The 230,686-nt window shown below is 40.3% G+C and carries 230 protein-coding genes, 9 tRNA genes, 4 pseudogenes and 2 riboswitches (2 of these 245 only partly in view); of the genes and pseudogenes, 204 read left to right on the top strand and 39 right to left on the bottom strand.

Annotated elements, in window-relative coordinates:
- From AC0VYO_RS09930 to hfq, 35 genes are all read left to right on the top strand, one after another.
- Positions 1 to 281, top strand: the 3' end of a protein-coding gene (locus tag AC0VYO_RS09930) for an ISL3 family transposase (protein ID WP_475367286.1). Its footprint begins 943 nt before the window's first position; 281 of the gene's 1,224 nt are visible here — the last part of the coding sequence; the start codon falls outside the window, past its left edge; it ends in the stop codon at positions 279 to 281.
- A 154-nt stretch (positions 282 to 435) separates the two neighbouring features.
- Complete coding sequence (locus AC0VYO_RS09935) at positions 436 to 1,185, top strand: ClpP family protease (RefSeq protein WP_194221443.1); 750 nt, start codon at positions 436 to 438, stop codon at positions 1,183 to 1,185.
- Positions 1,182 to 1,409, top strand: coding sequence for a YlzJ-like family protein (locus AC0VYO_RS09940; RefSeq protein ID WP_194221444.1), 228 nt, complete (start codon positions 1,182 to 1,184; stop codon positions 1,407 to 1,409). The genes AC0VYO_RS09935 and AC0VYO_RS09940 overlap by 4 nt, the downstream gene beginning before the upstream one ends.
- 111 nt (positions 1,410 to 1,520) lie before the next feature.
- The gene (locus AC0VYO_RS09945; RefSeq protein ID WP_475367285.1) at positions 1,521 to 3,872 is read left to right on the top strand and encodes an FtsK/SpoIIIE family DNA translocase; all 2,352 of its coding nucleotides are present in this window, start codon (positions 1,521 to 1,523) and stop codon (positions 3,870 to 3,872) included.
- A 332-nt stretch (positions 3,873 to 4,204) separates the two neighbouring features.
- The gene (locus tag AC0VYO_RS09950; protein ID WP_430242620.1) at positions 4,205 to 5,302 is read left to right on the top strand and encodes a BMP family lipoprotein; all 1,098 of its coding nucleotides are present in this window, start codon (positions 4,205 to 4,207) and stop codon (positions 5,300 to 5,302) included.
- A gap of 137 nt (positions 5,303 to 5,439) precedes the next feature.
- On the top strand, positions 5,440 to 6,969 hold the full coding sequence (locus tag AC0VYO_RS09955; RefSeq protein WP_475367287.1) for an ABC transporter ATP-binding protein: 1,530 nt from the start codon (positions 5,440 to 5,442) through the stop codon (positions 6,967 to 6,969).
- Positions 6,966 to 8,024 (top strand): ABC transporter permease, encoded by a 1,059-nt coding sequence (locus AC0VYO_RS09960; RefSeq protein ID WP_475367288.1) that lies wholly within the window; start codon positions 6,966 to 6,968, stop codon positions 8,022 to 8,024. The genes AC0VYO_RS09955 and AC0VYO_RS09960 overlap by 4 nt, the downstream gene beginning before the upstream one ends.
- On the top strand, positions 8,024 to 8,986 hold the full coding sequence (locus AC0VYO_RS09965; RefSeq protein ID WP_194221448.1) for an ABC transporter permease: 963 nt from the start codon (positions 8,024 to 8,026) through the stop codon (positions 8,984 to 8,986). The genes AC0VYO_RS09960 and AC0VYO_RS09965 overlap by 1 nt, the downstream gene beginning before the upstream one ends.
- Positions 8,987 to 9,553: 567 nt before the next feature.
- A complete protein-coding gene (gene yfmF, locus AC0VYO_RS09970; RefSeq protein WP_475367289.1) occupies positions 9,554 to 10,831 on the top strand; it encodes an EF-P 5-aminopentanol modification-associated protein YfmF in 1,278 nt (425 codons plus the stop codon).
- 2 nt (positions 10,832 to 10,833) lie between these two features.
- Entirely contained in the window at positions 10,834 to 12,120 is a 1,287-nt protein-coding gene (gene yfmH / locus AC0VYO_RS09975) for an EF-P 5-aminopentanol modification-associated protein YfmH (RefSeq protein WP_194221450.1), read from the top strand.
- Positions 12,121 to 12,203: 83 nt separating this feature from the next.
- Positions 12,204 to 12,914 (top strand): elongation factor P 5-aminopentanone reductase, encoded by a 711-nt coding sequence (gene ymfI, locus AC0VYO_RS09980; RefSeq protein ID WP_475367290.1) that lies wholly within the window; start codon positions 12,204 to 12,206, stop codon positions 12,912 to 12,914.
- Positions 12,915 to 12,983: 69 nt separating this feature from the next.
- Positions 12,984 to 13,235, top strand: coding sequence for a DUF3243 domain-containing protein (locus tag AC0VYO_RS09985; RefSeq protein ID WP_194221452.1), 252 nt, complete (start codon positions 12,984 to 12,986; stop codon positions 13,233 to 13,235).
- Between the two features lie 166 nt (positions 13,236 to 13,401).
- Positions 13,402 to 14,184, top strand: a complete 783-nt coding sequence (locus AC0VYO_RS09990; protein WP_194221453.1) for a YmfK family protein — start codon at positions 13,402 to 13,404, stop codon at positions 14,182 to 14,184.
- 17 nt (positions 14,185 to 14,201) lie between these two features.
- Positions 14,202 to 15,131 (top strand): helix-turn-helix domain-containing protein, encoded by a 930-nt coding sequence (locus AC0VYO_RS09995; protein WP_430242600.1) that lies wholly within the window; start codon positions 14,202 to 14,204, stop codon positions 15,129 to 15,131.
- Positions 15,132 to 15,343: 212 nt separating this feature from the next.
- A complete protein-coding gene (gene pgsA / locus AC0VYO_RS10000) occupies positions 15,344 to 15,922 on the top strand; it encodes a CDP-diacylglycerol--glycerol-3-phosphate 3-phosphatidyltransferase (RefSeq protein ID WP_194221455.1) in 579 nt (192 codons plus the stop codon).
- A gap of 201 nt (positions 15,923 to 16,123) precedes the next feature.
- Positions 16,124 to 17,353 carry a competence/damage-inducible protein A gene (locus AC0VYO_RS10005; RefSeq protein ID WP_430242597.1) on the top strand — a complete coding sequence of 410 codons (1,230 nt, stop codon included), beginning with the start codon at positions 16,124 to 16,126 and terminating at the stop codon, positions 17,351 to 17,353.
- Positions 17,354 to 17,364: 11 nt separating this feature from the next.
- Positions 17,365 to 18,933, top strand: a complete 1,569-nt coding sequence (locus AC0VYO_RS10010) for a DEAD/DEAH box helicase (RefSeq protein ID WP_194221456.1) — start codon at positions 17,365 to 17,367, stop codon at positions 18,931 to 18,933.
- A 192-nt stretch (positions 18,934 to 19,125) separates the two neighbouring features.
- On the top strand, positions 19,126 to 20,172 hold the full coding sequence (recA, locus tag AC0VYO_RS10015) for a recombinase RecA (protein ID WP_404682215.1): 1,047 nt from the start codon (positions 19,126 to 19,128) through the stop codon (positions 20,170 to 20,172).
- A 380-nt stretch (positions 20,173 to 20,552) separates the two neighbouring features.
- Positions 20,553 to 22,115 carry a ribonuclease Y gene (rny, locus tag AC0VYO_RS10020; protein WP_194221458.1) on the top strand — a complete coding sequence of 521 codons (1,563 nt, stop codon included), beginning with the start codon at positions 20,553 to 20,555 and terminating at the stop codon, positions 22,113 to 22,115.
- Positions 22,116 to 22,220: 105 nt separating this feature from the next.
- Complete coding sequence (locus tag AC0VYO_RS10025) at positions 22,221 to 23,015, top strand: TIGR00282 family metallophosphoesterase (RefSeq protein WP_226612874.1); 795 nt, start codon at positions 22,221 to 22,223, stop codon at positions 23,013 to 23,015.
- Between the two features lie 99 nt (positions 23,016 to 23,114).
- Entirely contained in the window at positions 23,115 to 23,375 is a 261-nt protein-coding gene (gene spoVS / locus AC0VYO_RS10030; protein ID WP_044391806.1) for a stage V sporulation protein SpoVS, read from the top strand.
- A gap of 87 nt (positions 23,376 to 23,462) precedes the next feature.
- The gene (locus AC0VYO_RS10035; RefSeq protein ID WP_194221460.1) at positions 23,463 to 24,386 is read left to right on the top strand and encodes a dipeptidase; all 924 of its coding nucleotides are present in this window, start codon (positions 23,463 to 23,465) and stop codon (positions 24,384 to 24,386) included.
- Between the two features lie 109 nt (positions 24,387 to 24,495).
- Entirely contained in the window at positions 24,496 to 26,247 is a 1,752-nt protein-coding gene (locus AC0VYO_RS10040) for a 2-oxoacid:acceptor oxidoreductase subunit alpha (protein WP_475368924.1), read from the top strand.
- Positions 26,234 to 27,100, top strand: a complete 867-nt coding sequence (locus tag AC0VYO_RS10045; protein WP_194221462.1) for a 2-oxoacid:ferredoxin oxidoreductase subunit beta — start codon at positions 26,234 to 26,236, stop codon at positions 27,098 to 27,100. Before AC0VYO_RS10040 ends, AC0VYO_RS10045 begins: the two co-directional genes overlap by 14 nt.
- A 187-nt stretch (positions 27,101 to 27,287) precedes the next feature.
- Positions 27,288 to 28,328 (top strand): L-threonine 3-dehydrogenase, encoded by a 1,041-nt coding sequence (tdh, locus tag AC0VYO_RS10050; protein ID WP_475368925.1) that lies wholly within the window; start codon positions 27,288 to 27,290, stop codon positions 28,326 to 28,328.
- A 42-nt stretch (positions 28,329 to 28,370) separates the two neighbouring features.
- Positions 28,371 to 29,546 carry a glycine C-acetyltransferase gene (locus AC0VYO_RS10055; protein WP_475368926.1) on the top strand — a complete coding sequence of 392 codons (1,176 nt, stop codon included), beginning with the start codon at positions 28,371 to 28,373 and terminating at the stop codon, positions 29,544 to 29,546.
- A 302-nt stretch (positions 29,547 to 29,848) separates the two neighbouring features.
- Entirely contained in the window at positions 29,849 to 31,381 is a 1,533-nt protein-coding gene (gene miaB, locus AC0VYO_RS10060) for a tRNA (N6-isopentenyl adenosine(37)-C2)-methylthiotransferase MiaB (RefSeq protein ID WP_430242587.1), read from the top strand.
- The gene (locus AC0VYO_RS10065; protein ID WP_404682209.1) at positions 31,381 to 31,797 is read left to right on the top strand and encodes a YlbF/YmcA family competence regulator; all 417 of its coding nucleotides are present in this window, start codon (positions 31,381 to 31,383) and stop codon (positions 31,795 to 31,797) included. The genes miaB and AC0VYO_RS10065 overlap by 1 nt, the downstream gene beginning before the upstream one ends.
- A gap of 246 nt (positions 31,798 to 32,043) precedes the next feature.
- Positions 32,044 to 32,562 (top strand): DUF6886 family protein, encoded by a 519-nt coding sequence (locus AC0VYO_RS10070; protein ID WP_475368927.1) that lies wholly within the window; start codon positions 32,044 to 32,046, stop codon positions 32,560 to 32,562.
- 18 nt (positions 32,563 to 32,580) lie between these two features.
- Positions 32,581 to 33,330, top strand: a complete 750-nt coding sequence (locus AC0VYO_RS10075; RefSeq protein ID WP_283152216.1) for a phosphotransferase family protein — start codon at positions 32,581 to 32,583, stop codon at positions 33,328 to 33,330.
- A 251-nt stretch (positions 33,331 to 33,581) separates the two neighbouring features.
- Positions 33,582 to 34,133 carry an outer spore coat protein CotE gene (cotE, locus tag AC0VYO_RS10080; protein WP_430242577.1) on the top strand — a complete coding sequence of 184 codons (552 nt, stop codon included), beginning with the start codon at positions 33,582 to 33,584 and terminating at the stop codon, positions 34,131 to 34,133.
- Positions 34,134 to 34,351: 218 nt separating this feature from the next.
- Complete coding sequence (gene mutS, locus AC0VYO_RS10085) at positions 34,352 to 36,949, top strand: DNA mismatch repair protein MutS (protein ID WP_475368928.1); 2,598 nt, start codon at positions 34,352 to 34,354, stop codon at positions 36,947 to 36,949.
- A 16-nt stretch (positions 36,950 to 36,965) separates the two neighbouring features.
- Positions 36,966 to 38,849: a DNA mismatch repair endonuclease MutL gene (gene mutL / locus AC0VYO_RS10090; RefSeq protein ID WP_475368929.1), complete on the top strand. Its 1,884-nt coding sequence runs from the start codon at positions 36,966 to 36,968 to the stop codon at positions 38,847 to 38,849.
- A gap of 42 nt (positions 38,850 to 38,891) precedes the next feature.
- Positions 38,892 to 39,827: a tRNA (adenosine(37)-N6)-dimethylallyltransferase MiaA gene (gene miaA, locus AC0VYO_RS10095; RefSeq protein WP_475368930.1), complete on the top strand. Its 936-nt coding sequence runs from the start codon at positions 38,892 to 38,894 to the stop codon at positions 39,825 to 39,827.
- Between the two features lie 46 nt (positions 39,828 to 39,873).
- Positions 39,874 to 40,107, top strand: a complete 234-nt coding sequence (gene hfq / locus AC0VYO_RS10100) for an RNA chaperone Hfq (RefSeq protein WP_048309744.1) — start codon at positions 39,874 to 39,876, stop codon at positions 40,105 to 40,107.
- A gap of 87 nt (positions 40,108 to 40,194) precedes the next feature.
- Here hfq and AC0VYO_RS10105 read toward each other — a convergent pair whose 3' ends face one another.
- Positions 40,195 to 41,175, bottom strand: coding sequence for a tyrosine-type recombinase/integrase (locus AC0VYO_RS10105; protein ID WP_226612891.1), 981 nt, complete (start codon positions 41,173 to 41,175; stop codon positions 40,195 to 40,197).
- Between the two features lie 128 nt (positions 41,176 to 41,303).
- Here AC0VYO_RS10105 and AC0VYO_RS10110 point away from each other — a divergent pair, with 128 nt between their 5' ends.
- From AC0VYO_RS10110 to glnA, 6 genes are all read left to right on the top strand, one after another.
- Positions 41,304 to 41,489 carry a cold-shock protein gene (locus AC0VYO_RS10110; protein WP_048309742.1) on the top strand — a complete coding sequence of 62 codons (186 nt, stop codon included), beginning with the start codon at positions 41,304 to 41,306 and terminating at the stop codon, positions 41,487 to 41,489.
- Positions 41,490 to 41,504: 15 nt separating this feature from the next.
- The gene (locus AC0VYO_RS10115; protein ID WP_475368931.1) at positions 41,505 to 41,861 is read left to right on the top strand and encodes a hypothetical protein; all 357 of its coding nucleotides are present in this window, start codon (positions 41,505 to 41,507) and stop codon (positions 41,859 to 41,861) included.
- A 90-nt stretch (positions 41,862 to 41,951) separates the two neighbouring features.
- The gene (gene spoVK / locus AC0VYO_RS10120) at positions 41,952 to 42,878 is read left to right on the top strand and encodes a stage V sporulation protein K (RefSeq protein WP_226613144.1); all 927 of its coding nucleotides are present in this window, start codon (positions 41,952 to 41,954) and stop codon (positions 42,876 to 42,878) included.
- Positions 42,879 to 42,933: 55 nt separating this feature from the next.
- Positions 42,934 to 44,196 (top strand): GTPase HflX, encoded by a 1,263-nt coding sequence (gene hflX, locus AC0VYO_RS10125; protein WP_475368932.1) that lies wholly within the window; start codon positions 42,934 to 42,936, stop codon positions 44,194 to 44,196.
- A 12-nt stretch (positions 44,197 to 44,208) separates the two neighbouring features.
- Positions 44,209 to 45,477: a methionine gamma-lyase family protein gene (locus AC0VYO_RS10130; protein ID WP_475368933.1), complete on the top strand. Its 1,269-nt coding sequence runs from the start codon at positions 44,209 to 44,211 to the stop codon at positions 45,475 to 45,477.
- A gap of 280 nt (positions 45,478 to 45,757) precedes the next feature.
- Positions 45,758 to 47,095 (top strand): type I glutamate--ammonia ligase, encoded by a 1,338-nt coding sequence (gene glnA / locus AC0VYO_RS10135; RefSeq protein WP_194221477.1) that lies wholly within the window; start codon positions 45,758 to 45,760, stop codon positions 47,093 to 47,095.
- A gap of 236 nt (positions 47,096 to 47,331) precedes the next feature.
- On the opposite strand, the gene AC0VYO_RS10140 is transcribed toward glnA, so the two are convergent.
- Together AC0VYO_RS10140 and AC0VYO_RS10145 are read right to left on the bottom strand one after the other, a co-directional pair.
- Positions 47,332 to 48,108: a PAS domain S-box protein gene (locus AC0VYO_RS10140; protein WP_475368934.1), complete on the bottom strand. Its 777-nt coding sequence runs from the start codon at positions 48,106 to 48,108 to the stop codon at positions 47,332 to 47,334.
- 327 nt (positions 48,109 to 48,435) lie between these two features.
- Positions 48,436 to 48,690: pseudogene (locus AC0VYO_RS10145) on the bottom strand (tyrosine-type recombinase/integrase); the annotation flags it as partial.
- A 362-nt stretch (positions 48,691 to 49,052) separates the two neighbouring features.
- Between AC0VYO_RS10145 and AC0VYO_RS10150 the strand changes: the two are divergent.
- The 11 genes from AC0VYO_RS10150 (at position 49,053) to AC0VYO_RS10200 (ending at position 56,523) form a co-directional block, all read left to right on the top strand.
- On the top strand, positions 49,053 to 49,814 hold the full coding sequence (locus tag AC0VYO_RS10150; RefSeq protein WP_475368935.1) for a C40 family peptidase: 762 nt from the start codon (positions 49,053 to 49,055) through the stop codon (positions 49,812 to 49,814).
- Positions 49,815 to 50,020: 206 nt separating this feature from the next.
- Positions 50,021 to 50,458, top strand: coding sequence for a hypothetical protein (locus AC0VYO_RS10155; protein WP_475368936.1), 438 nt, complete (start codon positions 50,021 to 50,023; stop codon positions 50,456 to 50,458).
- Positions 50,459 to 50,503: 45 nt separating this feature from the next.
- Positions 50,504 to 50,968, top strand: a complete 465-nt coding sequence (locus tag AC0VYO_RS10160; protein WP_475368937.1) for an NUDIX hydrolase — start codon at positions 50,504 to 50,506, stop codon at positions 50,966 to 50,968.
- Positions 50,969 to 51,100: 132 nt separating this feature from the next.
- Positions 51,101 to 51,634 (top strand): dihydrofolate reductase family protein, encoded by a 534-nt coding sequence (locus tag AC0VYO_RS10165; RefSeq protein ID WP_475368938.1) that lies wholly within the window; start codon positions 51,101 to 51,103, stop codon positions 51,632 to 51,634.
- Positions 51,635 to 51,829: 195 nt separating this feature from the next.
- Positions 51,830 to 52,063, top strand: coding sequence for a hypothetical protein (locus AC0VYO_RS10170; protein ID WP_303531359.1), 234 nt, complete (start codon positions 51,830 to 51,832; stop codon positions 52,061 to 52,063).
- Between the two features lie 59 nt (positions 52,064 to 52,122).
- Complete coding sequence (locus AC0VYO_RS10175; protein WP_475368939.1) at positions 52,123 to 52,374, top strand: DUF4083 domain-containing protein; 252 nt, start codon at positions 52,123 to 52,125, stop codon at positions 52,372 to 52,374.
- A gap of 215 nt (positions 52,375 to 52,589) precedes the next feature.
- Positions 52,590 to 52,814, top strand: a complete 225-nt coding sequence (locus AC0VYO_RS10180) for a hypothetical protein (protein ID WP_475368940.1) — start codon at positions 52,590 to 52,592, stop codon at positions 52,812 to 52,814.
- Between the two features lie 99 nt (positions 52,815 to 52,913).
- Positions 52,914 to 54,725 (top strand): beta/alpha barrel domain-containing protein, encoded by a 1,812-nt coding sequence (locus AC0VYO_RS10185; protein WP_475368941.1) that lies wholly within the window; start codon positions 52,914 to 52,916, stop codon positions 54,723 to 54,725.
- Between the two features lie 232 nt (positions 54,726 to 54,957).
- Positions 54,958 to 55,362 (top strand): VOC family protein, encoded by a 405-nt coding sequence (locus AC0VYO_RS10190; RefSeq protein ID WP_475368942.1) that lies wholly within the window; start codon positions 54,958 to 54,960, stop codon positions 55,360 to 55,362.
- A gap of 156 nt (positions 55,363 to 55,518) precedes the next feature.
- Positions 55,519 to 55,782, top strand: a complete 264-nt coding sequence (locus AC0VYO_RS10195; RefSeq protein WP_475368943.1) for a hypothetical protein — start codon at positions 55,519 to 55,521, stop codon at positions 55,780 to 55,782.
- Between the two features lie 216 nt (positions 55,783 to 55,998).
- Positions 55,999 to 56,523: a GNAT family N-acetyltransferase gene (locus AC0VYO_RS10200; RefSeq protein WP_475368944.1), complete on the top strand. Its 525-nt coding sequence runs from the start codon at positions 55,999 to 56,001 to the stop codon at positions 56,521 to 56,523.
- Positions 56,524 to 56,549: 26 nt separating this feature from the next.
- Here AC0VYO_RS10200 and AC0VYO_RS10205 read toward each other — a convergent pair.
- Positions 56,550 to 57,006 (bottom strand): annotated as a pseudogene (locus tag AC0VYO_RS10205) (ferritin).
- Positions 57,007 to 57,531: 525 nt separating this feature from the next.
- Here AC0VYO_RS10205 and AC0VYO_RS10210 point away from each other — a divergent pair.
- The 5 genes from AC0VYO_RS10210 to AC0VYO_RS10230 all read left to right on the top strand — a co-directional run bounded on the left by AC0VYO_RS10210 (position 57,532) and on the right by AC0VYO_RS10230 (position 62,678).
- Positions 57,532 to 58,968, top strand: a complete 1,437-nt coding sequence (locus tag AC0VYO_RS10210; protein WP_475368945.1) for a DUF11 domain-containing protein — start codon at positions 57,532 to 57,534, stop codon at positions 58,966 to 58,968.
- A 219-nt stretch (positions 58,969 to 59,187) separates the two neighbouring features.
- Positions 59,188 to 59,742, top strand: a complete 555-nt coding sequence (locus tag AC0VYO_RS10215; protein ID WP_430242527.1) for a GNAT family N-acetyltransferase — start codon at positions 59,188 to 59,190, stop codon at positions 59,740 to 59,742.
- A 57-nt stretch (positions 59,743 to 59,799) separates the two neighbouring features.
- Positions 59,800 to 60,435, top strand: coding sequence for a Type 1 glutamine amidotransferase-like domain-containing protein (locus AC0VYO_RS10220; protein WP_475368946.1), 636 nt, complete (start codon positions 59,800 to 59,802; stop codon positions 60,433 to 60,435).
- A gap of 63 nt (positions 60,436 to 60,498) precedes the next feature.
- On the top strand, positions 60,499 to 60,870 hold the full coding sequence (locus AC0VYO_RS10225; protein ID WP_475368947.1) for an iron chaperone: 372 nt from the start codon (positions 60,499 to 60,501) through the stop codon (positions 60,868 to 60,870).
- A 518-nt stretch (positions 60,871 to 61,388) separates the two neighbouring features.
- Positions 61,389 to 62,678, top strand: a complete 1,290-nt coding sequence (locus tag AC0VYO_RS10230; RefSeq protein ID WP_475368948.1) for a hypothetical protein — start codon at positions 61,389 to 61,391, stop codon at positions 62,676 to 62,678.
- A gap of 250 nt (positions 62,679 to 62,928) precedes the next feature.
- Here the strand turns inward: AC0VYO_RS10230 and lexA are convergent, their stop codons facing one another.
- A complete protein-coding gene (gene lexA / locus AC0VYO_RS10235) occupies positions 62,929 to 63,552 on the bottom strand; it encodes a transcriptional repressor LexA (protein ID WP_194222291.1) in 624 nt (207 codons plus the stop codon).
- Positions 63,553 to 63,703: 151 nt separating this feature from the next.
- Between lexA and yneA the strand changes: the two genes are divergently transcribed.
- From yneA to AC0VYO_RS10285, 10 genes are all read left to right on the top strand, one after another.
- A complete protein-coding gene (yneA, locus tag AC0VYO_RS10240; protein WP_194221497.1) occupies positions 63,704 to 64,024 on the top strand; it encodes a cell division suppressor protein YneA in 321 nt (106 codons plus the stop codon).
- A 3-nt stretch (positions 64,025 to 64,027) separates the two neighbouring features.
- On the top strand, positions 64,028 to 64,678 hold the full coding sequence (locus AC0VYO_RS10245; protein ID WP_475368949.1) for a YneB family resolvase-like protein: 651 nt from the start codon (positions 64,028 to 64,030) through the stop codon (positions 64,676 to 64,678).
- A 66-nt stretch (positions 64,679 to 64,744) separates the two neighbouring features.
- Positions 64,745 to 64,981, top strand: a complete 237-nt coding sequence (locus AC0VYO_RS10250; protein WP_194221499.1) for a DUF896 domain-containing protein — start codon at positions 64,745 to 64,747, stop codon at positions 64,979 to 64,981.
- A 117-nt stretch (positions 64,982 to 65,098) separates the two neighbouring features.
- Positions 65,099 to 65,386: a HesB/YadR/YfhF family protein gene (locus AC0VYO_RS10255; protein ID WP_194221500.1), complete on the top strand. Its 288-nt coding sequence runs from the start codon at positions 65,099 to 65,101 to the stop codon at positions 65,384 to 65,386.
- 159 nt (positions 65,387 to 65,545) lie between these two features.
- Positions 65,546 to 65,989 carry a sporulation inhibitor of replication protein SirA gene (gene sirA / locus AC0VYO_RS10260; RefSeq protein ID WP_475368950.1) on the top strand — a complete coding sequence of 148 codons (444 nt, stop codon included), beginning with the start codon at positions 65,546 to 65,548 and terminating at the stop codon, positions 65,987 to 65,989.
- Between the two features lie 92 nt (positions 65,990 to 66,081).
- The gene (locus AC0VYO_RS10265; RefSeq protein ID WP_098443499.1) at positions 66,082 to 66,309 is read left to right on the top strand and encodes a YneF family protein; all 228 of its coding nucleotides are present in this window, start codon (positions 66,082 to 66,084) and stop codon (positions 66,307 to 66,309) included.
- A 114-nt stretch (positions 66,310 to 66,423) separates the two neighbouring features.
- Positions 66,424 to 67,308 carry a M15 family metallopeptidase gene (locus tag AC0VYO_RS10270; protein WP_430242514.1) on the top strand — a complete coding sequence of 295 codons (885 nt, stop codon included), beginning with the start codon at positions 66,424 to 66,426 and terminating at the stop codon, positions 67,306 to 67,308.
- Between the two features lie 105 nt (positions 67,309 to 67,413).
- Entirely contained in the window at positions 67,414 to 68,124 is a 711-nt protein-coding gene (locus AC0VYO_RS10275) for a cytochrome c biogenesis protein CcdA (protein WP_226612931.1), read from the top strand.
- 20 nt (positions 68,125 to 68,144) lie between these two features.
- A complete protein-coding gene (locus AC0VYO_RS10280; RefSeq protein ID WP_430242511.1) occupies positions 68,145 to 68,600 on the top strand; it encodes a Na(+)/H(+) antiporter subunit B in 456 nt (151 codons plus the stop codon).
- A gap of 110 nt (positions 68,601 to 68,710) precedes the next feature.
- Positions 68,711 to 69,199 (top strand): CcdC family protein, encoded by a 489-nt coding sequence (locus tag AC0VYO_RS10285; RefSeq protein WP_194221505.1) that lies wholly within the window; start codon positions 68,711 to 68,713, stop codon positions 69,197 to 69,199.
- Positions 69,200 to 69,233: 34 nt separating this feature from the next.
- Here the strand turns inward: AC0VYO_RS10285 and AC0VYO_RS10290 are convergent, their stop codons facing one another.
- The gene (locus AC0VYO_RS10290; RefSeq protein WP_404682171.1) at positions 69,234 to 69,659 is read right to left on the bottom strand and encodes a DUF2621 domain-containing protein; all 426 of its coding nucleotides are present in this window, start codon (positions 69,657 to 69,659) and stop codon (positions 69,234 to 69,236) included.
- A 90-nt stretch (positions 69,660 to 69,749) separates the two neighbouring features.
- On the bottom strand, positions 69,750 to 70,130 hold the full coding sequence (locus AC0VYO_RS10295) for a DUF4183 domain-containing protein (protein ID WP_475367317.1): 381 nt from the start codon (positions 70,128 to 70,130) through the stop codon (positions 69,750 to 69,752).
- 120 nt (positions 70,131 to 70,250) lie between these two features.
- On the opposite strand from AC0VYO_RS10295, the gene AC0VYO_RS10300 reads away from it, so the two are divergent.
- Positions 70,251 to 70,592 carry a DUF4183 domain-containing protein gene (locus tag AC0VYO_RS10300; protein ID WP_475368951.1) on the top strand — a complete coding sequence of 114 codons (342 nt, stop codon included), beginning with the start codon at positions 70,251 to 70,253 and terminating at the stop codon, positions 70,590 to 70,592.
- A gap of 4 nt (positions 70,593 to 70,596) precedes the next feature.
- Here the strand turns inward: AC0VYO_RS10300 and AC0VYO_RS10305 are convergent.
- A tRNA-Sec gene (locus AC0VYO_RS10305) sits at positions 70,597 to 70,693 on the bottom strand.
- 505 nt (positions 70,694 to 71,198) lie between these two features.
- Here AC0VYO_RS10305 and selB point away from each other — a divergent pair.
- From selB to phnC, 4 genes are read left to right on the top strand one after another with little or no spacing between them, the layout of a single operon-like run.
- Complete coding sequence (gene selB / locus AC0VYO_RS10310; protein WP_475368952.1) at positions 71,199 to 73,079, top strand: selenocysteine-specific translation elongation factor; 1,881 nt, start codon at positions 71,199 to 71,201, stop codon at positions 73,077 to 73,079.
- Positions 73,080 to 73,102: 23 nt separating this feature from the next.
- Positions 73,103 to 74,008, top strand: a complete 906-nt coding sequence (gene phnD / locus AC0VYO_RS10315; protein WP_430242502.1) for a phosphate/phosphite/phosphonate ABC transporter substrate-binding protein — start codon at positions 73,103 to 73,105, stop codon at positions 74,006 to 74,008.
- Between the two features lies 1 nt (position 74,009).
- Positions 74,010 to 74,762 carry a phosphonate ABC transporter, permease protein PhnE gene (gene phnE / locus AC0VYO_RS10320; protein WP_430242500.1) on the top strand — a complete coding sequence of 251 codons (753 nt, stop codon included), beginning with the start codon at positions 74,010 to 74,012 and terminating at the stop codon, positions 74,760 to 74,762.
- A complete protein-coding gene (phnC, locus tag AC0VYO_RS10325; protein WP_475368953.1) occupies positions 74,752 to 75,507 on the top strand; it encodes a phosphonate ABC transporter ATP-binding protein in 756 nt (251 codons plus the stop codon). The genes phnE and phnC overlap by 11 nt, the downstream gene beginning before the upstream one ends.
- A gap of 35 nt (positions 75,508 to 75,542) precedes the next feature.
- On the opposite strand, the gene selD is transcribed toward phnC, so the two are convergent.
- Positions 75,543 to 76,592: a selenide, water dikinase SelD gene (selD, locus tag AC0VYO_RS10330; RefSeq protein WP_475368954.1), complete on the bottom strand. Its 1,050-nt coding sequence runs from the start codon at positions 76,590 to 76,592 to the stop codon at positions 75,543 to 75,545.
- 147 nt (positions 76,593 to 76,739) lie between these two features.
- Between selD and AC0VYO_RS10335 the strand changes: the two are divergent.
- Together AC0VYO_RS10335 and selA are read left to right on the top strand one after the other, a co-directional pair.
- A pseudogene (locus AC0VYO_RS10335) lies at positions 76,740 to 76,931 on the top strand (Rdx family protein); the annotation flags it as partial.
- 39 nt (positions 76,932 to 76,970) lie between these two features.
- The gene (gene selA / locus AC0VYO_RS10340; protein ID WP_475368955.1) at positions 76,971 to 78,371 is read left to right on the top strand and encodes an L-seryl-tRNA(Sec) selenium transferase; all 1,401 of its coding nucleotides are present in this window, start codon (positions 76,971 to 76,973) and stop codon (positions 78,369 to 78,371) included.
- Between the two features lie 36 nt (positions 78,372 to 78,407).
- Here the strand turns inward: selA and AC0VYO_RS10345 are convergent, their stop codons facing one another.
- Positions 78,408 to 78,545: a small acid-soluble spore protein P gene (locus tag AC0VYO_RS10345; RefSeq protein ID WP_098443510.1), complete on the bottom strand. Its 138-nt coding sequence runs from the start codon at positions 78,543 to 78,545 to the stop codon at positions 78,408 to 78,410.
- Between the two features lie 115 nt (positions 78,546 to 78,660).
- Between AC0VYO_RS10345 and AC0VYO_RS10350 the strand changes: the two genes are divergently transcribed.
- On the top strand, positions 78,661 to 78,918 hold the full coding sequence (locus AC0VYO_RS10350; RefSeq protein WP_194221513.1) for a hypothetical protein: 258 nt from the start codon (positions 78,661 to 78,663) through the stop codon (positions 78,916 to 78,918).
- Positions 78,919 to 78,957: 39 nt separating this feature from the next.
- Here AC0VYO_RS10350 and sspO read toward each other — a convergent pair whose 3' ends face one another.
- Positions 78,958 to 79,107, bottom strand: a complete 150-nt coding sequence (sspO, locus tag AC0VYO_RS10355) for a small acid-soluble spore protein O (protein ID WP_194221514.1) — start codon at positions 79,105 to 79,107, stop codon at positions 78,958 to 78,960.
- 190 nt (positions 79,108 to 79,297) lie between these two features.
- Here sspO and acnA point away from each other — a divergent pair, with 190 nt between their 5' ends.
- The 8 genes from acnA (at position 79,298) to AC0VYO_RS10395 (ending at position 84,902) form a co-directional block, all read left to right on the top strand.
- Complete coding sequence (acnA, locus tag AC0VYO_RS10360; RefSeq protein ID WP_194221515.1) at positions 79,298 to 82,009, top strand: aconitate hydratase AcnA; 2,712 nt, start codon at positions 79,298 to 79,300, stop codon at positions 82,007 to 82,009.
- Positions 82,010 to 82,225: 216 nt separating this feature from the next.
- Positions 82,226 to 82,354 carry an FbpB family small basic protein gene (locus AC0VYO_RS10365; protein ID WP_194221516.1) on the top strand — a complete coding sequence of 43 codons (129 nt, stop codon included), beginning with the start codon at positions 82,226 to 82,228 and terminating at the stop codon, positions 82,352 to 82,354.
- A 57-nt stretch (positions 82,355 to 82,411) separates the two neighbouring features.
- The gene (gene sspN / locus AC0VYO_RS10370) at positions 82,412 to 82,555 is read left to right on the top strand and encodes a small acid-soluble spore protein N (RefSeq protein ID WP_098443515.1); all 144 of its coding nucleotides are present in this window, start codon (positions 82,412 to 82,414) and stop codon (positions 82,553 to 82,555) included.
- 137 nt (positions 82,556 to 82,692) lie between these two features.
- The gene (locus AC0VYO_RS10375; RefSeq protein WP_475368956.1) at positions 82,693 to 83,217 is read left to right on the top strand and encodes a hypothetical protein; all 525 of its coding nucleotides are present in this window, start codon (positions 82,693 to 82,695) and stop codon (positions 83,215 to 83,217) included.
- A 52-nt stretch (positions 83,218 to 83,269) separates the two neighbouring features.
- Positions 83,270 to 83,758 (top strand): polysaccharide deacetylase family protein, encoded by a 489-nt coding sequence (locus AC0VYO_RS10380; protein WP_430242487.1) that lies wholly within the window; start codon positions 83,270 to 83,272, stop codon positions 83,756 to 83,758.
- Positions 83,759 to 83,830: 72 nt separating this feature from the next.
- The gene (locus AC0VYO_RS10385; RefSeq protein ID WP_283152182.1) at positions 83,831 to 84,040 is read left to right on the top strand and encodes a small acid-soluble spore protein Tlp; all 210 of its coding nucleotides are present in this window, start codon (positions 83,831 to 83,833) and stop codon (positions 84,038 to 84,040) included.
- A gap of 113 nt (positions 84,041 to 84,153) precedes the next feature.
- Positions 84,154 to 84,594, top strand: coding sequence for an acyl-CoA thioesterase (locus tag AC0VYO_RS10390; RefSeq protein WP_283152181.1), 441 nt, complete (start codon positions 84,154 to 84,156; stop codon positions 84,592 to 84,594).
- Positions 84,594 to 84,902, top strand: a complete 309-nt coding sequence (locus AC0VYO_RS10395) for a hypothetical protein (protein WP_194221521.1) — start codon at positions 84,594 to 84,596, stop codon at positions 84,900 to 84,902. The genes AC0VYO_RS10390 and AC0VYO_RS10395 overlap by 1 nt, the downstream gene beginning before the upstream one ends.
- Positions 84,903 to 84,944: 42 nt before the next feature.
- Here AC0VYO_RS10395 and AC0VYO_RS10400 read toward each other — a convergent pair whose 3' ends face one another.
- Positions 84,945 to 85,235, bottom strand: coding sequence for a HesB/YadR/YfhF family protein (locus AC0VYO_RS10400; protein ID WP_475368957.1), 291 nt, complete (start codon positions 85,233 to 85,235; stop codon positions 84,945 to 84,947).
- A gap of 193 nt (positions 85,236 to 85,428) precedes the next feature.
- Between AC0VYO_RS10400 and AC0VYO_RS10405 the strand changes: the two genes are divergently transcribed.
- The 5 genes from AC0VYO_RS10405 (at position 85,429) to AC0VYO_RS10425 (ending at position 88,386) form a co-directional block, all read left to right on the top strand.
- The gene (locus AC0VYO_RS10405; protein ID WP_475367322.1) at positions 85,429 to 86,355 is read left to right on the top strand and encodes an SGNH/GDSL hydrolase family protein; all 927 of its coding nucleotides are present in this window, start codon (positions 85,429 to 85,431) and stop codon (positions 86,353 to 86,355) included.
- Between the two features lie 62 nt (positions 86,356 to 86,417).
- Complete coding sequence (locus AC0VYO_RS10410; protein WP_475368958.1) at positions 86,418 to 87,251, top strand: SGNH/GDSL hydrolase family protein; 834 nt, start codon at positions 86,418 to 86,420, stop codon at positions 87,249 to 87,251.
- Positions 87,252 to 87,267: 16 nt separating this feature from the next.
- On the top strand, positions 87,268 to 87,921 hold the full coding sequence (locus AC0VYO_RS10415) for a uracil-DNA glycosylase family protein (RefSeq protein ID WP_404682155.1): 654 nt from the start codon (positions 87,268 to 87,270) through the stop codon (positions 87,919 to 87,921).
- Between the two features lie 138 nt (positions 87,922 to 88,059).
- Entirely contained in the window at positions 88,060 to 88,197 is a 138-nt protein-coding gene (locus AC0VYO_RS10420) for a hypothetical protein (RefSeq protein WP_475367324.1), read from the top strand.
- A gap of 93 nt (positions 88,198 to 88,290) precedes the next feature.
- Entirely contained in the window at positions 88,291 to 88,386 is a 96-nt protein-coding gene (locus AC0VYO_RS10425; protein WP_425589651.1) for a putative holin-like toxin, read from the top strand.
- On the opposite strand, the gene AC0VYO_RS10430 is transcribed toward AC0VYO_RS10425, so the two are convergent.
- Positions 88,387 to 89,274, bottom strand: a complete 888-nt coding sequence (locus AC0VYO_RS10430) for a helix-turn-helix domain-containing protein (RefSeq protein WP_430242476.1) — start codon at positions 89,272 to 89,274, stop codon at positions 88,387 to 88,389.
- A gap of 132 nt (positions 89,275 to 89,406) precedes the next feature.
- Between AC0VYO_RS10430 and AC0VYO_RS10435 the strand changes: the two are divergent.
- A pseudogene (locus tag AC0VYO_RS10435) lies at positions 89,407 to 89,601 on the top strand (SDR family oxidoreductase); the annotation flags it as partial.
- A gap of 229 nt (positions 89,602 to 89,830) precedes the next feature.
- Positions 89,831 to 91,405 carry an IS1182 family transposase gene (locus AC0VYO_RS10440; protein WP_475368959.1) on the top strand — a complete coding sequence of 525 codons (1,575 nt, stop codon included), beginning with the start codon at positions 89,831 to 89,833 and terminating at the stop codon, positions 91,403 to 91,405.
- 109 nt (positions 91,406 to 91,514) lie between these two features.
- Here the strand turns inward: AC0VYO_RS10440 and AC0VYO_RS10445 are convergent, their stop codons facing one another.
- Positions 91,515 to 92,066 carry a hypothetical protein gene (locus AC0VYO_RS10445; protein WP_475368960.1) on the bottom strand — a complete coding sequence of 184 codons (552 nt, stop codon included), beginning with the start codon at positions 92,064 to 92,066 and terminating at the stop codon, positions 91,515 to 91,517.
- Between the two features lie 196 nt (positions 92,067 to 92,262).
- On the opposite strand from AC0VYO_RS10445, the gene dat reads away from it, so the two are divergent.
- The 4 genes from dat (at position 92,263) to AC0VYO_RS10465 (ending at position 99,440) form a co-directional block, all read left to right on the top strand.
- Positions 92,263 to 93,084, top strand: coding sequence for a D-amino-acid transaminase (gene dat, locus AC0VYO_RS10450; RefSeq protein ID WP_430246224.1), 822 nt, complete (start codon positions 92,263 to 92,265; stop codon positions 93,082 to 93,084).
- A gap of 212 nt (positions 93,085 to 93,296) precedes the next feature.
- A complete protein-coding gene (gene cshA / locus AC0VYO_RS10455; RefSeq protein WP_242057383.1) occupies positions 93,297 to 94,784 on the top strand; it encodes a degradosome RNA helicase CshA in 1,488 nt (495 codons plus the stop codon).
- 192 nt (positions 94,785 to 94,976) lie between these two features.
- A complete protein-coding gene (locus AC0VYO_RS10460) occupies positions 94,977 to 98,621 on the top strand; it encodes a dynamin family protein (RefSeq protein ID WP_475368961.1) in 3,645 nt (1,214 codons plus the stop codon).
- Between the two features lie 3 nt (positions 98,622 to 98,624).
- Complete coding sequence (locus AC0VYO_RS10465) at positions 98,625 to 99,440, top strand: sulfurtransferase (protein WP_475368962.1); 816 nt, start codon at positions 98,625 to 98,627, stop codon at positions 99,438 to 99,440.
- Positions 99,441 to 99,479: 39 nt separating this feature from the next.
- Here the strand turns inward: AC0VYO_RS10465 and AC0VYO_RS10470 are convergent, their stop codons facing one another.
- Complete coding sequence (locus AC0VYO_RS10470; protein ID WP_430246231.1) at positions 99,480 to 100,637, bottom strand: aminotransferase A; 1,158 nt, start codon at positions 100,635 to 100,637, stop codon at positions 99,480 to 99,482.
- 353 nt (positions 100,638 to 100,990) lie between these two features.
- A complete protein-coding gene (locus AC0VYO_RS10475; protein ID WP_475368963.1) occupies positions 100,991 to 102,442 on the bottom strand; it encodes a PucR family transcriptional regulator in 1,452 nt (483 codons plus the stop codon).
- 135 nt (positions 102,443 to 102,577) lie between these two features.
- Here AC0VYO_RS10475 and AC0VYO_RS10480 point away from each other — a divergent pair, with 135 nt between their 5' ends.
- The 11 genes from AC0VYO_RS10480 to AC0VYO_RS10530 all read left to right on the top strand — a co-directional run bounded on the left by AC0VYO_RS10480 (position 102,578) and on the right by AC0VYO_RS10530 (position 112,410).
- On the top strand, positions 102,578 to 103,948 hold the full coding sequence (locus tag AC0VYO_RS10480) for an aspartate aminotransferase family protein (RefSeq protein ID WP_475368964.1): 1,371 nt from the start codon (positions 102,578 to 102,580) through the stop codon (positions 103,946 to 103,948).
- Between the two features lie 18 nt (positions 103,949 to 103,966).
- Positions 103,967 to 104,659 (top strand): CoA transferase subunit A, encoded by a 693-nt coding sequence (locus AC0VYO_RS10485; RefSeq protein WP_475368965.1) that lies wholly within the window; start codon positions 103,967 to 103,969, stop codon positions 104,657 to 104,659.
- Positions 104,629 to 105,291 (top strand): 3-oxoacid CoA-transferase subunit B, encoded by a 663-nt coding sequence (locus AC0VYO_RS10490; RefSeq protein ID WP_475368966.1) that lies wholly within the window; start codon positions 104,629 to 104,631, stop codon positions 105,289 to 105,291. Before AC0VYO_RS10485 ends, AC0VYO_RS10490 begins: the two co-directional genes overlap by 31 nt.
- Positions 105,288 to 106,538, top strand: coding sequence for a peptidase (locus tag AC0VYO_RS10495; protein WP_430246239.1), 1,251 nt, complete (start codon positions 105,288 to 105,290; stop codon positions 106,536 to 106,538). The genes AC0VYO_RS10490 and AC0VYO_RS10495 overlap by 4 nt, the downstream gene beginning before the upstream one ends.
- A 127-nt stretch (positions 106,539 to 106,665) precedes the next feature.
- Positions 106,666 to 107,550, top strand: coding sequence for a putative beta-lysine N-acetyltransferase (ablB, locus tag AC0VYO_RS10500; RefSeq protein WP_430246242.1), 885 nt, complete (start codon positions 106,666 to 106,668; stop codon positions 107,548 to 107,550).
- A 12-nt stretch (positions 107,551 to 107,562) separates the two neighbouring features.
- A complete protein-coding gene (locus tag AC0VYO_RS10505) occupies positions 107,563 to 108,948 on the top strand; it encodes a sigma-54 interaction domain-containing protein (RefSeq protein ID WP_475367331.1) in 1,386 nt (461 codons plus the stop codon).
- A 196-nt stretch (positions 108,949 to 109,144) separates the two neighbouring features.
- Positions 109,145 to 110,554 (top strand): lysine 2,3-aminomutase, encoded by a 1,410-nt coding sequence (gene kamA / locus AC0VYO_RS10510; RefSeq protein ID WP_475367332.1) that lies wholly within the window; start codon positions 109,145 to 109,147, stop codon positions 110,552 to 110,554.
- Complete coding sequence (locus AC0VYO_RS10515) at positions 110,551 to 110,838, top strand: YokU family protein (RefSeq protein ID WP_404682137.1); 288 nt, start codon at positions 110,551 to 110,553, stop codon at positions 110,836 to 110,838. Before kamA ends, AC0VYO_RS10515 begins: the two co-directional genes overlap by 4 nt.
- A 136-nt stretch (positions 110,839 to 110,974) precedes the next feature.
- Complete coding sequence (locus tag AC0VYO_RS10520; RefSeq protein ID WP_194221541.1) at positions 110,975 to 111,232, top strand: IDEAL domain-containing protein; 258 nt, start codon at positions 110,975 to 110,977, stop codon at positions 111,230 to 111,232.
- A 59-nt stretch (positions 111,233 to 111,291) separates the two neighbouring features.
- On the top strand, positions 111,292 to 111,417 hold the full coding sequence (locus AC0VYO_RS10525; RefSeq protein ID WP_255622402.1) for a hypothetical protein: 126 nt from the start codon (positions 111,292 to 111,294) through the stop codon (positions 111,415 to 111,417).
- Between the two features lie 114 nt (positions 111,418 to 111,531).
- The gene (locus tag AC0VYO_RS10530) at positions 111,532 to 112,410 is read left to right on the top strand and encodes a 5'-3' exonuclease (protein WP_475367333.1); all 879 of its coding nucleotides are present in this window, start codon (positions 111,532 to 111,534) and stop codon (positions 112,408 to 112,410) included.
- Positions 112,411 to 112,509: 99 nt separating this feature from the next.
- On the opposite strand, the gene AC0VYO_RS10535 is transcribed toward AC0VYO_RS10530, so the two are convergent.
- Positions 112,510 to 112,899 (bottom strand): reverse transcriptase-like protein, encoded by a 390-nt coding sequence (locus AC0VYO_RS10535; protein ID WP_194221543.1) that lies wholly within the window; start codon positions 112,897 to 112,899, stop codon positions 112,510 to 112,512.
- A 127-nt stretch (positions 112,900 to 113,026) separates the two neighbouring features.
- Here AC0VYO_RS10535 and AC0VYO_RS10540 point away from each other — a divergent pair, with 127 nt between their 5' ends.
- A complete protein-coding gene (locus AC0VYO_RS10540) occupies positions 113,027 to 113,203 on the top strand; it encodes a zinc-finger domain-containing protein (RefSeq protein WP_430246252.1) in 177 nt (58 codons plus the stop codon).
- Positions 113,204 to 113,216: 13 nt separating this feature from the next.
- On the top strand, positions 113,217 to 113,879 hold the full coding sequence (locus tag AC0VYO_RS10545; RefSeq protein ID WP_194221545.1) for a DUF771 domain-containing protein: 663 nt from the start codon (positions 113,217 to 113,219) through the stop codon (positions 113,877 to 113,879).
- 25 nt (positions 113,880 to 113,904) lie between these two features.
- On the opposite strand, the gene AC0VYO_RS10550 is transcribed toward AC0VYO_RS10545, so the two are convergent.
- The gene (locus tag AC0VYO_RS10550) at positions 113,905 to 114,153 is read right to left on the bottom strand and encodes a DUF2564 family protein (protein WP_194221546.1); all 249 of its coding nucleotides are present in this window, start codon (positions 114,151 to 114,153) and stop codon (positions 113,905 to 113,907) included.
- Positions 114,154 to 114,306: 153 nt separating this feature from the next.
- The gene (gene cspD / locus AC0VYO_RS10555; protein WP_194221547.1) at positions 114,307 to 114,507 is read right to left on the bottom strand and encodes a cold-shock protein CspD; all 201 of its coding nucleotides are present in this window, start codon (positions 114,505 to 114,507) and stop codon (positions 114,307 to 114,309) included.
- Positions 114,508 to 114,793: 286 nt separating this feature from the next.
- Here cspD and AC0VYO_RS10560 point away from each other — a divergent pair, with 286 nt between their 5' ends.
- Both AC0VYO_RS10560 and AC0VYO_RS10565 read left to right on the top strand, forming a co-directional pair.
- Positions 114,794 to 116,482, top strand: a complete 1,689-nt coding sequence (locus tag AC0VYO_RS10560) for a formate--tetrahydrofolate ligase (RefSeq protein ID WP_475367334.1) — start codon at positions 114,794 to 114,796, stop codon at positions 116,480 to 116,482.
- A 16-nt stretch (positions 116,483 to 116,498) separates the two neighbouring features.
- Positions 116,499 to 117,017: an acyl-CoA thioesterase gene (locus AC0VYO_RS10565; RefSeq protein WP_194221549.1), complete on the top strand. Its 519-nt coding sequence runs from the start codon at positions 116,499 to 116,501 to the stop codon at positions 117,015 to 117,017.
- Positions 117,018 to 117,141: 124 nt separating this feature from the next.
- On the opposite strand, the gene AC0VYO_RS10570 is transcribed toward AC0VYO_RS10565, so the two are convergent.
- Positions 117,142 to 117,411, bottom strand: a complete 270-nt coding sequence (locus tag AC0VYO_RS10570) for a DUF2524 family protein (protein ID WP_404682131.1) — start codon at positions 117,409 to 117,411, stop codon at positions 117,142 to 117,144.
- A gap of 131 nt (positions 117,412 to 117,542) precedes the next feature.
- Here AC0VYO_RS10570 and AC0VYO_RS10575 point away from each other — a divergent pair, with 131 nt between their 5' ends.
- From AC0VYO_RS10575 to trhO (AC0VYO_RS10640), 14 genes are all read left to right on the top strand, one after another.
- Positions 117,543 to 118,403, top strand: coding sequence for a CvfB family protein (locus AC0VYO_RS10575; protein ID WP_475367335.1), 861 nt, complete (start codon positions 117,543 to 117,545; stop codon positions 118,401 to 118,403).
- Between the two features lie 77 nt (positions 118,404 to 118,480).
- The gene (locus AC0VYO_RS10580) at positions 118,481 to 118,738 is read left to right on the top strand and encodes a YhdB family protein (RefSeq protein ID WP_194221551.1); all 258 of its coding nucleotides are present in this window, start codon (positions 118,481 to 118,483) and stop codon (positions 118,736 to 118,738) included.
- 100 nt (positions 118,739 to 118,838) lie between these two features.
- On the top strand, positions 118,839 to 119,849 hold the full coding sequence (locus AC0VYO_RS10585) for a glycoside hydrolase family 15 protein (RefSeq protein ID WP_430246260.1): 1,011 nt from the start codon (positions 118,839 to 118,841) through the stop codon (positions 119,847 to 119,849).
- A gap of 297 nt (positions 119,850 to 120,146) precedes the next feature.
- A complete protein-coding gene (gene glgB, locus AC0VYO_RS10590) occupies positions 120,147 to 122,054 on the top strand; it encodes a 1,4-alpha-glucan branching protein GlgB (RefSeq protein WP_430246262.1) in 1,908 nt (635 codons plus the stop codon).
- Positions 122,047 to 123,186 (top strand): glucose-1-phosphate adenylyltransferase, encoded by a 1,140-nt coding sequence (locus AC0VYO_RS10595; RefSeq protein ID WP_194221554.1) that lies wholly within the window; start codon positions 122,047 to 122,049, stop codon positions 123,184 to 123,186. The genes glgB and AC0VYO_RS10595 overlap by 8 nt, the downstream gene beginning before the upstream one ends.
- A 17-nt stretch (positions 123,187 to 123,203) precedes the next feature.
- Entirely contained in the window at positions 123,204 to 124,310 is a 1,107-nt protein-coding gene (gene glgD, locus AC0VYO_RS10600) for a glucose-1-phosphate adenylyltransferase subunit GlgD (RefSeq protein ID WP_475367336.1), read from the top strand.
- A 15-nt stretch (positions 124,311 to 124,325) separates the two neighbouring features.
- On the top strand, positions 124,326 to 125,756 hold the full coding sequence (gene glgA, locus AC0VYO_RS10605) for a glycogen synthase GlgA (protein ID WP_475367337.1): 1,431 nt from the start codon (positions 124,326 to 124,328) through the stop codon (positions 125,754 to 125,756).
- 177 nt (positions 125,757 to 125,933) lie between these two features.
- Positions 125,934 to 126,968 carry an EAL domain-containing protein gene (locus AC0VYO_RS10610; protein ID WP_475367338.1) on the top strand — a complete coding sequence of 345 codons (1,035 nt, stop codon included), beginning with the start codon at positions 125,934 to 125,936 and terminating at the stop codon, positions 126,966 to 126,968.
- A gap of 92 nt (positions 126,969 to 127,060) precedes the next feature.
- On the top strand, positions 127,061 to 128,164 hold the full coding sequence (gene ytvI / locus AC0VYO_RS10615; protein WP_475368967.1) for a sporulation integral membrane protein YtvI: 1,104 nt from the start codon (positions 127,061 to 127,063) through the stop codon (positions 128,162 to 128,164).
- Positions 128,165 to 128,179: 15 nt separating this feature from the next.
- Positions 128,180 to 128,773 carry a lytic transglycosylase domain-containing protein gene (locus AC0VYO_RS10620; protein WP_194221559.1) on the top strand — a complete coding sequence of 198 codons (594 nt, stop codon included), beginning with the start codon at positions 128,180 to 128,182 and terminating at the stop codon, positions 128,771 to 128,773.
- Positions 128,774 to 128,835: 62 nt separating this feature from the next.
- Positions 128,836 to 129,960, top strand: coding sequence for a conserved virulence factor C family protein (locus AC0VYO_RS10625; protein WP_475367339.1), 1,125 nt, complete (start codon positions 128,836 to 128,838; stop codon positions 129,958 to 129,960).
- Between the two features lie 14 nt (positions 129,961 to 129,974).
- On the top strand, positions 129,975 to 130,403 hold the full coding sequence (locus tag AC0VYO_RS10630) for a BrxA/BrxB family bacilliredoxin (RefSeq protein ID WP_475368968.1): 429 nt from the start codon (positions 129,975 to 129,977) through the stop codon (positions 130,401 to 130,403).
- 59 nt (positions 130,404 to 130,462) lie between these two features.
- Positions 130,463 to 130,903 (top strand): OsmC family protein, encoded by a 441-nt coding sequence (locus AC0VYO_RS10635; protein ID WP_194221562.1) that lies wholly within the window; start codon positions 130,463 to 130,465, stop codon positions 130,901 to 130,903.
- Positions 130,904 to 131,129: 226 nt separating this feature from the next.
- Positions 131,130 to 132,098 (top strand): oxygen-dependent tRNA uridine(34) hydroxylase TrhO, encoded by a 969-nt coding sequence (gene trhO / locus AC0VYO_RS10640; protein WP_194221563.1) that lies wholly within the window; start codon positions 131,130 to 131,132, stop codon positions 132,096 to 132,098.
- Between the two features lie 35 nt (positions 132,099 to 132,133).
- Here the strand turns inward: trhO (AC0VYO_RS10640) and AC0VYO_RS10645 are convergent, their stop codons facing one another.
- Both AC0VYO_RS10645 and AC0VYO_RS10650 read right to left on the bottom strand, forming a co-directional pair.
- Positions 132,134 to 132,997: a hypothetical protein gene (locus AC0VYO_RS10645; protein ID WP_475367342.1), complete on the bottom strand. Its 864-nt coding sequence runs from the start codon at positions 132,995 to 132,997 to the stop codon at positions 132,134 to 132,136.
- 17 nt (positions 132,998 to 133,014) lie between these two features.
- Complete coding sequence (locus AC0VYO_RS10650) at positions 133,015 to 134,085, bottom strand: toxic anion resistance protein (protein ID WP_430246280.1); 1,071 nt, start codon at positions 134,083 to 134,085, stop codon at positions 133,015 to 133,017.
- A gap of 215 nt (positions 134,086 to 134,300) precedes the next feature.
- Between AC0VYO_RS10650 and AC0VYO_RS10655 the strand changes: the two genes are divergently transcribed.
- The 18 genes from AC0VYO_RS10655 (at position 134,301) to AC0VYO_RS10740 (ending at position 141,667) form a co-directional block, all read left to right on the top strand.
- On the top strand, positions 134,301 to 134,543 hold the full coding sequence (locus AC0VYO_RS10655) for a glutaredoxin domain-containing protein (RefSeq protein WP_430246283.1): 243 nt from the start codon (positions 134,301 to 134,303) through the stop codon (positions 134,541 to 134,543).
- Positions 134,544 to 134,582: 39 nt separating this feature from the next.
- On the top strand, positions 134,583 to 135,734 hold the full coding sequence (locus AC0VYO_RS10660) for an acyl-CoA dehydrogenase family protein (protein WP_430246285.1): 1,152 nt from the start codon (positions 134,583 to 134,585) through the stop codon (positions 135,732 to 135,734).
- Positions 135,735 to 135,875: 141 nt separating this feature from the next.
- Positions 135,876 to 136,490: a cell wall hydrolase gene (locus tag AC0VYO_RS10665; protein ID WP_430246288.1), complete on the top strand. Its 615-nt coding sequence runs from the start codon at positions 135,876 to 135,878 to the stop codon at positions 136,488 to 136,490.
- 74 nt (positions 136,491 to 136,564) lie between these two features.
- Complete coding sequence (gene kapB, locus AC0VYO_RS10670; RefSeq protein ID WP_430246290.1) at positions 136,565 to 136,960, top strand: kinase-associated lipoprotein KapB; 396 nt, start codon at positions 136,565 to 136,567, stop codon at positions 136,958 to 136,960.
- A 99-nt stretch (positions 136,961 to 137,059) separates the two neighbouring features.
- Positions 137,060 to 137,962: an oxygen-dependent tRNA uridine(34) hydroxylase TrhO gene (trhO, locus tag AC0VYO_RS10675; RefSeq protein ID WP_475367344.1), complete on the top strand. Its 903-nt coding sequence runs from the start codon at positions 137,060 to 137,062 to the stop codon at positions 137,960 to 137,962.
- 58 nt (positions 137,963 to 138,020) lie between these two features.
- The gene (locus tag AC0VYO_RS10680; protein ID WP_475368969.1) at positions 138,021 to 138,776 is read left to right on the top strand and encodes an NRDE family protein; all 756 of its coding nucleotides are present in this window, start codon (positions 138,021 to 138,023) and stop codon (positions 138,774 to 138,776) included.
- A gap of 128 nt (positions 138,777 to 138,904) precedes the next feature.
- Positions 138,905 to 139,060 carry a hypothetical protein gene (locus AC0VYO_RS10685; RefSeq protein ID WP_194221572.1) on the top strand — a complete coding sequence of 52 codons (156 nt, stop codon included), beginning with the start codon at positions 138,905 to 138,907 and terminating at the stop codon, positions 139,058 to 139,060.
- 197 nt (positions 139,061 to 139,257) lie between these two features.
- Positions 139,258 to 139,333, top strand: a tRNA-Val gene (locus tag AC0VYO_RS10690).
- A 29-nt stretch (positions 139,334 to 139,362) separates the two neighbouring features.
- Positions 139,363 to 139,438: transfer RNA gene (locus AC0VYO_RS10695), tRNA-Thr, on the top strand.
- Positions 139,439 to 139,443: 5 nt separating this feature from the next.
- A tRNA-Leu gene (locus tag AC0VYO_RS10700) sits at positions 139,444 to 139,528 on the top strand.
- 8 nt (positions 139,529 to 139,536) lie between these two features.
- Positions 139,537 to 139,613: transfer RNA gene (locus tag AC0VYO_RS10705), tRNA-Arg, on the top strand.
- 4 nt (positions 139,614 to 139,617) lie between these two features.
- Positions 139,618 to 139,693, top strand: a tRNA-Ala gene (locus tag AC0VYO_RS10710).
- Positions 139,694 to 139,712: 19 nt separating this feature from the next.
- A tRNA-Ser gene (locus AC0VYO_RS10715) sits at positions 139,713 to 139,805 on the top strand.
- 5 nt (positions 139,806 to 139,810) lie between these two features.
- A tRNA-Gly gene (locus AC0VYO_RS10720) sits at positions 139,811 to 139,884 on the top strand.
- A gap of 7 nt (positions 139,885 to 139,891) precedes the next feature.
- Positions 139,892 to 139,966, top strand: a tRNA-Glu gene (locus AC0VYO_RS10725).
- Positions 139,967 to 140,091: 125 nt separating this feature from the next.
- Complete coding sequence (locus AC0VYO_RS10730) at positions 140,092 to 140,418, top strand: transporter (RefSeq protein WP_194221573.1); 327 nt, start codon at positions 140,092 to 140,094, stop codon at positions 140,416 to 140,418.
- Between the two features lie 344 nt (positions 140,419 to 140,762).
- A complete protein-coding gene (locus tag AC0VYO_RS10735; RefSeq protein WP_475368970.1) occupies positions 140,763 to 141,386 on the top strand; it encodes a YpjP family protein in 624 nt (207 codons plus the stop codon).
- Between the two features lie 53 nt (positions 141,387 to 141,439).
- Positions 141,440 to 141,667 (top strand): hypothetical protein, encoded by a 228-nt coding sequence (locus AC0VYO_RS10740; RefSeq protein WP_430246299.1) that lies wholly within the window; start codon positions 141,440 to 141,442, stop codon positions 141,665 to 141,667.
- Between the two features lie 192 nt (positions 141,668 to 141,859).
- Here the strand turns inward: AC0VYO_RS10740 and AC0VYO_RS10745 are convergent, their stop codons facing one another.
- Entirely contained in the window at positions 141,860 to 142,096 is a 237-nt protein-coding gene (locus AC0VYO_RS10745; RefSeq protein WP_226613011.1) for a YuzB family protein, read from the bottom strand.
- 192 nt (positions 142,097 to 142,288) lie between these two features.
- On the opposite strand from AC0VYO_RS10745, the gene trxB reads away from it, so the two are divergent.
- Entirely contained in the window at positions 142,289 to 143,230 is a 942-nt protein-coding gene (gene trxB / locus AC0VYO_RS10750; protein ID WP_430246303.1) for a thioredoxin-disulfide reductase, read from the top strand.
- Between the two features lie 34 nt (positions 143,231 to 143,264).
- Here trxB and AC0VYO_RS10755 read toward each other — a convergent pair whose 3' ends face one another.
- A complete protein-coding gene (locus tag AC0VYO_RS10755) occupies positions 143,265 to 143,708 on the bottom strand; it encodes an Hsp20/alpha crystallin family protein (protein WP_194221578.1) in 444 nt (147 codons plus the stop codon).
- A 150-nt stretch (positions 143,709 to 143,858) separates the two neighbouring features.
- On the opposite strand from AC0VYO_RS10755, the gene AC0VYO_RS10760 reads away from it, so the two are divergent.
- Both AC0VYO_RS10760 and AC0VYO_RS10765 read left to right on the top strand, forming a co-directional pair.
- Positions 143,859 to 144,653, top strand: coding sequence for a thymidylate synthase (locus tag AC0VYO_RS10760; RefSeq protein ID WP_475368971.1), 795 nt, complete (start codon positions 143,859 to 143,861; stop codon positions 144,651 to 144,653).
- Positions 144,650 to 145,132 (top strand): dihydrofolate reductase, encoded by a 483-nt coding sequence (locus AC0VYO_RS10765; RefSeq protein WP_475368972.1) that lies wholly within the window; start codon positions 144,650 to 144,652, stop codon positions 145,130 to 145,132. The genes AC0VYO_RS10760 and AC0VYO_RS10765 overlap by 4 nt, the downstream gene beginning before the upstream one ends.
- Positions 145,133 to 145,177: 45 nt before the next feature.
- Here the strand turns inward: AC0VYO_RS10765 and AC0VYO_RS10770 are convergent, their stop codons facing one another.
- A complete protein-coding gene (locus AC0VYO_RS10770) occupies positions 145,178 to 146,011 on the bottom strand; it encodes a YitT family protein (RefSeq protein WP_194221581.1) in 834 nt (277 codons plus the stop codon).
- A gap of 154 nt (positions 146,012 to 146,165) precedes the next feature.
- On the opposite strand from AC0VYO_RS10770, the gene AC0VYO_RS10775 reads away from it, so the two are divergent.
- On the top strand, positions 146,166 to 146,831 hold the full coding sequence (locus AC0VYO_RS10775; RefSeq protein WP_475368973.1) for a GntR family transcriptional regulator: 666 nt from the start codon (positions 146,166 to 146,168) through the stop codon (positions 146,829 to 146,831).
- A 36-nt stretch (positions 146,832 to 146,867) separates the two neighbouring features.
- Here the strand turns inward: AC0VYO_RS10775 and AC0VYO_RS10780 are convergent, their stop codons facing one another.
- Positions 146,868 to 147,188 carry a 2Fe-2S iron-sulfur cluster-binding protein gene (locus AC0VYO_RS10780; protein ID WP_475367349.1) on the bottom strand — a complete coding sequence of 107 codons (321 nt, stop codon included), beginning with the start codon at positions 147,186 to 147,188 and terminating at the stop codon, positions 146,868 to 146,870.
- A 166-nt stretch (positions 147,189 to 147,354) separates the two neighbouring features.
- On the opposite strand from AC0VYO_RS10780, the gene AC0VYO_RS10785 reads away from it, so the two are divergent.
- The 7 genes from AC0VYO_RS10785 (at position 147,355) to AC0VYO_RS10815 (ending at position 154,926) form a co-directional block, all read left to right on the top strand.
- Entirely contained in the window at positions 147,355 to 147,786 is a 432-nt protein-coding gene (locus AC0VYO_RS10785) for a DUF2203 family protein (protein ID WP_475367350.1), read from the top strand.
- Between the two features lie 334 nt (positions 147,787 to 148,120).
- On the top strand, positions 148,121 to 150,007 hold the full coding sequence (locus tag AC0VYO_RS10790) for an ABC-F family ATP-binding cassette domain-containing protein (protein WP_475367351.1): 1,887 nt from the start codon (positions 148,121 to 148,123) through the stop codon (positions 150,005 to 150,007).
- Positions 150,008 to 150,443: 436 nt separating this feature from the next.
- Complete coding sequence (locus tag AC0VYO_RS10795; protein ID WP_475368974.1) at positions 150,444 to 150,653, top strand: hypothetical protein; 210 nt, start codon at positions 150,444 to 150,446, stop codon at positions 150,651 to 150,653.
- 1,831 nt (positions 150,654 to 152,484) lie between these two features.
- On the top strand, positions 152,485 to 152,919 hold the full coding sequence (locus tag AC0VYO_RS10800; RefSeq protein WP_475367352.1) for a YhfM domain-containing protein: 435 nt from the start codon (positions 152,485 to 152,487) through the stop codon (positions 152,917 to 152,919).
- A 136-nt stretch (positions 152,920 to 153,055) separates the two neighbouring features.
- Positions 153,056 to 153,508: a VOC family protein gene (locus tag AC0VYO_RS10805; RefSeq protein WP_475367353.1), complete on the top strand. Its 453-nt coding sequence runs from the start codon at positions 153,056 to 153,058 to the stop codon at positions 153,506 to 153,508.
- A 708-nt stretch (positions 153,509 to 154,216) separates the two neighbouring features.
- On the top strand, positions 154,217 to 154,405 hold the full coding sequence (locus AC0VYO_RS10810) for a hypothetical protein (RefSeq protein ID WP_475367354.1): 189 nt from the start codon (positions 154,217 to 154,219) through the stop codon (positions 154,403 to 154,405).
- Between the two features lie 203 nt (positions 154,406 to 154,608).
- Complete coding sequence (locus tag AC0VYO_RS10815; RefSeq protein ID WP_475368975.1) at positions 154,609 to 154,926, top strand: hypothetical protein; 318 nt, start codon at positions 154,609 to 154,611, stop codon at positions 154,924 to 154,926.
- A gap of 153 nt (positions 154,927 to 155,079) precedes the next feature.
- Here AC0VYO_RS10815 and arr read toward each other — a convergent pair whose 3' ends face one another.
- On the bottom strand, positions 155,080 to 155,496 hold the full coding sequence (gene arr / locus AC0VYO_RS10820; RefSeq protein ID WP_475367356.1) for an NAD(+)--rifampin ADP-ribosyltransferase: 417 nt from the start codon (positions 155,494 to 155,496) through the stop codon (positions 155,080 to 155,082).
- 512 nt (positions 155,497 to 156,008) lie between these two features.
- Here arr and AC0VYO_RS10825 point away from each other — a divergent pair.
- The 7 genes from AC0VYO_RS10825 (at position 156,009) to AC0VYO_RS10855 (ending at position 163,383) form a co-directional block, all read left to right on the top strand.
- The gene (locus AC0VYO_RS10825) at positions 156,009 to 156,830 is read left to right on the top strand and encodes a M55 family metallopeptidase (RefSeq protein ID WP_430246335.1); all 822 of its coding nucleotides are present in this window, start codon (positions 156,009 to 156,011) and stop codon (positions 156,828 to 156,830) included.
- Positions 156,831 to 156,845: 15 nt separating this feature from the next.
- Positions 156,846 to 157,775, top strand: a complete 930-nt coding sequence (locus AC0VYO_RS10830) for an ABC transporter permease (protein WP_430246338.1) — start codon at positions 156,846 to 156,848, stop codon at positions 157,773 to 157,775.
- A 1-nt stretch (position 157,776) separates the two neighbouring features.
- The gene (locus tag AC0VYO_RS10835) at positions 157,777 to 158,721 is read left to right on the top strand and encodes an ABC transporter permease (RefSeq protein ID WP_430246340.1); all 945 of its coding nucleotides are present in this window, start codon (positions 157,777 to 157,779) and stop codon (positions 158,719 to 158,721) included.
- A gap of 51 nt (positions 158,722 to 158,772) precedes the next feature.
- The gene (locus tag AC0VYO_RS10840) at positions 158,773 to 160,404 is read left to right on the top strand and encodes a peptide ABC transporter substrate-binding protein (protein ID WP_475367357.1); all 1,632 of its coding nucleotides are present in this window, start codon (positions 158,773 to 158,775) and stop codon (positions 160,402 to 160,404) included.
- A 195-nt stretch (positions 160,405 to 160,599) separates the two neighbouring features.
- Positions 160,600 to 161,700, top strand: coding sequence for a dipeptide epimerase (locus tag AC0VYO_RS10845; RefSeq protein ID WP_404682100.1), 1,101 nt, complete (start codon positions 160,600 to 160,602; stop codon positions 161,698 to 161,700).
- Entirely contained in the window at positions 161,687 to 162,595 is a 909-nt protein-coding gene (locus AC0VYO_RS10850) for a C40 family peptidase (protein WP_475368976.1), read from the top strand. Before AC0VYO_RS10845 ends, AC0VYO_RS10850 begins: the two co-directional genes overlap by 14 nt.
- On the top strand, positions 162,595 to 163,383 hold the full coding sequence (locus tag AC0VYO_RS10855) for a serine hydrolase (protein ID WP_475368977.1): 789 nt from the start codon (positions 162,595 to 162,597) through the stop codon (positions 163,381 to 163,383). Before AC0VYO_RS10850 ends, AC0VYO_RS10855 begins: the two co-directional genes overlap by 1 nt.
- 65 nt (positions 163,384 to 163,448) lie before the next feature.
- Here the strand turns inward: AC0VYO_RS10855 and AC0VYO_RS10860 are convergent, their stop codons facing one another.
- The gene (locus AC0VYO_RS10860) at positions 163,449 to 163,943 is read right to left on the bottom strand and encodes a L,D-transpeptidase family protein (RefSeq protein WP_475368978.1); all 495 of its coding nucleotides are present in this window, start codon (positions 163,941 to 163,943) and stop codon (positions 163,449 to 163,451) included.
- 43 nt (positions 163,944 to 163,986) lie between these two features.
- On the opposite strand from AC0VYO_RS10860, the gene AC0VYO_RS10865 reads away from it, so the two are divergent.
- The 7 genes from AC0VYO_RS10865 (at position 163,987) to AC0VYO_RS10895 (ending at position 171,286) form a co-directional block, all read left to right on the top strand.
- Entirely contained in the window at positions 163,987 to 164,487 is a 501-nt protein-coding gene (locus AC0VYO_RS10865; RefSeq protein ID WP_430246350.1) for a metallophosphoesterase family protein, read from the top strand.
- Positions 164,488 to 164,605: 118 nt separating this feature from the next.
- Positions 164,606 to 166,108 (top strand): phytoene desaturase family protein, encoded by a 1,503-nt coding sequence (locus AC0VYO_RS10870; RefSeq protein WP_475367361.1) that lies wholly within the window; start codon positions 164,606 to 164,608, stop codon positions 166,106 to 166,108.
- Entirely contained in the window at positions 166,105 to 167,541 is a 1,437-nt protein-coding gene (locus AC0VYO_RS10875; protein WP_430246354.1) for a phytoene desaturase family protein, read from the top strand. The genes AC0VYO_RS10870 and AC0VYO_RS10875 overlap by 4 nt, the downstream gene beginning before the upstream one ends.
- Positions 167,542 to 167,548: 7 nt before the next feature.
- Positions 167,549 to 168,385: a phytoene/squalene synthase family protein gene (locus AC0VYO_RS10880; protein WP_430246356.1), complete on the top strand. Its 837-nt coding sequence runs from the start codon at positions 167,549 to 167,551 to the stop codon at positions 168,383 to 168,385.
- A gap of 247 nt (positions 168,386 to 168,632) precedes the next feature.
- Positions 168,633 to 169,211 carry a GNAT family N-acetyltransferase gene (locus tag AC0VYO_RS10885; RefSeq protein ID WP_475368979.1) on the top strand — a complete coding sequence of 193 codons (579 nt, stop codon included), beginning with the start codon at positions 168,633 to 168,635 and terminating at the stop codon, positions 169,209 to 169,211.
- Between the two features lie 52 nt (positions 169,212 to 169,263).
- Positions 169,264 to 170,196, top strand: a complete 933-nt coding sequence (locus AC0VYO_RS10890; protein WP_430246360.1) for an alpha/beta hydrolase — start codon at positions 169,264 to 169,266, stop codon at positions 170,194 to 170,196.
- 340 nt (positions 170,197 to 170,536) lie between these two features.
- On the top strand, positions 170,537 to 171,286 hold the full coding sequence (locus AC0VYO_RS10895; protein WP_475367364.1) for an AAA family ATPase: 750 nt from the start codon (positions 170,537 to 170,539) through the stop codon (positions 171,284 to 171,286).
- A gap of 145 nt (positions 171,287 to 171,431) precedes the next feature.
- On the opposite strand, the gene AC0VYO_RS10900 is transcribed toward AC0VYO_RS10895, so the two are convergent.
- The 4 genes from AC0VYO_RS10900 to AC0VYO_RS10915 are packed head-to-tail and all read right to left on the bottom strand — an operon-like array spanning position 171,432 to position 176,348.
- A complete protein-coding gene (locus AC0VYO_RS10900) occupies positions 171,432 to 172,895 on the bottom strand; it encodes a phytoene desaturase family protein (RefSeq protein WP_475367365.1) in 1,464 nt (487 codons plus the stop codon).
- Positions 172,892 to 174,013, bottom strand: a complete 1,122-nt coding sequence (locus tag AC0VYO_RS10905) for a glycosyltransferase family 2 protein (RefSeq protein WP_475367366.1) — start codon at positions 174,011 to 174,013, stop codon at positions 172,892 to 172,894. Before AC0VYO_RS10905 ends, AC0VYO_RS10900 begins: the two co-directional genes overlap by 4 nt.
- On the bottom strand, positions 174,013 to 174,825 hold the full coding sequence (locus AC0VYO_RS10910; protein WP_475368980.1) for a carotenoid biosynthesis protein: 813 nt from the start codon (positions 174,823 to 174,825) through the stop codon (positions 174,013 to 174,015). The genes AC0VYO_RS10905 and AC0VYO_RS10910 overlap by 1 nt, the downstream gene beginning before the upstream one ends.
- Positions 174,826 to 174,842: 17 nt before the next feature.
- Positions 174,843 to 176,348: a phytoene desaturase family protein gene (locus AC0VYO_RS10915; RefSeq protein WP_475367368.1), complete on the bottom strand. Its 1,506-nt coding sequence runs from the start codon at positions 176,346 to 176,348 to the stop codon at positions 174,843 to 174,845.
- A gap of 179 nt (positions 176,349 to 176,527) precedes the next feature.
- Between AC0VYO_RS10915 and AC0VYO_RS10920 the strand changes: the two genes are divergently transcribed.
- The 4 genes from AC0VYO_RS10920 (at position 176,528) to msrA (ending at position 180,620) form a co-directional block, all read left to right on the top strand.
- The gene (locus tag AC0VYO_RS10920) at positions 176,528 to 177,046 is read left to right on the top strand and encodes a glycosyl-4,4'-diaponeurosporenoate acyltransferase CrtO family protein (RefSeq protein ID WP_475367369.1); all 519 of its coding nucleotides are present in this window, start codon (positions 176,528 to 176,530) and stop codon (positions 177,044 to 177,046) included.
- Positions 177,027 to 178,070: a type 2 isopentenyl-diphosphate Delta-isomerase gene (fni, locus tag AC0VYO_RS10925; protein ID WP_226613046.1), complete on the top strand. Its 1,044-nt coding sequence runs from the start codon at positions 177,027 to 177,029 to the stop codon at positions 178,068 to 178,070. The genes AC0VYO_RS10920 and fni overlap by 20 nt, the downstream gene beginning before the upstream one ends.
- 195 nt (positions 178,071 to 178,265) lie before the next feature.
- Positions 178,266 to 179,669: a Na+/H+ antiporter NhaC family protein gene (locus tag AC0VYO_RS10930; protein ID WP_194221612.1), complete on the top strand. Its 1,404-nt coding sequence runs from the start codon at positions 178,266 to 178,268 to the stop codon at positions 179,667 to 179,669.
- A gap of 87 nt (positions 179,670 to 179,756) precedes the next feature.
- Positions 179,757 to 179,870: riboswitch (SAM riboswitch) on the top strand.
- Positions 179,871 to 179,981: 111 nt separating this feature from the next.
- On the top strand, positions 179,982 to 180,620 hold the full coding sequence (gene msrA, locus AC0VYO_RS10935; RefSeq protein ID WP_475368981.1) for a peptide-methionine (S)-S-oxide reductase MsrA: 639 nt from the start codon (positions 179,982 to 179,984) through the stop codon (positions 180,618 to 180,620).
- A 47-nt stretch (positions 180,621 to 180,667) separates the two neighbouring features.
- Here the strand turns inward: msrA and AC0VYO_RS10940 are convergent, their stop codons facing one another.
- Positions 180,668 to 182,911 (bottom strand): hypothetical protein, encoded by a 2,244-nt coding sequence (locus tag AC0VYO_RS10940; protein ID WP_475368982.1) that lies wholly within the window; start codon positions 182,909 to 182,911, stop codon positions 180,668 to 180,670.
- 257 nt (positions 182,912 to 183,168) lie between these two features.
- Here AC0VYO_RS10940 and cydD point away from each other — a divergent pair, with 257 nt between their 5' ends.
- From cydD to AC0VYO_RS11030, 18 genes are all read left to right on the top strand, one after another.
- Positions 183,169 to 184,902 (top strand): thiol reductant ABC exporter subunit CydD, encoded by a 1,734-nt coding sequence (gene cydD, locus AC0VYO_RS10945; RefSeq protein ID WP_475367372.1) that lies wholly within the window; start codon positions 183,169 to 183,171, stop codon positions 184,900 to 184,902.
- On the top strand, positions 184,899 to 186,608 hold the full coding sequence (gene cydC, locus AC0VYO_RS10950; RefSeq protein ID WP_475367373.1) for a thiol reductant ABC exporter subunit CydC: 1,710 nt from the start codon (positions 184,899 to 184,901) through the stop codon (positions 186,606 to 186,608). Before cydD ends, cydC begins: the two co-directional genes overlap by 4 nt.
- Positions 186,609 to 186,832: 224 nt before the next feature.
- Entirely contained in the window at positions 186,833 to 187,069 is a 237-nt protein-coding gene (locus tag AC0VYO_RS10955) for a hypothetical protein (RefSeq protein ID WP_475368983.1), read from the top strand.
- Positions 187,070 to 187,155: 86 nt separating this feature from the next.
- Complete coding sequence (locus AC0VYO_RS10960) at positions 187,156 to 189,300, top strand: DNA topoisomerase III (RefSeq protein ID WP_475368984.1); 2,145 nt, start codon at positions 187,156 to 187,158, stop codon at positions 189,298 to 189,300.
- 185 nt (positions 189,301 to 189,485) lie between these two features.
- Positions 189,486 to 190,544 (top strand): N-acetyl-gamma-glutamyl-phosphate reductase, encoded by a 1,059-nt coding sequence (gene argC, locus AC0VYO_RS10965; protein ID WP_475367376.1) that lies wholly within the window; start codon positions 189,486 to 189,488, stop codon positions 190,542 to 190,544.
- Between the two features lie 27 nt (positions 190,545 to 190,571).
- Positions 190,572 to 191,804: a bifunctional glutamate N-acetyltransferase/amino-acid acetyltransferase ArgJ gene (argJ, locus tag AC0VYO_RS10970; RefSeq protein WP_475367377.1), complete on the top strand. Its 1,233-nt coding sequence runs from the start codon at positions 190,572 to 190,574 to the stop codon at positions 191,802 to 191,804.
- Complete coding sequence (gene argB, locus AC0VYO_RS10975) at positions 191,773 to 192,600, top strand: acetylglutamate kinase (RefSeq protein WP_475368985.1); 828 nt, start codon at positions 191,773 to 191,775, stop codon at positions 192,598 to 192,600. Before argJ ends, argB begins: the two co-directional genes overlap by 32 nt.
- Positions 192,591 to 193,763 carry an acetylornithine transaminase gene (locus AC0VYO_RS10980; protein WP_475368986.1) on the top strand — a complete coding sequence of 391 codons (1,173 nt, stop codon included), beginning with the start codon at positions 192,591 to 192,593 and terminating at the stop codon, positions 193,761 to 193,763. The genes argB and AC0VYO_RS10980 overlap by 10 nt, the downstream gene beginning before the upstream one ends.
- On the top strand, positions 193,760 to 194,833 hold the full coding sequence (locus AC0VYO_RS10985; RefSeq protein ID WP_475368987.1) for a carbamoyl phosphate synthase small subunit: 1,074 nt from the start codon (positions 193,760 to 193,762) through the stop codon (positions 194,831 to 194,833). Before AC0VYO_RS10980 ends, AC0VYO_RS10985 begins: the two co-directional genes overlap by 4 nt.
- Positions 194,820 to 198,020 (top strand): carbamoyl-phosphate synthase (glutamine-hydrolyzing) large subunit, encoded by a 3,201-nt coding sequence (gene carB / locus AC0VYO_RS10990; protein ID WP_475368988.1) that lies wholly within the window; start codon positions 194,820 to 194,822, stop codon positions 198,018 to 198,020. Before AC0VYO_RS10985 ends, carB begins: the two co-directional genes overlap by 14 nt.
- 4 nt (positions 198,021 to 198,024) lie before the next feature.
- Positions 198,025 to 198,993, top strand: a complete 969-nt coding sequence (gene argF / locus AC0VYO_RS10995) for an ornithine carbamoyltransferase (protein WP_475367382.1) — start codon at positions 198,025 to 198,027, stop codon at positions 198,991 to 198,993.
- Positions 198,994 to 199,063: 70 nt separating this feature from the next.
- Entirely contained in the window at positions 199,064 to 200,275 is a 1,212-nt protein-coding gene (locus AC0VYO_RS11000) for an argininosuccinate synthase (RefSeq protein ID WP_475367383.1), read from the top strand.
- Positions 200,276 to 200,287: 12 nt separating this feature from the next.
- On the top strand, positions 200,288 to 201,670 hold the full coding sequence (gene argH / locus AC0VYO_RS11005) for an argininosuccinate lyase (protein WP_475367384.1): 1,383 nt from the start codon (positions 200,288 to 200,290) through the stop codon (positions 201,668 to 201,670).
- A gap of 321 nt (positions 201,671 to 201,991) precedes the next feature.
- Positions 201,992 to 202,129 carry a hypothetical protein gene (locus AC0VYO_RS11010; RefSeq protein WP_475368989.1) on the top strand — a complete coding sequence of 46 codons (138 nt, stop codon included), beginning with the start codon at positions 201,992 to 201,994 and terminating at the stop codon, positions 202,127 to 202,129.
- Between the two features lie 122 nt (positions 202,130 to 202,251).
- Positions 202,252 to 203,121: a patatin-like phospholipase family protein gene (locus AC0VYO_RS11015; protein WP_475368990.1), complete on the top strand. Its 870-nt coding sequence runs from the start codon at positions 202,252 to 202,254 to the stop codon at positions 203,119 to 203,121.
- 73 nt (positions 203,122 to 203,194) lie between these two features.
- Positions 203,195 to 204,643 (top strand): aldehyde dehydrogenase, encoded by a 1,449-nt coding sequence (gene aldA / locus AC0VYO_RS11020; RefSeq protein ID WP_475367387.1) that lies wholly within the window; start codon positions 203,195 to 203,197, stop codon positions 204,641 to 204,643.
- Between the two features lie 104 nt (positions 204,644 to 204,747).
- Positions 204,748 to 205,863, top strand: a complete 1,116-nt coding sequence (locus tag AC0VYO_RS11025; protein WP_475368991.1) for an aminopeptidase — start codon at positions 204,748 to 204,750, stop codon at positions 205,861 to 205,863.
- Between the two features lie 110 nt (positions 205,864 to 205,973).
- Complete coding sequence (locus AC0VYO_RS11030; RefSeq protein WP_098443633.1) at positions 205,974 to 206,180, top strand: hypothetical protein; 207 nt, start codon at positions 205,974 to 205,976, stop codon at positions 206,178 to 206,180.
- A 75-nt stretch (positions 206,181 to 206,255) separates the two neighbouring features.
- Here AC0VYO_RS11030 and AC0VYO_RS11035 read toward each other — a convergent pair whose 3' ends face one another.
- On the bottom strand, positions 206,256 to 206,930 hold the full coding sequence (locus tag AC0VYO_RS11035; protein ID WP_475368992.1) for a Crp/Fnr family transcriptional regulator: 675 nt from the start codon (positions 206,928 to 206,930) through the stop codon (positions 206,256 to 206,258).
- A gap of 116 nt (positions 206,931 to 207,046) precedes the next feature.
- On the opposite strand from AC0VYO_RS11035, the gene AC0VYO_RS11040 reads away from it, so the two are divergent.
- The 4 genes from AC0VYO_RS11040 (at position 207,047) to AC0VYO_RS11055 (ending at position 210,177) form a co-directional block, all read left to right on the top strand.
- Positions 207,047 to 207,262 carry a glutaredoxin family protein gene (locus tag AC0VYO_RS11040; RefSeq protein ID WP_475367390.1) on the top strand — a complete coding sequence of 72 codons (216 nt, stop codon included), beginning with the start codon at positions 207,047 to 207,049 and terminating at the stop codon, positions 207,260 to 207,262.
- 268 nt (positions 207,263 to 207,530) lie between these two features.
- Positions 207,531 to 208,817 (top strand): ergothioneine biosynthesis protein EgtB, encoded by a 1,287-nt coding sequence (gene egtB / locus AC0VYO_RS11045; protein ID WP_475368993.1) that lies wholly within the window; start codon positions 207,531 to 207,533, stop codon positions 208,815 to 208,817.
- Positions 208,814 to 209,785 (top strand): L-histidine N(alpha)-methyltransferase, encoded by a 972-nt coding sequence (egtD, locus tag AC0VYO_RS11050; RefSeq protein ID WP_475368994.1) that lies wholly within the window; start codon positions 208,814 to 208,816, stop codon positions 209,783 to 209,785. The genes egtB and egtD overlap by 4 nt, the downstream gene beginning before the upstream one ends.
- 77 nt (positions 209,786 to 209,862) lie before the next feature.
- Entirely contained in the window at positions 209,863 to 210,177 is a 315-nt protein-coding gene (locus AC0VYO_RS11055; RefSeq protein WP_194221634.1) for a thioredoxin family protein, read from the top strand.
- A 32-nt stretch (positions 210,178 to 210,209) separates the two neighbouring features.
- On the opposite strand, the gene AC0VYO_RS11060 is transcribed toward AC0VYO_RS11055, so the two are convergent.
- A complete protein-coding gene (locus AC0VYO_RS11060) occupies positions 210,210 to 210,440 on the bottom strand; it encodes a hypothetical protein (RefSeq protein WP_475367393.1) in 231 nt (76 codons plus the stop codon).
- Between the two features lie 225 nt (positions 210,441 to 210,665).
- Positions 210,666 to 210,754, top strand: a riboswitch (cyclic di-GMP riboswitch).
- 25 nt (positions 210,755 to 210,779) lie between these two features.
- Between AC0VYO_RS11060 and AC0VYO_RS11065 the strand changes: the two genes are divergently transcribed.
- The 4 genes from AC0VYO_RS11065 (at position 210,780) to AC0VYO_RS11080 (ending at position 214,870) form a co-directional block, all read left to right on the top strand.
- Positions 210,780 to 210,917: an anti-repressor SinI family protein gene (locus AC0VYO_RS11065; protein ID WP_475367394.1), complete on the top strand. Its 138-nt coding sequence runs from the start codon at positions 210,780 to 210,782 to the stop codon at positions 210,915 to 210,917.
- Between the two features lie 381 nt (positions 210,918 to 211,298).
- Positions 211,299 to 212,681 (top strand): glycine--tRNA ligase, encoded by a 1,383-nt coding sequence (locus AC0VYO_RS11070; RefSeq protein ID WP_194221635.1) that lies wholly within the window; start codon positions 211,299 to 211,301, stop codon positions 212,679 to 212,681.
- A gap of 125 nt (positions 212,682 to 212,806) precedes the next feature.
- Positions 212,807 to 213,376 (top strand): HAD-IA family hydrolase, encoded by a 570-nt coding sequence (locus tag AC0VYO_RS11075; protein ID WP_226613073.1) that lies wholly within the window; start codon positions 212,807 to 212,809, stop codon positions 213,374 to 213,376.
- Positions 213,377 to 213,463: 87 nt separating this feature from the next.
- Positions 213,464 to 214,870 (top strand): MFS transporter, encoded by a 1,407-nt coding sequence (locus AC0VYO_RS11080; RefSeq protein ID WP_475367396.1) that lies wholly within the window; start codon positions 213,464 to 213,466, stop codon positions 214,868 to 214,870.
- 46 nt (positions 214,871 to 214,916) lie between these two features.
- Here the strand turns inward: AC0VYO_RS11080 and gltC are convergent, their stop codons facing one another.
- Positions 214,917 to 215,822, bottom strand: a complete 906-nt coding sequence (gene gltC / locus AC0VYO_RS11085; RefSeq protein WP_194221638.1) for a glutamate biosynthesis transcriptional regulator GltC — start codon at positions 215,820 to 215,822, stop codon at positions 214,917 to 214,919.
- 176 nt (positions 215,823 to 215,998) lie between these two features.
- Here gltC and gltB point away from each other — a divergent pair, with 176 nt between their 5' ends.
- Both gltB and AC0VYO_RS11095 read left to right on the top strand, forming a co-directional pair.
- A complete protein-coding gene (gene gltB / locus AC0VYO_RS11090) occupies positions 215,999 to 220,588 on the top strand; it encodes a glutamate synthase large subunit (RefSeq protein WP_475368995.1) in 4,590 nt (1,529 codons plus the stop codon).
- A 14-nt stretch (positions 220,589 to 220,602) separates the two neighbouring features.
- Complete coding sequence (locus tag AC0VYO_RS11095) at positions 220,603 to 222,087, top strand: glutamate synthase subunit beta (protein WP_475367398.1); 1,485 nt, start codon at positions 220,603 to 220,605, stop codon at positions 222,085 to 222,087.
- 99 nt (positions 222,088 to 222,186) lie between these two features.
- On the opposite strand, the gene AC0VYO_RS11100 is transcribed toward AC0VYO_RS11095, so the two are convergent.
- Positions 222,187 to 222,276, bottom strand: coding sequence for a putative holin-like toxin (locus AC0VYO_RS11100; RefSeq protein WP_224880206.1), 90 nt, complete (start codon positions 222,274 to 222,276; stop codon positions 222,187 to 222,189).
- 218 nt (positions 222,277 to 222,494) lie between these two features.
- Here AC0VYO_RS11100 and AC0VYO_RS11105 point away from each other — a divergent pair, with 218 nt between their 5' ends.
- From AC0VYO_RS11105 to AC0VYO_RS11115, 3 genes are all read left to right on the top strand, one after another.
- A complete protein-coding gene (locus AC0VYO_RS11105; RefSeq protein ID WP_475368996.1) occupies positions 222,495 to 223,439 on the top strand; it encodes a ring-cleaving dioxygenase in 945 nt (314 codons plus the stop codon).
- Positions 223,436 to 224,041 carry an alpha/beta hydrolase gene (locus tag AC0VYO_RS11110; protein WP_475367400.1) on the top strand — a complete coding sequence of 202 codons (606 nt, stop codon included), beginning with the start codon at positions 223,436 to 223,438 and terminating at the stop codon, positions 224,039 to 224,041. Before AC0VYO_RS11105 ends, AC0VYO_RS11110 begins: the two co-directional genes overlap by 4 nt.
- Before the next feature lie 262 nt (positions 224,042 to 224,303).
- Complete coding sequence (locus tag AC0VYO_RS11115) at positions 224,304 to 224,762, top strand: DUF4306 domain-containing protein (RefSeq protein ID WP_475367401.1); 459 nt, start codon at positions 224,304 to 224,306, stop codon at positions 224,760 to 224,762.
- A gap of 72 nt (positions 224,763 to 224,834) precedes the next feature.
- Here the strand turns inward: AC0VYO_RS11115 and AC0VYO_RS11120 are convergent, their stop codons facing one another.
- A complete protein-coding gene (locus tag AC0VYO_RS11120; RefSeq protein WP_475368997.1) occupies positions 224,835 to 226,070 on the bottom strand; it encodes a dicarboxylate/amino acid:cation symporter in 1,236 nt (411 codons plus the stop codon).
- Positions 226,071 to 226,345: 275 nt separating this feature from the next.
- On the opposite strand from AC0VYO_RS11120, the gene AC0VYO_RS11125 reads away from it, so the two are divergent.
- The 3 genes from AC0VYO_RS11125 (at position 226,346) to AC0VYO_RS11135 (ending at position 228,772) form a co-directional block, all read left to right on the top strand.
- Positions 226,346 to 227,122, top strand: a complete 777-nt coding sequence (locus AC0VYO_RS11125) for a class I SAM-dependent methyltransferase (protein ID WP_475368998.1) — start codon at positions 226,346 to 226,348, stop codon at positions 227,120 to 227,122.
- 6 nt (positions 227,123 to 227,128) lie between these two features.
- A complete protein-coding gene (gene mug, locus AC0VYO_RS11130) occupies positions 227,129 to 227,629 on the top strand; it encodes a G/U mismatch-specific DNA glycosylase (RefSeq protein ID WP_475368999.1) in 501 nt (166 codons plus the stop codon).
- A gap of 246 nt (positions 227,630 to 227,875) precedes the next feature.
- Positions 227,876 to 228,772 (top strand): branched-chain amino acid transaminase, encoded by an 897-nt coding sequence (locus AC0VYO_RS11135; protein ID WP_475367482.1) that lies wholly within the window; start codon positions 227,876 to 227,878, stop codon positions 228,770 to 228,772.
- Between the two features lie 343 nt (positions 228,773 to 229,115).
- Here AC0VYO_RS11135 and AC0VYO_RS11140 read toward each other — a convergent pair whose 3' ends face one another.
- A protein-coding gene (locus AC0VYO_RS11140; protein WP_475369000.1) for a vWA domain-containing protein crosses the window boundary here: on the bottom strand, positions 229,116 to 230,686 show its 3' portion. Its footprint extends 313 nt past the window's final position; only the last 1,571 of its 1,884 coding nucleotides appear in the window; its start codon lies off the right edge, out of view; the stop codon is at positions 229,116 to 229,118.

Consider the following 230,686-nt stretch of genomic DNA (forward strand, 5'->3'; position numbering starts at 1 on the left):
ATCCTAACCAAGTTAAACAGTCTCTGTATAATTACTACAAAACGGTTGAAGCAGCGAATATGAAGGAGTTCAGACAAGCCGTTCAAACACTTAAGAACTGGCAACCAGAAGTCCTGAATAGTTTTGCCTTGAACTATAATAATGGTTTTATCGAGGGTTTAAACAATCAAACGAAGGTCATTAAGCGAAATGCCTTTGGTTTTAAGCGATATGACCGCTTACGAAGAAAGATCCTTTTACATCATCAGTACAAAAAAATTCGTCATTTTCAACTAGGATAAGGAGTAGGAGATGAATCTCCTACCCCAACATTTGATTTAGAACCTTTTTTTAAGAGTAAGCACTTTTAAGTTCGTTTTTTTCAGACTATCTCATGAATGGTAAAATCGCCTCTCGTTCATACTACTAGTACCAGAGTAAGGAAGGGGTACCAGTATGAACAGTGAATATCGCAATGAAAACCCAGGTCAGGATCCTGAACCAAAAAAAGACGACCAATCAAAATCTTCGCTAGTTGATAAAATTCAGCAGCTTGGCCAAACAAACGTGCCAACGATGGATCAATCTAATATTCATTGTTTAACTATCATCGGACAAATTGAAGGACATGTGCAGCTGCCACCACAAAATAAAACAACAAAATATGAGCATCTTATTCCACAAATTGTGGCAATCGAACAAAACCCTAAGATTGAAGGTGTGCTGATCCTTCTTAATACAGTAGGGGGAGACGTAGAAGCAGGACTTGCTATATCTGAAATGATTGCTTCCCTTTCGAAACCTTCTGTTTCGATTGTCCTTGGTGGTGGACATTCAATTGGAGTGCCAATAGCGGTTGCTGCAAATTATTCGTTTGTCGCAGAAACGGCAACAATGACGATTCATCCTGTTCGACTAACAGGTCTTGTTATCGGCGTGCCGCAAACGTTTGAATATCTCGATAAAATGCAGGAGCGAGTTGTTAGTTTTGTGACAAGGCACTCAAATATTACAGAAGATAAGTTTAAAGAGCTTATGTTTTCAAGAGGAAATTTAACGAGAGATATCGGAACAAACGTAGTGGGTGAAGATGCTGTGAGCTATGGTTTGATCGATGAAGTTGGGGCTGTTGGTCCAGCAATGAAGAAGCTAAATGAATTAATGGAGGAATATAAGGGAGAGCAGGAAGGAGATCTTGTCCAATGATTCTTTATACCATCCTACCAAATGAAGCAGTATTCCCTCCTGATCAGAGTGTTTATGAGCAGCAGAAGATCATCGAATGGAACGGAGTCCAACTTCTTGTCGAGCGAACGTCTCTGACAGAGTGTAGGGTAGTGCAGGTACTTAGCACAGATCCCATGGACTATCTCAATGATGCAACACAGCCTGGTCAAATGTTAACGCTATCCACTTCTCCACTGAAATAGAGCCTATAGGACCACGGGAAGATGTGGTATACTAGGAATAGATTGGTGAACAAAAAGCAGCCTGAAATGGCTGCTTTTTTCACCAGCTATGGCTTGTATAGAGGTGAGATAATGGCAAAACGAAAAAGAAAAAAGACAACAAAGAAACAGGCCGCCTGGCAATCCCAAGTCAAAGTTGAATTTATCGGTTTAACGGTTCTGGCTTTTACCGTTTTAGGTGTTTTGAAAATGGGAGTAGTTGGACGAGCGATTTACCATATGTTTCGCTTTTTTGCAGGCGAATGGTATGGACTAATTATCGCAGGCCTTGTGATATTCGCAGGTTATTTAATTGTGAAGAGGAAGCTCCCAGCCTTTTGGACAAGAAGATTAGCAGGATTTTATTTACTAGGCATTTCATTTCTGTTATTAAGTCACGTCGGCTTATTTGAAACACTTTCTCGTCAGGGCCAATGGGATAGTCCATCGGTTATTGCTAATACATATGAACTCTTCCGAATGGACGTTAGCGATCCATCAGAAACTAGCCCGCTTGGCGGGGGCATGATCGGTGCGCTTCTCTTCGCCTTTTGCTACAGACTTTTTGATGCAACAGGAACGCAGCTAATGGCCTTTCTATTGATTTTACTATCTTTTGTCTTGATTACGGGTAAATCGTTTAGTGATGTACTAGGTAAAGCCCTTGCTTGGATTAAAGGTTTTGTATTAAACACATATGATGAAGCGAAATCACTTCTATCAGAAAGTAAAAATTCAAGAAGAGAAAAGAGAGAACAGCGGGCTGCATTAAGAGAACAAGAAGCATCCATGGAGCCTGAGGAAACGTATGACGTCTCTCAAACAAGTAAGGATGAATCAGAAGAAGAGGCGCCATTTGAGCCTGAGATTCGAACCTTTACTGAAAGTGCATATCCAACACAGTCAGAAACGCCTGTGGAGAAAGAGACAGAAGAAAGTAAAGATGGTGAACCTGTTAAGGAAGCAGCAGATGGAACCCCAATTCAGTCGCTAACAGTTGGCGAGCTAGAAAACAAAGATTATCGTCTTCCATCTTTATCTTTACTGCAGCCTCCAAAGAAGGTGTCGCAGGATAATGAACGTCAGCAAATTTCCGCAAACGCTCGTAAATTAGAAAAGACGTTTGAGAGCTTTGGTGTAAAAGCCAAAGTAATGAAGGTTCATCTTGGTCCAGCGGTAACGAAATATGAGGTATATCCTGATACAGGTGTGAAAGTAAGTAAAATTGTAAACTTAACAGATGACCTGGCACTAGCTCTTGCTGCACGGGACCTACGTATTGAAGCACCGATCCCAGGTAAATCTGCGATAGGGATCGAAGTACCGAATTCTGAAGTCGCGATGGTTACATTGAGGGAAGTATTGGAATCAAAAGAATACCAATCGCACGAATCGAAAGTATCTATTGGTTTCGGAAGAGATATTTCAGGTGAAGCAGTTGTTTCCGATTTATCTAAGATGCCCCATCTACTAGTTGCAGGAGCAACAGGAAGCGGTAAAAGTGTGTGTATCAACGGTATTATTGCAAGCATTATGATGAAGGCCAAGCCTCATGAAGTTAAAATGATGATGATTGATCCTAAGATGGTTGAACTTAACGTATACAATGGTATACCTCATCTTCTAGCACCAGTCGTAACGGATCCGAAGAAAGCTTCACAGGCTTTGAAAAAGGTTGTGAGTGAAATGGAGCGTCGTTATGAGCTATTCTCACATACTGGTACGCGGAATATCGAAGGGTATAACAATCATATTAAGCGTCATAATGAAACGTCAGAGGCGAAGCAGCCTTCACTACCGTATATTGTTGTTATTGTGGATGAGCTAGCTGATTTAATGATGGTAGCGTCAAGCGATGTAGAGGATGCGATTACAAGACTCGCACAGATGGCACGAGCAGCGGGAATACATTTAATCATTGCGACACAGCGTCCGTCAGTTGACGTTATCACAGGGGTGATTAAAGCTAATATTCCATCCCGTATTGCCTTTAGCGTTTCGTCCATGACAGACTCAAGAACAATTCTTGATATGGGTGGAGCAGAGAAATTGCTAGGTAAAGGGGATATGCTATTCCTTCCTGTAGGGGCGAATAAACCCAAACGAGTTCAGGGTGCCTTCTTATCTGATGAGGAAGTAGAAGAACTCGTTGACTTTGTCATTGCCCAGCAAAAAGCTCAGTATCAGGAAGAAATGATACCAACAGATAAGCCTGAGGAAGCTCAGCCGGAAGTAGATGATGATTTATATGATGACGCTGTTCAATTGATAACCGAGATGCAAACAGCTTCGGTATCAATGCTACAACGACGATTTCGAATAGGTTACACCCGAGCAGCAAGATTAATCGATGCTATGGAAGCTCGAGGTATCGTAGGACCTTATGAGGGCAGTAAACCTCGTGAAGTTCTCGTTAGTAAAGGGGAAGAAGCACAATCCAGTTAAGGGTTGTGCTTCTTTTTTATGTGTTTTTATCCTAGTGACGACAAATCGGAATGAGAAAAACGAAAAGAATTGGCCATTTGTGTTAGAAATTCTATCATTTTAAATATTGGTAATCGGGCTTTTTTTCAAAAAACTATTCCTTTATCTCCTTGAAAATGGTATAGTTATTGTCGAAATATGACTATTTTTTCAAAAATATTTCATGCGTGTTTCAGAGCCGTTTCTCATGCATATTATTTTTTATTGGGCAATGAAAACGCGACCAAACAAAGCATAGCTCGATAGAGAGAAGAGAGAGCGGGCGGCGTTTAAAAAACATTAGGGGGATTAAGATGAAGAAGAAGTACGGATTTATGTTGTCAGCTGTATTAGCTGCAGGTACGCTTTTGTCAGCTTGTGGAACGGGAGATACGAATAATGAAAGTTCTGGCGGCGGAGGCAGTGAAGGCGAAAGCAGCGACTTTAAAGTTGCGATGGTAACTGATACAGGCGGTGTGGATGATAAATCATTTAACCAATCTGCTTGGGAAGGTCTTCAGCAGTTTGGAAAAGATAATGGACTTGAGAAAGACAAAGGTTTTAAATATGTTCAGTCAACTGCAGCAAGTGACTACCAACCAAACCTTTCAGGCTTAATTCGTGAAGATTATAATTTGATCTTCGGAATCGGATTCCTTATGCAACAAGATATTCAAACAATTGCAACACAAAAGCCAGATTCTCAGCTTGCTCTTGTTGATAGTGTAGCTGTAACGGAAGATGGCGAGCCAATGGAGAACGTAGCAAGTATTACTTTCAAAGAGCACCAGGGTTCATTCTTAGTAGGAGTTATCGCTGGAATGCAATCTGAAACTGACAAAGTTGGTTTTATCGGTGGAGTTGATTCTGAATTAATCAAGAAGTTTGAGAGTGGATTTAAAGCCGGAGTGAAATCCGTTAATCCTGATGCTGAGATCTTCACACAATATGCGGATGATTTCAACGCAGCAGAAGTAGGACAGGCTATTGCAGGTACTCTTTATGATAAAGGCGCGGATATCATTTATCATGCTGCTGGCGGAACAGGAAATGGCGTATTCACTGAAGCGAAGAACCGTGCGAAAAACGGTGAAAAAGTTTGGGTTATCGGTGTTGACCGTGATCAGCATGAAGAAGGAATGCCTGAGAACGTAACGCTAACTTCTATGGTGAAGCGTGTGGATACAGCTGTTATTGAAGTTTCCAAGCAAACAATGGACGGCGACTTCCCAGGAGGAAAAGTTACAGAGTTTGGTCTTGAAGAAGATGGCGTAGGTATTGCTGAATCACAAGAAAATGTATCTGAAGAAGCACTACAAAAAGTAGAAGAGTATAAAGAGAAAATTCAGAGCGGCGAATTGGAAGTTCCAAGTACTGACGATGAGTACAAAGAATTCGAAAGCTCTCTATAAGAGATCGTCCATTACGTTTTCTGAGCGTGATGGATTTCTAGAAATCTCACCTACATTATAGCCAAATATGGGACGAAGGCTAGTATTTTCATAGACTAGCCTTTGTTTCATGCTTTGGATAAGGGAGTGGCATCTACATGGAATACGTCATTGAAATGAGAAATATCCGTAAAGAATTTCCTGGGATTGTGGCAAATGACAATATTACGTTACAGCTAAGAAAAGGGGAAATCCATGCCCTTCTTGGTGAAAATGGCGCAGGGAAATCAACCTTGATGAATGTTTTGTTTGGTCTTTATCAGCCTGAAAAAGGCGAAATACACGTTCGCGGTAAGAAGGTTAATATTACAGATCCAAATGTAGCGAATGAACTCGGAATTGGAATGGTTCACCAGCACTTTATGCTTGTTGAAAAATTTACCGTAACGGAGAATATTATTCTTGGGAATGAGCCAACTGCTAAAGGTCAGGTTAATCTAAAGCAGGCTGCTAAAGATGTAGAAGCTATTTCAAAGCAATATGGTCTTGCAGTCGATCCAAATGCGAAGATTGAAGAAATATCCGTAGGTATGCAGCAGCGTGTGGAAATTCTAAAAACGCTATACCGTGGAGCAGACATCTTAATTTTTGACGAGCCTACTGCAGTGTTAACTCCTCAGGAGATTAAAGAACTTATCACAATTATGAAAAAGCTGATTTCTGAAGGGAAATCAATCATTCTGATTACACACAAACTGAAAGAAATTATGGAAGTAAGTGATCGTTGTACTGTTATTCGTCGAGGTGTCGGGATCGGTACTGTTGATGTTGCGAATACGAATCAGGATGAATTAGCTTCTATGATGGTCGGACGTGAAGTAAATTTTTCAATTCAGAAAAAGCCTTCAGAGCCTTCTAATGCAACGCTTGAGATCAGTAACCTTGTAGTAGAAGATGCACGTAAAGTACCAGTTGTAAACGGTATGAACTTAACTGTCCGTGCAGGAGAAATTGTCGGGATTGCAGGAGTAGATGGTAATGGACAATCAGAATTAATTGAGTCGATTACAGGATTACGTAGATCAAAATCTGGAAGTATCAATCTTAGCGGAAAAAACATAACAAATTGGAAACCGCGTCGTGTAACGGAAAGCGGTATTGCTCATATTCCACAGGATAGGCATAAGCATGGGCTTGTGTTAGATTTTTCGATTGGCGAAAATATGGTTCTTCAGACCTATTATAAAAGACCCTTCTCTAGAAATGGCATTTTAAATCTTTCAACCATTATGGATAAGGCGAAATCATTAATTAAAGAGTATGATGTGCGGACCCCAAGTGAGATGACGCCTGCTCGTGCGCTTTCTGGTGGGAACCAGCAGAAGGCCATTATCGCACGTGAAATCGATCGAAGTCCTAATCTATTGATTGCGGCACAGCCTACACGTGGACTTGATGTAGGTGCGATTGAATTTATTCACTCTAAATTAGTAGAAGAACGTGACAATGGAAAAGCAGTTCTTCTTATTTCCTTCGAACTTGAAGAAATTATGAATGTGAGTGACCGTATTGCGGTTATTTATGAAGGGAAAATAGTGGCGATCGTCAAGCCAGAAGAAACAACTGAGCAAGAGCTTGGACTTTTGATGGCTGGTGCAAAGAGCAAAAAGGCTGGTGAGACTTCATGAAGTTATTAAAAGGGAAATGGTCTGGCATTACAGTGCCGTTGCTTTCAGTAGCTCTAGGATTACTCGTTGGCGGTATTATTATGCTTGTTAGTGGATACAACCCGATTGTTGCTTACGCAGCATTGTTTAACGGGATATTCTCCAATACGTATGTAATGGGTGAAACCGTTCGGCAAATGACGCCGCTTATTTTGTCTGGTCTAGCGGTTGCGTTTGCTTTCCGTACAGGGCTGTTTAATATCGGAGTAGAAGGCCAACTATTAGTTGGGTGGCTTGCATCGGTTTATATTGGTTTACAATTTGAAGGACTAAGTCCTATTGTTCACATTCCACTCGCTATTTTAGCGGCAGGTCTTGCCGGAGCTCTCTGGGCATTTGTACCTGGTTTCTTGAAAGCAAAATATCACGTACATGAAGTTATTACGACGATCATGATGAACTATGTAGCCCTTCATGTTGTGAACGCGATTATTCGTACGTATTTACTTGCTCCTGGCGAGCGAACGGATCAAATAAATGCATCGGCTTCGTTGCAATCTCCGTTACTAGAATCGATTACGGATTTTTCACGTCTTCATTATGGTTTTGTAGTGGCGATTATCGGAGCAATTATTATGTGGTTCCTTCTTTGGAAAACGACGACAGGGTACGAACTTCGCTCGGTTGGTTTTAATAAATATGCTTCAGAATATGCAGGAATTAATGTTCAACGCAACATTGTCCTTTCTATGGTTATCTCCGGAGCTTTTGCAGGAGCAGCTGGGGCAATGGAAGGGCTTGGCACATACGGCTATATGACCGTTATGGCTGACTTTACAGGAGTTGGATTTGACGGAATCGCAGTTGCGCTTCTTGGTGCAAATGGTGCACTAGGTGTTGTTCTTGCTTCAGCGTTATTTGGCGGACTGAAAATTGGAGCTCTCAACATGCAGTCTGTGGCACAGGTACCAACACAGTTAGTTGAAATCGTGATTGCGATGATTATTTTCTTTGTCGCATCCAGTTACTTGATTCACTGGATCAGCAACAGGGTGAGCAAAAGGGGGAAAATTTAATGGATTTTATGCAGATTCTTCAGCTCATTATTCCTGCCGCTATTTTTTCAGCAGCTCCCCTGATTTTCACTGCTCTTGGTGGAGTATTCAGTGAACGGTCAGGTGTTGTTAACATTGGACTAGAAGGCTTAATGTTAATGGGGGCTTTCACGGGTGCGTTATTTACAATTCTAGGCGAACAGTGGGGAATGGGGGCAGCTTCACCTTGGTTTTCACTTGTTGTAGCGATTATCGTTGGAATGCTGTTCTCCTTGCTTCATGCTGTTGCAAGTATTTCGCTTAAAGCTGATCAGGTTGTAAGTGGCGTAGCCCTTAACTTCCTAGCTGCTGGTCTTGCAATCTTCCTTGTGAAGAAAATCTTTGACGCTGGTCAAACGCCAATTATTCAGGAACGTATTTATAAAACGGATGTGCCTTTCTTAAGTGACATTCCGTTTATTGGACCATTGTTTTTCTCAAGTGCGTATTATACGTCATACATTGCGATCGTGCTAGCATTCGTCGTATGGTGGGTTCTCTATAAAACGCCGTTTGGTCTTCGTCTTCGCTCTGTTGGGGAGCACCCGATGGCTGCTGATACGATGGGAATCAACGTGACAAAAATGCGCTATGTAGCGGTTATGCTAAGTGGTGGGTTTGCTGGTCTTGGTGGTGCAGTTTATGCGACATCGATTGCCGGTAACTTTAGCCACGCAACGATTTCTGGACAAGGTTTTATGGCACTTGCTGCTATGATCTTTGGGAAGTGGCATCCGCTTGGCGCAATGGGAGCAGCCCTTTTCTTCGGTCTTGCTCAGTCGCTCAGTATTACTGGACAGCAGATTCCTGGTTTAAAAGAAATTCCAGAAGTTTATCTTCTAATCTCTCCTTATGTTTTAACTATTCTTGCCCTTGCAGGTCTAGTTGGACGAGCGGATGCGCCAAAAGCGATTGGCGAGCCGTATGAGAAAGGAAAGCGATAACGTCGGGGCGAAGCTCTTCGTGAAAACGAAGAGCTTTTTCGTATGAGTAGTTTTTTGGGGGGGGGGGAGATGGTTCTAGGATTTTAATCTTTGTTTTTAAACGTTCCTAGCTGCATCGCCCAGCCTCTCGATCGCTTCAGCCATAAAAATGAACACAAAAAGCGTGTTCTAGTTCAAGAGCTCCAATATCTTCGTTTCTAAACGCTCGTCTTCGCTTTTCGTGTCTAGCTGCAGTGAGCAGACACTTGGTCACTTCGCCCTATAACTCGAACACAAAGACCGTGTTCAATTTATAGAGCTCCAGTGCCTGTCGTGTCTAACCGCTCACTTCCGCTTTTCTTGATCCAGCTACGACTCGCAGAAACTGCGATATTTCACTCTTTCACCAGAACACAAAAAGCGTGTTCTAGTTCAAGAGCTCCAATATCTCCGTTTCTAAACGCTCGTCTTCGCTTTTCTTTTAAAAAGTACTAATTGCTTACACTATTACACATACTATGGTATAAAGGGGGTAAGTTTCAGTTTCCTCTGATGGTAGTTAATGGATTTTAAAAAGGAGTGAGGTCAATGGCTATTATCCCTCATGAGAAAACCTCGTGCGGCGGTTTGACGCTACATAGGATACAAACGGATAAATATAAAACAACAACGGTAGTGGTTCAATTTAAGGCGCGTTTGACTGAAGAGACGGTAACGGAGAGGGCTCTTTTGCCTCATGTGTTGCAAAGCGGGACGGAGAATTATCCTTCGTCTAAAGCGGTGAGGACTGAGCTTGAGAAGCTTTATGGTGCAACGCTTGGTGTGGATCTTGCTAAGAAGGGCGATTTTCATATTATGACGTTCCGGATGGATTTTGCGAATGAGAAGTTCCTTTCGGAAGATGAACCTTTGTTCAAAAAAGCTCTTTCTCTCCTTTCAGAAGTAATCATGAATCCAAAAACGGATGGAACTAGTTTTGATTCTTCTATTGTGGATAAAGAAAAGCGTACGATGAAACAGCGCATTCAGTCTATTTATGATGATAAGATGCGTTTTGCTAATATGAGACTTACGCAAGAAATGTTTCCAAACGAAGCGTTTGGACTTCATGTATATGGGGAGAAAGAAGAAGTCGATCGCGTAACGGCTAAATCTCTTTATGATTTCTACAAAAAAGTGTGTGCTGAAGATGAGATTGATCTTTATTTAGTTGGCAATTTAGAGGGAGTTCATGCTGAAGAGGTCGTTAAGGAACTATTTCCTTTTAAAGAACGGACAGATCGTGGCTCTGAGGCGACACAAAAAGCGTCACTTGATGTAGAAGAGAAAGAAATTTTAGAAACACAGGAAATTAAGCAAGGAAAGCTTCACATGGGCTTTCGTTCAGGCGTTGGGTATGCTGACGATGAATATTTTGCTCTTCAAGTGTTTAACGGTATGTTTGGCGGTTTCTCGCATTCTAAGCTGTTCCGAAACGTGCGTGAGAAAGAAAGTCTCGCTTATTATGCAGCTTCACGTTATGAAAGCCACAAAGGTTTAATTATCGTGATGTCAGGAATTGAATTTAAAAACTATAAGAAAACGGTTGATATCATTAAAGAACAGCTTACAGCGATGAGAAATGGCGAATTTAATGAAGAAGAAATGAAGCAAACGAAAACAATGATTCGTAATCAGCTTCTTGAAACCGTCGATGATGCGAAGGGCATGGTGGAACTTCTTTACCATGGTGTCGTTTCTCAAAAGCTACGCACCATTGAGGAGTGGCTCGACGGAGTCGAAGCTGTAACCAAAGAGGACATTTTAGCAGTTGCGGATAAGGTTAAGCTTGATACCGTTTATTTCTTAAAAGGCGAGGAGGCTTAATCATGAAAACTATTCCATTTAACCAACTACAAGAGACTCTTTACCACCAAACGATGGACAACGGACTTGATGTGTATGTCCTTCCGAAAAAAGGTTTTAACAAAACTTATGCAACGTTTACGACAAAATATGGTTCGGTTGATAATCATTTCGTACCATTAAACGGTTCGGAGAATGTTCAAGTTCCCGATGGCATTGCTCATTTCCTTGAGCACAAAATGTTTGAGAAGGAAGATCGGGATGTGTTTCAAGATTTTAGTAAACAAGGTGCTTCATCAAATGCCTTTACGTCGTTTACACGCACGGCCTACTTGTTTTCAACAACACAGAACGTGATGCAAAACCTTGAAACACTTGTTAATTTTGTTCAAGATCCGTACTTTAGTGACCAAAGTGTTGAAAAGGAAAAGGGGATTATCGGTCAGGAAATTGAAATGTATAATGACAATTCCGACTGGCGCGCGTATTTTGGTGTGATTGAAAATATGTTCCATCATCATCCTGTTAAAATTGATATTGCTGGGACGATCGAATCCATCGCCAAAATCACGAAAGAATCTTTATATACGTGCTATGAAACGTTCTATCATCCATCAAATATGGTGCTATTCGTTGTTGGTGCCGTGGAACCGAATGAAATCATGTCCTTTGTAGAGAAAAATCAGGCGGCGAAATCTTACAAAGATCAGCCACCGATTGAACGATTTTTTGATGAGGAACCTCAAAAGGTGGCAGAGAAGAAGAAAGTTCTTCCGATGTCTGTACAAGTGGCGAAGTGCCTCGTTGGATTTAAAGAACCAAATCCAGGGCGTCAGGGAGAGGATCTTCTGAAGCACGAGCTTTCCATTAATCTTGCGCTTGATTTGATGTTCGGACAGAGCTCGGAGAATTACGAGAAGCTTTATAATGAAGGACTTATTGATCAGAGCTTTTCGTATGATTTTACAGAAGAAGAGAAATTCGGTTTCTCCATCTTAGGAAGCAATACAAGCTCACCAGATGAGCTAGCAGATCGTTTGTTTTCAATGATTCAATCGTTTAAGAATGAGTCAGTTGATACGGATCAGCTCGAGCGAATCCGTAAGAAAAAGATCGGTAGTTTCTTACGAGCATTAAATTCTCCAGAATTTATTGCGAATCAATTCACGCGCTATCGCTTTAATGACATGGATTTATTTGAAGTTGTTCCAATGCTTGAGTCAATTACAGCGAAAGACATTGAAGAGGCGGTTAAGGGACACTTTGCTGAAGAATCATTTACAGTATGTCAGGTCGTTCCAAAATCCTAGAAAGCACCCAACTGGGTGCTTTTTCACTGATCTTTAAATTGAAAATTAGTGATGAGATGAGTTTAAAGAAAGGGAGATACTTAGTGAAAGATGTTTTAATAACCGGGGCGAGCGGCGGGATTGGTAAGGCCATTGCTGCTGCATATATTCATAAAGGGGAGCGGGTATACGCTCATTATCACAAAAATGAACGTTCTCTTTTTGAATTAAAGGCAGCTTATCCCGAGGCGAATTTATTTCCAGTACAGGCGGATTTAGCTAGTAAGGATGGAGCGCGTCACTTAACAGAGCAAGTACAGGGCATCGACACCCTTATTCTAAACGCTGGCAACAGTTTTTTTGGTTTATTAACTGATATGTCCGATACAGAAATTGAAGCGATGATTCAGCTGCAATTAACCTCGTCCATTAAGCTTACAAAGCACTATATCAATGAAATGGTACGAAAGAAAAGCGGTTCAATTATTGTTGTTTCTTCTGTATTTGGATTAACAGGCGCATCATGTGAAGTTGTTTACTCCTCTGTTAAAGGCGGACTAAATGCGTTTGTAAAGGGTCTTGCGAAAGAGTTAGGGCCAAGCGGAATTCGAGTGAACGCTGTGGCACCTGGCTATATTACAACTGAAATGAATGCGCGTTTGACAGGAGAGGACGAACAATTGTTAGTCGATGACATTCCAATGGGACGACCTGGACAACCTGAGGAAGTGGCATCGCTTATTTCTTTTCTAGATTCCGATCAAGCTTCTTACATAAGCGGACAAATTATTTCAGTTGATGGTGCCTGGCTGTAAAAAACGATGCATAATGTCCTTTCCTTCGAGACAACATATAGGTGATGACTTGATAAAGGAGGGATATAGATGTCTGTACTAGATAATTTTGAATCGTGGAAAGGGTTCTTGCACGATCGCTTAAATCAAGGCGAACAGCAAGGACTTTCTCATGAAGTTGTCTCAGATGTTGCTTACCAGATCGGCGGATACCTTGCTGATGGAGTAAAAGCGAAAAATGATCAAGAACAGCTTCTTGCTGACTTATGGCATGTAGCTAGCGAAGAAGAACAGCATGCGATCGCAAATATGATGGTTAAGCTCGTTCAAAACGAAAGATAAATGACTTTTTACAGAAGGAGGGTGTCTATACACCCTTCTTTTTCTATGAAATGGAACAAATGATGTAAGAAAAGTAAATAAAATCCCGATTCATCTCTTTTAACCTTTATGAAAATCATTTATGATTAAAGGAACATAGGAAATTTGTGGCTAAAGGAGTTGGCATATGGAGAAGAAGGAATGGTATCTTGAATATGAAATTCATAAAAACAGACCGGGTCTTCTTGGAGACGTGGCGTCCTTATTAGGAATGCTAGGCATTAACATTATTACGATTAATGGTGTCGATGATATGCGAAGAGGCTTGCTTCTTCTGGTTGATGAAATTCAGCAAATTGAGCGTTTGGAATCTATTTTAAATACAATGGACAATATTACTGTAACAAAGATGCGAGAACCGAAATTGCGAGATCGTCTTGCTGTTCGGCATGGTAGGTACATACAGCGTGATGCGGATGACAAGAAAACGTTTCGTTTTATTCGAGACGAGCTTGGACTACTTGTTGATTTTCTAGCAGAAATTTTTAAACAAGATGGTCATAAGCTTGTTGGAATAAGAGGGATGCCGCGTGTTGGCAAAACTGAGTCGATCGTTGCTTCAAGTGTTTGTGCGAACAAGCGTTGGGTGTTTTTATCTTCAACGATGTTGAAACAAACGGTTCGAACGCAAGTCGCTGACGATGAACTTAACAGTGATCATATCTTTTTAATTGATGGGATTGTATCTGCGAGACGAGCATCTGAACGGCATTGGCAGGTGCTTCGTGATATTATGAGGCTCCCAGCAACAAAGGTTGTCGAGCATCCTGATATATTTGTTCAAGAAACAGAGTATACGATGAACGATTTTGATTATATAATTGAATTGCGAGACGATCCGGAACAAGAAATTACATATCAGGTAATTGAAAATCAATCTTCTGGATTTTCAAGCTTAGACTTTAACTAATTGGTAGGTGTTTTTCATTGACAGAGCTAGGTCAACGTCTGAAAGAGGCTCGAAGCGATAAGGGATTATCAATCGAGGAAATTCAGTCCATTACAAAGATTCAGAAACGCTATCTTCATGCGATTGAAGAAGGAAATTACGAACTGCTTCCAGGTAATTTTTATACGCGTGCATTTATTAAAAACTATGCGGAAGCAGTTGGCTTTAACGGAGAGGAATTTCTTGAGGAATATGCTTCAGAGATCCCTAAAGCAAGTGCAGATGTGCCGGAGAGTTTACCACCAAGGAAAATGAGAAGGCCATCTCAGCCAAGCAAATCTTCATCAGCTTCTTCCAAATGGTCTTCCGTATTTCCGTCTATACTTGTCATTTTGTTGATAGTAGGCGTGGCAGCATTGATCTGGTATGTCGTCCAAAGCGGTGATCAAACGACAAACCAGAATGCTACAACAAACCAGGCGGAGGAACAAATTTCTAGCGATGAGAACAGCGGCAGTGCACCTGATTCAGATGAAGTGAGCGACTCTGAAAACGATGCATCTTCTGAGAAACCTGAAGAGGAACCGAAAGAAGATGAAGAAAAGGAAAAAGAAGAGCCTGCTGAAGAACCTGAAGAAGAGCCTGCCCCTGAAATGGAAATTAAGAAGGTAGACAGCAGCGCTGATCGTTCTACGTATGAGATTACGAATGCAGAGAAGTTTGAAGTGAAGTTAGAAGCATCAGGCAGTAGTTGGGTCGCTCTAACTGGCGCTAGTGATAAGAAGTACGTATATGAAAGTCTTGCCAAAGGGAAAGACGTGACGGAAGACTTATCAAGTGAAGCTTCAGCAACACTTCGTTTAGGGAGTTCGCCAAATGTCGCTGTGTTTGTAAACGGGGAAAAGATTAAGATTCCAAAAGAACCTGTTGTTCAAAATGTGACGTTCAATTTCAAAAAAGCCGAGTAAGTTAAAGGAGTCATCTTGATTAGATGACTCCTTTTCTTACGATTGGTAATGGTGAAGTTTTCCTTTCTGCATGAAAGAAACAGTGTTAGAATAGAATACGATTTAGTGAGGGGAATTGGTACGCATCTTACAGCTAATGAAAACTGATGAAGCCAATGGCTACAACTTATCACATGATCTGATAGGTTAAATGACATTTAGGAGGAACACACTTGAATTTGCCTAATAAAATTACAGTATCACGCATTTTTTTAATTCCTGTATTTCTAATTTTTCTTCTAGCGCCCTTACCGCTTGGTGAAACAGAAATAGCGGGAGCTGTCTTGCTAAATTCCCATTTAGTTGCTACAGCGATCTTTATTTTCGCCTCAGTAACCGATTGGATTGACGGCTACATAGCTAGAAAGCATAACCTTGTCACGAATCTTGGGAAATTCCTGGATCCTCTGGCTGATAAACTGCTCGTTACGTCAGCCTTTGTCTCGCTTGTTGAGCTCGGTGCTGCGCCAGCATGGATTGTTGTCGTTATTCTTAGTCGTGAATTTGCCGTCACAGGGCTTAGGCTAGTTGCTTCTTCAGAAGGAGAAGTACTAGCGGCAAGCAACCTTGGTAAGTTAAAAACATGGATCCAAATTATCGCGATCATTGCTTTGTTAATTGAAAATGTGCCATTCGAAGCGATTGGTTTTCCTTTTGCAACGATTTCGCTATGGGCAGCACTTATTATTACAGTTTATTCTGGGTGGGATTACTTTTCTAAAAATCGTCAGGTACTACTTAAATCACGTTAACACCCTAGGGGAACAGATTAATCTGTTCCCTTTTGAAACCTCTTTAATAAGCGAATAAGCGATCGAATAGGTAAATTTCCCATTGTTTTCAAGGCGCTTCCTTATACGTTAAAGGTAAACCAATGTATAATAGGTGTAGAGAAATTATGAGCTATGGAAACAAGGAAACACCTTGCTTCGGATAGAAGGGATGGTTACAAAATGAATGCAGAAATTATTGGAATCGGTTCAGAGTTACTACTTGGACAAATCGCCAACACAAATGCAAAATTCATCTCAACTCGTTTGGCTGATCTTGGTATCAATGTTTTTTACCATACAGCCGTCGGTGATAACAGTGAACGATTAAAACAAGTTATTGAAGTTGCAGAGTCTCGCTCTGATTTGTTGATTTTCACAGGTGGCCTTGGACCTACTAAAGATGATCTAACGAAAGAGACGATTGCTAGTACTTTAAATAAAAAATTAGTCTATAACGAAGAAGCAATGGAAAACATCCAGGATTACTATAAAAAAACGGGAGCTCCCATGTCAGAGAATAATCGCAAGCAAGCGCTCGTGTTAGACGGAGCTACAGTACTTCGTAACGACAATGGTATGGCCCCGGGTATGGCTGTTACGGCTAACAACCACACATATATGCTTTTTCCAGGACCACCTAAAGAGCTCTATCCAATGTTCACGAACTATGCTGAACCCTATTTACTTGGTCAGTTGAAGCAAGGTGATACGATTGTATCCCGCGTGCTTCGATTCTTTGGCATTGGAGAGTCAAGGCTTGAAGCAGAGCTAGAAGATCTGATTGATCAGCAAACGAACCCGACGATTGCCCCGCTAGCTGGGGAATGGGAAGTTACGCTTCGATTGACAGCTAAAGCCGACACTAAACAAGAAGCGGATAAGTTAATTGATGAAACAGAAAAATTAATTGATGCACGTGTAGGCTCCTATTTATATGGCTATGGAGAGACAACACTCGCAAAAGAAGTCTTCTCACTTCTTAGCGACCGTGATTGGTCTATATCAACAGCAGAAAGCCTTACAGGCGGTATGTTTAGTCAGGAAATAACGGATCTCCCTGGAGCGTCATCACTTTTCTATGGTGGGGTTGTGTGTTACTCTAACGAAGTAAAGCGCGAGATCGGCGTATCAAATGAGACACTAGAAGCATACGGTGCCGTAAGCGAACAATGTGCAATTGAACTCGCTAGAAGCGTAAAAGAGAGATATAAAACCGATGTCGGCATCAGTTTCACAGGTGTTGCAGGTCCAGATCCTAGTGAAGGGAAAGAACCTGGAACAGTGTTTATTGGTGTTGCAGCACCATCTGGTGAGAAAGTGGTCGCCCTCAATCTTGCAGGGAACCGTCATGCCATCCGTAAACGCACTGTGAATCATGGATTGAATACATTATTGAAGTTAGAAAGGTGAATAACGTACGTATGAAGAATTTTGAAGACTTTGCATTGTCAAATGAAGTTAGAAAAGCTGTGCTCGAACTTGGTTTCAAAGAAGCGACCCCGATTCAGGAGAAAGCACTTGAACCAATTTTAGAAGGTAGAGATATGATCGGTCAGGCACAGACCGGTACAGGAAAAACAGCTGCTTTTGGTATTCCTGTTATTGAAAAAGTGAAAAAAATCGGAGGACCTGAAGCCATCATTCTCACACCAACACGTGAGCTTGCTATGCAGGTTGCGACTGAGCTTCAGAAGCTTTCTAAATACAAAGGGTTAAATGTTCTTGCCGTTTACGGTGGGGAGCCAATCTATCATCAAATCCGTGCATTAAAGAGAGGCGTTAACATAGTTGTAGGAACACCAGGACGCATGCTCGATCACTTGAAACGTAAAACACTTCGCACAGATAACGTTCATACAGCTATTTTAGATGAAGCAGATGAAATGCTTGATATGGGCTTTATTGATGATATTGAACTTATTTTCAAGCAGCTGCCGGCTAATCGCCAGTCGCTCTTATTCTCAGCTACAATTCCTGCACCAATCCGTAAGCTCTCCAGCAAATATTTGAAGAATCCACTTACGATTTCCGTTTCTAAAGGAGATATAACAGCGGATACGGTAGAGCAGGTTTATTACAGAACATTTGAAAGTGATAAATTCGATACGCTTTGTCGCGTCATCGAAAGTGAAGACATTCGCCTCGGCATTATTTTTACCAAAACAAAAAAAGGGGCAGCTCAAGTAACAGAGTCATTGAAAAAGCGTGGCTATCGAGCAGAAGAACTTCACGGAGATTTAACGCAACAGCAGCGTTCGAAGGTAATGAATCTCTTTAGAAAATCTCAAGTGAATTTCCTTGTTGCAACAGATATCGCAGCTCGTGGAATTGACGTTGCTCACGTTAGTCACGTGATCAACTATGATATACCTGAGGACCCAGAACGCTATGTTCACCGTATTGGACGTACAGGTCGCGCTGGGAACAAAGGAATTGCGTTAACGCTCGTAACGCCTAAAGACATGCGTTTCCTTCAATCCATTGAATCAAAAATCAAATTGAACCTATCTGCTGAGCCGCTTCAGGATGAAACGGTTGATCTTGATAACATTGTAAAATCTGTTGAAAAGCAGTTGAAAAAGCAAAAGTCTGATTCGACTGCTCGTGAAACAACCGAGCTTCTTTTAGCTAAATATAACGCAGAAGATCTTGTTCAAGCTTTCCTTGAAAACGCCATTCAGCAGAAGCAGAACACGACTCCTTCCGAATATAACTTTGGTGAAACAGGCGGTCAGAATGGAATGGTTCGTTTCTTCTTAAATGTAGGACGTAATATTGATCTTCATCCAAAGAAACTTTTAAGTGAGCTTTCTGTGATGGCTGGCGTTGATACAGAGTCTGTTGGCCGCATTGATATTTTTGAGAAATTCTCATTCTTTGAAGTGCACGAAGACGTTGCACCATTCGTCTATGAAGCGCTTCGAGCTGGCGGTATTGATGGTAAATCAATCCACCTTGAACCAGCTAAACCACAAAAAAGCAGAGTATAAAATAGAACGATCAGCTTCACTACCGGGGCTGATCGTTCTTCTTTCTTTTTTTATCAAGTTATAATAATCGGGACGTGAAAAGTCAATAGGGTAGAAAATAAAAAAAGACGAATAAATGTTCGGTTTTCTATTGGCAAATCACCTAAAAAGAGATATGATAGTGATAGTTTAATAACGAGGAGGAATTCATTCGTGAGTGATCGTAAAGCTGCCTTAGATATGGCACTTAGACAAATAGAAAAACAATTCGGTAAAGGTTCAATCATGAAACTCGGCGAACAAGCTGAGCAAAGAGTCTCTACAGTATCAACTGGTTCACTGGCTCTTGATATTGCTCTTGGTGTGGGCGGTTATCCAAGAGGTCGTGTTATCGAAGTATACGGCCCGGAATCTTCTGGTAAAACAACAGTTGCCCTTCACGCTATCGCAGAAGTACAGCGTAACGGTGGCCAGGCTGCTTTTATTGATGCTGAGCACGCTCTGGATCCGGTTTATGCAGAAAAGCTTGGTGTTAACATCGATGAGCTGCTACTTTCTCAACCTGATACAGGAGAACAAGCCCTAGAAATTGCTGAAGCTCTCGTACGAAGCGGTGCAGTTGATATGGTTGTAGTTGACTCCGTAGCTGCTCTTGTACCAAAGGCAGAAATCGAAGGTGAAATGGGAGATGCACACGTTGGTTTGCAGGCGCGTCTAATGTCTCAAGCGCTTCGTAAGCTTTCAGGTGCGATTAATAAATCCAAAACTACCGCGGTCTTTATTAACCAGATTCGCGAAAAAGTTGGGGTTATGTTCGGGAACCCAGAAACAACTCCAGGCGGACGTGCGCTGAAGTTCTATTCATCTGTTCGATTAGAAGTTCGTCGTGCTGAAACGCTGAAGCAGGGTAACGACATGGTCGGTAACAAAACGCGTATTAAAGTTGTCAAGAACAAGGTCGCTCCGCCGTTTAAACAAGCAGAAGTTGACATTATGTACGGAGAAGGGATTTCTAAGCAAGGTGAGATCCTTGACATTGGTTCAAACCTTGAAATTGTTCAGAAGAGCGGCGCATGGTTCTCTTTCGAAGGCGAACGTCTTGGACAGGGCCGTGAAAATGCAAAGCAATTCTTGAAAGAAAACCCAGCAATGGAAGCTGAAATTGAAGGGCGTATTCGCGCTCATCACAATCTTGATGCAGATAAGCAGCTAGATGAATCAGCTGCAGGTAAAGATACGCTTCTACCTGAAGAAGAATAAGACGCTTGATAGAAAGTCGGTCATAATGGCCGGCTTTTTATCTACTTACATAGTCTGTCGATACGAAACGTTGTACTGACATAGAGAGCTGAATTTCCATGATCAGGCAGTGAATGACCGCTCAATCAAGGCAATTTCACTAAGAGTTCAAGGCGAAAAAAAGAGCAATAATGAGTAATTTGAAGGGATTTTGCCCTGATGTACTCTCTTGACAACCTTTACTCTGAAAGATACAATATTAATTGTATAATTATAATTTTCTAGTAGAATTATACTTTATTCTTAACAGATGAAATGTGCTGGATTGAAATTTTGCAAGTGGTACTAAGAATTAACATGACAGCAAACCAACAAGTTGATAGCAGGAGGAGGTGAGTTCGATGGATATAGTGATCATCATCTCCACTATGCTGGTCTCTGCAGTCGTCGGAGCAGTTGTTGGATTTCTTGTTCGCAAAACGATTGCTGAAGCGAAAATCTCCAGTGCAGAAATGGAAGCGCAACGGATTATCAAAGAAGGTAAAAACGACGCTGAAGCTTTGAAGAAGGAAGCTATGCTTGAAGCGAAGGACGAGAATCATAATCTTCGTGTTGAAGCTGAGCGTGAAATTCGTGAACGCAGAAATGAGTTACAAAAACAAGAGAATCGTTTGGTACAAAAAGAAGAGGTCCTTGATCGCAAAAGTGAGACTCTTGACAAAAAAGAGGATTCCCTCGAAAGAAGAGAGGACTCTCTCACCAAAAAACAACGGCAAATTGAAGAGATGGAAGGCAAAGTGGAGGAGTTGCTTCAAGAGCAACAACACGAGCTTCAGCGAATTTCCGGTTTAACAAGGGAAGAAGCGAAGCAAATCATCTTCCGTGAAAGTGAGCAGGAGCTTGAGCATGAGCTGGCGCAGATGGTGAAAGAGCGCGAGAACTATGCGAAAGAAGAAGCTGATAAGAAAGCGAGAGAAGTACTTTCGCTTGCGATTCAGCGCTGTGCAGCGGATCATGTTGCAGAAACAACGGTTTCCGTTGTAAACCTGCCTAATGATGAGATGAAAGGTCGAATCATCGGTCGTGAAGGCCGAAACATTCGAACTCTTGAAACGTTAACGGGAATTGACTTGATTATCGATGATACACCTGAGGCAGTTATTCTGTCCGGTTTTGATCCGATACGAAGAGAAATTGCTCGTAATGCCCTGGATAAGCTCGTACAGGATGGAAGAATTCACCCTGCACGAATTGAAGAAATGGTTGAGAAATCACGCAGGGAAGTGGATGAATACATTCGCGAAGTTGGAGAACAATCCACATTTGAAATTGGAGTTCACGGACTCCACCCGGATCTCATTAAGATCCTGGGCCGTTTGAAATTCCGTACAAGTTATGGACAGAATGTCTTGAAGCATTCCATGGAAGTTGCTTATCTAACGGGTCTTATGGCCGCAGAGCTTGGAGAAGACGTACAGTTAGCACGTCGCGCTGGTCTCCTTCATGATCTTGGTAAAGCGATTGACCACGAAGTCGAAGGTAGCCACGTTGAAATTGGCGTTGAGCTTGCGACGAAGTATAAAGAGCATCCGGTTGTTATTAATGCAATCGCATCTCACCATGGTGATACGGAAGCAACATCAGTAATTTCAACGCTTGTGGCAGCAGCCGATGCATTGTCAGCTGCACGTCCGGGAGCGCGTCGTGAAACACTTGAGACGTATATTCGTCGTCTTGAGAAACTTGAGGAAATTTCAGAGTCGTTTGAAGGCGTTGAGAAATCATTCGCGATTCAAGCTGGCCGAGAAATCAGGATCATGGTTAAGCCTGATCTTGTTGATGACGTTTCATCATATCGTCTCGCACGAGAAATTACGAAGAAAATTGAAAATGAACTGGACTACCCTGGGCACATTAAGGTCACGGTCATCCGTGAAACAAGGGCAGTTGAGTATGCAAAATAAAGCGATGCCGCGTGCATCGCTTTATTTAATTTCACCTAAAACTTACGAATCATACTTTCTTTTGATAAACTGATAAAGAATGAACTAAGAGATTGGAGCATTATAATGAATATACTTTTTATTGGAGACGTTGTTGGCTCTCCCGGACGCAATATGATTTCTACTTATTTACCTCGCTTAAAGAAAAAATACAAACCTACTTTTACGATTGTGAATGGCGAGAATGCGGCAAGTGGTCGCGGCATTACAGAGAAGATCTACCGTGGCTTTCTTGAGTCAGGCGCTCAAGTCATTACGATGGGTAATCATACATGGGACAACCGTGAAATTTTTGAATTTATCGATCGTGCTCCTAAACTCGTCAGACCTGCTAACTTCCCAGAAGGAACGCCAGGAAACGGTTCAACGATTGTGAACATTAATGGTGTTGAAGTAGGTGTCATTAACTTGCAGGGAAGAACGTTTCTTCCTGCGATGGATGATCCGTTCCGTAAAGCGGATGAACTGATTGAAGAGATGAGAGAGAGAACACCGGTCATTTTTGTTGATTTTCATGCAGAAACAACGAGTGAAAAACAGGCGATGGGCTGGTATCTTGATGGCAGAGTGACGGCAGTCGTGGGAACACATACTCACGTTCAAACAGCTGATGAGCGCATCTTGCCAGGTGGAACGGCTTATATGACAGATGCAGGAATGACAGGTCCTTACGATGGTATTCTTGGTATGGAGCGTGAAGCGGTAATTAAGAAGTTCCTTACGACAATGCCTGTAAGGTTTGAAGTAACAAAAGGTCGGGAACAACTTAGTGGGGTCTTTTTAACACTAGATCCAAAAACTGGTAAGGCAACAAAGATTCAACGGATTGCGATCAATGACGACCATCCATTCTATGATTAAAACGTTTTGAAAAGATGACGGAAACAGCAGGAATACAAGCTTCTTACAAGGAATATAGTCTAGAGTGGTAATGGATGATCAAATTAAGGAGGGGCTATAATGGATATATTAAAAGTTTCAGCAAAATCCAATCCTAATTCTGTAGCTGGTGCACTTGCGGGCGTCCTTCGGGAACGCGGTAATGCCGAGATTCAAGCGATTGGAGCAGGTGCATTAAATCAAGCTGTTAAAGCAGTAGCCATCGCAAGAGGGTTTGTAGCACCTAGTGGCGTTGACCTCATTTGTATCCCTGCTTTCACCGATATTTTAATTGATGGTGAAGAGCGTACCGCAATTAAGCTCATTGTAGAGCCTCGCTAAATCATTCCGTCAGAAAAACCTGTTTGTTATTACAAACAGGTTTTTTATACTTTAATTTGAAACGCAGAAGAATGAAGGGGGATCTTAATGAATATAGTAGATGCACACTGTGACGTATTATGTAAAATGTGGTTGAATCCATCGCTTTCCTTTGAAAATGGGGAAGGACTCCATACAAACCTTGAGCAAATGAGAAGGGCAGGAGCAAAGCTACAGCTTTTTGCGATCTATGTTCCAGAAAGCGTGCCGGCTTCCGCTAAATTTGATTGTGCCCTTGAAATGGTTGAGATTTTCCATGAGAAGGTTATCAAGCCATATGAGGATGTTGTTGCGGTTTATTCCAAAAAAGAGGCAGAGCAGCTTCCTGATGGGAAAATAGGAGCGATGCTCACGTTAGAAGGCGTAGATGCAATAGGGAGTGAAGCAACAAGGCTTAAAACGCTCATTCGACTTGGTGTGCGATCGGTTGGATTAACGTGGAATTATGGGAATGCAACGGCAGACGGTATTCTTGAATCAAGGGGCGCAGGGTTAACTGATTTTGGAAGAAGCGTTGTCGATTTACATAACCAGCATCGAGTGTGGACGGATGTTTCGCATCTTTCAGTACGAGCATTTTGGGATGTGTTAGAGCAAGGGCGCTACGTCATCGCTTCTCACTCGAATGCCAAAGCCATTTGCACCCATCCAAGAAACTTGGATAATCAACAGTTATCGGCGCTAATTGAAAAGAATTCCTTGATCGGCGTGACGTTTGTGCCTAAGTTTCTACGAAATGACCGGAATGCAAGTGTTTCGGATATTATCCATCATATTGAACACATCTGTAGCCTCGGTGGCGCGGAGAATATTGGACTTGGCTCTGATTTTGATGGAATTGATCAAGTTCCGAAAGATTTAACATGCTACAGCGACTATCCTCGACTTATTGAGGAGCTACATCGCTATTACAATGATGACCAAGTAAATGGGTTTTTAGGTGAAAACTTTATGGCTAGAATGCCTGAGTAAGTAAGAATTTAGTAATTGTGAGCTTCGTGAGCAGGGAATTATCATCCTATTTCGAACTAGTAATATAAGCAAGCGGTTTCAGGTACTAGATTAGAAAGGGTGGGACGTTATGATCGAACAACTTTCGTGGAAAGTTGGAGGACAGCAGGGTGAAGGAATAGATAGTACAGGAGAAATATTTGCGATCGCATTAAATCGACTTGGCTACTACTTGTATGGTTACCGGCATTTCTCGTCCCGTATTAAAGGCGGGCATACGAATAATAAGATCCGTGTTAGTACGAAAGAAGTTCGAGCGGTCTCAGATGACCTTGACATGCTTATTGCGTTTGATCAGGAAACAATTGATGTGAATGCTCATGAGCTTCATAGTAAAGGAATTATTATCGGTGATGCCAAATTCAAGCCAGTGAAGCCTGAGAAATGTCAGGCGACGCTCGTGATCATTCCCTTTACTGAAATCGCAACTGAACTAGGGACATCACTGATGAAGAATATGGTGGCAATTGGCGCAACAAGCGCGGCGTTAGGAATTGATACTGCGACGTATCAAGCTGTCGTGGAAGAGATATTTGGCCGTAAAGGCGAAAAAGTTGTGAACAATAACATGGAGGCGATTCAGCGTGGCGCTGATGCTTACAATGAATCCGCGGGTAATCGTGTTCAAACGCTTTCGTTAAAGAAAGCGGATGGAAAGCACCGTATGTTCATGATTGGAAATGATGCGATCGCGCTTGGTGCCCTGGCGGGAGGGGCAAGGTTAATGGCTGCATACCCAATTACGCCAGCATCAGAAATCATGGAATACTTAATTAAGAAGCTGCCAGAGTTTGGTGGGACGGTCGTGCAGACGGAAGATGAAATTGCGGCTGCAACGATGGCCATTGGCTCAAATTACGCAGGCGTTCGAACGTTAACCGCATCCGCAGGGCCAGGTTTATCCCTTATGATGGAGGCTATAGGCTTATCTGGTATTACTGAAACGCCTCTTGTGATCGTTGATACGCAGCGTGGGGGACCGAGTACGGGACTTCCTACTAAACAAGAACAGTCTGATTTACTGGCGATGATTTACGGCACACATGGAGAGATTCCTAAGATAGTGATTGCACCAAGTACCGTTGAAGAAGCATTTTATGATGCGATTGAAGCATTCAATCTTGCTGAGGAATATCAGTGTCCGGTCATTCTACTATCTGATCTTCAATTATCATTAGGAAAACAAAGTGTTGAACCGCTCGATTACAATAAAATCAAGATTCGTCGAGGGAAGTTAAATGATGACGCAATCGCTGAGCGAGAAGATAAATCATATTTTAAACGCTTTGAAGTTACTGATGATGGGATATCGAATCGCGTGATTCCTGGAACGAAAAATGGTATTTTTCATGTCACAGGAGTAGAACATGATGAGACAGGAAAGCCATCTGAGGTTCCGCAGAATCGAAAAGATCAAATGGAGAAGAGGCTTCGTAAAATCAGCAATTTATCATTTCCACAGCCTATTTTTAAAGTGGAGCAGCATGAAGAGCCAGATGTGCTTCTGATTGGTTTTAATTCGACGAGAGGAAGTATTGAAGAAGTAATGCCAAGACTTGAAGCAGATGGATTAAAAGTAAACCACGCGCAAATCCGACTTGTCCATCCTTTCCCTGCAGATGAGCTTAGGCCAATGTTACAGGCTGCGAAGAAAGTGATTGTCATTGAACACAATGCGACTGGTCAGCTTGCAAGTCTCGTAAAAATGAATGTAGGTTATGGGGAGAAAATTGAAAGTCTATTGAAATACGATGGAAATCCATTTCTACCTGGAGACATCCACCAACAATGCAAGGAGATGTTAGCGAATGGCCACATTTAAAGATTTTCGGAATCAGGTAAAACCTAACTGGTGTCCTGGCTGTGGAGATTTCTCGGTTCAAGCGGCCATTCAGCGCGCGGCAGCAAATGTAGGTCTTGAACCAGATGATCTTGCTGTAATTTCCGGCATTGGTTGCTCTGGTCGTATAAGTGGGTATATTAACGCGTATGGCTTTCATGGGATACATGGCAGGTCCCTTCCTATTGCACAGGGCGTGAAGATGGCAAACCGAGAATTAACGGTTATTGCATCAGGCGGAGATGGGGACGGCTTCGCAATCGGTATGGGGCATACGATTCATGCGATGCGACGAAATATTGATATTACCTATATCGTGATGGACAATCAAATTTATGGTCTAACGAAAGGACAGACCTCTCCAACGAGTGCAGAAGGCTTTAAAACAAAAAGTACGCCAACAGGTTCCATTGAGTCGTCTTTATCGATTATGGAACTTGCGCTCTCAAGCGGCTGTGGCTTTGTGGCCCAAAGCTTTTCAACAGATTTAAAGGACCTTGTAGCGATCATAGAGCAAGGAATTCAACATAAAGGCTTCTCTTTAATTAATGTGTTTAGCCCGTGCGTTACGTTTAACAAAGTAAATACGTATGACTGGTTTAAACAGAACCTAATTAGCTTGAATGATATCGAAGGATATGATCCGAAAAATCGAATGATGGCGATGCAAACATTAATGGAACACGACGGATTGGTAAAAGGTCTTATATATCACAACCCTAATCGTCCTTCTTATCAAGAGTCCGTAAGAGGATATAGTGCAGATGCCTTATCCAAGCAGGAGCTATCGCTTCCAGAGGAGAAGTTCTCGGAATTAATGGCTGAATTTATGTAATACTAACATGAACCCTTCTGTGTAGAAGGGTTTTTTTATGGGGATTTTGTCGTTATCCCATTCCATAAATAAAACTATAACTGTCCGCGTGTGGAGGACAGTTCACCTTTACGTGATAAATAATAAATGATAGTATAGTTGTGATAACAGTGATTAGAGGAAGTTTTGAAAAAGTGAGGTGTACGCTGTGGAAGGAAAAATGAAGGCGATTGTAAAGCATGAACGTGCAAAGGGTGCTCAGCTACAAACCGTTGATATTCCACAAATTAATGATAATGAAGTATTAATTCAAGTAAAAGCAACATCGATTTGCGGAACAGATGTACATATTTATACGTGGGATGAATGGTCTCAGAGCCGCGTAAACCCTCCATATGTTTTCGGTCATGAATTTGCTGGAGTGGTTGTAGAAAAAGGTAAGAACGTAACTAACCTTGAGGTTGGAGATCATGTTTCAGCTGAAACTCATATTGTCTGCAATCAATGTCCACAATGTTTAACAGGGAAGTTTCATATTTGCGAAAATACGAAAATCATCGGTGTTGATACGGACGGCTGTTTTGCGGAATATGTGGCTCTTCCATCACAAAACATATGGAAAAATCCTGAGTCTCTTTCATTCGATGTCGCTTCTGTTCAAGAGCCGATGGGGAACGCGGTACATACTGTACTCGCTGGAGATGTAGCAGGAAAGACCGTAGCGATCATTGGCTGTGGGCCAATCGGTATTATGGCTGTAGGTGTAGCGAAAGCAGCTGGCACATCACAGGTCATTGCACTTGATCTAAATGACTATCGTCTTGATCTTGCGAAAGAGATGGGTGCAACAACCGTCATTAATTCACGGAATGAAGATCCTCTTCAAGTTGTGAAGGAGCTAACACATGGGCATGGCGTTGACGTTGTATGCGAGATGTCAGGACATCCGATTGCAATGAACCAGGGCTTCAAAATGGTGACAAACGGTGGCCGCGTTTCTATTCTAAGTTTACCGGTGCGACCAGTTGAAATTGATGTGACAAATGACATTGTTTTCAAAGGGATTACCGTTCAAGGAATTACTGGAAGAAAAATGTTTGAAACATGGCGCCAGGTTTCTGGATTATTGCAGTCAGGTCAGGTAGATGTGGAACCAATGATTACGCATCACTTCCCGCTCGAAGACTTTGAAAAAGGCTTCGAATTAATGATTGAGGGTAAATGTGGTAAGGTAGTATTACATCCATAAGGCTCAAATTGAGCCATTACATAATAATGAGGAGGCCGATCAATGAAAGGTTTTGAATATCTCCAAGAAGAGCTTGATCAAATGCAAGAGGAAGGCGTGTTTCGTAATTTAATTCCGCTTGAATCCGCTCAAGGGTCACGCGTTACGATTAAAGGGAAAAACGTCATTCAGCTATCATCAAACAACTATCTCGGACTGACGGAACATCCGAAAATGAAACAAGCAGCGATTGAAGCAGTTGAAAAATACGGTGCAGGAACAGGTTCTGTTCGAACGATTGCAGGAACGCTTTCAATGCACGAACAGTTTGAAGAAAAGCTTGCTGAGTTCAAACACACTGAAGCGGCGCTCGTTCTTCAATCAGGATTTGCAACGAATCAAGCAGTCCTTTCAGCGATCCTATCGAAAGAAGACGTCGTGATTTCTGATGAACTAAACCACGCTTCGATCATTGACGGCATTCGCTTAACAAAAGCGGGGCGTCGTATTTACAAGCATACGGACATGCAAGATCTTGAGAACGCACTGAAAGAAACACAAGATTATCGTACACGTCTTGTTGTAACGGATGGTGTTTTCTCAATGGACGGAAACATTGCACCGCTAACTGAAATTGTAGAGCTTTGTGAAAAGTATGATGCGCTTGTGATGGTTGATGACGCGCACGCGAGTGGTGTACTTGGGGAGAACGGTCGCGGTACGGTGGACCACTTCGGCTTAAACGGACGCGTTCACATCCAAGTTGGTACGCTTAGTAAAGCAATTGGCGTTCTAGGTGGTTACATTGCAAGTACAAAAACACTTCGCGATTACCTGATCCATAAAGGTCGTCCATTCTTGTTTAGTACTTCTCATCCTCCAGCTGTAACAGCGGCTTGCTCAGCGGCAATCGACGTTCTTGTGGAAGAGCCAGAGTTAATCGAGAAGCTTTGGGATAACACGAAGTTCTTTAAAGCCGGCTTGAAAGATCTTGGTTTTGACACAGGCATTAGTGAGACACCAGTAACACCTGTCATCATTGGTGACGAAGCGCTCACACATAAATTCTCTGATAAACTATTTGAGAACGGCGTCTTTGCGCAGGGCATCGCGTTCCCTACCGTTGCTAAAGGAAAAGGCCGCGTTCGTACGATTGTAACGGCTCAACATTCAAAAGAAGATCTCCAAGAAGCACTAGATGCATTTGAAAAGTCTGGAAAAGAACTTGGAATTTTATAAATGAAAGATGGAGGGGGAGCGATCCCTCTCTTTTTTTAGGATAATTTTGTACCCACATCTGCTTTAATTCATCTATCCTGGGCTTTCTCATTTCCAGGTTTTATTGATTAAATACTCTGAACCCCTTATAATAAAGGAATGTCCATTAGTTACACATTTCTTAATTGACAATAAAGGATAACGTATAAAACGAAGCTTTTATAGAAGTGATTTCTATTAGCGAGGTTTTTTCTAAGTTTAGGAGCATTATGCTCTTTTTCATAGCAGGGTCATCCTTTTTAATTAGAAAGGAGTCGAACGACATGAACGAACAACAGCGTCTGGATTCGCAAATCAATGTAAAGAAAACAGAGAAAACAACGGAAGATTTCGCGAAATATTTCCAGACAACGTACCAGGCACCTAACTTAAAAGATGCCAAGCGCAGAGGGAAAGAAAATGTAAACGTTCATTACGATTTTGAAATTCCAGAGAATATTAAAAACCTTGGGAAAGATAAAAAGTTTTTGATTCGTACGTACGGATGTCAAATGAATGAACACGATACAGAAGTAATGGCAGGAATTTTTGAAGAAATGGGTTTTGAAGCTACAACGGAAGTCAAAGAGGCGGATGTTGTTCTCCTAAATACGTGTGCGATTCGTGAAAACGCTGAGAACAAAGTATTTGGTGAGCTCGGTCATCTAAAACCGTTGAAAATGGAAAATCCCGATTTAATCATTGGCGTATGCGGGTGTATGTCACAGGAAGAATCTGTCGTAAACCGTATTATGCAAAAGCATCAATTTGTTGATTTAATCTTTGGGACACATAACATTCACCGTCTTCCAGAACTGATGGAGCAAGCTGTCTTTGGTAAAGAAATGGTCATGGAAGTATGGTCTAAAGAAGGCGACATTATTGAGAACCTTCCTAGAACGAGAAAAGGTGAAATCAAAGCATGGGTTAATATCATGTACGGCTGTGATAAATTCTGTACATATTGTATTGTTCCTTATACACGAGGGAAAGAAAGAAGCCGACGCCCTGAAGATATTATTCAAGAAGTACGCCATTTAGCTGCTAAAGGCTATAAAGAAGTGACGCTTCTCGGACAGAATGTAAACGCCTACGGGAAAGATTTAGAAGACATCGAGTATGGACTTGGTGATCTTATGAACGAGATTCATAAGATTGATATTCCTAGAGTTCGCTTCACGACGAGCCATCCTCGTGACTTTGATGATCGTCTTGTGGAAGTGCTCGGTCAGGGCGGTAACTTAGTTGATCATATTCACCTTCCTGTGCAAAGTGGAAGCAATGAAGTTCTGAAATTAATGAACCGTCGCTACACACGTGAAACGTATTTAGAACTAGTTAGTAAAATTAAAAAGGTTATGCCTAACGCAACCTTTACAACAGATATCATCGTAGGGTTCCCTAATGAAACGGATGAGCAATTCGAAGAAACGATGGAGCTTGTGAAGGAAGTAGAGTATGACAGTGCGTATACGTTCATTTACTCCCAGCGTGATGGTACACCAGCTGCTAAAATGAAAGATAACGTCCCAATGGAAGTGAAGAAAGAACGCCTTCAGCGCTTGAATGCCCTTGTGAATGAAATGGCTGCCAAAAACAACGCTGTTTTTGAAGGACAGATCGTAGAAGTGCTTGTTGAAGGGGAAAGTAAGAAAAATGCAGACGTTCTTTCTGGTTATACAAGCAAGAACAAAGTTGTGAACTTTAGAGGTCCTAAATCGTTAGTTGGTCAAATTGTTCAGGTGAAAATCACAAAAGCAAAAACGTGGTCACTTGATGGGGAATACATCGAAAAAACGGCTGAGGTGAATGCATAATGATATCAAGAATGGAAGTAATTTCAAAAGCGAAAGATCTTGCGAAGCTCGTATCTGAAACAGAAGAAGTTGATTTCTTCAAACGTGCAGAAGAAAAGATTAACGAAAACAAAAAGGTTCAAAGTCTGATTGCTCGTATTAAACTAGAGCAAAAAGAAGCGGTTAATCTTCAGCACTACAGCAAGCATGAAGCATTGAAGGAGAAGGATGAGCGTATTGACAAACTCATGCAGCAGCTTGATGAAATTCCTGTCGTACAGGAATTCAAGCGCTCGCAATCGGATGTGAATGATCTTCTTCAACTTGTAGCAAACACGATTTCTAACACGGTAACAGATGAAATTATCGAATCAACTGGTGGAAACGTACTTGAAGGAACTACTGGCTCAAGTCAGCAGGGACCTGGTTGTAAGTAATAACTTCCATATCTTCATCATTTAACTTGAATACGAAAGCCTTCCAATGGTTTATTGGAAGGCTTTTTTTGATTGGATGCAAACTGTTTTTTGAAATAGTCACTTATTATATTGGATAATTATGTTAAAGTGAACAAAGAGACTACATAAGCTATTTCTTCAAACGGAAGAGTTTCTATGTATTTTAATAGCGAAAGGTTAATGGCGTTATAGCCTGAATAGCGGAATCCTGGAGGAGGCAATGGTGTGCGTATTTTTCATGTAAGTGAAGAAGACGATATTCAAAAATTTTACCCAAGGATTCCTACGCGTAAAGATCTTGACCAATCAATAGGACTTGTTTGGGCCGTTAACGAAATTTGTTCACCTAACTTTTTAACACCTCGAAATTGTCCGCGCGTTTGCTTTCACGTCGGGCCAAATACTTCAGATGCAGATAAGCAAACATATCTATCTTCGAGTTGTCAGCATGTGATCGTCCTTGAAAATAGCTGGTTTGAAACGATGACTCGAACTAAACTCTATTTGTATGAGTTCGATGCGATGCATTTTAAGCTCCAAGACGAGAATGCTGGCTATTATGTAAGCGAAACCACCCAAGTTCCAATGGATAAGATTGAAATAGATCACCCCATTCAGGAGCTATTCCGTCGTCAGGTAGAAGTAAGGTTTGTTGATCAGCTGTGGGATATCTATGATGAGATCCAACAAACAACGCTTCAGTGGTCCATGTGCCGAATGAGGTTTGCTCGTTCAAGAAATTAAAAAGAGAGGAGTAGTCAGGTGGAGCTTGGTCATCCAATCGCTGCTGGAAATACAGCGAAAGTTTACATCGTTCAAGATAAAATTGTGAAAGTGTTTCGTGAAGACCTTCCAGAAGGAACCTCTTTCTATGAAGCTGAGAAGCAACGTTACGCTTTATCAAAAGGACTTCCGGTACCGAAAGTCATTGAGGTAACGAAAATAGATGGTAGACAGGCGATCATGATGGAAAAAATCAGCGGTCGCACGTTAGGTGAGCTACTTTTAGAAAATAGGAATCTAGCACAGCACTATATGGAGATGTCCATTGACATTCAACAAAGGATTCATCAAATTAGCGCCGACTCGTTTGAACCGATGACCGAAAAGCTAACACGCCAAATAGGTGCAGCGGAGCGATTAAGTCAATCTCAAAAAACAGCGTTACTCCTCAAATTGAGTGAAATGCCAGTTAAGAAGCAGCTTTGTCACGGTGATTTTCATCTATTTAATCTGATTATGGACGATCAAGTAACGATTATTGATTGGGTCGATGCTAGCGCTGGGGATAGTCGAGCAGATGTTTACAGAACGTATCTATTGTATACGCAATTTTCAAGCGAATTAGCGGAACTGTATTTACAGCTCTATTGCATAAAAAGTGGCTTATCAAAAGATGAAATCATGGAGTGGGCTCCGATTATTGCGGGGGCACGGTTATCAGAAGGAGTATTATCAGAAGACAGCGATCGTCTATTAGAGATTGTAGATAAGTTAAGCCTGAGAGGATAAAACGCCTCTTAGGCTTAACTTATTTCTATATATAATTTTCACATACCATACTTTTTTAAGAAAAATACGAAAAGGTTGTAAAGCATTGGACATTCGAGACATAGACTGATAGTGGAACAGCCTTTATATATAAGAAAACATTTATTTTATGGTGTTGGTCATGTTATTTCGTGTTGAGGTAAAAAAAGAGGAACACTGGTCGTTTGTCTTGCATAGGATGAGAATGAAGATTGGAAGAGGAGGTATGATCGATGTCAGAGGAATATAATTACAGAGAGATATTCGCCAAAGCTGTTTGCGGAAAAGGGCGTAAGTTTACACAGGATACACATACGGTAACACCGTCGCATAAACCTTCAAGTATTCTTGGTTGTTGGATTATTAATAATGAATTCACTGCAAAGAAGCATGGGGACTGTGTAAATGTTGAAGGCTCTTATGACATTAATATCTGGTACTCATACAGCCATAATACGAAAACAGAAGTCGTAACAGAAAATGTGAAATACCGTGAAGAAATTCCTCTTCGCTATAAAGACAAAGATTGCGTGGCTGAAGAAGTTGTAGCAAAAGCTATTCAAGAGCCAAATGCACTTGAAGCTACTATAGCTCCAAGTGGTCACAAAATTATTGTTCAAGTGGAAAGAGAGTTTCTTGTAGAAGTGATTGGCGAAACGAAAATTTGCGTATACGTTAATCCGGATGGCTGCGGAGACGATGATGACGATTGGGATTATGATGTAGACGATGAAGAGTTTGAAGATTTGGATCCGAACTTTTTAATTGGTGATCTAGAGGAATAGTGCGTCCAGGGAGAAGCAATCCTTCTTCCTGGTTTTTATTTTGTCATTAAGAGCTTGTAGAGTCTAACCGCCAATTTGTCGTTTCACCCCTTCGATTGAGACATAAAACGTCTCATTCTCAGGGATTCCAACGTCCTACGGATTTAAACAGGCACACTCCGCTTTTCTGATATGCTATACTGTTATTTGAATAGATTTAAGATTGGTGGAGAAGAAACATGGCTCGATATACCCCGATGATGGAACAATATTTACGGATTAAGGCAGAGTACCAGGATGCCTTTTTATTTTTTCGTTTAGGCGACTTTTATGAGATGTTTTTCGAGGATGCGATGCGCGCTTCGAAGGAATTGGAGATTACATTAACGAGCAGAGATGGTGGGGGAGAAGACCGCATTCCGATGTGTGGTGTGCCTTATCATGCTGCTGAAAACTATATATCACAGCTGGTGACAAAAGGTTATAAGATTGCGATTTGTGAACAAACAGAAGATCCGAAACAGGCGAAAGGCGTCGTTCGAAGAGAAGTCGTTCAGCTTATTACGCCAGGTACGGTGATGTCGGACCATTTAATTAAAGAAAAGGAAAATAACTACATTGTGGCTATCTCCGCATTTGATGATGAGACTTATGCGCTTGCGGCGAATGATTTAACGACAGGTGAATCTATGGCAACGATTTTAGCTCTCGATCATCATGAAGTAATCGGTGAGCTTTCGAATCTGGCCCCGCGCGAAGTCATTCTTGCGAGTGATAGTGAGGCACTTTCTACAGCGATTCAAGAGCGAATGACCGTTACCGTATCGATTGAAGATGATGTGACGATTCCAGAATCGCTGCAGAAGTTAAGTGACCATATCGATCAGCCGAAGCTTCTTCAGGTGTTTGGCCGACTTCTTCAATATTTGATTCGTACACAAAAGCGCTCAATGGATCATCTTCAGCCGCTTCGTCACTATCACGTTTCCCAATATATGAAACTTGATGTGAATTCTAAACGAAACCTCGAGCTAGTGGAGACGATTCGGGATAAAAAGCGGACAGGCTCTCTCGTCTGGTTCCTTGATAGTTCAGTAACAGCAATGGGCGGACGATTACTAAAGCAGTGGGTTGAGCGCCCGCTCTTACAGCAGCGAGAAATTGAGAAGCGACAGGAGCTTGTCGAGACGTTAATGAAGCAGTTCTTTGAACGTGAGACGATTCGTGAACAGCTTCAGGGCGTCTATGACCTTGAGCGACTTGCAGGGAAAGTGGCGTTTGGAAACCTAAACGCTCGTGATCTCGTACAGTTGCGAAAATCGCTAGAGAAAATTCCAGAAATCAAGCAGGCAGTGGGATCTCTTGATAACCCATATGCGAATGAGCTTGCGGAGGAAATCCTCCCATGTGATGATCTCGTTCAGCTTCTACAGGCAGCGATTGAAGATAACCCGCCTCTTTCTGTGAAAGAAGGGCAAATGATTCGAGACGGCTATCATGCGGATCTTGATAAATACCGCGATGCGAGTCGGAACGGCAAAGACTGGATTGCGGCCCTCCAAATGCAGGAGCGAGAGCGTACGGGGATTAAATCTCTTAAAATTGGCTACAACAAAGTATTTGGTTATTATATCGAAGTAACAAGATCAAACCTTCCGAACCTTCCAGAAGGTCGTTATGAGCGGAAACAGACGCTTTCTAATGCAGAGCGTTTTATTACCCCTGAACTAAAAGAGAAGGAAACGCTCATTTTGGAAGCGGAAGAAAAGATTGTTGATCTCGAATATAGCTTGTTTGCGAACTTACGTGAAGAAGTGAAGACTTACATTCCTGAGCTTCAGCAGCTTGCGAGAAAAATTAGTGAGCTCGACGTGCTTCAATCGTTCGCGGTTGTAAGTGAAGAAAATCGCTTCACTAAGCCAGTCTTCTCCAAAGAACGTAAAGTGGCTGTTGAAGGCGGACGTCATCCAGTCGTTGAGAAAATGTTAAAAGGCCGAGAGTATGTGGCAAACGACGTGATGATGGATCGCGATCGTGAAATCCTCTTAATTACAGGTCCTAACATGAGTGGTAAAAGTACGTACATGCGCCAGCTCGCCCTGATTTCGATCCTTGGGCAGATCGGATGTTTTGTACCAGCGGAATCCGCTGTGCTCCCTGTTTTTGATCAAATCTTTACGCGAATCGGTGCGGCAGATGACCTTGCAGCTGGGCAAAGTACGTTTATGGTGGAAATGCTTGAAGCGAATTACGCCATTACGCGTGCTACGCAAGATAGCTTGATATTACTTGATGAGATTGGTCGCGGAACGTCAACGTATGACGGCATGGCGCTTGCGCAGTCAATTATTGAATATGTGCATAGTGAAGTAAGAGCAAAGACACTCTTCTCAACGCACTATCATGAGCTAACAACGCTTGAGGAAGACCTTGATCGCGTGAAAAATGTTCACGTTAAAGCGGTTGAAGAGAAGGGCAGAGTCGTTTTCCTTCATCGCGTTCATGATGGATCGGCTGATAAGAGTTACGGTATTCACGTGGCGCAGCTTGCCAACTTGCCTGATGCGCTCATTCAGCGTGCAGAAGCTATATTAGCTGAATTTGAGGCAGAGCCTGGCGCTCCCCAAGCACCTATAGAGGAAAAAGAAACGGTCGAAGTCAAAGAAGATGATGCACAGCTTGCTTTCTTTGATCAAGCGGAGGAAAAGAAGAAGCCTGCTCGATCGTCAGGTGAGAAAGCGATTCTAGATCGCCTAAAGTCTGTGGATATTATGGAAATGACGCCGATGGACGCGATCAACACACTATATGAATTAAAGAAGCAGTTAAAATCGTAGAGAAAGGGTGAGGAAGATGGGAAAGATCGTACAGCTTGATGATCAGCTTTCAAACAAAATAGCTGCCGGTGAAGTGGTGGAAAGACCGGCCTCTGTTGTGAAGGAACTTGTGGAGAATGCCATTGATGCAGAAAGCAGTGAAATCACAATTGAAATTGAAGAGGGCGGTCTTTCCAAAATTCGCATCGTAGATAACGGAAGTGGAATGGATGAGGAAGATTGTAAGCTCGCTTTCTTCCGTCATGCGACGAGTAAAATCAAAAATGAACGAGACTTGTTTCACATTGAAACGCTCGGCTTCCGCGGGGAAGCTCTTCCGAGTATCGCAGCGGTGTCTCACTTAGAATTAAAAACCTCTACAGGAGTAGCGGCTGGAACGTACGTCAAAATTGAAGCGGGCAAAGTAGCGGAATTTAAAGCAACGGATAGTCGAAAAGGAACGGAAATGACCATCACGGGCTTATTCTACAATACACCAGCTCGCTTAAAACACATGAAAACCGTTCATACGGAGCTTGCGAATGTGGCTGACGTGATTAACCGTCAGGCAATGGCTCATCCGGATATTGCGTTTCGCTTCTTTCATAACGGGAAGAAGCTTCTGTCCACGACAGGAAATGGTGATCTACTTCAAGTAATCGCAGCGATATATGGGTATAATACAGCACGCAAAATGCTTCCACTACAGGCAGAAACGATCGATTTTTCTGTGAGTGGCTATGCAGCGAAGCCAGAGTTAACACGTGCTTCACGTCAGTATATTTCTCTCATCATTAACGGGCGTTACATTAAAAATTTTCCGATATCAAAAGGGATACAGCAGGGATACCATACGCTTCTTCCTATCGGACGCTTTCCAATCGTTGTGCTTCATATAAAAATGAATCCAACGCTCATTGATGTAAACGTCCATCCATCCAAATTGGAAGCGCGCATTAGTAAGGAACAGGATCTCGCACTCGCGATTGAAAATGCGATTAAAGGCATCTTCAAGAAGATTGAACTCATCCCGGAGCAAGCTCCACCGAAGCAAAAGGAGCCTGAGACTGAGCAGCCAGCATTTCATTTTCAACATGAGGTTCGGAATAAAGAGCCTGAGGACGTGCCGATTAGACGTGAATGGACTCCTGATAGAAAAGTGGAGCATTCGGATGAACAGACCGAATCGTTTCCTCAACCTTTTAGCGTGAAGGAAGAGATCCAAACAGAGCAATATGAGCCGAGACCAAGTGACGCTTCAACACATTCTAGAGAACCGGAAACGCGGGACGAGCTAGAGATGGCGATGGACTACGTGAAGGAAACGAACAGTGATTCACGCATTCCTCCGCTTTATCCGATTGGTCAAATGCACGGAACGTATATCCTTGCACAGAATGAGAATGGGCTGTATATTATCGATCAGCATGCAGCACAGGAGCGAATAAAGTATGAATTTTATCGTGAGAAAGTCGGCGAGATTGATCCGGTTGTACAGGAGCTTCTCGTTCCGATTACACTAGAATACAACACATCCGAGTCGGCGATTATTGATAGTCGAATTGATGACCTTGCGAAGGTTGGCGTTTTCTTAGAATCATTTGGACCGAATAGCTATATGGTCAGCGCTCATCCCGTTTGGTTCCCCAAAGGAGCTGAACAAAATACGATTGAAGAATTGATTCAGGAGGTCGTTGATAATCGTCGGATCGACGTTAAGAAGCTGCGTGAGGAAGCGGCGATTATGATGTCGTGTAAGAAATCCATTAAAGCGAACCGTCATTTACGTGATGATGAAGTGTTCACGCTTCTTGAAACGCTGAGGCAGTCGATTGATCCATACACGTGTCCACACGGTCGTCCGATTATCATTCATTACTCCACGTATGAGATGGAGAAAATGTTTAAGAGAGTGATGTAACGAGCACAATGAGAAAAGAATGCAGGAAAGTGCGTGAGAATCATGAATAAAGAAAAACTAGTGACCGTTCTCGGTCCGACCGCCGTAGGGAAAACAAAGACGAGCATTGAGCTTGCGAAAGCGCTCGACGGTGAAATCATTAGCGGCGACTCGATGCAAATATACCGCGGTATGGATATCGGAACGGCGAAAGTAACAGAAGATGAAATGGAGGGCATCCCTCATTATCTCATTGATATCAAGCAGCCTACAGAAAGCTTTTCGGCAGCGGAATTTCAGAAGCTTGCAACGGAGCTTGTGACGGATATTAATCGTCGGGGGAAGGTGCCGATTATCGCTGGTGGTACAGGTCTTTATGTGAAATCCGTTACTCATCAGTATGCTTTTTCCGAAGCTAAAGAAGATCCTGAGTATCGCGAACAGCTAGAACAGATGGCTGATAAAGAAGGACCTATCACATTCCATGCGCGCTTAAAAGACGTTGATCCTGTTAGCTATGAAACGATTCACCCAAACAATGTGAGAAGAGTGGTACGAGCATTAGAAGTCTATCACGTGACGGGTGAACCAGTCTCTGCTTCTAAAGATGCATTACCTGAACAGTCTCCTTACAATCTTGTGAATATGGGTCTTACGATGGATCGGGATGTCCTATATGAACGCATTAATCAACGTGTCGATCTGATGGTAGAAGCAGGACTGCTTGAAGAAGCGCAACGTCTCTATGATGAAGGTGTGCGGAACTGTCAATCTGTGCAGGCGATTGGTTACAAAGAAATTTATCGTTATTTGGAAGATCGCGTTTCGTTAGAAGATGCGATCATGGAGTTAAAACAGAATTCAAGAAGGTATGCGAAGCGTCAATTAACGTGGTTTCGTCACCAAATGGCGATGGACTGGTACGATATGACAGAACTTCGCGAAGAAAAAATTCAAGAAATCTTGAAAGTTGTTGCAGGAAAGTTAGCAGATAGCTAGAAATGTAGTTAGGGAATGCCTTTAGAGAAAAAGAGGAGGACTGACAATGAAGCAGCAAATTAACATCCAGGATCAATTTCTAAACCAATTAAGAAAAGACAACGTTTTTGTAACGGTGTACCTGCTTAACGGATTCCAGCTGAAAGGGACGATCAAAGGATTTGATAATTTCACGATTATCCTTGAGTCCGATGGCAAGCAACAGTTGATTTACAAACATGCGATTTCTACTTTCGCTCCACAGCGATCAGTTGAAATAAATTTTGAATCTGACAAGTAAACACAAAGGCCCTCGTTCTGATTGATGCAGGATGGGGGACTTTTTCATATTTAAAGGCTCTGTTAATTGAGCTAACAGAGCCTTTCATTAAGAGGAGATTTGCTTTTTCTCGATATAATCGAAGTACCGCTTCAGTGTCAGATCTGCCTTTAACCCAAACTGCATGCGAAGCTGATCAACTGAAAGATCGTTTTCAATGGCTTTAATGACGCAAGTTCGTCGCATATGCTGTGCGGATACGCCCTTACGAAGTCCGGCTCTCTGTACTTCAAGGCGAATCATTTTCTGAACGGCGATTTCCGTTAACCGTTTAGGACGATCGACTTCATAACTCCAGCGGTACGTTTGTCGCTGAAAGTCAAATGAGACGAAGAGCGGATCATCGCTATGAAGCCTCGGTCTCACAGGCGCTGGAATCGTGTGATAGTAATCGAATAAAATTTTCTTATGCTCCGGAGTAAGGTTGACGGTTCTTTTTCCTGAAGCGGAAGTGACAAAGAGCTCATTTTGCTCAAAAGAGATGTCTTTCATCGATAGCGCACATAGCTCTTGAAGCGTGAGACCATAGTTTAGAAAAAGGCGTGCAATGATTAAGTTGCGGTCGATCAGGAATTCACGTGCTCTAAGCTGATTGTCTGTTAAATCAGTGAGAGATACAATCGTATCAAGGAGCTTTTGTGATTCTTCCTCCTGAAGAAAGTCGGTCTCGATATAGCCTGCGTCACCATTCGTTGGCAGGACGACTTCTTTCATAGGATTGGTCTTAGTTCGATTTAATGACATATAATAGCGATATACTTGATTCAAAACAGTCATGATTCTTTTTAACGTTCGTTCGGAATAGTGGCGTTCCAGATGCAGGTAGCGAATGTATTCCTGTAGCTGTTCCGTCGTCAAATTGCGAAAGTTTTCGAAATCTACCTTGCGATGGATGGTGCGATACCAGACGGTGAAATCGACAAGGTCATAGCGATAGCGCTTTAGCGTAGACGCCTTGCGTCCTTTCCGTTCGAGTGACTGAAGATACTCTTCCAAGAAGTCTGGAAGTGGCTGATTGAAAAGCTCCATTCGATAATCACCTCTCATTTTGTTCCATTATAACAAAATCTTTGAACATTCTGTTTTACAAAGGGTTACATGTTTTTGGGATTATTGGAAATACTATTGATAACCAAATCGAAAAGGAGCGGTTAGACATGGCCTTTTTTTCAAAACAGCAGCAAGAGCCTATTCCAGAAGTAGATACAGACGTCTGGTCTTGTTCGGGTGGAGATTGTGCTGGCTGGATGCGAGCTGATTACTCGTTCTCTGATACACCAGCATGTCCGTTATGTGGCGCTGAAATGATGAGTGAAGTTCGAAACCTCCCAGAAATCAAATGACAATGGAGGCAACACATGAATAAAATTGTCGAGAAAATCATGGATAAAGCAGAGCAGATTGTTAGTGTGACGAAAGCGGCAGGAAAAGGAAAACACGTTGCTTCCATGCAGCGCTTTTATGAAGTCTTTACTGATCTTCCGGAAGTGCAGAAGAAGGAGATCACTTATTTACGAAGTCGTTTTGTTTTATATACGCTAAGTGAAGGCGATATATTCATGAAGATGCTCGAACGCTCAGATCGCCACGTGCTTGAAATCGATGTCGTGGAGAACGGTGAAGTCCTTACACACTATAGGTCCTATGACGCGAAGAATGGCGAACCGAAAATTAATATACCTGAATCCTTTGTTGAACGGATCGGGATTAGTTAAACACTCAAAAAGAGTGTTTTTCTTTTGGGCGTTTGTAACGGATTTGGGCTCAGTGCGTATACTATCGTGTGAGATTAAAGCGAGGTGAGCATCGTGCAGCAATCTGTAACGCAGCGTAAAGGTCAAATAAATATCGTCCTCCGTCAATCGGAAGTTCTTCAGGAGACGGCGGATGCCGCGCTTAGTGAAGCAACGAAAAAGCATATGCCGCTTGAACGGATTCAACAGGAGATGGAACAGTTAATCGGGTTAAAGGAAATGAAGTATTTATTAAAAGAAGTCTACGCGTGGCTCTATGTAAACAAGTGTAGAGAGGAAAACGGGTTAAAACAAAATACGCAGGCCCTTCACATGATGTTCAAAGGAAACCCGGGGACTGGGAAAACAACGGTGGCCCGCCTGTTAGGAACGCTTTTCCTTGAGATGAACGTTCTTTCAAAGGGGCACCTGATCGAAGTAGAGCGAGCGGATCTTGTCGGAGAATATATTGGCCATACCGCACAAAAAACGAGAGAGCTTGTCAAAAAAGCAAAAGGTGGCATTCTTTTTATTGATGAAGCGTATTCGCTTGCCCGTGGGGGCGAAAAGGACTTTGGTAAAGAAGCGATTGATACGCTTGTGAAGGCGATGGAAGATCATCATAAAGATTTTATCCTCATTCTTGCTGGCTATTCAGATGAAATGGAGCACTTCCTTTCGCTAAACCCAGGGCTTCCGTCTCGTTTTCCACTTGTGATTGATTTTCCGGATTATTCAAACGAACAGCTTCTTGAGATCGCAAAGAAGATGGCGGCAGAAAGGCAGTATCGGTTCTCAAGAGAGACAGAGTGGAAATTAAAGCAGAGCTTTATCAAAAAGCGTGAGCGGGAAACTAATGCGTTTAGCAACGGTCGGTTTGTTCGAAATATCATTGAAAAAGCGATTCGAAAACAGGCGGTTCGTTTGCTACAAGCAGACGTCATTGATCGATCGGCACTTGAGCTTCTTTTACCAGAAGACATCCCTATAGAAGATTAAATGCGCATCTGGTATGATGAGAACAGACTGATTGATAAAGGCAGGGAACGTACATTTGAATAAAGAAAGAATTGAAGCAGCTGAACCAGCGATTTTAATCGGGATTCAGCTTCAAAACCAAACAGATGAACAGTTTGCATATACGATGGATGAACTGGCGGCATTAACTAAAACCGCAGGCGGTGTCGTGGAAGGCACGCTCTCGCAAAAGCGGGAGCGCATTCATTCGGCGACCTTTATAGGGAAAGGGAAAGTCGAGGAGCTAGCTTCCCTAATTGAAGAAAAAGAAGCAACAATCGTTATTTTCAATAGTGAGCTCTCACCAAGTCAGCTTCGGAATTTATCAGAAGCGTTGGATGCACGTGTGATTGATCGAACACAGCTCATCTTAGATATTTTCGCACAGCGAGCGAGATCACGAGAAGGTATGCTTCAGGTTGAGCTCGCTCAGCTTCAATACATGCTGCCGCGCCTTGCAGGACAGGGAACGTCCTTATCAAGGCTTGGAGGCGGTATCGGAACAAGAGGTCCAGGTGAAACGAAGCTTGAGACAGATCGTCGTTACATCCGGAACCGCATCACGGATCTGAAGCGTCAGCTTGACAATACGGTTAAGCACCGTGATCAATACCGTGCGCGACGAAAGCGCAATGAAACGCTACAAGTGGCGCTAGTCGGGTATACGAACGCAGGGAAATCGACCATTTTCAATCGCTTAACAAATGCCGATTCATATGAAGAGGACAAGCTTTTCGCAACGCTTGATCCGATGACGAGGCAATTGAAGCTTCCGAATGGTTACAACGTCCTTCTAACAGACACGGTAGGATTTATTCAGGATCTTCCGACAACGCTTGTCGCTTCGTTTAAATCAACGCTTGAAGAAGCAACAGAAGCGGATTTGATTCTTCACGTCATTGATGCCTCGCATCCTGACAGGGAGCGTCATGAAGAAATCGTGTTAAAGCTATTAAAGGATCTGAAAGCATCTCACATTCCAGTGCTCACTGTATTTAATAAAATTGATCGCGCGGATCCGTCTGTTCAAAGCAGCGTCAATGAGCAAATTCTCATCTCAGCCCTAAAGCAAACTGATTTGAAGCGATTAAACGACCGTTTGCAGAGCGAAGTCTTAAAGCAAATGGAATACTTCTCGATTTCGATTAACGCCGATCAAGGTGACAAACTAGCTTACTTGCAGCGAAACACCGTTTTAATCGAACGAGAGTGGGATGAAGAGAAGGATCATTACAGATGTAAGGGATATGCCCCAGCGCATTTATACGAACGAATCATTAACGAGTGGAACAACGATTAGGAGTAGAAGACTATGTTTATGAATTTTACACATCAAGAAGAACTAAAATCGCTATCGCAGAAAGCGGAAGAGAAAATCCAGCCAGTATTAAAAGAAATCGATGAGCGTGTTGAAGCGAACCAGTACCGCGTTCTCGAGGCGTTTCACAAAAATCGTATTAGCGATTTTCATTTTACTCCATCTACAGGCTACGGCTATGACGATGATGGCAGAGATACGCTTGAAAAGCTTTATGCCGATGTTTTCGGAGGAGAAGCGGGGCTCGTTCGCCCGCAAATCGTCTCTGGTACGCATGCGATTTCAACTGCCTTATTTGGCATACTGCGACCAAACGATGAGCTTCTCTATATAACAGGTGCACCGTACGATACGTTAGAAGAAATCGTTGGCACACGTGGAGAAGGTAATGGTTCATTGAAAGACTTTCACATTGGCTATCAAGCGATTCCATTATTGGATGAAGCAGTGGATTTTGAAGCTGTTCGAAACGCGATCACAGCCCAAACAAAAATGATTGGCATTCAGCGCTCGAAAGGCTATGCGAACCGACCATCGTTTACGATCTCTGAAATCGAAGAGATGATTGCTTTTGTAAAATCAATCAAGGAAGACGTCATCGTTTTCGTTGATAACTGCTACGGCGAGTTCGTGGAAGAGCAGGAGCCTTGTCACATTGGGGCAGATCTCATTGCAGGATCATTAATTAAAAATCCTGGCGCAGGTATCGTCAAAACCGGTGGTTACCTTGTAGGGAGAGAAGACTTGATTGAGCTTTGTGGCTATCGCTTAACGTCCCCTGGGATCGGACGGGAAGTTGGCGCTTCGCTTTATTCTCTACAAGAAATGTACCAGGGGATATTCCTAGCTCCGCACACGGTTGGGCAAGCGGTAAAAGGCGCTGTGTATAGCTCAGCCCTACTTGAAGAAGCTGGATTTAATACAACGCCACATTGGAACAGCAAGCGAACGGACCTCATTCAATCGGTTCAGTTTGATGATAGAGAGCGAATGGTCGCATTCTGTCAGGCGATTCAGGCTGCCTCTCCGGTGAATGCGCACGTTCGTCCGGAACCCGCTTATATGCCAGGATATGAGGATGACGTGATTATGGCAGCGGGTACGTTTATTCAAGGGGCTAGTCTTGAATTGTCAGCTGACGGACCACTCAGAGCTCCGTACGTTGCGTACGTTCAAGGTGGGCTCACCTTTGAACATGTGAAAATTAGCGTACTTCGTGCCGTAGATGATTTATTAAATAAAGGTTTGATTACCGTCTCATAGGGTATTTAGGTAGGGATTTATTCCCTGCCTTTTTTTGTTCTAAAAAGCATGTGAGATTACCTCACGCACTTTAACACGATAACGTGAATGTTCGTGTATGATGAGTGTAAGTGAAGAAGGGAGTGGCAATTTCGAATGTTAATGCGATTCTGAATTTTTGAATTGCTTCGAAATGTACTCATTTGACGAGTCGAGCATAAGGAAAGCACACATAAACTCGTACAGGTATTCTAGCGGATTCACTAAAATCTTTTTATTTCTTAAGGAGGATTCATTTTACATGTCGAACAAATTTACAGCAGACGATATTAAGAAAATGGCGCAGGACGAGAACGTTAAGTTCATTCGCTTGCAGTTTACTGACCTACTAGGAATTATTAAGAACGTTGAAATTCCGGTTGATCAGCTTGAGAAAGCTCTTGATAATAAAATGATGTTTGACGGTTCTTCAATCGAAGGTTTTGTACGTATTGAAGAGTCTGATATGTATCTTTACCCGGATCTAGATTCATGGGTAGTCTTCCCATGGTCATCTGAAAAAGGAAGAGTAGCTCGTCTTATTTGTGACATCTACAGCCCGGATGGTACGCCATTCGAAGGGGATCCTCGTTCAGTTCTAAAACGCGTTCTAAAAGAAATGGAAGAGCTTGGTTTCTCTGACTTCAACATTGGACCAGAGCCAGAATTCTTCCTATTCAAAATGGACGAAAACGGTGAACCAACGCTTGAACTAAACGACAAAGGCGGATACTTCGACCTTGCGCCAACAGACCTTGGTGAAAACTGCCGTCGTGATATCGTTCTTGAGCTTGAAGACATGGGCTTTGAAATTGAAGCATCTCACCATGAAGTAGCTCCTGGACAGCACGAAATTGATTTTAAATACGCAGATGCACTAACAACGTGTGACAACATCCAGACGTTCAAGCTAGCGGTTAAAACGATCGCTCGTCAGCACGGCCTTCACGCAACGTTCATGCCGAAGCCACTATTCGGTGTTAACGGATCGGGTATGCATGCCAACATGTCCCTCTTTAAAGACGGAGTAAATGCATTCTACGAGCCGAAAGATGAGCTTGGCCTAAGCGAAACAGCACGTCAATTCATCGCTGGAACTATGAAGCACGCTGAAGCGTTCACAGCAATCACGAACCCGACGATCAACTCTTACAAGCGTCTAGTTCCTGGATACGAAGCTCCTTGCTACGTAGCATGGTCTCTTCGTAACCGTAGCCCGCTTATCCGTGTTCCTGCTTCCCGCGGAATCAGCACACGTATCGAAGTACGTAGCGTAGATCCATCTGCGAACCCGTACCTTGCAATGGCAGCACTACTTGCAGCTGGACTTGACGGCATCAAGAACAAAATGACGCCACCAGCTCCAACAGAGCGCAACATCTACGTGATGGATAAGCAAGAACGCGTTGAAGAAGGCATCACAGACCTTCCAGCAACACTACACGATGCGCTTGAACTTCTTAAGAAAGACGAAGTGATGATGAAAGCACTAGGCGAGCACGCAGCCGAGCACTTCATCGAAGCAAAAGAGATCGAATGGGATATGTTCCGTACGCAAGTACACCCTTGGGAACGCGAACAGTATATGACGACTTACTAAGAGCCAACCCCTTGATACGACTAGTATCAAGGGGTTTTTCTTATTTTGGTCAAAATCACATTTTCTTGTAAGTGGTTGTTTTGACCAAAAAAAAGATTTTGACCAATAGATTGGTCAAAATCACTTCGAAATATTCTTCGTCAATTCATTTTTTTATAGAAATCAATAATACATTACATTGATACGTAAATTGTTTGCTTTATCAATTGGTGACTTAATACATCTATTTAAGTAGTTTATTGCGTTCTATTATCAAATTCAAAATGTATTCCCAATGATTGAAGTGCATCTTTAACAGTTGTCTTTGTAGGGATAGAGCTAAGTCTTGTATCAATCTGTACGGCAATTAGTGCTAGTTCAGGTCTAATTCCTGTGAAAATAGGATGCACGCCAAGTAGTGATAGTACTCGATAAATTTGAAAGAGATGTTCGGTAACAATATGGTCTAACGTGTAAATTCCAGAAAAATCAATGATTAAATATTGTATATGTTTATTTTGTACCTTAGCAGGTATGTTTTCTAAAAGCTGCTTAGCTCTTTCTTCATCAAATGAACCTACCAAAGGAAGAACTCCTATACCGTTTAGAAGAGGAACAATTGTAGCAGACAATTCGTTTACTTGATTAATGATTTCTTTTTGTTTCTTTTCTGCTTTTTTTCTTTCGGTTATATCCTTAACATAGGTCTGAATTGCTAAAATATCTCCTATTTGTACTGGATGACAATATAATTCTACGTCCACTGTTGTACCATCAAACCTATAAATGGTTTCTTCAATTATGGTAGCCGGTTCCATATAGGCAGATTGTATTCTTTTTTCTATACTTACCTTAGAGCTTTCCTGGAATATATCTAGAGGATTAGCACCTATAAGATCATTTTTTGAAGCTCCGAAAAATTTTTCTGCAACATGATTAATATCAATTATTCTAAGCTCTGTATGGATAATTAGGGGATCAAGAGAATAATCCATAATTTGACGATAATCAATATCTTCTATTTTTTCTTTCAAAATATTCACCTTCTAAAAGATTTTTTATTAAAGGGATTTGTATTACTATTTATATCCTAACAAAAATGTATAGTTCTATGGGACTGCATTCAAAAAATCCATATCTTAAATAAGAAATATCCATTCATGCCTTCAACAGATTTAGGTATTTTTCAAGAAAAAGAGAATTTCCGCGTATTTCCCTATAGTAGTCAAAGAACTTTTCTGAAAGGTGTTGTACTGTATAATAATTCTAGTAAAGTTTAAAAATGATTTTTTAACAAAATATTGGAAAAAATCACTTCTAAATATTCTTTATATATTCCTCCTATTACTCCGGTATATCTGTCACGATTTTTTACTAACATGTGCATAAACTTTTGATGTAATTTCCATCTTTCCATGCGCAAACCGGGTCTGGACATATTTCATATCTGCTCCGGCTTCTAAAAGTAAAACGGCATGGATGTTGCGAAGAGAGTGGATAGGTAACTTTAATTTGTTTGTTCTTTTTAGTAGTCGGTTATAAACATTAAACAAACTAGACTTGGGTCTATTGTTTCCATTATTTCGGCAGAGGACAAGGTTCAAATCATGGTGGTATATCTAAAACAGTGCTCATTTATTTTGATTCAGTTGCTTCTTATGATTCCACTTCTAAATTAACTTTAGGGGTATTTGGCTCTTTTATTATAATTCAGTTGCGTTTGAAAAATGTGATGTATTTCACATTTAATTACTTAAGGAAACATCTAGTAACATTGAAAATGCTTTTTGTAAAAGTTATCATTCAGGCTTAATCACAGTGAAACCTCGTGATCGAACTTTTCTGTTAGACTAGGTGAATCGGCTCGAAGAAGTGTGACAATCACACGGCATATAGGTTGCTAGCAGTTACATATCTTTAATTTTTATTTATCTATCAAGTTGCTAAACTTCAGCTAGAATCGGTAGGAGGAATTTACATGAACAAATCTAGATTAACCGCACGAAAATATATTGCTTCATCTACTTTGGTGGCCGCGATGGTTTTTTCTCCGGTCTTAAGTGAAGGGGCATTTGCTAAGGTCGACTCAAATGATGTGAAGCAAAGCGATTCTGTTAGTTCATCATCAATTAACGTTCTGAGCGGGGACCGTGGCGAGGCTGTTACGGCACTACAAACAGAACTGGAATCTCTCGGTTATTATTCATATAACTTGGATGGTATTTATGGTCAGATCACAGAAGATGCCGTTGAAGAATTTCAAGAAGACGAGGGACTTACTGTAGACGGTATAGCTGGACCTGAGGTTATGGGTGCACTATCCTCAAGTGAATCCGAAGCGACTGAAACGTCAGATGACGCTCCTACTGAGTCCGTTTCCGAATCCGAAGTGGTTTCCATTGCGGAAAGCTTAATTGGAACACCATATGTATGGGGCGGCACGACTCCAGACGGGTTTGACAGCAGTGGGTTCATCCAATATGTGTTTAACGAAGCTGGAGTCGACTTATCAAGAACGGAACGTGATATGTGGAAATATGACGGGACAGAAGTAGAGTCTCCAGCGATCGGGGATGTTGTCTTTTTTGAAGGCACTTATGATGTAGAAGGAGCTTCACATAGCGGAATCTATATCGGCGACAACCAAATTATCCACGCAGGTAGCGGCGGAGTGGAAGTCACTGATCTTAGCTACGACTTTTGGCAAGACCATTATTTAGGCGTTAAGTCATTCAAATAACCATCATATAAGGCCAGCGTGATTTCTAAATAATCGCGTGGCTAGTTCAAGAGGGATGCTAATCATTTCATAAGATGATTAGCATCTTTTTTTCGCGGTTCATTGAGCGCTGCATGAAATCTTCTCATTCATTTACAATCGTCATCTGTATGGATATCATTGATATTGAGAAAAGATATCTTGTGTTATGAAAGTGAGATTCAATCATGTCAAAACATCACGCACTACAAAACATCTATCAAAGAAAGTTAGCGGTAAGCGTTGCTTATATTGTGTTATTGTCACTGCTTGCTTCAAAGCTGTTTTACCCGGAAATGTCATATTTTAATGGTGTGAACCATCTGTTCCTTGAAATATTTTTAGCTATTTACATTTATGGCATTTGGGCTTCGTTGTTAAGTGACGTCTTAGCCTCGATTCTATCGGATCGAACTAGAATACGAGATGTGTATGGATCAGCGTTCTTTCATATCGGGGCTGGAGCACTCTTTGGCCTTGGAGCCATGGCTATCGCTTTTTCGTTTTTCTTATTGGATCGCTTTTTCATGAAATACATAAAAGTAAATTGGACGATCCCTTTCATATGTTTTGGAATTCTAGTTCTCATTTTTATTCTAAACTTGAATAACTATTTTCCGTCTTAGTTAAAAGGTCAGTAGAATAATCATAAACAACTATGGAGGTTAGTTATGGATTACATACAGCACCTACGTTCTATGGTAGGTCTTGAGAAAGTCATTATGGTCGTAGCGGGGGCGATGGTTTTTGATGATGAGAATCGATTGCTGTTACAGCTTCGCACTGATAGCGAGTCATGGGGACTGCCAGGTGGATTTATGGATTTGAATGAATCGGTTCAGGAAACGGCAAGACGAGAAGTATTTGAAGAGGCGGGTCTTGTGCTGAAAGACATGTCGCTGTTTGGGATCTATTCAGGCCCCGATAAAGAAAAAACGTTTGGTAATGGCGATCAGGTGTCTCCGGTTCAAATTCTATTCCGATGTCATGATTTTGAAGGTAAGCTACGAGGAAGTGACGAGTCGTTCGAGACAGCATTCTTTTCACTAGGTGATCTTCCGGAAAACCTCTTCAGTGAGCACAGACTTATGATTAATGATCTTGTAAGTGATAAGGAGCAGCCTATCCTTGGGTAATAGAAATGATTCAAGTAAGGCAACATATTAGAGGTTAAATGTGAGATAGTAAGAGAGATTCGCCGTCTTTTCATTATTTGATATAGTGATCTTCCAACAAATCACTTCAATGAGTATATAGGAGGGAATTCAATGCCAAAGCGGAAAGTATCCGTATACATCGCAACTAGCGTTGACGGCTACGTTGCAACGGAAGATGACTCACTCGACTGGCTTTTTAAAGTTGATCCAGAAGGTGACGCGGGTTATGGGGAGTTCATGAAAGATGTTGACACACTCATCATGGGGCGACGTACATATGACTGGATAATGGAACAAGAGAACGGGGTTAACCCGTATGAGGGAAAAGCTTCCTATGTGTATACGACTCAATCACGAGAAAACACAGACGATGTTACATTTACATCGGAAGACCCTTCTTCATTATTGAGTAGATTAAATGAGCAGGGTGGAGGGACAGTCTGGCTGATCGGTGGCAGTGTATTGGTTCATGAGTTTCTTGAGAAGAATTTGATTGATGAATTCATTATCTCGCTTGCACCAGCGTTAATTGGAAAAGGAATTCCACTATTTCAACACAGTGAGATCAAGCATAACCTGGAGTTAACCGATGTGCGCCAGTATGGTCAGTTTGCACAGCTTCATTACTTAGTTAAAAAAGGATAATGGAAGATATTGAAAAAGCCGTTCAATCAAATTGTCCAAAAATGGTTTGGGCACATTGATGAACCGCTTTTTTTTATGCGATTTTGATAAGAAAATGCTTGAAGGACGCAGTTTGTTGGTAAAAATATGGTATTGTTTAATAGTAAATGAATGGGATTATGAAAGTGGTTAGAAAAAAGTTATTGGAGGGTTTTTTTGTATTTACTATTATCGATCTTTTTAGCCTCTATTTTAGGGTTCATTTTGATGATGACTGGGCCACTAGTAGGTGGAATTGTAGCGTTTGGCATCGTTGCTGGTTGCCTTTTCCGTGGACTGTATCTCCTTCATGACATCCATCACAGAGTTTCTAAGATTACCCCAGAAAGAGATAAAGTGAAAGAAGCTTATCAAAAGTACCTAAATGAGCGTGAAAGCTCTTCCTCTTGAAGAAGTTAATGAGAGCCTAGCTTTAAATATTGGGTAAGTAAGTAGGATAAAGATTAGAATTGGAAGATAAGGTAGAAGCACATTGTATCTCATCTAAGAATATCAAAGAATGGAGTAGTGGTAGTTTGGATAATGGACCTTCCTTGTTGATCTTTATGATGACAATCATATTGATGGGCATTACTGTAGGATCTTTCGTATTATTTATAAGACGGCTGCTGATTAATTCAAAAGTTAATCATAAGCGAACGAAAAATGTTGAGGACAAGCTCGATAGAATTATCGAGTTGCTAGAAGAAAAGAAACGATGAAAGAGTTAAAATATGACCTTATGAAGAAGTGGAAGCTTGAGTAAATTTGATTGTGGCGTGTATGCGCGCAGTCTTTTTTCTATTTCTGTTTAACGGTGATCGAAAAGGAATGAGAAATTCCTAGTTCCTTCAAATAAACAAGAAAAACAGTCCCGCTATTTAGTTAAAGAACGATGCATTAGAAAGGCGTGATTTCTTTGACTCATTTACGAAAAGTGAATTTATTGTTGGCATTCGTAGCAATAGGAATGGCTTTTACTCATTTTTTTATTTTGCCTAACGCGATTTCTAGTCAAGTCTTTATCTCATTTTTGTTTGTCATGTTTCTGCTGTTTGGAATCGAAAAAATAAGAGAAGAAGAACAAAATAAAAAAATAGCCAATACATACATTGTTACAGCGGTTATACTTTTCATTCTGTTAATGACTGATTTATTATAAAAAAAATAAACTAATGGAAACGACTACGACTCAGCACACACATTATTTAGCAAATTAGTAAACTATAATTAAATTATGTAAACTAGAAGGGGTGATTATATGCCGGACTGGTCCTACCATGTCATGTTTAAACCTTTTCTATCAAAATGGAGTCCCGAAGCTTCAAGAGAGTTTATTCATCAGTCCATGAATCGTATCGCTTCACTTCCAGGTGGACAGCATCTCATTCATTTTTTAGGAAGAGAAGAGGTAGCGGATGAGCTGATGGTTAAGATCGAAGACATTACTTTTCCAGGCTGTGTGGGGCTATCAGGCAAAATTGATCCCAGACTCTCTGGTTTAAAAGGATTTAGTCATTTAGGGTTTGGCTGTATTGAAATTGGTCCGATTACGAAGGAGCCATTTGAAGAATACACGAAACCAACGAGGCTTCAGAATGGAAGTATTGCTTTTTCTGAACAGGGAGAGAGAGCGGGTCTTGCAAAGACGCTTCAACGGTTAGATCAAGCCAAGTTGGTTCAGCCCGCTATGTTCCAGTTAAGCGGTACAAACGTTGAGTTAATTGAGATTGCTAGAGCTTTAAAACCTTATAACGGTGTTTATGAAATTGATTATAACGAAATCGATTTTACTCATATGGAAGTGCTGAGGTCCATTCGAGAATGGAAAAGCATTTATGTTCGAGTGCCAGGTAATCAAATTGAAAAGGCTGACTTGGATTCTATTTCTCCATACATAACGGGTGTTGTGATTGATGAAGTGCAAGGTTTGGATACGTTGGCAAACCTTGCGATACATAAGGAAGCGATTGCCTATTGTCAAAAAGAATATCCTTCATTACGATTGGTGACCGTGGGTGGAGTGAAGGAACCTGATGATGCTCTACAGCTAGTGAATCACGGTGCTGATTTGTTGTTCCTATCTGGTGAATATGTCGAAGCTGGGCCAGGGTTGCCTAAGAGAATTTATGAAGCGATGAACGACAGCGTTTTACAAGAAGAAAGTCGTGGATGGAAAGACTACTTTTTGTTTGGATTATTCATCATGATCGGTGGCATGATTGCTTTAATGTTAAGTCTTACTTCGATCGTTTTACCATATGATGAAAGGTTTATGCAGCTAACTCGTGAGGAGCTGTTTCTCTTTAATGAACGACTCTTATGGTTTATGGCACATGACCGAATGACGTTAGCAGGAACGATGATTTCTGGTGGGATTGTTTATATGACGTTGTCTTATAACGGAGTTAAGTACGGTTTGCTGTGGGCGAAGCAGGCGATTGATATTGCGGCAATTATCGGTTTTCTAGGCATCTTGCTTTTCATTGGCTATGGATACTTCGACTGGTTACACTTGCTGTTTTGGATTGTGTTATTACCCTTTTACTTTAGAGGATACGTGAAAACGAAAGGTATAAAGAGAACGCCAAAATCACGCAACCGTCGGAATGACCTGGCATGGCGTAAAGGCGTTATTGGGCAATTTTGTTTTGTTATGCTTGGCTTTTCATTTGTTCTGGGTGGAGTGATTATTGCAGGAATTGGTGTGACAGGGGTTTTTGTGCCAGCGGATTTACAATACATCTGCATGCCAGCGGATCTCATTCAGTCCTTCAATGATCGATTGATCTCAGTCATCGCCCATGACCGTGCTGGATTCGGAGGAGCGATGATTAGCGTTGGATTGTTAGTGCTAATGTCTGCTCTTTGGGGCTTCCAATCGGGGAATGCCTGGCTATGGTGGATGTTTCTTATAGGAGGATTGCCTGCATTTGTAGCAGGAATTTATGTACACATTATGATTGGCTATACGACGTTTATTCACTTGCTACCGGCCTATATCGCTCTTGCACTATACTTTGGAGGCTTGTATTTTTCAAAACGTTACTTGATGGGGAAGTATTCATCTTGAAGAATAAGAAAAGGTTTTGCAATTGTTTAATGCGGATTTAATTTTAATAAAAGCTGAAGTTGACTTTAAGGTACTTCAGCTTTTTTATATGAATAATTCTTTTATTTCATCCTAAAGTTGTAGAAAAGTTCATTCATTATTCCACTGCTATGACGCTGAAGAAATTTTAAAATATTAGTATATAACAAATATCTATTTGTATTATTGAGATCATAAATTGGAGGGAACGACGATGAAATTTCAAGATTTTAACGCAGTGCAAGTTCGAATAGCTAGGCCGACCGATCAATTGAATAAGATTATTCAGTTTTATGAACATGGATTAGGCTTGCAGCGAGTGGCTGAATTTACTGGACATGCAGGATATACGGGAGTGGTATATGGATTACCTCATCTATCTTATCAGCTAGAGTTCACGTCACATGAAGAAGGTAGCCCTTGCCCTGCTCCTACTACTGATAACTTGATCGTTTTCTATATTCCAAATGGAGAAGAGCTGAAGAGCGTAGCAAAAAGACTTAATCAAATGGGGCATAGGGAAGTAGAACCTGAAAATGTGTATTGGAAAGAGAATGGGATAACGATTGAAGATCCTGAAGGCTGGAGAGTTGTACTAATGAATACAGAAGGGATTTAAACTTAATAGATACGTAACTTTTATACTTGTAGTTGGAATTGAGTGTGGAATAATATGTTAAAATAAACGGTAAGGATAAAAAGGATTTATTATTTTGAAACTGCTCACACCAATATTACGTAAAGCGTCACCACGTTGAAAAGGAGGAGGGGACAAATGACACCTGTTCTCTTAACAATTATCACGGTTATAGCCTTAATTGTAGCTACATTTATCGTTTTTCGTAAAAGAAAAGCGGCTGGTTTGACCGGTATAAAGAGTGCTTTAACGCCAGTGTTTCTCTTTCTTATTGCGATCGTGAACCTTTTAGCTTACTGGTTTGATTTCATGGGAATGATCAACTGGGTTGCGATGATGGTTTTTCTCTTACTCGGTGCTTATTTCACTAAGTACTCCTTGAAAACCGAAAACAAGGCTTAATCTGTTGTTTTGACTGAAAGAGTGTAAACGATGGTTGTTCGTATTGCGTTTTTAGCGGCGATGATGCTTTCGATACTTTTTTATATCTACCGTCACGCACTCTTCATTAGGCCAAAAACATTAAACTGGCTCAGTCCTTGTAGGATTTTGGTCGTTGCATGGATTGATTCATGATCGGTAAAGTTCTACTATGATTGATTTAGCGGGGGGGAGAACATGATGGACGTTAAAATACATAGACTTCAAGAAAGTGATGCGGAATCATTGTTTCACTTTGAAGTCGCAAACAGAATTTATTTCAATAAGATGGTCCCAGATCGTGGTGAGGATTATTATAAATTTGAGACGTTTAACGACAAGCTCGTACAATTAGTAACAGAACAATCTCTGGGTTTATCGACCTTTTATCTTATAAAAGATGAAAATGGCACGATCTTAGGAAGAATTAATTTAGTAGATTCCAATCCCTCCAATAATAGCGTCGAGCTTGGTTATAGAATTGGTGAAGATAATACCGGCAATGGAATAGCGACAAAAGCGCTCAAGATTTTATTAGAAAAGACAACCAATCTCGAAGTCATTCAATGCATTATAGCTAGAACAACTCAAGATAATGTCGCCTCACAGAAAGTACTTGCGAAAAATGGTTTTACATATACCTATACGGATCAAGGTGAAGTCTTATTGAACGGCAAGTTTGTATCGTTGCTTCATTACATATGGAAAAGGGAAGCCCGTTGATCATTGTGATCAGCGGGCCTTTATTATTATCCAGCTTGCCTTTGAGCAAGCTCTTGATCAATTAAGAGAAGAGCGGATGTATTATCACCTGCTAACTTTAATCTCTCTACGATCGTAAGCGCTTGTGCTTCTTCATCAATTTGTTCTCGTAAGAATTCCTGTCCAATAACTGCTGTTTGCGGGTCGGTTTTTTTAATAAAGTTATAGGCCTGACGGTAGGAATTAGTGACATTCTGTTCGTGCTCCAATACTTGTTGGAACGTTTGAAGTGGAGTTCAAAAATTGGTCGATTGCTCAGGGGGAGCGCCTAATTCTACTACACCATCTTTTCCTGCTAAGCTTAAGCAAATGGGTACGTTCTTTGTCTGACTGAATTCGTAACCAACTAGCCATACCTGTGTAATTTTTTCGATCTATATACGCTGACATTGTCAACTACAACGTTGTAGAAATGCGTTCGATTTGAATCAATCTGTTTAACAAGGCTTGAACTTCCTTTTATACTATTGCATCTACCTCGTCATCTTCATATAACTCACTGTATTAAGTAGTTGTTTGTCTCGTTACAGCATAAAAAGTTTAAGAGAAACAGCCTCTTGTTTGAATTCGTATGAACGAGTTCAAAGGTGTTTTTTGCTTTTTTCATAAGAGTAAGCCGTCTCATTCGCCGTTTCATCATGTTCATGATCTTCATATATTAACGTAGGATTAGTTGATGCTAAGAAAACTGCGTCTATATTTACAATAGAGATCGTCTATCGAAATTAAAGAAAAGTGAAATACCTCTGATAGCTAGCAATAACATAATGTAGTAGTGACGGATTTAGGCATCGACGTAGGGAAGTGTAATTTACAATGAATTGTCGAACTAGACGAGCATGCACACCCTGTCCTAACGCGATGCATACAATAGATAAGAAATATTAAACAAATGGTAACTTGAAGAAGTTGAAGAATTCAGCTTCTCATGCTTCGAGTTTACTACATTGTTAGAAAGGATAACTGATTATGGCTTTTATAAATCGATTTGCAACAAATAACTGTGGTGCCATAACATTTACAGGAAATACACTCGGGCTTAGTGGAATTAGTAATATACCAAACACCGCAGGAACAGATGGTACAATCGGTGCATTTATTACGCTTGATAGTGGTTCAACTGTCGATGCCTTTCCACCACCAACAATCGTCGGATCAGCAGGCACAACGACAATCTATACTGAGAATGAATCTCAAGCTGTTCTCGTCTTACCTGTCGGAAGTACAGTGCTCTATGCTGAATTGATTTGGGGAGGACTGTATTTAGGTGGTGGAGAAGATCTTTCGGGGTTAATAGATGATGATATTTTATTTTCTACTCCGATTATCGGTGATACCCCGATTACACCTGATCCTATCACAGCAAATGAATTTAACGGTTTTTATATGCGTTCAGCAGATGTGACCACCCTAGTACAGTCTGCGGGAGCAGGAACTTATAGTGCAGGAAGTGTGCCAGCGATTGTCGATGCTCCAGGGTTTGTTAACCATGCGGGGTGGACTCTTGCAGTTGTCTATGCAAATACAGCTTTGAATAACCGTAATATGAACCTTTATGTTGGTGCAGATGGTCAAGTAAGTAACGGTAACCCGATTGACGTCCCGATAGCGGGTTTTTTAACTCCACCTAGTGGTGACGTAGAAGCAAGAGTGCTCTTGAGTGCACAAGAGGGTGACGCGAATATTACTGGGGACCAGGCAGAATTTGGGGTAGATGCATTTACGCTAACGAATCTGTCAGGGCCACGTAATCCAGCATTAAATTTCTTTGGTTCACAGATAACGGACGATTCAGGAAACATTGATATTAGTGGTTCTTATGGAGACCGCAATCATATACCAGGTACTCCAGGTACAAACATATTTGCTGGAAGACAGGGATGGGACATCAGTAATGTGGATGCGACCAACTATTTACCTAACAACCAGGCCTCTGCGTTATTTCGATTTAGTTCCACAGGTGATCTTTATATGCCGAATGCGCTAGGCGTCCAGATTGACTTTGGGGAAGCAGATTTAGAATTGGATAAAGAAGTGAGTAAAACAATCTCCTACGCTGGAGACGTTTTAACATACACCGTTACAATAACAAACGATGGCGTGGTAGAAGCTGACAATGCTTTTTTTGAGGATCTTCTTTCTGATGGTTCAGAGTTTATTCCAGATACGGTGAAGATAGACGGCATTACCCAACCAGGTTTTGACCCGGCGGTGGGCTTCCCATTAGATCCAATTCCGGCGGGAGATTCCCGTGTAATTACCTATAAGATACGTGTTGGTAGTAAGTGCTTTATTATTAATGAAGCAACTCTTACGTATAGCTGCGGTAAAGTAGCAACTAGTAATTCAGTGATTACAACAGCTTGTCAGCGGTGTTGCGGGGATGACGGTGGGTGTTGCTGTTAAGGAAGGGTGCTGTATTCATGCTCAGCATCCTTTTTTACGTTCATTAAAATTATAGAGATTTACTACCCTATCGGTGATTGTAAACAAACTGATTGCTAGATAGAAATATTTTTGAGAAACAGAATGAATAAAAGATGGCATTATTCTAAATTTTTTGAAATAATTGGTATTAATTAGCTTTCTATATATTTATGAATAAGGAAAAGGTGGGGGTATCGTATGTTTAGTTTAAAAGTGAATGAAGAGGTCTCCTTAAAGTTACTTCAAATGGAAGATGCGCAAGAGCTATTTGAATTGGTTGACCATTCAAGAGATTATTTAAGGGAGTGGCTTCCCTGGGTGGACAATATGAAAGAAAAAGAGGATTATATGCCAGTGATTGAAATGTGGCTAAAACAGTTTTCTTCACATGATGGATTTCAAGCAGGTATTGTGTACAATGAAAGATTAGCAGGCGTGGTAGGATTCCATGGCATCGATTGGTCTAACAAGAAAACGAGTATTGGCTATTGGCTATCAGATAAGTTCCAGGGTAAGGGGATTATGACAGCTGCCGTTAATGAACTAATTGTCCAGGCATTTGAAGTATACAAATTGAACCGAATTGAAATACAGTGCGGGATAGAGAATAAAAAAAGTCAGGGAATTCCGAGACGTCTTGGTTTTAAACCCGATGGAATCATAAAAGACGCTGAATATTTGTACGATCACTTTCATGACACCATCCTGTATAGTCTTCTCGCGAAAGAATGGAATGAATATCGTGAGAGTTAATAAACGCACAGAATTTAAATTGACTATAGCGTATAGGGGTATGAATGAGGTGTATTAATGGGAAAGTTGTATTTTTATAGCGATCAAGTAAATGAAACACCCGGCAACCGTAGATTAGATGAATTACTGTTTAGTGGGGGAAACAAAAAGATTAGCTACATACCTTCAACGGAGGATAAAGAAAAGCATTATTTTGGAGCTAAAGTGAATTATTATCGAAACTATGGAATCGAGAATATCATGTTTTTCGATTTATACAGTGAATTTGAACCTATGAAAATAGATGAATTATTGAGTTCAGATATAATCCATCTCTCAGCAGGTAATCCGCTAGAATTTAGTAAGGCTCTTAATCATCGGCATATGGATCATGTTCTTTTAGATTTCTATAATCGCGGAGGAATTCTTGTTGGGGTGAGCGGAGGAGCGGTTCAACTCGGTAGATCTACAAAGCTATTTCAGATGTATACAGAAAAAACTAGCGAGGCGGTGCACCAAACTATGGGTCTTGTCGATTTCGAGTTTTTACCTCACTACAATCGCTGGAGTTCAGATTATAAGAGTAAAGTTTGGGAGTACGCTAAGAGAACAGGAACAACTGTTTATGCAGCTAATGACGGCGATGGAATTATTTTTGAAGAGGGTAAACTACAAATGATAGGTGATATAGTAGTGATGAATAGTGAGTTGTAATGGCACTATCTCAGTGAGATATGGTACATCACTACAATTGCTTGTTTTATAGGAGGACTAAAAATGGATGTATTTGAAGAATATCTAGCAAAGATAGAGAACCTGCAGCACCGAGAGCGAACGGAACAAATTTTGACCTGGGTACAAAATGAATTTCCAAACCTGGTGCCGAAAATTGCCTGGAATCAGCCAATGTTTACAGATCACGGAACATTTATTATTGCCTTTAGCGTAGCAAAACATCATTTGGCTGTTGCCCCTGAAAAGACTGGAATTGTTCATTTTTCTGAAGAAATGAAACTTGCTGGTTATGACCACACTAAACAACTAATGCGTATTCCGTGGGGTAATTCAGTTGATTTTTCTTTACTCAAAAAAATGATCGAACTCAATATTCATGATAAGGCAGACTGTTCAACTTTTTGGCGCAAGTGAATAAATAGACGGGACAGGCTTCTATTTGGACCAACCGCTTGGTAGTCGCTATGTGAGATTAACGTTTAAAACTAAATGAGGTTCATATATGGTCAACGGGAACCCTTCTATTTATTTTTGTCCATATTGGCATCATTATGTGACTCATCGGGATAGCGGCTTCTGTTATGAAATTACAGGTAAGTGAAAAAATACACGTGTATAAATTAAGTAATAATAAATTACGGCGTAGGGCAAGTTCCATCAGCGAGCTTGCTCCTTTTTAGTACAAATTAATTCAGTCTGGAAAAATCGAAAAAGGCTAGAAATGCAGTTCATTAAATGATAGGTAAGCTTATCTATATGTCGAAAGATGCAGAGAAAACGTCACGGTTTTCTTTAACATAAGTATGTTATCCATACATGATCCACTTCGAATGATTCATTTTTGATCAGAATACTTGTAATAGTTTGAAAAATACAACCTCATATCTCTAAAATAGAAGATAGTTCAACTAGAAGAGGAGGAAAAAAGACATATGAAATCCAGGAAATGGAAATATGGAATTGCGCTTTTTATTGTAGGGATATTAACTTTCGGTTTCTTACCGTTAACTGGAAGTGCCAAAGGTGATTGCTTTAACACTGATGCGGCGCTAACACCAGAGGAGCAGCGAATGGAAGACGGTGCCCCAATCCCACAGCAAATTATGGATAAGGCGGAGTTTACAGTTTTTGCGGATGAATTTAAGGAGGATTTGTGCAAAGCGAAAAGTGTAAAAAAAGCAGAGAAAGTGATCGAAAAGCATGGTGAGAAGCTGTGGGAGACGGCTGTTGCTCGAGCTCAGGGAGAACGAAATGATTTAGGGGAACTAGATCGTTATGATGATCGCCCGCTTTATTGGACTCGATTACATATGACTGCTGCCCTCAGGCAATGGGAACCTTCATATACAGTAACGGAGAAAAAGCAAGAAGAACTGATGAAGAAACTAGAGTACACGTCAAGGGGAATTACTTCTATTGATTTTCCAAAAGGGAAGAAAGTTAAGCGTATTTTAGTAAGCGGATTTGATCCATACCGTTTAGAACAGGAATTTAGGAGATCAAACCCTTCTGGCGCTGCAGCGCTTCAGATGGATGGGAAAGTCGTTTTGACGGAAGAAGGTCCAGCTTTTATTCAAGCAACGAATTTTCCGGTACGATGGGATGATTTTGATGAAGGAATCGTTGAAGATACTTTTGGACCTTACCTGGTTAATAGTAAAGAGCAGGTGGATCTCATGATGACAATCAGTCAAGGTGGTCCAAAAGCTATGACCATCGAAGGGTTTGCCGGGAGATGGCGCACAGGGGTTGGAAACACTCTTGAAGATCGCTCAGAAGTTATTCCGACAGTGAGCAATTGGCCGATGCCTGAAAAACTACCGGAATTTATTGAAACAACGCTTCCTTACAAGGAAATGATTGCAGCCAATACTGGACCATGGCCGGTAGAAAGAGGCGATGAAGTATGCGAATGGCTCGCACCAGAATATCGTGATAAACCGTATGAGTGCCATGAAGGGGGTCCGACTGAAGGATCAAAAGCTCGTAAAGGAGGAGGCGGAAGCTACTTATCGAATGAAAGTCAGTACCGATCCAATCGCGTGCGAATTGGGATAGGAGCTTATGATATTCCGGGTGGACACCTTCACGTAGCCGCTCAGGAGTACTATCCTGAAGATCCTTCCGTTTATATCACTGATGAGTTCCAAAAGTTCCGTCAGGCGACAGTAGATCAAACAGTTGAATTAGTTATAGCGGCTTCAGAGGCTGCTGAAAAGTAACCGTTTAAGAATTATGTTAGAAGTATACAAAACCGCCCTTTATTTAAATGAAGGGCGGTTTTGTATAGCCTTTAAGAGTTAAAAGTAGGTAGGTGAGGTTGGTTGTAATGTAAAGCTACACCCCTATGCTCTTCAAACTGCGATCATTTACACAGACGGAGGGGTTAATAAATAAAAGAAGAGAAGAAGCTCGTATTGATATAGCCCAGAAAGCTTATATAACATAAAAAAAGAAGCGCACGCAGCGCTTCTAGTGAATGGAGCGAAAGACCCCAATTACTTTACCAAGAATAGAAACGGAATCAAGAATGATCGGTTCCATCGATGAGTTTTCCGGTTGAAGTCGGAAGTAGTTGCTTTCTTTAAAGAATCGTTTAACAGTTGCTTCAGCTTCATCTGTCATCGCGACAACAATATCACCGTTATTTGCAGTTGGTTGTTGCTTCACAATAACCATATCACCGTTATAAATACCAGCTTCGATCATACTATCCCCTTCAATCACTAGAATAAAGGTATGTTCTTCATCCTGTGCAAACTGTTCTGGAAGCGGGAAGTATTCTTCTACATTTTCAATGGCAGTGATCGGTTGACCAGCAGTTACTTTACCAATGACGGGAACGTTTACAGTATGTTGACGAGGAATATCGATCGTTTCATCAAGACCAAGCACTTCGATGGCTCTTGGTTTTGTTGGGTCTCGTCTGATATACCCTTTTTTCTCGAGTCTTGCCAGGTGGCCATGGACAGTGGAGCTTGAAGCAAGTCCAACAGCTTCGCCAATTTCTCTAACGGAGGGTGGATAACCCTTTTGCTTAACTTCGACTTTAATAAAGTCCAGAATGTCCTGCTGACGCTTTGATAGTTTCATAATATCTGGCACCTCGTTCCAATCTATCTATTTGTTAGTAGTATACCAGAATTTTTGTTCGCATACAAACATAAGTTCGAAGAAATTAGTTGACACGAACAGAGGTTCTGATATACTAAAAACAGAACAAATATTCGCATATGGGGTGATTGGGATGAGAAAGCAAGCTGGGGGCTTGTCTGGAGTTGATTTTCTTGTCATTATATCTTTTGTAGCTGTGTTAATTATTGTGTTTCTATCTTTGCGAACAGCTGCAGCTGAGGAGTATGATCGTTATACAACGGTACAATTGGAGCAGGGAGATACTGTTTTAGAAATTGCGGAAGAATACCGTACTGCGCATGAGTTGTCTGATCGGAAGTTCGTCAGTTGGGTTGAAGAAGTGAATAGCATTGATGCAAACCGAATTACAGCAGGAGATACTCTCATCATCCCTGTTGAAGCGAACGCTACCGCACTTGGGGGTAAAGAATAAAGTATGAACGCCGTTATTTATTGTCGGGTAAGCACAAAGAAAGAAGCACAGGAGTCTTCTCTTGCCAGGCAAAAAGAAGAACTACAACGATTTGCATCACAGTCAGGTTTTATTATACAGCGCTTGATTGAAGAAAAGCACAGCGGGTATGACATTGATCGTGATGGCATACTCGAGGTGCTTGACTTATTGAAAGAGGGGCATGTTGAGGCATTGCTCATTCAAGATGAAACAAGACTTGGGAGAGGGAATGCAAAGATCGCTCTTCTACATGCCGTCCATAAATATGGAGGGACGATTTATACAGTGAATCAAAACGGAGAACTTCAATTGTCGGAATCTGATTCGATGGTTCTTGAGATCGTTAGTATCGTTGAAGAATTTCAGCGCAAGCTTCATAATCTGAAAATTAAACGTGGAATGGAGAAGGCGGTTAAAGAAGGCTATCGACCACAGCGAAACCTCAGCCATCAAAATCAAGGTGGGCGTGAGCGGGTGGAAGTTCCAATCGAAGAAATTGTTAATCTTCGAAACCGTGGTCTTACGTTTAATGAGATAGCTGCAACGCTTAAAGGATTTGGACATCACGCTTCGAAAGCAACGGTACATAGACGTTATCAGGAATATGTTGACGAGCAGAACGAGAAGCACTAAACTTGTCTATGTTCAAAACATGCGTTAGCATGTGAGATACAAGTTTCAGTAAAGGAGCTATTTTACATGCCTTTTGAAGATAAACTCCAAAGAATTAACGAGCTATCTCGTAAAGCAAAAGAGTCATCATTAACAGAAGATGAGAAAAAAGAACAGAAAAAGCTACGTAAGGAATATTTAGCAAATTTCCGTTCTTCTTTCAAAAACCAACTTCATTCTATAAAAGTTGTGGATGAAGAAGGCACAGATGTAACACCTGAAAAGCTTAAGGAAAGCAAGAAAAACCGTCGCTTTCTTCAGTAGAAAATAGCCTAATTTTGCGAAAAGCAAAATTAGGCTATTTTTATGGTTGCAATTTTTCAAATATTCGTTATACTGTACTATAACAAGATGTACTAATACAAAACGGAGAGGGCGGATATGATGTTTGTTGTAACTGATTCTGCAGCTGAGTTTTACAAAAATGAAATGGAACTTGGTAACGGTGATTGCTTGAGGTTATTCGTACGCTACGCAGGGAGTGGAGACAGCGGAGGTTTTTCTCTTGGGGTCATGTCTGATAAGCCTTCATATGATGATTATAAGCAAGAAATTGGAGGAGTTACGTACTTCGTTCGACCGGACGATCAATGGTTTGTTGATCGAATGAAGCTTGATTATGATGAGAGATCCGGCGGTGTTCTTTGTGACCTGCCGAGTATGGCATAGCATTCTAAAGACCTGTACTATAACATATATGTTATAGTACAGGTCTTTTTGATTTCGACAAAACTAGTGAAGGCTAGCCTCCATGTATAGACAATCATTTTATGAGAACTCATTTATACTTTCTTTTATATGAGTGGATTCTTGGGGAGGGGGAGTTATATGAGGCATTACGAAATGTACTTCGTTAAGCAGCACATTACAGAACAATATGCTGGTAAGGAGCATCTGTTGTATCAACTTTTCCTCGAAAGGAAGCGGGCCATACAGGCTGATCAGAAAGAGCTTCTAGAAAAACAGGTAGCCTTTATTACAGAGCCTGTGGAAGAAGAAGAACTAAATACCAGTTTGGTCAATGAATTGGGTGGCTTTCGCACGTATGAATATAAAAATGAAGGGCATCGATTGTGTATTAAACAATCTAAAAGTGATGCATCTTTATTTGTAAGAAGTGAGAAGATAAATATATATGCTAGCGGATCAAACGAGGCTGAAACAGTCTTTTTTGAAGTGATACGAAAATTAACTCCTTCGTTCTTTGCGATTGACTTCCAATCCGGTCGATACGGGTGGCTTAACCCGATTAAACAACAGAAACTAGTTTGAATAAACTCCTACTATTTTAATAGACGTTATTGTATAATCATTAAGGGTTGTAGTACACTATTGGAAGAGAAAGAATAAGGAGGAAATCTAGAATGTGGTGGATGTACACGCTTGTGGGCGTGCTAGCGTTGATTGCTGGAGTAGCACTTGGCTTTTTTATTGCCCGCAAATATATGATGGACTATTTAAAGAAGAATCCCCCTATTAATGAAAATATGCTTCGTGTAATGATGATGCAAATGGGGCAAAAACCTTCTCAGAAGAAGATTAATCAGATGATGAAGGCTATGAATAGTCAAATGACAAACAACGATAAATAGCTTATTGAGCACTCTGGTAACAGAGTGCTTTTTGTATGGAGTAATTTTGGTTGACGGGTCTAATTGGTGTGATGGTATGATAGATTAGACTATAAAAAATCAGGAAGTGTTCACATGACAATGAAAAATTTAGTAGTAGCAACAGGTCTTTCGTTCGCGCTTTTAGCCGGATGCCAGGCGGGAGATGACGAGCAAACGTCTAACCAGACAGAGAATCAGTCACAGAATGATGGACAGACGAATAACGGCTCCTCGAATAGTATTGAAAATAATGATGGAAACCAAAACAATAACAAGCAAAATGATAGCAGCAAGAAAGAAGATGAAGAAAGCGATCAAAGCGATGAGGCCAAAAAGGATAAATCAGCAGCGTATCCAACGATGGCTGAAACAGTTGAGAAAAATGGAGAGAATTTAACTGTAACGAATCCAGACAGTATTTATGTTGTGGCAAATAAAGAGCGAAATCTACCTTCAGACTTTGTGCCCCAAAATCTTGTGGAACCGGATGTTTCTTCATACGCACCAAAAGATGATCCTAAAAGGTTAATGGTCAAGGAAGCGGCTACAGCGCTTGAAAAAATGTTTGCCGGTGCAAAGAAAGATGGATTTGAATTAAAAGCTGTCTCTGGCTACCGCTCCTATGAGCGACAGGAAGCTATTTTTGCTTATAATGCTGAACAGCGTGGAGAAGAAGTAGCGAACCAGGTTAGCGCTCAGGCGGGGCAGAGTGAACATCAGACGGGATTAACGATGGATATTAGCACGCCTTCTCTAGGAAGCTCTCTTACCGAAGAATTTGGCAATACGCCAGAAGGTAAGTGGGTAGCAGAGCATGCGCATGAATATGGCTTTGTTGTTCGTTACTTAAAAGGAAAAGAAGATATCACTGGCTATCAGTATGAGCCATGGCACGTTCGGTATGTGGGCAAGGAAGCGGCTTCTGATGTTCATGAAGCGGGCGTTACGCTTGAAGAATTTTTCTCTGAAGAAAAATAGTTATGGAATGTTCATAGTTTGAATAAGATAAATCGTTTACAATAGAGGTTGAAATGGTAACGACATGCACATGATAAGATCATGCATTAGACAGGGAGTAATTTAATGGCAGATTTGAACTTGTTTTTAGCGTTCGGAGCCGGCTTTTTATCGTTCATCTCACCGTGTGTGCTACCGCTTTATCCAGCGTTTATTTCTTATATCACTGGGGTATCCGTTGACGACTTGAAAGAAGAACGAGGAATGATGCAGAAAAGGGCAATTCTTCATACGATCTTCTTTTTAATAGGGTTTTCAATTATTTTCCTCGTATTAGGGATGTCAACATCGCTCGTTGGAAATTTATTTATTCAGTACAAAGAGCTGCTTCGTCAAGTTGGAGCCATTTTGATTGTGGTATTTGGACTTGTAGTAGTAGGTTTTTGGACACCGAACTTTCTAATGAAAGATCGCAGGTTAAAAATTCGAAACCGCCCATCTGGCTTTGTTGGATCGATTTTAATTGGGATGGGTTTTGCGGCAGGTTGGACACCTTGTACAGGGCCGATTTTAGCTGCGGTTATTGCGTTGGGTGTTTCAAACCCTGGAGCTGGCTTCATGTACATGGTAGCTTATACGCTTGGTTTTTCTGTTCCATTTTTCATTCTGTCCTTTTTTATCGGTCGAATGCACTGGATTAAGAAAAATAGCCGGTTCATCATGAAGGCTGGCGGGTACTTAATGATTGTAATGGGAATCTTGCTTTACTTTAACTTTATGACAATGTTTACATCGTTCCTTGTAAATAACCTGTTTGGTGGATTTCAAGGATTTTAATAAAGAAAGGGTGTAGAAGTGTGAAGGGGACAAATGACCTTATACTTAAAACGACGACTACGATTATCGTCTTTATTATTCTAGGATTTTCAATATACTTATTCTTCGCTGGTCATAATGCACCTGGTGGAGGTTTCATCGGAGGACTTATGTCGGCGGGTGCTCTGGTGCTTCTTTATATCTCTTATGGCTTTAAAACCATGAATAAGGTCATCCGCATTGATTTTAAGAACTTTATTCCGATCGGTCTTCTGATTGCTGTTCTCACTGGCGTCGGTTCCTTTCTTTTTGGACAGCCGTTCTTGAGTCAGACAGACGCGTACTTTGAGCTTCCGATTCTCGGTCATTCTCACCTCGCGACAGCAATGTTATTTGACCTAGGTGTTTATTTTACGGTTGTCGGTGTTACGATGACGATTATCCTAAGCATTGCGGCAGATGAAGGCGAAGAAGAACTTTCAAAAGTAAATGGTTAATGTGAAAAGAACGGTTGTGCACCGTTCTTTTTTTCATGCGCTTGTATTTTTTGTCTCTTCCACATACAATGGAAATGATGGGTAGTACGGTATAGGTGAGGGATGAGTATATGCTGATTTTAAGTACAGTTGTTGGAGCTATGATGGCTCTTGCGATGGTAGTAATCAGGTTGAAAGCTTCAAAGAAACCTGCAACAATAAGGAAAATAATACTTCCGCCCTTTTTTATGGCAACTGGTTTTTTGATGTTCGTTGTTCCGGATGCAAGGGTTCCGTGGTACGAAGCGATTGAAGCGCTATCAGTTGGAGCGGCTTTTTCGTTGTTATTGATTCGGACGTCTAAGTTTGAAATTAAAGATGATCAAATTTATTTAACACGTTCAAAAGCTTTTGCGTTTATTTTGATCGGCTTACTTCTAGTAAGAATCGTTTTTAAACTAATCATTGGCGAGTCAATTCCTGTGCTTCAAACAAGCTCGCTTTTCTTCGTATTAGCATTTGGTATGATCGTTCCATGGAGAATTTCGATGTATTATCAATTTAAGAAAACGGAACGAAGCCGAGGACACAGTGGTCGACTTCATCAAACATTACTTTAAAAAAACTCGTTTAGCATCTGCTAAACGAGTTTTTTTATTGAAGCAAATGATGATAGGGGCTCATATCAATTCGCTTTTCATTTAATTTTTTCACGAGCCATTTGTGATCTCGTTTTGGAGTAGCGATAATATACCCTCGAATTATTAAGTCTTGAGACATATCTTTCGCTTTTTCTTTTAACGCAAGCTCGCCAATTGTTCCTGCAATCTTATACTTAGCAATATCTCGAAACAATTCAGGCACAGGGGCGACTAGTTCGTCTAATAACTTTTTTTGATCACTGCTCCACATATGCTTCGTTTGTTCAATGTAGTGCTCTTGCCAGTCAAGAGTTGACTTGCCATCTTCTTTTGGAAGGCGCTTGAGAAACTTCCGAAACATAAAGAATCCACCAATTGCAATTAGTGAAATTAAGATCACTGTCCATCCAACGATAAACCATTGAAACCATCCTGCCAACGCACTCACCTCATGGCATCATAATATAAACTGTATGAATACGGTCACATTATACGCCGAAAGCGCTTTTTAATCAAGAGGGTAGGGGAGTTACGTTTCTATCGTAGACGATGATGAAGGTGTGAAGTTGACTACTTCGACGACGATAGGGGTGTTTAATAATAGGGACGTAGCGGCAGGAACGTCAAATGCTAACTCTCCGACACCTGTAGCTCCTGGTGTATAAGTTGAGAGGTCCTGCATTTGTAAGACACCATTTACATATACGTTAAAGTAGCTATTGTCTGTATTTAGTGTAGGTAAAGTTGTTACCGCGGCTCCTGTATCATCAAAGAAATCTGCCGCATCAATTGTTAGAGTGGTTGCGCCAATAATTAAGCTAGTTGTGTTATAGAAAAAACGTTGGGTATCAGGAGTGGTCGCAACAGTAGTCGTCACGTTAGCTACAATTTTCATGATTTGTAAGGCCATTCGTTCACCTCCTGTCGTTTTATAATATGCTCATAACAATATTATGTAAGGGGACAAACATTTGTTTTAATTCGTTAGTAAAAAATTGTGCGTTGTGTAAAGAGAGGAGGGGGTCTAGTGATGAATAAGAGGAGAACCGATCGCTGTAACAATCCTAAAATTATGCTACCTATTATAAATTCGAAACCATTCAGAGCGAAGCTTCCGGCGAAAGTGCGAGTTTACGAATACTTTGCTATTGCAAATGGATATCAAAAAACCTTTACAGACAAAGACGCCGTAAAAGGATATGGTAATCATCAAATTTTATCGAGTAAGGACGTTTCCTTCATGAATCTATTTATAAATGCAGTGCTGCAACCTGAAATGAATTATAAAGTAGATGAGGGGATCTTAATACTTTTGACCGAAGATGCGCCGATTGAAGGAACGGCCATTATCTTGCAAATGATCAAAGTTTAAAGAATGGCGGGACTGTGTGGGAATCGAACCCACCGAAGACGGCACGCGCCTCCCAGGCGGTTTTGAAGACCGTGGCACTCACCAGACGTACAACCAGTCCCATATAAAAAGTACTACGCTAATATAGTAACGGAAAAAATTGATTAATTCAACACATGTGCTCAATAAGATTATTCTAAGAAAACTTTAAGTAAAACACCAAGTAAAGTTTTACTTAAATGTGTTTGTGCAGATTTTCATCAAAGACATTTGTCGAAAAAGGTCTAAACAATTTCGAAAGTATAGATTAATACGGAAAAATCAGATGAATCGACAAAAAGCGTATCTTTTCCCATTATTCGTGATTTCGACAAATTGTTCAAATGAAACAGTTTTCTATAACGAACTATAACAGATGCTTGGGTGGTACAGTGGTGAAAAGCCGGTGTAACAGTTTTGTCTGTGGATAGCTGTGCATAACTTTTTAGCTATACATAGGTGAATATATATACATAAGTGAATGGAAAATGAAACGGTGATTTTAAGAAAGCAATGGTTTAAATTTGCATCCTGTTACGACATTTATTAAGGTTAATAAATGATGACAGTTGATTGGCGGGTGTGAAAGTGAACTATTATACAATTGGTCTAGCTGGACACATTGACCATGGAAAAACAACGTTGACTGGAGCGTTAACAGGAATCGATACAGATCGTTTGAAGGAGGAAAAAGAACGAAACATTTCAATTGAACCAGGTTTTGCTCCTTTTCATTTATCTGATGACATGAAAGTATCAATTATTGATGTTCCGGGCCATGAACGGTTCATTCGTCAAATGATCGCGGGTGTTGCAGGAATAGACCTTGTTGTTCCAGTCGTAGCGGCGGATGAAGGGGTTATGCCTCAGACGAGAGAGCATTTGGAAATTTTATCGTTGCTTGGGATTGAACGATCGATTATTGCGATTACTAAAGCAGACATGGTTGACGATGAGATGCTTCATCTTGTTAAGGAGGATATCCTTGAATACATAAAGGGCACTGGATTTGAAGGATCACCGCTTCATTTCGTCGATGGCAAGAGTGGGCGAGGTATTGAGGAGTTGAAAGAGAGTATTCGTGCCTTTTTAAAAGATGTTCCTTCGAGAAATAAAGGAGGAGCGCTAAGGTTACCGATTGATCAGATTTTCACGCTACAAGGTCACGGAACCATTGCGAGAGGCACGATCTTTGATGGGGAAATTCAAGAAGGAGAACTCGTTACACTGTTGCCAGACCGTGTAGCTGCTAGAGTAAGACAAGTCCAGACACACAGTCAGAAAGTGGAAAGGGCTTTTGCTGGCCAGAGGGTAGCAGTTAATCTAGCAGGACCTAATAAGCAAGAATTGTCGAGAGGACAGGTGATTGTTAATTCTAATCACTATGCAGTTTCAACTACCATCGACCTTTCATTCACCAAAGCGCTCACGATGTCGTATGACTTGAAACAGCGATCAGAAGTAACGGTTCATATTGGTACTGCTGAAGTACGTGGGACGATTGTGTTTTTTGATCGCAACACTCTTGAGCCTGGAGACCGAGAAGATCTATTTTGTCAGCTTCGTTTACATGATCCCGTTACAGCAAAGAAAGGAGACCGCGTCATCCTTAGACGCCCTTCCCCGGTTGAGACGATTGGTGGAGGAAGCATCTTAAATGTTGCGGGAGAAAAATACAAATTTGGCTCAGAGACAATTGCGAAATTTGAGCAGATGTTGAAAGGAACGCCAGTCGAACAACTTGTTCAGATTCTTGAACAAGAGCACCTATTATCAAAAGAACAGGTGATGCAGCAAATTGGTTTAAATGAAAAATCCTTTCAACAGCTTATTGATGATCCGGAAATTGTAAGTATCGACAATGGGGTTACATCTAAAGACGTTTTAACTCGGATCGTTGAAGCCATTCACAACTTTGTACAGGGCTATCATGATCACTTTCCGATGCGAAAAGGACCACGCAAGGCGGAGGTCGTTCAAGATTTGAAAAAAACTTATCCTAAAAAAGTAATTGAAATTGTCCTTCAAGCAGAGCTGAAAGAAGATATGTTGCAAACAGGGCCATTCTTATCAATGACTGGTTTTGAACCCACGATGCCTGATGCCTGGAAAACACGTATGACCCAAGTGTTCAAGAAGTTACTTGAACAGGGTGTGAATGTTTCACCGATCGATCGCTTGATCGAGGATCAACAAATCCCAGATTCCCATCAAGCTGAATTGAAGAAATTCTTATTAGAAGAGGAAATCGCGGTAAAATTAACAGATGACTTATATGTTCACAAAGAAAATTGGAGTCGCGTTGTGCGAGATTTAAAGGAAGGCACTGATAAATCCTTCACTCTTCAACAAGCTAAAGACATTCTGAATGTTAGCCGTAAATATCTGGTGCCGATTCTTGAGCGACTTGATGAAGAGAGCTACACAATAAGAAAAGATCAGGAAAGATATTGGAGATTAGAGAAATAGATCGATGCTTAGGAGTGGAAAAAATGAAAAGATTTATGATGTTTACACTGGTGCTTATGCTAGGAATACTTGCCGCATGTAGCTCAAATAATAGCGAAAATGCTTCAGAAGAGAAAAACAGTGAGTCAGAAGATAAGGCCTTTACAATTGGGGTTATTCCTGTTCAAACAGAAGGTGAGATTGAAGAAGCGATGACGAAACTTCAAGGTGAACTTTCCGAGAAGTTAGATCAAGAAGTAGAAATCACAACGTTTCCAGATTATAACGGTGTTGTAGAAGCGATGAATTATGATCAAATCGATATGGCCTATTTTGGCCCGCTTACTTACGTGATTGCTCATGAGAAGAGTGGTGCAAAAGCGATTGTTACACAGCTAATTGACGGTGAGCCGTTCTATCATTCTTATATCATCACAAATGCTGAGAACGAGTGGGATACGTTAGAAGACTACCTTGAAGATAGTGAAGCAAGAAGCTTTGCATTTGGTGATCCGAATTCTACTTCAGGATCCCTCATTCCATCAATCGAGCTTCAAGACAGAGGAGTTTTTGAGGATCAAGACAAGAACAAATTTGCTTCTGTAGCGTACACCGGATCACATGATGCAACGGCTTTATCTGTTCAAAATAAACAGGTTGACGCTGGTGCGATTGATAGTGCTATTTACAATCAGCTTCTTGAGTCAGGAAAAATTGATGGAGATCAATTAAAAGTCATTTGGGAGTCAGAAAAGCTATTCCAATATCCGTGGGCTGTTTCAAAAGGTACGGATGATGAGACGATTGATAAGCTTCAGAACGCATTTTTATCGATTGAAGATGAAAAGATTTTGAATGCATTTGGTGCGTCCGGATTTACGAAGGCTAGTAATGACGATTATGAGAGTATTAGAAGCGCTGCTGACAAACAAGGGTTATTAGACGAGTAAAATGGCCTGGTTTAAATGGAAGCACCTTATCCTCTTCCTTGGGGTTATTCTATTAATTGTGTGGAGCATTGGGGTTACGGAATTCGACGTAAGGAAATTCAGTCAATTTAGCAACATGTTGGACTTTCTTTCCAATTGGTTTCCGCTAAATACTTCAGTGCTTCCGACAATGCTAAAAGCAAGTTTAGTGACGCTAGGTATGGCGTTTCTAGGAAGCTTTGCTGGTTTACTTATTGCACTACCTGTTAGCTTGTTGGCAGCAAAAAACACGGCTGGGCCCTTCTACGGAGCAGTTCGCATTGTGTTAAGTTTTGTACGATCTATTCCAGAAATTGTACTAGGCTTGATGTTCCTTACAGTTGTAGGGCCTGGCCCGTTTGCTGCAACGATTGCCATTATTGTTCATAATGCAAGCGTGCTTTCTAAATTAATTGCAGAGTTAATTGAAGCGGCTGATAAAGGCCCTCAGGAAGCGATGAAAGCGGTAGGAGCTCGTCCACTCACTGGTGCTCTTTTTTCTGTTTTTCCTCAAATCTGGCCAAACGTTTTATCCCATTATTTCTATCGTTTCGAAGTCGCTATCCGAACGTCGCTCATGCTCGGACTCGTCGGTGGCGGGGGAATTGGACAACAGCTGTTTGTTCATTTTAAAACATTTCAATACTCAACAGTTGCGGTTGATGTCATGTTGATTATGGTGATTGTCATCGTCGTCGATTTTCTCGGAAGCAGGGTGAGACAGTATGTTATGTGAAGAAGCGTTATTAACGATAGAAAATGGTTCAGTGCGTTATCGAAATGCCGATACTTCTGCACTAGACGACGTTACGCTCACTTTTCATAAAGGGGAGTTTGTCTGTATTCTTGGAAAAACTGGCGCTGGTAAGTCGACACTCATAAGGACATTGAATGGCCTCCAGGCTTTAACTGAAGGTGATATTCGATATAACGGTAGTACGTTCCGTCAACTGGATCGAGAGGGACTTAGAAGTAAAAGAAAGACTATGGGAATGATCTTTCAGCATCATCAGCTCATTCCGCGTTTAACGGTTCTGCAAAACGTATATACAGGATTATTTGGTTCTCGTTCAACTTTTCGTAACCTGGCAGGATTGTTTAATGAGGAAGAAAAGAAGTTAGCAGTGGACGTTATTGATCAGGTTGAATTACTTCCTCATCTAAATAAGCGCGTGGATTTACTGAGTGGGGGGCAGAGGCAGCGAGTTGGGATTGCGCGAGCTCTTGTTCAAACTCCCGATGTTTTTCTTGGAGATGAGCCTGTAGCAAGTCTTGATCCTGGTACCGCCAATCGGATTTTTCAGCTTATTCAACGGTTGCATCAAGAACACAACTTGCTAACGATTATTAATGTACATGATGTGAAGTTAGCAAAAAGGTACGCGACTAGAATTGTAGCTTTAAAAGAAGGTCGGGTTGTTTTCGATGCTCAACCTGAAGCGCTCACTGAGGAGTTAGAAGATATGCTGTATGAAATGTAAAAAAGGAAGTTGGGGACTCCCCAACTTCCTTTTTTTTATTTGCTTGCGGTGATCGCAAATGAATCTTTTTCATTTACATGACCGACAATGTGAGCTGATTTCCCTTTACCATTCATACGTGATACATATTCGTTTGCTTCTTGCTCAGGCAGGCTAATTAATAGGCCGCCAGAAGTTACCGCATCACATAAAATGAATTGCTCAAGCTCTGTTAGGTTTTCGTATTTGACAGATTCAGCTATCCAGCGGTGATTTGCTTTTGATCCACCCGGAATATAGCCTTGCTCCGCTAACTCGACCGTACCAGGTAATATCGGTACGGTGTTGTAATCAATCTGAATACTAACGTTGCTACCAGTTGCCATTTCATAAGCGTGTCCAAGTAAACCAAATCCAGTCACATCCGTAACAGCATTTGGAGTTAATCCCGATAGCTGTTCTGCTGCTGTTTTGTTTAGCTCAGCCATCGTTTCAGATACACGCTGAAGCTGTTCGGCAGTAAGCTTTTCGGGCTTGATCGCAGTCGTTTGAATTCCCACACCAATTGGCTTTGTTAGCACAATAGCGTCGCCAGGCTTAGCGCCGACATTCATTAGAATTTCATCAGGATGTACAAGTCCGGTTACGGATAATCCAAATTTCGGCTCTTGATCATCAATGGAATGTCCCCCAGCAGTGACGGCGCCGGCTTCATCTACTTTATCTGCAGCACCTTTTAAGATTTCTGCAAGTATAGAAGGATCTAAATTTTTAATAGGGAATCCTACAATGTTAAGAACGGTCTTAGGTACACCGCCCATTGCGTACACATCACTTAGTGAATTGGCTGCGGCAATTTGTCCAAACATATATGGATCATCAACGATAGGTGTAAAGAAGTCTACCGTTTGAATCATGGCGAGTTCATCAGTTAGGCGGTATACGCCTGCATCGTCGGAAGTTTCCACACCGACAAGTAAATTTGGATCTTTTTTCTTGTTAGGTAATTGACGCAAAACTTGCGTCAGGTCCTCAGGACCGATTTTGCATCCTCAACCACCTTTTGTCGAAAGAGACGTTAAACGGATTTTTTCTTGGTTCGACATATGACCACCTCCTCCCAAGAGTATAAATCTTTTCATCGCTTTTTTGAAATGATATAGTATGAACAACTTAAAATAAAGTAAGAGGAGGCTTTTTTTATGAAATACAATGTTACAATCGAATTCTGTATGCAGTGAAACTATGCACCTAAAGCCGCGAGTTTCGCGGAACAATTATTTAATCATTTCAGACACGAAATTGGTTCACTTGAGCTAATCCCTGGTTCAGGAGGCGTGTTTGAAATTACGGTGAATGACAAGCGAATGCATTCGAAAAAAGAAACTGGTCACTATCCTGATATCGAAGCATTTATTATAGATATGGAAAATACAACGTTCTAGATGGGCACCTCCGGGGTGCCTTTCGTGTCGCTATAGGAGATGAGAGCTTTGAAATTACTGAGAGAACTTCCGCCGATTCATCAAATTCAAGAAGCATTACTTAATGAAAGCGTTGGAAGCGAGTTACCTCACAATGTGCTAAAACAACTGATTCAACAAGAAGTCAATGACTTGCGGGACTCTTTGTTGAGAGATACATATACGGGAGGCTCGGAGGGGAGAGAAGCCTTTCAATATGAAATCATGCAGAGCGTAAGGGCGAAAATTGGATCTTCCAAAGAGTTTAACTTAAAGCCCGTGATCAACGCCACTGGAGTCGTTCTGCATACAAATCTTGGCAGAGCGCGTTTAAGTGACGTGGCTATTGATCATTTGGTGCAAGTATCTAAAAGTTATTCGACGCTTGAATATAATCTGCAGCAAGGAAAGCGCGGATCCCGCCATACAATCGTCGAAGATGCTATTTGTAAAGCAACAGGTGCAGAGGCCGCTATGGTTGTGAATAACAATGCAGCTGCAGTCTTTCTTATATTAAGTGCCCTTGCGAAGGAAAGGGAAGTAGTCGTTTCTCGAGGAGAGCTTGTTGAAATTGGCGGATCTTTTCGCGTTTCTTCAATTATGGAGGAAAGTGGTGCTAAGCTTAAAGAAGTAGGGACGACAAATAAAACGCATCCGTTTGATTATGAAGCAGCAATCAACGAAGAAACGGCTATGCTGATGAAAGTGCATCGTAGCAATTTTTCAATCGTCGGGTTTACAGCTGAAGTAGAACGAGAAGAGCTAGCTTCCATAGCGACGAAAAACCAGGTTGTTTTTTATGAGGATTTAGGGAGTGGGGCGCTTTTTGATTATCGAGACTATGGGATTGGCGAAGAGCCTACGGTGCAAGAAACGCTTGCTTCGGGTGCTGATCTCGTTTCCTTTAGCGGGGATAAACTTTTGGGTGGACCACAGGCAGGAATGATTGCTGGGAGAAAAGATCTGATCAATCGGTTGAAGAAGCATCAGCTGGCTCGAGTATTGCGCGTCGATAAGTTCACACTTGCTGCGCTTGAGGCAACGTTACAGCAACACACGTATGAAGAGGCTTCTAACATACCAGCTATAAGAGACATTACAAAAAGTGCGGACGGGATTCGAGAGCGCTCAGAACTCTTTCAGCAAAGACTTGAAAGAAAAGCGTCTCATTATAGTGTTGAGGTAGTGGAGGGAACTTCACAAGTTGGGGGAGGTACTATGCCTTCAGTCGAGCTACCTACTTATGTCATCACCCTTCAAACCGATCAATACAGCGTAAATGATCTAGAAGAATCTCTTCGTCTTAATAACACACCAATCATTACAAGAATTCAAGATGGAAAAATACTGATTGACCTTAGAACGGTAACAATCGAGGAAGAAGACGACATTTTGCATAGCTTGATTCAAATACCAAAATAAAAGACGGCCACTTCGGCCGTCTTTTCTAATTGAAGTTTAAAACCCTTCACCATTCTTTTGCCTCGTGTGGTTTCTGTTTTTTACTTTATGGGAGCCTTTCATTGGCTCTGGTTGGCCAGTATGCCCTTTAGGAGCGTTTTTTCGAATGTCTTTGAACGTATTGCTCTCAGTCATATGAATCCCTCCTTACGCTTTAGTATGGTCAGAATGACAGTGCTTATTCCTGTCGAATAGGACGCTTCGTCCTGGTTACACTATGATGAAAGCTTAAGAAAAGGAGGTTGGTTGAATGCCTTACAATAAAGACAAACAACAGAGTTTCCAGGCAGCGCAGCAAGGTTACGAACAAGCTGTTGATGCCAAGAAAGAAATTGTGGTGAGTAGTAGTGGATACGGTAAAGACCTAAAGCATTTGCAACAAGAAGTTGGTGAAGCGAAAGAGCAGATTGAGAGTGCATTAATGAGCGCAACAGAACATCAGCGAGCTCAATTACTACAATTTCAGCAGGATTTGCAATCGATTGAAGCAGAAATGAATCAAGAATAAAAATGAAAACCCGTCATCACCTGATGACGGGTTTCAAGCCTATTGGCGTTTCTTTGTCTTTTTATTATATTGACGCTGCTCTTGTGTCATATGCTCGTTTGCATATTCATTGTCATAGCCTGCGCCGTTTCCTTGAGCATCAGCATCATTCATTCCTGGACGCACACCGTTTGCTTTTCGCTTACCCATATTCATCACCTCCCTTCATCTAACTTTTCCTATAAGGGAGAAAATATGTGGTGATAAGCTAGACTTATCAATAGCAATAACAATCTTGTTATTTACTTATGTTTAGAAATTTACTAAACTGGATAAAGGGTAGTTGAAAACGTTTTTTCGACATCCGCTTTGTTATGCAATTTGGAGGAGGGAACTACATATGGCAAATCATGAACTTTATAATTCCAAAGCAACATTCGATGCCAATGGTAAATCATACTCTTTCTATCGTCTTCAGGCGTTAGAAGAAGCAGGCATCGCTAAGGTAAGCAAGCTCCCTTACACGATCAAAATTTTACTTGAGTCTGTTTTACGTCAATATGACGGTAAAGTGATCAAAGAAGAGCACATCGAAAACCTCGCTAAATGGGGAACTAGCGAGCAGAACAAAGATATTGACGTACCATTTAAACCTTCACGTGTCATTCTTCAAGATTTTACAGGTGTACCTGCTGTTGTTGACCTTGCGTCACTTCGTAAAGCAATGGCTGATATCGGTGGCGACCCTGACAAAATCAACCCTGAAATCCCAGTGGATCTTGTTATTGACCACTCGGTACAGGTTGATAAATACGCATCTGAGGATGCGCTTGAATTTAATATGAATAAAGAATTTGAACGTAACCTTGAGCGTTATAAGTTCCTTAAATGGGCTCAAGATGCATTTGATAACTATCGCGCCGTTCCACCGGCAACTGGTATCGTTCACCAGGTAAACTTGGAGTACGTTGCGAACGTTGTTCAAGAAAATACAGTTGATGGCGAGAATGTTGCCTATCCAGATACATTATTCGGAACTGACTCACATACAACCATGATCAACGGTCTTGGCGTACTTGGATGGGGTGTAGGCGGTATTGAAGCTGAAGCTGGAATGCTTGGTCAGCCTTCTTACTTCCCGGTTCCTGAAGTAATCGGTGTGAAGCTTACTGGAGAACTTCCAAGCGGAACAACAGCTACGGATCTTGCGCTTAAAGTGACTCAGCTTCTTCGTGAGAAAAAAGTTGTTGGGAAATTTGTTGAGTTCTTCGGACCAGGGCTATCAGGCATGCCGCTTGCTGACCGTGCAACAATTTCCAATATGGCACCAGAACAAGGTTCTACATGTAGCTTTTTCCCAGTTGATGAAGAAGCGCTTGAATACATGCGCCTAACTGGTCGCTCTGAAGAGCATATTAACCTTGTGCGTGAATACTCAATTGCTAACGGATTGTTCTACACGCCGGAATCAGAAGATCCTGAATTCTCAAGCGTTGTTGAACTTGATCTTGGAACTGTAGAGCCAAGTCTTGCTGGTCCTAAGCGTCCACAAGATTTAATTCTTCTTTCCGATATGAAGAAAGAATTCAATAAAGCAGTCGTTGCCCCTCAAGGTAACCAGGGTCTAGGTATGGATAAGAAAGAATTCGATAAGGAAGCTGTTGTTAAATTTAACGATGGAAAAGAAGTAACGATGAAAACAGGTGCAGTTGCGATCGCAGCAATTACAAGCTGTACAAATACTTCCAACCCTTCCGTTATGCTTGGTGCGGCTCTTCTTGCGAAGAAAGCTGTTGAAAAAGGACTACAAGTTCCTGAATACGTGAAAACAAGCCTTGCTCCAGGATCAAAAGTTGTAACAGACTACCTTGATAAGTCTGGACTTATGCCTTACCTTAGAGACCTTGGTTTCCACCTGGTTGGTTATGGCTGTACAACTTGTATCGGTAACTCTGGCCCACTTAAAGAAGAGATTGAAGATGCGATTGCGAAGAGCGATCTTACGGTGACTTCTGTACTTTCAGGTAACCGTAACTTTGAAGGACGTATCCATCCACTAGTAAAAGCAAACTATCTTGCTTCACCACCGCTTGTAGTTGCTTATGCTCTTGCTGGTACTGTAGATTTCGATCTTCATTCTGATTCATTCGGTAAAGACAAAGACGGCAACGATATATTCTTGAAAGATCTATGGCCTTCAGCAGAAGAAATCAAGCAAGCCGTTGCTGAAACAGTAACACCAGAAATGTTTAAGCGTCAGTACAAAACAGTATTCGACGAAAACAAACGCTGGAACGAATTAAGCACAAGTGAAGGAGATCTTTATAACTGGGACGATGAGTCTACTTATATTCAGAACCCTCCATTCTTCGAGAATCTTTCTAAAGATCCTGAAGACATTCACGAACTTAAAGACCTTAGAGCGATCGCGAAGTTTGGCGATTCCGTTACTACGGACCACATTTCACCAGCTGGTGCGATTGCGAAAGATATGCCTGCAGGGCAATATCTACAAAATAACGGCGTTCGTCCAATTGACTTTAACTCTTACGGATCACGTCGTGGTAACCACGAAGTTATGATGCGCGGTACGTTTGGTAACATTCGTATTCGTAACGAAGTAGCTCCTGGCACTGAAGGCGGCTGGACCACATTCTGGAACACGGATGAAGTTATGCCAATTTATGATGCGGCAATGAAATACAAAGAAGAAGGAACAGGTCTAGTTGTTCTTGCTGGTAAAGACTACGGCATGGGAAGCTCACGTGACTGGGCTGCCAAAGGAACAAACCTTCTTGGAATTAAAACGGTTATTGCAGAAAGCTACGAGAGAATTCACCGTAGTAACCTTGTGTTGATGGGTGTGCTTCCACTTCAATTTAGAGATGGTGAGACTGCAGATACGTATAACCTTACTGGTAAAGAAACGTTTGCTGTTGAAATCACAGAAAACGTGAAACCACGTGATGAAATTAACGTAACGGCAACATCTCCAGAAGGCGAAACGCAAACATTTAAAGTACTTGCTCGTTTCGATAGTGAAGTTGAAATTGACTACTATCGTCACGGCGGTATTCTTCAAATGGTTCTTCGCGACAAAATTGCAAATTAATTTAGAAAAGGATGGCTCTTGCCATCCTTTTTTATTGTGCTTTAATTTGTTGACATCATAGCTAGAATGATGACGACATAGCTTAAATGTTCCAAGAATAGCAATGTTCATGGGCAGAATCCAATAAAATAAACAAAAAAATCGGATTTTTGTAATAAGTTTTGATTAATCGGGAATAATGGTTTTAAATACTGTTGTAGAAGAAAGGAGACTAACATGAGAAAATCTAAAAAAGTTTCTTTCAAAGAACTTGTTATGCAAAATAAGCTTGAATTAATGAATGATAAACAAGCGATTGAACGTATTGAAGACAAATTTGAGCAAAAGCACGCAAAAAATTTGTAAGGGTATAGATATTTCTCTTTTAGTTGCACAGCCTATTACCTAAAGGAGGAGATACAAATGAGTAATCCAAAGAAATTCCCAAAATCTTTTAAGCCAAATCACCTCGCTTCTGTCAATCCAGAAGCTGAAGGAAACAAAGGAAAGCAAATGCAAACTAAAGGCAACGCTGAACCTGACTACGCCCCTCCAAAAGGGAAATAGGCTGATGACGACCAGAAAGGAAAACTCTTTCTGGTTTATTTCAATTTTAACAACTTCTTTTCATTTCTTGTAAAGTTGTCCAAAAGTGTGGAGAGATGACGAAAGGTTAGGAGACAAACGTTTTCGGGGGGAACATTATGACAATTACAGCAAGGATTGAACCCATTTCAGTGATGGGGTCTGACGAAGAATCAAACAAAGAGCTTCTAGTAAAAGAGCTTGAAATCAAAATGCAGCAAATGGGCTATCTTGTGCCATATCGGGAAGAATTAAATTGGAGTCGCACAATTGCGAGCCTTGAGTTAGGTGAAGCACAAACCCTTCAAAAATTAAAAAAAGCCGCTGCTAAAAACGATCGCGTACTTCTTATTTACGCGCGTCTTTTCAAAGGGACGATTTTTCAGCACCTTATTCTTCACCCAAATCAATCTGGAATTTATCTTCCTTTTCGATTTGATGAGCCTTTTGTCATTCAAATAGAAGGTAGAAAGATCTGGATTGGTTCTTCTGTAAGGCTTCTTGAGGAATTATCATGGCTCCAAATTAGTTTTGATCAAGGAGATCATCAGGAAAGTGTGAAAGAGTACTGGCAGAATTTGATAGAGATCTCTAGAAAAAGCGTCAACTATATGAGTCCGATTATTTTTGAAGAAGCCATTTAGAAGATTTTAGTAAAGGTAGAAAGGGTATGGGCATATAAGAGGGGTGATAGTAGTGGATAAAAAAGATAGGTTAGGCAGTGATATATACCGCATGCTTGAGGAATCTGGACCACCTTATGGGTGTGGGACTGCATCCATTATAGGTGGTTTCGCTGCCAGGCTTGCTGTTATGAGTCTTACGATTTCTGATATTGACCACGAATTACATGACGTACCAGGTACTTTCTTTCTGATGTGTGATGAAGACGATCGTGAATTTCAATCGTTTTTAGATGAGGGAGGCAATCATTCACCAAACGATGTTCCGATACGATTATTAGAGTGTACGTACCGGCTTCTCGTCGAGCTATCTTCATACGAGGACCGAATTCAGAGCAATGTTGTCGTAGACTATCGAATGGGGATCAGAATGTTGAAACAGGTATTTACTGCGGCTGAGAACATTTTGCTTTCCAATGGATGTAGTGCAGAAGTGCGCAAAGATATGTTGTACTATGAAGGCAAGTTAGAAGGGGCGCTTCCCAAAAGCCTTCAATCTTAATTGAAACATGAATACCTATTAAGAAGATTAGTCATAATAAGCTCGTACCTACTTAATACGGGAGGGCTTATGATGGTATCTAAACGAGACGATCGCAGCGATAATGCAGAGAAATTATCTAAAATAATTCAGGATACGAAAGAGAATATTCATGATTCTGAAGCGTCGTTAGAATTTACGGATAGCGATTTGCAGAAAAAAGCTATTCAAGATAAAAATCAGCGCCGAAAACAGAGTATTCAGGCGCTGGAAAATGAAGTGAAAGACGAAACAAAGCAATAGCGGTTTAAAGAACTGAGTGACAATAAGTCACTCAGTTCTTCTCATTCATGCTTCATGGGTGGATTATGGTAAAATAACATAGACACCACGTTGAAGTTAGGAGAGGAAAGATTATGTACATAGCAACTACGTCTATTGATGTTCGATATGCTGAAACAGATCAAATGGGAGTCGTATATCATGCCAACTATCTCATCTGGTTTGAGCTTGGACGAACGTCGCTAATCAATGATTTAGGATTTCGTTATGCTGATATGGAAAAAGAGGGGATTCTATCTCCCGTTGTAGATATTAAAGCAAGCTACAAACGACCTGTCAGGTATGGGGATGAAGTGAATGTAAGAACCTGGGTCGAGCATTATGATGGGCTTCGTGTGAATTATGGCTATGAAGTCATAAACGGAGAGGGCGAGATTTGCGTTACGGGCGAATCGATGCATACGTGTGTAAAGCGAGATACGTTCCGCCCTGTCTCAATACGTCGAAAATTTCCGGAATGGCATCAGGCGTATGAACAAGCGAAGAAACAATCTGTTTCTACTGGAGCAGAATAATGGCTTTTGGTCTGTCGAAGCGAGAGCTAGCAGAATGGAAGGCAGCCGTTTCGAACGGAGAGGTCGCTTTATTGACTCATTTTTGGTATGATCCTCGCTTTCCACAGTTTCACTCTGTGACGAAAGCAGGGTGTCGTAATAAAGAAAAGCTTGCCCGATGGGGAGAACAGTATGGTTTAAAAAGAGAATGGATGCATGACCGTGAAGAATTTCCGCACTTTGACTTGTTGGGGGATGATCAGATCCGTATTCTTGAAGCTGAGGGTCTTGCAGCGCACATTCACCGATTTAGATTAACAAAAAAGTGAAATAAAAAACGCGAAAGCTTCTCGCTTTCGCGTTTTTCTCAATCAATTTCCGTGTACAAATTCTATTTCCTCTTTTTTTCGGCTGAATTTCACGGCGAAATCCTGATCCTCAAAGAACCAGATATCTTTTTGTTCTACAAAAAAGGTAATGCCTTCTTCTTCAAATGTAAGAGCAGGTTCCGTTGGTTCTTCCACAGTCATACCAAGGGAAAAGCCATCTTGAACAGTGCTGCAGCCACCTACACGTACAAAAAAGCGGAGGTTGTCACCTTTTTCAAGATCCATTTCTCGTTTAAACCAGTTCAATGCGGGTTTTGTAATTGTCATTTTCAAGTGTATTTCCTCCTTTGCCGTACGAGTCTTCTCGTACTATTATAAAGAAGTAGCGCCAACTTGCAAAAAGAAAAAGGTTATAAAGCGAAATAATGGCAATAAATCCACTTAAATATGTAAACCATCTCTTAATTCACGTTACATCAGCATAGAATAAGGGTATAAAAGGAAGTGTAATGAGGAGGTTTTTGGAATGAAAAAACAGAGAATATGGCTGTTTTTATTCCTCATTCTTGCTGCGGGTATTTTACTCAGTGTTAAACCAATTATGGAACACCGTAGTCAGCGTTTGAATGAAATAAAGCAAGCCGCATCCATGATGGTTATGAATGAAGCGCCGAATGAAACGGTCATCTCATCGATCGCGAATAAAAATGATCGAGAGAAAACGGATATAGTACCTGAAGTCTCTAAAGAAAAGTCAGATTCATCAGAACCTGAAGAAGTAACGCAGCCTGAAGATCCCGATATAAGAATGGTGGGATTAGGAGACTCACTGACGAAGGGTAGCGGTGACTCGACAGGGCAAGGGTACATTGGTCGACTTGCTGCGAATATAAAGAATGAAACAGATACGTCTGTACTTGTAGAGAACTACGCTGTTCATGGAAGGCAGACGCCAAAATTATATAAGATATTAAACGAAGACGATGTGCAGGATTCCCTTTCAGAAGCAGATGTGATCGTCATGAGTATTGGTGGAAACGATCTAATGAAAGTTGTGAAAGAACATTTTCTAGATTTACAAATGGACGTTTTTCAACAAGAACAAACAAACTATGTAGAACGTCTAAGTGCCATTATGAAACGAATTAGAAGTATTAATTCCGACGCGCCGATTTTATTTATTGGTCTTTATAATCCTCTATTAGAGAATTTTCAATCGGTAACGGAAATTGATCAAATTGTGCAAAGGTGGAATGGAGCAAGTGAAGATACGGTTCTTAAAGATGGTAACACATCCTTTGTACCCGTGTATGAATTGTTTAATTCTGTAGATGAGAACTTGTTTTTTGATGATGGCTTTCATCCAAATGATCAAGGATACGAACTGATGGCGAGGCAGATTCAATATCGGTTGAAGCAGGATGAGTTATTAGAAGAAATCCCATTTGAATAGTTCATATACGAGTGAACTTCCGTTTGATAGAATAATAGGTACAATCGTTAGAGTAAAGGAAAATGACAATGAATCGATTTATGAAGCTAATCCTCATCTCGTTAACGCTCCTAGTATTTGTGGGAGCGAGCGCCTTAACCTATGTCTATTTTAAGGATGATCCAGAGCTAACGGACTCACTCCCTGTGAGTGATGAAATAAAGGAAACCTTTCAAGATGAAGAACCCATTCCTCAGAAAGTGCCAGATAATGTGCGGATTGTTGGTCTTGGTGATTCTTTAACAAAGGGCGTCGGTGACCAAGAAAAAAAGGGATATATCGGTTATGTAAGTGATTATTATTTCGAAGATGAACAGAATGCAAAGGTTACACTAGATAACTATGCGATAACTGGTAGTGAAACGGAAGATCTCATAAAAAGGTTAGAAGAGAATGAAGTTCAAAGCGGTGTCAAAAAAGCGGATTATATCTTCTTAACGATTGGTGGAAATGATTTGTTTGGTGTTGTTAAAAATCATTTCATGAATCTTGATCAACAATATTTCTCTCTTCAAGAAAAGATTTATTTAGAAAATTTGACGACGATATTAGATAAGCTTAGAAGTTTAAATGGTGATGCATCAATTTATTTTACAGGTTTATTCAATCCGTTCTCAAAAGCTTTTGGGGATATTCCAGAAATGAATGAAATCGTAGACGATTGGAATGATGGTAGCCAATTAACTGTTTCAAATTATTCTGAAGTTACGTTTGTTCCAGTTGCCGATCTCTTCCTTGAGAGTGATGAGAACCTTCTATATGAAGATGCCTTTCATCCAAATGAAGATGGGTATCATTTAATGGGGGATCGGATTGTCTCTTATTTAGAAGAAAACAACGTAGCATTTAATCAATAAAGGTAGGGAACCATTTATGGATACGGTAGAAAAGTTTGAACAGCAATACGTAGCCCTCGCCCAACAGTATGAAGTGTCGGAAGTGATGACACCAAAATCAAAGCTCATCTTCATACTAGAGTCTCCTCACGTTTCTGAAGTGGAAAATGGTGTACCGGTCGCAGGACCTTCAGGAGCTACAATGTCAAAAAAGCTATTTGGTCCGGAGTATTCACATCCACTCGGCCTCTTGCTGAAGAAACATCAGGAAGAAAGTATGGAAAGGCCATCGCTTGACGTTGTGGGATTGCTTAACGTATGCAATATTCCGATGCAATCGAAACCATATGCTGAGAGTGATCGAAATGCTAACAGTGAATTACTTGAACACTTAAGTAAAATCCGCACTTCTAATCAAAAGACTCCTTTTAAAGATAATGAGTTACTAGCTGTGCAGCAGCTTATATTAGAAAAGTTTAGAAATCGACTGAAGGCGATTTCTGATCGGGAACTAACGATCATTCCTTGTGGACGATTTGCTCAAAAGTTCTTTCAGCTAGCTAATGTGTCAAGTGAAAAATGGACGGTCATAATGGATGTTCCTCATCCTTCGTATAATTCTTGGAGTCGCGAACGTTACCAGGATGCGATTAACAATGTATTAGATGAATTCAATCGTCATAAAATATAAGAATGTTTATTTGATTCCCCAAAAAGCCCCGTTCTCTTGAGAACGGGGCTTTTGCCATTTAGTAGAGAAGCACATATAGCAAATGCATAAATATTGGATGCGTTGTAATATAAATGTAATGAAGGGAGGGGTGACAAAATGAAGAAATGGGCAGCTTTACTTCTTCTATCTCTCGTTGTAGTGAGTGGGTACGCGATCGCACCAAATGACTCATCACAAATGGTACAGGCCTCTGCTTATATGGTGCAAGATGAAGATTTACCTTATTGTCATTAATTAAAGAAAAGGGGTCTGAAGTGTGTTGGTATCTTTCCAAGTTATCATTTGTCGAATGAATAGCCCTTAACCTCTTTGAAAGGAGGACGTACAATGGAAGAACTCACATTGTTTATCACGGCTGGCCTGTTCTTCGTGTCTCTCTTCAATTTTATTGTTATCTTAATCGAGAAAACAAAGCACAAATAGTTAGGCTTCGTGGACAATACCTATTTTTTTAACATAATTTTCAACGTGAGTTTTAAAGTTATTATTTTGGTCTAGTTCAAAGATCGTAGATGCTGTCTTCAGATATTCAATTGCCAGCTCTTGATTCCCAAGCAAATAATGGAGCTTACCGCACTGGTAACTAAGTTCGCCAAAAAGATAGAGGCGCTGCTTCTCCCTGCAAAGCAGAAATCCTTCCCTAGCAATCGAGAGAGCTTTCTCATAGTTTCTGCAGGTGGATAGCGCTTTTGAGTAATTATAATAAAGGCGAATTTCGATCGTTTCATCCTTAATAATGGGGAAAAAGCGAACGTGATAAAGAGCTTTATGAAATAACGGCAGAGCACATTCCCACTCTTTTTCCTCACTATGCAAAATGGCCATACTAATTAAAATTTCGATTTCACGTTCCGAGAAATTTTTAGACGTTGTCGTAGTAAGATGAAGGGCTTCATGGAGAAGTAGAAGGGCTGTAGAGGCATTATGTTCAAGATAATACGTACAAATAGCTTTATGCCAGAGATAAAACTGCTGGTTTTTGATTGTTCGGAAAAGGGGGTTCGATTCTTCTGCTTCAAGAATATCAGATACTTCATTATACTCACGTCGTTTAATGTGCCTTCTGACTTGGCGGATCACTTCATTAACGTAATCAAGTCGAGGGGTTTCCTTCATATGAAAAAAGTAATTAATATCAACACCGAGTCTGGAAGCAAGTTGGTACAGTAATTCTGCAGATGGTGAGACATCATTATTTTCAATTTGACTAATTAATGCCTGTGTACAAATGCCTTCCGATAAATCGGCCTGTGAGAGTCCAAGGTACAATCGAAGTTCACGCATCGCATATCCGAGTGTATCCTGACGCACCTGTAATCCCCCTTTTTTATCCAATTGTATCATGGATGTTTGTTTCCTATACATATTTTTCTAAATGACGTGAAAGATTACTATAATTTTATTATGTGAACCTATAAGGTGCAGGAGTTTTCTTATTTTTAGAGAAACCTCTGTACAGAAAAATTATTAGAAAATAAACAATATCTTAAGGAGATCCTTGATCGAACGCCAATGAACAGAGTAGGTGAACTAAAAGATCTCGTAGGGGCAGCTGTGTTCTTATCCTCTGAAGCAGCAAACTACATAACAGGACAAACGTTGTTCGTAGACGGTGGAATGACGGTTTATGGATTCTAATTAGTAGTATTGTTCGTGAATAGTGGTTATATTTTGAATTTTTCTCGCACATAGCTAATAAAAAGAGGCTGGGACAAAACCCAGTAAATTAAAATAAGAGTGGCCCTGCGGACAAAGAATTTGTTCGCAGGGCCACTCTTTCTATATTTTCATCTTAATTTAACAATAAAATAAGGACAACCTCTGATAAAATTATAGTTACCACACAATAACCATCGGAGGTGCCCTTATGTTTAAAGATTATAACATGAATCAAGTGATTTTGCCCTTAGATTTAGAAATGAAATTACAAGAAAATGATATCGCCTATGCCGTCCATGAGTTGGTCGAACAGATTCCGGATGAAGCTTTTTCTGCGTTCCTACGTGATACGGGATGCCCTGCTTATCACCCACGTATGATGATGAAAGTTATTTTATGTGCGTACACCCAATCGGCTTTTTCAGGAAGAAAGATTGAAGGTCTCCTCAAGGATAGTGTACGGATGATGTGGTTAGCGCAAGGGTATGAACCCAGCTATCGCACAATCAATCGGTTCCGTGTCCACCCAGAAGTCAAAGAACTTCTTCGTCAGGGCTTCGTACAGTTTCGTTGTCAGCTCGTTCAAAAAGACCTCATTGATGATGAAGCGATCTTTATTGATGGTACGAAGATTGAAGCGAATGCCAATAAGTTTACATTTGTGTGGCGCAAGGCTGTTGAAAGGTACAGCGAGAGTCTGATTGAAAAGTCGAATGCGATGTACGATGAGTTGATTGAAAAAGAAGTGATCCCCGAAATCGAACGGGAAAGTCCAGAACAACTTTCCATTAAAGAACTTTCTAAAATAGAAGAAAAGCTAGAAGAAAAAGTCGGAGAATACAATGAGAAGATTGAAACCAGTGCCGATGTAACCGAACGAAAAAAGCTTCGTTCAGAGCGAAAAGGACCGAAGCAGTTCCTTAAACAAATGAAGGATTTCGTATTGCGCAAAACAAAATACGAAAACGATATGGCTATCTTCAAAGAACGGAACAGTTATTCCAAAACCGATCATGATGCCACGTTCATGCGCATGAAAGATGACTATATGAAAAATGGGCAACTCAAAGCCGGTTACAATCTCCAGATTGCGACGGAGGGACAATATACGCTCGCTTATGATATCTTCCCGAATCCAACGGATACACGCACATTTCGTCCCTTTCTAGATCGTGTGGAGAATGATTTCTTTAAACTCCCACCTTACATCGTCGCGGATGCCGGTTATGGAAGCGAAGAAAACTACATCGATGTCCTGGAGAATCGCAAGCGAATCCCTCTCATCACGTACAATACCTATCGCAAAGAGAAAAAGAAGAGCTTTACGAAGGATACGTTTCGCGTATCCAACTGGGACTACAATGAAGAAGAAGATTTATTCACATGCCCAAATGGGAAACTGTTGCCGTTCCGTTACGTCTCTCATCGCACTGACCGGAGTGGCTTCAAACGAGAATTTAAAGTTTATGAATGCGAAGATTGTACCGGTTGTCCCTTACGTAAACAATGTACAAAGACCAAAGATGGCACGAATCGGAGAATCTATTACAATACCAAGTGGGAACAACAAAAGAATAAGGTTAAAGAGCTGCTTTCGGACGAAAAAACAGGTGAAATCTACGGTCAACGGAAAATCGATGTAGAGCCAGTTTTTGGATTTCTGAAGGCTATTTTGGGTTTCACTCGGATGTCCGTAAGGGGCAAAGAGAAGGTCAAAAATGAAATGGGCTTTGCGCTCATGGCGGTGAACTTGAGAAAGTACACCGCCATGAGTGCAGAGTGATCCAATAATCTTAGGAATAACCAAACAAAAAAGGTTCCGTTCATCAAAAACGCTGAACGGAACCTTTTTTCATTATTTCAAGCTAGTTATGTCCCAGCCTCTTTTCCGATTAATCGACTAAGTCAGCTGAGAAACTAGGAGCTGTCAGTCCAGCATCTTCGTAGACAGTAGCCATTTTTTCTTCGAAAGAAGCGAATTGAGCGTCTGATTCTTCATACGTTGCTTCCGGGTCATCCGAAAGATTCGCAGCTCTTGTTTCATATGATTTTGCAAGCTCTTCTAAAGCAGCTTCGATATCACTTTTGTATGTTTCAAGTTCAGCAGGAATTTCCATGGCACGCACATCTTCAGCAACGGTCTTTGCAGTAGATTCTGCATCAGACTTCATCGTTGCAAGCTCTTCATCAGAAGGCTTTTCTTCAGCGACTTTAGCAGCTTCAAATTCATAAATTGGTGAATCGCTTTTGTTGACAGTTTGAATTAAGTTCAATTGAAAATCGAGCAGATCACTTTTTACATCTGATTCATTTGCACTGCTTGTTTCTTCTGAGTTTGCGGAATTAGTACTAGCGTTAGAATCGTTCTCATTTGAAGCGCCATTGTTACTACAAGCAGCTACAAATACAAACAGTAGCATCACGAGAGGTAAAAATCTTTTCATTCAAAACCCTCCTAATTTTTAGAAAAATCATCTTACGAGTACAAATTTTAGTTTATTAGGAAGGTTTTGTAAACTACTAAACTACTATTTGGCATAAAATGTAATAAGTAAAACTATTCAGATAAATGCGTTCATAGTCCGTGCTTAAAATATGTTAAGGTAGAGAAGGAGAAAATAGAAGGTAGGAGTGAGCATAATGATTTTATTTAATCAGGATTTGATTACAAGAGAGCAGGCAACCATTGATATTGAAGATCGTGGTTATCAATTTGGAGATGGTGTTTATGAAGTAATCCGTATTTATAACGGAAGCTTTTTTGAGTTGGATGCTCACCTGGAACGTTTAGAACGAAGCGCGAGCGAGATCAAGATTTCTTTACCGTTTACTCAAAAAGAAATCAAGGGGAAAATCGAGCAACTTGTGGCTGCTAATCGCGTACATAGCGGGCACGTCTACATGCAAGTAACACGAGGCGTAGCTCCACGAAATCATCCCTTCCCGGCAAAATCAGAACCTGTGCTTGTCGCTTATACGAAAGAATATGAGAAAGAACCATCACGCGCACCAGGTCAAGCGATTTTTATGGAAGATATCAGATGGTTAAGATGTGATATTAAAAGTTTGAATTTACTTGGGAATGTATTGGCTAAACAATCTGCAACGGAGCAGAACGTTGACGAAGCGATTTTTCATCGTGGCGACTTGGTAACTGAAGGAAGTTCTACGAATGTTTTTATAGTGAAAAATAACATCCTTTATACTCATCCAGCTAACAACTTTATTTTAGATGGGATCACGAGACGGGTTATCCTTTCGGTTGCTTCTGAACTAGGTATTCAAATAAAGGAAGAAGCGTTTACAAAGCAGGAGCTGCTTGAAAGTGATGAAGTTTTCATTTCTAGTACAACCCAAGAAGCAAGACCAATTGTTGAGGTGGATGGCCGGCAGATTGGGAACGGAAAAGAAGGTGAGATAACCTCATCCCTTCATGCTAAGTTTGCTAGTCGTTTGTCATAACTAGAAGGTGTTGTTAAAATATTTTTAGTGTGCGCAGTTGAAATTTGCGCATATTAATGGTACTGTTATCTTTGGCTATATGTGAAAGAAGAGTTGCTTGTTCCGAGCGTTTTCCAACATTAGGGAAATGCTTTTTTTGAACACTATCAGGAGATTTTTCTCCCGTCTATAGCATTTAATGCATTTTAAAAGTAAAAAGGAGTTTTTAAAAGTTGAAAAAATTTCAAGATCTAGGTTTAAGTAATACGCTGCTAGAAGCAGTTAATCAAATGGGATTCGAAGAAACAACACCAATTCAAGCAGGTACGATTCCTCTAGCGCTTGAAGGCAAAGACGTTATCGGCCAGGCTCAAACTGGTACTGGTAAAACGGCTGCTTTTGGTATCCCAATGATTGAAAAAATCGACACTTCTCTATCTCATGTACAGGGAATCATTCTTGCGCCAACACGTGAGCTTGCTGTACAGGTTGCAGAAGAATTGAACCGTATTGGTCAAGCAAAAGGCGTGCGTGCCCTTCCTATATATGGTGGACAAAGCATCGTTCACCAAATCAAAGCACTTAAAAAGAGACCTCAACTAGTTGTTGCAACTCCAGGGCGTCTGATCGACCATATGGAACGTAAAACAATCCGTCTTCAAGAAGTATCTTTTGTTGTCCTTGATGAAGCAGATGAAATGCTTAACATGGGCTTCATTGAAGATATCGAAAAGATTCTTAAAGGTGTTCCAGACAAGCGTCAAACGCTTCTGTTCTCTGCTACAATGCCGAAACGTATCGCGATTCTTGCAGAGAAATTCATGAGCAATCCTGAAACAGTTAGAACAAAATCAAAAGAAATGACTGTTCCTTCAATCGAACAGCATTACTATGAAGTTCGTGATTCTAAGAAATTCGATATTCTTTGTCGCCTTCTTGATACTCAGTCTCCTGAGCTTGCAATTGTGTTTGCAAGAACTAAGAAACGCGTTGATGAAGTATCTGAAGGACTTAAGAAACGTGGATACATGGCTGAAGGAATTCACGGTGACCTTCCACAGGGTAAACGTGATCAGGTTATTAAACAGTTTAAAGACAGCACAATCGATATCATGGTAGCGACTGACGTTGCTGCACGTGGTCTAGACATTAGTGGTGTTACACACGTTTATAACTTTGATATTCCTCAAGATCCTGAAAGCTACGTTCACAGAATCGGTCGTACTGGCCGTGCAGGTAAGTCAGGTCTTGCTTCGACGTTTATTACTCCACGTGAGTACGATCACCTTAAAGTGATTGAGAAAATTACGAAGAAGTCTATGCAAAAACGTACGATTCCAAGCTTTGCTGAAGCAATGGAAGGCCAGCAGCAAATGGCGATTCAACAGCTTCAAAGCACAATTGAAGAGCAGGATCACTCAGTATACCGTTCATCAGCTGAACAGCTTCTCGATGATCACGATTCAGTAACGCTTCTTTCTGCAGCTCTTAAGTTGCTAACAAAAGAGCCGGATACAACTCCGGTTAAAATTACTGAAATTGCACCACTTCGTGCTAAAAAGGCTCATGGCCGTGGCGGCAGTGGCGGTGGAAACCGCAACCGTAACCGCAGTAATGATCGCGGAGGCCGTAAAGGTGGAAGCGGTGGCGGATATCGCGGAGACCGCAACAGCGGTGGCGCTAACAAGCGTCGTAAGTTCAACGACAAAGGAAATAAATAAGATATATGTAGAAGTCGGGAGAAATCCCGGCTTTTTTTATGCGGATTTTTGCTATTGCCCCACGGAAGCTAGGCTTTTGATAGTAGCCATATATTCTTTTATTGATGGTTTTACCGTGTTCATCATGGAGTTTATTTTTTATAATGCTGGGAAAAATCTACTGAAAGCGTTATTCTAAGAGGGACACTATTTATGGAAAGGCAGCGGGATATTATGAAGCATGATCACCAGTCACACACAAAACTAAAAGAGGACGTACTGTTTGAACGTCTTGCACTAATTGAAGAAGAATTAGAGGCTTCGGAAGCATCGAAAATCAAACAACTGATCGACAAGTTGTTGAGTGGTGAACAGCACTTCCTTTTCTCGGGCCATTTTTCTGCAGGGAAATCTTCATTAATAAACGCGTTATTTCAATCAAACCTCTTACCGTCAAGTCCCATACCGGCGAGTGCTAATACAGTTCGTATCCGTTCAGGTGAACCAGGCGCTTCCGTTCATTTCTTGAATGGAAAGAAAATGGTTTTTAAAGCGCCGTATGATATTGATCAAGTAAAAGGGTATTGTTTGAACGGAGAAGAGGTCGAACGCGTTGAATTGTCCGCTCCGTCTTCTTTAGAAGAGGACGTTATTTTCATTGATACTCCTGGTATTGATTCAACAGATGAAGCGCATAGGCTATCAACGGAATCTTCGATGTATTTAGCTGATGTTGTTTTCTATGTGATGGATTACAATCATGTTCAATCTGAAGTGAATTACCAATTCATCCGAGAACTTTATCGTCAAAATAAAAAAATCATCTTAATTGTGAACCAAATTGATAAGCATTATGAATCTGAAATTTCATTCACATCATTTCAGAAATCAGTGGTCGAGTCTTTTGAAACGTGGGGGATGTCTCTCGAATCCTTTTTCTTTATCTCATTACGCGATTACGATCATCCCCATAACCAGTTTCATCAGTTGAAAACATACATTGACGGGCTTTCAAGGAAAACAGATGAAGACAAAGTGAAGCGAATTTTTAATGCAGCAAGAGAGCTTTTGGATGATCTGAATCAAGTAGATGCTCATAACGACGAAGTAGAAGAAGCTTATGAGCAGATGAAAAACAAGCTTGCATTTTCAAAGGAACGCATTGAACTAATCGATCAGGAATTTCAGACTGAAGCGGCGGCTATCCAAAAAAGTGCAATTTTAATGCCGTATGAAGTGAGAGAAGCAGGACGAGCGTATCTTGAATCTCTTCAACCAGACTTTAAAGTAGGATTTGTATTTCGTGATAAGAAAACCCAGCAAGAACGAACGGCGAGGTACGAAACTTTCATTGCGGGTTTAAAAGAACAGGTAAAGTCGCAACTAGAGTGGCATTATCAGCAGCTATTACAAAAGCTAGTTTCGACAGCTGGATTAAAAGACGTATCATTTTCTCTCATTGATCAGCCATATGAAGTTGATTTTTCAGTGATACAAGAAGAAGCTAACAAAGGAAACGGTGCAACAGGAGAAGCAGTTCTTCATTATACTGAGAATATCGCTTATCGCTTGAAGACACAGGTCAAGCAGCAAGCAGAACAAAGGAAGGACAAGCTTGTTGATCAAGTCAATTCCGACCACGATAGGCAGGCTGAGGAGCTTAAGCAGTCATTCAAATCTCAAGTCGGAGAAGAGGATGCGGAGACTTTCTTATTAGAGCTGGAAGCTGCTAGTGAGAATACTGAAGAGCTTTGGTCTATTTTGGATGGGAGCCGTGATGAAGAGGCTCGACGTGCGGGAGAGGCATTTAAGAAAAGGTACACGCAAACGGAGGATGTTACTATCGTAGAGTCGACCAAAAGCGATAGTGGACAACAGCGTAAGCAACAGGAGCCTAAAGAGGTGGATTCACCTGAAGGTCAAACTTCTCTTCCTGATCCCGAAGCGACTAGTATCGCCCTTCAAAGAATGGCAGATGAATTAGAGGATCTTCCTGGTTTTGACTATACGAGACAAAACTTGATCAAGCGTGCAAATAAATTATCAGAAAAGTCATTTACGGTCGCATTGTTTGGTGCCTTTAGCGCTGGGAAATCCTCTTTTGCCAATGCGCTCATTGGCGAAAAAATACTGCCTTCTTCTCCAAATCCAACAACGGCTACGCTTAATCGTATTTGCCCGGTAACAGAAGATCATGCTCATAAAACGGCGATGATTTATTACAAATCGGAAGAAGAACTTTTGGAGGATTTGAATCATTCCCTTTCTTATTTTGGTGAGCAAGCTTTTTCACTAAGGGATTGTCTCCAAATCATTTCACAAGGGAAATTGTTTAAGAGAGAGTCTTCTGCAACAAAACCTCATGCCCTTTTCCTAAGAGCTGTACTTGAAGGTGAAGCTGAGCTAGCATACCTCGGTAAGGAACGTGAAGTCACACTGGATGACTATGAGGATATGGTCGTAAATGAGTCAAAAGCGGCCTTCGTTGCTTCTATCTCGCTCTATTATGATTGTACTTTAACGCGAAAGGGAATAACGCTTGTAGACACTCCAGGGGCAGATTCCATCAACGCACGACATACAGGTGTAGCGTTTCAATATATGAAAGCAGCCGATGCTATTCTTTACGTCACCTATTACAATCATGCATTTTCAAAAGCAGATCGAGAGTTCCTCATTCAGCTTGGACGAGTGAAAGACGTTTTTGAAATGGATAAAATGTTCTTTCTTCTTAATGCATCTGATCTTGCTGCAGATGACGAAGAGCTCGAAATCGTTCTTGATCATGTTACAAATCAGTTACAGCAGTACGGTATTCGCTATCCTGCACTGTATCCTGTCTCAAGTCTTGCAGGAATGCTTGCTTCTGAAGAGAATGTAAGTGAAAAAGAGGCTAAGTTTCTTGCGGCGTTACCAGAAAAATTGAGACAAAAAGGCGGTATTAAGCGGTTTGAATCGCGCTTCTATCATTTTATTCGCAAGGATCTTTCAAAAATGGCAGTGGAGTCCAGCTTAACTGAATTAACAAGTGTGATGAGCGAAATCGAGCGTTGGATCGAGAACTTTGAATTAAATGCGAGTGAAAAAGAACAGCAGATCACAGAGTTTCGTAATCAGAGTGACGAAGCAAATAGGAAGATTAATCACTATTCAAACACTTCATCTGAAAAGCTGATCAAACAAGAATTAACAGAACTTGTTCATTATATTCCTCAGCGTCTTTTTTATCGATTTAATGATTTCTTTAAGGAAGCCTTTAACCCATCGACTATTCAAGGGCGTGAAGGACTGCAACGTGCTTCAGAAACGCTGGTTGAGGATATTGAACAAGATTTATTACAGGAGCTAAGGGCAGCTTCTCTTCGAATCGATCGATTTATGAAGCGAGAAATTCAAAAGAGTGAGAAAGAAATACAAAAGCTTATTCGAGAAATGCTATCTGATTTTCATTACAGCAGTCTACCTGATCGGGACATGGAAACCCCGGAGTTTGATGAGTCTCTTACCGCATGGATAGCAGTTGACCATGTATTAAAGCACTCTCGTAGCTCCTTTAAATCTTCGAAGCAATTTTTCGAACAGAGTGGAAGAGATAAGCTTCATGATGAGTTGAAAAGTGAGTTTCAACAACCTGTTAATAACTATTTGAAAACAGAACATAAAGTGATTGAAGAGACGGCTACGAATTTCTTTGATCAATTAATTGTAGAGGTAAAAGGCGAAATGATGAAAGAAGTTACATCATATGTCAAGGCCAGAACAACGATGCTAACAAGCGATATATCAAAAGATTTCCTTGAAACTAAGCGAAATAATGCTTTCGAAATTCAAACGGAGCTACTGTCGAAGGGAGAATAGGAAATGAAAAATCTAGTTTCAATTGAATGGCTATCAGATCATTTGTATGATGAGCAATTAGTGATTGTGGACTGTCAATTTGAACTTGGCAATCCAGAAAACGGTTATGCTTCCTATTTAAAAGGTCACATTCCAGGAGCGCAGTATGCTGATCTCGAAAAAGATTTATCTGGTGAAGTTGGAGAGCATGGTGGAAGACATCCTTTACCTGATCAAGAACAGCTCCAGACGCTCGTTGAAAGGTTAGGGATTGAGCAGGATTCGAAAGTGATCCTATACGACCATGAGTACGGTGCTATGGCAGCAAGATTATGGTTTCTACTCGGATTTGCTGGCCATAAAGCGCGTGCTGTTCTTGATGGGGGTCTTCAAGCTTGGAGAGGGGAGGGGCATAAACTTGAGACGAAAGTTCGTCAAGTAACTCCTTCATCGTATCCTATAAGTCTTGATAAATCGATGATTGTTTCTATGAATGATGTGAAGCAGGCGCAGATAGAAGGGCGCACAATTATTGATTCGAGAGCAAGCGAGCGCTATTCTGGAGAGATAGAACCTATTGATCCTAAAGCAGGTCATATACCAGGCGCTATCAATTACTTCTGGAAGAATAACCTTAATGATAATAAAACATGGAAAGACCCTGAAGAGAGAGTAGGGGAGAAAGAGCATGGTCATGAACCAATTGTATACTGTGGTTCTGGTGTGACTGCTTGTGTTAACCTGCTTGCTTTACAAGAGGCAGGTATTCATGCAAAGCTTTATCCTGGAAGTTATAGTGACTGGATCTCCTATGAAGAAAATCAAATTGAAACAAAATAAACGAAACGCCAGCCCTACGAGGGCTGGCGTTTATTCATTCTATCTAAGGGTGTGAATGAACTTTTCTAAGCGATCCATACCTTCTTTTAGTACATCAAGTTTATAAGCGAAAGAAATTCTTACATAGCCTTCACCGAGTGATGAAAAGGCGCTTCCTGGTACAACTGCTAAATTACCTTCTTTCGCGAGTTTCATTGCAAAGTCAAATGAAGATAAGCCGAACTCCTGAATGGAAGGCAAGATATAGAAAGCACCGTCAGGCTTGATTGGAGATAACCCCATACCAACTAAGCGATCATAAACATAATTCATTCGTTCCTTGTAAGCAACTCGCATCTCAATCGAGTCTTGCAATCCATTCTGTAACGCTTCTAGAGCGGCGTACTGAGATACTGATGAAGCACAGGAGACATTATACTGATGAACTTTCAAGATATGCTGGCATAGTTCTACTGGGGCGAAGAGAAAGCCAATGCGCCATCCTGTCATAGCGTGAGATTTAGATAGTCCGTTGATTACGATCGTTTTATCACGCATGCCATCAAATTGAGCGATCGAAGAATGATCACCTGAAAAGTTAAGCTCTGAATAAATTTCATCAGATAAAACAAAAATGTTTTTAGCTTTAAGTAAATCAGCAAGATCGGCTAATTCATCATAAGACATCGCAACACCAGTAGGGTTAGATGGGGAAGGTAGAATAATGCATTTTGTTCGCTCTGTTAGGGCATCTTCAATTAGGTCGCGGGTCATTTTAAATCCGTTTTTAGTCGTATCGACGTGTACTGGAGTTGCGCCACATAATGTAATGATTGGCTCATAACCTGGATACACTGGACCTGGCAAAATCACTTCGTCACCTTCAGTGAGAAGTGTTCGAAGTGTCACGTCAATTGCCTGACTTGCTCCTGAAGTGGTAATGATCTCAGATTCAGCTTGGTAGTTAAGATTGTATTTTGATTGTAGAAAATTAGCTGCTGCCTTTCGAAGTTTTAGGATGCCGGCATTATGAGTATACGTTGTTTTGTTTTCACTAATAGCGGCTTGAGCTGCTTCCTTAATATGAGCTGGTGTCTCAAAATCAGGTTGGCCGATTGTTAATGAAATCATGTTCTCATAATCAGCTACCATATTAAAAAAAGTTCGAATCCCAGAAATCTCAATTTCCTTCACGCGAGGGTTTAATAAATGCTCCATAGGTCTGTCTTCCTTTCCGTCTCTTCTTCTCATAAACATCATTGTAGCATAATTTCTATATTATCGTCGAAATGAAGATGTTCTGTTTATAAAGACATGAAACCTCTGGAAATTCAAGTGTTGATAACTTTGGAAACTATTGATAATATAGGCTTTCTGACACTTATCAACAGATGATTTCGTATACCCGCCCCTGGTATATTTTAAATACATGGGGGTATAGGTGCCGTAGATGGGTTACCCACAAAATTCTGTGGATAACCAATATTCAGATAATTTTCTTCTGAATTGGTCTTCGCTATCGTCTCAATAAAAAAAGCAGATTCCCTATCATTGATAGGGGATCTGCTTTTTTAAATAGCTGGAAGAATGCAATCGGTCCGATAAGCAAGTAGAGCAAACTGAAGCTGCATGCGCTGATCATATGCGTATATATCAATACCGGTGAGCTTTTCTAATTGTTTGATTCGATAGTTTAGTGTATGCCTATGAATAAATAATTTATCAGCTGTCCGGTTAATGACAAGGTTGTTTTCTAGAAAAGATTCAAGTGTCTTCATTAACTGAGCCTGGTGCTTTCGATCATAGTCAACTATTGGTGATAGAAGAGGTGAATAGTAGGGTGAAAGATCTTCGCCATTTTCTTTTAATCGAATGAATAACTGATAAGCACCTAGGTCAGCGAAGGATAGATGATGTTCGTTTCGATATTTAGCAAATTGATGGGCAACCGTAGCTTCTTTAAGTGCTAGTTCAAGCTGTTGTATGCCTATTTTGGTCATGCTGACTCCAATGATAGAAGAGCTCTTTCCTTCTTTGAAAGGAATGGTGTCACCTAAAAGAAGCACAACAATATGATCCATCTTCCTCTTTATTATACCTTTTGTTCTTGTTTCGATTAATTGCTGCTGACAGTCTTGCTCAAGTTTTGTAAGGTTTGATGATGAAAGAACTGCGATTGTATTAGAACCGGTTAAATCATAGCCCATTTCTTTGCTCTTTTTTAATATTATTTTCTCGTCTTCGTAGGATTGGGAGAGTAAAATATCAAGAAAATCAGCTTCGATCTGAGATCTAGTATCTTCAATAATACGTAGTTTTAGAAATTCAATCGCAAAAATATTAGCCGCATGCTTTAAAGCAAGGTGATCGAGTGCCGTGAGTGGTGTTAGTTTCTTGATATGAATTGTTCCAATTGCTTTTCCTTCGGTTTTGATCGGATAGAATTGATCGGTAGAATCATTTTGATTCGTGAGATAAGTCTCTGCTAAAAGAGCATTATCCGCATGATAAATTGAAACAGTGCAGTTTAGTAGTTTCGATAGTGCATCAGTGATAGCTGAAAAGCCAGCATTTTTAATAACAAGTGACGTTAAGTCATCCTGAATACGCTGAGCCTGTGTAAGAATGGACAGTTGTTTATTAACGAGCTGTTCCAAAATGCTTCTTGTAACCATTGAGAAATTCATCGTTCTCGGAATTTCAAGAAGCGGTAATCCGGTTCGGTTCGCCGCTTCGATCATCGCAATCGGAACTACGTCTAGATAAAATCCAGTATGAATGGCAAGAGCAGAGAGCTGTCTGTTCGAAAGGGCATCAATGAGTTTCGCATAAGAATCGGATTTCTCGTGCCATCCGTATGCCGTCGTTATTAAAAACTCCCCTTCATGAAGCCGTGTCATATCTTCCATTACTTCCACGATTGTTAACCATTTAATATCTCGGTCAATTCCTTTTTTTCCAGCAATTAATTTAATTCCACTCATCTCAGGCAGCTGTAAGGCTTCTCGAACTGATAGTCCCATAGGCGTCCCTCCGTCTCTTCTTATCCAAAGCGTACAATAATGTCAGAATTTTTTGTAGATGATGTGGGATAGAATTTTGCTTCATTTCAACATAGGCTATACATATAGACAAAAAAGTGAGGTGTCGATTCGGTGATGAGTAAAAGAACCCACTTAATAAAACCTTTATTAGGAATGGATTATGCCTTTATTTCTCATGGAAAAGGGATCTATTTATATGATGAGGATGGTCATGCGTTTATTGATGGATGTTCAGGAGCTGTGACAGCAAATATCGGCCACGCCGTTCCTGAAATTAAGGAAGCGATGGTAAAGCAAGCCGATCAAGTATCATTTGTTTATCGCTCTCAGTTTACGAGTTCGTCTGCAGAGCTTCTTGCTGAAAGACTATGTCGCCATGCTCCGGGTGATCTGGACTGGGTGTTTTTTGTGAACAGCGGATCAGAAGCATTAGAAACCGCTTTGAAAATAGCCGTTCAGTATTGGCAGGAACTGGGTCGACCAACGAAGAACAGAATCATATCGAGGTGGATGAGCTATCACGGGATTACAATGGGTGCCCTTTCAATGTCCGGTCATGTCATACGTCGGAGTCGCTTTAGCGCGATGTTAGAGCATTATCCAGAACTCTCTCCTCCTTATTGTTACAGATGTTCTTACAATGAGCACTGTCCGAATTGTTCAAAGCACTATGCGCTAGAATTTGAAAAAACGATTCAAAGACTTGGGGCAGAAACAATTGCGGCGTTTGTTTGTGAACCTATCATTGGTGCAGCTGGGGGTGCGGTTGTTCCACCTGATTCCTATTTTAAAGAAATGAAAGCCGTATGTGAGCGCTATGATATTTTGTTTATTGCAGATGAAGTTATGACAGGAGTCGGGAGAACAGGGAAAATGTATGCAATGGAACATTGGGGTGTCGCACCAGATATCTTAGCACTCGGAAAAGGAATGAGCGCAGGTTATACACCGATGGCAGCTACCCTTGTATCTGATCGGATCATACTGGAAATTGAACGCGGATCCAAAGTTGTGCTAAGCGGTCATACGTTTAGTGCAAACCCACTCTCATCTGCTATATGTCTCGCTGTTCTTGACTATATAGAAGAAAATAATCTTGTGAAAAATGCCGAAGAAAAAGGTGATCTTCTCTTAAAAGGATTAAAAGAGCTTCAATCGATTTATCCTTTTATTGGTGATGTAAGAGGTAAAGGGTTATTAACAGCTATTGAATTTGTTCAGGATCAACTGACGAAGGAACCGTTCTTGCTACAGAATGAAGTGACAAATCGTTTTATCAGAAAATGCTATGACTACGGTTTACTCGTTTACACGGCTGCTGGGGGATTGAATGGGATAGCGGGTGATGCAGTCATTGTGGCACCACCTCTAATCATTCAAGAAAATGAGGTTCATCTCCTTCTGAATAAGCTGAATCAAGCATTAGCTGAATTGGAGAAAGAGCTTACAATAGAAGGCCTCTATAGTAGACGATCGATAAGCTGACGAAAGGATGAGAAATCCGTGAGAAGTAAAAGATGCGCATTGTCAGAGCTCGATCTATTAAGAGATAACATGACGATAATGTGTGGTGGATTTGGTGGAGTAGGTTCACCTCCAACACTTATTCAATGGATTCTTGATTCTGGTATTAAGAATATAACGCTCATTTGTAACGATGCTGGCTTCCCGTGGATCGGACCTGGAAAGCTTGTCACCGAAAAAAGAGTTTCAACACTTATTGCATCTCATATTGGCTCAAATCCTGAAGCAGGAAAACAAATGCATAACGGAGAACTTACCGTTCAATTCTACCCGCAGGGAACGCTGGCAGAAAAGATTCGCGCTGGGGGGATGGGGCTTGGTGGTATTTTAGTAGACGTCGGGCTTGGGACATCTATTGAACACGGAAAGGAAAAGACAATCATTCACGGTAAAGAATATATGATTGAACCTGCTCTTACGGCAGATTTATCTATTATTGCCTGCAAACGTGCTGATCCATATGGAAATCTAATCTACGATCAAAGTGCACGAAACACGAACCCACTTGTCGCCAAAGCAGGTGATGTTACTATCGCTGAATCTGTTGAAATCGTACAAACAGGTGAGCTAGGTCCAGAGGAAATTATCACTCAAGGTGTTTTCGTTGATCACGTCATTGAAAGCAAGGGAGTTGATTGGAAATGGGTATGGGAGCTGAAGCGAGAAAGTTAATTGCACAACGTGCTGCTCGTGAAGTCACGTACGGCATGATGGTTAATCTTGGGATCGGTATTCCTACGCTTGTAGCTGACTTTATTCCAAATTCCCTCGATGTCATGTTGCATACGGAAAATGGCATCTTAGGAATGGGGGGGAGTCCTGAGCAAGGTAAGGAAGATGGAAATCTATCTAACGCCGGGGGATATCCAGTTACCATTCAATCAGGTGCTTCATTTTTTGATAGTGCAGAAGCGTTTGGAATGGTTAGGAGGGGACATCTCGATTTAACGATTCTTGGCGCACTTGAAGTGAGTGGAAGAGGAGATATCGCAAATTGGATCGTACCTGGAAAACGAGTGCCTGGCATGGGTGGGGCTATTGATCTCGCTCAAAAAGCTAAAAAGGTGATTGTATTAATGAGTCATACAACAAAAGATGGGCAGCCCAAAATTGTCAAAGAATGTTCTCTCCCTTTGACGGTAAAAGAAGGTGCACACATGATTATTACAGAGAGAGCTGTTATGCGAATTGATCAGGGAGAGCTTTTTCTTCTCGAAGTGATGCCTGGTTATTCTGTTGAAGATGTGTTAGGCGCTACTGAAGCGGTTGTAAATGTTGATCATGTGGGGAGGCGGACCTCATGAAAGAAGAAATAAACAAATGGATGATGCTTCATCGGGACTATGGGATAGAAATGCTTCAACGCTTTGTTCGTTGTGATAGCGTGCAAGGAAACGAGGCAAATGTGCAAGACCTTGTTCAGTCAGAACTTCATCAACTCGGAATGAAAATAGATCGGTTTACTCCTGGAGACGAAACCCTTAATCATCGTGCATTTTGTGCGAATCGAACAGATTTTACACAAAGCCCTAATGTTGTAGGTGTGTGGAAAGGTAAGGGAGGTGGTCGTTCACTCATTTTGAACGGTCATATTGACGTTGTCCCCCCTGGAAATAGAAGTGACTGGGAGTTAGAACCCTATAGCGGGGAAGTAAAGAACGGCAGGCTGTACGGTAGAGGGGCAACCGATATGAAAGGCGGAAATACGGCGATGCTTCTTGCCTTAAAATGCCTTAAAGATTTGGAGCTTCCTCTAAATGGCGATCTGATCTTTGAAAGCGTAGTGGAAGAAGAAAGTGGGGGAACAGGTACACTTGCGGCAATTGAACGAGGTTACCGTGCTGATGCCGCTCTTATTCCAGAGCCGACGAAGATGAAAGTGTTCCCTAAGCAGCAGGGATCAATGTGGTTTCGTATCACCGTATCAGGGCGCGGTGCACACGGTGGTACGCGTTATGAAGGAGTATCTGCTCTCGAGAAAAGCCTTTCGGTGATTAAAGCCATCCAATTATTAGAGGAACAGCGCAATAATCGAATTACAGACTCTTTATATGAAAACATTCCGATCCCTGTTCCGATTAATATAGGAAAAATTTCAGGTGGAGATTGGCCATCCTCTGTTCCAGATCAAGTAGTTTTAGAGGGAAGAATGGGGGTGATTCCTGGAGAAGAGCTTGATGACGCAAAGCTTGACATGCGCCGTGCCCTAGAAGCTATTGAAGATGATTGGCTAAAGGATCATCCAGTAGAGATCGAGTGGTTTGGAGCAAGATGGCTGCCTGGAGAAGTTGATGAAGATCATCCGCTAGTGGGCGTAATTCGCCGTCATTACGAAGAAGTCACAGGGAAAGATCTCGTTATCGAAGCTTCTCCTTGGGGGACAGATGGGGGATTGCTACAAGAAGAAGGGAATACGCCATCGATTATTTTCGGTCCAGGAGAGACAGCGGTAGCACATTTTGCAAATGAATACATTGAAATTGATCAAATGATGCTTGCAGCAGAACTTTTTGTGCACATCATTCTAGAATGGTGTGGCCAGCATAAGTAGGAGCGGCTATGCCGTTCTTTTTCATGTGGTTCTTTCACTTTGTTTTTCTAATATAGCTTACCTTTAGGAAGGAGTTTACAAAAGAAAGAAGAACTACTGATTTAAGACATGAATGAGGGGGAGGTTAATGGGAAATAAGCGAATTGAAGCGGTTGAGCATTTTTATAAAGGGAGCGATTATGTCTTTACCTGTACGTTTGATACATTTAATGAACGCATTCGTATTGATGTTTATGATGGAAGCGTCCAAGCAGTTATCGCTCATATTCAAGAAGTGTTTACGAGCGAATATTCAAAGTGCATTGTAAAAGTAAAAAGTGAAGATGTTTCCTCCTTTCTTTCAATTGGCTATACCTACGAAGGGAAGATTCGTTTCTATTTTTCTGGTAGTGATGCTCATCTCATGACGAAGTATCGAGCGAATTGGCGTCGAAATAGTGAGTCTTGGGTAGATGAAGACAAGTTATTAAAGGCTGTACAAAACAAACCTCTTACTTCTCTCAAAGGAAACCCTCCTATGCGGATTGGAATTGAAAGTGATGCTGAAGCGCTAGCCAAATTATATCAAACTGTGTTTTCGGTCTACCCAACCCCAATGGATGATCCTAGTTACATTAAGAAAGCTATGAAGAGTGACACGATTTTTTATGTAATGGAAGATCAGGGAATAATCAAAAGTGCCGCCTCAGCTGAAGTGAATCGTACGTATAGAAATGCCGAGATGACGGATTGCGCAACCCTTCCTGAGTATAGGAAAGGTGGAACGATGCGTCACTTAATTCTTGCTTTAGAAACGGAGTTGTTAAAGCAAGAGGTGTACTACGCTTACTCGATCGCGAGGAGTCTTTCTTTTGGAATGAATGCTGTATTTCATCAGCTTCACTATGAATATGGTGGGCGTCTTGTAAACAATGTAAAGATCTATAAAGATTGGGAAAATATGAATCTATGGAGTAAAAAGCTTCTAGGTAGTGCCGGAAAATCAGCACAGATAGATGAAAATTCGGCATAAAGGAGGACGTCTATGAGAGAAACGATTCCACTTACGGATGGAATGTTTGAAGCGATCCTAGAAAGTATTGATGAAGGGATTCATGTCGTTGATAACAGAGGGATGACGATCTATTATAATGAAATTGCTGCTAAGCACGACGGATTGCAAGTAGGCGATGTGTTAGGAACGCACTATTTAGAAGCTTTTCCATCACTCTCCAAAGAAACGAGCACACTATCTCATGTGTTAACGACAAGAAAGCCAATTTTTAATAAAGATCAAACTTACAGAAATATGAAGGGACACTTGATCTCGACGATTAATACGACACTGCCTATCGTTGTGAATGGGCACTTAGAAGGAGCTGTGGAAATTGCTCGAGATCTTTCGCGTATCAAAATATTGTCTGATAAGGTAATGGAATTACAATCTAAAATAAATCGAAAGACGGTCAAGGAGTTCGACAACGGCACTATCTATACATTTGAGCACATTCTAACGAACGATCCCGTTTTTATAAAGGTAAAGGACCGAGCCCAAAAAGCTGCCGTTCTTCATTCTCCAGTTCTTGTCTATGGTGAGACTGGCACTGGAAAAGAACTCCTTGTTCAAGCAATTCATAATGCTTCTAAGCGGGTGGGGCCATTTATTGCACAAAATTGCGCCGCCTTACCTGCATCGATTCTTGAGTCGATTCTTTTTGGTACGTCAAAAGGAAGCTTTACAGGTGCTGAGGAGCGTGAAGGATTATTCGAACTAGCTAATGGCGGTACTCTTTTTCTTGATGAGATTAATTCGATGCCCATTGATGTACAAGCAAAATTGCTTCGGGTTTTAGAGGATGGTGTCATCCGGCGAGTTGGAGCAGGAAAGACGAGAAAAGTGGATGTCCGAATCATAGCTGCAATGAATGAAGAACCGGAATCTGCTCTTGAGGCAAAGAGGCTTCGTGTTGATTTGTTTTACCGTTTGAATGTTATTTATCTTAGATTACCACCTCTTCGAGAACGAAAAGAGGATATTTCTAATCTCATTGCTCATTTTATTAAGAAATACAACGATAAATTTCATAAAAACATAAGAGGAGTCGATCAGAAGTCGGCAACGCTGCTCTCTTCGCGTCACTGGCATGGAAATGTTCGGGAGCTTGAGCATGTGATTCAATCGGCCATGAATTTCGCAGAAGGACATACATTAACCTTCGACGATTTTGAGGTGCTTCTTCCAGAAAATCAATCTCGTGTAACGGCACCACTCCGCGACGTTTTGTTAAAAACAGAATATGATTTAATAAAACAAGCCATGAATGTCAGCCAGGGTAATGTGAAAAAAGCTGCAGAGCAGTTAGGCATCCCCAGACAAACATTACAATATAAACTTTCTAAACACCCACTAAGCCAGAGTGCCGAATATTGAGCACAGCTGGCTTTTTATTGTGGAAATAAATGAAGGGAGTGGATAAGTAGGGATCTTAGTTGTAACCGTAATAGACTTATCTTATAAGCGTCTTGATCCCACGATAAACCAAAAAGTAGGCTTTTTTGAAGAATTAATGGAGCTGGCACGCTACTTGCATAGTATAGGAGTAGATTATCTGAAGGGGGAATGTATTGTGCTGATGCAACTGTATAAGCCAACTCGGAATTGGAAGGATATTGAACTTTGGAAGGATGTCACGGAAGACCAATGGAATGATTGGATTTGGCAGCTTACTAATACGATTCGAACGCTTGATGACTTGAAGAAAGTAGTGAACTTAACACCTGACGAGGAAGAAGGTGTGAAGATCGCAACGAAAACCATTCCACTTAACATCACGCCATACTATGCTTCCTTAATGAATCCGGATGATCCGCGCTGTCCGGTTCGCATGCAATCAGTCCCTATTTCGCAAGAGATGTATAAAACGAAATATGATCTCGAAGATCCTCTTCATGAAGATGAGGATTCCCCAGTGCCTGGATTAACGCATAGATATCCTGATCGCGTTCTTTTCCTAGTTACAAATCAGTGTTCGATGTACTGCAGGTATTGTACTAGGAGACGCTTTTCAGGGCAAATCGGAATGGGGGTTCCAAAAAAACAGCTTGATGAAGCCATAAGCTATATTTCAAGAACCCCTGAAGTGAGAGATGTCCTTATTTCTGGAGGAGATGGGCTACTTATCAATGATAAGATTCTTGAATATGTGCTCAAGAACTTACGAGCGATTCCACATGTTGAAATTATTCGAATCGGAACGAGAGCCCCGGTTGTGTTTCCTCAGCGAATTACAGAGGATTTATGTAACATTTTAAAGAAATACCATCCTGTCTGGCTGAACACGCACTTTAATACAAGTATTGAAATTACAGAAGAATCGAAGAAGGCATGTGAAATGCTGGCAGATGCCGGCGTTCCTGTTGGAAATCAAGCGGTTATTCTTGCAGGGATCAATGATAGCGTACCGATTATGAAGAAGCTGATGCATGACCTTGTGAAAATTAGGGTGAGGCCATATTACATTTATCAGTGTGATTTATCTGAGGGGATTGGGCATTTTCGTGCACCGGTTTCTAAAGGATTGGAAATCATTGAAGGATTAAGGGGACATACGTCAGGATATGCCGTACCGACTTTTGTAGTTGATGCCCCTGGAGGCGGTGGAAAAATAGCCCTTCAGCCAAATTACATGATTTCCCAAAGTGCAGATAAAGTTATTTTACGAAACTTTGAAGGGGTTATTACTTCTTACCCTGAGCCGGAAAATTATACTCCTGGTACGGCTGATACGTACTTTAACCAGGTTTATGAAATGGAGAAAAAACCTGCTATCGGCATTCATTCCTTAATGACAGATGAGCGGTTTAATCTTGTTCCAGAAGGCATTCAGCGGTTTAGTCGAAGATCTCAATACGAAAAGGACGCAACACATAGCTCGCTAAAAGATAAGCGCGATAAAAGAGATGTTATGAAGGAAAAGAAATTTAACGCAGAGCAGGAGAAATACAAAGGTAATGATAAAGGAGAGGAAACCGTATGATCTGTAAATGGTGTGAACAGGAGGGAGCTTTTGAGACGCTTGATAAAGGTTACTGGGAATTACCTGATGGATCGAGAGCGGTCGAAATTAGTGATTTGCCCTCGGTTCAATGCGGTTATTGCGGGATGTGCTATCAGACAGATGAATTAGTTGGAGACGTGGAGGAGCAATTGATGCTAATCGATACGGCAAAACTACCCTCCTCCTTTTCGTATAAAGAATTAATGAGTCAAGAAAGACTCTTAAAGAAAAATTATTTTGATCTTGATCGTTACCCGCTCTAATCCTTGAGTTAATAGCATTTTCTCTTGAAAAGAAAACAAGTAAAAAAAGTTATATCGGAATATTCTGAAAAATATTGATATTTTGACGATTCCCTCGTATAATAGAAAAAAGAGCTTCAGAGGGGGGAGAGCTAGCATGAACAATCATCATAAGTCGTATAAAGACAATATGAAACAACGTGCTATGAAAAAGAAACAGGAACAGGAAACGTTTGAGTTGGAATTGTACGCCCAATTGATCCTTGATGAAGCCGTGTTTACTTTCCAGGAAAAACGTTACCAACAATCCATTGATCAAGCTCTCGACAGAGGAGACAAAAAAGCATTTCAAGAAGCATCCAAGCAGTATGTAGCGTTTCTTCGTTCTTACAAACAGGAGCTTCATTTCGACTGAATAGAATGAGGCCAATCTGGCACAAACTAGAGAGGAAGTACTTCTAAAGGAGTGTCACGATGGGCAGACAGAAAAAAGGAAACCCCAATGCACAGCGTAATAATAATGCAAAACAACAAAAAGCAAAAGCGATGCCATCCTATGCAGAGATGGAAGCAGAAAAGCTGAAAAATCCGCAAGAATAAAAGAAGGAGCCTTCATTAAAAAGGCTCCTTCTTTTATTGTGATCATTTTGTTATTTCGTTTATGTTACCATAAGAAAAGAAAATGGTTTATAGGGTGAAAGGAAGATCAAATATATGGGCCGATTAGTATTAATTGATGGATTTAATTTATTAAGTAGAGGTTATTTTGCGACAGCCTATGGAAAGTCTGAAGACCAGCTTTCGCAAACGCCTGAAGGGTTATATACGAATGCTTTAAGGGTGAAGCTGCAAAAAATCATTTCTCTTGTAAAGGAGTATGAACCGACGCATTTTGTTGTTACATGGGATGTGAAACGGAATGAAGTAAAGCGTAAAGCGCTCTATGAAGAATATAAAGGAACGAGGGAAGATTTACCAGGTCCTCTTATTCAGCAATATGAAACGGCTGTGAATTTGTTTAAGGCAACAGGAATCCCGCAGATAAGTGTAGAAGGATTTGAAGCAGATGATGTAATGGGAACACTCTCCGACCGGTGGACAAAAGAAGGTCTGGGTGATTGTTACATTTATAGTAATGATCGGGATCTTCTTCAGCTTCTGAATCCTTCTGTTTCACAAATTATTGCGATTCGCAAAGAAGGCGATAGGGTATACACAGAAGAGCATTTCAAAACAGAGTATGGAATTACACCCGATCAGTGGATTGATGTGAAAGCATTACTTGGAGATAAGAGTGATAACATTCCAGGTGTTGCCGGAGTAGGGGACAAGGCTGCTTTACCGCTAATTCAGCAATATGGTTCCGTTCAAGGGGTATATGAGAACATTAGCGAACTAGACAGTAAATTTAATCGGTATCGTAAAAAGCTTATAGATGGCGAGGAGTTCGCGAAATTAAGTCTTGAACTTGTGACAATTGAGCGCGCGATTCCTGATCTTGATGATTATTCGTTTGCTAATTGCAGGTTAGATATGGATTTAGATCGGTTTAAAGATGAGCTGGATCATCTCGGATTGAGAATCCGCATGTAGAAATAATGGTTGGTTAACAAATCCTAAATAAAAAAAGCGCCTTGGATTGAAAAGGCGCTCATTTTAATTAGGATTTGATAGAAGATAAGGACGTTTTTATCATTTGTTTTGCTGAATCGCTTTTCGCGCTAGCTCGTCAGCCATTTTATTTTTTGAGCTTGGGATCCATTTAATGAAACAAAGGTCGAATTGATCAACTAACGCCAAGCATCGAATTAAGTAGGGTTGATAACCTTTGTTTTTGACATATCTGCCGTCGACTGCGCTACTGACTAGCTGTGAATCTGTCCGAACGGAGATTGTGCGGAACTGTTTATCTATACAAAGCGTAAGAGCGTGAATTAACGCTTCAAATTCTGCTTCATGGTTTGTGAGCGTGCCAAGCGGGAGAGAAGATCGAATGACACTTCCTTCTGCTTTAACGAAAACACCTGCTCCAGAGGGACCAGGGTTACCTGCGCTTGCTCCATCTACATACACTTCAATCATGTGCCTTTCCTCCCCTGTGGGCTGGTCTTGTTGTATTTTATCATAATCATGTTCGTAGAGAGAAGACATACATTTAAGGTAAAAGGAGAAAACTGTTAAGAAGGGACTGTGTGTAGGAGTGAAAAGTATGAAAAAGAAAGAAGTTATGATGGAAGTAGGGTTAATCCTAGATACATATTGTCAGGATTGCTTGCTCAAAAGAGTCAATCAACATGATTACGGTAAATGTCATGCCCAAAAGTTTTGTATTACCGAATGTACAGTTGGAGAAGAATTGAAGCAATTAGGTAAACATTTGACATAGGGAGGGCATAGTCATGGATGTTATAGTGAAATGGAAATACAAAACGCCAAGAGGCCTTTCCTCCTGGATGACGTCAGACGAAGTGCCATTTAATGAAGCGCTTCTTTTGGCACGTGATATTGCTAAAACTGGTCGATCCATCGACCTTTACTTTCTTGATAATAGGGGAACGAAATGGTCTGTTAAGGAATTGGAAACATACATGACCAAAAAACAAGAGCGACCAGCTTCAATTGAGGTTATTTTCGACGGTAGTTTTGATAAAGAAACAAAGAAGGCTGGATGCGGAGCGGTTATTTATTATTATGAGGGTAGGCAGAGAAAACGCATACGAATAAATAAAGCGATGGATTATCTTGAAAATAATAATGAGGCCGAATATGCATCGTTATGGTTAGGTCTTCAAGAAATAAAATCAATCGATGTTGAGGATACAGAGATCCTCATCAAAGGTGATTCCCAGGTGGTGATTAACCAGCTTGGAGGAGAATGGGCCGTGTATGAACCACTCTTAACGAGGTGGATGGATCGCATTGAAGATACGCTACGTGATCTTAGACTTCAACCTGTGTACAAGCATATTTCTCGCGAAGAGAATAAAGAGGCGCATCGTTTAGCCAAACAAGCGCTTAAGGGTACAGAAATTAGTAGTTCCATTGAAGTTGATAACGAATAAGAGAAGCAGCGCAATGCTGCTTCTCTTATTCGTTTGCTTCTCTTAACTGCGTTTCACATTTTTCGATTAATTCACTAGAAAATTCATAGAACTGTTCATTCGTTCCCGATTTATGTGAGAGCGCTTGTTGGAACTGTTCTTTCGCTTGATTTATCGCATCCTGTGCCGCTTGTAACTGGTTACCATTCATGCTTTTCGTTGCCTGGCCGACGAGGTGCTGAGCTGATTTAATGGACATTTCAATTTGTTGCAAATCAGAATATGGTTCTGACATACTATCCCACCTTTACGATTCATTCAAGAATAGTATGACCATGAGTCTGCTTTTTAAACCAAAGGGTTTATCGTGATTTAGCGTCTATCTCATCGGAAAATGACATGAAAAAAGGAACTGATGATTTCATCAGTTCCTTTTGAAAATTATATTTTAGAGTTTGTTTACGTTAGCAGCTTGAGGTCCGCGATTTCCTTCAACGATTTCGAAAGAAACGTCTTGGCCTTCTTCAAGTGTTTTGAAACCTTCATCATTGATTGCTGAGAAGTGTACGAATACATCGTCAGCTCCGTCGATTTCGATGAAACCGAATCCTTTTTCTGCATTAAACCATTTTACTTTACCGTTTTGCATGTTTGTTCCTCCTAAAAGCTTAGCACAATCTTTGTGCACTTTAAAATTCAACCATTCACTGGAACATTGAATAAGAGATATTCGATGTGTACGAGATTAGTGCACGAAAAATCGAAATCAAAGTCTCAATCAAATATCCTATGTGATAAATGGTTAACTACAATATAACGTCTCATTAGAAAAATGTCAAGACTATCAACTGATTAAAACATAATCCTTAACGGGAAGAATAAAGTTGGGTAAGATGGAAATTGGAAAGATGCATTCTTACATATGGAGGGGTTCTATGAAGCCGGAAGTAAAATTCAAAAGTGATATTGATATTGCACAGGAATCTAAGATGACTCGCATCTCTACAATTGCCGAGCAGCTAGGATTATATGAGAATGAATGGGAACCTTATGGTCATTATAAAGCAAAGATTTCATTAAATGCGATGAAACGTTTGAATGAAAAGCCCTCTGGAAAAGTCGTCCTTGTAACAGCGATCAATCCTACTCCTGCAGGGGAAGGGAAAAGCACTGTAACAGTTGGTTTAGCGCAGGCATTAAATCGAATCGGTGAAAAAGCCATCGTTGCCATGAGAGAACCTTCACTTGGTCCGAGTATGGGGATTAAAGGAGGTGCAGCTGGAGGTGGTTATTCGCAAGTAATGCCGATGGAAGATATTAACCTCCATTTTACTGGAGATTTACATGCGATAACGTCTGCACATAATGCTTTATCTGCCCTTATCGATAACCATATTCATCAAGGAAATGAAATTGGTTTTGATACGAGGCGTGTCACTTGGAAGCGCGTTGTGGATTTAAATGACCGAGCATTACGTAATGTCATTGTTGGTCTAGGCGGCCCTACACAAGGTGTACCTCGTGAAGATGGGTTTGATATTACAGTAGCCTCTGAAATCATGGCGATTCTATGTCTAGCTTCAGACATAACTGATTTAAAGAAACGTCTTTCATCAATTGTAGTAGGATATAGCATGTCAAAAGAGCCGATTACTGTTGGGGATTTAGGTGTAGAGGGAGCGATTACACTTCTTTTAAAAGATGCGATGAATCCGAATCTTGTTCAAACGTTGGAGAATACTCCAGCCCTAATCCACGGTGGCCCTTTTGCTAATATTGCTCATGGATGTAACAGCGTGGCAGCAACCAAAATGGCGCAAAAGCTTTCTGACTATGTGATTACTGAAGCAGGATTTGGGGCTGATCTCGGAGCTGAAAAGTTTTTCGATATTAAAACTAGAGCTGGCGATATTGATCCTGCAGCAACCGTAATTGTAGCAACCATTCGAGCCCTTAAAATGCATGGCGGAGTACCAAAAGATAACCTAAAAAAAGAAGATGTTGGTGCGCTAAAAGCTGGACTATCAAATCTGGAACAGCATGTCTCTTCAATAAAAAAATTTGGTGTACCATATGTTGTTGCCATTAATCGGTTTCTAACAGACACGGATCTAGAAATGAATACTCTCTTAGAATGGTGTAAAGAAAATGATATCCCTGTAGCGCTAACAGATGTATGGGCACGAGGAGGAGAAGGCGGCGTAGAGCTCGCAGAAACGTTATTAAACGAAATGGAACGAACTGAAAATCAGTTTAAGCCTCTTTATGATCTTGATTGTTCAATGACTGAGAAAATCGAAACGATCGCTAAAGAAATTTACGGTGCTTCGGGGATAGAATTGTCCTCTAAAGCTAAGAAACAAATGAAAGAATTCGAAGAAAATGGTTGGGGGAAACTTCCTGTTTGTATGGCAAAAACACAATATTCTCTTTCGGATGACCCTTCGTTACTCGGAAGACCTTCTGGCTTTACGATAACCATTCGCGAATTCCGTCCTTCCATTGGAGCCGGATTTATCGTAGCATTAACCGGGAACGTAATGACGATGCCTGGATTACCTAAAAAACCAGCGGCCCTTAACATGGATGTTTCTGAAGACGGAACAGCAATTGGGCTTTTCTAGAAAGAGTGGATATACGATGTCGAATACAGCTTTAACAAAAAAATTAATACGTGATTCAAGAACGACCAAATCAAGCTTCGTACTACCTTCTGACACAAATACACATGGAACCTTGTTTGGTGGAAAGCTAATGTCTTACATAGATGACATTGCTGCCATAGCTGCATCTAAGCACGCTAGATCAGCAGTAGTTACTGCATCAGCTGACTCAATTGATTTCCTTAGTCCTATTCGTGAAGGTGAAGTAGTCAGCTTAGAGGCCTATGTAAGTTGGACACACAATACTTCAATGGAAGTGTTTGTGAAAATATTTGCCGAAAATGTGTTAACAGGAAGAAAGAAAGTGTGCGCAACGTCCTTCTTAACTTTCGTTGCTCTAGATGAAGAGAGTATACCTGCAAGAGTGCCTGAAGCAATGCCTGAGACAGAAGAAGAAAGATTTGTGAATGATGGTGGACTAGAGCGTATGAAGGCAAGAAAAGCGAGAAGAAAACACTCGCAAACATTAGCCAGTGAATTTGGTTCATTTTCTTAAGAAATAAGCTGCTTTTACTTAAATTATCGATTGTGTCTCATTCGACTGGTTATCAAAGAGCATGAATGAGCTAAAAATCAACTGCGTTAAACATAGCTAAAAAAGATCTGCAAATATGCAGATCTCATGTTTCAAACCCGAGAATAAAATTGTTTTGCCGATCCTGAATTTGCTGTTGCGCTCGATTAAGGGCGTCACGCTGTTCAGGATTTGCACTGTGAATCATTTTATCTAATTCTCCGGACATTCGCTCAAGTAATTGCTGTGTTTCAGTATAGCTATTATCAGTAATGGCTGATTGCTGTTTGGTAGCAAGCTGAAGCTGTTCATCGGCATATTCAACTAGCTCATGAGCGTTTTTTAACATTTCCTCTAGTTTTCGGTATGTGGACAATGTGCACATCTCCTTTTCGTAATTGGTCACGATTAGTATTGACAGGAAAGACACTTTTATGAGAAACAAGGGGAAATTCCGGCTGTGGAAGTGATATACTAAGACAAGCAAAAAGAAAGGCGTGAATCAAGTTGGCAAGTGAATTATATGCAGGAGAAATGGCGACGCTACGTGTCGCACGTATACAAGAATACGGATATTTTCTAACAAATGGATTCGAAGACGTTATGCTTCATAAAAAAGAAGCTAAAAATAACTATGAAGAAAATGATGAAGTTGAGGTGTTTTTGTACCATGATCATCAGGGGAGACTTTCAGCAACTGAAACAATACCAACTGTTACAGTTGATTCTTTTTCGATTCTAAAGGTCGTAGAAGTGAAAAGAAGCCTTGGGGTTTTTGTTGATATTGGTATTCAAAAGGACATGTTGTTATCAAAAGATGATTTACCTTATGATTGGGCAACTTGGCCAGCAATTGGTGATGAATTGTATTGCGGACTAAAGCTCGATAAAAAGCAGCGTCTATTTGCAGATTTAAGTAAATTTGAAGAAATACAGGAGCTTTCTAAATCAGCACCGGCAGAATGTAAAAATGATGAAGTAGAAGGCCTGGTTTTTCGCTTTCTAGAAGACGGTGTTTCAATTTTAACCAATGAAGGATATCTTGCTTATCTTCATAAGGATGAGATGAAGGATCAAGTGAGACTTGGCCAGCGTCTTACAGTGAGGATCACGTTTGTTAGAGAAGATGGACGTATAAATGTATCCACAAGACCACTTGTTAAAGAAGCAAGACTTGAGGACTCTGAACGTTTAGTTGCTTATATGCAAGAGCGTGACAATCGGATGCCATATACAGACAAAAGTGATCCAGAAGCCATAAAGAGTGAGTTTAACATCAGTAAAGCTGCTTTTAAGCGAGCTATGGGGAAACTTATTAAAGAAAAGAAAATTGAACAAAAAGACGGTGTAACGTTCCTTAGAACGTAATATGACATCTTTTTCTTCGTGTAATGGGTGCTTACGAGCGGATACTATATGTAAGCTCCTAGAAAGGGGGCATGTCATTGGACATTACTGACTATGACAAAGCTCTATATTACACACATCATTGTGCTTGCATTGAATTAAGTATCCTGATGATGAAGACAGAAGACGATATTCTTTCGAAGCGAATTGAGCATTTTGTTCATGCGTTTATACGTGAAACTGAATTTTTGAAGGTGAAAGAAGCGCGAGACACACTTCTTACCTATATAGACTATGTGTATCGAATGGAACCTGAAATGAGCGATATGACAGCAATAAATCAGACTTTTGACTGACCCTAAACTACCCGGGTCAGTTTTTTTTTGTGGCATAAAAAGGTTTAAAATTGTCGAATAGGGTATAATTGTAGTAAAAAATAAGGAGCAGGTGAGAAATATGAATCAACAGCAGCTGCACAGTGTACTTGAAAGCATGCGATTACCCAATGGAGCTTATGTTGCAAGTACATCCGATGATTACGACTACGTTTGGATCAGAGATGTATGCTATGCGGTTATGCCATATTTAAATTCAAAGTGTTCACGATATGAAAAAGCTTATCATGCGCTGCTCACATTATTGAGAAAGTATGAATGGAAAATCGATATTCATACGGAGCAGAAACCACATTACTTACATGAATACATTCATGCCAGATACACAAGAGATCTTGAAGAAATTCCTGTTGAATGGGGTCATGCACAAAATGATGCAATAGGAATATTGCTGTTTGGTATAGGACAAGGAATTCAAAATGGAAAGCCTATGCTAAGGGACAAAGTCGATCATCGCATCGTTCAGAAGCTTGTCGACTACTTAGAATGTCTAGAATACTGGAAAAGCCCAGACAACGGCATGTGGGAAGAAAATGTAGAAGTTCATGCATCAAGTGTCGGAGCATGTGTTGCAGGATTAAAAGCAGTAAATACGCTCGTTAATGTTCCCTCTTATATGATTGAAAAGGGTCAGGAAGTCCTAAATGAACTTCTGCCTTGTGAGAGCGAAACGAAAGAAGCCGATTTAGCGCTATTATCCTTAATTTATCCTTTAAATGTTGTAACAAGAGAACAAGCCATTCAAATTGTAGATCGTATCACGGGACAACTCGAGCGAAAACGCGGAGTTATTCGTTATGAAAACGATGTTTATTATAATGAAGGTAGTGAAGCAGAGTGGTGCTTCGGATTTCCTTGGCTCGGTTTATGTTATGAGCAGCTGGGTGAACTAGATAAAATGAATGAATATTGGACGAAAACCATGAGTATTACACCTGAAAGTGGTAAAATCCCAGAACTTTATATTGGTGGTACTGATATTCCAAATAAAAACACTCCCCTTGCATGGTCTATTTCGATGGCATACCAGCTACAGGTTCGAATGAACGAAATGCAAGAGAATGTATCATAACTTAAAAAAGTTTTTTTCAAAAATGATATGTTCGCTTATATTGTTGCTCATTCGATTGAAACGTTCATTAATATAGCCATTCTAAAGGTTGCGGTTTATCCGCAACCTTTTTTCTATGAGATATGAATCAAAAAGCATTTTTTATGAAATATTATTCCGTTATTTGTCGAAAAAAGCATGTATTTTTCGACAAATATTTTTTTTGAAGGAATGACCATATTACATGTCGAATCTTTAGGATGTAGAGGATAACTATGGTGGAATCCCTATATTTATCAATGAGAGCGAGGTGCCGCAATGACTGTATCGATGCCGACAGATTACGATCGGTATTTATTTCATCAGGGAAATTTATTTCAGGCTTATCGTTCAATGGGCGCCCATTTAAGGGAAGAAGACGGACGATTTGGAGTCAGGTTTACAGTCTGGGCTCCTCACGCTGCAGCCGTATCTGTAACAGGGAATTTTAATCAATGGGATCCCACATCGCATCGAATGGAGAAAATCGAAGAGTCCGGTCTCTGGTCGTTATTTGTAGAAGATCTATCAGAAGACGAACTCTACAAGTATGCTGTCGAAACAGGTGCAGGCGAGATTCTAATGAAATCTGATCCGTATGCATTTTATTCAGAGTTAAAACCGAAGACAGCATCTATTGTTAAAAAAGTCGATGAGTATGATTGGCAAGATGCAAAATGGATGAACAAAAGAAAGAAAACGGCTCCTTATGATAGCCCGCTGTCGATTTATGAAGTTCATCCAGGGTCCTGGCGTAGAAAAGAGGACGGCTCTTATTATTCTTATCGGGATCTTATGGACGAGCTCATTCCTTACGTAAAGGAACTCGGTTACACGCACATTGAACTAATGCCCGTTATGGAGCATCCTTTTGATCGATCTTGGGGATATCAGATTACCGGCTATTTTTCTGTAACAAGTCGGTTTGGACAACCGGATGATTTAAAAGCATTTATTGATCGATGTCACCAAGAAGACATTGGTGTACTGCTTGATTGGGTACCTGCTCATTTTTGCAAAGATGCGCATGGACTAGGTCAATTTGATGGAGGTCCTGTTTTTGAGCCATCTGATCCCGCTCGTGCTGAGCGACATAATTGGGGAACGTACAATTTTGATTATAGTAAACCAGAAGTTGTCAGTTTTCTTATTTCAAATGCGTTGTTCTGGTTTGACTACTACCATATAGATGGTTTAAGAGTGGATGCTGTATCACAGATGTTACTTTATCATCATGACCATGAAAGTGGTGGCGTTGAAGGCGAGAACTCTGCAGCCAAGGAATTCATTCAGAAACTAAATCGGACGGTATTTGAACAATACCCGAATGTGCTGATGATGGCAGAAGAATCAACCGACTACCCGCTTGTAAGTGCTCCGATCCATGAAGGTGGGCTCGGCTTCAATTATAAATGGAACATGGGATGGATGAATGACGTACTGAAGTATATGGAGCTCCATATGGATGATCGAAAGCATCATCACAATTTATTAACTTTTTCGTTTTTTTACGCTTTTTCTGAGAATTATCTTCTTCCTCTTTCTCATGATGAGGTCGTACATGGGAAGAAGTCATTGTTGAATAAAATGCCAGGTGATTATTGGCAGAAGTTTGCCAATCTTCGAACGCTTTACGGGTACATGATGGCTCATCCAGGAAAGAAACTGCTTTTTATGGGTGGAGAATTTGGTCAGTACGATGAATGGAAAGATTTATCTGAACTAGACTGGATGGTTTTGGACTATGACATGCATAGTAAGGTGAATGCCTATGTAAAAGATTTGAACCACTTTTACCTTGATTCAAGGGCCATGTGGCGAATTGATCATGAATCAGAAGGATTTGAATGGATTGATGCGAACGATAACTCACAGTCCGTTCTAACGTTTATGAGAAAAGGAAAAGCGAAGGGCGATTGTGATATCGCCATCATTAATTTTTCTCCTAATGTCTACTATGATTATCGCATTGGTGTTCCATCTTCCGGTACTTATATCGAAATGTTTAATAGCGATCAAGAAAAGTATGGTGGTTCAGGTCAACTTAACGCAGAAATCTTACAAAGCGATAGAAAACCGTATCACAATCAGCCTTGTAGTCTAATGCTTAAAGTACCACCACTTGGAATTGTTATTCTCGGCAAAAAAAATAAAAGCAACCTTGAAAGGAGAAATCGCTATGTCTAAAAAGCGTTGTGTCGCTATGCTACTTGCAGGAGGTCAAGGGACAAGACTTGGAAAGTTAACAACACGTCTTGCTAAGCCAGCAGTCCCGTTCGGAGGGAAATACCGTATTATTGATTTCACCCTCAGTAACTGTAGTAATTCAGGAATTGATACGGTAGGGGTTCTGACGCAATATCAGCCTTACATATTGAATTCGTATATTGGAATCGGGAGTTCTTGGGACCTTGACCGAAAAAATGGAGGTGTATCTGTTCTACCACCATATATGGGACAAAAAGGTGGCGAATGGTATCGCGGCACAGCGAATGCGATTTACCAGAACATGTACTACATTAAACAATATGATCCTGAGTATGTTCTAGTTATTTCAGGTGACCACATCTATAAAATGGATTACTCTGAAATGTTGGATTACCATGAACAGCGCAATGCAGATGCCACAATTGCTGTGCTTGAAGTGCCATGGCATGAAGCAAGTCGCTTCGGAATCATGAACACGGATGATGAAGATCGTATTGTCGAGTTTCAAGAAAAGCCTGCTGAACCGAAAACTAACCTTGCCTCTATGGGGATTTACATTTTTAACTGGAAAGCGCTTGAGAAATATTTAACCGAAGATGAGCAAAAGTCAGATTCATCAAATGACTTTGGTAAAGATATCATTCCGGCTATGATTGAAGATGAAAAGAACGTTTTCGCATATTCGTTCAACGGTTATTGGAAAGACGTTGGTACGTTACAAAGTTTATGGGAAGCCAATATGGATTTACTTGATGATGATCCAAGCTTAATTCTAAATGATCCTGCCTGGAAAATTTATTCAGTTAACCCGAACCAACCACCTCAATATATCGCACCTCAAGCAAAGGTAACGCGTTCTCTTGTTAATGAAGGATGTGTTGTATATGGAGAAGTGTATCGTTCCGTATTGTTCTATGGTGTGCATGTTGGCCTTGGAAGCACAATTAAAAATTCGATCATAATGCCAAATGTGAAAATTGGCGCGAATGTAACGATTGAGAACGCTATCGTAGAAAGTGGAACGGTAGTAGAAGATGGCATGACACTAGGATCAAGCGATGGTTCGATCTCGTTAATTGCAGATGGCGAAATTGTATCGGTACCAAAATAGAGTAGGGGGATGAAACGATGAAAAAAGTAGTAGGAGTTATTAACCTCGTAGATGAAAAGAACACGCTGAGTGAGTTAACCAATCATCGGAGCTTTGCCTCTGTTCCATTTGCAGGGCGGTATCGACTCATTGATTTCTCATTATCGAATTTAACAAACGCAGGAGTGAATACAGTTGCCGTATTCACTCGTGAAAAATACCGTTCTTTATTTGACCATTTAGGATCCGGACGCGAGTGGGATCTAGATCGTCATCAAGGAGGTCTTTTCTTTCAGCCTCCAGCAGATGAAGAGCGCAGAAGCACTGGAGATATTCACTCTTTTCATGAAAACCTTTCCTTTTTCAAAAGAAGCCTTTCCCATTACGTTCTCGTAACAAATGGTCAGCTCGTTTGGAATATTGATTTCGATCAGATTATTGAAGAACATGAATCTCAGAACGCCGATATCACTGTTGTCTACAAGCCGTGTGATGATCCTTATACGAGCGGAAGTCATTACAATGTGCTTTATACAAACGATGATGAGCGCGTTGATCGCTTAAACCTTGGGGTTGAGCCTCTTCCAGGAGATAACGTTTATTTAAACACTTTTCTGATGAAATCTTCTCTTCTCATTTCCCTCGTGGAAGATAGTATTGAATCAGGTAAGCATCAATCAATTAATGAAGCAATTGCCGCAAGTCTGGATCGCTATCATGTGCATGCGCACCATTTCGGTGGATATGTAACATTTATTGATAGTGTTGAAAGCTACTATCGCTATAGCATGGAGATGCTTGATCCAAACGTGACGCAGGAACTATTTTACAATACTGGCCCGATTTATACGAAGGTAAAACACGAATCACCGGCTAAATACCTTGAAAGCTCCACCGTATCGAACTCATTAATCGCAAACGGTTGTACGATATCAGGGACAGTCGAAAATAGTATTTTATTTAGAGGTATCCGCGTTGGAAAAGGGGCTGTGATTCGAAATAGCATTATCATGCAAAAGTGCGAAATTGGTGAAGGAGCCGTTATCGAGAATGTGATTCTTGATAAAGACGTATCCGTTTCGCCTAATGAGACAGTGACTTCTGAAGATCAGCCGAGAGTTATTGCTAAATCCACCGTCATCTAGTAGGAGGAAGTTGAAATGAATGTATTATTTGCCGCTTCTGAAGGTCATCCCTTTATCAAAACAGGGGGATTGGGCGATGTAATAGGCGCCCTTCCAAAGGCCCTTCAAAAGCAGGGAGCGAATGTATCCGTAATTTTACCTAAATATCAAGATATGAATGAAACGTACAAAAGTCAGCTTGAACTGAAAGAAACGATCACAGTTTCTGTAGGTTGGCGCGATAAGTATTGCGGAATTGAAATGCTCAAGCTTGATGGAATTACCTATTATTTCATTGACAATGAGTATTATTTTAAGCGTAGCGGTAGCTATGGTTATTTTGATGATGGAGAACGCTTTTCATTCTTCTGTAAAGCTGTATTAGAAGCGATTCCGTATTTAGAAGAGCAACCGGACATTCTTCATTGTCATGATTGGCAAACAGGGATGATTCCTGTTTTGAAAAAAGCTCATTACCGAAATCATCCTTATTATGAAGGGATGAAAGTGGTATATACCATCCATAACCTTCGTTACCAGGGAGTGTTTCCAAAAACAATCCTTCATGATTTGCTCGACTTAAGTGAACTCCACTTCAATAATGAAGGTGTGGAATTTCATGGGAACGTTAGCTTTATGAAAGGCGGACTGCTTTATGCAGATTATATTACAACGGTAAGTCCTGCCTACGCAGAAGAAATTAAGCAACCATACTTTGGTGAATACTTGGATGGTGTTATGAGAAAAAGAGAAGATGAATTTGTTGGGATTATTAATGGAATTGATACAGAACTTTATGATCCTGCTACAGATACAGCACTTTCTTATTCCTATCACGCAACACATTTACTTAAAGAAAAAAACAAAACAGATCTTCAGAAAAAGCTGGGCTTACAAGTAGGAGAGGGAATACCTGTCCTGGCTCTTATCACAAGACTCGTAGAACAAAAAGGAATCGATCTTTTCTTTAGAGTTCTTCCTCAAATCATGGAGGAAAAGGTTCAGGTTGTCGTTCTTGGAACGGGTGATGAGCACTACGAGCATATGCTGCGAGAGGCTGAAGCTCGTTACCCAGGCAGGTTTAGCGCGAATATTTACTTCGATGACGGGGTTGCTAGACAGCTTTATGCTGCCTCCGATTTATTCCTAATGCCTTCTCAATTTGAGCCATGTGGAATCAGTCAGCTGATTGCTTTAAGATACGGGAGTCTACCGATCGTTCGAGAAACAGGCGGGTTAAAAGACACCGTACTACCTTATAACCAATTTACCGGTGAAGGCCACGGTTTTAGCTTTGCGAACTACAATGCTCACGAAATGCTAGATACAATTAATCTTGCTCTAGATCTTTATCATCATAATGAAATCACATGGAGAAAATTAGTCGTGCGAGCGATGCGTCTTAATTACTCATGGGAAGCTTCATCAGCGAAATACATGAATTTGTACAATAATCTATTAAAGTAACGCTTATATATTCCGATAAGAGAAGCAGGGGAATTATTCCTCTGCTTCATTTTTGATTCGGAAAGTGACCAGGCTTAATTGATGAGTCATTTGAACGAGTCAAAACGTGTGAATTAACGATGATTCTTACCAACTATTACATAGACAGATTATGACTTAGATAGGAGAAAGACCCTTATGTATACATGCTCAAAATGCACCGCGATACCAGATATTCCTTCTTCTGGTTACTTAGAAATCGTTACAGCTGTGCCGCAACTTCAACGAAGTTTAAATGAATTGATGTTCCAAAGTGAATCTTTGAATTCTCTTACAGTCTCCTATCAAAATTCGGAATCCCTGCTTGAAATTTGTCATCGCATCAGTTCTCATTTTAATGATGCGGCAAAACAAATGTTTTTTTGTGGAACGGGAACAGTGGATGAAATAAAGAGCAGCTCAGTTCTTTCATTTCCTCAATTTTATTCAAGGCTCAAACATCCAAATTTCATAGAGGTTATAAGGAATTCTCTCTTTACTAGCCACATGCAGCCCATCATTACGCTTGATAATAATGATATTAAAGGGTATGAACTCTTGATGCGGCCGACTAATGAGCGCTATCCTTTTTATCCAAATGAATTATTCGATATGGCTAGACAATCTGGTCTTCAAGCCTTTCTTGACAGCGCTGCAAGAATTGCTTCTATTAAAATTAGTGCGTCGCATCTTTCAAAAGGCATTAAACGCTTCATTAATTTTCTCCCTTCTTCGATTTATGATCCAGCTCATTGCTTACGAACAACTTTCCAAACTGTTGAAGCGTACAATCTCGATCCAAGAGATTTAGTATTTGAAGTAGTAGAAACTGAAAAGATTGACGAAGTAGATCATTTAAAACAAATCTTTCGCTCATATCAGCAAGAAGGAATGAAAATGGCGCTAGATGATGTAGGCACTGGATACGCTACGAAAGAAATGCTCCTTCAGTTGAAGCCCGACTATGCGAAGATTGATCGCAGTGTTATTTCTCATTGCGATCAAGATTCTGAAAAACAAGAGAAACTGATCGAAATGATTTATCTATCAAAGGAAGAGGGGATTACGTTACTCGCGGAAGGAATTGAACGTAAAGAAGAAGCTGATTTTTGTAGGCAAATGGGAATACCGCTTGGACAAGGCTATTATTTTGGGCGTCCGGCTGAACGACCAATAGATTCAATACAAGTTTAATATTAAAAGAAGGGGTTTCCCTTCTTTTTCTTATGGAAATTTCTTCTCAAAACCGATATGCTTACGAAAGATTACTAAATTGAGGTGACAGGATGCTAACTTTGTATCGGCGTTATGCGCGAACAGCTTTTGATATTGGACTTATCGTGTTAACGGTTTTTTTAATTATGCTTGTCTCGAGTTTCTTATTTGAAATTGCAGCACCGATTATCGTAGGGTACATTATTTTTCTAGTTATCGAACCTTTCGCTCGGTTTCTAAATCGGAAGGGAATAGGCAAAACAGCTGCAACTACTATATCCACGCTTGTTTTCGTATTAATCGTGGTGAGCGTAGTCTTTCTAGCAGGCGCGATTTTTGTTCTTCAATTGCAAAACTTAATCAGCCTTATTCCTGGATACGTTGCGAAATTCCAGGATCAAATTATGAACTATGTGCATTGGGGGCAGCTCCAGTTAAACGCCTTACCTCCAGATGTACTAGAGAAGGCGCAAGATTTTTCACTAACGCTTGTTGAGAAAGCATCCATTATGTTGACGACTTTATTAAATAGCGTGTTTGCTTTTGTGACGTCCATTCCAACGCTTGTGATTAATTTCATTATTGGAATTGTTCTCGCGTATTTTTTAAGTATTGAGATTGAAATGTGGAAGCGAATTGCGGCGAAGCGAACACCAAATACATTTAAGACGGCTTATTTCTTCCTGAAGGAAAATGTATTAAGCGGAATCGGAGCGTATTTAAAAGCGCAGCTAAAGCTTATTACGATCACATTTGTACTCGTTCTATGCGGGCTATGGATATTAAGAGTGGATAATGCATTCACACTCGCGCTTTTATCTGCTTTTTTCGATCTTCTTCCGCTTCTTGGCGTTTCGGCGATCTTCATACCATGGGCAATCTATCTTCTTGCGGTAGGACAAACCTCTCTCGCAGTATCCCTATTGATTCTACTTGGGGTGGTTATGCTAGTGAGACAAATCATGGAGCCGAAAATTACGGGAGATTCACTAGGTGTATCTGCGTTTACAATTCTTTCATTTATGATTATTTCTCTTTCACTATTTGGAATTGCAGGAGTCGTATTATCACCGATTTTGCTCATTCTCATTAAAGCGTTATATGATCACGGATATTTAAGTAAATGGATCCATCTTCCTAGTGAGGAATTCATAGATCCAGAGGAAAGACGGTAGGAAGGAAGAACGGAAGTGAAGCGATTAGGAAGCTTAATTATCATAACAATCTTTATTAGTGTGTTAATAGGTGTATTTCTTCAGAAAACACCAGATTCTTTTTCCCAACCGCTGAAAAAATCTGAAGTTCCAGAGGAATATATCGACCTTTACAGAGAAGCTGGTGAAGAATACGACGTTCAATGGGAGCTTTTAGCAGCGGTACATCGCGTTGAAACAAAATTCTCGACGATGTCAACATTAGAAAGCCCTAAGGGTGCCATCGGCCATTACCAGTTTATGCCGTTAACCTGGATTGGTTGGAGCTATGGGGGTAGTCGTCTTGGAGAACTGGATAAGGATGATCTAGTTGATATTACAAATTTAGATCTTATTCAAAAGTACGGTGGGTATGGGAAAGACGGAAATGGAGACGGTAAGGCAGATCCATATAATCTGACGGATGCTGCTTATACTGCCGCTAGCTACTTATCTGCTAATGGTGCAAGTGAGGGGAGACTGAAGAGTGCCTTATTCGCTTATAATCAGAGTGATGAGTATGTGGATGAGGTGCTTTCATTTTATAAAGAATACAGAGAAAATGTTTCTGTAGTGAAGTTAGATCCTTAATTCAATGTAATGGTACAGCGCTGTTACATATGATAAAATCACGATTAGAAGGGGGCGATTGCATGAAGATTGTTTCAATCGAACCGACACCAAGTCCAAATTCGATGAAAATTAACTTAAGTGAAGAGCTAGAAGCTGGAGACACAAGGCAGTATAAGCTTGATACTGACATATCTAATGCTCCAGATTATATTCAAAAATTAATGGCCGTTCCCGGTGTGAAAGGTCTTTATCATGTGATGGATTTTATCGCGCTAGAACGGAATGCCAAATATTCATGGGAAGAGATACTTCCAAAAGCTCGTGAGGCATTCGGAGAGATTAATGAAGAATCCGTCGCGACAAATCAGTCGTCGATAGAAGACTTTGGAGAAGTGAATGTGTTTATTCAAATGTTTCGCGGTATTCCAATGCAGGTGAAGCTTGTAGAAGGTGAGACTGAGCATCGTTTTGGTTTGCCTGACCGATTTATGGAAGCTGCTATGAAAGCCTCTTCAGCTTCTGAAAACATGGTGATGGAACGTGAATGGAAAGAACAAAGTCCACGGTACGGATCACCTGAAGAAGTTGGACAAGAAGTTACCGAAGAAATAGCGGCGACGTATAGTGAAGAGCGTCTTTCGGATCTTGTTACTGCAGCATTCTCAGATCAAAATGCTTCTCCAAAGCAAGAGAAAAAGGTCGTTACACTAGAAATGCTAGATGACTCAGATTGGAAAGTAAGATACGCAGCACTTGATCGCATGGATCCAGAAATGAATGATTTGCCGGTACTGGAGAAGGCGCTACACGATGAAAAAGCTTCTGTACGCCGCCTGGCGGTTGTTTACCTTGGTATGATTGAATCAAAGGATGTTCTTCCGCTTCTTTATAAAGCTTTGCGTGATAAATCTGTTACGGTTAGGCGGACAGCCGGCGACTGCATGTCAGATTTAGGTCATGTTGAAGCCATTCCTGAAATGATAGAATCGTTGCAAGATCGAAATAAGCTTGTTCGTTGGAGGGCCGCTATGTTTCTATATGAAGTTGGCGATGAAACGGCGATTCCAGCACTTGAGCAAGCAATGGACGATCCAGAATTTGAAGTGAAGATGCAGGCGGGTATGGCATTAGAACGGATAAAAGGCGGAGAAGAAGCTAAAGGCTCTGTCTGGCATCAAATGACTCAAGCAAGAAAATCGAATTAACGGAGGTATAGGATATGAATCCATACGAAGAATATATGCGCCAGATGGCACAGCCGATGCGAGATGAGTTAACATCAGCTGGTTTTGAAGAGTTAACGACTGAGGAAGAAGTATCCGGCTTTATTACAGAAAAAAAGGGAACATCACTTGTTTTCATTAATTCTGTTTGCGGATGTGCAGCAGGTCTTGCTCGACCAGCTGCTCGCGAAGCGATTGAACATGACAAAAAACCTGAGCATCTTGTGACGGTTTTTGCAGGACAAGATCGTGAAGCAACAGGTAAAATGCGTGAATATTTGGAAGGATATGAGCCGTCATCACCTTCTATCGCTCTCTTAAAAGACGGCCAGGTGCTTCATTTCATTCCTAGAGAAGAAATCGAAGATCATGAAGTGGAAGAAATCGTTGCGAATTTGACAGGAGCTTTTGAACAATATTGTTAAAGACAAACTCCACTCACTCGAGTGGAGTTTTGTCTCTACTTAATGGGAGGGAATTGAGAATGGATCACATATTTGAACTACAAGGAAGCTGGAAGGGTGGACTTTCTGGCGAAGGTAAGATTCAGACTGAAAACCTAACAACAGAAGTATCGATCCCTACGTCGATGGGCGGCGGAGAGAAAGGAACAAATCCTGATGAGTTACTGTTAAGTTCATCAGCCGCTTGTTATTTCATGACCATTGGACTTTATTTGGAGCGTAATCACATTCCTTTCGAAGATGTTAAAATTTCCTCTAAGCTTAAAGTAAGTGGTAACGGAAAGCTGCACGTAGAGTCAATTCACCATTACCCAGTCATCTATCTTGCGGAAGAGCCGGATGAAGAAATGACAGAGCGTATTCATTCCATTGCTCATCGTGCAGAAGAGGGATGTATGATTACAAGAGCGATTAAAGGAAATGTTAATGTAGTTGTAGAACCAGCTATTAAAAAAGTGTGAGGTTTTTCACTGTCATAAACTTTTTACTGTAGTATGCTAACAACGTCGTGTTTTTTGGGCATGCTCATCTTAGGAGAAAATGGTCAATCTATCGAAGGAGCTAACGGAACTTATATGAAAATGGAAAGCACACTCTTTGCATTTCTTGAGAATTTTATTATAATAATATTTTGGAACGGAAGAGTGACTGGCCACACGGTAACAGTGAAATAAAGGAGATAGAAGTATGAATAAAGACTATCGCGTATTATTGTTTTATAAATATGTACAAATTGATCAACCGGAAGAATATGTAGAAGAGCATCTTGCCTTCTGTAAGGAGCACAACCTGAAGGGAAGAATTCTAATTGCGGAAGAGGGCATTAATGGCACTCTTTCTGGAACAGTAGAAGAAACGCAGCAATATATGGATATGATGCATGCGGATGAGCGCTTTGCTGATTTGTTCTTTAAAATTGATGAAGCGACTGAACATCCATTTAAAAAAATGCATGTTCGCTTTAGATCAGAGCTAGTGACACTTAGACTTGATGATGATCATAATCCGAATGAAGTTGGCGGAAAGCACTTGAAGCCAGCAGAGTGGCGCGAAGCGATGCAACAGGATGATGTGATTATTCTTGATACCCGAAATGATTACGAGTATGATGTCGGTCATTTCCGTGGTGCCATTCGACCAGATATTAAGAATTTCCGAGATCTTCCTGAGTGGGTTCAAGAAAACCTTGCAGACCAAAAAGATAAGAAAATCCTAACCTACTGCACAGGCGGGATTCGCTGTGAAAAGTTCACTGGCTGGATGGTTAAACAAGGTTTTGAAGATGTTAACCAGCTTGATGGTGGAATTGTTACTTATGGTCAGGATGAAGAGACGAAAGGTGAACTATGGGATGGACAGTGCTATGTGTTTGATGGCCGAATAACTGTTCCGATTAATCAAAAAGACCACACTGTGGTCGGTAAAGATTACTTTACGGGTGAACCTTGTGAACGCTATGTTAATTGTGCAAGGCCTGAATGTAATAAGCAAATTATTACATCTGAGGAGAACGAGCATAAATATTTACGAGGCTGTTCACATGAGTGTCGCACATCGCCACGTAATCGTTACGTAGCAGAGCACGGATTAACTCAAGAAGAAGTCGATGAGCGTTTGCAAAAACTCATGCAGGAGCATATCGGGCAAGAAGTATAATCGAAAAAGCTAGCTGTCCATTTGACAGCTAGCTTTTATTTGTCATATCTTATTTTGTTTACTTTAAGAAGGTGATCTACCTTGGAGAGACGGTGCTTTTCAATTTTCTCCATGTATTCATGAAGCGCTAACTCCATCTGACAAAGAGCTTGAAACAAATCGCGATGGCGTAATTCTTTGTTTTCTTGTGAAAGTGCGATATATCCTGTAAGTAAATCTGGCAGTTCAGTTGAAAGCATTCTTTTCACAATATGACGTTCTTCAAGGTCAAGCGGTTCAAGTTCGGGTGAGATTTGCTTGAATAATTGAATGAGTCTAACTGTTCTAGAATAAATAACCCCGTTGATTAACGGATGTGTCGAAATTCGTTCAAGCTGATTAATCTGTTCCTTCAAGAGGGGATCAATTGACCCTGTTTCTGATTGGGAAGCAATGGATCCTAGTAACGCTAAATCTAAAAGCTTCATTCGTTGAAAAATTCCTGTGAAAAATGGTGATCGTTTTATACTGCGTTTGATGATTCGACCACGATCATTAATGAGAATGGTACCTTGTTTACATTTACCTGCGTCTTTTTTCTCAATGATTTGTCGTTCCCATTGGATAAAAAACTTCTTAGGAGTTGACGTTCTGTTTTTTTGACTATCATATCCAGAGAAAAGGATGAGATTTCGCCTGATTTTTAAATAAATCGTAAAACCTCTCTCAGTACGCTTCCATTTTTGTGGCTTATTCTCCGAAGGATCGAGTTTATCTATAAATTCATCTAACAATTGTTCAGCATATGAAAGGAAGCTTGTGGTGCTCGCATCCTGAAGAAGTGATGCTTCCACCGTTTTAAATTGCGGTGGTAAAAGCTTTTCAAGCCACTGGGGTTCAGAAGAATCGAAAAGCCCCATGCCATTACCTCCTATCGTCAAAGTCGATCGGCTGCCTCAGAGAGCTGTTTCTGCCTCTCTGTTGAGCTATCTAATTTGGATTTCATTTCTTTATTTAATTGATCCATTTCTGTTATAAACTTCTTCCCACTATCGATAATACGTACGTTTGATTTTTCTGTTAAATCAATGGCTTCAAACACATCTTGATAAGCTTTGCGGAAGGATTCAATCGCAATCGCTGGCTTTTCAAGTGTTTTAACCGTTTCTTCTGTATTTTGTTTCAGCATCTCAGCGTTTTTCAGAAGCATCGATTCGGTTGCCTGGTTCACATTTTGTACAGCTGAAATCACTTTTTGTTGGTTTCCGAGAGCCAGCTGAATGGAAGCTGTTACGGTAATGATGTTTTTGGTCATCGTCACTGCATTAAAAATAGCTTCTTCTAGCTTTTCGTTGTTTTCCATGATCAAATCAACCGATGCCATGGATTGTCTTAAGACCATGACAGCCTGTGACATATTTTTCACTCGGCTAACGACTTTTTGTTGAGCCTTTTGTAGGGGAAGAGGGTTCTCTTTCCATTCGTCTTTAGCGGCTTCCTCCTCAAGCATCGTCATAAGCGTCTGACCTAGCTCCATCTGATCTTCCAGTCCGACAATGCGGTCTTTTGCTACATCCTTTAGTTCTTTTAACATAACATTATCTTCTTGTAGCTTATCTTTACCAGTTAAAAGTGATTCAACAATAACTTCTACTTGGGATTCGACCGTTTTGTATTTCTTCGCATATTGCTCGACTTCGTTTCGCCCCATTACTCGATTTAGCAGTTTATTGAATTTACTCTTTTGCAAATAAGAGGGCTCTAAGTCTGAGACATGCTCTCTGAGTTTGTGTAAGTTATCAGGTAAGTCGTTATTCGGTTGGTCAATCATGCCCTTTACAGGACGCTTCAATGCTTCAAGGGATTCCCCAGCGTTGCGCTGGGCATCTTCACCAAGCCCTGATAATGACTGGAGAATCTTATCTGTATCGTCTTCATGATAAAAGCTTTGAATGATCTCTTCAGCCTTTTCACGTTGTGAGTTGATTTTCTCAGGTTGATTACTCATATATGTCACTCCTTCAATTGAATGAATTCGTTAAATTATTCTTCTATCATTCTATACGAATAGATTTCGTGAAAAGTTTCAAAACACCTTCAGCAAAACAATTCCCTTTGAGTGAATCGAGCAAACTCACCTAACTGAAATAGTTGAAAGATGCAAAGTAGGGTGGTATGTTTTAAACGGAATTACTTGTAAATTAGTGATAGGAAGTGAACAAAATGAAAAAAGTCAAATTGTATACACAACCGGCATGTCCACCATGTGAGTTTGTGAAAAATTATTTTCAAATGCATGAAGTGAAATATGAGCTACTAAACATAAAAGAAAACGTTGCTGCGCGCAATGAATTGATTCATGATCACGGTTCTATGTCTACCCCAACGATTGTCATCGACGGCGAAGTCATTATTGGATTTGAACAGGAGCGTATTGATGAACTTCTGAATATTCCATCATCTTGATGATAGATTAATGACTTTGGTGAAAGAGGGTGTCTTAGAATGATTGATAAATTTGTTCGAAATGAGCGTGATCATAAGCTGCTCGAATTAGCTAATAAACATCGAGCAGAACTTAAGGAGAGTGCCACACATATTGATCAGGAAGCGTATATTCCTGATTCCATTATAGCAAGTATGAAAGAATCAGGCTTTACTTCACTTACGATCCCTGAAGAATTTGGAGGTGGTGGTCTTTCTCTTTATGAGCTTGTCCTTGTTCAGGAAGAGCTTGGTAAAGGAGAAGGGTCTGGTGCGCTATCACTCGGCTGGCATCTGGGAGTACTAAAAGATTTAAGCGATCGTAGGCCATGGAATGCTTCAACTTATGAAAGGCTTTGTCGTCATGTTGTGGATGGTACGCTCATAAATCGAGCTCAAACAGAAGAGGAGACAGGTGACCCAACTCGAGGTGGTATGCCTGCTACGATCGCGACTGCGGTCGAAGGAGGATATAAAATAACTGGTCGAAAAACATTTACAACATTAAGTCCTCACCTTAATCAAGTGATTGTCAAAGCAACGTGCGAAGGTGTCCCTACAGATTTCTTAGTGTCCATGAGTCAAGAAGGTGTAGAACTTGAAGGGACTTGGGATGTGCTAGGCATGAGAGGTACCCGTAGTGATGACCTTGTATTGACTGACGTATTTGTTCCTTCTAATGCGCTCCTTGAAACTTATGATAAAAATCGGAAAACAGCTTCATTACCTCCGGCCTGGTTGCTCCATATTCCCGCTGTATACATGGGAATAGCAGAGGCAGCACGGGAAGAGGCAGTTCAATTTGTGTCTTCTTACCAACCGAACACACTTGATGTGCCACTAAAAGATGTACCGCACATTCAAGATAAATTTGGACGAATCGGACTTTCATTAATGGCAGCACGTCATTTTCTATATTCGGTTGCAGAGCAGTGGGATCGTTACCCAGAAGAGCGGATGAACATGCAGGGACAGCTTTTCGCTGCCAAAACGCAAGCAATGAACGCTGCACTGGAAGTTGTTGATCTTTCAATGCGTATTGTAGGAGCACGAAGCTTAATGAAGAAGAATCATCTGGAACGACTTTATCGAGACGTTAGAGCGGGGCTTCACAATCCTCCGAGTGATGAATTATCGTTACAAGTTCTTGCAATGAAGCAATTTCAAGACTAATTATCTTACTCCTTCCCTTTTGGAAGGAGTTTCTTTTTGTTCTCATATGTGGAAGACATCCCTGTGACTCCCTATTGAAAGGGACCTGTCCTTCCTCTATCCTTTATGGCGTGGCAAAAAGCTACTGAAAGGATGAGATATATGAACAAAACGATCATTGCTATGATGATGATGAGCCTCTTTTTTGCTCTGTTTTCTGCACAAACTCATCAGGTAGCGGCCGTATCATTGATGAAAGTAAAGCCTAAGATTGAGAATGAGGTTAATGAAGAAGTTGTATTAAACGAAACTTTATCTGAACCAGAAACGAAACAGGAGGTTGCCTTATTGCTTAACCTTCCTGTTAAAAATATGAATGATGTTAAGAAAGTAACAAAGGATCAATTTACTGTATCGAACTATTCTGTAGAAGAAATTGAAATGTTGGCCAAATTGGTTAATGGAGAAGCAAGAGGTGAATCGTTTGAAGGGAAAGTAGCGGTAGCTGCTGTAACAGTCAATCGAACACTTTCTGCAAGATTTCCAAATAGCATTAAAGAAGTGATTTTTGAAAGTGGTGCTTATACTGCAGTATCTGACGGTCAATATGATCAAAAGCCAGGAGCAGAATCATATAAGGCTGTCTATGCGGCCCTTAGTGGTAGAGACCCAAGCTCAGGAGCTTTGTTTTATTACAATCCTGATATTGCAACAGACGATTGGATTCGTACAAGGCATATCATCAAAGAGATTGGGAAACATGTCTTCACAAGATAAAATCCTCCTGATAAAGGAGGATTTTATGATATCATCGACGTGTACACACAGTTAGATGAAGGAGTGAAGCGACTATGTCAGAGAAAAAAACGTTTCAGCCAGGAGAAATAGTAACGGCAGGTTATAAAACGGGGAGATATATTGGAGAAGTCGTCGATATGAAGTCCCCCAAAGCTGTGATTAAAGTTCTTGCTGTCATCAAGCATCCAACTCAGGGAGACCTTCATAATCCCAAACAGCTCGATGTTCCTCTTTTTCACCAGCGAAAAGCGTTAGCCCAATTCGAGAAAGCGCTCGTTCCAATGTCAGCCATTAATCATTACGAAGGAAATATTCCTGATTATCATGATTCACTCAAGGAAGCGCTTGAAACACAATCCGCAGAGCTCAAGCACGAAGGCGGAAGATGGGCCGAAGCATCTCTTATCGAAATCGAAAAGCTTAAAGACGACTACTTCCCATCAAGGTAATCTTCTTTACATCAGACTTCGAATCCGGTAAGATATAGTATTGATTTAGGCTCTTGGATTAGAGCTTGATTGAAGAAGACGTAAAGGGTGGTTTTTGATTTGCAATCAGAAGCTTCAGCATATCAAGTGCTGTTATATTATCAATATGTAGAAATAGAAGATCCGGATTATTTTGCTCGAAAGCATCTTAAGTATTGTCAATCACTCAATTTAAAAGGTCGAGTCCTTGTAGGCAAAGAGGGCATTAATGGAACGGTTTCAGGAACCGTTGAGGATACTGAGCGCTACATGGACGAACTAAAAGCAGATGAACGCTTTCGTGATATGGCTTTCAAAATTGATGAAGCAGAAGGTCATGCCTTTAAAAAGATGCACGTACGTCCGCGCGAAGAAATTGTTTCACTAAAGCTTGAGGAAGATGTAAACCCGAAAGAAATAACCGGGAATTATCTTGAGCCAAAGGAATTTATGGAAGCATTAGAAGATGATGATGTAATTGTTATCGATGCAAGAAATGATTATGAGTACGATATTGGTCATTTTCGCAATGCAATTCGTCCTGATATAAAGGCTTTTCGTGATCTTCCAGACTGGATTGAACAAAATCTTTCGGACCAAAAAGATAAGAAAGTACTAACTTATTGTACAGGTGGAATTCGCTGTGAGAAATTTTCTGGTTACTTAATGAAAAAAGGTTTTTCCGACGTTTCACAGCTTCATGGAGGAATTGTAACGTATGGTAAAGACCCGGAGGTACAGGGGAAATATTTTGATGGCAAGTGCTTTGTATTTGATGATCGTCTTGCTGTTAATGTAAACCGTACCGATGAAGATACAGTTGTAGGGAAATGCTATCATTGTGAGGAGCCAGCAGATACTTATATCAATTGTGCTAATGTACAGTGTGACAAGCTTCACATCGTCTGTGATTCTTGCAAAGAGGAGTATAACCATTATTGTTCTTCTGCATGTGAAGAAGAAGTTCGTATGATCCAATCGTAACGCAGCGGCTAACGCTGCGTTTTTTCTTACAGTGAAACGAGAGAGGAGGCGCGTTAAGATGTGCTTAATTGCTGTAGCTCAAAATGTTCATCCTACATACCCATTTATACTCGTAGCCAACCGAGATGAATTCTACGAGCGTCCAACAAAACCTGCGAACTATTGGGAAGATGTACCAGAACTACTTGCGGGGCGTGATTTAAAGGCTATGGGAACATGGCTAGGGGTTACAACAAACGGAAGAATTGCAGCCCTTACGAATTATCGAGAAGCGAATGAGCAGCCTAAAAGTCTATCAAGGGGTGATCTAACGGCCGATTACTTACGTGATCATCAATCCCCATTATCATACCTAGAAATGGTTCGACAAAAGAAAGATCAGTACAATGGATTTAATTTAATCATAGGAGATTTTAAGAGCCTTTATTATTATTCAAACCGGCAGGATCAAATTTCAAAACTAGAGAACGGTGTTCACGCTGTAAGTAATCACTTACTGAATACGAGCTGGCCAAAGGTTGAGCAGCTTAAAGAAGAATTGAAACACTATTTAAGTGCAGAAAAGAACCTCGATCAAAATCGTCTTTTTGAAATGCTTTCTCATGCTGAGCCTGCACCTGATTATTTATTACCACAGACAGGCGTGCCGATTGAATGGGAAAGGATGCTTTCACCCGTTTTTATTAAGTCGGATCATTACGGAACGAGGGCGCAAACTGTTATTATGGTTTCACAAAATGGAGAAGTTACTTTTGTTGAGAGGTCAGGAGAAGATCAGGAAAATTATTACCAATTTAATCTGGATGAAGCATAATTGCGCTCTAAGTGAATAAATTATGTGTTACCTGTAACTTTTGCCGATAGATCGATGGTGAAAAAGATTCGGGTTTAACAACAGAAAAATAGGGTATTGAGAATTATTACTTATGAGGAGGGGTTTTTTTGAAAAGAAAGCGTCACTATGTTGAAGATCAGCTTTTGCGGGAATCAACCGACATGAAAGAGTACCGAAAATATGATTCTGAAATGGTGACTAAAAAAAGACCAATACTCCGCCAAAATAAAAAGAAAAAACCACTTATTCAAACGCCAGTATAAGCAGGGGAGAGCGCTCCCTGCTTTTTTTCTATGTCAAAAATGGAGTGCTTAACTATGGGGAATAATTTTTTTGTGAAAAAGGGTTGTGTTTTTTTGGGGTCGGTGATAAGATAGGTCTTGTCCTTGAAAAAATACATTAAAAAAAGTGTTGACGAGGCAAAAGAAGTTATTGTATAATAATGAAGTCGCTGTTTAATGGAGGATTAGCTCAGCTGGGAGAGCATCTGCCTTACAAGCAGAGGGTCGGCGGTTCGAGCCCGTCATCCTCCACCATTTATTTTTGATGACTTTCATTAAATTATGCCGGCCTAGCTCAATTGGTAGAGCAACTGACTTGTAATCAGTAGGTTGGGGGTTCAAGTCCTCTGGCCGGCACCACACATGCGGGTGTGGCGGAATTGGCAGACGCGCTAGACTTAGGATCTAGTGTCTTACGACGTGGGGGTTCAAGTCCCTTCACCCGCACCATAGAATATGCGCCCGTAGCTCAATTGGATAGAGCGTCTGACTACGGATCAGAAGGTTAGGGATTCGACTTCTCTCGGGCGCACCATATTGGGGCCTTAGCTCAGCTGGGAGAGCGCCTGCCTTGCACGCAGGAGGTCAGCGGTTCGATCCCGCTAGGCTCCACCATATATATTTTCATGTTTTTGGAGGAATACCCAAGTCTGGCTGAAGGGATCGGTCTTGAAAACCGACAGGGGCTTAGTCGCCCGCGGGGGTTCGAATCCCTCTTCCTCCTCCATCTTTGCGGGTGTAGTTTAGTGGTAAAACCTCAGCCTTCCAAGCTGATGTCGTGGGTTCGATCCCCATCACCCGCTCCATTTTTTTGGCCCGTTGGTCAAGCGGTTAAGACACCGCCCTTTCACGGCGGTATCACGGGTTCGATTCCCGTACGGGTCACCAACTAAATTTCCATAGACTTTTTGACTCAAGCATACTCAAAGAGATGCTTTTTTTGTTGTTTTCAATTCGGTACGTCTCATCAGAATACAGCATACAGTGACTGTATAAGAGAGGGGATGGACCGAATGTATTATGAAGAACATGAGCACATTGCTTATCATTATGACAACACAGATGCCTACCGTCAGCAACCCGTAGCTCCAACATCGAGCCCACCAGCATCACCGCCTCCTAGACCACAGTCAGCACAAGCTGGAACATTTGCTGTAGATCCGGGATCCATTAGAAGGTGTATGTATCGGTTTACTTATATTTGGATGAGAGGCGGCAATTCATTTTGGTTTTGGCCAGTTTATGTAGGGCGTACTTCTGTTTCAGGGTTTCGCTGGACCGGTAGAAGGTGGGTGTATACAGGCATAAGTTTGAGAAGAATTGATATGTTTACTTGTTAATAGATGGAGCGCTTACATGAAGCGCTCTTTTTTAAAGGCTCTTTCGTAGACATTGTTGCTATAGTGGGTGAATTTTCGCTCAGGGATGCTCGTTTTTCGCGGGGCAGGCGGTTAGCATCCTTCCGCTCCAATCAGCGAAGTTTAGTGTTTAATTCAACAATTGTTTCGAAAGCAACAATCTTTTAAAAAAGAGCCTTTTTGAATGAAAAGCTTCGTTACCATAGCCAAATGAAAATTAATGAAAAATCGTCTAAACTTCTGGCTTTTTTGAGAAGATCATGCGAGAATAATACTAACTATTGATCTTCGAAAGTCAGGTGCACATAATGAAATTCCCTCTTTGGATGAGAAAGTTATTTGTAGCATTTGTTGCTGTTATTACACTTGGAACTGTGGTTCCTACTGGATATCTAGCAGATGACAAAACAGAGTCATCAGAAAATTATCAAGAAGAAAACCATCTTCTTATTGAGCCGAGGGACGAGCCTGATAAGGCGATAGAGCCTCTTGTTGATCAGTATGATTGGCCCATCATAGCTCAGGACGCTTCTTCTTCTGAACTCCTGACGCATTTTGTAAGCTATGCAAGCAATCAATCCGAGCAACTCGGGCTAACAAAATTCGGTGAAACGATCTCAACTCGAGTCGGTAACGAGTATCGAGATGCAATTGTACCTAAAATGACAGAAGCGATCGCTACCTCAGTGGAAAATCTGGATGAGGATACATTAAGGTCACTTCGTTTGACAGACAACCCTTCTGGTGGATACGGAGAACGTATTCTTCATGTATATAATCAACAGAGTGGGGAAGACTTATTGCGTTTTCATGTGAGAAGAGATCATCCCCCACAAGATGGCTATTGGTTTAATTTTCATTACCATGCAGCGAATGATGATTTTGAAGAACATTATGAAGTAGGTAAGATTTATTGGGATAAAAACACTCCGCCTAAGTGGCTCTCGTAAGAGAGGTGCGCGGGGTGTTTTTGGTTGGAGATTAAGGGAGGATCACAACATAGATGGAACTTGTACAATGTATTAGAGATGTTTTCGAAGAAGAGCCTTTAACCGGCTCAGAAAGTGTATTGAATCGTAAATTATTTAAGGAAGGTCATTTCTATCCAGTTTATAAAGATGAGCATCATAGCTGGATTACGCTTGATGATGAAGGAGAGCAGCATATTATTGCTACCGGCACCTCACTCAATGAAGACTTCTGGTTTACTTTTCGGTTTCGCATAGCATAATAAAAAGCCGCATAAAGCGGCTTTTACTTTTTTTTAGGGCGCGCATTTTGCGGGCCTCTTTTTTTATTCATAAGAAGAGCGTCTTCGCCTTCTTTTTCACCTTGCACACCGACTTTCGGATCATACGCGTTTCGATTTTTCATGTAAGCTCCTCCTCTAATTGGATTCACTTATTAGTATGTCCAAATTCGGTTAAAACATCGGATTTTCTTCGATGAACTGGTAGACGTTATCAACTAGCTCATCGGGCGTTTCGGCAGTAACGCGCTCGCCGTTAACGAGACAGTAAATATCCTGGCTACAAAGTGTGCAGTGACCAAGACAAGAATATTCGAGCACATCAAGATCTGTATCTTTTTCTAGTTTTTCCATTGCTTTATGTGAACCGCTCGAAAGATTGCTCATGCAGAATTCAACTATTGGATTCATCTTTTATTCACCTCGGGTTTTCCTTACTATTACAAGACTGTTTCTATTCTATCAAGAAGGTGTGAAAATGAACAACCATTTGCATAAGATCAAGAAACAAATTGATGGATACCCATATAATTTGTAAGAGAAGGGTTTATTTCTATATAATTAGGAAAAATAACATAATGAAGTCGATAGAGGAGGGTCATTATGCATAAAGCAGTTATTGTAGGAACAGGACCAGCGGGTTTAACAGCAGCCATTTATCTTGCGAGGGCTAATATGGAGCCGCTCGTCATTGAGGGACCGGAACCTGGTGGTCAGCTTACGTTAACAACAGATGTTGAGAACTTTCCCGGTTTTCCAGATGGCGTTCTCGGTCCAGAATTGATGGAAAATATGAAGAAGCAGGCGCTTAGGTTCGGCGCTACAATTGAGCGAGGATGGGTGAAGGATATTGATTTTAATGAGCGTCCCTTTAAATTAAAAACAGATACTCTCGGGGATATTATGGCGGAGTCTGTTTTGATTTCGACTGGTGCTTCAGCAAAGCTTCTAGGTATACCAGGAGAATCAGAGAATATGGGTCGAGGTGTGAGTACATGTGCAACGTGTGACGGCTTTTTCTTCCGTGGTAAAAAAATCGTTGTGATTGGTGGAGGAGACTCAGCTATGGAAGAAGCGACTTTCTTAACGAAATTCGCTTCAGAAGTTACTGTTCTTCACAGGAGGAAAGAACTTCGCGCATCAAAAATTATGCAGGAGCGTGCTCGCTCTAATGATAAAATTAGCTGGAAGCTGAATGCTTCCCCGCTAGAGGTTGTAGCAGAAAACAATAAAGTGAGCGGTATTAAAGTAAAGAATAGTGATACGGGAGAAGAGGAGTTCGTTAAGACAGATGGCATATTTGTTGCGATTGGCCATCGTCCAAACACTGATTTTCTCGCGGGTAAAATTAATATGGATGATAAAGGTTACGTTCAAGTAGAACCAGGAACGACAAAAACGAATGTCCCTGGTGTATTTGCATGTGGAGATGTACAGGATTTCACTTACCGTCAAGCGATCACAGCAGCAGGCACAGGGTGTATGGCGGCTATGGATTGTGAGCGGTTCCTTGAAGGAAACGCCTTTATAGACTGGAGTATGTAAGAAGAAAAAGCGCAGGCCTTGGCCCTGCGCTTTTTTAGTCGATGTTAATATAATTCGAATCGGTACGTATGCGATCAGATTTGGGTATTTTAATTTCTAGAACACCATTTTCGTATTTTCCTTTCACATTTTTCATGGAAAAGTGAAAGGGAAGCTTAATGGTGCGACTAGTACTTGAATAGGACCGTTCTTGTTTGTAATATTTTTGTTTATCGTTTCGTGACTCATGAAATTCTTTAGATTCAATGGAAATCCGAAGACCATCTCCAAGTGGTTCCACTTTAATTTGCTCCTTTGTGATACCAGGTAACTCTGCTTCAACAATAAATGCATCCTCCGTTTCATAAAGATCAACCCGAAACGACTGAGCTGGTAGAAGATTCGCAAATGGCTCTTTAAAGAAATCATCAAAGGTGTTCATCCAATTTTGAATAGCAGGGTCTTGAAACAGTTTGGGCAATTTATCGCCTTTCGCCATGGTTATTTCATCCTTTCCAACATTTCTGTTATACAGTATGTTTGCCCAAGGAAAATGTGCTTTTTGGCTGTTTTTTACATACAATTCGCAAGTTACTTCTCATCTTTCTTCATGTTACAATGATCATTAGAGAATTGAAGGAGGAGTACGATGAAGACTTATTTGCAGCTATGCGAAGAAATTTTACATAACGGAACTAAGAAATCTGATCGGACAGGCACGGGGACGGTCAGTGTATTTGGACATCAAATGAGGTTTGATTTACAAGAAGGTTTTCCAGCTTTAACTACCAAAAAACTTCACTTAAGATCAATTATTCATGAGCTTCTTTGGTTTTTAAATGGAGACACCAATGTAAAGTATCTTCAGGATAATGGTGTGCGCATCTGGAATGAATGGGCTGATGAAGATGGTGAGCTTGGTCCAGTTTATGGTCATCAATGGCGCTCGTGGACGGGCGCGGACGGATCAACCGTTGATCAAATTGCAAAAGTAGTTGAGCAAATTAAAACTAACCCGAATTCAAGAAGAATGATTGTAACAGCATGGAACCCTTCAGAAGTCGATAATATGGCTTTACCTCCATGTCACTGTCTTTTCCAGTTTTACGTTGCTGATGGTAAGCTTTCTTGTCAGCTTTATCAACGTTCTGCTGATGTGTTCCTTGGGGTGCCTTTCAATATCGCATCCTACGCGCTTCTCACGATGATGATGGCGCAGGTGTGTGATTTAGAGCCAGGTGAATTTATTCATACGCTAGGTGATGCGCATATTTATAACAATCATATTGAGCAGGTCAACCTTCAGCTCACTCGTGAACCTAGAGACCTTCCAAAAATGAAAATTAATCCAGACGTGAAATCAATTTTTGATTTCTCATTTGATGATTTTGAGTTAACGGATTACAATCCTTATCCACATATTAAAGGAGAGGTGTCGGTATGATATCATTTCTTCTAGCAATGGATGAAAAGCAGTTAATTGGGAAAGACAATGATCTGCCTTGGCATTTGCCAGCTGATCTCGCTTATTTTAAACGCATGACGACTGGAAAATCGATCGTTATGGGAAGAAAAACATTCGAATCAATTGGCAAAACGTTACCCGGCCGTGATAATTATCTAATTACTAGAAAAGACCTGGAATATGAAAAGGTTACTGTACTGCATTCTGTAGAGGAGTTTCTGGAACTTTCAAAGCGTGAGGAAAAAGATTGGTTCGTTATAGGTGGCGCTGAAATCTATCGTCAGCTGCTTCCGCATGCTGATCGCCTGTACATTACTGAGATTCATGAATCGTTTGATGGAGATACTTATTTTCCCGATTTCTCTCAAGATGATTGGAAAGAAACTTCGCGCGAAAAACATTCACGTGATGAGAGAAATAAACACGCTTTCGATTTTGTCGTTTACGATCGCAACTAAAAAAATCCCCCGGTGAAATGCGTTTCACTAGGGGGATTTTTGCTTTTATGTTTTAGGAAATGTAAATCCTTCTCCAAAAACATCTCTCACGTCATGCACAACGACAAAAGCTTTATCATCGACTTTTTGAATCATCTTTTTAAGAAGGAAAAGCTCCTGTTTATTAATGACAACGTATAAGATGTCTTTTGATTCATTTGAATAATGTCCGCGAGCATTAATAACCGTTACGCCTCGGTCCATTTCTTCACTTACTTTCTCTGCAATGGCAACAGTACTTTGAGAAATAATCGTTACGGCTTTACGCGTATCAAATCCGTCAATTAAATAGTCCAATATTTTTGTGCTAATATAGATGGAAATTCCGGTATACATCGTATTTTCGATCCCGATGACGACGGAAGAGCCGAGTACAACGAGAATATCAAAAACAAACATCGATGTACTTACGCTCCACCCAAAGCTTTGGTTAAGCATACGGGCAACAATTGTAGATCCACCAGTAGTACCACCTGAGCGGAGAACGAGACCGAGACCAATCCCGATGAAAACACCTGCAAAGACGGTTCCGAGCATAATATCAAGCGGCTGACCCATTCCTTCAGTTAATTGTATAAATAATGAGCTAAAGAAGATCGCAAGCATCGTATACCAGGTTACTCGTTTATTCAGTACCTTATATCCAATGGCTAAAAGCACAGCGTTCATAACAAAGTTTGTAATCCCTGGTGACCAATCAAGAATATAATAAAGCGTCATCGATATGCCAGTTACGCCGCCTTCACCTAGTTCGTTTGGAATTGCAAACCAGTTCACACCAAGCGCAAAGAATAACGATCCGATAATAATTAACGTTATTTCTTTTCCAGTATTGTTCATGTCATCACTCCGTTCTGTTCCTCAATACGTAGGATAATATATCATAGTGGTTGAAACTGGACAAGATTGTTCAACAATATTGTTCGAAAGAAATGTGACTCCCTTTTTTTTATGTTAAAATAATGGAAAATAGAGTATGGGCGGGTCTTAAGACATGCGTAAAGAAACAGTTGAACAAAAAGTGTATCAACTAATAAAAAATGCGATATTAACGAGACAAATCGCTCCTGGGAATCAGCTGTTTGAAAGTGCTATTGCTGCTAAAGTCAATGCTAGTAGGACGCCGATTCGAAGTGCTATTACGAAACTGGAAGCAGAGGGTCTTGTGACTGTCGTTCCGAATAAAGGAGCATTTATCGTTCAACCGACGATTGATGAAATGATTCAGGCTTTTGAATTGAGAAAAGTTTTAGAGGACATGGCGATCCGTGAAGGGTACGCAAAAATGGAAGCTTCTGATATCGAGCGGTTAAAATATCAGACTGAGGAGATGGGAAAGGCGTTTAAAGAAGGGAACATTCTCTTATATCATGAACAAAATAAGGCGTTTCACCTTGTGATGGCTAAAGCGAGTGGAAATCGTTATTTGATTGATTTTATGGAGCAAATTTTAAATCAAATCACCATTTATATGGTGCTGTATGATGTTTTTAGTGGTAATGATGAGAATGATACTGTCGAACATAATAAAGTGATTCAACTACTAGAGGCGAACGATGAGGAAAGTCTTCATAACGTTATTACAAACCATCTTGAGAATAGTTTAGCAAAGCTTCAGGAAGATAAGCTAAATTATCAGTCACTGACAACACTATTTTAATAAAGACGAGCTAGGTAAGCTCGTCTTTGTTTTTGCTTATTCAGCAGGTCTAGGTCCAGCATCAAGGCCAGAGCTTTCAACAGTCATCGCAGGCTTCACTTCGCAGTTGCCGTTAACACGAACCTGACAGGAGAGGCGGAGTTTTTCTTCCACGCCTTTTTTCTTAAACGCTTCCTCTTCAATTTCAGTTAGTTCTCCAAATTCTCCATCCACCACTTCTACACGGCAGGTGGTGCATTTTGCGTTCCCCCCGCAGCGATGAAGAACATGTACCCCGTTATCTTCAAGAGCAAGTGCTAACTTAGTTCCTTCTTCTACTTCAAACGTTCCGTAATCTGGTACAGTAACTTTAGCCAAAGAAATTCCTCCTTTATGAAATGGTTCCCCTTACATCCTCTATCATATCCGAATTTCAACTCTCTTTGAAGAGCATTGCTCCGATTGTAAAAATTCGTCGAATAATGGTTAAAGAAAGTGGGTAAGGGTAAAGAAGTAGTAGTAAAGACGAACCAGGAGGAGAAACATGGAAAAAAAGTATTTTACTTTAGAAGAAGCGAATCGTTTGTTGCCAGTGTTAAGGAGAGAGCTTGCCGGACTTAAGCGCCTGAAAATTCAATTTAGCGAACATTACGATCAGATTGAACAGCATAAGAAAACGCTTCTTTATCGTCACAAAACAAAAGTTGACGAAGATATCCTTTTCAAAAAAGAGGCGCGGATGGAATTTATGGAGTTAGAAGCACAAACGTTTATTAACAATATCATGACTCTTGGAGTAGAAATCAAGAATGTAGATGAAGGATTAATTGATTTTCCTGCAATAATCAATGGAAAAGAAGTGTTACTGTGCTGGAAAGACGGAGAAGAGGAAGTATCCTTTTATCATTCAGATCTAGGTGGATTTAATAAACGAGAACCGATTGAAAACATTATGAAAGAGGAGGAGCAGGGCTGATGTAGATCAGCTCTTTTCAAAAAAACATAATTAAATTTCAATTACCGTATTAGTATATAATTTTAAAAATAGCTCACCTTAAAGAGTAGGGAGGTGAGTGCATGAAAAACCCAAAACAAACTCATAAGCATGATACCGAATTCGCAAGCGAGCTAGCAGCTGAACAAAATAACAATAAAAAGCATAAGAAAAATAAGCAACAAAAAAAGAATGCTTAATAAAAAGGAGCTCTTAGCGGAGCTTCTTTTCTTTATCTTATTAGTAGATCAGTTCCCTTCTTTCTCTAAAACAGTTAAAATAGGAAGCAGACTAAAGAGAGAAAAGGATGAGTATCATGAGCTTATTACAGGCTGAATTAATCACCAAATCATATGGAGAGAAAACCCTATTTGATGGGATATCTTTTTCACTCGAAGAAAAGCAGAGAATCGGTTTAATTGGAGTAAACGGCACAGGGAAATCCTCTTTGCTTAAAATTCTTGCGGGCATCGAGTCGATGGATAGCGGTACACTGCACCATGCGAATCAGTTCCATGTAGAGTACTTGCCTCAGGACCCGGTATTTGTTGAGGAAAAAACAATCCTTGAGACGGTTTTTGATAGTGATGTGCCGTTATTTAATACGGTAAGAAAATATGAAGAAGCGCTGCAGAACGTAATGAACTTTCCTGAGAAAGAAGCGACACAAGAGAAGCTCATTCAGGCACAGGAAGAAATGGATCATCTTCAAGCGTGGGATTTTAGTACCCAAGCTAAAACGATTCTAACAAAGCTCGGGCTTACTCAGTTTGACGCAATGGTGAATGAATTATCAGGTGGTCAACAAAAACGTGTTGCGCTAGCGAAAGCATTTATAAATCCAGCAGACTTATTGATTCTCGATGAGCCTACTAACCATATCGATAATGCAACTGTTGAATGGTTAGAACAATACCTGGCCAATTACTCTGGAACTCTATTGCTTGTTACGCATGACCGGTATTTTCTTAATCGTGTAACAAACCGCATTTTTGAACTGGATAAAGGACGATTGTTTGAATATGAAGGGAATTACGCTACATTTCTTGAACAGAAAGCGATGCGTGAAGAACGTGAGGCGAAAGAAGAAGATAAACATAATAAATTACTAAAAAGTGAGCTAGAGTGGTTAAAAAAGGGAGCGAAAGCTAGAACAACAAAACAAAAAGCACGTAAGCAAAGAATCGAGAAAATGAAGGAAGAACCAGGACGAACGACAGAAGGAAATGTCGATATGGCATTAGGTGCGAGTCGTCTAGGTAAGAAAGTAATTGAAGCTACGGATATATCAAAAGTGATCAATGGTCGAACGTTAACAGACCAATTTAACTATCTTGTTCTCCCACAAGACCGAATTGGCATTATTGGACCGAATGGTTCTGGCAAAACGACGCTACTTAATATGCTTGCTGGTCGAATCGCTCCTGATTCAGGTCACGTTGATATTGGTGTAACAGTTAAACCAGGTTTCTACACTCAACAAAATGAGGGGTTAGATGAATCGCTTAGAGTAATTGAATACATTCGTGAAGGTGGAGAGGAAGTTCGCCTCCGTAAGGGCGGAACCGTATCAGCATCCCAAATGCTTGAGCGATTTCTATTTTCACCTGATATGCAATGGACATACATATCCCGATTATCTGGTGGAGAGAAAAGAAGATTATATTTGCTTCGTATCTTAATGGAAGAGCCTAACGTTCTTTTCCTAGATGAGCCTACGAATGATTTAGACGTTCAGACACTTGCTGTGTTAGAAGATTATCTTGCCGAATTCCCTGGAGCTGTTATTACCGTTTCCCACGATCGTTATTTCTTGGATAAGATGGCAGAGCAGCTTTTCGTTTTCGATGGTGACGGAAAGATTGACCACTATTATGGTTCCTATTCCGATTATCTTGATGTATTGAAAAAAGAAAAAGAGCTTGAAGCTATGGAGAAAAAGCAATCAACTCCAAAAACAGATGATGCAATCGAGAAACCAAAGCAAGTGAAACTCTCTTACAAAGAAAAGAAAGAATGGGAAACGATTCAGGACACTATTGAGAAAATTGAACAGCGCATTGAAGACGTTAAAGTTGAAATAGCAGAATCAGGAAGTGATTTTGCAAAAGTAGATGAGCTTTATAAAGAAGAACAGGCTCTTACGTTGGAATTAGAAGAAAAAATTGAACGTTGGTCTGAGCTCTCAGAGAAAATGGAATAGTAGGAAACCCTGCTATGTATTAATGAGTTTTGAGAGATTCACTCACCAAAAAATTTATGTAATCAAACCTAAAGCCACTCCTGCACTTCAGGTGTGGCTTTTTTGGTCTGCTAACGTTTTTTTAGGGTCTCGAAGTCTAATTCACTTTTCAATTCACAGGTTGAAAAACCTCCAAGCAAAAGTGCATACCTGATACGAGTGCGGATTTGGGAGTGAATTGAAAGAAGTTTTTAATTGGTTATTTATGTTAATATTGAAGTTGGATTAAAGAAGGTATTCAAGTTAAGATCAGTGATTCTTGAAGACTTGAATTCAAGATAACAGCTGAAGTTGAAACATTTTTTGGGAATGTATGTATCGAGGATAATATGATAAAAACAGCAAGGAAGTTATTGGGGATTTTTCTTCTGATCGATAATTGGAAAGGAGGAGAAGTATGGAAGTTTTTTTGATGAGTTTCTTTTCGGCAGTGATCATATACATAACTGTTCAATCGATAATTAAGGCTTTAAATATAGCCTTAAATAGAAATGAGATATCAAAACGAAAATATAGTCTTATTATGGCGATATCAATTTCTATAGGTACTTTCGTAGCAGTAGTTTTACCTTTTGGATATCAAAGACTTTTTGCTGCTATTCTGTAAAATTTTCTTTAGTTTGATTAACTAAAGTGCATTCGCTTAGAAGGTTAGCGTTTGGGGGTATATTTAAATGTCTCGTAATCTACCCATTTATGGTCTAGGATTGCAAATTGTATTCTTTCTTCTCTTTTTAGCGCGTTGTTATCCAAAATGAACAATGTGATTGTTGCAACCATTTGTTTAATGCTCGGATTTTCAAGTATAATTTTCGGGTTGTTTCAGTTAAACATAGTAGCCGTCTGTTTCTTTGTGTCATTGTAATCATTATTGGAACTTTGATTATCAGCTTTACTATATTTACGTACTTCTTAAGTGAGGCTGATTACCCATCCTTGATTAGAATTGCATTTTGATAATTATCTTATAGGGAATTTGCTCAATTATTTCGGAAATTTTGCTTAACAATACGGAAGTGCTCTTATGTAGGTTTAGGGCTGGAGTGTTAATTTGAAGGAAGTGTAAAATGTTCAAATCAAACATAACAAATAGAATAATAAGGTTAATATTTTTTTGGATCGGAGTATCTTTTTTGTTGCTTAATAGTAATAGTATCGCCAGTTCACAGTTATCATTAATATTTATAGCCTTGATTGGGGTTTCATTTACAGTGTATCAATTAACAATAATTATAACTTTAAGAAAAGTAAGTCGAAATTAGTTATTAATTCATAGAGAACCAATTGATCAATTATCTCTGAGCTTATCTGTAATAAGATAGGCTCCTTATTGTAAATGAAATATGGATTTAATAGAATCGTTTTGAAATAATTGGTATTGACGAGTAGAGCAAGAATTTTTAAGAGGGTAGTATCTGTTTAAACAACAATTGGGAAATTTACTAGAGGTGATATTTGTGATTGGTTTATTAGAGATTATATTTCAAGTATCAGGAGTTGTGTTGCTCATATGTGCAATTTATTATTATTTTCATTTTAAGAAAATCAAACGGGAAAGGAAGCTGAAACCAGTTGAGTTAACAGTTTACGCTGTAACTCAAATTGCATTTCTTCTTTTAGGAAGCAGCTATTTACTACTACTTTTGGATAAAAATAATTAAATAAACTCGGAGTTTATCTGTAATAAGATAGGCTTCTTTTTAATTAAATGGCTATGTTAAAGTTTAATGTTGATACTTCACAAAAGTAGAACTTCCAGTTTATGGAAGTTCTACTGTGGTATATTTTGCTTGTTAACTAAAGCAATAGGTTAATTAAGTGGGGATATCATTTTCTCTCAATCACTGAAGATATCCTTCATTTCATTTTTTTCTTTTTTTAATCGTTGAAAATGCCTTTCTATTCGTCTTGCTATAAAAGGCAGAAATATTACTATTAACATAAGCCAAAGCATAAAATTCCACCTTTTTTTTTAGAATTTCCCAGTCAAACTCCTCTAATCTTTCCATTCAAAGAAAAAAGAAATGTTAGATATTGAACTTACTTAATCTAAGTGTATCATAAGTTTTTGTACGAAATATACCATCTTCCAGTATCTCGGACCGCTTACCGAATAAAAAGTAATCGCTATATACAGGTCCAGGCAGGATGTGGAAGAATATATAGAGGTGAAGAAATGAATGAACTACTTTTAGTCTCGATGTTTGTGTTTGTACTTATGACTTATAAACAACTGCGAGCGTTAAGAAACAAAGAAATTCCCAGAGGCAATAGAAGAATTGTTTGGTCGATTTATAGTTTTTCAGTAATAGGGTTAGTAGCAGTGAATATCTATTTTTCTTAAGTCTCTTATTAAAATAAATCGGAGCGTTTGCTAAATAAATTGTAAGTCTATGTAGGCTTTAGGGAGGATTGTAGAATAACTGGGAGGACAAATAATGAAAAGAAACATATTGATTATGATTATACTTTCAATATCTCTAAGCGCCTGTTCAACAAACGAATTAGAAAATGTTGAAAGAGTAGAAGTAAGCTTTTGGATTGGAAATGAAAAACAATCAGAAGAAGTAGCGTTTAAAGAGAAAAAAGAAGTAGATGTATTCGTTGGTGCCACCAACAATGCAAAAGAACTTGATGATCAAAAGGTTATTAAAACACCTCCAGTATTGACCAATGATCTTATTATTGAAGAAAGCAATAATAAAGCATTTCAATTATGGATTACTGAAGATGGAGAAGGGTTCATTCAAAGTCTTGTACCAGAAGATATCCTAACATACCAATTGGATGAAGGTTCGGTAAAAGATGTAATAAATATTTTAAACAAACAAGATAATGTTACGCTCCTACCAAACATCGAATTTGAAAAATAAATCAGTTTTTGAGGTGTTCCATAATCTAGAAGCTTATCTGGAAGACTAAAAACGTTATAAATTAATATAAATTCACCTGAGTTCAAGTGCTACTAGTCGATAGTTCTGATTAAAATTAATAAGGAGTGATCTAATTATGGCAATAAACAAATTGCTAAGAATGGACAATGTCGGCATCGTTGTAGAATCTCTTGATGACGCAATTTCATTCTTCGAGGAGATTGGCTTGAACCTCGAAGGACGAGCCACTGTCGAAGGTGAATGGGCTGGTCGGGTAACTGGATTGGGTTTTCAGTGCGTAGAGATTGCTATGATGGTTACCCCAGATGGTCACAGCCGACTTGAACTTTCGCGATTTATCACCCCACCAACTATATCAGATCATCGGACTCATCCTGTAAATACACTCGGTTATCAACGCCTAATGTTCACCGTTGAAGACATTGACGAAATGGTATCCAGACTTACTATGTATGGCGCTCAGCTCGTTGGCAAAATGGTTCAATACGAGGACTCGTATCGGCTCTGCTACATTCGTGGAATCGAAGGACTTCTAATTGGTTTGGCAGAACAACTCGGTAACAAATAAGTAAGCGAGGTCTCATAAAGAGACTTTACTCAAATATAAATTACTGAAGCGAAAATTGAAACTGACAAGCAGTGTGAAAGTTATTTGAAGAAGTAGGGAAACAGATTCACGTGAAAACGTTATATGAGAATACGTCTCGATTCGAAGAGAATTCTAAGTAAACAATTTCGGAACTTATCTGCAGTAAAATAAGTCTCTTTTAGTGAAAAAGAATTGATACCCTGGATTCCATTTGAAATAATTGGATTTGTGTGAGGTAACCGCATTAAACAATCACTAGAACTATTTAGTTAAGGAGGTAGTATGAAGAAAGTATTATTAACTATATCAATAATTGTTAACCTGCTTTACTTAATTAATGTACTTGCTAGTTTAGGAATCAGGCAGTCCAATGGAATGAATGTTTTATTGGGATTGATATTTGTAGTAAGTATTCTGGGGTCAATATTTTCCCTAATACGATTTAGACAAAATTCGTGCTATCATCTTTATCTGTCAATTACGGTGCTTACATTAAACTTAGCTTCCTTTGGGTGGTTTGCTTTTATAAATTATTTATCGATAATAATGGGAGGATAAGGCCTCTTATAAGGTAGGTATCTTGAAATCGAGTCTTGAACTATCTCGGAGGGATAGCTACACAGTGGTTATCGGTTAGCAAGCTGGTGTAATATTTGACGAAACGTTATTCTATTAAGGGGTGAGGTTATGGGGTTTTGGTATTTCTTAATATTATTTGTAGGAATATTTTTAGTTGTTAAGGGGCTATTTGGGAATAAAAGAAATGCCTTGGTATTGATAGGGGTCATAAGTATTGCGTTCTCAATATTTATGTTTACACCAGGAAGTGATGAAATCATTTCAGAACTATTTAATTTTTTTGGAATAGATATATGAGTAATCTTCTACTAGGTATTTTCACGAACGGTTGCTAAAACTAAAGAAAAATATCTTGATTTGAAGTATTCTACAAAAAAGAGCGTTAATCTAAAAAGGATTACGCTCCTTTTTGTTTAAGTTGATTAAGAGGACAGTTTAACGGGATAAACTATGTTGAAAATTAATCTACATAATAAGCGAAAGAAAGTAGGTTTTATAATATGGATTTATCTTTGGAAATTGCGCATATTATACTGCCAGTTGCAATAGTGGGTGGGATTGGAGTATTTGTAATTCTAAGAATGAAACATAAGTCTAAGCAAGGAACTCTAGGTAAGAAAAAAACAAGAAGTGCTCAAACTATATTAGATAGCTTAATACCATTCGGAATGATGTTTGGTTTGGCTGTTGCTATACTTCTCAGCATGTTTAGCACCTTTTCCTTTCTTTCTGCAATTACTTGGGGACCTGGTATAGGTATGTTATTAGGATATTTTGCTTATGAAATTTACAGCAAGAAGGAAGATAGTTATTCATAATAACTGCCTTCCAGAAACTCGGAGCTTATCTGCATGCAATAAGAGAGGCTGCAAGTTTAGATACACAATAGAACTTTTTGTTCAAAACCAGGCATCGCTAGTATTGAGATACCTAGTTTTTCTTTCAATTTATGATTTGAGAGATTTAGAAGATTAATCATATATGACAAATTTCCCTTGTTCATGTAACCTTTTTATAGATGCAAGCATATGATTTATTTCTTCATCGGAATGTCTTTCCCATGAACTTAATTCAGCTACTATTTTTAAGGGCGATTTCGATCTATAAGAACGTGTAGGGTTTCCGGGAAACTTTTTGTCAGTTACGTTTGGATCATTTTCAAATTCACCTAATGGCTCTACAATATATATTCTTTCTTTTGATGTAGATATTGCTAATTCAGCCCCCCATTTAGCGGCATTTAATGTAGCAGTGAAATAAATATAGTTCGCTTTTTTGTTTTGGTAATTTGATAAGTGTTGCGGTACTAATAGATCTCCAATTTTTAGTTCTGCTTTCGTACCATGAAAGAAAGGTCCATGATCTAAGACATCTTTTTTGTCATTCATTTTAATACACCTCTCTTTTTTGATTTGTATAAAATAGTATAGAGCAGCAAGTATAAAAATAGTAGTCTATAATTACCTGGAAATTAGCGGTATAATATAAGTAGAGAAAATGTAGTTGAACGACAAGTAACTATAATTTGCGTTTTCATTAGCAATCACCGTCAATGGTTGTTGGAGCTTTAATAAAATAACAAAATTTACAGAGCTTGAAATGGCATTTTGCCTCTAAGCTCTCTTTTTTTATGATTTAATATATGTTTTGGCCTTTGAAGCGTTATGTGATTTCACGATTTGTCCATCTGAAGTAACTCGGTTATCAATATACTGGTGTGGTTTTTATATATTGTAAATATATTTTTAGGATCCCCCTTTTTGTGAACTCTACGAACATTGAGGAGCATTTGCAGAATGAAATAAAACTTCGCGATCTCCTTAGAATATTTTGAGAAATGAAGTAAATAGTGGTATAATTATTCAGAAAGTTACGAATCTAGAGAGAAAGGAGAACATTTGTGAAGTTTTATTTATCGGTAGATATGGAAGGCGTAACCGGTCTTGTAGATGAGACGTTTGTGGATTCGAATAAACAGAATTATATGCGTGGTCAGGAAATGATGACGCAGGAAGCCAATCACGTAATCGAAGCCGCCTTTGGAAGTGGATGCTCAGCTGTGACGGTAAATGATAGTCACTCAAAAATGAACAACTTACTTATTGAGAAGCTTCATCCCGAAGCAAGGCTCATTTCAGGAGATGTGAAGCCTTTTTCTATGGTTCAGGGGTTAGACAGTACATATGAAGGTATGGGGATGATCGGTTATCATGCACGCGCCGGTATGCCGGGCGTAATGTCTCATTCCATGTTCCACAATGTGAGAAATTTCTACATAAATGATCAAGTTGTAGGAGAGCTAGGGATGAATGCATACGTTGCCGGATACTTTGGTGTTCCGATTTTGTTCGTTGCAGGCGATGACAGAGCTGCACTAGAAGCCGAAGAGCTTATCCCAAACATAACAACAGCTGTTGTAAAAGAAACGATTTCTCGATCTTCCGCTCTTTTGTTATCACCACAAAAAACAGGGCAAGTGTTACGTCAACAAACAGAAAAGGCAATGCTTAATAGACACAATGTCGAACCTTTAGTTCCTCCTCGCGAGCCTGTATTTCGCATTGAATTTGCGAATCATGGACATGCCGAGTGGGCGAGCCTTATGCCTGGTGTTGAGATTGAAAAAGAAACGACAGTTAAATATCAAGCGAAAAATATGCTTGAAGTCTATCAAGCTATGCTTGTGATGACTGAATTAGCATCAAGAACAACATTTAGCTAGAAAGTAGGGATGCCTGTGGCGAAATATATTATCAATCGTCTCTTCGCCATGGTGATTACATTGTGGATTATCGTAACCATTACGTTCTTCTTAATGCATGCGGTACCAGGGTCACCATTTAACCAGGAAAGAAACACCAGTGAAGCGGTGCAGCAAAACCTTGAAGCGCACTATCATTTGGATGAACCAGTTTTTATTCAATATGCCATTTACATTAAATCACTTGCAACACTTGATTTTGGGCCTTCTATTAAACAATCATCTACGTCGGTTAATGAAATGATTGGTAGAGGATTTCCAGTCTCGGCAGAACTTGGGGTTACGTCGCTTTTGATTGCGATTATTTCAGGTATTATTCTAGGCATTATGGCTGCCCTTCGTCACAATGGTGCAATTGATTACATAGCGATGACTTTTGCGGTCTTTGGCATTTCAGTACCGAACTTTATTATGGCGACTTTACTTATTCAACAGCTAGCTGTGAACTGGGAAGTTTTCCCGGTGGCTACTTGGGCCTCGCCAATGCATATGATCCTACCTTCTATTGCGCTTGCAACTGGGCCAATGGCCATCATAGCGCGCCTTACTAGATCAAGTATGATCGAAGTTCTCAATCAAGATTACATCATGACTGCTCGGGCAAAAGGGATGACAACATTCCAAATTGTTATGAAGCATGCTATGAGAAATGCTTTACTGCCGGTTATTACTATTCTTGGAACACTTGTTGCTGGAGTATTAACTGGGAGTTTTGTTATCGAAAAAATCTTTGCCATTCCTGGCATGGGTAAATATTTTATCAACGGTATAAATGATCGTGATTATCCTGTCATTATGGGAACAACAGTCTTTTATAGTGCCTTCCTCATTATGATGCTCTTTATTGTAGATATTGCTTACGGGATACTAGATCCGAGAATTAAGCTGCATAAGAGGGGGGAATAGCATGATACCGGAGCGAAAAGATACGAAACAAGAGCTATCAGAAGACCTCTTTCTTCCGTTAAAAGATTCCTCTAATAATGCAGAGATGATTGCAAAGCCAAGTATTTCTTATTGGAAAGATGCATGGATGAGGTTGTCTGGGAACAAGTTGTCTATGGCTGGTCTTATCATGTTAGTATTGCTTGTCTTAATGGCCATATTTGGTCCGTTGCTAACACCATATTCTTACGATCATCAGGTTTTGACCGAAGGGAACTTACCTCCATCTTCTGAGCACTGGTTTGGAACAGATAACCTTGGTCGAGATATGTTCACACGAACGTGGAATGGAGCTAGAATTTCATTGTTTGTTGGATTTATGGCAGCGATTATCGATTTTGTTATTGGAGTAGCTTATGGAGGGTTTTCAGGATATAAAGGTGGAAGAACGGATAATTTCATGATGAGAATCATTGAAATTTTGTACGGTCTTCCATATCTCCTAATGGTTATTCTTTTGATGGTCGTCATGGGTCCTGGGCTCTTTACGATTATTATTGCGTTAACTGTAACAGGGTGGGTCGGAATGGCACGAATTGTTCGAGGACAGGTTCTTCAGTTAAAGAACGCAGAGCATGTTCTCGCATCTCGTACGTTTGGAGCAAGCGCAAGTCGCGTTATTCGAAAGAATCTCCTTCCTAATACGATGGGGCCGATCATCGTTCAAATGACTTTAACCGTTCCTACAGCTATCTTTGCCGAAGCCTTCTTAAGTTTCTTAGGACTAGGTGTACAAGCACCCGTAGCGAGTTGGGGCGTAATGGCAAATGATGGATTATCGGTTATTTTATCAGGGCACTGGTGGAGGCTGTTTTTTCCAGCATTCTTTATTTCATTAACGATGTTTGCTTTTAATGTTCTCGGTGACGGTTTGCAAGATGCACTTGATCCTAAACTACGTAAGTAAATCCTCATCTCGATGAGTTTTCACTGATACAAATACTAAGGGGGAATTTTTTTGAAGAAGATTATTACAATGCTACTTTCTCTAGTGCTACTTATTAGCATCGTTGGTTGTACAACTACGGAAAATAGTTCATCAGAATCAAATTCAGGAAATGATGATGCAAAGCAAGAGGATGGAGCGAAAGTACTGAAGTTAAACAATGGAAGTGAACCAACATCATTTGATCCACCAATTGGTTTTGATAGCGTTTCGTGGAACGCTTTAAACAATTTAATGGAAGGTATGACGCGTCTAGATAAGGAAGATCAGCCACAGCCTGCCGCTGCTAAAGAGTGGGATCTTTCAGAAGATGGCAAAACATATACTTTCCACCTTCGTGAAGATGCCAAGTGGTCTAACGGAGAGCCTGTTACAGCGGAAGATTTTGAATATGCTTGGAAGCGTCTAGCGAATCCTGATACGGCTTCACCTGCAGCTTTTCTTGCTTATTTTATTGAAGGCGCAGAGGCATTTAACACTGGAGATGGATCAGAAGAAGATATGTTGGTAAAAGCTGTGGACGAAACAACACTTGAGGTAACTCTTGAAAGTCCAGTAGCCTATTTCCCTAGTGTTATTTCAAACCCAGCTTTCTTCCCTGTTCATAAAGCAACAGTAGAAGAAAATCCGGAATGGCATACAGAAGCTGATTCGTATGTAAGTAATGGTCCTTTTAAACTAACGAAATGGGAACATGATTCAAAATTCGAATTTAGTAAGAATGAAAATTATTGGGATGCTGCAAATGTAAAGCTCGATAAAGTAGATTGGGCTATGGTTGATGACACGAATACAGAATATCAAATGTACAAAACTGGTGAACTTCATACTTCTGATGTACCAGCTGACTTAAGTGAAGAGCTTTTCAGTGATGGACAAGCTCAGGTTGAAGATCAGTCAGGAACATACTTCTATCGCTTTAATCTTGAAATGGAGCCATTCCAAAATGAAAATATTAGAAAAGCATTTGCTATGGCAGTCGATCAGCAGAAAATCGTGGAATTTGTTACAAAAAATGAAGAGAAGCCAGCAAATGGCTTTGTGGCGTATGGGTTTGAAGATGCAGCAGGCGGCGACTTCAGAGAGGTTGGCGGTGATCTTGTAACCAATGATGCTGATCAAGCAAAAGAACTACTAGAAAAAGGCATGGAAGAAGAAGGTTATGATGAGCTTCCTGCCGTAACATTAACGTATAACACGAGTGATGATCACAAAAAGATTGCTGAAACTCTTCAACAAATGTACAAAGAAGTTCTTGGTGTTGATGTAGAGCTTGCCAATCAGGAATGGAACGTATTCTCTGATGAACAAAAGCAATTAAACTTACAGTTCTCAAGGAGTTCTTTCCTTGCAGATTATGCTGATCCAATCAACTTCCTTGAAAGTTTCCAATCTGGGCACTCTATGAATCGTACTGGCTGGAGTAATGAAGAATACGATTCCTTAATTGCACAGGCGAAAGAAGAAACAGATGAAGCTAAACGATTTGAATACATGCATGATGCTGAAGCACTCTTGTTCGAAGAGATGCCAATCTTCCCGATTCATTTCTACAATCAGGTTTATCTTCAGAATGAAGATGTGACGGGAATTGTACGTCATCCTGTTGGCTATATGGAATTGAAATGGGCAGATATGAAGTAATACAGTTGAGCCTGGTGATACGAAAACCAGGCTCTTTTTTTTCTGTCATTATACGATATTGGCAAAAGGGCTATAGTTTTACACGCATCATTGATAGAATTAGCTTGAGCTATGCATCACACACTTGAGACTATCTATCTCGTAACACTAGGCATTACATATGATGAAACTATGAATATTTTAAAGGAGATATCTATGAAGATTACTAATATTGAAACGTTTTCTGTATCCGTTCCGTTAAAGAAACCTTTTAAAACGGCGCTTCGTACAGTGACAAATGCCGAAGCGATCATTGTAAAAATAACAGCTGGGGAATACGTCGGTTATGGAGAAGCACCTCCAACAGTCGTCATTACTGGTGAAAGTCTTGCTAGTATTGATTCGGCCATTCAACATGTCGTGAAGCCGAAATTGGTTGGAATGGATTTAACGGAATATGAATCCGTCATGTACACTCTACAGAAATCAATGATTGGAAATACGAGCGCAAAGGCAGCAGTTGATATGGCTATTTATGATCTATTGGCTAAGCGAAGTCAACTCCCTCTTTATCAATTTCTTGGAGGATATCGGAATGCCCTGGAAACAGACTACACCGTTAGTGTAAACGAACCTGTAGAGATGGCAACTGACGCTGTTCAATACATAAAAGATGGGTTTTCAATTTTGAAAGTAAAGGTAGGCAAAGACACCATTCAAAACGACTTAAGTCGAATCAAAGAAATTAGAAAGCGCGTTCAAAACGATGCCGTTATTCGTCTTGACGCCAATCAGGGGTGGACAGCTAAGGAAGCAATTTATGCCATTCGAAAAATGGAGGATGAAGGTCTTAACATCGAATTAGTTGAACAGCCCGTTCATGCGAAAGATATTGAAGGTCTAAGAAAAGTGACTGATGCTGTCTACACCCCAATTATGGCAGATGAAAGCGTGTTTTCACCTGAGGACGCACTTAAAGTAATCATCACCCGAGCAAGTGACCTTATTAATATTAAATTAATGAAGTCTGGCGGTATCCATCAAGCATTAAAGATTAACGCGTTAGCGGAGAGTGCTGGAATGGAGTGTATGGTAGGAAGTATGATTGAATCACGAGTCGGTATAACTGCCGCCGCACACCTTGCTGCTAGCCAACGAAATATAACGAGGTTTGATTTCGATGCGCCACTGATGCTTGATTACGATCTTGTGAATGGCGGGGTTCAATATACTAAAAATATGATGACGTTTACTGAAGATTATGGTTTAGGAATTCACTATGTAGAAAAGGGTGGGATTACAGTTGGAATGGACTAAAAAAACAATTGCCGTAGCCGTAGCAACGTTATGGACAACTCCGGAGAAGGCAAGGACAATTGATCATAATGCTCTAACCAATCCAGTGAAATTAACAGAATGGTTGGAACCATTGTCTTATTCGAATAGATTGGAACTGTGCGATAATAACCACGTTCAATCCCAAGTTTTGTACGGGGAAGAGGTCTTAGTTTTAGATCAGCGAGGAAATTGGTCTTATGTACTCGTCCCTTCACAACCCTCTTCAAAAGATGAAAGAGGCTATCCTGGATGGATTCCAACGATCCAACTTTCTGAAAATGTACCAGGAGTATTTACTGAAGTTGTAGCTACAAATAAGCATGGTGTTCAATTTACAACTCAAAATGGAAAAAGTGAAATGCGATTAAGTTATCAAACGATCCTTCCTGTTTTAGAAGAGCGTGAACGAACTTACCTTGTCTGGACTCCACATGGAGAGGTGATTTTGAACAAAGAAGACGTTACGACTCGTCCAACAAATGGCCCATTTGGAACAGGCTTAGACCTTGTTCGCGAAGCTGAACAATTTATTGGTCTCCTCTATTTATGGGGAGGTATGTCATCTTATGGATATGACTGCTCTGGATTTAGTTACAATATGGCTAGAACTATTGGCTGTACGATTCCGCGAGATGCCCATGATCAGTTAAAGAGTGGAACGCTAGTAGAAGAAGGTGACTGGCAAAGAGGTGATCTTCTCTTTTTTGCTTATGAGCACGGAAAGGGATCTGTGCATCATGTAGGCATATATTACGGTGGAGGAAAAATGATTCATTCTCCTAGCACTGGACGCTTTATAGAAATTACCCCTCTTAAAGGTACGCTCTATGAGGAAGAACTTTGTGGCGTTTGCCGCTACTGGGAGACGAATTAATGCAGTTTGAACAAGTAAAAGAGAAAATTATAGCATGTTTCCAGGGTCTTGAAGGAAACCAATCCGTGTATGTATCAACGCCTGATGGAGAATTAACTCATCATGAGGATCAGCCTGTATCATCAGCTAGTATTATTAAAATTGCTATTATGCTGGAAGCTTTAAGACAAGTGGATAGAAGTGCGCTCACATTAGATCAAGTAGTAGAGATTGAAGATGTCAATCGAGTCGAAGGCGCTGGTGTGATCTACCATCTAGGTAAAGAACTCGAATGGAGACTGACTGATCTGATTCATCTGATGATTATTTCTTCTGATAATACAGCTACAAATCAGTTAATTGATTTAGTCGGCATAGCGAATATTAATCATACTATGAAAGGAGCGGGGGCCTTTCATTCAAAGCTAATGAGGAAAATGATGGACCGAGAAGCCGTCAAAGCTGGAAAAGATAATATGATGAGTGGAAAAGATACTTATTTACTATTAAATCAACTAGTTGAACAACACCTTCTATCAAACTCATCTATGAAATGGGCGATAGACGTTTTGCTTCAGCAGCAATTTAAGGATAAGTTTACAAGTAAGATTTCTACCCTAAAGAAAAACACGCTTGCTCATAAAACTGGTGAACTTGCAGGAGTGGAGCATGACGCGGGTATTTTATTTACATCAAGAGGTCCGGTTATCTATGCTTTTTTAACAGCTGGATTGCTAGAAAACCGGTACGGAAGAGATGCTATTGCGAATGCGGGTCGGTTACTTTATGACTTTTATAAAGAAGACTGAAACGATGAATGAAATGAACAAAAGCGCCGTTTGTAGACGGCGTTTTTGTTTTGCAATAATCCAAATTAAGGACCAATTGAAACGGCCGTTCCAATTGGAATCGTATTTGCAAGTTCTTCGACATCTCGGTTATACATTCGTATGCATCCTTTCGATACATATTTCCCAATAGAGGAAGGATCATTTGTCCCGTGTATACCATAATGTATTTTAGAAATACTCATCCACATCGTACCGAATGGTCCGCCGGGGTTTGGAGCTTTGTTAATGATAATAAATTGTCCAGTTGGCGTATCGTGAAGCATACGCCCCACACCAACAGGGTATACCTTTACAGTAGATCCATTTTTTTGAAGTGTAAGCGTTCGCTGTGTAAGAGATACATAATTGGTATATGGAAGTGTTGCAGGGTCAGGGTATCCAGGGATTTGGATAAGCTGGCCTGGATAGATAAGATTAGGGTTTTGTATGGAATTTGCCCTTATGATTTCAGTGACTGGAACTCGGTAATCCCCACTAATAGAAGATAATGTTTCACCTGACTTCACCGTATGCTGCAAAAGTAGCCCCCCTAGCGCTATTAAATGAAAGGAATGAATACTAATGAACGTCGTTATCGTTTCAGATACACATATGCCACGGATGGCGAAAGAGCTTCCCAAAGCACTAAAAAATGAGCTGTACCATGCAGAACTCATTATTCATGTAGGTGATTGGCAAACACAGGCAGTTTACGAAGAATTAAAGTCATTTGCGCCTATTAAAGGAGTTTATGGAAACGTCGACGAAGCTTTTTTTAATAATAAGTTTAATGAAAAACTCATATTGAATTTAGAATCTCATCGAATCGGCATTACGCATGGTCACGGTAAAGGTAAAACAACAGAACAAAGAGCCGTTTCTCAATTTCAAGATGATGATGTCGAATTAATTCTCTTTGGTCACTCCCATATACCTCTTCATAAAGAATATGATGGGAAGGTCATTTTTAACCCTGGATCACCTACTGATAAGCGGAGACAAGCTCGATATTCATTCGGAAAACTTACTATTGAACGAAATAAACCTCTCCACATTGAACATGTTTTCTTTAATGAAAAATAGGGCAATACGTTAATTAGATGGTTTTGTGCATAAATTGTTGAACAAAATAGCGTTAATATGTATAATGTTTGTATAATATATGTGCGAAGTTTCATATGCGGATGGAAGGGGAAAAATGATGCCAACAACAAAACGAGTCATCGTAATCGGTGCAGGTCCGGGAGGGCTTACAGCTGCTATGCTTCTAGCGAGCAAAGGACATTCGGTTACAGTTTATGAGAAACAATCCTATGTGGGGGGGCGAACTTCTGGATTTGAGCGAAGTGGCTACCGCTTTGACAGAGGACCAACCTTCCTTAATATGCCGCATATTCTCGAAGAAATGTTCGAGGAATCTGGACGTAATGTCCATGACTATATCGACTTAATTGAAATCGATCCAATGTACGAATTGAAATTCGATGATGTTTCCTTTTATCCAACGCGTGACCAGGATGAAATGGTTAGAAGAATCGAAGAGACATTTCCTGGAGACGGTGAAGGGTATAGACGTTTTATGAAAGAAGAGAAAGAAAAATTCGAAGCGCTCATGCCTATTCTTCAAAATAAGCATGATTCACTTCTTGATTATGGTAGATGGCGGTTTGTGAAGGCTTTACCTAAATTGACGGTGACAGATAGTGTTTACAAGCGACTTTCCCATTATTTCGATGATGAGCGTTTAAGGCTATCCTTTACTTTCCAGGCAAAATACCTTGGAATGTCACCGTGGGAGTGTCCAGGTGCTTTTACGATTCTTTCTTATATGGAACATGCTTACGGCATTTTTCATCCGATTGGCGGATTGAGTCAAATTCCAGAAGCTATGGCCAGGGTTATTAAGGAAGAGGGCGGCGAAGTTCATACGAATAAAGGTGTGAAGCAGCTCTTACTTGATGGGAAGACAGTGAAAGGTGTGGAACTTGAAGATGGTACGACGGATTATGCCGATGAAGTCATTATAAATGCTGACTTCGCACATGCTGTAAATCATCTCATTCCATCTGGTTCTGTAAAAAAATATACACCTAAAAAAATGGAACAGAAAAAATATTCTTGCTCAGCCTTTATGCTATACCTTGGTGTAGATAAAAAGTACGACTTACCGCATCACTCTATTATCTTCTCCTCTGATTATAAAAAGAACGTAGAAGAGCTTACTAAGAAGAAAATTCTATCAGAAGATCCTTCCATTTATGTACAAAATGCTTCCGTTACTGACGATACACTTGCTCCAGAAGGTAAATCTTCCATTTATATCCTTGCTCCAGTACCGAATAACTTTAGTTTAGTTGATTGGGAAGAACGTAAGGATGAATTTAGAAGATTAGTTCTTGATCAGCTTGAACAAAGAACGGAATTTAAGGATATTGAAAAGCATATCGAAGTTGAGGAAATGTACACGCCAACGGATTGGGAGATGGATTTAAATGTTTATAAAGGAGCCACATTTAATTTAGCTCATAATCTTCCTCAAATGATGTACTTCCGTCCACCTAACCAATTTAAAGAATTAAATCATTGCTGGCTTGTTGGTGGAGGAACTCACCCGGGGAGTGGACTTCCAACAATTATGGAATCTGCACGCATCACGAGCAGAATGCTTCATGAACAAGCAGCGCTTTTGGAGAGTGCGAAATGACGATTGGTATAGTAGGTGGAGGCATAGGTGGCATGCTTTCCGCGCTACTCCTTTCACAAAAAGGCTACAACGTTGAGCTGCATGAAAAAGCGCCTACGCTTGGAGGTAGACTTTCATTTGTTGAACGAGATGGGTTCAAGATCGACAAAGGCCCTACGATCGTGCTTCTTCCAGAGATGATCTATGAGTTTTTGGATAAAGCGGGAGTTCCTCGTGAGGAAGTTGAGATGGTAAGGTGTGATCCACTATATCGCATGATTTATCCAGACGGTTCTACTTTTACGAAAACAAGTGATATCGAGAAGCAGCTGGAAGAGATCACTCGAATGTTTCCTGGAGAAGAGCAACATTTTCTTTCTTATCTTGAAGATATGCGCGTTCGATTTAAGAAAGGAAAGGCGGCTTTTCTCGAACAGTCTTTTATTAATAGAAAAGATTTCTTTACTCCAAGTAATATGAAGCTTTTACTCGAGCTTAAAGCTTACCAGTCTGTTCAATCTCAAGTATCTAATTATTTTAATGATGAACGGTTGCAAGACGCCTTTGCCCTACAAACGCTTTATATTGGTGGAAATCCATCTGCTTCACCAGCACTTTATTCTTTAGTTCCTTTTAGCGAATATGAACATGGCATCTGGTATTTAAAAGGTGGCTATGCAAGCTTGATTACTGTATTAGAAAAACATCTTCGTCTTCAAAACGTAACGGTTCATTTAGAATCTAACGTGGAAGAATTACTCATTGATGGGAAGACATGTAGAGGAATTCGTACTACAAGTGGAGAACATTATTATGATAAAGTAGTGTACAATGGAGATTTCCCTATGATCAAGAATCTGATAAAAAAAGAGAAAGTTCCTCGGAAGAAATACAAAGCCTCCTCAGGTTGTCTACTCCTCTATATGGGGCTTGATCGTGTATATGATAATGCTGATGTTCATCAATTTTTTATGACAAATGACTTTACATCCCATATGAAGGACGTTTTTCAAGGTGGTAAATTGACAGACCAACCGGCTATTTACACGTTCCATCCTTCTCTCATTGATGAAACGCTAGCACCTCCTGGTAAAGGCGTGCTATACGTGCTGATCCCCGTACCATCAGGTGAAGCAGTCGAATGGGATGAAAAGGAAAACGTTGCATCAAAAATGATTGAACTTCTTGAAACAAGAGGTTTTCCAGGTTTAAAAGAATCTATAGAGTGGTTAGAAATTCGCACACCTGCTGATGCAGAAGTGGAAGGCTTATATAAAGGGGGGAGCTTCGGTATCGCCCCAACGCTTACACAATCAGGCGCTTTTAGACCACAAGTGAAACCTTTTAAATTTGAAAACCTTTATGCGGTGGGAGCATCGATCCATCCTGGAGGTGGCATCCCAATCGTTATGCAGGGGGCGGATCTTCTTGTAAAAGAAATTGAAAGGGTGTGAACGAGAGATGCTCGAACAAGCCTATGCTCACTGTGAAGCCATTATTAAACATCATTCCAAAACGTTTTACAAAGCGTTTTCTTTATTGCCTTCTTCAAAGAAGAAAGCAGTCTGGGCTGTTTATGGTTTTTGCAGGCAGGTTGATGACATCATTGATGAAGGCACAGATCCTGAAGCAGAATTAAAGGTCTTTCGTTCTGAATTTGCCTCTTTTCTAAAAGGTGAAATACCAAAAACTGATCCTATGTGGCTAGCTCTTGAAGATGTTTTTCGTAATTTCTCCATGGATACGAAAGCTTTTCACGATATGATTGCTGGGCAAGAAATGGACTTATATAAAACGAAGTATTATACGCTTGAGGAACTTGAACATTATTCTTATCATGTGGCAAGCACCGTTGGCCTTATGCTTCTTCCAATTCTTGCTCCAAAAAAGGTAGACGAACTTCGAGAGAGTGCCATAGCGTTAGGTCTTGGCATGCAAATCACGAACATTTTAAGAGATATCTCTGAAGATCTAGACCGAGACCGAATTTATTTGCCAATTGCAGAGATGGAAGCATTAGGTTATGGTGTTGAAGATTTAAGAAGTCGAAGAATGAATGAGGCATTTATCAAAGTTTGGGAAAAGCTTGCTGTTCGAGCTGAAATGCATTACGAAACAGCTTTCTCAGCTATGCATCATTATCCTCTAGATGCTCGCCTTCCAGTGAAAAGCTCAGCGGTTTTTTACAAAGCCATTTTGCAGTCCATTCGTAAAAAAGAGTATAATGTCTTTCACCAGCGAGCATTTGTATCGGAAAAAGAAAAAGAAGCGCTTTTATCGGCGATTGCCGGAAATTAACAAAAAAGCTCTCTTCCAATTGGAGGAGAGCTTTTTGTTATATCCTTAATGTCTTTAAGATTAAGGAATCTAAGCGAAAAGGAGTTGTAACATTTGAGAGAATTTGAAATGATTAGGAGGTAATGAATGTTCTATGCATCATTAGGGGTAATGATCTCTAATTTTTTTCAAAAAGGGTGACGCAAGTAATCAAGAAAGCTATTCTAGAAAGAGCTATGTTATCGACAAAGAAAGGTAGGAAAGCCTGTTGATTTATATTGAGAAGAAGAAAGTAACATTAAGAGAGGCAACATTGGAGGATATTAGTACTTTATACTATTGGAAATATGAAGAGGAGAAGCAAGAAGCAAAAAAATGGAACGGCCCATACATCATTGAGAAGAAGATATCCAAAGTAGAGTACAAGAAAGAGTGGGAGCAACAGCGTGAAATTAGTCTCGGAGTTCCAGATACGTTAGTTATTGAAGCAGACAATAAAGTGATAGGTACAGTGGGATCATACTGGGTTGATAAGTTCACTAACTGGCTTGAAACCGGAATTGTTATTTATGATCCATCTTACTGGAATGGAGGATACGGTTCTGAAGCTTATAGAGAATGGATCCATTTTCTATTTCGATCAACAAAGCTTCATCGACTTGGCATGTCTACCTGGTCTGGGAATGAACGGATGATCAAGGTGGCAGGGAAGGTTGGAATGAAAGAAGAAGCTAGAATAAGAGATGCAAGAATAGTAGAAGGTGTTTACTACGATGCCATCAAAATGGGGATGCTTCGAAGTGAATGGGAGCAACTTCGGTTTAATTGTAAGGCGTTTTGTTTTTGAAGGACTTATGGCATGATAGAGGTAGCTTGCTATTAATCATTTGGGGGAAATTATGAAAAAACGATCTTATACACGTTTATTGAATGAAACGATCACAATTTATGAAGAAAGTGGTAGTTTAAAAGCTTATCAATTTATGAAAGAGCATGCGAAGAATGTGGAAGGCAATCAAGCGCAGCTCTACAATTTTCAATATGCTCTTGCAGCTGCATCTGACCTAAAAAAAGAAGCCCTTGGGATCATGGAGGAAGCCATTATTGATAAGGGATACTGGTATGCGTATGAGTATTTACAAGCGGATGAAGACTTGGATTCCCTCCGTGAGTTTGAAAAGTTTCAAGAATTGGTTCAGCTTTGTAAACAAAGAGAAGAAAAGGCGATGGAACAAGCAAAGCCAGCGTTAACGGTTTTAAATAACGAGGGTGAACAAGAACGTCCCGTTCTTATGGCTGTTCATGGAGATCAAGAGAATGCTGAAATGACCGCTGTAGCTTGGAACCGAACAGCAACGAAAAAGTATAAACTCGCCTTTCCTCAATCATCTCAAATCCAGTTTTCAGATGCTTATGAATGGGAAGACGCTGCTTTAGGGGTACAAGAAATACAGGACCATGTGAATTCCCTTTCCTCTAGAGAAAACTTGATTATTGGAGGTTTTTCAGCAGGATGTCACGTAGCACTTAGAGCGATTCTCGAGCAGCGTATACGTGTGGATGGTTTTATTTTCGTAGCACCATGGATTCCTAATATTGATGAATGGCGAGATACTATCGATTCTTTAAAGAATTCAAATATAAAGGCTTATATCATATGTGGTGAGGAAGATGATGACTGTCTTGAGGGGTCTAAAGCCTTATCCGAGTTGTTGGAAGCTCAAGAGGTTGCACATGAACTGAAAATTATTCAAGGTCTGGATCATGAATACCCGGAGGAGTTCAATGAATGGCTTCACCGAGCTCTGCAATTTATTAATAAAAGGGATTAGGGAAAGACCTTAGATAGAGCCCAGTTTCATTTATTCTAAGTCCGAATTCTTTTTGATCACAAAAGTTCAATCCTCTGGAAGGATGATCGCATGAGAGAACAAATTGGTGAGTGTACAAACTGTCAGAAATTAGTTTATTGCTTGAATGGTTTTCTCGATGGAGTTAGTTGGAATGGTCAGCTATACTGCTTTACTTGCTTTGAAAAACATGAAGGTCAGCCGCCGTCATAGTCTTGATCGATGTAGTGGGATCATACTTTATTCAATAGAAGATTCCTCAAACCTTTTCCAGAATGTGCATAAAGGGTTTCTTAAGTGTTATGACAAAAGGGGGAGTCAAGTGAAACTAACGAAAGAGACACAATATATCAGAAGTGTCCGTTTAGAAAAAACTGAAGCCAATGAATTTCCGTTCTCACTACCTGCTGTACAAAGTCTACAGGATGAACTTATCTTTCACCCAAATGTTACGTATATTGTTGGTGAGAATGGAATGGGGAAATCAACGCTGCTAGAAGGGATAGCTGGGACACTAGGTATGAATCCTGAAGGTGGCACGAAGAATTTCAATTTTTCTAGCTATGATTCTCACTCAAATTTGCATCAGTATTTGAAATTAACAAGAGGAGTTCATAGACCAGATGATTCTTTTTTTTTTCGAGCCGAGACGTATTACAATTTAGCTACGAATATTGAAGCATTAGATCAAGAGGGATTTGGTCCGAAAATTATTGATTCTTTTGGAGGGAAATCACTTCATCAACAATCGCACGGAGAGTCTTTTTTTGCTACATTTATGTACCGATTTCAAGGAAGAGGGTTGTACATTTTAGATGAACCCGAAGCGGCGCTCTCACCGATTAGGCAGCTATCGATGTTAACGAGAATACATGAGCTTGTTCAAGAAGGTTCTCAACTAATTATATCGACACACTCACCAATTTTAATGGCATACCCTGAGGCAAGAATCCTACAGCTAAACGCCGATAGCATGAGTGACGTAACGTTAGAAGGAACTGATCATTTTGTGACGATGAAACAATTTTTTGAAGATAAAGATCGCCTGTTGCATCATTTGTTGAAGAATTAAGGGTAAAAGGTGTTCAAACGAAATAATTGATAAATTAAATCGAAAAGTGCCCTCCAAACGCAAGCTTCATTTGGAAGGCACTTTAAATTTGTTTAGATAGTCTACCATAAATGGCGTTCTTTACTGAACAATTTGTACTTGTGCACTAGTGATCTTCGCGTATGATTCGATTCGCCACATTTTTCCCGCTAATGACGACCATTGGAGAACCACCACCAGGATGGGTGCTTCCGCCAGCAAAGTAGATATTCGAGATATCCTTTGATTGATTGGAAGGTCTAAGAAAACTATTTTTTAAAGAATTCGAAGAAATGCCGTAGAGTGCCCCTCTGAAAGCGTGGAAACGTTCTTTAATTTCTTCAGGTCCGATGACCTTCTCCGTGACAAGGTGCTTTCTTATAGGTAATTCATGCTTCTCCAACTTATCATATATTTTCTCTTTATATTCCTCTAAGGAAACTTGGTTATTTTCGGACAGAGGAGGCGCATTTACTAGAATAAAGAGATTATCTCCATCTGGAGAAACAGAAGGGTCTGTTGCTGAAGAATTTGAAATATAGATCGTCGGATCGTCAGGCCATTCTCCTTTAAATAGCGTTTTAAACTCATGACTGTAATTTTGAGCAAAGTATACTTGATGATGTACGAGATTAGGAAGTCTTGTTGATAATCCAGCCATGATGACAAAAGCGGAAATGGAAGGAGATGATCTCTCAATTTTTATATTAGGCATGGATGGTCGCTCTTTCTCATCAACTAATGCTGGATAGGCTTTTAATAAATCGCCATTAATAATAACCTTGTCTACGTTTAATCGATCAGAAGCCGTTTCAATTTGCTTCGCTTTTTTATTTTCAACATGTATTTGATTCACTTCAGTATTTAAGTGAAAAGTAACACCTAGCTGTTTTGCCGCGGTTTCTAGACTTTCAGCAAGTTTGGTGTTTCCCCCTTTAACATAATAAACTCCCTGCACCATCTCAAGGTATCCGATCATCGCAAAAGTAGCTGGCGAGAGAAAGGGGGAGGAACCAATATATGTAGAATAGCGATTAAAAGCTTTTAATAAAAGAGGATGCTGAAAATAGCGTTCATGAAAGTGATTCATTTTCTCAAGCGGTCTCACTTTCATAACCGCACGAAACAATGTAGGAGACAAGTAATCATTCCACTTTGTAAACATCCTCGGAAAGAATGATGATTTGGATAAATGATAGAGTCGTTCAATTTCTTTGAGATATGCGAGATAATGATTCGCTGCAAATGAATCAAGCTTCTGTAGTTGTTCTATCATGAAAGATTCGTCTGTGCTCATCATAAAAGATTGACCATCATAGTCTACATTTCTTGTATGATGGTCGAGCTTCATCCACGTGAAATAATCCCTGGGGTTAAGGTTTGCTTCTTCAAATAAAGAATCAAAAATTTCAGGCATTGTCATTGTGTTTGGCCCGAAATCAAAGTGATGTGTCCCCAGGTTAACAGGCATCATTTTCCCACCTGCGTATTCATTTTTGTCATAAACGTGTACGTTGTATCCTTTGCTAGCTAGCTTAATTGAAGCAGAGAGCCCACCGAGTCCTGCCCCAATAACGGCAATTGTTTTCATGAGTATGTTCTTCCTTTCCAAACATAACCTTTCTGCCTTAAACCTGTGCGCATAGAATGAATCAACAGAGTCATAAACGCGACAGCACTAAGTGGCATGAGGAGCGATAACGTGACTCTTTGATTCGTTCTTAAATCAATCCATGCTTTTTGAAGCACGATTAGGACATAGGGGTAAAAGAGTGCGACTATTAGTGAACCTGTTAATGCTGTATAAAGCCCTGCAAGTAATAAAATAAAAGGGCCGACATAGAAAATACCATAAAAAATAAAGAGGATCCATATTAGGAAACGAGAGCGGCCGAGACCTGGGAAAAGGTTTTTAGTGAAACCATTCCAGACTTCGCGATTTGTTTGATACATATAACAAGTGACCACATTTGTTATATTGGCAAGAATAACTCTTTGTCCTTTTTTCTTAAATGCTTTTGCTAAATCAATATCATCTAGGAGGGTCTCGCGAATCCCTTCATGACCACCAACGTGTTTGTATGATTCCGTATGAACCATTATAAAAGCCCCATGAGCAGCGGTGAAGGAGGGAAGGTTCGTCCAATTAGCTGGTGCTAATGGAAGATGGAAATGAACGACAAAATGCTGAAGTGGTACAAGAAGCTTTTCAAGAAACAAGCTTACAGGAAAAGCAGGAAACCCTGTTATCATGGAAGCCTTCCGCTTTTTCATTAATAAGAGGGCAGCTTGAACCGCATTTGGCGACAGTCTTAAATCTGCATCATTAAACAGTAGGTATTGTCCTTTAGCATGTTCACTTAGCTGGTGACAAGCATATACTTTCCCAGTCCAACCTTCAGGTAGGTCTTTACCACGAATTATCATAAATCGCGGATCATTTTTTGTTCCTTCATACAGTAAATTCAATGTTTGATCACTAGAGTGGTCGTCAAGTAGAAGAAATTCAATATTTTGATATGTGAGCTTTTTTAAGCTTTGAAGGAGTTCCCCTACGTTTCGTTCTTCATCACGAAGAGGGATAAGAATGGATACACGTCCATTCTCATCCCCCTGAATACTTCGATTTGATAGACGTGGCATGAAGAGTGAATTGATGATCGTCCACAAGACAAACGCTGTAAGAATGCTAATATAGATGAGCAACATTAGACGGTCACCTCTTCCACTTTAGCGTGTCCATTTTGCTTCGCTTTTTTCTTATAGGTAATTAGCAAAAGCAGTGTAGGAATCGATGTTACAAAGACCGCAAGCCAAAGTCCATCAAGTAGTGCAAGGAAAATAAACATACCCATGACCATACCAAATAACATAGCCATTCGATGCTTCCATATAATGAAAGAAGTCCTATTTGGAACCTTATTCCTCATATAGAGAGGATAGAGTAAGGCATGGAAGAAAAGGGATACCCAGAACCAGCCCGTGAAATTTTGGAAAGGAACGTTATAATAAACGCCGTTTCCGTCCCATCCCCAATAAGCCTTCACTAAATAGGCGACGGGATCAATGATTAAGTCAATTAAAACGGCAATAAGGGAGCCTACAAGGGAGTAGACGATCCATCTTATGATTCCAGGATTTAGTATTTCGGTCATTTGAAGCGATAGCACATGGGTAACGGCGATCACCATAATCCAAGCAAAACCAATCCCTATTGGAACGTCAGCTAATTTAAACCCAAAATCACCGGAATAATCATATTTACCAAAGATTAAACCATAATGAACGCCTAAGCCCTCTGCGATCATGCTGAAAGCAAAGATAAAGGAGGCAATTGAAAGCCCCCGCAAAGCCCCAAACGTACGTACAAAATAAAAGCTGCCTAATATTCCACAGAGTATAAGGAAGAAGGCATTTGCCCAGTTAAGAAACGATGGAAGTAGGTCGAAGCCAACAAGGATCAACCCACAGCAGTACCAAAAAATAAATAGTCGAAAGATTACGTTATCCCATTTCATCATGTTGCGAAGTCCCTTTCTTAGCCAGTTTGTTCATCTTTCAATTTCTGATCTTCAGCAATTAAATCTGCAGTTAACTGACCTGAAAGTGTAACCATTGGTACACCACCACCTGGATGTGTTGAACCGCCTACAAAGTACAGATTATCAATTAGTGAACTTCTAGATGGTATTTTAAAACCACCGTTTACTTTACGATCCGTTGCTACACCATAGATAGAGCCGCCGTTAGAACCATATAAATTCTTAATATCATCTGGAATGAACTGATATTCGAATTCAATTGATTCGCGAAGACCTGTCATACCCATTCGTTCTAATTTATCTAGGACGATTTCACGGTATCTACCGCGATGTTTCTCAAAGCTCTCACCAGGCTCTAATGGTGGAACATGTGTTAAGACAAAGAGATTTTCTTTTCCAGCCGGTGCCTGAGTAGGGTCAGATTTTGATGAGACACCAATATAGACCGTTGGATCGTCAGCAGGGACCCCTTCATCAAATATTTGTTTGAATTCTAACTCGGGATCTTTCGAGAAGAAAAAGTTGTGGTGTTGAAGGTGATCAAACGTCTTATTTACACCAAGTAACAACACAAGGCCTGAAACGGTAGGAGTATATTTTTTCAATTCATCTTTCACTTTTTCAGCACCAGGCTCTCCTTTAAGAAGCGTCTCGTGGGCAGGGATGCCTTCAAGATTACTAACGATTAAGTCTGCCTCCATCATCGTCCCATTCGCAAGTTTTACACCAGCTGCTTTTTTGTTTACGGTGAGAATCTCAGCGACCTCTGTATTGACTTGTACGTCCACACCTAGCTCATCAAGTAGCTTAAGCATTCCTTCTGCTATGTTATACATACCGCCTTCAACATAATAAATACCAAGGCCAAGCTGCACATAAACAAGTTGTGAAAGAATGGCAGGGGAATGATAAGGTGATGAGCCAATATACATAATAAAGAAGTTAAAGAGCTGCTGAAGATGTTTATCATCCAGATATTTTTCCGTTGCCTGATTCATTGATTTCATAGGGTTCATTGTGAGAAGATCTTTAAATGAATGCAGTTTTTGCAAATCTTGAATGCCTGACAAGCTTTTTTTGTAAAAGCTTTTTAAGCTTAAATCGAACATCGTTTTGCAATAATCTAAATAGGAGAGGAAGTTGGAATAATCTTTCTCTGAGCGCTTATGTACTTCAGATAACATAACAGCTATATCACTTGTTACATCAATCTGGGCGCCATCTTCGAAGAAAGTTCTCCATTGAGGTTCAATACGTTTAATGGTCATATAATCGTTTACATTTCGGTTTGCGCTTTTGAATAGTTTCTCAAGGACCCAAGGCATTGTTAGAATGGAAGGACCCGTATCGAATTTAAACCCTTGGCCAGAACGTTTGTTTAATTTGCCGCCAGCGCGCTCATTTTTTTCCAGTACGGTAACTTGATGTCCATCGGCTGCAAGACGAATAGCTGCCGAAAGACCTCCTAGTCCAGCACCAATAACGATTGTTTTTTTGCTCATTCCATCTCCTCCTTCATCGAATTAACTTCAAGCGTCGACATTTATACACTGTAATTGTATAGTGTGGGTATAACCTTTGTAAAGGAATCATAACGCTGTTACAGTGTATAATAGGTTTTCCTGACATAATAATTACCTAATCTTGGATATGTTAAACAATTTTGAAACGAGGAATTTGTATGCAGGTCATCCACTTATCGATCGTAGGGTTAATCTTAGTGAATATTTTTGCCTGGCTGATCATTCATGTTTCTATCTCTTATATTTGCCTTCGGTTGCCAGATTCCTTTTATGAATCTAAAAAATCAATGTTACAAAATAAGAAATGGGAACTGAAAGTGTATGATCGTATCCAGATAAGGAAGTGGAAAACAATACTACCTGATGGGGGAGATGTGTTTAAAGGAGGATTTCGGAAGAAAGAACTCAAAACGCTCACTTCTTCTTATATAAGGAAATTTATCTTAGAGACAAGACGTGCAGAGGTGACCCATTGGCTTCTCATACCACCTTCATTCTTGTTTTTCTTATGGAATCCTTTGAGTATTGGTTTAGTAATGGTTGGGTATTCTTTAATAGTTAATCTTCCATTTATTCTTATACAAAGGTACAATCGACTCAGGTTAAAACCATTATTACATCGACAGATGAAAAAAGAGCAGCGCAGGGGGAATTCCATTGGAACACTTGGGGTTTGATCAAACCGAAAAAAGAAAGAACGAACATATTGATATTTGTCTAACGGAAGACGTGGAAGGACAGGGACTTACGACGGGGTTAGAAAAATATCGTTTTAAGCATAATCCACTACCAGAAATTGATTATAATGAAGTCGATATCTCCACTCAATTTCTTAATAAGAAATTGAAGACGCCATTTCTGATCAGCTCAATGACCGGCGGTACAGAGCGATCTTGGGAGATTAATAAACGTCTTGCCAAAGCTGCTGAAGCACATGGTTGGGCGCTTGGTGTAGGCTCAATGCGTGCCGCTATTCAAGAATCGAAATCCGCTTATTCATTTGACGTAAGAAAACATGCACCAACCATTCCTATACTAGCCAATATTGGAGCTGTTCAACTCAATTATGGTTTTACAGTAGAAGAGTGTAAGAGAGCGATTGACTTCATTCAAGCTGATGCGCTTCTGCTTCATTTAAATCCATTACAAGAAGTATTCCAACCTGAGGGTGATACAAATTTCCAAGATTTAATCGATAAAATTCGAGAAGTAGCAAAAGCGATCCCTGTTCCACTCGGTATTAAAGAGGTTGGCATGGGAATCGATGCGAAGAGTGCTCAGCGTCTTATAAGTGCAGGTGCCAGTTTTATTGATGTTGCTGGAGCGGGTGGAACATCCTGGATTCAAGTTGAAAGTTTTCGTTCCCATCAAACATTAAGACAACAAGCTGCCGAAGCTTTTCAAGATTGGGGTAACCCGACAGCTGATTGTATTATTGATGTAAGGAAACAGCATCCCGATGTCCCGATGGTTGCAAGTGGCGGACTAAAAAATGGTGTGGATGCAGCTAAAGCTATTGCTCTCGGGGCGGATGTGTCCGGATTTGGTAGGGCATTACTTGAAAATGCAGTAGATGATAGTGAAGAAGCGCTATCAGATCAATTAAAGCGAATTGAGTTCGAATTACGAACAGCTATGTTTGGAATTGGAGCTGCATCGATCAATAGATTAAAATACAATAGCGCATTAAAAAAGAAATAGCCAGAGCACTGAGCTCTGGCTTTTTTGTATGAATAAGTTAAGGAACGATGTTCAATTTGTCTTATTTAAACCATATGGCACCAATGACTTCGAGCAACTCGACTTGCTCAGACGAATGAGGAATCAACATTATCGGTTCCCGTAGTATAGGTCGTTCTCTAGAGAGCAAACTAGAGCTTAAGGAGGGCGACGCTAATGGCCTGGTTATCCATTTTTCCGTTTATCGTTGTCATTATCATTGCGATGAAAACAAAACTAGTGATCCCCGGATTAACGGCGGGTTTGCTAACAGCATCATTTATATACAAACCTGGATTGATCATTGGTTTACAACAGTTCTATGAATTTATTATGACTGGTTTGAAAGATGAAAATAATGTTAAAATCGTCCTTTTTCTATATATGTTTACGGGCTTAATCGGATTGATGAAATATACTGGTGGGATAAAAGGATTTGTTCAAGTTGCCTCATCCAAAATCAACTCAAAAAAAGGAGCGTTATTTCTGACGTGGGTGTCAACGCTAGGAACATTTAGTGCTCCTAGTTTCCGCATTGTAACGGTAGCCCCAATCATGAAAGCTCTTTTAAATAAAGTGAAAATCACTCCTCAGGAGCTTGGATTTGTGATAGAAACGACAGCAACTCCAGTTATTGTCTTAATGCCAATTGCTACCGCTTTTGTCGGCTATATGTCATCTGTTGTGCAGCTTTCACTAAAAGCAGAAGGCATTGAAGGAGATGGCTATCGTTACTTTCTTCAAAGTATCCCTTACAACTTTTTTTCGATTAGTATTTTATTGATTGGCTTTTATTTGAGTTTTTTCCATCATCGAAAAACGCCAGCTACAGACGCAGGTAATGTGGAAAAAAAGCTTGATGATCAATGGGAAGATTGTCATCCAGCTGTGGCGAAGGATCTTCCTACGAAACCGATGAATTTATTAATACCTCTTGGAGGAGTTATTCTCCTAACACTTCTTCTTACATATTGGAGTGGTTATAAGAAGGGGTTTACTTCTTTAATCAAGGCGTTTATTGAGGCAGATGTCCTCGACGCGATGGTCTTTGCACTTCTCACTACAGTACTTTTAACGTTCATTTTCTATTTATTTCAGCGTTTTTCTTTAAAGGACCTTGTTACTTATTTTATCGAAGGTGGTAACGAGATGATGCCGGTCATCGTCTTGCTTACTGTCGTTTGGGGCTTAGCAGCTTCAACAGAAGCTCTTGGCTTCTCGTCTTTTGTTACCTCAAACCTTGATTGGATTCCTACTTTATTTGTACCACCAGTCTTATTTCTCGTTGGGGCGTTTATTTCATACTTTATTGGCTCATCATGGGGCACATGGGGAATTTTAATGCCGCTCGGTATTTCATTAGGGTATTCTACAGGAGCAGATCTACCTGTTGTCATTGGAGCCGTGTTTGCGAGTGGGACATTTGGCGCTTTTGCTTCTCCGCTAAGTGACAATACGAATACAGTTGCGAGGATCTTGCAGTTGAATCCTATGACATATGCGAAATTTAAGCTTGGCCCAGCTTTATTAGCGGCGGGATTAGCAGCAGCTGGCTACTTTGTTATCTCTTTTGTAATATAATTATTTTTATGAGTACTTTTGTATTGACATCCGTTTTAAAACCATTTATTATTGGGACTAACTTAATAATCCTTTGTTTAAAGGATCTTCTTATTCAGAGAGGTGGAGGGACTGGCCCTTAGATACCTCGGCAACGGACCTATGAACTTATGTTCAATTGGAACCGTGCTAATTCCTGCGACGAAAGTCGAAAAATGAGAAGAGGCTCGGTCTATCCAAACCCTCTTCTGTTCGAGCAGATGAGGGTTTTTTTATGCACCCTCATTTGGAAATATGTTTTAGTAGAGGGAGAGACTGATATTGCATACACTAATGGATAACGAAGCAAGAAAACAACAGCTTATTAAGGCCCTTCTCTCACAAGGGATATATAAGAAGGGTGAAAAGCAACTTTATATGTTATCACTAAATGAATTAGAAAACATATATGCTCGATCAAATAAAACCATACAGAGAAAAGGAAACGGAGTGGTCATAGTGGAACAAGCAACATTTGCAGCAGGGTGCTTTTGGGGAGTAGAAGCGCTATTTCAACAATTGAACGGTGTTATTTCAACTTCAGCAGGGTTTACAGGAGGAGAGACGATTAATCCAACTTATGAAGATGTTTATTCTGAATTAACAGGCCATGCCGAATCCGTACAAGTTGAATATGATCCTTCTCTCATTTCTTATGAAGAACTTGTAGAAGTTTTCTTTGAAAATCATAATCCAACCTCCTTAAACAAACAGGGAGAAGATGTCGGAACACGCTATCGCTCAGCGATCTTTTACCACTCAAATGAGCAGGCAGAAATAGCATTGATTGCAAAAGAAAAACTCGAGCGATCTGGACGCTTCAAAAAACCAGTTGTGACGCAAATTGTACCAATCACTTCATTCTATCGTGCAGATGAGTATCATCAAAGCTATCTTGCTAAGCGTGGACAGTCTTCTTGCAAAATTTCATAATAGAAAAAAGGCTTTCTCTCATTGTCATGAGGGAAGGCCTTTTTTAGTTAATCACCTTGATTGACACCTATTTGATCAATAAAGACTTTTCCTTTCTCTGATGCATTAAATTCGAACGTAAGAGCATTCATCTTCTTCGGATTAAAGGCATTGTTTGCTTCTAAGAATCGCTGCATCGGAATATTAAAGGTTTGGAGAACCGGTTCAGTAGGTTCACCATAACGTCCTTCTTCAAAGTATTTTGTTTTTGTGTGTTGAATAGGAAGAACACCTTGCAACTGCATGACGTCACTCAGCTTAACACTAGCGGATGCTCCGTTATCTGAACTAGCCGTGATTGTGAAATCAACAGGTTGCTGGTCAGATGGATCTGAAAGGTTTGCTGCTGTGAATGTTAATGAACTGTTCATTGTATAAGCAAATGGATCCTGAAGGGCTTTCTTGAAATTTAATTTGTATGTGCCGTTCTTTGAATAGGAATGATCCCATTTCAAAAAGACCCCATGAGTACCTCTTTCTTTATCGCGTCGAAATTCAAGCTCTCCTTCATACCATTGCAGCAAGCTATTAGTCTCTATGGTGATATAGGGAGATGTCGCTGTTGTGACATCAACGTCCTCTTCAAAGGTGCTATAGATATGATACGAAGGATCTTCATATTTACTAATGTATGTTGTATCAGGTAGCCATTCGAGAGCATAGCGATAATCCTCAAACATCGGTTGATAGGACTCATTTTGATGAAGCGTCGCCTCAAGAAAGCCAGCAACATATGTGCGGGCTATTTGTCGTTGTTCAGTGCCTTTAAGAAGAGGCTCTTTATTTAATAAAAGCGTGAAAGGGAAATACGTATCGTTTTCTCCCCACGTTGTGTTAAATTGTCCGTGATTGGCGCGATCAATATAAAGGGCTGCTTTCATAGCTTCTTTACTGCCAGTTAAATCAATCCCATTATACTGTCGGTCGCCTTCGAATTCCGATAAATCACTATCATAAGAACCTTGAAGTAATAAATAATTGACATCATCCACTTCGATTTTTCGATCTGAAAGTGTTTGATAATCCGTCGGTGCAAGTGCGATAACAGATTCAATATTATAATGGAAATCAAAAGTCATGTTCCCGTTATTTGGGTAACGATCAAGGTCATTGAATTTTGCTGCTAAAATCGCAGCTTGACCACCGCGAGAATGACCTATTAAAGCAATTTGATCCATCTTCACTTTGTTGAATAATGGATTATCTTTTTGAGAAGATAATTTCTCCATTTCTTCAATATGTTTAAGCAGCAACCAAGCGCGTCCATTAATGTCTCCTGCGAGGCCACCAGACCATGATGAATTGAAGAAGTTCTCATCTACTGATACTGTTAAAAAGCCACGACTAGCGAGTAACTCACCTAAATAATTGTAGCCTTCATCTGAGAAGTCCTCCATCTTATGGTTTCCATGGACAATAAGGACAAGAGGAAAAGAACCATTTCCTTTAGGCACCCATACACGTCCATTAAGTGGCACATTGGTGTCTTTAAAGCCCCAGAACCACTCGCGTTCTTTGGACCATTCTCCAATCATACTTGAAGCGTTAACTGACATCGTTTGAATATCTACTTGCTCCCCAAATTCAGGACGTTGCTTATCCTTTCCACTTCCATATGTATAAGTAGTTACATCAAATGAGCCGTATTCTGAAGGGTTATCACTAACAGGTGAGAGCGGCTCTACATTAATAGAGAGACGATCATTCATTAAACCAGGTGTGAATAACCAGTATGAAAAAGCTGACGTTGCTAAAACACCAAACAGTAGCATGATCATAGACATTGGCTTTTTGATGCCTTTAGAAAGAGGGTATCCGAACATAGCGCCAAGGATGATACCGACTGCAATTAAGAGATAGGAGAGCGGAAGGATGTTCTCTAATTGACGAAATTGATCTAATGTATAAATGGTTATAGCAAGCGAGACTCCAATACTTGCAATGAGAAGAGAGGGTAATCTTTTGAAATGCTCTATGAACCATGTACCAATCTTAACGGTGAGCAGTGTACTGACAACTGCAATTAATAGGAAAAGAATAACGTCCATTATTTGACCCAGTCCAGTATGAAAATCAAACCCAATCGAAAAGATTAGCAGCATTGTCATAAAAAGAGCGCCGTAAGAAGCTCCTTTCCATATGGTTTTAAAGAAGGATTGTAATGGTTGAGTAAAAGAAATCAATAAATGCTTTAATTTATTTCGTTTGTGTGTATTTTTACGCGTTTTTTCAAATTCAGGTTCGTGTTCCACGCTAATCCTCCATTTCTTATCCTGCTGCTTTCATTATAGCAAATAGGAAATAAGGAAGAATGCTAAATCTAAGAATGCCTCAATTGAATAAGTAGTGGCTCGATGACTCTAGCACAGATTTCGTTCATTTAATTGTAAAAATAATCGCTGCGTAGTATTTGCTTCTCCTTTGTATAAGTCGTACAATAGGAATTAAGAATTAATGTGAAATATTTCACAAACGTATGTTTGTTGTGAAACTAAAGGTGGGGGATCAGGTGAAGAACGAACTTAAAGCGTATGCTTCAGGTTTTAAAATCACACACTTGTTTATGATTTTAGGTGCTCTTATGATTGGCGCATCCATTATTGTACAGGCTTTTCTTACAGTAGAAATAGTGAATCGGGTATTTATTGAAAAACTAGCATATTCAGACATTTCATCGTATCTCATTGGCTTACTGATTGTCATGGCGCTACGCCCTTGCGTATCTTATTTAATGGGAAAAGCAGGCGTTAACATGGCCGCTATTGTAAAACAAAGAATAAGAGAAGCGCTTTTGAATAAATTTTCTCGAGACGCACTTCTAACGTCTTACCAGGGTCAATCTGGACAGAAAGTGAGCGTTTTACTAGATGCGGTGGATGAGATTGATTCCTATTATAGTCAATACATTCCACAAGTGTTTAAAACGGCGGTTATTCCTTTTTTTATTCTAATCGCAGTTTCAACTCAGCATATTGAAACAGGGCTAATAATGATCGTGACGGCTCCATTCATTCCACTCTTTTATATTATTATCGGCATTCGTACTCAGAAAAAATCCGAGGAGAAGCTAGAGCAGATGACCGTTTTTTCTGGTCGCTTTCTTGATACAATTCAGGGTTTGACTACGTTGAACTTGTTTCGTCAATCGAAGAAATATCGCTCGATTATGGAAGAAAGCAGCTTGAATTATCGAGATGCAACGCTCGAAGTTCTTAAGGTTGCGTTTGTTTCATCCCTTATGCTTGAGCTTATTTCAATGTTAAGCATTGGGATTATCGCTCTTGAGATTGGTCTTCGTCTCATTGTGTTTAATAGCATGTCTTTTGCTACAGCCTTTTTCCTTCTTATGCTTGCTCCTGAGTTCTATCTTTCCCTAAAGGAACTAGGCAGTGCTTTTCATACTGGTAGAGGTAGCATGAGTGCAATGAAAAAGGTAAGTGAAGAACTTCATCGTGAAAGTGACGAAATGAAATGGGGAGATCGATTACTTGAAACGAAGGAGAGGCCACCACTGTTGGCGTTTAAGAACGTTTCATATCGCTATCAGGAGAGTGGATTTGGGTTATCCTCTATTGATCTAACTATTAAACCTTATAGCAATACGGCCGTGATTGGTCGGAGTGGATCTGGAAAATCGACGCTTTTGAATTTGCTTGGTGGATTGCTTCCACCTCAAGAAGGTGCCATTACCGCCGACGAAATTCCCCTAACAAGTTTAGAAGAAGAAAGCTGGTTTTCAAAGATAAGCTTTATATCACAAAACCCGTATTTGTTTACTGGAACGATCGCTGAAAATATCGCGATTGGATCAAAAAGTAGGGATAAAATACAAATCGAAGCGGCGGCTGAGAAAGCTGGTATTTCCTCGTTTATTGCTTCTCTTGAAAATGGTTATGAGACGGTTATTGGTGAATCCGGAAGAGGGATATCTGGAGGAGAGAAGCAGAGAATTGCGCTTGCTCGAGCATTTATAAAACAACCAGAGATTATTTTATTTGATGAACCAACAACGGGACTTGATTTATATACAGAGAAAGTTCTTCATACTTCGATCAAAGAACTATCAAAAAACGCAACAATGATTACTGTAGCACACCGTATCCATACAATACGAAATGCCGATCATATTATACTCCTTGATAAGGGAAACTTGATCGCGGAAGGAACCGATGAATCGCTTTACGCTTCAAGTGAGTTGTATCGTGATATGGTTGATACGCAGAAGGCGGAGGTCACTTTATGAGAGAGCTAGCATTTGTATGGCGTGAGATGCTGACAGAAAAACGGGATATCCTCCTCTCAATATTATTTGGTTTTATTGCGGGAATAACAGCTGTTGCCTTGTTTGCTTCTAGCGGCTATTTAATTTCGAAGGCAGCCTTATCGTTACCTGTGTTTGCATTAGCGATTTTAACAGCTGTTGTGAAATTTTTTGGACTTGCCCGCGCAGCTGGACGCTACTTTGAAAGGATATATTCTCATCGCGCGACGTTTTCCATTTTAAGCAACATGCGCGTCTCCTTTTATAAAAAGCTTGAGCCAATAGCGGCAGGGTTGTCACAGAGATATCGCAGTGGAGATCTGCTAGGTAGAATTGTAGGAGATATTGATCGACTGCAGCATTTTTACCTTCGCGTTTTTTATCCACCTATAGTTTTTATTCTCATATTCCTTGTTACGATTTGGTTTACGCTATTCTATTCTTTCGAAATTGCACTTCTAATGTTACTTGGAGTAATTTTTACAGGGATTGTGATTCCGGGTTACTTTGCGTGGAGTATTCGAAAAAAGGATCGAAAGGTTCGTTCAAGTAGAGGAGAATTTGCTGCTGATTCAGCTGAGTTTTTCGCTGGTTATCGTGATTTGAAAATCATGAGTGAGGTTGAAGGAAAGAAAAGCGATCTTAAAACAAAATCCAACGACTATGGGATTGCTCAAAGCAAAGAAGGAAAAGCAGAAGTGCTTCATCAAGCCGTTAATTCATTTGTGTCTTTATTTGTAACCTGGAGTGTTATTGGGATCGGTTCATATCTTGTCATAACGGGAGAACTAGATGGCGTGTTTCTCGCCATGCTTGTCCTGATCTCTTTAACGTCCTTTGAGAACGCAGTGCCATTGGCTATCATGCCTGCTTATTTGCAAGATAGCATAGTAGCTTCGAAAAGACTGTCATCTGTAGAAGGGAAGCCAAGGGTGGAAGAGAAAGAAAAGGTGGATCTTCCGAATGAGAAAGCTTTTTCTCTGTCGGCAAGAAATGTCACTTTTTCTTATCCAAATGAAATACGAAAGTCATTAACTAATGTAACGGTTCATATTCCAGCAGGAGGAAAAACGGCTATTGTTGGACCAAGTGGTTCTGGAAAATCGACTCTATTACAACTTTTCTTAAAGTTCTTTGAGGGAAGTGGCGCATTAGAGATGAATGATCGTTCCATTCAATCGCTTTCCGAAGAGAATATCTGGAGCAAGACGAATGTCGTCCTGCAACAAAATCATTTCTTTTCAGGTACGATTCGTGATAATTTGCTTCTAGCTGGAGAGTCATTATCCGATGAAAAGTTAATGGAAAGTCTTCAAGCTGTCCAGCTAGAACACTTTTCTCTCGATTATAGCGTGCACGAAAAAGGATCGAACCTTTCTGGTGGTGAGCAACAGCGCCTCGCTATCGCCCGTTCCTTCTTAAAGGGTAAACGAGTCTGGTTATTAGATGAACCGACTTCCTCAGTCGACCTTCTTACTGAAAGGTCAATTCTCAAGCATCTTTTTGAACAAGCGAAAGAGGATACGCTTCTACTGGTCAGTCATCGTTTAAACAATCTTGAACAAATGGATCAAATTATCGTAATGGATTCAGGGCAAATCGTAGAAAGTGGTACGTATAAAGAATTGATGAAAATAAAGGGCTATTTCTATCAAATGAGAGAAATAGAGAAAAGTGTCCTTCTTTAATATTGATGGAGTTTCATCTTCCATTCGCTTACTGAAAGAAAATAGCGATTGGAAGTTTTTTTGTTGACTTTTTTAATGGACATGTTGATTTGTGAATCAATAGAGAATCGACCTTAGAACTAATGCTATGACAAAAAGAAGGGGGAAGTCTTCTTTATATGGAATTTTATAGGGATGATCTAAAAAGGAGGGGGGTTATTGTTAAACAACGTGAGTGTGTAACCGTGAAAGTACCTAATATGAAACAAGCGCTAGCCTTTTGTACGAAAGTTCTGAATTTCGAGGTATCAAAAGAGGATGGCCCTAAAATTGTGAGCATTGTTCATGAAAACATAACATTTGTCATAGAAGAGGAAGCGGTTCAATCTGATAGTAAAAACGTGCTGCTCGGAATTCCATCTACTAGCATTCGTCAGGATCCTTTTGATCCAAGCGCCTTAGCGATAGTTGAATATAGTTAGGATCGTTAAAACACCTACTACCATATACGATCACATGTACGATATACTAATAGTTAGCGTATTTTTTTGAGAGAGGAATGTTACCTTTGGCAGCTGTTTGTATTATCGCCGAAAAGCCAGATCAGGGAACGCGTCTTGCCGCCCCTTATCCAACCGAAAAAAAACAAGGATATCTCTATATTAAACCTAATCCTGATTTTCCTAATGGAGCCTATATGACTTGGGCTGTAGGACACTTGTGTGAACTCGTTCCACCTGAAACATACGAATCTTCATGGAAGAAGTGGTCTCTTCAAACCCTTCCGATGATTCCGACACAATTTCAATATCAGGTAACGAAAGGAAAATGGAAACAATTTAATGTCATTAAAGAACTCGTTAACAAAAAAGAAGTAGGATCTATTATTCACGCGGGTGATGCTGGGAGAGAGGGTGAACTCATCGTCCGTACGATTTTGAATCAAGCTCGTTGCAAGAAACCAATGAAGCGACTTTGGATTTCTTCACTAACAGAACGTGCAGTAAAAGAAGGATTTCAATCACTGTTAGAAGAAACAGAAACGCGTAATCTTTATTACGAGGCTTATGCAAGATCTTGTGCAGATTGGGTCGTAGGAATTAACGCCTCACGCGTGTATACACTTCTTTTTAAACAAAAAGGGTTACAGGATGTTTTTTCTGCAGGAAGGGTTCAAACGCCTACACTAGCATTAGTCGTTCAACGAGAGAAAGAGATTGCGAACTTTAATTCAGAGCCGTTTTGGGAAGTGAAGGGCACATTTGATTACAATGGAAAAATGATTGTTGGAAAATGGATCAATGAAGATCAAACGAGACTTGAGTCGCCCGAAATGGCCCAAGCCATTGCTCAATTTTGTGAAAATAAGGACTGTTTAGCGAGTGAGGTTAAGAAAGAACGGAAGCAGTACAAAGCTCCCTTCTTGTATCAACTATCATCTCTTCAGTCTACTGCCAACAAGCGCTATAAATTTTCACCGAAAAAAACGTTGGATATTGCTCAGAAGCTTTACACAAAGGGGAACATTTCGTATCCAAGAAGTGATTCTAGTTTTGTCACCAAGGATGAAGCGGCAGAATTCCATTCGATTTTATCAAAGCTTCAGAAGCAGCGAGCTTATCAAGAGTATTTTCCACTAAAACGTGACTCGCTCTTAACGGACAAGCGATTTGTGAATGCTGCGAAAGTAAGTGATCACTATGCGATCATTCCAACAGAACAGGTGCCAAACCTGGATAAATTATCAGGTGATGAAGCTAAAATATATGATTTAATCGCACGAAGTTTACTAGCGGCGCACGAAGAGGCATCGATTGTCGATTATACAACTGTGCTCACCCTCGTTGATAATAGAGCCCTATTCCAATCAAAAGGACAGGTGCGAATTCAGGAAGGATGGCAACGAATTATCCCATCGAGTCAGAAGGATGAAGAGTTACCACCTATTGAAAAGAACGAACAAGGTAAAGTTGTATCTGTAGAAGTAACAGAAGGCAAAACACAGCCGCCAAAACGATTTACTGAAGGACAGCTTATTACAATGATGAAGACGGCCGGTAAGCATCTAGATGATGAATCTCTTGAGAAGATCTTGAAAGACACAGAAGGACTTGGGACTGAAGCGACTAGAGCGGGAATCATCACAATGCTCAAAGATCGCAAATACATCGATGTTGTAAAAAACCAGGTATATGCAACGGAAAAAGGCATGTTATTGATCGATTCGATCGGAAATGCCGTTCTTTCAAGTCCTGAAATGACAGCGAAATGGGAGCAGCGGCTAAAACAAATTGGAAGTGGCGAGGCTTCTCCACAAGCGTTCATGGAATCTGTGAAGAAACTTGCAGCGAAGCTAACCTCCGATGCAGTTGAATCTTCTGCATCATGGGATTTAAAAGATATTAAGATAGAAGCACAGCCATCCAAAAAATCACTAGGAAAAAAGGTTGGCACATGCCCACTTTGCGGTTCTGAAGTACTGGATAAGGGGAAATTATTTGGGTGTAGTAGTTATGCTAAAACAAGTTGCCCGTTTACAATCTCCAAACGAATTCTTGGTAAACCTATTTCGCAAACGAACGCTAAAAAAATTCTAACTGAAGGAAAATCCAATGTAATCAAAGGGCTGAAAAGTAAAAAAGGGACGTTTAATGCCGCGCTTGTATGGAGCCCGGATGAGAAAAAACTAACATTTGAATTTGAAAAGAAGTAATTTTAAGCATGCCTTTCATAGGGGCATGCTTTTTTTGAACTAATTTTCTCACCTAACACACTCTTTATCAGGATGATAAACAAGTTGCGCTTGTTAATACGTTGTGACAAATTCATAAATTTGAAAAAATAATAAAAAACCTGTTGTATATATATACTTATATATGTATAATCATTCAATAAGCAATGAAAGAGGGAGTGGAAATAGTGAAAGCAAGTATAGTCGGTGCTAGCGGATATAGCGGCCTTGAATTAATTCGCTTATTGCTTAGTCACCCTGAAGTAGAAATTAATACAATTGTATCTCCATCTAACGCAGGAACAAATGTCCATGATGTTTTCCCACATCTCACGAATATACAAGTAAGTCAGTTTGAAGCACTTGATGCAGAGAAGCTTGCTTCCGAGTCAGATGTTATCTTCTTCGCAACACCAGCTGGCGTGAGCAGTCAATCTGTTCCTTCACTACTAAATACGGGTGTTCCAATGATCGATTTATCCGGAGACTTCCGATTAAAGAGTGGAGATTTATACGAAAAGTGGTATAACCATTCATCTCCACCAGAAGGAGCTTTGGAAGAAGCGGTATATGGATTATCGGAATACTATTCAGAAGACATTAAATCCGCAAATTTAATTGCCAATCCAGGATGCTATCCGACGGCAACTCTACTAGGTATTCTTCCAATTATTCAAAAAGGATGGGCTGATCCATCGTCTTTAATCATAGATGGAAAGTCGGGACTTTCAGGCGCAGGACGTAAAACGAGTCTGACAGCCCATTACTCTGAAGTTAATGAAAATGTATCAGCATATAAACTTGGCAAACATCAGCATATCCCTGAAATAGAACAAGTCATTTCGAATCAAATCGGTGAAAATGTAAATGTATCATTCTCTACTCACCTCGTCCCGCTTACAAGAGGGATGATGTGCAGCATGTATGTCAATCTATCTCATGATCGATCCGAAGCAGAAGTGATTGATCTTTACCAATCAATCTATGAAGATCATCCTTTTATTCGCGTGATGCCTGAAGGGAAATGGCCCTCCACAAAAGGTGTTTCCGGTTCTAACTACTGTGATATTGGTCTTTCTGTAGATCCGAGAACAAATCGCTTAACGATCATCTCGGTGATTGACAATTTGATGAAAGGTGCTGCTGGTCAAGCGGTACAAAATATGAATCTACGATTTGGCTATTCTGAGACAGCAGGTCTTAGTTTATCTCCAGTATTTCCATAAATCTACTAAACGAAAGGGTTGAATGCTTTGGCAACATCGACTGTAAGTGAGGAACTTTTTTCAATCGTAAAAGAGGGCACAGTTACTTCTCCTAAAGGATTTCAAGCTGGTGGGTTTCATGCAGGTTTAAAACGAAAGCGTAAAGATCTTGGCTGGATTAAATCGGTTGTACCAGCGAATGCTGCAGGAGTGTTTACAATGAATACTTTCCAGGCACCGCCATTAAAAGTGACAAAAGAAAGTTTAGTAGATGGAAAACTTCAAGGCCTAGTTGTTAATTCGGGAAACGCCAATGCGTTTACAGGAAAGAAAGGCCTTGAGGACGCATATGAAATGCGTAAACAATTCGCAACTGTGATGGGTCTAAAAGAAACGGAAACGGCTGTTACTTCGACGGGGGTCATTGGGGAGTATTTGCCCATGGAAGCCATTATCAAAGGGATTCATCACATTCCAAGCTATGCAGAAAAAACGAGTGGCACCGATTTTGCTGAAGCGATCGTTACGACAGATACAATGACAAAACAGGTAGCCGTAACGTGTCAGATTGATGGAAAAGACATCACCATTGGTGGTGCTGCAAAGGGATCAGGAATGATCAAGCCAAACATGGCCACGATGCTGGCTTTTGTAACGACCGATGCAGAAGTAGAAAATAACGCTCTTCAGTCCGCATTAAGCTCTGTGACTGACACGACTTATAACATGATCACAGTTGACGGTGAAACGAGTACAAATGATATGGTCCTTCTTCTAGCAAATGGTCAGGCGGAGAATGAAGCGTTATCAGAAAGTCATCCTGAGTGGCAAACGTTCTTAAGTTCACTAGAGTATGTTTGTCAACAGTTAGCGAAATTGATCGCTAAAGATGGCGAAGGGGCTACAAAACTCGTTGAAGTTCACGTAAAAGGTGCTCAAACAGAAACCGGTGCGAAAGCCATTGCCAAATCTGTTGTAGGTTCTAGTTTAGTAAAAACAGCCATATATGGAACCGATGCAAACTGGGGACGTATTGTATGTGCTATTGGGTACAGTGGTGAATCTGTTCAAGAAGATTCTCTTTCCATATCACTTGGACCCATTAAAGTAGTGGATTATGGTATTACAACGGAATTTAGTGAGGAAGAGGCAAAAACCTATTTAGAAAACGAGAACATTCATATCTATATTGATTTGCATAACGGAAATGAAGAAGCAACAGCATGGGGGTGTGACCTTTCTTATGACTATGTCAGAATCAATGCCTCCTACAGAACATAATCAAAAGTATTTTGTTATTAAATGTGGTGGAAGTATATTAAATCAGCTTCCAGACTCATTTTACCTTGACCTAGTAGCTATGAAAAAACAAGGATATCATCCCGTACTCGTTCATGGTGGAGGCCCTGAAATCTCAAGGATGCTTGATAAGCTATCAATTCAGACAACATTTGTCGATGGACTACGTGTCACAACGGATGAGATGGTCGATACAGTTGAAATGGTACTGAGCGGTAAGGTGAATAAGCAGCTCGTGAGGAAGATCCACCATGCAGGAGCGAAAGCCATTGGCATTAGTGGCGTAGACGGAAAGCTGTTTACATGCAAGCAGTCTAATGAATCACTCGGCCGTGTTGGGGAAGTCATCCATGTAGATAAATCACTAATTGAACAATTCTCTCAAGCTGGGTACATACCTATTATCTCACCAATCAGTACGGATGAATCTTTCGAACCTCTTAATATTAATGGAGATGAAGCCGCATCAGCTGTCGCTCAGGCGCTGCATGCAGATATTTGTCTCGTTAGCGATACGCCAGGTGTGTATGAAGAAATTGATGGGCAAAAAGTTATTTTCAGAACACTAGATGAGCCAAAAATAACAAGTTTAATAGAAAAAGGCACGATTATTGGTGGAATGATCCCTAAAGTGAAAGGAGCGATTGCCGCTCTTTCGGATAAAGTCTCCTCGGTTATTATTGTTGATGGTCGAGAAGAGAATGCCCTGCTAAAAGCAGTCGCACATGAACCTGTTGGAACGCGAATTGTTCGAAAGGAGTCTTTAGAATGTCACTAACTGAAACGTCACAAACAAGCATCATGCAAACATATAATCGACTTCCGATTACTGCTGTTAAAGGTGAAGGAAGCTTCCTATATAGTGAAGACGGAACAAAGTATCTTGATTTTACTTCCGGAATTGCCACATGTAATCTTGGTCATCAACCAGCTGCGATTAAAACAGCCGTTACAGAACAGTTGGATCTCCTCTGGCATTGTTCGAATTTATACCATATCCCAAAGCAGCAGGAACTCGCTGAGGTTCTAACAGCGCAAAGCTGTTTTGACCAGGTGTTCTTCTGTAATAGCGGTACGGAAGCGAATGAAGCAGCGATTAAGCTCGTTCGAAAATGGAGCGGTAAAGAAACAATTGCAACGTTCACGAAGTCCTTCCATGGAAGAACGCTAGGTTCCCTTTCCGCTACAGCTCAACCAAACCTTCAAGATGGATTTGGCTCTATGCTTCCTGGTTTTGAATATTTTCCTTACAACGATTTTGAGCGTTTATCAGAAATCGAGGAACTAAAACCAGCAGCCGTCATGTTAGAGCTCGTCCAGGGAGAAGGAGGCGTTCGTCCAGCAGATCAGGAGTGGATTTCGGAGCTTGTGTCGATTTGTAAATCAAACAATATTCTTATCGTCGTTGATGAAGTGCAAACCGGTATGGGCCGAACCGGAACGCTATTTGCTCATGAGCAATATGGGTTTGAACCAGATATTATGACGCTTGCAAAAGGGTTAGGTTCAGGATTCCCGATTGGTGCGATGCTTGCGAAGGAAAGCGTAGCGTCAACATTTGGTCCAGGAACTCACGGAAGTACATTTGGGGGAAATCCACTTGCTTCTGCCGCTGCAACTGCGACGGTAAAAGAGATCGGTTCTTTACTTAACAACGCAAAAGAAATGGGAGACATGCTTATAAATGAATTAAAAAGTTTGTCGGAGCAGCACAATTCCATTAATGAAGTGAGGGGACTAGGTTTACTTCTAGGAATTGAAGTGGCAGATGCCGCGCCTTTTGTTAGTAAGCTTAGAGAAAAAGACGTTCTTGTTTTAAGTGCAGGACCTAACGTCATTCGCATTCTTCCACCTCTTAATGTGAGTAAGAAGGAAGTAGAGCAATTTTTGGAGAAGCTAACCGACGTTTTTAAGTCAGCTGAAGGGGAGGATAAGGCATGAAAAAGGGCTATCTTGTATTAGAAAACGGAGCAGTATTTGAAGGCGATCTAATAGGAGCTTTAGAAGCTTCTGGTGAAGTTGTTTTCAATACAAGCATGACCGGTTATCAAGAGATTGTATCGGATCCTTCTTATGCCGGGCAAATCATCGTCTTCTGTTACCCACAAATCGGTAACTATGGAATAAATAAACTTGATAGTGAAAGTGAACACCTTCATCTTCACGGTGTTGTTACAGGAGAGCAGTGTGAGGAACCTAGTCATTATTTAGCAACAGGTTCCTTCTCAAATGGTCTATTACAGAATGAAATTCCTTCTTTAACAGGTGTAGACACACGAGCCCTAGTTAAAATGCTACGGGATTATGGAACAATGAAAGGACAGATAACGGCTCAACTTCCTAATAACAACGTTGAATGGAAATCAGAGAAATCTTTTGTTCCAAATGTATCAGTAAAAGAAAGAACACATTATCCAGGTGAAGGGCCACATATTGTGCTAATGGACTACGGATATAAGAAATCAATTCTTACGTCCCTTCAATCTCTTGATTGTGCTGTAACAATCATGCCATTTAATACAACTTTTGAGGAAGTTGTTGACCTACAACCAGACGGAGTGGTGTTAAGTAATGGTCCTGGAGATCCTGAAGCATTATCTGCAACTTTTAAAACGATCCGGCTTATTAGTGAAAAATATCCAACATTCGGGATTTGTCTTGGTCATCAGCTTCTCGCTCTTGCACACGGGGCGTCCACTCGAAAGCTAACATTTGGACATCGGGGGTCGAATCACCCGGTGAAGCATTTGGAGACGGGGAAAGTGTTTATCACCTCCCAAAACCATGGTTATGAAGTCGTACAGGAGACCTTAGAAGATACAGGGTTTGCGCTTACTTTTGTTAATTTAAATGATGGAACCGTTGAAGGATTAAAACATCAACATTACAACATTCAATCGGTGCAATTCCATCCTGAAGCACATGCGGGACCATCTGATACAGCTTTTTTATTCGACGCATTTATGAACCAGATTACAAGAACAGGAGACCAGCACTATGCCTTTACGTAAAGAGTTAAAAAAAGTTGTCATTTTAGGATCTGGCCCTATTGTCATTGGTCAGGCAGCTGAATTTGATTATGCAGGTACACAGGCGTGCCTGGCGCTAAAAGAAGAGGGGATTGAGGTTGTTTTAATAAATAGCAATCCAGCCACCATTATGACGGATTCATCGATCGCGGATCATGTTTATATGGAACCAATGACGCTTCCTTATGTAGAGGAAATCCTCAAAAAAGAAAAGCCTGATGGCATCATTGGCACACTTGGTGGTCAAACAGGTTTAAATCTTGTCGTAGAGCTTTATGAAAAAGGAATTCTAGAAAAGTTGAATGTGGAACTTCTTGGCACCTCTGTTGAATCTATTCAAAATGGGGAAGACCGTGAGAAGTTTAGACAGCTCATGCTTGATATTGGCGAACCAGTACCTGAGTCGAAAATTGCCGTGACAAGGGAAGAGGCATTAACATTCGCTCGAGAAATTGGCTATCCGATTATGGTTCGCCCAGCCTATACAATGGGTGGTGAAGGCGGTGGATTTGCAGCTGATGACAACGCCTTGCTTGAAATTGTTGATCGTGGCCTTTCCTTAAGTCCTATTCACCAGGTACTCATTGAAAAAAGCATGCTTGGTTGGAAAGAAATCGAATATGAAGTGATGCGTGACGAAAACGATACGTGCATGATCGTCTGTAACATGGAAAATATGGATCCTGTTGGAATTCATACAGGGGATTCGATTGTTGTTGCACCATCTCAGACGCTGAATGATTACCAATACCAGATGCTACGAAACGTTTCGTTGAAAGTGATTCGTGCCATTGACGTTATTGGTGGTTGTAATATTCAAATTGGATTAAACCCTGAATCAAACGATTATTACATCATTGAGGTGAATCCGCGGGTAAGTCGTTCGTCTGCATTAGCTTCTAAAGCTACTGGCTATCCGATTGCACGTATGGCTGCAAAATGTGCCATTGGCTTTACATTAGATGAGCTTCCAAATCCAATTACAGGTAATACGTATGCAGCATTCGAACCTGCCCTTGATTATTTAGTTTTCAAAATACCGAGGTTCCCATTTGATAAGTTTCCTGAAGGTGATCGCGTACTCGGAACGCAGATGAAAGCAACTGGAGAAGTGATGGCAATTGATCGAAGTTTTGAAGGTGCTTTAAACAAAGCTGTTCGATCTCTAGAGAGTGGTCATCAATCATTAACAGGCTTATATGAAGAGGTAAGTCAAGAGTATTTAAATGAACAGCTAATAACGCCAACAGATGAAAGACTTTTTTTAATTAGTGAAGCTTTTCGAAGAGGTTATTCTGTAGAGGACATCAAATCACTTACAGCCATTGATAGCTGGTTTCTTCATAAGGTGAAGCGAATTGTGGAAGCGGAAGTAAAGATAATGAATCAAACCGATCTTTCTGAAGAATTATTGATTCATGTTAAGCAATTAAACGTTAGTGATGCTTACATTTCGAAAGTAACTGGAAAAACGATCGATTCGATCATGAGTATGAGTAAAGAAGCTGGCATTCAGAGGGGAATGAAGCAAGTTGATACGTGTGCAGGGGAGTTTGAAGCCATCACGCCTTATTTCTACTCTACGTATTTAGGGAGCGATGAGATGGAGCAGATCAATGAGCCAGGCATCCTCGTTCTTGGTTCAGGGCCCATTCGAATCGGGCAAGGTGTGGAGTTTGACTATTGCTCCGTTCACGCGACACAAGCAGTGAAGAAGTTAGGCTATCGTGCGATTGTTATGAATAATAACCCAGAAACGGTTAGTACAGATTATAGCGTTGCCGATCGTCTTTACTTTGAACCGCTCTCACTTGAAGATGTTCTTGCGGTTATCGAAAAGGAACATATTATAGGAGTGGCCGTACAATTTGGTGGTCAAACAGCTGTTAATTTAGCGGAAGAGTTGCACGAGCGCGGAGTTCCAATCCTCGGAACACCTGTTGAGAACATTAATAAAGTTGAGGACCGAGATCAATTTTATCAATTGTTGGATTCTCTTTCGATTCCTTATATTGAAGGGAAAATGGCTTACAAGCCAGATGAAATGGAGGAGCTTGCCGCAGAGTTAGGATTCCCGATCATTGTAAGACCTTCCTATGTGATAGGCGGACAAAACATGTTTATCTTCCGTCATATGGATGAATTGAAACGGTATACGCAAAAATTAGAGAGCAGTTCAAAGAAAATGTGGCCATTCCTTCTCGACCGCTTTGTGGAAGGAATTGAATGTGAGGTCGATGTGATTTGCGACGGAGAATCAATCGCCATTCCTGGCATTATGGAGCACCTTGAACGAGCGGGCGTTCATTCTGGAGATAGCACAGCGATTTATCCACCTGTATCCATTACAGAGAAGCAGAAAGAAACGATTACGATGTATTCTGAAAAGCTCTCTCAAGCGCTCGAATGTCGAGGGTTAATGAATATTCAATTTGTCATCGATCAAGGCATCATTTATGTTCTTGAAATTAATCCAAGATCTTCGAGAACGGTACCCGTTATCAGTAAAGTAACGAACATTCCAATGGTTGAATGGGCGATTAAAGCGCAATTGCAAAGTAACTCATTAGAAGCAACGGGATTATTAGAAGAGAAGCCTTATTACACTGTGAAGTTTCCTATCTTCTCAAATGGAAAGTTAAAAAACGTTGACCATGTGCTTGGACCAGAGATGAAGTCTACAGGAGAAGTTCTTGCTATGGCAAAAACATCGGAAGAAGCATTAAGAAAAGCGATTGTACCAACATGGGATCCGAATAAGCTACCTTCTTCCATCCTATGTTCAATTAGTGAAGAGCATAAAGAAGCTGCATGTGATGTACTAATGAAGCTTAAAGAAAAAGGTGTAAAAATATACGCAACATCTGGAACAGCCAAATTGTTAAATGACAAAGGCATCCAATCAACCGTGATAAAAAAAGATTTAGATGAAATTGAGACGCTAATGAAAGAAGAGCTAAGCGCAGTTGTATCGATTCCGACAATCGGCAGAGAAAAAGAACGCTCTGGATTTCAAATGCGCGCACTCGCCACACGATATAAAATTCCATGTTTTACGCATCTTGACACGCTTCAGTTATTGGTCTTAGAAGGATCGAAGACACTTGAAGTCAACAGTCTAGCGCATTGGCACCAAATGAAAGAAACTCCAATCGGGCAGGAAGGATGATTGAATGATGCAGTCGGTAAAAACGCAAAATGAAATCGCAGAAGGAATGAAGGGGAAAGATTTTCTATCGATCGCTGAACTTAGCAGTGAGGAGATTCATTATCTTTTGCAAGAAGCTGAACAGTTGAAAAAACTTCAAAAAGAAGGGATTCCTCATGGAGAATTAAAAGGAAAGGTGCTTGGGATGATCTTCGAAAAGTCATCAACAAGAACGCGTGTATCATTTGAAGTAGCGATGCTTCAGCTTGGCGGGCATGCTTTGTTTCTTAGTTCGAAAGACATTCAGCTTGGAAGAGGTGAGACGGTTGAAGACACCGCTAATGTGCTAGCAGGGTACCTTGACGGAGTAATGATTCGAACGTTTGGCCATGAGACGATTGAACGTTTTGCGAAAGCTTCTTCCGTTCCTGTTATTAACGGATTAACAGATACACATCATCCAGCACAAATTCTTGCTGATTTACTAACGATTATCGAGCATAAAGGTCATTTAAGTGGATTGAAAGCAGCTTATTTTGGAGATGGGAACAATGTGGCTCATTCACTTATTGAAGGGGCAGCGAAAGTGGGCATGAATTTCACGATCGCCTGTCCAGCAGGGTATGAACCAGATGAAGAGATCGTAGCGAAAGCGAACGAAGTAGCGAAAACAAATGGTTCGGTCATTGAAGTAACCGCTGATCCCCTTGCAGCTGCTAAGGATGCGGATGTTTTGATTACCGATGTGTGGGCGAGTATGGGGCAAGAAGACGAGCAAGCTGAACGCGAGGGCGTTTTCGAACCTTATCAGGTGAATGAGGAGTTATGCATAAATGCTGATGAAAATTACATCTTTATGCATTGCCTTCCAGCGCATAGAGGAGAAGAGGTTACAGCGGAAATTATCGATGGCTCTCATTCAGTTGTATACCAGGAAGCAGAGAATCGTCTTCACGCTCAAAAAGCACTTTTGAAACTTTTATTAAAAAGTTAAATTTTTTTCGTGCAATTTGAATAAATATACGTTATCATAGATATTAATACAAAGATAAGGAGTGGATGACATGGCAAAAGAGAAAATCATTCTTGCTTATTCCGGAGGACTTGATACCTCCATTTCGATAAAATGGTTAGAAGAAAAATATGGATACGAGGTTATTGCTCTTGGACTTGACGTAGGTGAAGGGAAAGATCTAGAGTCGATCAAGGAAAAGGCACTGAATGTGGGTGCCTCAAAAGCTTATATGATTGAAGCGAAAGAACTTCTTGCTGAGAATTATCTTTTACCCGCATTAAAAGCAAATGCATTATACGAAGGGAAATACCCGCTATCCTCAGCACTGTCACGTCCCCTCATTTCAAAGCTTCTCGTTGAAGCGGCTGAACGTGAAGGAGCTACGGCAGTGGCACATGGATGTACAGGAAAAGGAAATGATCAGGTTCGCTTTGAAGTATCGATTCAAGCGTTGAATCCGGACTTGAAAGTGATCGCTCCTGTTCGTGAATGGGGAATGACGCGTGATGAACAGATTGCTTACGCACAAGAAAAAGGGATCCCGGTTCCAGTTAAACTTGATAATCCATTTTCAATTGATGCCAACATTTGGGGACGTGCATGTGAGGCTGGTGTACTTGAAGATCCGTGGGCTGAGGCTCCAGAAGCCGCATTCGATTGGACAGCACCAATTCACCTAACACCTGATGAGCCGGAATACATTGAAATTGATTTTGTAGAAGGCTGCCCAACAGCACTTAATGGCCAAAAGATTGGGCTAGTTGATCTTATTGAGAAGTTAAATGAAATCGGCGGCGTCCACGGTATTGGACGTATTGATCATATTGAAAATCGCCTTGTTGGGATTAAATCCAGAGAAGTATATGAAAATCCAGGCGCGCTCATTTTGATTAACGCTCATAAAGAACTAGAATTTCTAACACATACTCGTGAAGTATCACAGTTCAAAACGACGATTGATCAGCAGCTTTCAAAACTGATCTATGATGGTCTATGGTATTCACCACTTCGTCAGGCGCTTGAAGGGTTCATTAACGAAACCCAGAAAGTAGTAAGTGGGAAGATTCGTCTTAAATTACACAAAGGGTCAAACACAGTAGTTGGACGTAAGTCAGAAAACTCTCTCTATAACGAACAACTTGCAACATATCTTAAAGGTGATCTCTTTGATCATGACGCTGCAGTTGGATTCATTAAACTATGGGGATTACCTACAAAAGTGAATGCGGAAGTGCATAAGAAACAAAAAGTAACTCAATAAGGAGATGTTAGTGTGTCTAAGCTATGGGGTGGACGCTTTACGAAAGAAACGAATAAGCTTGTAGAAGAATATACAGCTTCGATCCAGTATGATAAAGAACTAGCAGAAGAAGATATCGAAGGCAGTCTGGCCCATGTTCAGATGCTTAGTGAATGCGGAGTGATTAGTTCCTCGGACATGGAAGAAATCAAGCGAGGCTTACACGTTGTTCTTGAGAACATTCAGAATGGAACGTTTGAATACGATGTATCTCACGAAGACATTCATATGAACATTGAAAAAGCACTCATTGATGAAATAGGACCTGTTGGAGGAAAGCTGCATACCGGTAGAAGTCGTAATGACCAGGTTGCAACGGATATGCATATGTACCTTATAAAAAAGGTTAACCATTTTATTTCACATATCGAAGAGGTTCAGCAGGCGATTCTAAGCCAGGCTGAATCTCATGTTGAAACTGTTTTACCAGGTTATACACATTTGCAGCGTGCTCAACCTGTATCATTTGCCCATCATATGCTAGCGTATTTCTGGATGTTTGAACGTGACAAGGAAAGATTTCAAGACAGCTTAAAGAGAACGAGTATGTTACCGCTTGGTGCAGGCGCACTAGCTGGAACAACCTTTCCGATTGATCGTCATCGCACGGCAGAACTGCTAGGTTTTGACGCCGTTTATCCTAACAGCATGGACGCTGTTAGTGATCGTGATTTTATTGTCGAGTTTCTTTCAAATGCTTCCATGCTGATGATGCACATGTCCCGTTTGTCGGAAGAAATGGTGATCTGGAGCAGTCAGGAATTCCAATTTATCGAACTAGACGATTCTTTCTGTACGGGATCGAGTATTATGCCACAGAAAAAGAATCCGGATGTTCCTGAACTTCTTCGTGCGAAAACAGGTCGTGTTTATGGGAATTTGTTTAGCTTGTTAACGGTATTAAAGGGACTACCGCTTGCTTATAACAAAGACATGCAGGAAGACAAGGAAGGCATGTTTGATACAGCTAAGACGCTTGATGGCGCTCTTCAACTTTTGGCGCCTATGATTGAAACAATGACAGTACAGACAGAAAACATGAAGCAAGCAGTTAATGAAGATTACTCTAATGCAACCGATATTGCGGATTACCTTGTGAATAAAGGAATGACGTTCCGCGAGTCACATGAAGTCATTGGAAAGATTGTTCTTTACGGTATCGAGAGAAAGAAATTTTTACTTGATCTTACAATGGAAGAATTTAAATCATTTACGCCATTATTTGAAGAAGATGTTTTTGAAGTGCTTAAGCCTGCTAATGTGATGAATGCAAGAAAAAGCTATGGAGGTACGTCGCCAGAGCAAATCGCAATTCAGATTAGTTTAGCACATCAGCATGTGAAAGAAAATGCATAAAGGGCCCTATCCGATAGGATAAGACCCTCATGAAGAAGGAAGTTATTAGCGTTTGCTAAACAAGCGATGGGGTAGAACGGTAGTTGTCTTTTGGAGACACCTCTTTCTAATGAAAGTTGTTAGAGCCTTGTTTTACCAACAGAGTAGTTCAACGCGACCATCTCCTTAAAAGCTTCCGTTTTCCTTATGCACTTTTGTTCTTCCCTCTTCACTAATTATCATAGCCACTTTCATCTGGTTCTATACATGTTCATTTCACTTTCTTTCGGATACTTTTTTTCCGTAAGTGGGAGAATATGAAGAGATGAAAGGAGGGGTAAGATGGGCCGAGGAAAGGCATTTGATCATAAGAAAAAAGGTATGGAACGTGAACGACCTAAAACATCAGGTCAAACAAAGTTCCCTCAAGAAGCATCAACAGGGCATAAAACAATTCAGAATGAAGAACGCGAAGAATAAAGGAAGCTTCCTGCACTGGCAGGGAGCTTTTTACTTTTGACGAGTAACTAAGCTTGCTTTCTTGAGGTTCATTTACAACTCCAGTAAAATTAACTATAGATGATTGAAAAGGGGACTTTTAAATGAATTCAGTAGGTCTTGTACTAGAAGGCGGAGGGATGAGAGGCGTTTACACGGCAGGCGTTTTAGAGTATATGATGGAGCACGATTTGTATTTTCCTTACGTGATTGGCGTATCTGCTGGTGCTTGTAATGCAGCTTCATACCTCTCTAGGCAAAATGGAAGGAACCGCACAGTACTTATTGATTACGTGAACCATCCAGAATACATTTCATACAAAAATTTATTTCGTAAAAAACAGCTGTTTGGTATGGACTTGATCTTTAATGAAATTCCTTCTACTCATGTGCCCTTCGATTTTGAGGCATTTCAGAATGCTACTGAGCAATTTGTTATTGGCACAACAGACATCTCTACTGGAAAACCTTATTACTTTAATAAGAAAGATGATGGTGAACAGATTCTTTCGATTCTAAGAGCATCGAGCTCATTACCATTTATGGCGCCGCCCGTCCAAATTAATAATCGTTTTCATCTCGATGGGGGTATTACAGATCCGATTCCTGTTCAAAAATCGGAAGCCGATGGCAATAAAAGTCATGTCGTCGTTTTGACCCGTAATGAAGGATATCGAAAGCAGAAATCAAAGTTATCATGGATGATCCAACGTCTTTATCGGAAAAATCCTGCGCTCGCACAAGCCATTACAAAGCGATATATTCATTACAATCAAACACTTGATCATATAGAAGCAAATCGGGAAAATTATTTTATCATTCAACCTTCCACACCTCTTGAAGTAGCACGGATAGAAAAGTCACAGCTTCGTCTCACGACTTTATACAATCAAGGATATGAAGAGATGAAAAGGCATCATAAAGAACTAGAAGCTTGGCTTGAGAAGAGGGAGTTAGCGAAAGAACCTGTTTGAATGTGTGATCATATGTTTAAGAATATAACTAACTTGGGAACAGTTCTCCAACACTATGTAGGAGGTCTTTCAAGTGAAAAGCTATCAACTATACATTAACGGTGAATTTACAAACAGTCATTCAGAAGAAATGCTCGAAGTGATCAATCCAGCTACAGAAGAAGTGATTTCACGAATTCCGAAAAGTGATGAGAATGACGTGCAGCGTGCAATTGAAGCCGCTAAAGCTTCCCAAAGAGATTGGGAAAAGAAACCTTCAATTGAACGAGCTGATTACTTATATAAGATTGCAAATAAAATTGAAGAGAAAAAAGAAGCTTTTATTAACATGTTGACTGAAGAAAATGGTAAAACAGTAGATGCTTCAAAGGCAGAAGTAGACCTAACGATTGATTACTTCCGCTATATGGCAGGTTGGGCAAGACGATATGAAGGGGAAGTACTCCCAAGTGATCGCCCGAATGAGAATATTCTTGTATTCAAAAAGCCGATCGGAATCGTTGGGGGTATTGTGCCATGGAACTTCCCAATGTTTATCTTTGCTCGGAAGGTAGCACCAGCGTTTGTCACAGGCTGTCCGATTATTATTAAGCCAAGTCAATATACGCCAAATACAGCATGTGAGCTAGCAAGTATTATCCATGAAATCGGCGTTCCTAAAGGAGTATTTAGCTTAGTTACCGGTAAAGGTTCAGACATTGGTACGCCACTTGCTTCTTCACCAGACGTGCAAATGATTAGTTTAACAGGAAGTTATCCGGCAGGTTCAAAAGTGATGGAAGCGGCTGCTAAAAACATTACAAAAGTGAATCTTGAGCTTGGTGGCAAAGCGCCAGCGATCGTAACGAAACATGCGAACGTTGACTTAGCCGTTGAGAAGATTACGACATCTCGTATAACAAACAATGGTCAGGCTTGTACAAATGCAGAACGTGTATATGTGCATGAAGATGTAGCCGAAGAATTCATCTCGAAAATTACTAATACTTTTAAGAATACAAAAGTAGGGGACTCTTTAAACGAAGATGGATGTGACATAGGTCCACTTGCGAACAAACAGCAAATCGATTCTGTCGAAGAAATGGTGAATAATGCAGTGAAAGCTGGTGCTGTTGTGAAAACAGGTGGGAAGCGTGTAGATCGGGACAAAGGCTTTTTCTTTGAACCTACTGTTCTGACTGATGTATCCCAGGATATGAATGTTATCCAAGAAGAGATTTTCGGACCAGTCTTACCGATTGTTGTATATAGCGATTTTGACAAAGTTCTAGAAATGGCTAACGATACTCATTATGGACTATCTTCATCGATCTTTAGTGATAACATGCACGAAGTGATGAAAGCATCGAATGTCCTTCGTTATGGTGAAACTTATGTGAATCGTGAGAACTTTGAAGCGGTGCAAGGGTTCCATGCAGGTATGGGACAATCAGGTATCGGTGGTGCAGATGGCAAACATGGTCTTAATGAATATCTTAAGACACACGTAATCTATATGGAGTACGATCAAGATATCAAATAAGAAAACCGGGCGTATGCCCGGTTTTCTAATGTTTGAAGAAACTCCGGTATAGAGCGTATAATAGAAAAGGTTAAGAATATTAATTTGATGAAAAGAGGGAGAATATGTTTGATTCTCGTATTATAGAGTTTGCAGAGAAACTTGTGCAGTATTCTACAAAAATTCAACAAGGTGAACATGTCTTGATTGAAGCCTTTGATGTGAATAATTCATTAGTGCGGAGTATTGTAAAAGAAGTACATAAAGCAGGTGGCTTTCCTCATGTGAATTTAAGAGATAATCAAGTTCTTCGTGAGCTATTGATGAATGCCACAGAAGAACAAATTACAGAATGGGCTGAAATCGACTTAAATCAAATGGAGAAAATGGATGCGTATATTGGCATTCGCGGTTCTGAGAACATTAATGAACTTTCTGACGTTCCTGAAGCGAAAATGGCTCTCTATAATCAGATTTACAAAACAAAAGTTCACAGCAACCAACGTGTAAAACAAACGAAATGGGTTGTGATGAGATATCCTAATGAATCAATGGCACAGCTATCAGGTATGAGTACAGAAGCATTTGAAGATTTCTATTTCAATGTTTGTACAATGGATTACGCAAAAATGAGTGAGGCGATGGATGCCCTTGTTGAGCGTATGAACAAAGCTGACGAAGTCCGAATCGTCTCCCCGGATACAAATTTAAGTTTTTCTATTAAAGATATTCCAGCTGTAAAATGTGCGGGTGAACTTAACATACCTGATGGAGAAGTATTTACGGCACCTGTAAAAGATAGCGTCAATGGCGTCATTACGTATAATACACCTTCTCCTTATAACGGTTTTGTGTTTGAAAACCTCCAGCTTACTTTTGAAAACGGAAAAGTGATTGATGCAGTTGCAAACGATACAGAAAGACTTAATCAAATTCTCGACACGGACGAAGGTGCACGATATATCGGAGAATTCGCTATCGGCGTCAATCCTTTCATTCGTGAGCCAATGAAAGATATTCTCTTTGATGAGAAAATCGATGGATCTTTCCATTTCACCCCAGGACAAGCCTATGATGAGGCACCAAACGGCAACGATTCTTCCGTTCATTGGGATCTTGTTTTAATCCAACGTCCGGAATATGGTGGCGGGCAAATCTGGTTTGATGATGAGTTAATTCGCAAAGATGGCAAGTTTGTCCCTGAAGCACTTCAAGTGTTAAATCCAGAGAATCTAAAATAAAGAAGAGAAACGCATCCATTGGATGCGTTTTTTCGTACAGATGACCAATCACATTTTCAGTTCTTTGAATATAAATAAAGAAAACTACTTAAGACAGGAAGTGCCTTCCAATGGAAATACATTGTGATGGATGTACGAAGGAGATGAGAGACTGGGAAACCATTCATATGGTGAAGTTCGATAAATGGTATGTTGGTCATTTCAACTGTTTATTGAACTTGAAAAAAAAATTAAATCTCAATAGACCGATTAAGTGGGATAAACTAGAAGGAAAAAAGGATAACCAGAAAGACTCAGATGGAAAAACTGCAAATTAGATCGAGGGGCAAGAAAAGACGCTAATGAAACTTAGCGTCTTTTCTTGTGAAGAGGATATCTGATGTCTCTGCTTCTTATTCTCCGTTTTCTTCCATGTAGGATATTGCCTGTTCTGCATGGATCGCAAATGTTAGCGGCGTTTTTTTTATGTAGCCAGCTTTTTTAAGTTCGCTAATCGTGGCGCTCACTGTTTCTCTTGTGGAACCGATCATCGTAGCGATATCATAATGCGTTAACTTAATATCAATGGTTTGCCATTCATTTTTTCTTTTACCAAATTTTTCGCTGAGTTTCATTAAAAGCGATAGGATTCGATATTTTACACTTCTAAGCGCCAGGTTTTCACTCATTTCATAGATTTCTTTTAAACGAGATGAAAGAATTTCAATGAATTTTATGGCGAGCTTGGGGTTTTCGGAAATAAGTTCTTCAAATTGATCTTTACCGATGACGCAGACATATACGTCAGACATGGCTTCCGCATATACGGAATCATCATTGAGAGAGAAACTAGATGTTTCACCGAATATGTTGCCGTCTCCTAGAAGGTCAACAGTTAATTGTTTACCTGCAGCGTTAGAGCGAAAGAGACGTACTGTTCCTTTTTTTAAAAGGAAGAGGGCTTTCATCGGTTTTTCGGGCCCCAGTATGACCGTTCCTTTTTTTAAAGGTTGCATGTCACTTACACGATCAATTTGTATTAAGTCATTCATTTCGAGTTCTTCAAATAAGTTGATCTGAGATAACATTGTTAATTTATCTATTTTCATCACCTTCATTCATGTCAAAGTAGTTGTACTCCGTAAGTTAGCTTACATCATTTTATCTATTTTATCACTTATACTAGACTATGTTAGGAGGTTAGATGTCTAACATGGAACAGATTACATTATTTACGATTACAAGTTGTATCGATTGTTATAAAATGAAACAGCATCTAAAGGTAAAAAGCATCCCGTTTGAAGAAGTCAATTTAATGGAACAGCCGGATCGACAGGATGAACTCATTAAAGTTGCTGGGGAATTTGTTGTACCTTTTCTTGTAGGAGGAAAGGAAGCTCTTTCTTTGGAAGACCTTTAATAGCCAAGCAATAATGAGAGGAATAATATAGAGCACGCATTAAATAAGGTGTTACGAATGCTAGATTCACATCTCCAATACTTTTCCTGTTATTAGAGGAAGAGAAAACAATTGTTGGATACAGAGGACATTCTCCTAACGACACAGGACTTTAAAGATATATTAAATGTTCTCTTCGAAACAGGAATATGTCTTTAAATGTTTAATTTAGTTAAAACTAGGGTAAAACTTTATGTTCATAAATTATAAAGATTTTGGGGAGGAACTTATGGTACAACAATCCATTCAATTAAACGAATTACGAAAACAATTGCTTCATGCTTATGAAGTAACACGCACAATGACGAACACCTTAGTGGAACCACTTGAAACGGAGGATTTCACTATTCAATCGATTCCAGATGTAAGTCCTCCCAAATGGCACATGGCCCACACAACGTGGTTTTTTGAAACGTTTATTCTGAAAGAATACTGTGAAAATTACAAGTCGTTTCACGAAGAATTCGAATACTTATTTAACTCTTACTATGAAAGTGTAGGAAGTTATTTCCCTCGCCATGCAAGAGGCTTGCTGAGCAGGCCAAGTATAGATAAAGTTAGAAGCTATCGATCTGATATTGATGAAGAAATGGTTACTCTTATTCAAGAAATTGACGATAGTAAACTTCACCAAGTTGCTGATTTAGTAGAAATCGGATTGAATCACGAGCAACAGCATCAAGAGCTTTTAATGACAGACATTAAATATAATTTTTCCATTAATCCATTGAAACCCGTCTACCGTTCACTTGAGGTTAATTCTAAAGAAAAAGCTACACCATTAGAGTGGATCTCATTTAAGGGAGGGCTGATTGAAACGGGTATAAATGAAGATGATGGTTTTTCTTTTGATAATGAACGTCCAATACATAAATCTTGGCTTGAGCCATTTAAGTTAGCGACTAGAACAGTAACGAACGGGGAATATCTTGCGTTTATTAAAGCTAGTGGTTATAAAGAAGCGACCTACTGGTTATCAGATGGTTGGGCAACAGTAAAGAAAGAAAATTGGCAAGCACCGTTGCATTGGGTTGAAAAGGATGGGGAGTGGTATACCTTTACGCTTCATGGGTTAGTTCCACTAAATTTAGAAGAACCTGTTACACATATTAGCTACTACGAAGCTGAAGCATATGCAAGCTTTGTAGGTAAAAGACTTCCTTCTGAGTCCGAATGGGAACTTGCAGTTCGCGATCAGCCGATTGCGGGTAATTTTGTTGAAGATGGCATCTATCATCCCGTCGCATCGGTCAAGAAAAATGAAGGTATAATTAAAAAAGCCTATGGAGATGTGTGGGAATGGACGAAAAGTCCTTATATGCCTTACCCAGGTAATAAACCGCTTGACGGGGCGTTGGGCGAGTATAATGCAAAATTCATGAGCAGTCAGATGATTCTAAGAGGCGGATCATGTGTTACCTCCGTAACTCATATTCGCCCGACCTATCGAAATTTCTTTGGTCCAGATAAACGCTGGCAATTTACCGGCATTCGTCTTGCAGATGATGAGCTATGATAAAAACTTCGCCAAGTATTCAGCTAGTTGATCTTTTGCCAGAACAATCTGATCGACTTCAAGAAGTTTTAAAGGGATTGACAGCTCCTAATAAGAAGCTTGAGCCTAAATTTCTTTATGATCAATATGGATCTGAGCTATTTGAAGAAATCACACAGCTAGAAGAATATTATCCGACTCGAACGGAACTTGGAATAATGGAAGAGTCTCTTGATGATATTCTTGCTTACATTGGCGAAGAATCTAGGGTTATTGAATTTGGAAGTGGGGCAAGTCGCAAAATCAGACTTCTTCTTGAATCTGGATTGATTCAAGAATATAGTCCTATTGATATATCGAAAACATTTTTGAAAGAGTCTGCAGCACAATTGGCATTTGATTATCCTAACATTAAAATTACTGGTATTGTTGCGGATTATACAAATGCCTTTCATCTGCCGGAACATCTGCTTGATCCTTCTAAAAAAAATACGGTCTTTTTTCCCGGTTCTACAATCGGTAATTTTGAGAAGCAAGAAGCAGAAAGGTTTTTATCAAGAATTTCGAGTACACTATCAAGTAATGATGGATTATTAATTGGAGTTGATCTAAAGAAATCACCATCTCTTCTGCATCGTGCTTATAATGATAGCAAGGGAGTAACTGCAAAGTTTAATTTAAACATGCTTCGTCATTTGAATCTTTCGTTAGGGGCGAATTTCTCCCTAGATCAGTTTGAGCATTACGCCTATTATAATGCTAATCTGGGAAGGGTTGAGATGCATCTTGTCAGTATGCTAGAGCAAATGGTGACCGTTGGTGATCAACATATACATTTTGAGAACCATGAAACGATTCATACGGAGAATTCCTATAAATATAGTCTAGAGGAATTTAAACTGTTAGCAGAGAATTCAGGTTTCACATCAATGAAAACATGGACTGATCAAGAACAGCTTTTCAGTTTGCACTATCTTAGTGTGAAATAACGTAAGCTTTCTTACAGACATTCAATGATTATTTCGATATAATTGTTAATGAAGATATAGGTGAAGGAGAGATAATCATGAAGAAGATTGAAACAGCTGATTCTTATCAGTCATTCATTAACAATAATGACGTATCCATTCTAAAATATGAAGCTAACTGGTGCCCGGATTGCAAGCGCCTTGACTTTTTTATTGATGATATAATGAATGCTCATCATGAAAAACAATGGGCTCAAATCGATATTGAACAATTCCCTGAAATTACAGAGGAAAATGATGTTATGGGTATTCCGAGCCTTCTTGTCTATAAAGACGGCAAAAAGATTGGTCACTTGCATAGTGCGAATACCAAAAATCCAGATCAGGTGAAAGAATATTTAAGTCAATTCTAAACAAAAGAGAAGGTTGCGAAGGCAACCTTCTTTTATTTTGTTAGAACATATTCAATGGAGCCGTCGATTAATGAATGAACAAATGCAACTGTATATCCAATGCTAAGGTAAGTAGAAAGTGTCTCACTACAATGGGGATGTAATGGTTCTGTTGGGGCATGAAGACTTTTATACATGGTTTTTACGGTACTAGAGGTGGGTTCACAACGAAGTAGTACAACATGTTTGCCGCTCCAGGCGGTACTAATATGATTTCTCTGCATATCACTCTTCCTTTGTGAAAAATATATTCAGGGAATACAGTTAGGATATGAGTGAAATCCTAGGATGTTAGAAGTAGAAATGAAAATTTAAAAATATTTTGAATTTTCATCAGATAACTGGTATATTAGTAGCATATAACGTCAAACTTCTCGATAATCGCATTTATTCACTAAAAAGTTGTGTGTTTTGTAAGTTTAAGGTCGGAATGTGTCATTTCTGAATTCTCCAGACAAGGGCAAACCATCCTAAAGGGTGGGACGCAAAGACACAGGTCTAATGTTGGTTCTCCAACGATGACGGCTGGTCCTCCTGGAAAACCCAAGAAGGAGGAGAAAAGAATGACCATGGCGAAACCTAAGCCTAAGAAGGTACTTGATCAAGAATGGGTTATTCTCATGAGGGCTGCCAGGGAACTTGGATTGAAGAAAGAAGAGGTACAGGCATTCTTAAGACAAGACAAAAACCGACATCTATGAATATACATAAATGAATGACGACCTTTAAGGTCGTTTTTTTGTGATAAGCTTTGATGAAAGCAAATACGGTGTGAAATGAATAATCCTTGACTTTAGGGCAATATTTTTTGTATCATATGTCATATCAATTGCATACATAAACCATACTAACTATGAAGGATAAATAGTAGTCAGAATAACCTTGACTTTAGCGATTCGGGGACGGTGGAAGCCCGAACGAGGTCTGATGAAACGGCAGTCTGGAGTTACGTTTCTCAAAGTGGATGCCTTATTTGCATCAACTAGGGTGGAACCGCGGGTGCATAAGCTCTCGTCCCTGGACATTTTTTGTCCATGGATTGGGAGCTTTTTATATTGATTGAGAAAAAAGGAGAGAATGACATGACAATTTCAATGGATCAGATCGTTTCAGTATCAAAGCACAGAGGATTTATTTTCCCTGGTTCTGATATTTACGGTGGACTAGCAAATACGTGGGATTATGGACCACTTGGTGTAGAACTTAAGAAAAATATTAAAGATGCATGGTGGAAGAAGTTTGTTCAAGAATCACCTTATAACAGTGGTCTAGATGCCGCCATTCTAATGAATCCAAAAACGTGGGAAGCTTCAGGTCATTTAGGTAATTTCAATGATCCTTTAATTGATTGCAAAAGCTGTAAAACACGTCATCGTGCAGATAAATTAATTGAGGACGCTCTTTCTACTGATGAAGAGGACATGATTGCAGACGGCCTTTCATTTGAAGAAATGGAGCGTTTGATGAAAGAAAATCATATTACTTGCCCTGAGTGTGGCAGTGAAGATTTCACAGAAATTCGTCAATTTGATCTTATGTTTAAAACCCATCAAGGTGTAACTAAATCGAGCACGAGTGAAATTTACCTTCGCCCAGAAACGGCGCAGGGAATCTTCGTAAACTTTAAAAATGTTCAACGCTCTATGCGTAAGAAAGTGCCTTTTGGTATTGCGCAAGTTGGAAAAAGCTTCCGAAATGAAATTACACCAGGTAACTTTACATTCCGTACTCGTGAATTTGAACAAATGGAGCTTGAATTCTTCTGTAAGCCAGGTAACGAATTAGAGTGGCATGAGTATTGGAAAGAGTACTGCAAAAACTGGCTTCTAAATCTTGGTGTAAAAGAAGATAGCATCCGACTGCGTGAGCATGCAGAAGATGAGCTGTCGCATTATAGTAATGCAACAACTGATATCGAGTACAAGTTCCCATTTGGCTGGGGCGAACTTTGGGGTGTTGCTTCACGAACAGATTACGACTTAAAGCAGCATATGGAACATTCCAATGAAGATTTCACTTATCACGATCAACAAACAGGGGAGAAGTATGTGCCTTATTGCATTGAGCCTTCACTTGGTGCTGACCGCGTCACTCTTGCTTTCTTGATTGAAGCATATGAGGAACAGGAGCTTGAAGATGGCACAACTAGAAGTGTGATGCACTTCCATCCAGCGATCGCTCCGTTTAAAGCTGCTGTATTCCCTCTATCTAAGAAGCTTTCTGAAGAAGCGCGTGCTGTTCATGCGGAACTTTCGAAATACTTTATGGTTGATTATGATGAGGCTGGCTCAATTGGTAAACGTTACCGTCGTCATGATGAAGTTGGTACACCGTACGCTATTACATTTGATTTTGATTCTGTTGAAGACCAACAAGTGACGATTCGTGACCGTGACACAATGGAACAAAAGAGAATGCCGATTTCTGAACTGAAAAGCTTTCTTGAAGAAAAAACACAATTTTAATGTAGGAAGCCGCTCAAAATACGAGCGGCTTTTCTTTATATTGAAGAATAACAATGATTCTTATTGATCGTTTACCCACGAGATTAAGCTAACTTGTTGTATAACTAATAAGGAGTGAATAGTAAGTGAAGATTCTATGGGATTTTGATGGCACATTATTTGATACATACCCTGCTTTTACAAAAGTAATGAAAGAATTAGTTTCTAAAGATGTAAAGGAAGAAGATATTTTAAAAGAGCTAAAAGTGTCTTTTCGTCATGCAACGGAAGTGTTTCATTTAACTGAAGAACAAATTAAAACGTTTCGTGAAATGGATAATGCTTTGTCACCAGAAGATAAACCACCATTTCCAGGTTTGAAAACAATTCTTCAAAAAGCTGAATTAAATGTCATTATGACTCATAAACCGCGTGAAGAGGTGATCACGATTTTAAAGTATTTTAATATGGAGCATTATTTCGCTGATCTTGTTGCCGGAGATGATGGATTTCCACGTAAGCCTGATCCTGCTTCCTATCACCATTTGAATAACAAGCATCAGCTTGATCTTGCCGTTGGTGACAGAGTACTCGATATTCTTCCTGCTAAAGAAGTGGGAATGAAAACGTGTTTATTTCAGAATGATTCTTCAGGCGCTGATCTATATGTTACTAATTATGAGGACTTGAAAAACCTGTTATGGCCATCTTCGTAAAAAGCTTTTTATGGCCATTTAAAAGTTGAAGTCCTTCATATTCATATGTGATAATACACATATGAATATGAAGGGGATGGTTTTGCCGTGGATAAAAAACTTCGGTTTATTTTAATTACATTCTTATTAGGTGTTTTTCTAGGCGCGCTTGATTCAGGGATCGTTTCTCCTGCCTTAACAACGCTTATAGAAGATCTTGGCATCGATTTGAAATGGACAGTTTGGGTCGTTACAATCTATACACTTGTTTATGCGGTTAGCATGCCGATTGTAGGAAAACTTGCTGACTTATTTGGAAGAAAGCGTATTTTTCTTGCTGGGATTACATTATTTGCACTAGGTTCCCTTCTTGCGGGATTTAGTCAATCACTGCCTGTTCTATTAGCAGGGAGAGCGATTCAAGCCCTCGGTGGAGGGGGAATCATACCAATAGCGAATGCTGTAATTGGAAGTAGTTTCCCGAAAGAAAAGCGAGGTATGGCCCTTGGTTTAGTTGGTGCTATGTTTGGCGTAGCAACTATACTAGGACCGAACGTAGGGGGGTTCTTCGTTGCACAGCTTAGCTGGCGCTGGATTTTCTTTATCAACCTTCCAATTGCCGTTGTAATTATCATAATGGGACTTAAACTTCCGGATGACCGAACAGAGAGTAAGAAACCTTCACTTGATTGGGGTGGGGCGCTTGTTCTATCATTTCTAATTGTGTCCCTTTTACTAGGTCTAACCAACCTTGAAACGAGTGAATTTCTTCAATCCATCCAATCATTGCTTGTATGGCCATTGTTACTTATCAGTCTTGTGCTTATTTACCCTTTGATCAAGGTCGAAAAAGCGGCCGCAGACCCTATACTGAAATTAAGCTACTTTACTGATCGGAATATTGTTCTCGCATTACTTATTTCAACGATTACCGGCATTGGGATAATTAGTATGATTTTCGTACCGTCATTCTCTGAAATTATCTTGTCATTATCAAGGGGCCAGGGTGGTTATGTGATGACAATTTTAGCCGTTGCTTCTGGATTTGCAGCACCTATAGGTGGTGTTCTTCTTGATAAGTGGGGCGCCAAACAAGTCGTGTTATTAGGATTTTCATTAAGTCTTCTTGGCTCACTCGTCTTTACTTATCTAGCAGATGGATGGCTAACCCTTTCGCTTGGTATGGTGCTGTCTGGTGTTGGGATTGGATTTACAATGGGCACACCGCTTAATTACATTATCCTTGAGTTAACTCCTGATCGAGAAGCTGGCGCAGCGCTTTCTTTAGTAAGTTTATTTAGATCTGTTGGCACGTCGCTTGGTCCTGTTATCCTTGCAGGATTCATTGCGACTTCAGGTTCAAGTACATTTAGCGGTAGCAAAATAACGGATGGAGTAAGGGATATGATTCTATCAGGATATGAGCATATGTATCTAGCTGCTTCGGTTATATTTCTAACTGGACTTATTCTCGGCGTCTTTCTAAAAATGCCGGCAAAAGCCTCACAAAGTTAATTGATTTAAAAAACCATGTCGAGCGTATACGCTCGACATGGTTTTTTTATTGTCCAAATCGGTTAAGAACTTCATAAAAATGGGTAAGAAATTCAAAAAACTTTCTTTCAGAAGGAGCTAACTCTCTTCCTTGCGGGATAATGACGCCGACTGTTCTCGTGACGTTTGGCTCTGATAACTCAATTTTGACTGTCTCACCTGGGAGCTGCTCAGATAGGGTAATCTCTGGTAGTAGACTTACGCCAAGTCCAGCTGCAACTAGTCCTTTAATCGTATCGATATCTTCACCTTCAAATGCAATACGTGGTTTGAATCCAACTTGCTGGCAGGCTGAAGTAACGAGATGATGCAGGGCATAACCAGAGCGAAACAGCACAAATGGTTCATTTTTTAATTGTCCGAGCCGTAGCATTGGATAATCGGCCAGGGGATGAGATATAGGGAGGAGGGCTAAAAGTTTTTCTGTGAAGAAAATATGTCCATCAACATCAGTTCGATCTTTCGGCACTGGGGACACGAAAGCAATATCTATCTCCCCTTTACTTACTGCATCGGTAAGATCTTGTACAGATCCCTGTCTTAATTGAAATCCAACGCTTGGATGCTCCTTTCGAAATGCAGAAATAACGGTAGGTAATGTTTTAGCGGCAAGGCTGTTTGGAAATCCAATTCGAATCGTCCCTGTATCAGGATTTAAAAATTCATATACAGCTTGTCTCGCGCGTTCGATTTCTGAAATGGCCGTTTCAGCATGATCCATAAAAATATGTCCTACTTGTGTTAGCTTTACATTCCGTCCTTCTCGAATAAATAACTGCACTCCAAGCTCAGATTCAAGGTTGGCAATTTGTCTACTTACAGCTGATTGTGCGACGTGAAGGGAATTAGCTGCGTCTGTCACATGCTCCCGTTTCGCGACTTCCATAAAATAATACAGTTGCCTGAGTTCCATTTAAAGCAATCTCTCCTTTGATTCATATCAATATTAGATTAATTATATCTAAATTATATATTGGAAGCATTGGTTAAAGCAATGTACAATAAGTGTAGAATATTTAAACAATTTCGACGTTATGGCGTTAAAGCGAGAAACCATAATGAATTGGGATAAGAGCGAGGAGTGGGATTATGGATAGAAGTAACTTTCCAGAGAAACAAGGATTATATGATCCAATTCATGAGCATGACGCTTGTGGCATCGGACTGATCGCCAATATAAATAATGTGCCTGCACACGACATTATTGAAAAAGGAGTCTATATGTTACGCCAGCTAGATCACCGAGGAGGGCAGGGAAGCGATCCTGACACGGGTGACGGTGCGGGTATTATGTTACAGATTCCACACGAGTTTTTCAAAAAGAATTCAGGGTTCAACCTACCAGATAAAGGTGAGTACGGAGTAGGAATGATGTTCCTTCCGGTAGATAATCAGCTGAGACAGCGTGCAAAACAAATTGTTGAGAAAGCAATCAAGGAAGCAGGTCAAGAGTTTATTGGCTGGAGAACGGTTCCTGTAGATGAAACGACAATTGGAGAAGCAGCATGTATTGCTCAGCCTGTCATTCGACAGGTCTTTATTAAGAAAAGCGATATTTCAGCTGAAGAATTTGAACGTAAATTATACGTTATTCGTAAAAAAGCAGAGAAGCAAGTCGCTCAAGATTCACAGTTATCAAAAACAAAGTATTATGCAGCGAGCTTCTCCAAAGATACGATTGTTTATAAAGGGATGTTAACACCAGAACAGCTGGATCAATTTTATCTTGATTTGAAAGATCCTAGTTTTAAATCAGCTTTTTCAATGGTGCACTCACGCTTTAGTACAAATACTTTCCCAAGCTGGGATCGTGCTCATCCAAACCGTTATCTTATTCATAATGGGGAGATCAATACTCTTCGTGGAAATGTGAACTGGATGAGAGCAAGGGAAGGAGCTCTTCAATCGGAAGTATTTGGAGATGACATGAAAGACATTGCTCCAATTGTTCGTCCAAATGGAAGTGACTCCTCTTCATTAGATAACTGTCTTGAATTCTTGAATCTCTCAGGCCGTTCATTACCACATGCGGCTATGATGATGATTCCAGAGCCATGGGACCGTGATACTACGATGCTGGATCCAAAGAAAGCCTTTTATGAGTATCATAGTACATTGATGGAGCCATGGGATGGTCCAACAGCTATTGCGTTTACTAACGGTCGTCAAATAGGAGCGATGCTTGATCGTAATGGTTTGCGTCCTGCACGATACGTGATCACAAACGACGACACTTTTATTCTTTCTTCTGAAGTTGGCGTTATCGAAATAGAAGAAGAGAAAATTTCAGAAAAAGGCCGCTTAAGTCCTGGGAAAATGCTACTACTCGATCTAGAGGAAAAGCGCCTTGTTGAAGATGAGGAGATTAAAGCGCAAATTGCGACTGATCAACCTTATCGTAAATGGCTTGATGAAAACCTTATGAGTCTTTCACCAGAAAAAGTGAAGACAAGACAGATAGATGAGAAAGAACTCGTCCAAACACAGCGTGCTTTTGGATACACATATGAAGAACTTACAAAAAATATCGCGCCGATGGTTACTGAGAAAAAGGATCCGATTGGCTCAATGGGAAATGATGTTCCATTAGCTGTTCTTTCTGAGCGACCACAGTTACTGTTTAACTACTTTAAACAGTTGTTTGCTCAAGTAACGAATCCACCAATTGATTCGATTCGAGAAGAATCCGTTACTTCAACAATGACGCTGCTTGGCCCTGAAGGAAATTTACTTGAAACAAAACCGGGAAGCGCTAGAAGAATTCGTCTTGAAACACCTATTTTAACAGATAGTCGATTTGAAGCGATTAAGGCATTAGACGAAGAGGACTTTCATCCTGAAACACTTAGTTTATTGTTTAATGCAGCACGTGGTGAAACGGAAATGGAGCATGCACTTCTGGCGTTATTCCGTAAAGCTGATCGCGCAATTAAAAACGGGAAAAGCATACTTGTTCTCTCCGATTTTGGAGTGAATCATGAGAAAGCGGCGATTCCGTCTTTACTTGCTCTAAGTGGCCTACATCACCACTTGATTAAACGCGAGACGCGTACGAAAGTAAGTTTGATCGTAGAAACAGGTGAAGCTAGGGACGTTCATCAGTTTGCTATGTTAGTTGGTTACGGAGCAGACGCCATTTATCCATATGCTGCTTATGACTCGATTGACCATATGATTAACGACGGGACGATTGAGGGCTTTTCTTTCGAAGATGCCATTGATAATTATATTGATGCTGCGACAACTGGAATTGTAAAAGTGATGTCCAAAATGGGCATTTCAACAATTCAAAGCTATCGAGGAGCGCAAATTTTCGAGGCAATTGGAGTTAGTAACGAAGTAATTGATCGTTATTTTGCTGGTACAGCTTCGCAAATTGATGGTATTCCAATCGATGTTATTGCAACAGAAACGTTAATGAGGCATCACTTTGCTTATCATGATTCTGAATATAGTGATCTTACACTTGAAACAGGTAGTGAACTGCAGTGGAGAAATGGGGGAGAGCACCATTCATTCAATCCGAAAACCATTCATACACTCCAACACGCTGCAAGAAGTAATAACTATGAATTATATAAGAAATTCTCTGGCATGGCGTTAGAAGAGAATCTCACTTATTTAAGACAGGCGATTGATTTTGGTTCGAAAGATGCGATCTCGATTGATGAGGTTGAAAGTGTTGAATCGATTACTCGTAGGTTTAAAACGGGTGCAATGAGCTATGGTGCCTTAAGTGGTGAAGCTCACGAAGCTCTTGCGATTGCAATGAACCGTATAGGTGGACGTAGCAATAGCGGTGAAGGTGGAGAGGACCCTTCTCGTTTCACTCCTGATGAAAATGGTGATCTTCGTCGAAGCTCTATTAAACAGGTAGCATCAGGTCGATTTGGTGTATCAAGCTACTACTTAAGCAATGCAGATGAAATTCAAATTAAAATGGCACAAGGTGCGAAGCCTGGTGAAGGTGGTCAGCTACCAGGGAAGAAAGTATACCCTTGGATTGCTGAAGTTCGTGGCTCGACTCCAGGTGTTGGACTGATTTCACCACCTCCACACCATGATATTTATTCGATTGAGGATCTTGCCCAGCTAATTCATGATTTAAAGAATGCAAATCCATCTGCACGAATTAACGTAAAGCTAGTTTCAAAAGCAGGCGTTGGTACGATTGCTGCAGGTGTAGCTAAAGGGCTTGCAGATGTTATTCTCATTAGCGGATATGAGGGTGGAACAGGAGCATCTCCAAGAACGAGTATCAAACACGCTGGTCTTCCATGGGAACTTGGTCTAGCGGAGACGCATCAAACACTCGTATTAAATGATTTACGTGATCGTGTTGTTCTAGAAGCTGATGGAAAAATGATGACTGGTCGCGACGTCGTGATGGCAGCTATTCTAGGCGCTGAAGAATTTGGATTCTCGACAGCACCGCTAGTCGTTCTTGGTTGTATTCTTATGAGAGCGTGCCATCTTGATACGTGCCCGGTTGGTGTAGCTACTCAAAACCCTGAACTACGTAAGAAATTTATGGGGAATCCGGATCACGTCGTGAACTACATGCAGTTTATTGCACAAGAAGTTCGCGAAATCATGGCTGAGCTAGGCTTTAGAACAATCGAGGAAATGATTGGACGTACGGATGTACTGAAAGTAAGTCGTCGCACGAAAGATCACTGGAAAGCAAGATACCTTGATCTAAAACCGCTTCTCTATCAGCCGCATGTGTCAGAAGAGGTTGGACGCTTCAAACAGCGTGATCAGGATCACAAGTTAGAAGCTGCACTTGACAATACGTCAATTATTCCTGCAGCACTCGGTGCGCTCGAAGAACAGAAGCCATTTGAGGGATCTTATGTTATTAGAAATACAAACCGCGTTGCAGGTGCTCTACTAGGACATGAAATTACGAAGCGCTATGGCGCAGAAGGACTTCCAGAAGATATGATTCGCTTACACTTCACAGGTTCAGCAGGTCAAAGTTTTGGAGCCTTCGTACCAAATGGCGTCACAATGCAACTAGAAGGCGATGCAAATGATTATGTAGGTAAAGGGTTATCAGGTGGGAAACTGATCATCCATCCGTCAGCTAAAGCTGAATTTGCTCGTGATGAAAATACAATTGTAGGTAACGTTGCTTTCTACGGAGCAACTTCAGGTGAAGCTTATATTAGTGGTCTCGCAGGAGAGCGATTCTGTGTGAGAAATAGTGGTGCAAGTGCGGTTGTTGAAGGTATTGGAGACAACGGATGTGAATATATGACAGGTGGCCGTGTTGTTGTTCTTGGCGAGACCGGGAAGAACTTTGCAGCAGGTATGTCAGGTGGAATTGCCTATGTTCTTTCAGATGACCAGGAGGCGTTTAAGCGCAATGTAAATGCTGAAATGGTTCACATTGAATCACTACGTAACTATGACGAGATTCTTGAAGTGAAGCATATGATTCAGCAGCATGCATACTTTACTGATAGTCCAAAAGCGATCCGTTTCATTCAAAACTGGAATGAAGTTGTCGGGAAGATCGTGAAAGTAATTCCGAAAGAATTTAAAAGAGTCACAGAATCATTAGAAGAATTGAAAGAAAAAGGCTATGAAGATGACGACGCAGCATATGAGGTGTTCCAACAGGCTAAGAACGGTCAAATGAAGCCACGTCAAAGCGACTTGGAACCGGTATAAGGGGAGGTATTCGATTGGGTAAGCCAACAGGTTTTTTAGACTATCCTAGAGAAAAAGCACGTGAAAGAGATCATTCAACACGTTTAAAAGATTGGGAAGAATACCAGCTTCCTCAATCTGAAGAAAATCTGAAAACGCAAGGGGCACGCTGCATGGATTGTGGCACGCCCTTCTGCCACTCAGGTATAGAACTAAATGGGAGTGCATCGGGTTGTCCACTTTATAATTTGATTCCTGAATGGAATCACCTTGTATATCAAGGGAAATGGAAAGATGCGCTAGATCGACTTCTTAAAACGAATAACTTTCCGGAATTCACCGGTAGAGTTTGCCCGGCACCGTGTGAGGGAGCCTGCGTAGCAGCTATTCCTGACGACGCTGTTGCAATAAAAAGCATCGAGAAGGAAATTATTGATCGCGGGTTTGCAGAAGGTTGGATGACACCCCAGCCTCCCAAAAATCGTACAGGTAAGAAGATTGCCATTGTAGGGTCAGGTCCTGCTGGTTTAGCAGCGGCCGATCAGCTAAATAAAGCTGGTCATACTGTCACTGTATTTGAGCGTGACGATCGTATTGGTGGTTTACTAATGTACGGTATTCCTAATATGAAGCTTGATAAAGAATTAGTTGAACGACGTGTGAAGCTTCTTGAAGATGAGGGAGTAACCTTTATTGCGAATACCGAAATTGGAAAAGATGTCACACAAGATGAGCTTCGTGATCAGCATGATGCTGTAATTCTTTGTACAGGTGCTCAAAAGCACCGTGATCTTCCGATTGAAGGTCGTAAGCTCGGTGGCATTCATTATGCCATGGATTATTTAAGACAGAATACGAAAAGTTTGCTTGATTCTAAGCTTCAAGATAACAAGTATGTTTCTGCAGAAGGTAAAAATGTTATTGTTATCGGTGGCGGAGATACTGGAGCGGACTGCGTGGCAACTGCGCTCAGACACGGTTGCAAAAGTGTACACCAATTTGGTAAACACCCGCAGCTAACTGCCGACCGTATGATCGATAATCCTTGGCCAGAATTCCCTAAGGTTTTTACTCTTGACTATGCTTATGAAGAAGCGCAAGCAGAGCACGGGGAAGATCCTCGTCAATATTCCATCATGACGAAAAAATTCGTTGGTGACGAAGATGGCAATGTGAAGGAACTTCATACGGTTACAATCGAAAAGCATGTTGATAAGATGGGCAATGTGTTCATGAAAGAACTCCCTGGTACAGAGCAAGTTTGGCCAGTTGAGCTTGTCTTCATTGCTATTGGATTTACTGGACCTGAAGAAGGGGTTCTCGAACATTTTGAAGTAGAGCAGGACAATCGGAAACGAGCGAAGGCTGAATTCGAAGACTATCGCACAAACGTTGATGGTGTTTTTGCAGCAGGTGATGTTCGCAGAGGACAGAGTCTCATTGTATGGGCGATAAATGAAGGTCGCGGCGTTGCACGCGAGACCGATCGTTATCTTATGAATAAAACTGTCATGCCTTAATTGAAATAAAAAAGCACTCCTATGAAGGTAGTGACCCCGAAAGTTAGAGTTAAAACTAACTTCCGGGGGTCATCACCGAAGGGGTGCTTTTTCACTTTGTTAGGATGAACGATCTTTCGTGTGGATGATGGCGAGCACAAGAGCGGAAAAGCTGACCATTAACGACAGGGCCTCAAATACGCTTAGCATCACATCACTCCTTTACATATAGAATGTCACCAGCAGGGGTTGTCCTATACGCATAAGAGGAAAAGATTTGACATAAGAATACAAATTATATACACTTAAATCAAATATCTCGAATTCGAGATAAAAGACATCTAAAAGAACAAATTAGACGATTAAAAACCGTACTATACGGGAACCTTCTAAAGTGGATGTAATATTGAAAAGGAGACTTGTCATTTATGAAGCATACAACAGGAATACATCATATTACCGCAATTGTAGGAAATCCTCAGGAAAATATTGATTTTTATAGTGGGGTTCTTGGTCTTCGTCTCGTTAAAAAAACAGTGAACTTCGATGATCCAGGAACATACCATCTTTATTTCGGAAATGAAGAAGGGGCACCGGGTACAATCATGACCTTTTTCCCATGGTCGAAAGCACATGATGGAAAGATTGGCTCTGGTCAAGTTGGCGTAACTAGCTTCGTTGTGCCTGAAGGCAGTTTAACGTTCTGGAAAAAGCGTCTTGATAAATTAAATGTAGAAAACGGTGAGATGACTCGGTTTGGTGAAAAGGTTCTCGCTTTTGATGATCCACATGGACTACACCTTGAACTCGTTGAAAGAGAAGAAAGGGAGCGAAACACGTGGAGCTTTGGCGGTGTTAGCACAAAACATGCAATCAAAGGATTTGCAGGTGCTACATTATTGACCGGCAAGTCGGAAGCAACTATGAATGTGTTAGAAGAAGTTCTTGGTTTTATTCGTGTAGCTGAAGAAGAAGATTTTGTTCGATTTAAATCCAGTGATTCGATAGGCAACACGGTCGACGTGAAGAAAACACCGCTAGATTCTGGAAACATGGGCTCAGGTACTGTCCATCATATTGCGTTTCGGGCTAATGACTTCAATGATCATGAAGAATGGAGAAACTTACTCGAAGAAAAAGGGTATAAACCAACTCCGGTCGTTGATCGACAGTATTTCAATGCCATTTACTTCAGAGAAGAAGGTGGAATACTGTTTGAAATAGCGACGGATCCTCCAGGGTTTGCAAAAGATGAAGACCCTGATGAAATGGGGAAAAACCTACTTCTACCACCATGGCTAGAAGAGAAGCGATCTCAAATTGAAAATCATCTTGAACCAGCGGAAGCAAGAGTCCTAAATGGTGACAAATGATGAACCATCTTTTTAAACAAGGAAAAAAAGAGCTTCCGACTCTACTACTACTTCATGGTACTGGCGGAACAGAAGAAGATTTGGTTCCTTTAGCTGAACTTATTGCTCCTGGGCATTCCATTCTGAGTGTGAGAGGTAATGTATCAGAAAACGGGATGGCGCGCTTTTTCAAGCGATTAGCGGAAGGCGTTTTTGATGAAGCGGATTTAATAGAGAGAACACATGAATTAAATGCTTTCATCGATGAATCAGCACAAAAATACGATTTTGAGCGCAACAACGTTATTGCAATAGGGTACTCGAATGGCGCTAACATCGCAGCTAGCCTTCTATTCCACGATGCAAATTCGCTTAAAGGCGCTGTCCTACATCATCCTATGGTGCCACTGCGTCATCTTGAGCTACCGAACCTTAAGCAAAAACCAATTTTCATAGGCGCTGGTGAAAATGATCCCATTTGCTCTCCAAAAGAGACAAAGGAACTTCAGGAAATGTTTTCTCATGCTGGGGCAGAGGTAACGGTTCATTGGGAAAGTGCAGGTCATCAATTAACGAGATCAGAAGTAGAAAAAGCGGCAGAATGGTTTAAAGAAAACTATTAGAACAGCTGGTTGATTTTAATTAGTTATACAATAAAAAAGCGGAAACGAGCATTAAAATCGAATGATTTTAATGCTCGTTTTATTATAAAGGATAAGTTCATACGATATTTAATGACTAGATTTTGAATCATTCATAAGCAATAAATCTACTTAATCTATTAAGTTTGAGGACATGGTTTTAACGGGTTTAGATCCAAAAATCATTATGATAAAATAAGGGTGATGATTTGAAGTGGTTTTCAGGTAAGGAGTCGAATGTTGGATGATGAATATTGTGAAAGGTAGTACCGCACTTGTTATGCTTGTTTTATCTACATTAGGAAGCTGGTATGAAGGTAGTGAACTACGAAATAAGCCGTGGGAATGGGAATATAGCACATTTTTTTCAAGGGTGATAAACGGCCAAGTTACAGGGCAAGCAGATATATCAAGTCTAGATCACTTTATATATGCGGCTAAATTCAAACCGCTCTTCCCAATTCTTATGGTGGTAAGCGGTATTTATTTGCTGACGTTTTTATTTTCATTCGCCGTTAAGCATGATCGGAAGAAGTTAAAAGTCTATTATGGAAGTCTAGGAATGGGGTTACTTCTCGCAAGTTGTTTTAGCAATAATTCTCCCACAATTGGATTAGAAATAATTTCATGGTTGCTCATCACTGTTGGTTTACTCAATATTGGAGGATTCTTATGGATCGGTAGAAGGACAAGAGAAATTTAGTGTTAATAGAGCTTAATCGTTTAATTAGAGAAAGGCGGCCCTGTTATCGAGATAACAGGGCCGCCTTTTCATTTAAGCAACTGATTTGGATGTTTTCTTTTTATCACGATCGATGACAGCTGCCCCAATAATATCACCAAGTACGTTCGAAGCTGTACCAGCCATGCCAATCATGACGTCAACTCCAGCGATTAAAGCAACAATTTCTAAGGGAAGGTTAAACATGGTTAACACTGCTGATAATGTCACTAAGCCGGCAGCGGGAATCCCTGCCGTTCCTATGGAGAGAAGTGTACCTATGGCAACAATGGTCACATAATCCATAACGGAAAAGTTTAACCCGGTGACGTTTGCAGCAAAAACGATTGACACACCCATTCTTAAGGCCCCTCCATCTGAATTGAAGACGGCCCCGATTGGTAAAGAAAAGTTCACAATTCGTTCTGAGATGCCGGCTTTTTTAGCAGAGTCAATCGCGATTGGAAGCGAAGCGATACTACTTGATGTAAAAAATGCTGTTAAATAAGCATCTTTCGTTTGAGAAAAGAAGTTTTTAATACTTAATTTCGCGTACTTTAGAAAAGAAGTATAAATCAATGCCCAAAGTAATAGAACGCCTAAATAAAAAACACCTGTGAAAGCAAGTAAAGATTGGAACGTTTGCCAGCCTTGATTGCCGAAGGATGTGGCACTAATGGCGAAGATGCCAAGCGGTGCATAAAGTAAAATACCTTGCAGTAACAAAAAGAATAAGTCATTTGCAGCGGAGAATAGCTTATGAAGTCTCTCGCCAGATTCACGCATGTCATTTTTCTCAGAATAGCGCATTTTTCCTATAGTTAATCCAATGATCACAGCTAGAAAGAGTATACCCATGAGTTGTCCCGAAGAAAAGGTTTCAAAAAGGTTATTCGGAACGATATTTAAGAGAACATCAGAAAAACCAGGAGTGTCAGGCTTTTCAACTTTCGTATCCGGAAGTGTTAGACCAGAACCAGGGCTAATCCATAAAGCGATTGTAACACCTATTAAAACAGCGGCTGCTGTTGTTAATCCGTAATATACTAACAGTTTTCCACCTAATTTCCCAAGGTATTTAGGGTTCATTTGATTGATTGCAAGCACAACTGTTAGAAAAATAACTGGAATGGCTACCAGGTTAAGCAAGTTGATTAGAATGGTGCCAAGCGGTTTAATGAATTCTATACTTGAGCCAAAAAGAATTCCCGCTGTAATACCAAGTATAAAGCCAAGCGTCATTTTTAGTATGAATGAAGAATTTTTATACATTATCCACATTTTTTGCATTGTTCCACCTCTTATTAAATAGTGTTATTAGTATAACAGCTACATAATAATTTGTTTAGAATTTGAATTTTCATTTATCGTATTTGTTAAAATTATATGGTTTATATAACAATGAGCCAATGGTGTTTATGTTAGTTGATAGCACGCGTCCACCGAATACAGCTTCACTTCATTTTTTATTTCAATATAGTTTCTAAGGTGGAGTAGTTCTCTCCGGAAATCTTCTTAAACGACATGGTATACTAGCTTTGAAGGAAATTAAAGGAGATAATCGGATGATTTTTACAACTGCAAGGAGACCGACTGAAGCACTCATTAAAGAGGCTATAAAACTGAGTCATTATTATGAAGGTACTTACATATCAAGAGAAAAACGATCGATTCAACAAATCATTCATCTTTATCAGGAAATAGTTGTGGTTGTCGGTTTTGATCGATTATGTTTGTATAAAAAAAGCGCTGAAACACCGGTTTTCTTTCATCCAAACTCAGCCATGTTTCGTTGCAGGGCGGTTCTAAATGGACGCGATGATGCGTTTATTAAGGCGAGTGGTCTTAGTGAGGGAATGAGCTTGTTAGATTGTACAGCAGGTCTTGCTTCTGACAGCATCGTTGCGAGTTTAGTAGTAGGCGAATTCGGTAGTGTACAAGCAATTGAGGGTTCAGAGCACGCGCTATTACTTCAAGAAGGATTAAAAAAATGGGAAAGTAATAATAACTACATAGATAAGGCGATGAGGCGAATAACAGTTCGAAGTAATAAATATGAAGACGTACTACCTCATTTAATGGAGAACTCGGTTGATGTTGTATATTTTGACCCAATGTTTGAAGATTCTATCTTAGCATCTGACGGCGTATCTGGTATCAAACAGGTTGCGCTTTATGATGCACTCACAGAAAATATGGTGATGGAAGCTAGACGAGGTGCTCGCATAAGAGTGATTTTAAAAGATTCTTGGAACAGCTCGCGGTTTGAACAGTTAGGTTTTCAACAACAAATTCGAAAAACATCGAAATTTCATTATGGAATACTTGAATGCAAGGAGTGAGGAGCTTTGTTACCAGACCATCTTGATCATCAGTTGAAAATTTTGTTTATCGGTTTTAACCCTGGACTCCAGTCCGAGAATGAGGGGCATCATTATGCAAACCCAACAAATCGTTTTTATTCCGTATTAAAAGAAGCGGGTCTTACAGATCGTAAGCTCTTACCAGAGGAAGATCATAGGCTTTTAGAATATGGGTATGGACTCACGAATATCGTAGATCGTCCTACGCGAGGAGCGGCTGACTTAACGTCTGATGATTACACAAAAGGACGAGAGCAGCTTAGCAAGAAAATTAGATTGTACAAGCCCGAAGTCAATTGTTTTGTAGGAAAAGGAGTTTACCAGAAATTCTCGGGTGTTAGAAAGGCTGAGTGGGGATATCAACCCGTTAATCAAATAGATGGTGTGCAAGATTTTGTGGCACCATCAACTAGCGGATTAGTTAGGATGACGCTTGAGGAATTAGTAGAAATCTATCGGCATTTAAGTACAATGCTAAGAAAATGAACGACATAGATTTTGTTCTCATTCGAGAATCAACAGTATCTAGCTAAGTACAGAGAAATAGTCCCTTCGTAAAAACATGTCGTACATTACTGGTGCAACATTAATCGAAAATTCTCTAATGATTAGCCATTACGAGCATATATTATTTAAAAAGCTATGTTAGTTAATAGTGATGATATATCGGCTTTCGGTAAAAAACAACAACGTTCAATCTAGCCATTAAAGAGGGTGAATGGTGTGGCTTTTATGTTTGATAAAGATCGATTTGTAGATGATCGTTCCTTAAGTCTGAGCGTGAAAAACAAAGGGCTAAACTATGGTTTAGGCTGCATAGAAGGTATACGCGCTTTTTGGAATAAAGAACAAAAGCAGCTTTTTGTTTTTCGATTAGATGATCATTTTAAAAGGTTCCACGGCTCTGGAAAAAGCTTGTATATTCCCATTCCCTATTCTATAGATCAGTTGTCTGAGATTACCAGACAGTTACTATTAATCAACCAAGTGACTCAAGACGTTTATATACGGCCGCTTTGTTTCAAAGGAGCTAATACGTTACGTCCAGATTTAAATGATCCATTAAATCATCTAGCAATCTATCTGGATCTTACCGAGTATGAGCCAAAAGCTTCTATAAATGTATGTGTTTCCTCTTGGACAAGAGTAGGAAGTAATATGATTCCTCCACAAACAAAATCAACAGCTGGTTACTTGAATTCAGGGTTGGCAATTAATGAAGCGATGTTAAACGGTTATGATGGGGCTCTTTTTTTAACTAGAGAAGGGAATGTTAGTGAAGGAGCTACTAATAACCTCTTTATCGTACGAGGGAATGAAGTTGTGACTCCTCCAGTATCAGATGATATTCTTCCTGGAATCACTCGGAATACCGTTGCTCAAATTGTATACAGAGAGTTAGGATTATCAATGCGAGAACAGAGTATTACGAGAGTTGAGTTATACGAGGCAGATGAAGTGTTTCTTACGGGAACGGCTATTGGAATTAAGCCAGTAGTGGAGATAGATCGGAGAATAACAGGAAATGGTAAAATCGGTCTGATTACACAGAAAATCCAAAAAACGTATGACCAGATCGTTCGTGGGGAAATGTCATCCTATATTAGCTACTGTACTTCTGTGTATTAAAATGCAAAGATCTTCGAGCTAAATCGCTTAAGGTACTATATCCTTTACGATGTAATTTTTTATTAAACGAGTAAATAGAAGAGAAAATCAATTTGCCAAACCGTTAATCTTAGCACCAGCATAAACTGCTTTTATTTCTATTTATGTAGTATTTAATTTTATTTCGATATACTTTACTGACGATTTCTACCATTATTTCTTAGCGGTTTAGCGAATTGGTTTATTAGTTGGATGAGACAGGATATAGAAATGGGGTCCATCAATAAAAGGGATGTCAAGTACATTTATTATAGATAAAACGGTTATCACCATTTAGGGACAAAGTGATAACCGTTCATATTTTCTATACAAATCGTAGCAACAATCGCTTCAACAGAGGCGTTAAATAAGCGGGAATCTCATTAGCAGAAGGAATCACAAGGCTTTGTGTGCCGTAGATATTTCGCATCGTATTTTTTTCCTTTTCCTGTGGTTCCCCGTTAGATAAGAAAACACCGATTACTTCAAAGCCTTTTTTCCTTGTTTGCATCACGGCTTCATGAGTATCAATGATACCATTTTCGCTGTAATCGTATGCGGAAGGCTCGCCGTCTGTAAACACAAGTAAAATTTTATGTTTTTCATTTAGTTCAGCTAATTCTTGAGCAACTTTTCGAATCGCATACCCATCCCGATTGTCTTCTTCAGGTTCCAATTGCATAATTTTAGCCCCTTCATGAGCTTGAGTCGATCGGTTGTAATCAACAATTTGAAACAGGGTATTCGGTTGTTCCTGATCATCAGCATCGAATGCATCTTCATAGAATCCAGTGATCGAGTGTTTAATATTTAGTCCTTTTAGCGTCTCATGGAAAAGCGTAATACCTAGTCGTGTTTCTTCCATCTTGTCGTACATCGATGCCGAGCAATCGACGAGTAACGAGAACGTTACATCAAGCTCTGTACTAGGCGCATTCTTTTTATAAAAGAGACGAGGGTTTTCGTCTGTTAATAGCCTTAGTAGCTTGCGGTTCAAACGTCCAAAATGAAGATCACTTCTAGGAGCAATTTGTTTTTGCTCGATCGTTTTCTGGATCGCAGCACGAAGTGATTTTTCAGCGTATTGGATGTCGGCCTTCGCAGTTCGATAATTCGAAAGCTCTTCAGAAGTTGGTTTTTCGGCATGACGAATCACTTCTTTTACGTTTCGATTCGCTTCACCTAGAGGATCCTGTGAAGAAGCAACTGCTTTTGTATCACGACTTTCAAGAATTGCCTCTTCATCAAACTGACTGCCCTCTGACTGCTTAGAAGCACCTTGGACACTGACAAAGGCCTGATCACCAGATTCTTCTTTTCGCTCGCCTTCTCCGATCAGATCTGATTTAGCGCCTTCTTCTAAGTCAAATTGAAGGAAGTTGGATCCTTCTTGCTCCTGCTCTTCATGCCACGTATTCATTTCCTCATCATACGTTTCTTTATCTTCTTTATCAGTCGTTTCCATCGTATCGTCACTTTTTAACTGACGAGCTTCTTCATCTTCAACAACAGTGGAAGCGTTGACCGAGGTTCCATACATCGTTAAATATTCTGTTGTCATATCGAAATGATCAACATTCAGCTCCTGACAAAATGCGCTTGTGAGAGTGGTAACGTCTTTTGTTGAACTAGCTTTAGAAATCTCTATAATTAAATGGCGCAGATAGGGCTTATATTCTGCTAGTTCATTTCCTAGAGCAACTGGTTTACCGATCGCTTGTAGATAGATTCCGCAGAATAATGCATCAAGCAGCTGATTCTGGCGATTATGAACTTCAAGACGACCACGAAAACGCTTTTGAAATAATGTTCGTCTTGTATCAAAAGCAGCGCTCATTCCTGGTCGGATAGACATACAAATCTGCTCGAGTCTTATATCCTCTAATAATGCAAACA

The organism is Anaerobacillus sp. 63XJN7_4_ISO-PGPR-S23-413, from assembly GCF_056173725.1.

Excerpts from the sequence above, each read along its gene's own strand:
- AC0VYO_RS09935 (WP_194221443.1), top strand. The coding sequence starts at position 436 with ATGAACAGTGAATATCGCAATGAAAACCCAGGTCAGGATCCTGAACCA.
- AC0VYO_RS09940 (WP_194221444.1), top strand. The coding sequence starts at position 1,182 with ATGATTCTTTATACCATCCTACCAAATGAAGCAGTATTCCCTCCTGAT.
- AC0VYO_RS09945 (WP_475367285.1), top strand. The coding sequence starts at position 1,521 with ATGGCAAAACGAAAAAGAAAAAAGACAACAAAGAAACAGGCCGCCTGG.
- AC0VYO_RS09950 (WP_430242620.1), top strand. The coding sequence starts at position 4,205 with ATGAAGAAGAAGTACGGATTTATGTTGTCAGCTGTATTAGCTGCAGGT.
- AC0VYO_RS09955 (WP_475367287.1), top strand. The coding sequence starts at position 5,440 with ATGGAATACGTCATTGAAATGAGAAATATCCGTAAAGAATTTCCTGGG.
- AC0VYO_RS09960 (WP_475367288.1), top strand. The coding sequence starts at position 6,966 with ATGAAGTTATTAAAAGGGAAATGGTCTGGCATTACAGTGCCGTTGCTT.
- AC0VYO_RS09965 (WP_194221448.1), top strand. The coding sequence starts at position 8,024 with ATGGATTTTATGCAGATTCTTCAGCTCATTATTCCTGCCGCTATTTTT.
- yfmF (WP_475367289.1), top strand. The coding sequence starts at position 9,554 with ATGGCTATTATCCCTCATGAGAAAACCTCGTGCGGCGGTTTGACGCTA.
- yfmH (WP_194221450.1), top strand. The coding sequence starts at position 10,834 with ATGAAAACTATTCCATTTAACCAACTACAAGAGACTCTTTACCACCAA.
- AC0VYO_RS09985 (WP_194221452.1), top strand. The coding sequence starts at position 12,984 with ATGTCTGTACTAGATAATTTTGAATCGTGGAAAGGGTTCTTGCACGAT.
- AC0VYO_RS09990 (WP_194221453.1), top strand. The coding sequence starts at position 13,402 with ATGGAGAAGAAGGAATGGTATCTTGAATATGAAATTCATAAAAACAGA.
- AC0VYO_RS10005 (WP_430242597.1), top strand. The coding sequence starts at position 16,124 with ATGAATGCAGAAATTATTGGAATCGGTTCAGAGTTACTACTTGGACAA.
- AC0VYO_RS10010 (WP_194221456.1), top strand. The coding sequence starts at position 17,365 with ATGAAGAATTTTGAAGACTTTGCATTGTCAAATGAAGTTAGAAAAGCT.
- rny (WP_194221458.1), top strand. The coding sequence starts at position 20,553 with ATGGATATAGTGATCATCATCTCCACTATGCTGGTCTCTGCAGTCGTC.
- AC0VYO_RS10025 (WP_226612874.1), top strand. The coding sequence starts at position 22,221 with ATGAATATACTTTTTATTGGAGACGTTGTTGGCTCTCCCGGACGCAAT.
- spoVS (WP_044391806.1), top strand. The coding sequence starts at position 23,115 with ATGGATATATTAAAAGTTTCAGCAAAATCCAATCCTAATTCTGTAGCT.
- AC0VYO_RS10035 (WP_194221460.1), top strand. The coding sequence starts at position 23,463 with ATGAATATAGTAGATGCACACTGTGACGTATTATGTAAAATGTGGTTG.
- AC0VYO_RS10040 (WP_475368924.1), top strand. The coding sequence starts at position 24,496 with ATGATCGAACAACTTTCGTGGAAAGTTGGAGGACAGCAGGGTGAAGGA.
- AC0VYO_RS10045 (WP_194221462.1), top strand. The coding sequence starts at position 26,234 with ATGGCCACATTTAAAGATTTTCGGAATCAGGTAAAACCTAACTGGTGT.
- AC0VYO_RS10055 (WP_475368926.1), top strand. The coding sequence starts at position 28,371 with ATGAAAGGTTTTGAATATCTCCAAGAAGAGCTTGATCAAATGCAAGAG.
- miaB (WP_430242587.1), top strand. The coding sequence starts at position 29,849 with ATGAACGAACAACAGCGTCTGGATTCGCAAATCAATGTAAAGAAAACA.
- AC0VYO_RS10065 (WP_404682209.1), top strand. The coding sequence starts at position 31,381 with ATGATATCAAGAATGGAAGTAATTTCAAAAGCGAAAGATCTTGCGAAG.
- cotE (WP_430242577.1), top strand. The coding sequence starts at position 33,582 with ATGTCAGAGGAATATAATTACAGAGAGATATTCGCCAAAGCTGTTTGC.
- mutS (WP_475368928.1), top strand. The coding sequence starts at position 34,352 with ATGGCTCGATATACCCCGATGATGGAACAATATTTACGGATTAAGGCA.
- mutL (WP_475368929.1), top strand. The coding sequence starts at position 36,966 with ATGGGAAAGATCGTACAGCTTGATGATCAGCTTTCAAACAAAATAGCT.
- miaA (WP_475368930.1), top strand. The coding sequence starts at position 38,892 with ATGAATAAAGAAAAACTAGTGACCGTTCTCGGTCCGACCGCCGTAGGG.
- hfq (WP_048309744.1), top strand. The coding sequence starts at position 39,874 with ATGAAGCAGCAAATTAACATCCAGGATCAATTTCTAAACCAATTAAGA.
- AC0VYO_RS10105 (WP_226612891.1), bottom strand. The coding sequence starts at position 41,175 with ATGGAGCTTTTCAATCAGCCACTTCCAGACTTCTTGGAAGAGTATCTT.
- AC0VYO_RS10110 (WP_048309742.1), top strand. The coding sequence starts at position 41,304 with ATGGCCTTTTTTTCAAAACAGCAGCAAGAGCCTATTCCAGAAGTAGAT.
- AC0VYO_RS10115 (WP_475368931.1), top strand. The coding sequence starts at position 41,505 with ATGAATAAAATTGTCGAGAAAATCATGGATAAAGCAGAGCAGATTGTT.
- AC0VYO_RS10130 (WP_475368933.1), top strand. The coding sequence starts at position 44,209 with ATGTTTATGAATTTTACACATCAAGAAGAACTAAAATCGCTATCGCAG.
- glnA (WP_194221477.1), top strand. The coding sequence starts at position 45,758 with ATGTCGAACAAATTTACAGCAGACGATATTAAGAAAATGGCGCAGGAC.
- AC0VYO_RS10150 (WP_475368935.1), top strand. The coding sequence starts at position 49,053 with ATGAACAAATCTAGATTAACCGCACGAAAATATATTGCTTCATCTACT.
- AC0VYO_RS10155 (WP_475368936.1), top strand. The coding sequence starts at position 50,021 with ATGTCAAAACATCACGCACTACAAAACATCTATCAAAGAAAGTTAGCG.
- AC0VYO_RS10160 (WP_475368937.1), top strand. The coding sequence starts at position 50,504 with ATGGATTACATACAGCACCTACGTTCTATGGTAGGTCTTGAGAAAGTC.
- AC0VYO_RS10165 (WP_475368938.1), top strand. The coding sequence starts at position 51,101 with ATGCCAAAGCGGAAAGTATCCGTATACATCGCAACTAGCGTTGACGGC.
- AC0VYO_RS10185 (WP_475368941.1), top strand. The coding sequence starts at position 52,914 with ATGCCGGACTGGTCCTACCATGTCATGTTTAAACCTTTTCTATCAAAA.
- AC0VYO_RS10190 (WP_475368942.1), top strand. The coding sequence starts at position 54,958 with ATGAAATTTCAAGATTTTAACGCAGTGCAAGTTCGAATAGCTAGGCCG.
- AC0VYO_RS10195 (WP_475368943.1), top strand. The coding sequence starts at position 55,519 with ATGACACCTGTTCTCTTAACAATTATCACGGTTATAGCCTTAATTGTA.
- AC0VYO_RS10200 (WP_475368944.1), top strand. The coding sequence starts at position 55,999 with ATGATGGACGTTAAAATACATAGACTTCAAGAAAGTGATGCGGAATCA.
- AC0VYO_RS10210 (WP_475368945.1), top strand. The coding sequence starts at position 57,532 with ATGGCTTTTATAAATCGATTTGCAACAAATAACTGTGGTGCCATAACA.
- AC0VYO_RS10215 (WP_430242527.1), top strand. The coding sequence starts at position 59,188 with ATGTTTAGTTTAAAAGTGAATGAAGAGGTCTCCTTAAAGTTACTTCAA.
- AC0VYO_RS10220 (WP_475368946.1), top strand. The coding sequence starts at position 59,800 with ATGGGAAAGTTGTATTTTTATAGCGATCAAGTAAATGAAACACCCGGC.
- AC0VYO_RS10225 (WP_475368947.1), top strand. The coding sequence starts at position 60,499 with ATGGATGTATTTGAAGAATATCTAGCAAAGATAGAGAACCTGCAGCAC.
- AC0VYO_RS10230 (WP_475368948.1), top strand. The coding sequence starts at position 61,389 with ATGAAATCCAGGAAATGGAAATATGGAATTGCGCTTTTTATTGTAGGG.
- yneA (WP_194221497.1), top strand. The coding sequence starts at position 63,704 with ATGAGAAAGCAAGCTGGGGGCTTGTCTGGAGTTGATTTTCTTGTCATT.
- AC0VYO_RS10245 (WP_475368949.1), top strand. The coding sequence starts at position 64,028 with ATGAACGCCGTTATTTATTGTCGGGTAAGCACAAAGAAAGAAGCACAG.
- AC0VYO_RS10250 (WP_194221499.1), top strand. The coding sequence starts at position 64,745 with ATGCCTTTTGAAGATAAACTCCAAAGAATTAACGAGCTATCTCGTAAA.
- AC0VYO_RS10255 (WP_194221500.1), top strand. The coding sequence starts at position 65,099 with ATGATGTTTGTTGTAACTGATTCTGCAGCTGAGTTTTACAAAAATGAA.
- sirA (WP_475368950.1), top strand. The coding sequence starts at position 65,546 with ATGAGGCATTACGAAATGTACTTCGTTAAGCAGCACATTACAGAACAA.
- AC0VYO_RS10265 (WP_098443499.1), top strand. The coding sequence starts at position 66,082 with ATGTGGTGGATGTACACGCTTGTGGGCGTGCTAGCGTTGATTGCTGGA.
- AC0VYO_RS10270 (WP_430242514.1), top strand. The coding sequence starts at position 66,424 with ATGACAATGAAAAATTTAGTAGTAGCAACAGGTCTTTCGTTCGCGCTT.
- AC0VYO_RS10275 (WP_226612931.1), top strand. The coding sequence starts at position 67,414 with ATGGCAGATTTGAACTTGTTTTTAGCGTTCGGAGCCGGCTTTTTATCG.
- AC0VYO_RS10285 (WP_194221505.1), top strand. The coding sequence starts at position 68,711 with ATGCTGATTTTAAGTACAGTTGTTGGAGCTATGATGGCTCTTGCGATG.
- AC0VYO_RS10295 (WP_475367317.1), bottom strand. The coding sequence starts at position 70,130 with ATGGCCTTACAAATCATGAAAATTGTAGCTAACGTGACGACTACTGTT.
- AC0VYO_RS10300 (WP_475368951.1), top strand. The coding sequence starts at position 70,251 with ATGAATAAGAGGAGAACCGATCGCTGTAACAATCCTAAAATTATGCTA.
- phnD (WP_430242502.1), top strand. The coding sequence starts at position 73,103 with ATGAAAAGATTTATGATGTTTACACTGGTGCTTATGCTAGGAATACTT.
- phnE (WP_430242500.1), top strand. The coding sequence starts at position 74,010 with ATGGCCTGGTTTAAATGGAAGCACCTTATCCTCTTCCTTGGGGTTATT.
- phnC (WP_475368953.1), top strand. The coding sequence starts at position 74,752 with ATGTTATGTGAAGAAGCGTTATTAACGATAGAAAATGGTTCAGTGCGT.
- selA (WP_475368955.1), top strand. The coding sequence starts at position 76,971 with ATGAGAGCTTTGAAATTACTGAGAGAACTTCCGCCGATTCATCAAATT.
- AC0VYO_RS10345 (WP_098443510.1), bottom strand. The coding sequence starts at position 78,545 with ATGACTGAGAGCAATACGTTCAAAGACATTCGAAAAAACGCTCCTAAA.
- AC0VYO_RS10350 (WP_194221513.1), top strand. The coding sequence starts at position 78,661 with ATGCCTTACAATAAAGACAAACAACAGAGTTTCCAGGCAGCGCAGCAA.
- sspO (WP_194221514.1), bottom strand. The coding sequence starts at position 79,107 with ATGGGTAAGCGAAAAGCAAACGGTGTGCGTCCAGGAATGAATGATGCT.
- acnA (WP_194221515.1), top strand. The coding sequence starts at position 79,298 with ATGGCAAATCATGAACTTTATAATTCCAAAGCAACATTCGATGCCAAT.
- AC0VYO_RS10365 (WP_194221516.1), top strand. The coding sequence starts at position 82,226 with ATGAGAAAATCTAAAAAAGTTTCTTTCAAAGAACTTGTTATGCAAAAT.
- sspN (WP_098443515.1), top strand. The coding sequence starts at position 82,412 with ATGAGTAATCCAAAGAAATTCCCAAAATCTTTTAAGCCAAATCACCTC.
- AC0VYO_RS10375 (WP_475368956.1), top strand. The coding sequence starts at position 82,693 with ATGACAATTACAGCAAGGATTGAACCCATTTCAGTGATGGGGTCTGAC.
- AC0VYO_RS10385 (WP_283152182.1), top strand. The coding sequence starts at position 83,831 with ATGGTATCTAAACGAGACGATCGCAGCGATAATGCAGAGAAATTATCT.
- AC0VYO_RS10390 (WP_283152181.1), top strand. The coding sequence starts at position 84,154 with ATGTACATAGCAACTACGTCTATTGATGTTCGATATGCTGAAACAGAT.
- AC0VYO_RS10395 (WP_194221521.1), top strand. The coding sequence starts at position 84,594 with ATGGCTTTTGGTCTGTCGAAGCGAGAGCTAGCAGAATGGAAGGCAGCC.
- AC0VYO_RS10405 (WP_475367322.1), top strand. The coding sequence starts at position 85,429 with ATGAAAAAACAGAGAATATGGCTGTTTTTATTCCTCATTCTTGCTGCG.
- AC0VYO_RS10410 (WP_475368958.1), top strand. The coding sequence starts at position 86,418 with ATGACAATGAATCGATTTATGAAGCTAATCCTCATCTCGTTAACGCTC.
- AC0VYO_RS10415 (WP_404682155.1), top strand. The coding sequence starts at position 87,268 with ATGGATACGGTAGAAAAGTTTGAACAGCAATACGTAGCCCTCGCCCAA.
- AC0VYO_RS10420 (WP_475367324.1), top strand. The coding sequence starts at position 88,060 with ATGAAGAAATGGGCAGCTTTACTTCTTCTATCTCTCGTTGTAGTGAGT.
- AC0VYO_RS10425 (WP_425589651.1), top strand. The coding sequence starts at position 88,291 with ATGGAAGAACTCACATTGTTTATCACGGCTGGCCTGTTCTTCGTGTCT.
- AC0VYO_RS10440 (WP_475368959.1), top strand. The coding sequence starts at position 89,831 with ATGTTTAAAGATTATAACATGAATCAAGTGATTTTGCCCTTAGATTTA.
- AC0VYO_RS10445 (WP_475368960.1), bottom strand. The coding sequence starts at position 92,066 with ATGAAAAGATTTTTACCTCTCGTGATGCTACTGTTTGTATTTGTAGCT.
- dat (WP_430246224.1), top strand. The coding sequence starts at position 92,263 with ATGATTTTATTTAATCAGGATTTGATTACAAGAGAGCAGGCAACCATT.
- AC0VYO_RS10460 (WP_475368961.1), top strand. The coding sequence starts at position 94,977 with ATGGAAAGGCAGCGGGATATTATGAAGCATGATCACCAGTCACACACA.
- AC0VYO_RS10465 (WP_475368962.1), top strand. The coding sequence starts at position 98,625 with ATGAAAAATCTAGTTTCAATTGAATGGCTATCAGATCATTTGTATGAT.
- AC0VYO_RS10470 (WP_430246231.1), bottom strand. The coding sequence starts at position 100,637 with ATGGAGCATTTATTAAACCCTCGCGTGAAGGAAATTGAGATTTCTGGG.
- AC0VYO_RS10475 (WP_475368963.1), bottom strand. The coding sequence starts at position 102,442 with ATGGGACTATCAGTTCGAGAAGCCTTACAGCTGCCTGAGATGAGTGGA.
- AC0VYO_RS10480 (WP_475368964.1), top strand. The coding sequence starts at position 102,578 with ATGAGTAAAAGAACCCACTTAATAAAACCTTTATTAGGAATGGATTAT.
- AC0VYO_RS10490 (WP_475368966.1), top strand. The coding sequence starts at position 104,629 with ATGGGTATGGGAGCTGAAGCGAGAAAGTTAATTGCACAACGTGCTGCT.
- AC0VYO_RS10495 (WP_430246239.1), top strand. The coding sequence starts at position 105,288 with ATGAAAGAAGAAATAAACAAATGGATGATGCTTCATCGGGACTATGGG.
- ablB (WP_430246242.1), top strand. The coding sequence starts at position 106,666 with ATGGGAAATAAGCGAATTGAAGCGGTTGAGCATTTTTATAAAGGGAGC.
- AC0VYO_RS10505 (WP_475367331.1), top strand. The coding sequence starts at position 107,563 with ATGAGAGAAACGATTCCACTTACGGATGGAATGTTTGAAGCGATCCTA.
- AC0VYO_RS10515 (WP_404682137.1), top strand. The coding sequence starts at position 110,551 with ATGATCTGTAAATGGTGTGAACAGGAGGGAGCTTTTGAGACGCTTGAT.
- AC0VYO_RS10520 (WP_194221541.1), top strand. The coding sequence starts at position 110,975 with ATGAACAATCATCATAAGTCGTATAAAGACAATATGAAACAACGTGCT.
- AC0VYO_RS10525 (WP_255622402.1), top strand. The coding sequence starts at position 111,292 with ATGGGCAGACAGAAAAAAGGAAACCCCAATGCACAGCGTAATAATAAT.
- AC0VYO_RS10530 (WP_475367333.1), top strand. The coding sequence starts at position 111,532 with ATGGGCCGATTAGTATTAATTGATGGATTTAATTTATTAAGTAGAGGT.
- AC0VYO_RS10535 (WP_194221543.1), bottom strand. The coding sequence starts at position 112,899 with ATGATTGAAGTGTATGTAGATGGAGCAAGCGCAGGTAACCCTGGTCCC.
- AC0VYO_RS10540 (WP_430246252.1), top strand. The coding sequence starts at position 113,027 with ATGAAAAAGAAAGAAGTTATGATGGAAGTAGGGTTAATCCTAGATACA.
- AC0VYO_RS10545 (WP_194221545.1), top strand. The coding sequence starts at position 113,217 with ATGGATGTTATAGTGAAATGGAAATACAAAACGCCAAGAGGCCTTTCC.
- AC0VYO_RS10550 (WP_194221546.1), bottom strand. The coding sequence starts at position 114,153 with ATGTCAGAACCATATTCTGATTTGCAACAAATTGAAATGTCCATTAAA.
- cspD (WP_194221547.1), bottom strand. The coding sequence starts at position 114,507 with ATGCAAAACGGTAAAGTAAAATGGTTTAATGCAGAAAAAGGATTCGGT.
- AC0VYO_RS10560 (WP_475367334.1), top strand. The coding sequence starts at position 114,794 with ATGAAGCCGGAAGTAAAATTCAAAAGTGATATTGATATTGCACAGGAA.
- AC0VYO_RS10565 (WP_194221549.1), top strand. The coding sequence starts at position 116,499 with ATGTCGAATACAGCTTTAACAAAAAAATTAATACGTGATTCAAGAACG.
- AC0VYO_RS10585 (WP_430246260.1), top strand. The coding sequence starts at position 118,839 with ATGAATCAACAGCAGCTGCACAGTGTACTTGAAAGCATGCGATTACCC.
- glgB (WP_430246262.1), top strand. The coding sequence starts at position 120,147 with ATGACTGTATCGATGCCGACAGATTACGATCGGTATTTATTTCATCAG.
- AC0VYO_RS10595 (WP_194221554.1), top strand. The coding sequence starts at position 122,047 with ATGTCTAAAAAGCGTTGTGTCGCTATGCTACTTGCAGGAGGTCAAGGG.
- glgD (WP_475367336.1), top strand. The coding sequence starts at position 123,204 with ATGAAAAAAGTAGTAGGAGTTATTAACCTCGTAGATGAAAAGAACACG.
- glgA (WP_475367337.1), top strand. The coding sequence starts at position 124,326 with ATGAATGTATTATTTGCCGCTTCTGAAGGTCATCCCTTTATCAAAACA.
- AC0VYO_RS10610 (WP_475367338.1), top strand. The coding sequence starts at position 125,934 with ATGTATACATGCTCAAAATGCACCGCGATACCAGATATTCCTTCTTCT.
- ytvI (WP_475368967.1), top strand. The coding sequence starts at position 127,061 with ATGCTAACTTTGTATCGGCGTTATGCGCGAACAGCTTTTGATATTGGA.
- AC0VYO_RS10625 (WP_475367339.1), top strand. The coding sequence starts at position 128,836 with ATGAAGATTGTTTCAATCGAACCGACACCAAGTCCAAATTCGATGAAA.
- AC0VYO_RS10630 (WP_475368968.1), top strand. The coding sequence starts at position 129,975 with ATGAATCCATACGAAGAATATATGCGCCAGATGGCACAGCCGATGCGA.
- AC0VYO_RS10635 (WP_194221562.1), top strand. The coding sequence starts at position 130,463 with ATGGATCACATATTTGAACTACAAGGAAGCTGGAAGGGTGGACTTTCT.
- trhO (WP_194221563.1), top strand. The coding sequence starts at position 131,130 with ATGAATAAAGACTATCGCGTATTATTGTTTTATAAATATGTACAAATT.
- AC0VYO_RS10645 (WP_475367342.1), bottom strand. The coding sequence starts at position 132,997 with ATGGGGCTTTTCGATTCTTCTGAACCCCAGTGGCTTGAAAAGCTTTTA.
- AC0VYO_RS10650 (WP_430246280.1), bottom strand. The coding sequence starts at position 134,085 with ATGAGTAATCAACCTGAGAAAATCAACTCACAACGTGAAAAGGCTGAA.
- AC0VYO_RS10655 (WP_430246283.1), top strand. The coding sequence starts at position 134,301 with ATGAAAAAAGTCAAATTGTATACACAACCGGCATGTCCACCATGTGAG.
- AC0VYO_RS10660 (WP_430246285.1), top strand. The coding sequence starts at position 134,583 with ATGATTGATAAATTTGTTCGAAATGAGCGTGATCATAAGCTGCTCGAA.
- AC0VYO_RS10665 (WP_430246288.1), top strand. The coding sequence starts at position 135,876 with ATGAACAAAACGATCATTGCTATGATGATGATGAGCCTCTTTTTTGCT.
- kapB (WP_430246290.1), top strand. The coding sequence starts at position 136,565 with ATGTCAGAGAAAAAAACGTTTCAGCCAGGAGAAATAGTAACGGCAGGT.
- AC0VYO_RS10680 (WP_475368969.1), top strand. The coding sequence starts at position 138,021 with ATGTGCTTAATTGCTGTAGCTCAAAATGTTCATCCTACATACCCATTT.
- AC0VYO_RS10730 (WP_194221573.1), top strand. The coding sequence starts at position 140,092 with ATGTATTATGAAGAACATGAGCACATTGCTTATCATTATGACAACACA.
- AC0VYO_RS10735 (WP_475368970.1), top strand. The coding sequence starts at position 140,763 with ATGAGAAAGTTATTTGTAGCATTTGTTGCTGTTATTACACTTGGAACT.
- AC0VYO_RS10740 (WP_430246299.1), top strand. The coding sequence starts at position 141,440 with ATGGAACTTGTACAATGTATTAGAGATGTTTTCGAAGAAGAGCCTTTA.
- AC0VYO_RS10745 (WP_226613011.1), bottom strand. The coding sequence starts at position 142,096 with ATGAATCCAATAGTTGAATTCTGCATGAGCAATCTTTCGAGCGGTTCA.
- trxB (WP_430246303.1), top strand. The coding sequence starts at position 142,289 with ATGCATAAAGCAGTTATTGTAGGAACAGGACCAGCGGGTTTAACAGCA.
- AC0VYO_RS10755 (WP_194221578.1), bottom strand. The coding sequence starts at position 143,708 with ATGGCGAAAGGCGATAAATTGCCCAAACTGTTTCAAGACCCTGCTATT.
- AC0VYO_RS10760 (WP_475368971.1), top strand. The coding sequence starts at position 143,859 with ATGAAGACTTATTTGCAGCTATGCGAAGAAATTTTACATAACGGAACT.
- AC0VYO_RS10765 (WP_475368972.1), top strand. The coding sequence starts at position 144,650 with ATGATATCATTTCTTCTAGCAATGGATGAAAAGCAGTTAATTGGGAAA.
- AC0VYO_RS10770 (WP_194221581.1), bottom strand. The coding sequence starts at position 146,011 with ATGAACAATACTGGAAAAGAAATAACGTTAATTATTATCGGATCGTTA.
- AC0VYO_RS10775 (WP_475368973.1), top strand. The coding sequence starts at position 146,166 with ATGCGTAAAGAAACAGTTGAACAAAAAGTGTATCAACTAATAAAAAAT.
- AC0VYO_RS10785 (WP_475367350.1), top strand. The coding sequence starts at position 147,355 with ATGGAAAAAAAGTATTTTACTTTAGAAGAAGCGAATCGTTTGTTGCCA.
- AC0VYO_RS10790 (WP_475367351.1), top strand. The coding sequence starts at position 148,121 with ATGAGCTTATTACAGGCTGAATTAATCACCAAATCATATGGAGAGAAA.
- AC0VYO_RS10795 (WP_475368974.1), top strand. The coding sequence starts at position 150,444 with ATGGAAGTTTTTTTGATGAGTTTCTTTTCGGCAGTGATCATATACATA.
- AC0VYO_RS10800 (WP_475367352.1), top strand. The coding sequence starts at position 152,485 with ATGAAAAGAAACATATTGATTATGATTATACTTTCAATATCTCTAAGC.
- AC0VYO_RS10805 (WP_475367353.1), top strand. The coding sequence starts at position 153,056 with ATGGCAATAAACAAATTGCTAAGAATGGACAATGTCGGCATCGTTGTA.
- AC0VYO_RS10810 (WP_475367354.1), top strand. The coding sequence starts at position 154,217 with ATGGGGTTTTGGTATTTCTTAATATTATTTGTAGGAATATTTTTAGTT.
- AC0VYO_RS10815 (WP_475368975.1), top strand. The coding sequence starts at position 154,609 with ATGGATTTATCTTTGGAAATTGCGCATATTATACTGCCAGTTGCAATA.
- arr (WP_475367356.1), bottom strand. The coding sequence starts at position 155,496 with ATGAATGACAAAAAAGATGTCTTAGATCATGGACCTTTCTTTCATGGT.
- AC0VYO_RS10835 (WP_430246340.1), top strand. The coding sequence starts at position 157,777 with ATGATACCGGAGCGAAAAGATACGAAACAAGAGCTATCAGAAGACCTC.
- AC0VYO_RS10845 (WP_404682100.1), top strand. The coding sequence starts at position 160,600 with ATGAAGATTACTAATATTGAAACGTTTTCTGTATCCGTTCCGTTAAAG.
- AC0VYO_RS10855 (WP_475368977.1), top strand. The coding sequence starts at position 162,595 with ATGCAGTTTGAACAAGTAAAAGAGAAAATTATAGCATGTTTCCAGGGT.
- AC0VYO_RS10865 (WP_430246350.1), top strand. The coding sequence starts at position 163,987 with ATGAACGTCGTTATCGTTTCAGATACACATATGCCACGGATGGCGAAA.
- AC0VYO_RS10870 (WP_475367361.1), top strand. The coding sequence starts at position 164,606 with ATGCCAACAACAAAACGAGTCATCGTAATCGGTGCAGGTCCGGGAGGG.
- AC0VYO_RS10875 (WP_430246354.1), top strand. The coding sequence starts at position 166,105 with ATGACGATTGGTATAGTAGGTGGAGGCATAGGTGGCATGCTTTCCGCG.
- AC0VYO_RS10880 (WP_430246356.1), top strand. The coding sequence starts at position 167,549 with ATGCTCGAACAAGCCTATGCTCACTGTGAAGCCATTATTAAACATCAT.
- AC0VYO_RS10890 (WP_430246360.1), top strand. The coding sequence starts at position 169,264 with ATGAAAAAACGATCTTATACACGTTTATTGAATGAAACGATCACAATT.
- AC0VYO_RS10900 (WP_475367365.1), bottom strand. The coding sequence starts at position 172,895 with ATGAAAACAATTGCCGTTATTGGGGCAGGACTCGGTGGGCTCTCTGCT.
- AC0VYO_RS10905 (WP_475367366.1), bottom strand. The coding sequence starts at position 174,013 with ATGTTGCTCATCTATATTAGCATTCTTACAGCGTTTGTCTTGTGGACG.
- AC0VYO_RS10910 (WP_475368980.1), bottom strand. The coding sequence starts at position 174,825 with ATGATGAAATGGGATAACGTAATCTTTCGACTATTTATTTTTTGGTAC.
- AC0VYO_RS10915 (WP_475367368.1), bottom strand. The coding sequence starts at position 176,348 with ATGAGCAAAAAAACAATCGTTATTGGTGCTGGACTAGGAGGTCTTTCG.
- AC0VYO_RS10920 (WP_475367369.1), top strand. The coding sequence starts at position 176,528 with ATGCAGGTCATCCACTTATCGATCGTAGGGTTAATCTTAGTGAATATT.
- AC0VYO_RS10930 (WP_194221612.1), top strand. The coding sequence starts at position 178,266 with ATGGCCTGGTTATCCATTTTTCCGTTTATCGTTGTCATTATCATTGCG.
- msrA (WP_475368981.1), top strand. The coding sequence starts at position 179,982 with ATGGATAACGAAGCAAGAAAACAACAGCTTATTAAGGCCCTTCTCTCA.
- cydC (WP_475367373.1), top strand. The coding sequence starts at position 184,899 with ATGAGAGAGCTAGCATTTGTATGGCGTGAGATGCTGACAGAAAAACGG.
- argC (WP_475367376.1), top strand. The coding sequence starts at position 189,486 with ATGAAAGAGGGAGTGGAAATAGTGAAAGCAAGTATAGTCGGTGCTAGC.
- argB (WP_475368985.1), top strand. The coding sequence starts at position 191,773 with ATGTCAGAATCAATGCCTCCTACAGAACATAATCAAAAGTATTTTGTT.
- AC0VYO_RS10980 (WP_475368986.1), top strand. The coding sequence starts at position 192,591 with ATGTCACTAACTGAAACGTCACAAACAAGCATCATGCAAACATATAAT.
- AC0VYO_RS10985 (WP_475368987.1), top strand. The coding sequence starts at position 193,760 with ATGAAAAAGGGCTATCTTGTATTAGAAAACGGAGCAGTATTTGAAGGC.
- carB (WP_475368988.1), top strand. The coding sequence starts at position 194,820 with ATGCCTTTACGTAAAGAGTTAAAAAAAGTTGTCATTTTAGGATCTGGC.
- argF (WP_475367382.1), top strand. The coding sequence starts at position 198,025 with ATGATGCAGTCGGTAAAAACGCAAAATGAAATCGCAGAAGGAATGAAG.
- AC0VYO_RS11000 (WP_475367383.1), top strand. The coding sequence starts at position 199,064 with ATGGCAAAAGAGAAAATCATTCTTGCTTATTCCGGAGGACTTGATACC.
- AC0VYO_RS11010 (WP_475368989.1), top strand. The coding sequence starts at position 201,992 with ATGGGCCGAGGAAAGGCATTTGATCATAAGAAAAAAGGTATGGAACGT.
- AC0VYO_RS11015 (WP_475368990.1), top strand. The coding sequence starts at position 202,252 with ATGAATTCAGTAGGTCTTGTACTAGAAGGCGGAGGGATGAGAGGCGTT.
- AC0VYO_RS11025 (WP_475368991.1), top strand. The coding sequence starts at position 204,748 with ATGTTTGATTCTCGTATTATAGAGTTTGCAGAGAAACTTGTGCAGTAT.
- AC0VYO_RS11030 (WP_098443633.1), top strand. The coding sequence starts at position 205,974 with ATGGAAATACATTGTGATGGATGTACGAAGGAGATGAGAGACTGGGAA.
- AC0VYO_RS11035 (WP_475368992.1), bottom strand. The coding sequence starts at position 206,930 with ATGTTATCTCAGATCAACTTATTTGAAGAACTCGAAATGAATGACTTA.
- AC0VYO_RS11040 (WP_475367390.1), top strand. The coding sequence starts at position 207,047 with ATGTCTAACATGGAACAGATTACATTATTTACGATTACAAGTTGTATC.
- egtB (WP_475368993.1), top strand. The coding sequence starts at position 207,531 with ATGGTACAACAATCCATTCAATTAAACGAATTACGAAAACAATTGCTT.
- egtD (WP_475368994.1), top strand. The coding sequence starts at position 208,814 with ATGATAAAAACTTCGCCAAGTATTCAGCTAGTTGATCTTTTGCCAGAA.
- AC0VYO_RS11055 (WP_194221634.1), top strand. The coding sequence starts at position 209,863 with ATGAAGAAGATTGAAACAGCTGATTCTTATCAGTCATTCATTAACAAT.
- AC0VYO_RS11060 (WP_475367393.1), bottom strand. The coding sequence starts at position 210,440 with ATGCAGAGAAATCATATTAGTACCGCCTGGAGCGGCAAACATGTTGTA.
- AC0VYO_RS11065 (WP_475367394.1), top strand. The coding sequence starts at position 210,780 with ATGACCATGGCGAAACCTAAGCCTAAGAAGGTACTTGATCAAGAATGG.
- AC0VYO_RS11070 (WP_194221635.1), top strand. The coding sequence starts at position 211,299 with ATGACAATTTCAATGGATCAGATCGTTTCAGTATCAAAGCACAGAGGA.
- gltC (WP_194221638.1), bottom strand. The coding sequence starts at position 215,822 with ATGGAACTCAGGCAACTGTATTATTTTATGGAAGTCGCGAAACGGGAG.
- gltB (WP_475368995.1), top strand. The coding sequence starts at position 215,999 with ATGGATAGAAGTAACTTTCCAGAGAAACAAGGATTATATGATCCAATT.
- AC0VYO_RS11100 (WP_224880206.1), bottom strand. The coding sequence starts at position 222,276 with ATGCTAAGCGTATTTGAGGCCCTGTCGTTAATGGTCAGCTTTTCCGCT.
- AC0VYO_RS11105 (WP_475368996.1), top strand. The coding sequence starts at position 222,495 with ATGAAGCATACAACAGGAATACATCATATTACCGCAATTGTAGGAAAT.
- AC0VYO_RS11110 (WP_475367400.1), top strand. The coding sequence starts at position 223,436 with ATGATGAACCATCTTTTTAAACAAGGAAAAAAAGAGCTTCCGACTCTA.
- AC0VYO_RS11115 (WP_475367401.1), top strand. The coding sequence starts at position 224,304 with ATGATGAATATTGTGAAAGGTAGTACCGCACTTGTTATGCTTGTTTTA.
- AC0VYO_RS11120 (WP_475368997.1), bottom strand. The coding sequence starts at position 226,070 with ATGCAAAAAATGTGGATAATGTATAAAAATTCTTCATTCATACTAAAA.
- AC0VYO_RS11125 (WP_475368998.1), top strand. The coding sequence starts at position 226,346 with ATGATTTTTACAACTGCAAGGAGACCGACTGAAGCACTCATTAAAGAG.
- AC0VYO_RS11135 (WP_475367482.1), top strand. The coding sequence starts at position 227,876 with ATGTTTGATAAAGATCGATTTGTAGATGATCGTTCCTTAAGTCTGAGC.